The following is a 230,686-nucleotide window of genomic DNA, read 5'->3' as shown; positions in this document are numbered from 1 at the left end:
TTTGACATGTTGCAACGGATAATTACATTTTTTGAAAGGTACTCTTTTGGTGTTTGCACCTACCTGGGCGAACGCTTTAATATCTCTATCTCTAAAATAAGGTTGTTTTTTATCTACTCTTCCTTTTTGGCTGTCGGTTTCCCGCTGATATTTTACTTCTTCGCGGGTATTGTGCTTGATTTTCGCAAGTATATTAAACGGAAGCATACCAGGGTTACGGATCTGTTTTGAACCCACTTCTTGTCATTCTGAGCGCAGCGAAGAATCTATTGAATATTATTGATCGGAGGCGGCCATTCCATCAAATCACCATTTAAAAAGCGCCAGTTAGGATTTTCTTCCGCGACCAATTTGTTTTTCTTTTCGCGCGTCCAGCCCTTTATTTCTTTTTCCCGATCTATAGCATGGTCTATATATTGATGCCGCTCATACCAAACGAGATAAAAACATTTGTATTTCTTTGTAAAAGCCTTCTTATGATCAGTTCCAAAGTAATGTTCTGATAAGCGACGTTCTAAATCATTTGTTACACCCACATATAATACGGTTTGCTTAAAATTAGTCAGCATGTAGGTGTAGAAATTATATTGACGCATTTAACTCCGTTAAGGGATAAAATTATGCTCAATTTAGGAATTGTCAATAGATTCTTCGCTGCGCTCAGAATGACAATTAATATAAAAATTGCTCTTCTGAACAAAGTGAAGCATATATTTGAAATTCAATTCTGTGCTCCGGATCAATTCACAATAAATTCTTCGCTACGCTCAGAATGACAAAAAATATTACTTCGCTTTATACACCCGCATCACCTGCCCGCCCCCCGCAACAAGTTTTGTATCGATAACACTTTGATTAGTTACCTGCCTGATCACTTTAACCAAATGATCCGGGGTTGTACCGGCGTCAGGGGCATCGCTGTAAATTTCGGCGATATAATTTCCTGCGGGAAGGAAGGACAACGATGTTTTGATATCATGGGCTGTATTATTACTGATGGTGCCGATGTACCATTCATCTCCTTTGCGGCGGGCGACGGTGACATAATCACTTACTTTGGCGTTCAGCACTTTGGTTTCGTCCCACGTTAGGGGCACTTGCTGCAAAAACTCAAAGCCCTGCTGACCGATGTAGGCATCGGGATAATCGCATACCATGCCCTGCTCGTTTTCCAGTACCACATACATACCCAGCATGTGGCAGCGCGTACCCAGCACCATCGGGGCGGTGTAATGCTGTTTAAAAGTTTTCAGGTTTGCTGCGCGAAATCCACCCAAATGATAATCGGTCGACCCGGCAAGTAAACGGGTAAAGGCGATATTCACATCGGCATCCGGGGTTACAATGGTGTTCCATTTATCATTTTCATAGTTCAGGGTGCCCTCGCGGGTAAATTCATTGGGATAAGTACGGGCGGTGCCGGTAGGTTTATACGCCCCATGAAACTGGATATGCAGGTGGTGCTGTGCAGCTTTTTCTAATATCTCCGTCTGCATGTTTACCATTTCCTGGTCGTCGCGGTCCATAAAATCACACATCAGGCCTTTTATGCCCCATTTTTCGTATTGAGCGAAGGTTTCGTCGAGTTTGGGGTACAATGCATAAAAATGCACCCAAACCCGTATGCCCACACCTATTTTCTTAGCCGAATCACACAACTGCTGCATATCCAAACCCGGTACGGCTTTGGACGGGTCGGCATGCGGACCGGGCTGAAAACCTTCGCCGTCATTTACATACCATTCATGCAATCCGTATTCTACAACGGTATGATAGCCCAACCCATATTTAGCGCAGAAGTTGGTATAGTACATATTAAAATCATAGTTATTCCCCGGCGCCCAGGAAGTATCCGGCGACACATTGCCGTTCCACCAGGGGAAGGTAGTTTTGCCGGGTTTTATCCAGCCCAGGTCTTTTATGCGGCAAGGCTCGCTCAGGTTGGTCAGGATATTCGATTCGATGAACGCCCCTGCCCTGTCACTTATCATCATTACCCGCCACGGACTGTTGTGCGGCAATGTGGCTATTACCTTCAGTTCCTTTTGATGCGGCAATGGCGAGAGCGCACTTTGCACAACGCCATTATGTTTTATAAGGTACATACCCGCATAATCCAGCAGGTTAGCTTCGGTAATAGCCATGTAAACACCATTGGCATATTCAAACAAAGCCGGCATATCCATCAGCGTATCCGGCTTGATCTTGCTCACGGGCAGGCGGTCGTACAGGCCCTCGTGCGAAGTGGTGTAGTTTTCCCTGAAAAGTGTGAGCGCGATTGGGTCGCCCGTAAAATTAAATTGATCGGTCTCATCGGTTATCTCTACTTTATCCCAGCCCGCTTTTGCAGGCATCACATAGCGGAAAGCCGCACCGTCGTTAAAAATCCTTATCTCGATATTTAGTTGCCGCTTAAGTCCGCCGGCTTCTGTCAGGGGAATCATGACGTCGTTGCTCAGGCTGTGCACATGGCTCGAACGACCAATGATAAGATCGTAAGTTTCTTCCATCTTTTGGAACACCGGTTTGCCAAGTGTTACATTTTTGCCAAACTCACCGCCATTTTTGAAGCTGATGCTTAAGCGCGAATTGTCGATCAAAACCTTTCCCTTATAGCTTACGCGATAGACAAGACCATCCTGTCCCGCTTCCAAACGGAATACAATATTCTTATCGGGTGAAGTAACGGATACATTCTTCGCTGCGAACGCTGATGGGGCAGCTATAATGAAAAGGAAAAAAACAATACGGTGGTATATAGTCATAATTTGGTTTGCTGGAAACGATAAATGTAGAAAATTTTCGGCGCGATAACTACCCCGCACCCGGGATAGAAGCGAATACCGGCCCTGTGACTAACGCCCGTGACGTATAAGCGGATAGCCCGAAAAGGTGCCCCCAAATAAAAAAAAGCGTCCCGTATCTCACCCCGGAACGCGATTACCAACTAAACCTCATATCCCACAGATACAAGCTCTTCTATTACTAATAATTACAATGCCAATAATTAACTAATTTATTATCAGCAAATTATAGTTAGAGTCAAATGCCCTATTGCATCAAAAGCGAACATCGCTGTCCGCTTTTGCTCATTTACAGATCAGTTATATATTATTCGGAACGGAGGTTTTTTACGGGATTGGCCACGGCTGTTTTGAAAGCCTCATAACTCAATGTAAACAAAGCAATTGCCAATGACGCTATCCCGGCTGCCACAAATATCCACCACGACAGGTCGATCTTATATGCAAAATCCTGCAGCCAGCGGCTCATGGCATACCAGCCCAGCGGGGCGGCCACTAAAAAGGCGACAAAAACCAGCTTCAGAAAATCAGAAGCAAACAGGGCCATCAGCTGGTTAAGCGATGCCCCTAATACTTTGCGTACGCCAAACTCCTTGATGCGCTGTTCTGCCGAGAACATCACCAGGCCAAGCAAACCAAGGCAGGAAATGAGGATAGCCACCACAGCAAACACGATAGATAATTGCGAAATAATAAGTTCGCTGCTATATAGCTTTTTGTATTCCTCGTCGACAAACTGGTAGGAAAACGGATATTTGGGGTTGATATCCTTATACACTTTAGCCATGCTTGCTATGGCTTCGCGCGTTTTTCCAGGCTGTGTGCGTACGACGATCACGCCAAAGTATTCGCCCTCTTTAATATCCAGCAGGATGGGCTTAATCGGCTCATGCAGCGACTGGGTATGAAAGTCCTTCAGCACACCTATGATATGCCCCTTCTTCGCCCAGGCTTGTACCGATTTGCCGATCGCATCCTTCCAGCCCATTTCTCTAACGGCTTCTTCGTTAACCAAAAAGGCGTCGGTGGAGTCGGTTGGATTCGTCGGGGAGAAATCCCTGCCCGCTGCCATTTGCAGCTTCATGATCTTGACAAAGTCGAACCCTACCGAGGCGGGTTTTACACCGACATTGAAGTTGTTTTGCTTGCCCTCCCACGTTATCTCGTTGTCGTATACCACAAAATTCATGGCCTGTGGCACCTCGGTGGTACGGTCGACCATAGCCACGCCGGGCATTTTCAATGCTTCCTGTTTAAACAGCAGGTATTTGTTCTTTTTTGAAAGCTCGCCTTCGATACGGGTGTATATCATGTTCTCCTTATCATAGCCCAGATGAGCGCTTTGCACATAACTGGTTTGCCGGGTGATAACGATGGTAGCGATCAATAACCATATGGCTAACACGAACTGAAAAATCGTGAGCCCTTTGCGGAACCAGACAGCGCCACGGGTAAAATGCAGCGTGCCCTTTAATATCAATACCGGTTTAAGTGATGAAAGATACAGCGCCGGATAGCTGCCCGCCACCAAACCGGTGATCAATGCCAAACTGATTAGTGATACCCAAAATGACAGGTGGACTAACGGAAAACCAAATTGTTTACCTGTAAAACTATTGAAGGCTGGCAATAACACAACCAGTAATATAATGGACAATATCATGGCCAGGAATGAAAACAGCAGCGATTCGCCAAAAAACTGGCCGACAAGGTTACTCCGGCTGGAGCCGACTACCTTCCGTACACCTACTTCTTTCGCCCGTTTTACAGAGCGGGCAGTGGCCAGGTTCATGAAATTAATGCAGGCAATGATGAGTATAAATACCGCCACTTCGCTGAATATCTGTACATATTCAATACGGCCGCCCGAAGGCTTTCCGTTGACGAAAATGTTGTGCAGGTACCGGTCGCCAAAACGTTGCAGGCCAACGTGGTAGTTTGAGCCTTTTGATATTGCGGGATATATAAAGCCACCGGAAAAAATCAGCCGGTTGCGCAGGGATTGGTTCAGGGCCATTTCTACCTGCTTCGGGTCGGCGCCCTCAGCCAATTGGATATAGGTGTCATAATTATTCGACGACCATTCCAGCATGCTATCCTGCAGCTCCCAGCTGATAACAAAATCAAATTTCAGGGAACTGTTCTCAGGAACATCCTCAAAAACACTGCTGACGATGAAACTGTACTTATTTTCGTACCGGATACTTTTGCCGATGGCATTGGCAGGCGTGCCGAAAAAGACCTCGGCTGTGTGGCGCGATATCGCCATGTTACCCCTGTTGCTGAGTGCAGTAGCTGCATTATTGCCGGCAATAATGGGGAAACTGAACATCTTAAAAAATTCGGAGCCAACCCGGGAGCCATTCATTTTTACGATTTTCCCGCCCACCTCCAAAGTTTCAGGATGCCCCCAGGGAAGGTCGTACCCTGTGGCATAAGCGGCATATCCTGCTATACCCGGTATAGTAGTTTTTGCATCCTCCACCAGGTAACTTCGTTTATAGGGCCTGGTGGTGGTGTCGAACTTCATAGACATGTTATAACTGGCGGAAACCTGGCCCTGGGCGGTAGTTGTTTCATACAAAACATACAGGTTTTTGCCGTTCTGATGGAAGTTATCGGTCCCCCGCTCATCCTGAACCCAAAGGAAAATAAACAGGCAGCAGGTGATACCCATGGCGAGGCCGGCTACATTGATGGCTGCATGAGACTTGTGGCGGATAACATTGCGCCAGGCTATTTTGAGGAAATTTCTGAGCATGACTTCAATAGGTTTTAATGACAAGATTCTTATAAGCGCATTCCAAATTGTTGCCGAACCAGAAGCCAACAAAGCCGGACTTTAATTCGGGATCAAGGTCGTTGTAAACCATAGCAGGCTTATCGTGGTGGTTAACGTACACCGTCAATTGCCTGCCTTTGACTACCGCTTTAACATGGAACCAGGTTTTGGCAGGCAAAGTGGTTTTCGCCTGGTGTTTGGCGTCCTCAAAATCCCACCAGTTGAACTCACTCTTCTTTTCGGGCATGTATTGTATGGCATTGATAGTACCCGACGATGCCGGTCTGAAATAAACCGTTTCGTAATGATGAGCGTCTTTGATCCTGAAAGCAAATCCCAGGTATTCGGTACCGGTTGTTGAGGCTAAATCGAGCTCGATCTCGCCATCAGTAAAAGTCAGTCCTTTCGGGTAGGCAACAGCGCCGAATTTGTAGTTACCGAAATTCTTTTTGATCAATAGCGCCTCTGAGCCTTCATATGCTCCAAGCCTGTAACTTACCCCGCCTGAGTTTGGGATGATCCACTCATCGGGTTTGACAACTGAATAATTGTGCGTCCCTTTGTTTTGCCGGGCGCAGGATATACCGGTTATGGTAAGGAGCAGGGCCACGAATAAAGTTTTCATGTTACTCTTCTTTTTTTATTGATAGATTGGCAAAGTCGGCGGTTGTCAGGTCGGCCCATAAACCCACCTGCCCGTGAGCCCTGTTTTGCAGATTTTTAGTTACCAGCGATGGCCTATTCATCCCGTTTACATAAACCCTAATACTGTCCCGGCTCACGACAATTCGTGCGTGTATCCAGTCTTCCGGTTTGGGGTTTGGCAGTATCTCGTTTTCAAACTGACCTGTATTTTCTTTTCTTAGACGATCGTAAGGATACTCCGGCAGACTCATATACTGCACCGACCACTTACGACGTGAAGTATCGGCATGCTGAAAATTGAAAGGCCGGAAGTATACCACGTCGTAATTTTTCGAGGTATCGGCGGCGTGAAATGCTATTCCGGGGAAGCTATGCAGAAATTCGTTACGTCCCTTAATATCTGCTTCGATCGTTCCATAACTAAAATCGACACCGGTAAGCCACATATTATTTTTGATGGTAATGCCTTTCTTGTTACCATTTTGCGTAGGCTGTGCATCGTTTCCAGGTACTCCGGCCAGCTTGCGTTGCGCGAGCATTTTTTGCAGATCGAATTTTTGGCTAAAGGCCTTGCCTGCACATATAAGCATTGCCAATAAAAAGATGGACCTTTTCATGATCTTAGTTCTTTAAATTTTCTTTTTTTAATCTGGTAAGCAGGCGATCGAACCGCACCCACACAATGCGGCAATCTTTAGGGCTGTGGCCGGTTGAGTAGAACAGGTATTTACCATCAGGTGATACATATTCGCCCCAGCGATGCGCCGGGCCATTATTGATCAGCGGGCCAAGGCTTACCGGCTTTGTCCAGGTTTTACCACGCTTGTGAAAGCTGATCCACAGTTCACATTCAAAATCCTTTGTCTCTTTTGCACTTACAATGATGTAAGATTCATCTTTAGCTACGAAAAAGTCGCCGTCGAAACCGGGCGTATTGATTGGCGGACCAAGGCTTTTGATAACAGTATCCTTTCCCAACATGGTTAGCGAACTTATATCATAATCACTGAAATCGCCCATTTTACCTTTATGCACATTGCTGCCAACGTAACAAACACCGCTGCTGGTCGGCATAAAATCATACAAGCCATAATCCTTTTTCAAATAGACGGCGGGTTGTGTCCAGCCGCCGCCCGGTTTCCGGTGCACTTGCGACACAAACGAATGCTTACCATCTTTCACACCGCCCAATAAATAGAGCGTGTTGCCGTCGGGCGAAAAGGTGGGCGCATAATACAGGGGCAGGAATACGTAAGGGCCGTTCCATTTCCCGTTTTCGAATTTCAGATATCTTATTTTACTTGGTTTGCTATCGAACCAGGTATTGCTGCTGGGGTAATAAAATTCGCGGCCATCAGCCGAGAAAGCTACCCTGTCGAAAGGGAAAGTGTCCCGCTTCATTAATATTTTTTCGGCAAACACCCTTGGTGTATCACCTGGCGGCTTTTGGCCCAGGTAGGCATCTTTGGTATTCCAGATACCTTTTTGCGCGTGCAGACAGGTACACGCAAGTAAACAAACTACTGCTATAAATAATGTTTTCATCTTTTTGATCGAATTTGATTTAAGCCGCAGGGCTGCTTTTAACTCAAACTTAGGTTTTGGGAAAAACCGGGGCAATTCATTTTGAGTTCAAGTTTTTTCAAGTTGCATCAGCTTGAAATAAAATGAATTAGTATAGTTGAAAATATCTTGTCACAAATGCCCCGTCTTGCACGTCTGATTGGATAACTGTATCTTGACAAGTCATCTCCGTTACATGGAAAGTTCAGCTGTAAAACAACTATTGTCCATTATTGAGCAGCAGCTTGACTGGGGCGACTCGTCGCGCTGGCAAGGGAAGGATTTTGAGTTGCTGAACCAGCTTATTTTAGACAAGACCAAAGTTTCGCTAAGCGCCAGTACCTTACGGCGGCTTTGGGGACGTGTTGAATATAATCATTTACCCAGTGGCACTACCTTGGATACTTTGGCCCGGTTTGCCGGGTTTGAGAACTGGAGGGCCTTCGGACGGAGCGTTAATCCCTTACGGGCCAACCCTCCAACTGCTATCGTCAAAAACAAAAAACACCGGGGTATGTGGCGAACCGCCGCATTGCTAATAACGGCGGTTGCGATGATTGGCCTGGTAGCCATGTATGTACGAAAGCCCGCCCCGGTTCCTAAGGGCGCGTTTTCTTTCACCAGCAGACCTGTTACACGAGGCATACCCAATTCTGTTATTTTTGACTACGACGCCAAAGTAAGGCCGTCAGATTCGGTTTTTATACAGCAATCGTGGGACCCTACTACCCGGTCGGTTGTAGATAAGGCACGACATACATTCACTTCAGTTTATTATCGCCCGGGCTTTTATCATGCTAAACTGCTGGTAAATAATAAAATAGTAAAAGAGCATACACTGATGATACCAACCGATGGCTGGCTCGGGCTGATCGCAAACAAACCTATCCCGGTGTACCTGGATACCAATGAATTCATCAGCGGTAATATGATAAACATTTTACCTGCTACCATCATCAAAAAAAACATTCCACTCGGCCCCCAGCCACCAGTTACCGAACTTTATAATGTTGGCAATTTCGCTCCTGTTCCGCTAAAGAATTTTTCATTCAGTGTTAAGGTAAAAAATGATTTTCATGAGGGTGCGGCTGCCTGCCAATTCATCAACATTATGCTGTTTACTGATAACAGCCCGGTTATTATTCCTTTATCAGCGAAAGGCTGCATATCCGACCTGGCCCTTCTTAACGGGCGTTATTTTGAGTCGGGCAAAGACCATGATCTTTCAGGTTTTGGGGCCGACCTGTCTCAATGGGTAAAAGTGGATTGCCGCAGTGCGAAAGATAAAATACAATACTACGTGAACGACAAATTGGTTTATCAATCGCAATTACCACCTTACGAAGAAAATATCGTAGGCATGGGCTATACTTTCCAGGGTACCGGTTCCGTTAAAAATATCAGTTTGAAACTGGGCGACAAGGTGATATTCCAGGCATATTAAACAATAAAATAATTTCCTTTATACTATTATGACCAAATACATCATCCTGGTACGCGAACCCGACGGCCGCGCCAACCAGCCTACTGAAGAACAACAATCGGCACATCGTGCCAACTGGAACAAATGGTTTGAAAAACATGGTCCCACCGGAAATTTTTTAGGCGGAAGCGCACTTTCGCTTAATGGTAAAATGATAAAAGGTCCGGATGCCCAGGTGGTGCACGATATACATAGGACAGGGACAGAAATTGTTGGCGGCTACCTGCTGATACAAGCCGAAAACATGGACAAAGCGGTGGAAATGGCCCGCGAGATACCTGTATTTGAGGTTGATGGCTATTTGGAAGTGCGCGAATTGATGGTAACGGGATAGTTTCACTCGCTCTTCCCGGAGGAAGAGCAAGCGAAACCCCGCTATTGATAACTATTGATGTGTTAAAGACATGGAACGAAGCAACCCCAAACCGGAAGGTATCTGGAATTTGAAAGCTGACCCCGCCGATAGAGGTTACTCCGTTCCCTGCCCGGGGCATAAAGGCCAGGGTTCTTAATTTTTATTCGAGCCGCCCGCTTTTGACAGCCTGCTGTAAGTTATAAACCCTGAATTTTGGGGTATATAACCGGTTTGCCAGTTTTTTAACCCAAGGCGACTGATAGCCAAAAACCCGCCTGATCACTTCGACCGTTGGTGAGCCTTTTGGATAGCCATATTTATACCATGTGAACCTTGAATCATCGATACGGAACGTGTCGGTAAATTCGGCCAGGAAAAGGTCCATTTCAATATCTACAATATCCAGGTCAAGATCGATACTTGTATCCACCGTCAACGCTTCAGGATCGATCCTTGCGATCCGGTACCTTTCGCAGTAGCCGGCAATAAATTCCTTTAATTCGGGCAGTACTTCTTCCATCTCAGACGCATTTGGTGGTGATCAGCTGGTTATAAGACAAGCCTTTTTCCAAACAGGTTGCATCATTATCGAAAAAAAGAAAAAAAAACCGGGTAGCTTTTGAAGAATAGTACTCCGGGGTGTAATTAATTGAAAACTGCATTGGTAAACCTACCTGGCTGTTTTTATACCTACCATGTGATCGGTAAAATCGAGCATATACTCGTTTTCGATAAAAAAATCAAGGCCGAATACCGAAATACCTGTTCCCGAAGTTGCAGGGTTTTCGACAAGTGTAAGGTTTTGGTGATCGCTAACATCATATCCGTAATTAAAACCGGTACTAGTGGAAATAGAAACGCGATTATTGGTAACAAGCGTGAAGATTTGTCCGGGCGGCGCGTTGGGTTCCATAATAAAACTGTAGGGAGAAGTGCCCGTATCAAACAGCATTTCCGCAGCGATATTGTCATTCGAAACGCCTATAAGCCCGGGCATAACAGGTATATAACCATCCCCGTTCAGGTATAGTAACTGCACCACGCTGAAGCCTGAGTTAATATCAGCATTGGTTAACCCCAGGGTTAGTGCGGGTACATAAGTACCGGCATCGGAGAAATGAGACAAACCAAGGGCAGCCATTTTAAATCCTCTTAACAAACCTTTGCCCGGATCGTAATAACTGAAAGGGCTGGTGATATACTCGCCGCTGGTAAAAGTGATATCATATTCCGAGGAAACACCCAATACATCAAACGAATGCGCCCCAAACTGGAACCCTTTATTATTTATGGCTTTGTAGTAAAGGAAAAACGGCATGTGTTTAACTACGATGTTACCATTGGCATCGCCAACGGTAACATCGGCATAGGCCAGGTTGCCGTAAACAGTATCCATGGTATTGTTATCGTCGCCATAAACAACTTGTGAAGTTTGCTTGGTTACCGTGATACCGTTGACCACGGTCGAATCTCCGGAAAAGGTAAAGCCATCAGCAGTGATCATCGATGCCGGTAAAATGCCGTTCGCATCAATTACCATCCCGCCCGAGCCGGTGTCGAACACCAATTTGTAGCCCATAGACTGACTGCCGATCTTTGATACGGCCATCATTAATATACGATGCGAATTGACATTAGTCTCGTAAAAACCAAGCGTTTTCGGCTTTGCAATCTCATCGCCAGGAGTTACCTGTGTTTTACTATCTTTTTTGCAGGAAGTTATAGCAAACAACAATGAACCAGCCGCGATAAGGAGTAAGTTTTTGAGAGCGTAATTTTTTATCATTTTGTTAATAAGTTTAGGATAGTGCAATATAAGCATCTTTTTTCTAATAATTATTGGCTCTAAAGAGAAATTCTTGCCCATCAAAAACCTATTATTGCATCAATTTTAATACGATGACGAATATTAAAGTAATTGCTTTTGATGCCGACGATACACTGTGGGTGAATGAGCCTTATTTCCAGGAGACTGAAAAGAAATTTTGCACGCTGATGGAGGATTTTATGCCGCAGCATACCTTATCGCGCGAGCTTCTAAAGATCGAAATTGAAAACCTTGCCCTTTACGGCTACGGTATTAAAGGCTATATCCTGTCGATGATAGAAGCGGCGTTAAAAGTGTCCGGAAATACTATCAGCGTAAGTGCCATTGAGAAGATCATCGGTTTTGGAAAGGAGTTATTGAACGAGCCCATCGAACTACTGGACAACGTAAAAGAGGTACTTGAGGCCCTCAAGGGCCATTACCGGATTGTCGTGGCCACCAAGGGCGACTTGCTGGACCAGGAAAGGAAATTAAAAAAGTCGGGGTTGAGCCATTACTTTCACCACATCGAAGTGATGTCGGAAAAGGGCGAAGCCGATTACCGCAAACTGATACGTCACCTGGATATTCCACCGTCTGAATTTATGATGATAGGAAATTCCTTAAAATCGGATGTGATCCCCGTACTCAATATCGGCGGCCATGCTATCCATGTCCCATACCATACCACCTGGGCGCACGAGCATGTAGAAACCAACCTGGAACATGCCAATTTCAGGCACGTGGAACACCTGGAAGAAGTGCTGCCGCTCCTGTTAAAATAGCCGCAACAAACAACGCCCTTCATTTGTCGGCCAGATCACCTTCTGACGTGATTTCCATCATTTTTTTGCGGAAAAGAGCGGCCTACTTTTGTAGCAGCAAGCTATTACGATTGACCGGCTTTCACTATGCTCAATTAAAGCACGCCTGCTTTTAAAAATAATTCAAAACTATACTAAACCTGGAACCAATAACATGAAAACGATTAACGGGGCGGCAGAAGCAAAACAAGAGCTGGAGGAAATCCAAAGTAAATATGATATATTTTTCAGAGTAACGGACAAACATATTTTAGACTTTTTTGAGCTGAAGTTCACCCCACAGGCTACACTAAAATTAAAAGAAGACTGCAAAGTGCCTTTTACGTTAATTAATGACCTGAAAAAGGCTTTTGTTTTTATTGAGAATTAGCGCCCGGCTACCTGCTCTATTAAACTTCCTTCTCCAGCACCATCAATTCAATGTGAGCTTTCGGCACCCCAAAGCGCGTACCATCGTGAAAGGGCTCCCGCTTACCTGTATCGACATATCCCCTTCTCTTGTACCAGTCTATCAACTCGGTGCGTGTCGTGATAACAGTCATAAAAATAACCTCGCAATTAAGTTTGTGGCACCATATCTCAGCCTCGTGCAGTAACTGCCGCCCAATGCCGCCAGCCTGCAAGGTTGGCGATACGCTAAGCATACCCAGGTACAGGCGTTTGTTACTTTTAGGCTCCAGGTAAACGCAGGCGATTATCTTTTCTTCGCTGTTGCAATATTTTAAAATGGTGATGCCATCAGACAGCAGGTAACCCCTCATGGTTTCCTCGTCGATGCGAATGCCATCAAGTAAATGAGCTTCGGTGGTCCATCCCGCCTGCGACGAATGCCCGCGGTAGGCGCTGTTAACAAGTGTGGTTAGTTCAGTTATATCGGCAATTGTAGCTTTAGTAATTGGCATGGCGCAAACCTAATTGTTTGCAGGGAATAGAGCAAATTTTGCCGGAAGCCTGCTTTGCTGCGAAGCCCCTCCTTTCGGGAGGGACTTTTTTAAAATAAACTCACAACGAAGTTACCTGCTCGTCCGCTTTATTGGCTTGCAGCGACACATGCAAACGAATATCCTTATAGATAAAAGTATTGTACTTGATATTATCGGTGGCGATATTAAAATCCTTGCGGTTCAGGGCAATGTCAGCCAGGCCGGAGAAATTCTCGTAGTTACTTTTGACAACATCAGCAGTAAAAACAATTTGTTTGGTAACGCCATGCAGGGTGATATTACCGAGAACAGTGATGAAATGATGCACCTTTTCCGATCCGTGATCCACGGAAACTATCTCGAGCTTTGCCTCAGGGAACTTTCCAGTATCGAAGAAATTATCGCCCCTCAAATTATTTTCAAGCTTTTGCTTGTCGGGCGACGACAGGTCGGTTACTGCCAGCGCGCTCATATCGATCAGCACTGTTCCTTTAGCAAGCTGTCCGCAATACATAGTGAGTGTGCCAGACTTTATCGCGACTGTTCCGGTATGGGCGCCGGTAGTCTTTTCTGCCTTCCAGCTAACAGCGCTTGATGCAGGATCGACCTTTAATACGCTTATACCGCCGGCTACCGCTACAGGATTGATCGGTTTGCTACCCAAGGCTCCGCCGAGGATAAGCAGGGAAATAAATAATGTTTTCATGATCTTTTGTTTTAAAATTCCATGACAAGATTAGGCAGCCCCGGCAACTACAGAAAATAAAGTAGACCAAAGCCTGAATTAATAGATGTATATTGAGGTGTGAAATGGGCCGGCAACGTTTGTCTATTAAATGTGGTGTTGGTCTATTCAATTAACCGTTTGTCTGTTTTATACTGATCATTGCAGAAAACATTCTCCCATGAACTTAAAATTGCCGACTACCAAAAAATTGCTGCACCTGGCATTCTGGATCGTCATTACCACAATATTCCTGTATGACCGGCGCTACCTGATATTAAAAGCAGGGCTCGGCCACTTTGCTGAATGTACTATAGTAAGGCTGGCGCTTATTATATCGCTATCGTATTTCCATATCTTTTACTTGATACCCAAATATTTTTCGGCACGCAGGTATCCGGCCTATTTCGGCTTACTACTATTATCGCTTTGCGCCTATGTAGGGTTGCAAAGCCTGTATGATTTTTACTTATACGGCATGGTGCTGAGTTGGAGAGTGTATAAGAATTTTTGGGCATCCGTGCCTTTTAATCTGCTTACCACTGCCTGGTATTTGGCTGTTACCGTCGCCTTTAAGCTTAGTCTTGATTGGTACCAGCAACGGCAGGAATTAAAACAACTACAGGAAGAGTTGAAACGCGACGCCTCCATCATGGTCACAAGCCATACAGAAACGGATTATATCTTCCTGAAATCGGGCACCAAAAAGATCAAAACCCCGCTCGATTCTATTTATTATATACAAGGGCTGAAGGACTACTCAATCATTTATACCACCGAAGGAAAGATCATTGTAAAAGGTTCGCTAAAAATTGTGGAAGATATATTCCCGCCCAAACATTTTGTACGTGCGCATAAATCCTACATGGTGGCCAATAGCAAGATAAAACACCTGCAGGGCAATAAACTGGTGCTTACTAATAATGAAACAATACCTATCGGGCGCAGTTACCGGCATATGCTGGCGAGTTAACTTCATTCCAACCCCTCTCCATGAGTTTATGAAAATGCATCGAATAGGACCAGGGGGCATTATAGGCGATTACATTTTACCCAGCAATATCATCGTCAGCATAAAAACATCGTAGGCAATATGGAAGAAGATGGCATACCACAGGTTGCTTTTAAAGTGGCGGTAAACCGCTGTGATCACGAGTGCGAACAGGAATATCGCCACCACTGCTCCCCAGCCCTCCTGTATGTGATACAATGCAAACAGGGCTGCGGATAAAATGCCGCTGGCGGAAAGTACCGTTCCTTTATCGCCGATTATCGTTTTCAGGCGGTTCAGTACGAAACCGCGGAAGGCAATTTCTTCATAAGGTATCACCAAAAATGCGGCAAGCAATATCAATAACAGGTATTTAACTACATTATGCTTCAGGTAAGCGAAATCGGTAAGGTTTGGGTGCCTGAACCCTAAATGGATTAGAAAAGGGCCCAGCAAATAAAAATGAAAAATAGCGTAAACCACCCCTATAGCTCCGCCGATGTAAAAGGTGCGCCATTTCAGATCGGCAAAGCGAAAACCTATACTTGCATAGCTTTCGCCGTTAAAATTAAGGTATACCCATATCATCCCTAACACTACAAACGGATACGCATACATGGGCAGGTGCCCGTAATGCGGGAATAGCATTACAAAAGCGATGAGAACTATATCCAGGATGATACGCAGGCTATTATTCTTACCCTTCATAATATATTAAAGGCAAAAGTGTATCAGTTTATTTATAATATTTTGCTTTGGATGTGGTTTGCATCTTCCCAAACACACAAAATACGGTTGCCCGGAAGGGTAAGGGTTTTCAGATAGGCTCCCTTGCCTACTGTTGTTTCCTTATTTGTTTGCACGTTCCTGTATTCTATAACATCACCGCTGGTCAGGGCTATGATCGGTCCGTTCTTGTCCGGGGCGATGCTACAGTCTCTTCCCTTGCCTATCTCCTTCTCGTTGCCACCAGGTTTGCAAAAGTAAACCATCCCCTGCCGTTGCCAGGTGGTGTTAATGGTATTGTCAGTATTAAAGGTCAACCCTCCGCCATCCATGGGGCAGGCGTTAAGCGGCCAGGTGCCATTGCCGAGTTTTGACGCGTCACCAAACACCTGGCCCTTATTTTTAGAGGTAATCAAATAAAGATCGCGGGAGCCGTTGAGCCAATTCCTGAACATGATAGCGACATTCGCCCCTTTTACTGCTATCGATGGTCTGCAGCATTCACAAACGTGCCCATCTGGCGATTGATAAACAAGCTTATTTTTGAACCATGAGCCCTTCCCTGCCGCCATTGCAGAGAAAAAGATATTATTCTTTCTCCCAACCCGCAGGTCGAGCCAGGTGGCATAAAAGTTATCCTGGTTGTCGCAGGCTATATTCATTAAGCCTTCGGGAGCCGACGACCTGGCATCGTTAACAAACCCTTTATCCTGCCATTTTCCTTTTTGATGATCGAGTATAAAATAATGGATATCGCCCAGCTTATCCATAGCAGTAATTACACTGTACCGCGCCGAACTTGCGAGTTGTGGCCCGCGCGCCATGCCCAGGTGCATTTGCGGGACATGGCCGACAAGTACCGGGACCGAAAAGGATGTACCTCTATCGGCAGAGGCGGAGCAAAATATACTATCGTTTCGGCCAAATACAATACGGATAACACCCTGAACACTGGTACTTACCTGGGGCTGACTCCCCTGCCCGATCACTTTTGTAACGGGCTGGGCATTTGCTCTAACTGACAGAGCTATTACAAGCAAAAGCAGCAGGATATATCTTAGTTTTACAGGCACAGCCGTCGCAACAATTCTCAATTGGTTCAGCATGGCCTTACAATTTGCGGTAATCCTCGCGTACGGGACTGAAAACATCCAGCAGCTTACAATCGGTTACCGCAATGCCGCTATGGTATGCTTCGGAAGGTATAAGCGCATACATGCCGGGGTCGAGCACCTGGGGAACATCGTTCACCGTTAGCTCAAACTGACCCTCCAATACAAAAGTATATTGCTGATGGATGTGCTTGTGGCGTGGCACAGCGCGGCCCGCTGCTACCTCGATGAAGTTGATAGTGTTAGTCTCGGTGTGAATCAATTTGGAAAAATATCCGGGCGCTACTTCTTTAACCGCGATATCGGCGAAATATTTGAAAATATTGGTGTCCATAAACAGGCTTTGAATGAGCGGTAAATATACGATTGAAAGAATGCCGCGTTAAACGATTTTCTAAAATTTAAACTAAATGCTATATTAGTACTAATGAAACTTATCTTATCACTCCTTTGCCTTACCCTCGGGGCATCCACCTCGTATGGTCAAAAAACGATTATCTATTATGATATGAATCTCCATGTTGTGGCCGATTCAAACCAGGCCGCCTCCAAGGTGATATTGAGTAAGTATAAAGATGACACTACTTTGTGGGCTGCCATACAGTACACGATCGAGGGCAAGTTGATGGTAGAGGGCGTGTATAAAGACCGCGAATTAACCACGCCAAGCGGGCAATTCAATTATTATTATAATGATGAGAACCAGCACTACCTGAAACGATCGGGCGTGTTTTTTAACGGCTTGAAAAATGGCCAGTGGATAGACTATTTTGGTAATGGCAAAATAATGCAATTAATAACATTCCGGGGCGATGTGTTGAATGGTCTTTACGAACAGTTCGACGGAGACGATAATACTCCGGTCATAAAAGGGAATTATTTGAACGGCAAAAAAAATGGCGAGTGGATTAGCGGCGACCAGATAACCACGTATGATGAAGGGATTTTTATAAGATCGGTCACCAATTATGCCTACAGGCGTAAAGAAGCCAGATGGAGCAATCTGCTGGACAGTATAGCAGCATCAAAACATATTGTTAACGCTATACAGCCGCCCAACTTTAAAGATTATATGTGGCAAAAGCTGTCTGCTTATTTTAACACACATGGAAATTGGGAAAGTATTACATCAATAGCGATCCAATTTACGATAGACGAAAAAGGCAAACTTAGCAATGGAAAGGCCCTGGCTGAAGTTGACAGCGAATTACAGGCAAGAATAGCCAAAGTTATTGATATGGCGCCTGCCTGGACTCCCGCCAAACAAAACGGCAAACCGGTAAGCCAACTTTTTACCTATACTTTTTCATTGCACCGTAGCGTCTTCGCCCCACAATAGCATTCAACAAAAAAGGCCGTCCGCAATTGCGGACAGCCCTTAACACTATGTAAACCTAAACCTATTATGAAAAAACTTTATTCGAGGCCGGCCAAAGCAACCTTGCCTGCCTGGTCCACAATTTTGTTCTCGGTGTTGTGAGCTACCGAAAGGCCGTTATTAATAACCATCGCACCTAAAGTACGGTTCACGCCAAATTCTTCAACGGCGCCGCTTAATTCGATAGTGGCGCTATCCCTCAGCGTAACGTTGGCGCTGTAGGCATCAAAATCCAATTTGGCAGATGCATTATCGTGCAGGTCGATATTAAATTCGATCTTCGAAACCTTGCCGAACGATTTTACCTCAGCGTTGTCAAATGCTGATATAGCATGTAAACTTTCAGAGCTAACCCATACGATCAATTTTTCAGGGCTGTAAGAAGATATGCGCAGAACGCCATTTTTGCTTTGCACCAAAGCAGTCTCGGCGTAGTATTTGTTGTAAACAGTCACCTTTTCGTCGGCATTATCTGAAATAAACAGCTGAACGTTTCCGCGAACTTCGATCTTATTAATGGCTTTGATATCATTCAAAACAGTGTAGTTACTGCCGGCTGAAGCAGCGGCGTAAGTGTTTTTGGTAAATCCTGCTAATGCAACGAGTAACAGGGTTAAGGATAAAATTTTGGTTTTCATTTCCTTTTGTATCTTAATTATTTCTATATAAACCGATTGGTATTTTTATCCGGTTTAATATGCCGCAAAGGTGAGATTTTATTCGACACGATTTATCATAATAGTGTCACAAACACACTAAGATAAAAATAGTGATTATTTATTATAATTAGCTAATAATCAACAAATTATTACACGCTATTTTAAGCAAATCAGATAAAAATCAAACAAGCTTTTCATCGTTTAGCAAAAAAATACCGCGCGTTTTGATTCGTACAGCGAAAATTTTTATACTATACCTAACCGATAAACGGGATATTTTAACCCCGTTATTAAAAGTGATCTGCATCATATTCAGGTTTACCCGATAAGTGCTAATTTTATACCTGCAAAAACTTATATCGACCCAACAGGTTAAACAGCTATTATGGCCTTTATTGATTATTACAAGATACTTGGCATTGACAAAAGCGCGTCTGAAAAAGATATTAAATCGGCTTATCGTAAGCTGGCGCGGCAGTACCACCCCGATCTGAACCCGAACGACACCGAGTCTAACAAAAAATTTCAGCAGATAAACGAAGCCAACGAGGTTTTAAGCGACCCCGAAAAACGCAAGAAGTACGATAAGTACGGAGAAAACTGGCAGCACGGCGAAGAATATGAAAAATACTCGCAGCAGCAACAAGCACAAGGCGGGCAGCAGTACAGGGGCTTCGGTGGAGGCGGCGGACAGGGTTTCGAGAACTATGAAGATTTTGGCGGCAGCGGTTTTTCCGATTTCTTTGAGCAGATGTTTGGCGGTGCCGGCGGACGCAGTAGCGGCAGGCAAGCCAAATACCGGGGCCAGGATTACAATGCCGAACTAAAACTAACGCTGAAGGATGTTAGCGAAACCCACAAGCAAACACTCGCTGTTAACGGAAAGAATATACGCATTACTATACCCGCAGGTGTCGAGAACGGGCAGATCATCAAAATAGCCGGACATGGCGGGCCGGGTGTAAATGGTGGCCCCGCGGGCGATCTGTACATTACCTTCCTGGTGGCAGCAGACCCAAACTTTAAGCGTGACGGTGCTAATCTTTACACTACAGCCAAACTTGATCTTTATACAGCGGTGCTGGGCGGTGAGGTAACGATTGATACCTTAAGCGGCAAGGTGAAGATCAAAGTAAAACCCGAAACGCAGAACAACAGTACCATCAGGCTTAAAGGCAAGGGGCTGCCGGTGTACAAACACGAAGGGCATTCAGGTGACCTGCTGGTAACTTATGATATACAGATGCCCGTTAACCTGACCGAAAAGCAAAAAGAGTTGTTTACCGAACTATCAAAATCCAAATAGCATGGCAACGAAAGGATTAATAGAAGCTAAGGAATTTTGCACCTATCATCACGTCGAGTATACATTTATCGATTCGTTAAGTCAGGCGGGTTTAATAGAGATAAGGGCAACAAGTGAAGGAACCTATATTCCCGAAACTGAATTGCAAAAACTCGAACGCATGGCAAGGCTGCATACCGAACTTGAGATAAACCTGGCGGGCATTGAGGCGATAACCCATTTACTGCGACGGGTGGAGAGTATACAGGAAGAAACGCGAAACTTACGCAACCGTTTAAGGCGGTACGAAGAAGATTAAATAGCCCATGCCCGGCCTGAACCTGACCCAACTGCGGCTGCGAAACCAGCATTTAAACGAACCCGGGTTTACCAAACCTGCCGAAGTAGTAAAATGGCTTGGTGCCGTACAGGCGCAGGACTATGCCGGTGCAAAATGGGCTATTGGTCAACGGCTTATGAATGGTTCCGACAAAATAATTGAGAAGGCTTTCAACGATGGTGAGATCCTGCGGACGCATGTAATGCGCCCCACCTGGCATTTTGTTGCGCCCCAGGATATACGCTGGATGCTGGACCTAACAGCAGCGCGTGTGCGGGCTATTGCAGCCACCAGGCACCGGCAATTGCAACTGGATGAAAAGGTTTTCTCCAAATGCACCAACACGTTAACCAGGGTATTAGAGGGCGGTAAACAACTGGCGCGTACACAACTTATTGATACATTAAGAAATGCCGGAATAAAAATAGAAGAACAGCGCTTTGTTCATATTATGATGGAGATGGAATTGCGCCAATTAATTTGCAGCGGTGGCACAGAGGGAAAACAACTAACCTATACACTACTTGACGACCGCGTGCCGAAGACAGCGGCAATAAGTCGTGATGAAGCGTTGGCAACAATGGCCGGCCGTTATTTCGCATCCCACGGGCCCGCTACTCTACAGGACTTTGCATGGTGGAGCGGACTGACGGTTGCCGACTGCAAAGCCGGGCTTGAAATGATAAAAAGCAACCTTGTAAATAAAGATGGTTATTGGTTTGCCGATCCTGAGATCGGCACAGTGAAGCAGAACAGAGCCTATTTGTTGCCTAATTACGACGAATATATTGTCAGTTACAAAGACCGCAGCGCCACCATCCTTGAAAAGAACATCGATAAAGCCGATCCGCGGGGCACGATATTTAATCACACCGTTATAGTCAATGGTAAAATAGAAGGTATCTGGAAACGGGAACTTAAAAAAGAAACGGTAATTATTGATATTACGCCATTTAAGTTATTAAGCAAGCAGGCCAATGCTGCTATTGACAGCGCAGCCAAAAGATACGCCAAATTCCTTGAACTAAAGGAGGCCGTGGTAAAAGTGCACTATTTCAGAATTTGAAATACTGGTTTTGTATAGCATACAACACCAGTCCGGTACGCGACTTCAGATTTAATTTCAGGAACAGCGCTTCCCGATAATTGTCCACCGTGCGGGGGCTTACGAACATTTTATCGGCTATCTCCTTATAAGTAAGTTCGGAACAGCAATATTTAAGGAATTCCATTTCCTTTTTTGAGATATCTGTACCAATATCCCCATCGGCCACGGAGCGGACCAGTTTACCGGAAACCATATCATTGATATAGACTCCTTTAGCGTGGATCGTTTTTATAGCCTCGAGCAGATCCCGTGGCTTCGATTCTTTCAGCACATAACCGCATGCCCCGCATTTGATCATTTTTATAACCGCCTGATCGTCCTCGAACATACTCAATGCTAAAACTTTTACAGCAGGGTGATTTTTTTTTAGCCATGCCGTGGCTTCATACCCATCCATCACAGGCATATTAATATCCATTAACATAACATTTGGAGCCGGGTATTTTGCCAGGGCCTCCTGCATTTGCAAGCCGTTTTCTGCTTCAAACACAACCTGCAGGTCATCAACAAACTCGCCCATCAGGCTGGCCACACCATTCCTGAACAGCGTATGATCGTCCACTATAGCAATATTTATTTTTTCAGCTTCCATTTTTTTAAGGATAAGGAATAAATATGTCAATGCAGGTGCCTTCGCCACGTTGGGATTGTATAAATACCGTACCGCCAACTATCTCCGCGCGTTTCTGGATATTTTTTAAGCCCATACCCTTTTGTTCTTCGGGCAACTGATCAATTTCGAAACCTTCGCCGTTATCAATCACCTGCAGCCGGATTCCGCCCTCCGGATAGTCCAGTTTAATGGTGATCTCGCCTGCGCCGGAATGCTTGATGATATTATTTAATATTTCCTGCATAATGCGGAACAAGATCAGGTCCTTATCCGCATTACTGGTCAAACATTTCTCACCGCAAACATTATAGCTTATCGCAAACCGGCCCGACTTTTCTATCCAGTTGATCTCGCTGCGAATGGCTTCTTCCAGCCCTTGCTTTAACAGCTGCTCGCCATGCAGTAATTTACCCAGCTGGCGCATTTCTTTGATCGACTTTAAATTCAGTTCGATAGCAGCATCAACCTTTTGTCGGGCTTTATCCGGGTTGTCCAGTTCGATAGAATTAAGTGTGAGGGACGTTAAACTCAGCAACTGGCCGATGTTATCATGCAGATCGGTACCGATAGTTTGGAGGGTTTGTTCCTGGATCTCGAATTGGGTTTGCAATAGAATGTTTTGGAAGCTGGCTAGGTCTTCTTTATGACTTCGTCTTTTATTATAATATAAAATCGCCGTAATAATAATAATGGCAATTAACAGGATAAAAAATATACTGATCAACTCTACACCATTAAATATTTCTTGTTTCTGATTCCCCATATGACCCCTATGATTATTGAGTTGTAAAATATATAGTTTAAGATTTGGAGTATCTTGCCGTATTCACTTAAAGCCCTCACACTGTCCTGTTCAAGAATGATCGGTAGCAGACCTATAAAAACAAAAGCCCCCCCAAAAAAAATCATGACCCCAATAGCGATCCAAAAGTCTGCATGCATATAAATAGATTTATTGTCATCTATTTCAAGGTTGTAAAGTAAATGAGTGTAAATTATAAGTAACAAAAATCCTTCTAAATCAATATTAAGAACGGGAACTTCTCTAAATTGATAAATAAAGACAGAGGTATAGGCTCCAAAAATGATAAACAGCGGTATTGATAATTTAACCCATTTTTTTAGCATTATGTTACGGCAACTTATTATAAAGTAAATAGAAAATAAGGTATATTCAAGGAGGTTGAATATATCTGTGATCAGAAAAGATAGCTTATAATTCTCCCTTGGAAGTTGGCTTGTAATGAGCTCCTTTACTAATGTTATTGCCAGTAAAATAGCCAGCGCAATAAATTGCTTTTTCCCCTTTTTAAATAACAAAAAGGCTAACACCGTCCCGGTTGTTAATAGGCTATAATAATATATTTCAAGTATATTCATTGTCAAGCAGGTGGAAATAAGGTTTCATCAGCGATAAATTACGCTTTTAATTCCGTTTTACTCCACGCTTGCTTAATTTACATCCAAATTTCAAGACCGAATTTTTTGTTGCTGCTATTGCCCGGTTCCTGGTGAGCCAGATGGCGGGCTTGTCTGAAAGTTCTGTTCGATCTTTTTGTTTTCAGCTTTTTCATCTGAATTGTTGCCGCTTGGCTTGCCATATTTTGCGATATTGAGTAAAACAAATCGGTCAAAAAATTTACTACGAGTTTTCGCATTCTCGACCCTCTGTTCCGCCATCTGTGTACTCCCATTTGTAAAGTTATAAGGCGGTGGCGGCATATATTCAAGTGTCAATGATTCGGTATTGACATCTTGACCTGATGGCATGTTGGCGTTAGGTGTTGCAGATCCTGCATTGTAATTAAGATCATACCCCTCATCGTCTACCCCCACAGCTATTAGCGAAACATGCATGTATGGATCATTGAACTCGGGAGCTGTGCGGGCGCATAGATAAAACCGCAGACCTTCACAGCCAGGCTGACTAAGAGTTTTCAATATCATATCTTTTTCAAGAGTAATTCCGTATTTTAAGTTTAATAACGCACCATGTCTTTTCTTTGCACGACTGTGGAACTGTCTAAAATGCGCTAGTAATTTATCTGAATTCTCAATGGTAGCGGCAAGCTTTTCCGCTTTTTCAAGAGCTTCTTCATCGTCTTTAAAAAAAGTAATTTCGAAATGATTTAAAAAATTTTTAATAAAATGTATAGCCAAGTTTGCATCGACGGGCCTTCCCGCATGTCCTGTCAGGCCAGGAAGGTTAATACTTTGGCCCATTGAATTTACTTCCATTGATTTAATCTTTGGGATATCAGGCGTGGTTGTTTCGGTATTAAAACATGCCGTATCAACAGTCCATTTGAAATTATTGGCTTTCATATCGTTTTGGTTTTAAGGTGAACTAATTTAATTAATTAACCCCACTAAATTCCTAAATAACAGTCTTTTAGCCACCGTTTTTTCACCCGTTTTTATACCGTGAAAACACCCTGCCAGAAAAGCTATTTCTGCGGTAAAACATTAACAATGCAGTTCTGAGATTTGGTTGTTATTCAACAACCGGGAAAGCCGAAAACGGATTCAGAGTAAGCAATCATCTGCGTATCATGAAAAAAATCATACTGGGAATTGTCCTGATCTCCATTATTAATACAGCTTTTGGGCAAACCGTTGACTTAAATGGAGTGACATTTGGTTTTGGAGCGGGTTACAGCCACACATTTGACAAAACTTATGATTATTCCCTGACGCCTGACGCAAATCACAATTTAAAACTACAGCCTTTAAGTAAGGATGGGTTTGTTATATCGTCTGTTATAATGGTCAAACTAGGGAAGATTGCAGTTAACCAGGATAACAACAGTTTTGTAAAAAGTGCAAGCAAAGGTACTAAAGCTAATTTTTGGGAACACATGTCTATCAACCTTGCCTTAAATCTGGTAAATGTGGCACCAGATATATCATTTAACAAGAATATTGATGGTGGTTTAGGATTAGGATACTTCATTTCGGACAATTTGCAGGTTGCGGTGTTTTACGACGTTTCTAGAGTACGCCAACTTAGAGACTATGTTATAAGTACCTATCAGGATAAATCAATCCCAAATGGGACTGATGGAAATTACAATTCATTGGATGCTAACGACAATAACTTATTCTACAATAAAACCGTTAGTGGGTGGTCGGTTAAGCTAATCTTTTCAATAGCCAATAAAAAGGCCGATTGACTATCGCGTCCCGTTAATGCAATCAGTTTACCCTCAATTACAAAATAGTGATAATCACCCTAAATATCACCACCCGGAAGCTCTTCTCCTGCCGGGCTTTTTTTATACATTATGGGCTGCTGCTTCTTTGGCCATCTCGTGGATGATCTCATCAAGCCTGTCAACTTCGGCTTGCAGGTGGGCGAGCACTTCCGCGTCTGTCGGGTGATCCTTTAACATTTTGGCCAGCGCCTGCAGGTTAGCCACCGGACTGCGTATCAGGTGCGATTGCTTCCAGGCCATGCCTTTGATGCTTTCGATATGGTTTTGGATGCTGTCGTAGGCCTCCTGTAAATTTTGTTCGTACGCCTTTCTTTCGGTAATGTCATAAAGAGCCATCAGGGTACCCAACACCTCATTTTGCTTGTTGGTGATGGGCGATAGCCTGACGTCGTACCATACTCTGCCGCCCGATTTTTCAGGATAATCGCTTTCATAATTGATGTGCTGCCCCTGCGACACCCGCTTCAGGAATTCGGTAAATTGTGGTAATCGTTCCCGGCGGAAAAAATCGGCCAGGTTATCTCCTTTTTCCGGCACATGATTGTATTGCGCAATAACAAATTCTATAGCTTTCTGATTAAATGCCAGCACCTTCAACTGCGTGTCGAACATGGCATAAGCGGTATCGGTAGTATTCAGGATAGTTTGCAGGTTAGCCTCTGATGTTTTCAACGCTTCTTCGGCCAGTAATTTTTCGGTTATATCATTTGTGAGCGAAAGCCGCACGGGCCGGCCATCAAATATGATATCGTGAGCCGTTATCTGCACATACATCAAAGTCCCGTCTTTTTTCAAATGCCGGATAACGCGTCCATCAGCCGAACTTTTTAGTTCTTCCCTATAGCCTTCAAGCTGCTTGTCCCTGTCCTCTTCGGCACGCAAAGCTTTCACGTTCATTGTCAATAATTCGTCCCTGGTGTAACCATACAACCGGGCGGCAGCTTCATTAACGGCAATGACAGACAGATCGTCCTTAGCTATCATCCAAAGCGGAAGGGGGTTACTCTCAAAAAGCAATTTGTATTTCTGTTCCGATGTTTTGAGCTCTTCTTCGGCTTGCTTACGTTCGGTTCCATCAACCATCGATCCGATGATGGTTGGTACTCCGCCCAAGGTTGCCCTGGTACCATAAAATTCCACCCAATTGGTTGTGCCGTCCTTTTTCAGACCCATCACCTCGTAGTGCACACTTTCTGCCTCTCCCTCCATTCTCCGCCTTACATTTTCAGTTGTAATGTGCCTGTGGCTTTTGTGTATTATAGCCTCTACAGGTACTGTGTTGGTCAGTTCGGCAGGCTCGTAGCCAAATATCCCCGCAAAACGTGGGTTTACATAAATGAATTTTCCATTTTGCACAATGTATACGCCCACTATCGACCTTTCGGCTATCGTTCTGAATTTCAGTTCGGCTTCCTTTAATTCGCTTTCTATGCGTTTTCGTTCCGAAATATCGCGCGCCATAACCAATATCCTGTTGTCCAAAAATTTTTTGACATTGATCTCAACGGTAAAAACCGATCTGTCCTTGCGCATAAACCTTCGTTCGCGAACAATTGACTGGCCCGCTATATCCGGTGATGTGGTCAGCGGGTCCGTTTTCAATTCTTCGGGATCGATAATGGCAACAACGTTCATTTGCAGCAGTTCTTCCCGCGTGTAGCCCGTCATTTTACACATGCTGGCATTTACTTCGGTAAAGTTCATACCAAAATCAAGCACGTAAATAGCGTCTGAGGCCTGTTCGATAAGCGACCGGTACTTTTCCTCACTCCTTATAATTTCGGCCGAGCGCTCGGCTACCCTTTGCTCCAGTCCGGCGTTCATTAATTTCACTTCAGCCTCAGCGTCCGAACGTTTGGTGTCGATCTTGTTCAGCCAGTTGGCCGTGCTCCATAAAATAATCATGCTGACCAGCAGGAAACAGACAGCCAGCAACGAAATGCCTAAATCCAATGCAAATATTCGATAGTGTTGAGTTTGAACCCTTAAAGAACCAAACACAAGCACCATTATGATTATCATACTGAAAAGCCTGCGGGCCAGCTGGTTACCTATCTGTTTACCAGTAAATAACCGGGCAATACCCAACGATGGATTTAACATAGCCGCGGCAATTGATAAAATAAGGAATAGGATGGCTGTATGTGTGGCCATGGAACTTACATACAGCAGCGTATTAAACAGCGACACGCCGTATAAATAACCTATCAGAGCAATGGCGGAAAGTATGCTGACCGCATGAAAGAAATATTGGGCAAGTAAATTGGAAATTCTTCCCTTTGCCGAGAGCAGCAAAAAACCAATGCCAAGCAGCGTAAAATTGACAGCCGCGTTATAGGCCATGCGACCGGGATACAGGTGGTTAGCCGATATTTTCTCCGGATCGTTTATAAATAGTTCATCGATGCCTGAATTAAAGTGAAAAAGGAATTGCAGCAGGGTTATTATCCCCACCAGCGCACCGGCTGCCGATGAAATAAAAAAAACCGTTTTACTGCTGGTTACCCTGGTGCTTTGCCGGGCAAGTAAGGCCCCGCCAAAGAAAACGAAGCACAATGCGGCGTTAAATACCATTGGCACAAATCCAGGTACAATTTCCTTAAGTACCGGCACATGAAATATCCACCCGGACATCACAATAACGCCGGCAATTATCGTAACTACGCTAATTATAGTTATTACTCCATTTTTATGAGGATCGGACATTAATCGGCGTGTAAGTTTTTTTACTTTATAACGATATAAACCCGGTGGGGTTTCATTTCAATTTTACTATAAAGAAACAAGATATTAAATCTACAGTTAAAGACAAAACAAGCCTGCAGATCGGTAGAAAGCAGGTAACGATTATTTCATCGCTTCCCGGTAAGGAAGTTATTTAGCGCTTGCTGTGTAAACTCCGAAAGCACCAGTTCGCCGCTGATAGCCGCACGTTCAGCAAGTACTTGGTCCCAGTCTTCAGTGCCCTCCCATAATATTTCTTTCAAGCCGGCAAGCGCATCGGGATGGTATGAGGCCAACCTGGCCGCTAAAGCATCTACCGCCTCATCAAGAGCGGGGATATCCGCATATACTTCATTATAAAGCCCTTTCTCCTTTGCCCATTGCGCCGTTTGAAAATCGGCCGCACGAATGGTAAGTTGTGAAAATGCGGGCAGGCCAATTTTACGAATTACTGCGGGAGAAATAACAAACGGACCTATCCCTATGGCCAGTTCGCTCAATTTGACAGAAGCAGCTTCAGTAGCTATGCAATAATCAGCGGCGGCGGCTAAACCCACTCCCCCGCCAACAGCTTTTCCCTGTACACGGGCGATAATAATCTTTTCAGATTTACGGCAGGCATTAATAACATTAACGAAGCCGGAAAAGAATTGCGTACCTGATTCCTTATCCCTTATTTGTAAAAGCTCATCGAAACTTGCACCTGCGCAAAAAGTACGCTCGCCTTCACTTTTAAGTACTATAACACGTGTATCCGGACTTTTTCCGGACTTTTCAATTTCTGAAGCTAACCGGCTCAACAGATCAGCCGGCAACGAGTTCTGTGCGGGATGAAAAAAAGAAATGGTAGTTACCCCGTCAGTGGTTTGTGAAGTAACGTTTCCGTTAGGTGATTCAGACATGCCCGGCTATTTATGTTCGAAAAATACGATACAAATATCAACAGATTTTAGTTATCAATCAAAGTCCGCGGCGTTACCTATTGGTTAATGACGCCTGTTCATGACTGCAACAAAAATAATTCAGAATTAATCCAAAATTGCTTTCATATCTTTATTGAAAATATATTAGAAATGTGTATTTTTAGTTTCTAATATAAATTTTTAATCAAGAGGAAACTATTGAGAATTTTAGTGATCGAAGATAACCTGGACATCAAAGAGGTGCTGGATTATATTTTACAGGATGAAGGACATGAGGCAATACCTTGCTCAGATGGGTCGTCCTTGTCAGCACTTGATACCATAAAGCCCGACCTTATATTAATGGACGAGCTATTACTTGGCGTACGGGGCAGCGACCTGATAATAAAACTAAAGGCGGATAAAACAACCCGTGATATCCCGGTAGTCCTAATTTCCGCTGTGCCTCATTTAAAAGGTCTTGCAGAAAAATGCGGCGCCAACGCTTATCTCGAAAAACCTTTTAATATAGATGCGCTAACCGATATTTTAAAAAGATATTCTTAAATACATCCTATTGTTCAGATAACTATTTTTATAAAAAATATGACTGAACATGTTCCACATTCAAAACGCCTGGTTATTTTTCACCGTTACACTATTAGTTAACATTACACCCGGCAACGACGTCCTGTTCGTTGCCTCGCGGAGTATTTCGAAAGGTGTAAAGGCAGGCATGATATCGGCTTTGGGAATATTCTGCGGTTGTTTTGTTCATATCTCGGCAGCGGTTTTTGGCTTGTCGCTTATCATTGCAAAATCAGCGTACCTGTTCAGTTTGATCAAATTTGCAGGAGCGGCATATTTGATCTTTCTCGGCGTAAAAGCGTTAATCACCAAACCGGATACTGATACTAAGATCACGCCCCGGGGCAGCAGCAACTGGAAGCATTTTAAACAGGGCTTTATTACCGATGCGCTGAATCCTAAAGTGGCCATTTTTTTCCTGTCCTTCCTGCCTCAATTTATTGATCCGGCGTCGCATTACTTTAAATTTCAGCTGGGCATGCTTGGTTTATGGTTCAACGTGCAGGGTACGCTGGTGCTATTCCTGCTTGCTTTTATTTTAGGACGGACCGGCGACTTTTTTAAACGAAATCCAAAAGTTTGGCTGATACAGGAAAAAGTAACGGGACTAATGTTCATTGGTCTTGGTATAAAAATGGCGTTGACCTCAAAAAAATAAGCAATGGTTAATATCGAACAAGCCAGCGAGATAGCACTTTCCCAACCCAACGCGGAAGAGTTCGACCACTTTGGCCGACCGGCATTCAGGATAAAAAAGAAGCGGGTGTTTGCAACGTTGTGGCCCGCTGAAAACCGCATGATGGTAAAGCTTACGCCGATAGACCAGTCGGTTTTCCAATCGTTCGATCCTGCTATATTTTATCCTGTGCCTAATAAATGGGGATTGGGCGGAGCCACCTTTGTAGAACTAAGTAAAGTACGGCGGGACATGCTGGAGGATGCTATCCACACTGCATGGGAAACTGCTAACACAAAACCAACGAAAAACAGTAAATAATGAAACGGATAACCTTTACTTTTGTGGTGCTTTTTATATCGGCAAGCGCTTTCTCTCAGACAAAAAACGACGTCTACAATGTCAAAACATTTGGCGCTATAGGCGACGGTAAAAATCTCGACTCCAAAGCCATTAACAAGGCCATCGATGCGGCAGCAAGTAATGGCGGTGGTACGGTTTATTTGCCGGCCGGAAATTACTTGAGCGGATCTATCCATCTGAAAAGCAATATCAGCCTTTACATTGACCAGGGCGCGACCATTATAGCCAGTGATGCGGATGTTTACGACCACGAGGAACAAACGGTGAATACCACCTACCAGGATTACGGGCACAGCCATTTTCATAACTCGCTGATTTGGGGTGAGGATGTGCATGATGTTTCCATACTCGGGCCCGGCACCATCTATGGCAAGGGCCTGCTGAGGGACTATAAAAAGGACAGCCCGATAGCCAATAAGGCGCTTACGCTTTACAAATGCCGCAATATTATTATCCGGGATGTAATCTTTGCGCACGGCGGCTGGTTTGCGATACTGGCAACAGGTGTTGATAACCTGACCGTTGACAACCTTAAAATGGATACCAACCGCGATGGGATGGACATTGATTGCTGCCGCAATGTACATGTTTCCAATTGCAGTGTTAACTCGCCTTATGACGATGGCATCTGCCTGAAAAGCACCTTTGCTTTGGGTTTTGCCAGGGCTACGGAAAATGTGACCATCACTAATTGCCAGGTAAGCGGTTACGATGAAGGCTCGTTTTTGGACGGCACTTACAAACGTACTTCGCAGCCCGAATATGGCCTGCATCCGACGGGGCGCATTAAGTTCGGCACCGAATCGAACGGTGGCTTTAAAAATGTGGTGATCTCCAACTGCACATTCGATTACTGCCGTGGCCTTGCGCTGGAAACGGTAGACGGCGCTTTGCTGGAAGATGTATCCATCAGCAATATCACTATGCGCGATATTGTGAACTCCCCTATTTTCCTGCGGCTTGGTGCCCGTATGCGCGGTCCGCAGAGCACTCCGGTCGGCGAACTGCGCCGGGTGACTATCAGTAACGTCCGGGTTTTCAATGCCGACCCGGATTTCGGCTGCCAGATAACCGGCATACCGCGGCACGACATTAAAGAGATAGATCTCAATAATATCCGCATCTACTATAAAGGCGGCGGCAAGGCCTATGATAAACCTGTACCAGAGCAGGAAAAGAATTACCCCGAGCCGGGTATGTTCGGCCCGATACCTGCATATGGTTTTTATATACGCCACGTATCGGGTATCAAGTTAAGAGATGTTGAGGTTAGCTATTTGGATGAGGATGCCCGCCCGGCTTTCATTTTAGACGATGTAAAAAGGGCTGACATCCATAACATCAAAGGGCAAACCGCGAAGGGAGTTGAGGAGGTGAAAAGAGTTAACGCTAAATAACCTGTTATTGTAACCTGCTTAAGTTTAGCGTAGTCACAACTACACCAAAACTTATAGCATGAGAACAAGACTTTACGGAGCCGCGCTTATTTTGGCACCGCTTTTTTATGGACTTTCCAGCTTTTTCTGGCATACAACCGGGCAATACACTGAATATACGGTTACCTCGGGCATCCTGCTTATTGTTGGCAGCGTATTTTGGGTGTTCGCCTTTGCGGCCTTGTTCGATCTGTTAAAAGACAAAACGCCCCGTTATGCCGTTTGGGGATTCTTTATCGCCGTGTACGGATGCCTTTGCGGCGGGGCAGGTTTTGCTTTACGCGATATTTTCACGCTTACGTTCCATATCCCGCATAAACAAATGCTGGAAACATTTGCGGATTACCCAGTGTTTGACAATGTTGTTTTCTGGATTGGCGGACCGGCATTTCCGGTCAGTTTACTGGTGGTGGGTATCGTATTGACTGCAACGAAAAAGGCGCCCACATGGGTTGGAATAATGATCGCGTTAAGCGGTGTATTGTTCCCGGCTTCACGCATTACACGTACCGAAATGATAGCCCATGCTGCTGACTTGTGTATGGCGCTGCCGATGTTTTATTTGGGGTGGCGGCAAATCACTAATAAACTTGTCATCGAACGATAGAGAGAAATCTTAGCCGATGTGCAGGCGGACGTGTCTCTTTTATAAGATTTCTCCTCGTTCTTCGTCGAAATGACAATGGTTTCTATTAGCGCACTATCTGCCCCAAAACCTCTTCCCTCAAATACTTGCTCATCGGTACTTTGTAATCGCGGATATGCAGGGTATTGCCTTCTATAGTGCCTATCTTATCGATAGCCACGACGTACGATTTATGCGTTTGAATAAATTGTTTAGCGGGCAATTTCTCAAGCAGAGATTTGATCGTAGTGTGCGTGACTATTTTTTTATTATCGACATAAATGGCCACGTAATTTTCCATACCCTCGATGAACAGTATCTCATCAAAATTTATCTTCTCCAGCTTGCCGTTGGATTTTACAAAAATATAGGGTGCTGCATTATCCGGCTGTTCGCGCAAAGCGAAATAATCCCGTGCTTTCCAGGCCGCTTTCAGGAAACGTTCGTAAGGGATGGGTTTCAGCAAATAGTCCATCACATCCAGCTCAAAGCCTTCAATGGCATATTGCGTATAAGCTGTGGTGAAAATAACTTTAGGCGGATTTTTGATAGCACGCAGGAACTCGACCCCGGTAATATGCGGCATCTGTATGTCGAGAAAAAGCAGGTCGACCGGCTGCTTTTGCAATACATCTCCCAATTGCAGGGCGTCTTCACAAACGCCCTGCAGGTCAAAAAAGCCGATCTTTTCTATATAACCTTGTAAGCCCTTGCGTGCAAATGGTTCGTCGTCGGTAATGATGCAGCTTATCTTAGTGCTCATATTGTATTTTCATTTCGGCCTTAAAACTACCATTCCCATTTTCTATTACCAGTGAATGCTTACCGGGGTATAGCAGGTCGAGCCGGCGCCTTAAATTCTCCAATCCTATGCCGCTTGTTTGTGTTGCTGCTGGTTTAATATTCGGGACCGAATTTTCAACCCTGAACCTGATATTTTCGCCCTCAACTTTGGCTTCTATATCCAGATGATAATCCCCGCCTACATATTTGAAAGCATTTTCGACTAAAGGGAGGAATAATAAGGGGTAAACCAATTGCCCGTTCAGTCCTGTTCCAAAATCAACATTGAGTTTTAATTTATCTGTGCTGCGTATTTTTTGCAGTTCAATAAAAGTTTGCAGGTATTCTATCTCCTGCATTACCGGTACCTGTTGCTGCTGGTCGTACAATTGATAGCGCAGCAGCTCCGAAAACTTCTCGATGCTGCGCTTGGCGCCTTCATGGTCCTCGTCCATCTGGAAATAAATGGTATTGAGAGCATTGAACAGGAAATGAGGGTGATATTGTGCCTTCAAAAATTTCAGTTCGGTTTGCAGGTGCTCATTGGTTATTTTTTCCAGTTGCACTTTATTATCTACATAGGCCCGCAGGTAAGTGCTTGTACGCGCTATGCCATAATAAACTATTACATAAAGCGTGGGCACTACATTGATATCTACGATATCCGCCAGGGAAAGCCCGTCGTCTGTAAAAGCCGCCATGGGCGTAAGTATCGCATTCACCAGCAGCAGGTTGACCCCCACCATGATCAGCAACTCGCGCACTACACCCTGGTAACAAAACTGCACCGGCCAGCGCCTGTCGTAAAACCTGAAGAGCCAGTCGAAAAGGGCTATTCCCAGGTAGCCCACCACTATGCTGCAGGCCATTTCAAATTCGTTCAATGCCCAGTCGCGCTTCCAAAACCGCTCGCCTATAACCGTGTCGTGCAGCACCCTTACCGTAAAGTAGATCAGCAGGCCATACAGGGCGGGGAAGATATATTTTCTGAAGAATTTCATTAATAGTACAAATATGATTAAAAACGCCGTTTATTTTACCCCCACCCCACCCTCTCCCTAAATTTAGGGACAGGTGCCGACGAAGGAGCCAGAGTGGTTAAAACTTATGCCGATAGCACCACTACCGTTTTTATTTCTTCCGGTTCAACATGCATTACCGGCTTTGGCTTATCCTTAGGTTTCATACCGAACAGGAACCGCATCAATGCATACGGACGGATAAGCAGGTGATAAATGAGCACCGAAACGAAGAAGGTAGCCGCCGCCAGGAAAATGTATTTAGACAAGATGCTTTCGTTAGGCGCCTGTACCACATAATAAGCTATTATAACCATAGCGGTTTGATGCAGGATGTAGAAAGGGTACACAGCCTGGTTAAGGTAATTGAGCACCTTGTGCTTGTAGTTTAGATAGTGTTTGCCGTAACCAACCAATGCAAGCACCCATCCCCAGCCGATAACGGCCCGCATACCCCTGAAAGTGGCATAAGCAAACTCACTGGTGAAATGCCAGTTTATATTATCTGGTTCAATTTTGTTCCATCGCAAGTAGTTCATCAGCATAAAGCTTAAGAAACCTATGGTTAGCGCAAAACGGCGGTTACGCTCAAGGCTGTCCATCAGTTTAGGCTGAAGGATGCAGAAGAAACCAACCAGTACAAATAAAAGCCAGTAAACAAAATAGCAGCCATCGTGCGCCAGGTCGTTGGTTTCAGGCAGTTTCCAGCTTAAAAGTGCATACCAGATAATGCCGGGCAGGGCCAGCAGGTAAACCAGTTTTCCGCTGGCCAATACGGCAAGTTTGTTTCTGAAACCTTCGCTTGTAGGCGATACCAGCCAGGCAAATACCGGCGCAAACACCAGGTCGTAGATAAACAGGTAAGCGATGAACCACAGGTGGTGCCAGCTAAAGCTGCCTTTGGGGTAAGGCACAAAATTGAATACGCTTGGGTAAAAATCCCAAAAACTACCTTTGAAACCATTGGCCACACGCTCCATATATATCTGCGGTGGTACTACGATGAACATTCCGACCAGCAGCGGGATAAACAGCCGGCGAAACCGCAAGCCGATAAAGTTTAGGCTGCTGCGTTTTTGCATCATGTAATAACTTACCGTGCCTGATATAAAGAACAGCAGGGGCATACGCACCAAATGCATAAAAAATACTACCTCGCTCATCAGGTTGCTGGTTTCCTTGTTTTTGATGTGCCACCAATCGCCGGTATCAAAAGGCATTGCCGAATGAAAGAATAGTACACCCAGTATGGACAGTATCCTAAGCCAGTCCAGGTATGTTTGTCGTTGTGTAGTTTCCATTGTCGTGATTTTTTATTTAAAGGAACCACAATGGCCGCATCGGGTAAACAATTTTTGACCACCGGTAGATTCCTGTTGACCAACGGACGGATTTGCCCAGGTGATTTAGGTTTGATATTGATAAATACATCAAATGTTATAGTTAACTTTGAGTTGAGCCGACTTTCCTAAAAGGCAAACCTATGCTTAAAACAATTTCATTGCTTTGCATGCTATTGGTTTTCACCGGGACCAAACGGGATACTACTAACCCGATACAGGCCACCGAGGCAACTATTAATATGCTGCCTGCAAACCCAATTATTGAGCACGACCAGTACGGGCAGTACCTGAACTTTGATATCAGCATTAAAAATACAGGTACCCATACGCTCGAGCTGGCGGCTATCGAAATGTCGGTAGTAGATGCTTCGGTTAAGACGGTCGTAAAAAAGACGATCAACAGCAACGGACAATCGCCGGGAATAAAAACGCTTGGTAACACCATTATCAAACCGGGAGCAACCATCAGTATTTTTAACCCCTTTTATACACTGACGCCGGATATAAAGATCACCTTCCTGCGGTACGAGTTCTTTTTCAATTATTCGGATTCGCCGCAGCAAGCGGAAAACAACAAGCACAGGATACCGATGGATGTTGATGTTTCGATTGAAAAGATCGTAACTCCGCGGTTGTATATTCCAAAAACAAATTTTACCCTGCCGGCGAAAGGTAAGTTACTGGTTTGGGACGGGCACGACTTTTACTCGCATCACCGCCGCTTCCGCGTAGTGTTACCCGAAAGGCTGGAAAAAGGCACCACCGCCAATTCGAACCGTTACGCGTGCGACCTGGTGAATATTGACGAAAAGGGAAATATGTACCAAAGCGATCCATTCAAAAAAGAGAACTGGTATGTTTTTGGCAAACCTGTGTTTGCGCCGGCGGGGGGTATTATTATTGAGGCGCAAAATGATATTCCGGACAATGAATTTAATAGGAAGGCCGTCAAATCGCCCAATATCCCGGCTGATGCCGATCCGCTTGGCATGGGCAACCACGTGATCATCGATCACGGAAACGGCGAGTACAGCGTTTTGCTGCATCTTGAAAAAGGAAGCGTGACCGTTAGGAATGGCGAACAGGTAAGGCCGGGGCAAAAAATAGGCAACATTGGTTTTTCGGGCGACGCGATATTCCCTCACCTGCATTATGCCGTGATGGACGGCCCCAAGGAGCAGGTTTCGGAAGGTCTACCCTGCTATTTTAATGATTTTAAATTATATCGGGGCAGCGTTTATATCGCCGTCAAAAAAGGCCGCACAGACAGCGGAGATATTATCGAATCGGAAAAATAATTACTTCGGGACCCTGCTGTTTTTTTGTAACCTTTCCATAACTTTAATAGTCCCAATCCAAACCCCGTAACAGTGAAAAATAAAACTTTTCTGTGGGTACTATTTGCCCTGTGTGCGCTTGGCGTTGGCTTTTATCCTGCGATTTATTACCTGGTAGATATGCACGGTAACGGCCTATGGGCAAGCAAATCACCTGAACTGTTATCGAGTGCCGTATGGCATACAGCATTTTACATGCACATCACGTTCGGCGGCATTGCGATGCTTACCGGCTGGACGCAGTTCAGCCAAAAACTTCGCAACCGGTATTTGAGTGCGCACCGGCTGATTGGAAAAATATATGTAGCATCGGTGATGCTAAGCAGTATCGCAGGGTTTTACATCGCTATGTTCGCGTCTGGCGGCATAACCTGTGTGCTGGGTTTTAGCGGCCTGGCGCTTAGCTGGTTGTTTACGGATATTATGGCCTATACCAGTATTATTAAGCGCAGATTTAAAGATCACGAGAACTGGATGATCCGCAATTACGCCCTCACTTTTGCAGCGGTTACCCTTCGCATCTACCTGCCGCTATCGCAAATTGCCCATATCGAGTTTATCACGGCATACCGCGTAATATCATGGATATGCTGGGTTCCAAACCTGCTTATCGCCGAAATGATCATCAGCAAAAGGGCGCAGATACCAGTGCAAACAGCGCTCGTTCAAGCCGACTAAAACTTATACGTCAATCCAGCGCCGAATATCTGTTTTACCTGCAGCAGGGAATGTTCAGCCGTTACACCATTCTCGGTAACCGGTATTTTTGCGTTTGGATCGGATATCAGTTCGACCCCAAAATTGACAGTCACCAGTTTGTTCACCTTCATAAAAATATTGCCGGCATAGTCGGCATAAATATTACCCGGTTGCTTCAGGTAGTTGGAATACAGTTTAAGGATATTCTCAAAGGAAATATTTGGTGCAAGGTTGAACTTCAGATAACCATCCAGCGAAGCACCAAACTCAAACAGCGATTTATCACCCGGGGTTACGCCGAATGATCCTGCATTTGAAAGCGAATCGTTGCTTACCATAGTAATACGTGCAGCAAGCGGCGAAATGTTCACCCTGAAATTATCCGACTTTTTATAGGCAAAACCCGGACCGAAAGTAAGGTAAGCCGGTGCAAACGGAGCGGATATAAGTGTGCGGGTATCGTCGGCATTGTAGTTATAACCTTTAGTAAACTGGGTTTGGAAGTTGGCATAAAAAGTATACAGCCAATATTGTGCTGCCTTGTATCCTAATAAACTGTTCAGGATAATGCGGTCATCATTTTTGCGCCAGCCTGTACCAGCCTGTTTGCTCAATCCATAACCTACGATTACTTTGTTGTCCCAACTCCATTTATCTTTTTTGTAATTGAAATCGTAATCAAAAACCAAGTTGGCGGCAAAGGCATTGGCGCCGCCAGCTGCCCAGTGGGTAAACGAACTTTGGTTGAGAAGGAATGTATTTTGCCCATGAATCTTCCATGCAGTATCTTTTTTCGCGGTGTCTTTAACAGCCGTTTGTGAAAAACCTGCAAGGCTTGCGGTTAGTAATGTTACTAATAGTAAGATGCGTTTCATAAGTGGTTATTTAACAGGGTATCTGAATAGTTAATTAATGCGAAAATAAAGGTTATGGCAACCTAAACCAAATCAATGCACTATTTTGGGATACTTGTTATATGATATTCCTGTATCAAAGGCGGGTTCTCCGGCGTCAAAGTAAAGCTTATTTTGATGTCACCATGTTCGCCTTTCATAATAAAATAACCTCTTAACTGGTTTTCGGGCACTACCTCTCCTACCGATGTTATGTTGCCCGCTTTTTCGAAAACGGCGACCGCTTCTGCTCTCAGTTTATCTGGGAAATAATCCATAAAGAAATTCATGGCGAATATGCCGCTGGCTTTGGCGTTATCCCAGCCGGGCAGCAGTTTAACTAATTGATCGCGCCGTTTGGTTAAGATATCGGAAGGCGGTAACTGGCGCATTTTTATGCCGGAGAGTCTTATCAGGGTATCGGCCACCTGCAGGTTCACGTTCCCGGCATTGGCGTAAGTAAGGTTAGCAAAGCAAATAACGCCAATGCCGTATTCGGGGTAAATGGTCCATTCGCTACCGAAGCCGGGCAAACCACCGGTATGGCCCACTGCTGTCATACCATCGATATATTTACGCCAGCGAAGGCCATAGCAATAGGCCGAGGCAAAAGGATAGCTTCTGCCTGTAGCCGTTTTATAATTTGCGTTAAATCCATTTATATCCCAGGGGTATTGCATTTCGCGCACCGAACTTCTTTTGACAGGCCCTTTCTCCACATCATCACGCGGCGGCCAGGCTGAAAGATGAAAGGCTACGTACTTGCTGAAATCCTCCATCGTAGTGATCATCCCTCCCATAGCGCCATAAGAACCATCGTGCAGCATGGGTTGTTCAACCCATTTGCCGTCCAGCCAGCGGTAGCCATGAGCAAGCAGTTCCGCAGGCACTTTGGTATATTCATAATAAGTATGGTTCATCCCCAAAGGCTTAAGGATATTTTCTGTGATATATTGCTCATACGTTTTACCCGATACTTTTTTGATGATATAGCCCAGTGTGGCAAAGCCCAGGTTGCTGTACTCGTACTCCTGCCCTGGATCGTGGGAGAATGGGATTCCTTTTCTATAGAGTTCTATCAATTGCTGATCGGTATTGGCCAGTTGGCGGTCGCCCCAGGGGTTATCTTCAGGATAGCCGGCCGTGTGGGTAAGCAGGTGGCGAATAGTTATAGCCGGAGCATCTTTGGTAAGACGCTTCATATTTTTTGCTTCGGGGATATATAGGGAAATGGGATCGTCCAGCCGCAGCCTGCCTTCATCGCGCAGCTTCAGAATGGCCATTGCTGTAAAGCTTTTGCTCATAGATGCTATCCTAAAAGCTGATTTTGAAGTTGCTTCAGTTTTATCAGTGATCCTGCTGTAGCCAACACCGCCCGTATGTACCAGTTTACCATCGGTTACGATACCGTACACCAGGCCCGGAAAATGATTTTGTTCCGCATAATCCTTGTAGATCTTATCGATAACCGAGAACGTTTCCTCTATCTTTTTGAGGCGGCCGGCATCGGTAAAAACAGGCGGCTTGTAGGTTTGGGCACCGGCCGGGTAAACCGATACAAAAAATACGAAAGTTAAAAAGACAAAAGAGGCCTGACGTTTCATAGCGTAAATATTGTTAAATACATATTTACTAAAACATCGTGAAATGTAAAGTATGGGAAAGCTTATTTTTCCAGCGGTAACTCAAAATAGAATGTCGACCCTTTGCCTGGTTCACTTTCTACACCGATAGTTCCCTTATGGGTATCCATTATCTGTGATGAGATATAAAGCCCCATACCCAGGCCGCTGGTCATGTATTTTTTATCTTCGATACGGTAAAAACGTTCAAATATCTTTTTCTTCTGGTCCTCATTAAGGCCAATGCCGAAGTCGGTCACAGAAACGCGCACCTTATCGCCGTTCTTTTGAGTTTTGATAATAATCCGTTTATCTTTCTTTGAATATTTCACCGCATTATTAACCAGGTTGGTAATAACCTGTTCCAAGCGTTCGGGGTTTGCCTTTACTAAGTAGTCTTCTCCGTTATCTATTTCAAATTCAAAGCCATTATAGACATGTACCGAACTATCAGCGCATTCGTCTACAATTGTTCTCAGGTTTACGGTATCCATCCTGTAATCAAGCCTGCCGGCGTTTATTTTGCTTACATCAAGCAGGTCGTCTACCAGGTGCTGCAGCTTATTTGCAACAGCGTTTGCTTTATCAAGATACGTAGGAAATGCCGGCGGAAAATTGTCTTTTACCTGCATTTTCATTAACTGAAGGTAACCTTTTAAACTTGTTAAAGGTGTTTTCAACTCATGGCTGGCTACGCCGATAAATTCATCCTTTTTTTCCAGTTCTTTTTTCTGGTCTTCAATATCCGTTGCTGTGCCTATCCAGAAAACAATTTCGTTATTCTCGTCGCGCTGGGGAAGTGCCCGATTTAAATGCCAGCGGTACGAACCGTCGTACCGCTTATAACGATTTTCCGCTTCGAATATCTCCCCGGTTTTTAACGACGTTAAATACTTTTCCATCGTATTAGGCAGATCATCAGGGTGCACTACCGCTTTCCATCCCCATTGCTTAGTTTCTTCAAAACTCAAACCGGTGTAAGCATACCAACGATTGTTGTAAAAATTCACCTCACCATTTGGCAGGTTGGTCCAGGCCATTTGAGTAACGTTGTTGGCCAGCAGTTTAAAATGCTCCCTGCTGTTGTGCAGGTCGGCGGTACGCACCTTAACCGTTTCCTCCAGTTGGTCGTTCATGCGCTTGGTTTCATCGCGGGCAGCTTCTAACTGTCTGTTCTGAGATTTCAGCTGCTGCTGTATCTCTTTTTGCTGGGTAAGGTCGGTAATGATCAGGCTGAGGGCCACCACCCCGTCGTCCATTTCGAGCACATTGCATGAGAAAAGGCATGGCGTGGGGCCATTATTGTAGTTTACAAGCGTAAGTTCATGCTTTATATCATCCTTCCAGCCTTTTTTAATAAGCGCCAGGTAATCATTCCAGGCTTCTTTAGGTATAAAGGTATCGAAGGCAACCCCTATCACCTTCTCTAAAGGCAGGCCTATCATTGCAGCAAAACGGGTGTTGCTATAAATAATGGTCCCCGCCCTGTCAATGGTAACCGCGCCTTCGCTCATCTTCTCTATAAAAACCCGGTAGGTATGATCGGCTGTCTTTAAAGAGTATACTTTGTGCCCGGCAGGGCCGTTTACTACAATAGCGTCGACCTGCCCGGTACGAATAGCTTCGATGGTATCATTAGCTTCCTCCAGTTTGAAACTAAGCTCCCGATTTTCATCCAGTAATTGCTCGTATGACTTTGTCGTTTCCATTTAAACGCCTGTCTCTTTTATTCCTAATCCTTTTAAAACCTTTTTAGTGTCCGACATATCGCCTATCAGCCTTCTTTCCATCCCCGGCGACTCCTTAAGCAGCATAGGGAGTGCGATAAGCTGGCGGTCTCCGGCCTTTTGAACCTGCTGATGAACGTCGATAATTTCCAGTTCATAATTTCCCTCAAGGTACTTTTCGCAGATGGCTTTTAAATTAGTTATGGCCCGCACAGAATTCGGCGACGAACCTGCCACATACAAGCGTAACACAAAAGGTCGTTCTTCTTCTTTTCCCCAATCAGACTCAGTGGCAGCTTTCTTCATCAGATTGTATAAGCGTTAAGCTGGGATAATGTTTAACCCGACCAGTACTTTTTCCTCGTTCGAAAGGTCGCCTATTATTTTCCGGATCGGTTCCGGAACTTTTCGTACCAGCGTAGGCACAGCAAGTATCTGGTCGCCCTCTGCCAGTTGTGGTTTTTCCAGCAGATCGACCACTTCAATTTTATACTGGCCCTTAAGGTGTTCCTCGCAATATTTTTGCAGGTTACGGAGGGCTGTTACCGAACGTTCCGTTTTACCGGCGACATACAGCCTCAGTTCCCACTTTTTTTCACTTTTCATTTTTTATTCTTCGGAGTTTTAGGTGCAGCCCCATTTTCATCTCCCCGCCTCATCCTGGTCATCTGTTCGCGCGTTTTTTCCAGCACCTGTTTACGCAATAATTCTTCGTTATATATCCGGTTCAACTGCTCTTCGGTCGATTCAAATTCATTTTTCAGGCTCGAAATTTTTGCTTCTAATGTTTTACGCTGCCTGTTTATTTCCCTGTCTTTAGCATTAACGGCATAATCGCGCAACGCGAACCCGGTTTGCTCTTCAATTTTCCTGGCTTCGCGCGCCGAACCTATCAATACGCCGTCAGGACCGAGGTAGACGTCAACCAGGTCGAGGCCGTTATCCGTAATAATAAATTCACGGACCTGGTTGGAATGTTTCATTCCGCGCGACTTTATCACGTATAACCCGCGGTTCCGTTCGCCATTTGATTCAATATCCCTAACCAGCAACCAGGTGTCCACCAGCGATGAAACACCTTCGTCTGTCTGATCGCTTACTGCCGGATTTAAAGTGAGTGCGGTAAACATTACCGTTATCTGTTCATCCTGTAAAAAGTCGATCAGCCTTATCAGCATGGATTTCACTTCGCTCATGGCGCCGATGGTGATCAGGTTAGTTATCGGGTCGAGTATCACCACATCAGGCTTAAATGCCTTAATAGCCTTATAAATAGATACCAGGTGCATCTCCAGCCCGTATAATGTAGGTCGTGACGCGCTAAACTGTAACAACCCTTTATTGATATGCTTTTCGAGGTTAAGATTGATCGACTTCATATTACGTATGATCTGCCGTGGCGATTCCTCAAAAGCGAAATAGATGCATTTTTTCCCTTCGTTACATACCTGGTTAGCAAAGTAAGCGGCGATACTGGTTTTGCCGGTGCCCGCGGTACCCGATACCAGCACGCTGCCACCCTTATAAAAACCCTTGCCACCCATCATTTTGTCCAATGCAGGAATGCCCGACGACACTCTTTCCGACGATACCTGTTTATTCAGGCTGAGCGAGGTAATAGGCAAAACCGATATACCGTCCTCGTCGATAAGGAAGGGGTATTCGTTGGTGCCATGTACCGACCCGCGATATTTTACGATACGCAGGCGCCGTGTAGATACCTGGTCTATGATCCGGTGATCGAGAAAGATAACGCAATCCGACACATATTCTTCAAGCCCCTGGCGGGTAAACATGCCGTTGCCTTTTTCGCCGGTTATCAATGCGGTAACGCCTTTTTCCTTCAGCCATCCAAATAACCTGCGCAACTCTGACCGCACTATGCTTTCATTCTCTAATCCCGAGAAAAGGTTTTCAATGGTGTCGAGTACCACACGCTTAGCGCCAATGCTGTCTATTGCATAACCCAGGCGGATAAATATTCCGTCAAGGTTGTACTCCCCGGTTTCTTCTATTTCTTCGCGCTCGATACGGACATGATCTACTTTTATCTTATTATCCTTTTGCAGTCGCTCGATGTCAAAACCCAGCGAAGCCACATTCATAGCCAGGTCTTCACGGCTCTCTTCAAACGCCATAAATACTCCCGGCTCGTTATACAACGTCGCGCCTTTTACAATAAACTCTACGCACATAAGGGTTTTACCGCACCCGGCGTCGCCACAAATTAATGTTGGACGTCCCTTTGGGAAACCGCCCATGGTTATTTCGTCAAGGCCTGATATTCCGGACGGTACTTTTGGTAACGTTTTGTAACTCGTGTCTGTGTTTTTAATTTTTCTTTCCCTGGTCATTGCGAACAATAATTAAGGTTGATCGTTTTTTCGGCTGATATTCAAATTTTTCGGCTGAACTATGAGGCTTTAACAGCAACAAAGTAAATATGTTTTGGCACACTTACATGTTTCATACTAATATATATTTTTTATTAAAACGATAACCAAAAGCAATTGAGCCCGTTAAAAGAAAATACGGGGGTACTAAAAAAGGCTCTAGTGGCTACCCACTTTTAATTATAAAAACAAGTTTTCGTTACCGATTAAAATTATTTACTTTGATTTAGATTTTCGCACCAATATCATGGCCGATACCTCTACCGACAACCTTAACGAAGGTCTCTTTCAACTGTTATTTGAAAAATCGCCGGGATCGCTTTTGGTTAAGGCCGATGCGCCCCGCTTTACTATTGCTGCGGTTAGCGACGCTTATTTGCAGATCACTTCAGTACAGCGTGAAGATGTTGTCGGAAACGGTTTTTTTGAAGTTTTTCCTGATACTGGCGACGACCCGAATGATGAAAATACTGCCCGGAAAGTATTCACTAAAGTTATAGAAACGGGCGTAAAGATCGACGTGCCGGTTTACCGGTTCGATATACAGGACACGGTAACAAAAAAATTGTCTGAACATTACTGGTCGTGTTCCAACATACCAATACACTGTTCGGAAGGCAAGGTTGCTTATATACTGAATACCGTTGTTGATATTACCGGCGAAGTAAAAGCAAAACAGGCCGCCATCGAAAGCGAGAACCGGTTATTGATGGCAGCCGACGCTACCGGCATTGCTTTTTGGGTGCTTGATATTAAAACAGCCGATTTCTCTTTTTCGCCGCAGATGGTGACTATTTTCGGGCATCAGCCCAATGCGGAGATATCTCTCTCCTATATACGCAACCAGGTACACCCAGACGATATGCAAAATATTGTTTTAACTGCATATAACCGCGCGCTGGTAAGCGGTCAATACGAATACGAAGTACGCATTTTTTGGCCGGATGAATCTATGCGATGGATACGCACCAAGGGCATGGTGCTGTTCAACGATAAGAACCAGCCCGAAAGAATGCTGGGTACCATTGTAGATGTAACGGAAAGCAAGCGCGACGAGGAAAGGAAAAATGATTTTATAGCTATGGCAAGCCACGAGCTAAAAACCCCGCTTACCTCGCTTAAAGCTTACATTCAATTGTTGGAGGTCAAGCTGTCCGCATCGCCTGACCCGTTTGTCGCCAGTTCGTTAACCAAAGCGCTGAACCAGGTAAATAAAATGACTACCCTTATACACGGTTTCCTCGATCTTTCGAAAATTGAACCTGGTAAGCTTCATCTGAAAAAAAACATATTTGATATCAACAAATTGGTGCAGGATGTGATTGCCGAGAACCGGGTGATTGCGGGGACACATTCACTGAAATTTACACCACATTGCGAGGTTAAAGTAAACGCCGACCGCGAAAAGATAGGGCAGGTTATCAGTAATTATATCAGCAATGCTATCAAATATTCGCCAAAAGGCAGCACGATAGCTTTAACGACTGAAATTATCGAAAACCATGTGAGTGTTTCGGTAGCTGACCAGGGCATTGGGATAAAACCCAAAGACCAGGAAAAGATATTCCAGCGTTTCTATCGTGTCGAAGATGATGATATGAAACACATTGCCGGTTTTGGCATAGGCCTGTATCTTTCAAGCGAGATCATCCACCGGCACAAAGGCCAAATAAGCGTACAAAGCGAAGAAGGCAAGGGTTCGGTTTTCAGTTTTACCCTGCCGCTTGCCTGAATGGTTTACAGGCCCATAAAGTAGTTTGTCAAATCAGTGAAGTTATCAAACCGAACGTCGTGATCGTTTGTATTGCCAAAACCATAACTTACGAATACAAACGGGATGCCTGCCAGCCTGCTTTGTTCTCCGTCGCCTTCGGTATCGCCAACATAAACGGGGGTTTTAAGATGATGACGCTCGATAAGTTGTTTAATATTGTAATGTTTGGGCATGTAATTGGTACCATACGCTATCTCATCTACAATATTTTCGCTTATACCGGCCCAATCCATAAATAAACGAATAATACCTACTGCGCAATTGCTAACAATATACAGCTGGTACTTTCCGGCGAGCTGCTTTAATCCGTCTTTTACACCTCCGTACAATACACCGCCATTTTTCGGCAACAGCTCGCGGCGTAATTCATTCACCTTTGCATAAATACCCTGTCGTTTTTCTTCGTCAAAGTCGGGCATAAGTACCGCATGTACCTTTTTGCCCTCCCATCCTACCATCTTTGCAAGGTCGTCGCGCCTCACAAACATGTCTATTCCAAGTTGTTGAAACACAATGTTCCACGATTCGGCGTAAGTATCCACAGCGTCCCAAAGTGTGCCATCCATATCAAAAATGAGGCTGTCCGGTTTATTTATTAACATTCGGTTACGTTTTTGTAAATATGTGAATTATTTCCGCATAGATTTTTGAAAAAATTTCATCCGTTATTCATAAAAATTTCACAAATTTGCAACGATAAGGTTTAGGTTTGGTCCGAATTAGCGAGTAAGACGGACCACTATATCCCCCGCCTCCCGGCGGGGGATTATTTTTTTAAAGGCATTTTCTTCCATATTTCATAACAATCAGTAAAAAGTACCATTAAGGACACGATAAATACTACGTGCGGTTGTACTTTACGTTTACCTTTGTGTAGCAAAGATGAAAAGCACATTCCCTGTATATGACATTTGCAAACTGTCTGATTTTCAGCAGGAAGACATGCTCGTAAGCCGTTTTGGCACCTACCTGGAAAAACACACCGATCTTCACTTTCCTCATAAACACAGTTTTTACCATTTGGTGTTATTTACCAAAGGCGGCGGCACTCATGCTATCGACTTTAAATGGTTTAAAGTTGAGCCACACCAGATCTATTTTATGGTGCCCGGGCAGGTGCATTCCTGGACCTTTGAAGGCGATGTTGACGGCTACGTGGTCCATTTTTCCGAAGCCTTTTTTCAATCGTTCCTGCTGCTCAATGATTACCTGCAGCACTTCGCATTTTTTAGCGGAAATGCCGACGACCAGGTAATTGAACTGACGGACGATATCCGCCCGCAAGTAATCTGTTTATTTGAAAATATCATTGCCGAAAGTGAACATCCTGCCGCTATGGGTGTGGATATGATCAGGACCCTGCTGTTACAGGTATTTATCCTTATAAACAGGAAGAATGCAGCACCTGAGCAAAAACAGCCATCGGCCTATAATTATACCCTGCTCAAAAATTTCAGGCTGCTGATAGAAGAAAACTTTGCCACGCTGCGACTGCCAAAGGATTATGCTCAATTGTTATATATAACTCCCAATCATTTGAACGCCCTTTGTAACGACATGCTTGGTATGCCGGCAGGCGATGTTATCCGTAACAGGGTATTACTGGAGATAAAAAGGCTGCTGATCAACCTCGACCTGACGGCTGCCGAAATAGGCTACCGCCTTAACTTTAACGACAACTCTTATTTCACCAAATTCTTCAAAAAATATACGGGCCTGACACCCGAAGATTTCAGAAAAAATACTTTAAAAAACCCAAAGCCATGACAACGCCTGACACCGAAAAAACCATAACGCCCATCTCAGAATTTAGCGCGGCATTACATGCCAAATGCCCGAAATGCCGCAAAGGGGACATGTTTGTAAACACCGGCCTCGGCTTCGTAGGCCAAAAATCACATGCGAACTGCCCGTACTGCAACTTCCAGTTCGAGATAGAGCCGGGATATTTTTACGTCGCCATGTTTGTAAGCTACGGCATGATCGTAGCTGAAATGGTGACGCTGGCCGTAAGCACTTTCCTTTTGACAGGCTCCGAATCGCCATGGCTTTATATTGGTATATTGCTGGGGGTAACCCTGGTGCTGTCACCCTTCAATTACCGGTACTCCAGGGTAATATTACTGTACTGGCTTACACCAAACCTGCATTACGACCCGGAACGGGCAAAGAAGCCGTATTATGAAAAATAAGACCGGCTATACACCGATCTTATACAAGAAAAACCCCGTCCCTGGTTCCTTCTTTTCAAAACCAACGGCCTCGTACAGCCGTTGCGCAGTGTAATTATCTGCAGCAGTTTCCAGTTGCACATAAGTTGCGCCATCATTTTTGGCAAAAGTCATTGCTGCGTGAATAAGTGCCTCGCCGATCCCTTTTTTGCGAAATGGTGCATCGACATAAAGGTCGTTCAATATCCAGTTTTTACATGCCCTTACCGATGAATAGGTGGGGTACAACTGGGTAAACCCCGCGGGCGTACCATTGGCAATGGCGACAAAAATGACCGATTCGTTGTTTGCAAGACGCTGGCTGATATAATGCCCGGCAAGTTCCGGGTCGGCTGGTTGCTTGTAAAATTGGCGGTAACGGTCAAACAAACCGGTTACTATTCCCGCTTCGGATATCTCTATTCTCCTTATTTCCATGGCTATAAAAATAAAATAGCGATGAGTATAAACCCATCGCTATTTTTATAAAGTTGATATTGGCTTATTGCCCGCTGCCCATCAGCGACTTAAACTTGCCTTCGTAGTCCTTCACCTGCGCCGATAGTTTTTTGCCCAGGGCATCCTGGTGTTTCTCTTTCGCCAGCTCACCCATCTGATTCAAAATATACATACCGAGCTGAATAGCACGCGGGTCGACATTGTCCGGGTTACTCTGCATCTGGTTATAGTTATAATTCAACTGATCGACCAGGTAATTATCGATACTATTAGCATACCGGGTAGCCAGCGGAATATCACCCAGGTCGAACGCCTGAGTAACTAAAAAGAATTTGCTGCGCGCAATATCGATGTACGGATAAATATCAGGCATCTCCTGGTCATATTTATTCAGCACTTTGATGGCCTTGTCATGTTCGCCCCTGGCTCTCAGGTTCTGTACCAGGTCGAGAACGGTGGAGGTAAGTACCGGGTAGAACATGGTTGTCGATTCCGGATCGAGGTAGGTGGCTTTTTTAAAGTTCCCCCATTTAAACTTGTTCATGATGTTATCATACATCGTATCCGTATTGGTTTTACCCAATTGGTCGCGGGTGGTGGTATCCGGCTTGAACGGTATCAAATGATAGGTGAAGCCCTCCTTGTATAAATAAGGCTGCAGGCCTGCCATATTTTCCTGGCCCACCGTTATAGTGAAACAGATCGGCCTTTTCCAGTTATTGTGCGCCAGTATATCTATAAACGCCAGGTTGTCTTTGGTTACAAAATTGGAGGTATATTTCCATTTCATGGTATCGGCAAGCCTGCCTTTTTGAGCCGGCGATATAACTCCGTTTTTCACCAGTTCGTCGGCATTAATAGGTATTGCAAAGTTTTTAGTCGGCAGGTAATTTACCCATTGGCCGCTTTGCAGCTGGGCCATGGTGCTGGTATCGTCCGATGTAATAAAATCAAAAACCTCTTTAACATTCACAAAGCCGGCTACTTTTTTATCGTAATACTGTATAGCATCCCTTACGCCTTCCTTGTATTTGCTATAAGGCATGGTTATAGGCAATGGTTCCGACTCGTTCATCTTCTTCTGCATCTGCCTGATGTACCAGTCGCCGCTGAATAAGCTCAGGTTAACGATGCGAACATCGGGGCGTATGCCTTCCACTTCCTGGTCGTACCAAAGCGAGTAAGTATCATTATCACCATAAGTGAAGAGGATAGCATTCGGCGGACACGAAATAAGGTAGTTATAAGCCATGTCATGCGGCGTCATTTTGGTCGAACGGTTGTGCGCGCGCCATTCCTTGCTGGCTACCAGAACGGGTACCAGCAGGCATATTGCCGTTGCGCCAATGGCCGCTGTCCGCCCGTCGATCCATTTTTTGAGGAAGTCACCGATGGCTATCGCCCCGATGCCTATCCATATCGCAAATGCATAGAATGAACCCACATAGGAGTAATCCCTTTCGCGGGGCTGTATGCTTGGTTGATTGACATAAATTACGATAGCCAGCCCGGTAAAGAACCACAATAAACCAACTATCAGGGCATCCTGCTGCTTGCGCTGCGAATGATAAACCAAACCGATCAAACCCAGTATCAGCGGCAATGCATATAATGGGGTATAAGCATTCGCAGCCGACATAGGCGTATTTGGCGCAACTGTTGTCAGGCTGGCCGGCAGGTTTCTGGCTCCATCAAAAATACCGCTGGTCCAGTCACCGTCAACATAGCCTTTAAAGCCCCCCATTTGCTGCTGACCGTCGAGTTGGTTGGTGCGACCGACAAAGTTCCACATAAAATAACGGCCGTACATCTGCCACATTTGCCAGCTGAACATCCATTTCAGGTTGTCGCTGAAAGTTGGCGCATCGCTGTCGCCCATGTGCAGCCACTGACGGTAAAACTGTGCATCCTGCGCAAAAGAACCGTCGGTATTTTCGGTATTGTACATACGTGGCAAAATGGTGGTATGGTCGTAAACCGTATTCAATTTTCTGCCTGCGTTTTCATATTTCTTATCGCCTTTGCGGTAAATGATGCTGCCTTCGGTCTGGTCTATAGCTTTTGCGTCGAAGTAGGGACCGGTTAGCAAAGGCGTTTCGCCGTACTGGATACGGTTAAGATAACCGTATAAAGTGAAGGCGTTATCGGGATGCGAATTATTCAGATCGGGATTAGCCGTGGCGCGAATAGGAATGTAGGCGAACGAACTGTACCCGAAATAAATAAAGGCCACGCACAGAAATGCCAGGTTTAAAGCGGGCTTTTTGTATTTGATGCTTAGCCATATACCCAATACGATAAGACCTATCAGTAATACAAAGAAAAACATGGCGCCGGTGCCGAAGCCCATGCCCAGGGTATTGACAAAGAAAAGATCGAAATAAGCCGAGAACTTTACGGTGTAGCCCCTGATACCATATTGCACCAAACCAAGGATGACAATGCTGGCTATAAAAGCCAGGAGGGCGCCCCTGCCCGAAACTGCCCTTGTTCTCCGGAAATAATAAACCAGAACGATAGCAGGAATGGTCAATAAATTCAACAGGTGGATACCGATGGACAAACCGATAACATAAGCAATAAAAACGATCCATTTATCGGCGCCCGGCTCATCAGCGTGGGCATCCCATTTCAATATCGCCCAGAAAACAAGCGAAGTGCACAGCATAGACAATGCAAATACGATGGTTTCAACAGCCGAGAACCAGAAGGTATCGGTAAACGTGAAAGTCAGAGCCCCTACCAGGCCACCGCCCATAATCAGTATCAGCTTGGTATTATCGGCTTCTTCGCCTTTATTCAACAGCAATTTTTTAGCCAGGGCAGTGATGGTCCAAAAGAGGAACATGATGGTTGCGCCACTTGCCAGGGCCGAGCCCATGTTAGTAAAGAATGGCACCTTTGCTTTATCGCCCATGGATGCCAGGGAGAAAAACTTGCCCAGCATAGCAAAAAGCGGGTAACCCGGCTGGTGGGCCACCTGCAGGCGGTAAGCGCAGGAAATAAACTCGCCGCAATCCCAAAAGCTTACGGAAGGTTCCAAAGTACTGATATAAGTTAGCGAGGCGATGACAAAGCATAGCCATCCTAATAAATTATTGATCTTTTTGTATTGCATGGATCGTGTTTAGTAATTGTTTTATGCGCGGGCAAATATCCGCATTTTTATAAATCTTTTTAATAAATAACAAATGGGTTAACATCTTTTAACAAAACGATTCCGAAATTATAAAAATAAATTGAAATGGGAGGCGAGTGTCGCGCGGCGAGTGGCACGAGACGGAGAAAGAAAAACTAACAATAATGTCATTCCGAACGATAGAGAGAAATCTTAGACACCACGCCGGGCGGCTATACAAAACGTACAAGATTTCTCCCCGCTACGCTCGTTCGAAATGACATCGGTTGTATGGGTTACCGCTGCATAATCCCCGAAAACTTCTTAGTGTAATTATCCAGCTGCGCCTGTAATTTGCCGGATAGTTTGGGGTCATCATGCTCTTTGGCCAGGTCGGTAATGCCGTTGAGCACCGATACTTCGAACTGCACCGTCTGTCCGTCTACATCGGCCGGACTATCCTGCATCAGGTTGTAGTGATAATCGAGTTGGTCGGTGAGGTAGCTGTCCAGGCTGGCCATGTATTTATTAGCGGTGCTTTTATCGTGAAGCTTGTAGGCAGTATCGATGATAAAATATTTGCTTTGAGCGATACCTGCATAAGGATAAATATCGGGCATTTCCTTATCGTATTTATGCAGAGCGTTCAGGGCGAGATCGCTGCGGCCTTCCTGCATCAGGTTTTGCGTCAATTCCAAATAGGTCGAAGTAATAAATGGATAAAACAGGTTGGTCGATTGTTCATCCAAATATTTGGCATGCTTAAAATTGCCGTATTTGAATTTGTTTACTACGTTTTCGTACATCACTTTAGTATTCACCTTAGCTTGCCGCTGGTTCTGGTCGCCGGGTTTGAATGGTATCAGGTGATAAACAAAGCCCTCCTTATACAGGTACGACTGCAAACCGTTTAAATCCTTGTTGCTCATGGTAGCTGTAAAGCATATCGGCCGTTTCCAGTTATTATGCACCAGGATGTCCATCATGGCAATGTTATCCTTGGTGAGGTAATTGCCGGTAAATTTCCATTCCATCTTGTCGGCTAATCTTGATTTTTGGTCGGGTGTTATTACGCCGTTTTTCACTACATCATCCGGGTTAATGGTTAATTTGAAGTTTTTAGTCGGCAGATAATTCACCACCTCGCCATCCTGCATTTCCACTTTGGCTTGCGGGTTGTCGGACGTGATGAAATCAAAAACCTCCTTCAATTCTATCGAATCGGGCAGCTTGGCATCCGAGTAAGGCACAAAATCACGCGTGCCCGACCGGTACTGGTCGTACCGCATGGTGATAGGCAAAGGGTCCGATTCGTTCATTTTCCGCTGCATCTGATGGATGTACCAGTCGCCGCTAAACAGCGTGGTTATACAAATGCGCACATCCGGACGTATGCCTTCCACTTCCTGCGCGTACCATAACGAATAGGTATCATTATCAGCACCCGTAAACAGGATGGCATTTTTCGGGCACGACATTAAATAATTATAGGCCATGTCATGTGCCGTTCTTTTAGTCGAGCGGTCATGCGCCTTCCACTCTTGTTTAGCCATCAGTATGGGTGCTATCAGCATACACAGTCCGATGGTAGCAAAGCTTGCTACGCGGGTATTCACCCTGCGGCGCATAAATTCGGCGATACCAATTACGCCCATCCCAATCCATATCGCGAAAGCATAAAACGAACAGACATAGGAATAATCGCGCTCGCGCGGCTGCAGCGGCTGGTTCACATAAAATACGATTGCAAGCCCCGTAAACAGCCAAAGCATGGTGATAACCACGGCGTCGCGCTTGCCATGTTTATAATGATAAAACAAGCCGATCAACCCCAATATCAGCGGCAGGGCATACAAAGGGGTGTAAGTCCTGTCATTCAGCACTGAGTTTGGCAAGTGTTTGCTGTGGTCGAATATCCCGGTTGTCCAGTCGCCATCGGTATAGCCATGGAAGCCGCCCATCTGCTGCTGCCCGTCCTGCTGGTTATAGCGACCTGCAAAGTTCCACAGGAAATACCTGAAATACATTTGCCCTATCTGCCAGCTGAACATAAATTTAAGGTTATCGCTAAAGGTGGGCACATCGGTGTCGCCCAGGCGCAGCCACTGGCGGTAAAACTGCGGGTCGTTGCTGTCCGAGCTGTGTATACGGGGCAATATGGTGGTATGATCGTAAGTATTTTCGAGCGCATGCCCGGCAATTTCGTACTTGTTTTTGCCTTTCTGATAGAAAGGGCTGCCGAAGGTTTGGTCGGTAACTTTTGCATCGAAATAGGGTCCGCTAAGCAATGGCATCTGCGGGTATTGGATTCGGTTAAGGTAGCCGTACAGGGTAAAAGCGTTATCCGGGTGCGAGTTGTTCAGATCTGTATTGGCCGTGGCGCGGATGGGGATATACATGAAAGAGCCATAGCCGAAATAAATAAACACAACACACAGGAAAGCGAGGTTAAGCATTGGTTTGCGTTTGCGGATGCTGTAACGTATGCCGAAAACAAGCAAACCTGTCAATAATATAAAGAATGCCAGCGCCCCGCTGCCAAAGCCCATGCCGAGTTTGTTCACAAAAAACAGGTCGGAGTAAGCAGCCAGCATCACCGTATATCCTCTTACACCAAACTGCACAAAGGCCAGGATGAATATGCTGATGAGTAAGGCCACCAGCCCGCTTTTGAAATTGATATTTTTATACCTGCGGAAATAGTAAACCAGCGCCACAGCCGGTATGGTCAATAAATTGAGCAGGTGTATGCCGATGGACAGGCCGATCATATAGGCGATGAACACGATCCATTTATCAGCGCCGGGCTCATCTGCATGGGCATCCCATTTCAATATCGCCCAAAAAACTATAGCCGTACATAAGGCCGACATCGCAAAAACGATGGTTTCAACCGCCGAGAACCAGAACGTATCGCTGAAAGCAAAAGCCAGAGCACCTACCAGGCCGGCGCCCCATATCAGTATATGCTTCTGCGTGGTCAATTCGCCACAGCGACTGAGCATCATTTTTTTGGCAATAAGGGTTATCGTCCAGAAAAGGAACATGATGGTGGCCGCACTGGCCAGCGCACAGGCCATATTGGTAAAATACGCCACTTTGGTATTGTCGCCCAGGGACGCCAATGAGAATACCTTACATATCATGGCGAACAAAGGATAACCCGGCTGGTGCGATACCTGCAAACGGTACGCGCAGGCGATGAATTCGCCGCAATCCCAAAAGCTTACCGATGGTTCGAGCGTTAAAATGTAGGTACAGGCGGCAACAAGGAAACACAGCCAGCCCAAAAGGTTGTTGATGCGGTTATACTGCATAGGTTTTAGTGTAAAGTTTTATCAATACCTAAATATCCATGCTTTTTATAAGCTATTCACCATCAGCAGCTTCGGTTTAACATCTTTTAACAATATTTAACTATTGGCGGATAATGCTGCGATGATCTCGCCTACTGTACGTTGTTCATCCACGCTCAGGCACCTGGTTGCGCTTAAATAGCTAAATGCGCTAAGCAGTTTAGTGCGATCATTTGCCGTACCAAGATTACCCACATAAGCAGGCAGTATCATCGACAATGGCCTTAGCTCTTTATGTTCGCACCAGGCATTAACAAGCGCCTCTACTTGTATATCCATTGGGTTCGCTTTACCCACCCGCTTCAAACCTGCGGCAATGCCCGAACGTATCATATCCGTATACCCCCCAACAGGCAGGTATTCGCTGCTTTCGGCAGCTTTTTGGTAGAAATGTGCCGCCTGCCCGTGATCGCCCAGCGTTTCATAAGATTTTGCTACATTTAAATAGAGCGAGGGATAATGACCATTCATCCCGTCCTGCTCCAAAGTATCGGCCAGGCGCAGAGCCTCCAGGTTCCATTTTAATTCAATATTGATGTCCTGCTGGTTGCGGGCAAGGTAATGCGCGGCGGTAAAAGCTTCGAAATTATTGGTAGCCGTATCCCAGGCTTGCTGAAAAAGCTGTTTGGCTTCTTCAATTTTGCCTTCGCCTTCGGCGGTCATTCCTTTTACGCAAAGCTGCACTACGGCATTGTTTTGATCAAATTCCATTGATTCTGTTTTCTTCAAAAGTAACCGGCTTTATTTGCCGAAACATTGATCCACGTCAAAAAAAATCATCTCGACTTTAAACGGCTCAATGTTTCCTGCGAAATATCGAGATAGGTGGCCAGGATATGGTTGGGCAGCCGCATTACGTATTCGGGATGGTTTTTCATCACCTCGTCAAAACGTTCCTTTGCCGTAAGCGCTACCAGGCTTTCTATCCGGCGGTTTTGATAAGTGTAAGCCTGCTCCAGCAATTTGCGGTAAAAAGCGGCCCAGTCTGCTTTCTCATCAACCAGCTTATAAAAATTGCTGCGATTGATAGCCAGCAACTGACACGGCTCCACCGCTTCCACAAATTCAAAAGATGGCGTTTGGTTGATGAAACTATCCAACGCGGTGGCTATGATGCCGTCGAGAGCAATATATCTTGTCCGTTCTTTCCCATGTTCGTTTAGATAAAAGGTACGGATACATCCATTATTGATGAAGTAGAGTTCGCTGCAAGTTTCACCGGCAGCTAACAGCGTGGTTTTCTTTTTAACTGTTTTGGTTTTAAACAGGCTGGCATGCTCATCATGCAATTCCGCAATACTATTGGCAGCAAGATATCTTTTTAGCAAACCGTACATCGCTATAAATATAATATAGAACAGTGAAAAAGAGCAGCGCTGATCGGTATCACCATTCCCTATTCCTGTTACGCTGGCGGATGCCCGAAACAGTAAGTACCAGCGCTATGGCTACAAGGAAACCGATGTATTTATCCTCAGTAGCGATACCTATAAAAAGCCCGGTTAGGATGGCCAGCAAATAATAAGTTTTAAAATTGGGTCTTTGCTTCACAAGGCGCCAAATATAGAGTTTTCGGACAAACCACTTTGCCTGCTTATATCATAAGTGTTAACAAATTTTAACAGCTCCGGTAAAATACATTAAACCCATCGGGCGTTATTGCATCATATAAAGAATGATCATCACCCGGTATCTAAAATGCTTTTATGATGGAAATTTACTTAATCACCCCAATTAAATTATCAAACAACAATACTTATGTTAAACCGGATTTTAGTACTTGATGACAACCAGGACCTGCTGAACATTGTGGAAGAGACGCTTTCGTACGAAAACTACCAGGTGCTGGTAACTTCGGACAGCCACAACCTGATAGAAATTGCCAAAATATTCCGCCCCGATCTTTTTATCCTCGATTATAAAGTAACCGGCATGAAAAGCGAAGAGATATGCCGCCAGATAAAATGGCACCCGCAGTTTGGGAGCATACCTGTTATACTTTCATCGGCTTATTTTCATAAAGATATCAACTACGAAACCATGGGCTGCGACGATGTGATCGCCAAGCCCTTCGGACTGGATGAGCTGGTGGGCAAGGTGAGTAATCTGGTGTCGGCGAGGGCGTAGATCAGTGATTAGTTGACTTGTGATTAGGTTGTTTGCGGACAAAACGTCTGTTTGACTCACCCGACCGGCGCTTCGCTGGGTCACCCTCTCTACCGCAAGCGGTAAAGAGGGCTTTGTTTTTTCCTTTATTTTAAATACGTTTCTATTTGCCTGTAAAACGGAGAGATTGTGCAAAAGAATACTCAACCTTCTTTGCGCCGCAGGCGGAGAGAGGGTCGACAAGCGCAGCGATGTCGGGATGAGTCTACGGTGAAGCGCCGGAGCGATTTACCCTGTTCTTCACACTATCACTAAAGAAGGACGAAAACCAGTGTTCACGAAAACATCAAAATTAGGGCACTTTTTACCGTGCCAACCAAATAAATAAGCTGACAATCAGACAATTACACAATTACAACTTGGCAAAGGGAGGATGCGTGAACACGCATTGTATTGACCATGAGCTATTTAGCCATGTTTTTCCTGATCACTTCGTTCATTTTACTCAATCGGCCTGAGTAACACCCACTTTATCAGCGATTAAAGAAGGCAATAATTAAACCTTTCCGATAAAGCTTAGTCTATTATAAAAACAACCTCACAAATCATTATCATGACAAAGCGTATCCTTATCCTGGACGAAGGCCAGGAGCCCCCGAGTTGCGGCTGGGGCGAGTTTAACTACAAACAATTCCGGGTGCTTCTCACTTCTGACGGAAAAAATCTTATCCATATCGCAAAGAAATTTAATCCCGACCTGTTCATTCTCGACTTTAGCATGGCGGGCCATAACAGCGAGGACATTTGCCGGCAAATAGAATGGCGGCGTGAGTTTAAGCACGTGCCCACCATTCTATCTACAGCTTACCTGTATGACGCCATAGATTATGAATCGCTGGGTTGCGATGATATTCTTTTTAAGCCTTACAGCCTGGAGGAAGTCATCGAAAAAGCCAGTGGGCTGGTTATGCAGTGACCTTATTCTTTTTCAACGTAATTACCGTTATCTCGGGCCATATACCCACCCTTCCGGAAAATGCCAGGAACCCGAACCCGCGATTTACATACAGCTTTCGGCCGTTTTGTTCGGCAAGGCCGGCCCAGTCGAGGTAGCGGTATTGTACCGGGCTCCAGCGCAGGCCGGCGGTTTCCACACCAAACTGGGCGCCATGGGTGTGGCCGGCTAAAGTGAGGTGTATTTTTGTTTCGTGATATCGCACTTTTTCTTCCCAATGAGTTGGGTCATGCGATAATAGTATCTTAAATGCGTCTTTATCCACGCCTTTCAGCGCTTTGTCCAGGTCGCCGATCTGAATGAATCCCCTGCCCCAGTTTTGTACGCCGATGAGGTTTATCTTTTGCCCGTTTTTTTCCAGTTCGACATTTTCATCCAGCATCAGGCGGTAATCCAGCTTGGTGTGTTGTCCTTTAAGTTCCTCCAGGTTGGCGGCCTTCTCTTCAGGGCTGTTCCATTGGATATAATCGCCGTAATCGTGATTACCTAAAATGGAAAATTGTCCGAAAGGTGCTTTCAGTTGCTTAAAATGCCCGATATAGGGTTCTATTTCCCATGCGGCATTGTTCACCAGGTCGCCGGTAAAGACGAACAGGTCACTTTTCTGAGCTTTTGCCATATCAATACCCCGCTGCACGGCTGCGCTGTTATCGAAACTACCGGAATGAATGTCCGATATCTGCGTAATGGTGAACCCGTCAAATGCTTCTGGCAAATCGTCAAAATAAAGCGTCTCGCGGTGCAGCTTATAATCGTATTTCCCTTTGAACATGCCATAAAGCAAGCTTATAAATGGCACGGCCGCTACCAGCACAGCTATTTCGCTGATGAATTTTCTGCGTGAGGGAAAATAGGGTATGTTCTCCTTTTTACCATGATTGATAATATTATCGCCGACGCCGTACAATAACCGCCCTGTATCGCCAATGAGCAATACCAGCGAGAAAATAATTTTGGTAATGAAAAAAGTGAGAAAAAAACTAAGTATCCACTCGTGGTATGGAGTCATACCCCTGGCCGTACTAAAACTTCCCAGGCCAATAAGAAACAAAACAGTAACCCCAATTGACAGGACCAGGTAGCCCCAAAGCAGCACCTGTTTCCATCTTAGGGAAGACCACCCTTTTGTTAATGTTCGCAGGCCGTTGTAAACATACCAGTCGAGCAGCAGGGTTAAACCTGTTATCACCAGGAAAATGATCAAAAAGCCTCCTCTGTGCATAAAAAACGCTGAATATCAACACGCAATTTATAAAAGCATTGGTAATTAAAATGTAAAATAGCTGTTGTTATTAGTAATTTTCGTATCTTTTCACATTCAAAAACCAATTAGGGAGCAAACCTGCCAGGTGTAGATATGAGAAAAATGCTGCTTTGCTGCCTTGTGCCGGCGATAGTTGCCCTTACCGGCTGTAAAAAAAATAGCCAAAGCGGCCCTGTTTATCTTTTGCAGCAACAGATAACTGACGACCGCGCCGACGGATACCCGCTTGATACAGCTAATTACAGTTACGACTATAAAAACCGGATCGCTGAAATAACTGATGGTACAGGCACCGACAAAATAAAGTATGTTATTGATTACGACAACAAAGACAGGGTGACAAGCGCCCGCAAATACAATAGCACGGGCGGACTTATCATTACTTTTGATTTCTTCTACAACAACAGTGAAACCGGCTATTATTTTTACGGCCCGGGCGACAATCATTTAGCTGATACGGCTTATTTCACATTCAACGGGAACCATCAGCTTACTAAAATAACCACAAAGCATTCAGGCGCGCAGGCATTTACTTATGACGGAATGGGAAACGTGGCCACCACCCAAGCCTTCAAAAACGACGGCTCATCAGATTTCAGTAGCCAGACCTCGTTTACATACGATGATAAAAAGAATCCCTGGTCGCAGTCGTACCCCAATAATTACTTTTACATGTATGTGGTAAGAATTGGCAACCCGAGCACCTTGTTACACAATGTAACAGTCAGAAATTCAGACCGGTTTACTTACACTTACAACGATAATGGCTATCCTACCGGTGTCATCATCTACACTGCATTAACCAAAGTATTCATCGACTATAAATACATCACCAAATAACCAAAATGAGGACTATTTTACTATTATCCGGGTTAGCCCTTTTTACGACAACAGCCTGTTTCGCTCAAAAGCAGAAAAAATCCGATACCATTTTTTTTGAAGATTTTAATGGCCCTAAACTCGACCGCAGCAAATGGAATGTGGAAGTAACCGGCACCACGGTCAACGACGAGCAGCAGGCTTATGTCGACTCATCCTCGGTGCTTTATTTCGTACATGGCAAAGCGGCCGAAGGCGCAAGAAATGGCGCATTAGTTATCAGGGCGATCTATCATCCGGGCTACACAAGTAAAGAAAATAAAAAATACGATTTCCTTTCCGGAAGGATCAACGGCCAGCATAAAAGGGAATTCACCTATGGCACATTTTCAGCCAGGATGAAAATGGCGTCAGGAGCGGGTTTATGGCCGGCGTTCTGGGCATTGGGCAATGGCGACTGGCCCGGTTGCGGCGAGATAGATATGATGGAAACCGTTGGCGATTCGAGTTGGATAAGCAATGCCCTGCACGGGCCAAATTATTTCGGCAACACGCCCCTTGCCTACCGTTATTTTTTGCCAAAACATGAAACGGTAGATCAATGGCATATTTATTCGGTGGACTGGACGCCGGACAAACTTGTTTTTAAAACCGATGGCATGGTTACCTATACCGTTACTAAGGCTATGGTTGAAAAATACGGCAAATGGGCATTTGACAACTCAAAATTCATTATCCTCAACTTTGCCCTCGGCGGGGGTTACCCGGGCGGTGTAAACAAGGTTACCAAGCCTTATTATGGCATATCGCAGGCTACTGTTGACAAGATAAAAGCCGGGAAGGCGAAAGTATTGGTAGATTGGGTACTGGTGACGAAAGGCAAATAGCAAACAAAAGCCCCGTTTAAAAACGGGGCCTTCTTTGGGATCATTTAATGATGATCATGGTCATCGTGGTCATGATCACGGGCGTGGTGGTCATGATCATAATGATGACCGTGACGTTCCCGGTATTCAATAGAACAGCTTGATACAGTTGCCGACACGAATATCAGCAATGCCAGAAGCCTGAAAATTTGCTTTTTCATAACTCATAATATTAGTAGATGAGTGTATAACCACCAGTTATTCAAATTGTTTAATTGAACTTAAGCCGGGCCGCGATAGTTGGATAGACCTGCAGCAGGTTCTCGTTGCTGAGTACATGATAATACATATTTATCTTTGAACCAAGTGCAAAACCACTGTGTATTTTGAACCACACTTGAGGTTCGCCAAAAAAGGAAAGCCTTTTGCCATGCAGGTGACCGGTGTAAGCATCGCCCAGGTTCTTATTCAATGTATAAAGTTCAATATCGCCGCTGAATTCAAATTTATAATTCCAGAAACCCCTCCCCCAGTACAACGAATAAAGGAGATCGTGGCTCGGCTTTTTAAAAGAATTATAGGTGTACGACAGGGCTGTACTGAACCATGCGCCCTTCCACCGGAAAGGATAAACCATACCCGCAGAAAAAGCATTGGTAATGTAATAGCCGTATGCTCCGGGCTCTGCTATCCCCATACCCCCGCTGTATTGCAGCTGTATATATACTTTTGGTTTCCAGAACTTAAATGATTGTGATACCTGCATATAAAACTTACCGGTGTTATCATCGGCGCCGTTGAGGTCGCTTTCCATTTTCAATAAGAAAGCCCCTGAAGTGTCCTTTGATCTGAAGTACTCGAAATAGATAGTTGGGAAATTTTTGGCGTTGTGTGACGGGTCTAGCGTATGCCGCAGGTCGTAATGCAATTGCAGCACCTGGGCCGGCGACGTCATCCCCCAAAATATCATCAAAAGAAATAAAATAGTTTTCATGCCATAAAATTTATGTGTACCGTAAACCGGCTTATCTTACTTCCGGCTTTTGTAAATATCTTTAGGCAAAAAAATGGCGGGCGGAAATGCGGCGGAAATGTCGCGTAATTCTGATATTGCATTTTTAACAACCTGGCGTAAAGCAATTTATGAACGAATCAGACAGCCTTATTTTTGCATCTTTACTCGGCGAGGCCTATCATAAATGCTTTGGACATACCCTTGACGGACCGGTAAGTGAAACTGAAAGCAAGCTATTTTGCAACAAGGTGCTTGATGTTACAGGCCTTTCCATCGGCTGGAAAAGCGTAAAAAATTATTCCATCTTCATCACGGGCAATAAATCGCTGAAAGAGGAAAACCCTTCTGTTGCCACGCTGGACACGTTGGCGCGATACGTTTTAGGCGCGCCCTACACCACCGAGATCAAAAGAAAAACGGACGAGAGCCATTATCCCTATTGGTTTTTGTACAAGGAAAAGGCTGGGCGGTCAATTACTCTTCCGCGATCAGTTAAATGGCGGCATAATCTGCTAATGACTATCGGTATTGTAGCCGTGTCGGCCACTTTTATCTTTTGGCTTAATATCAAACTAAAAAGGCCAGGTGAGTTTACTGATAATTTCGCACAGGTATCGGGCAATGCACTGACAAAAAGAGGATGGTTTTTACAAGATACGGACACTAACTACTGGAGCAAAAGAGCCGATATTCCAGGGCAACTGTCGCTGTACACTTTAAATGGCGACAATTGGCCGGGTACATCGGAAAAACAGGGGATTGAAAACTTATTAATGAGGCCTGTGCCTTATGATTGCTTTACCGCCGAAGTACATCTGAACAACTTCGTGCCGCGCGCGGAATGGCAGCAGGCAGGTATACTTTTGCTGGAAGACACAACACTTACAGGCAAAAGCATCCGGTTATCAATAGCTTATAACGACAATTTTGGTGGTTACAAAAAACCGGCGGAGGTGATTATTCAAGCTATAACGTGTCTCGGTAACGGCTTTGGCAAACCCGAAGAAATAGCACATCAACCTATATTATTTCCTGATAGCGCCAAAGCAAATCCAGCCTTGTTAGCGACCATGCGACACTCGGCCCTTCGGATAGAAAAGCTGGGGAACCGTTTCCGGTTTCTTTATGCCGGTGGCGAAGCCGAGAACGGAGCGTTCAAAGAGGTAGTGAGCCGGGAGTTTGAAATGCATCCAAAATACATCGGCATATTTGCTTTGAAAGGATTTAAAGACAGCACGGTCATTATTCCCGCGCGGTTTACATTCTTCAGGATAGCGGGCAGCCCGTGCCAATAGATCCCTTCAAAAGCCTTGAAAAGCAACGCTACTGAAATTTATTTCGTAACTTTAATACCCGGTTGTAAACTTATTTATCCTGCATGGTTTATCGCTACCCGTTAAAATTATTCGTAATTATAATTGGCCTTATTGTGTGGAATGGGTTTACTACTGCCCTTGCCCAGGCACCGGATATCACGTATCAAACGCCGCAGAATTACATTGTAAATACGCCTGTAGTCCCGTTGATACCGGATAACCGGGGCGGGACGGTACCCGCAATACCAGGATCGGTGATAACCTTTGCCGGCAACGGAACAACTGCGGCAACAGACGGAACAGGAATCGCCGCAAGTTTTTCGGCCCCGCAGCTACTCAGGTTCGATCCCGCATCCGGAAATTTTTACGTGGTTGATGCCCCGAATCTGATCAGGAAGATAACGCCGGCTGGCGTCGTAACAACCTTCACAACTAATTTTGGCAAAATACAAGGTTTGGCCATTGATGCTTCGGGTAATTTATTTATTGCCGATGTGGATAATAACGTGATCTGGAAAATGACCCCTGCGGGAACCGCGACAAAATATGCAGGCGGTACGCCGGGCTTTGCTAATGGCTTGTTGAGTAATGCTCAATTCGACGGCATTTTTGGGCTGGCATTTGATAGTAAAGGAAACCTGTTCGTATCAGACTATAACAACAGGGTTATCAGAAAAATTGACCCTGCCGGAAATGTAACGACCTTCGCGGGAACGCAGGGCATATCTGCCGCACTTGATGGAACAGGTACGGGCGCGCAATTTGTGGCTCCTAACGCTTTGACGATTGATAAAGACGACAACCTGTGGGTTGCCGACGACAATACGGTCATTCGTAAAATAACAACGCAAGGCGATGTAAGTACAATAGCCGGTGGCGGAACAAATTTAGGCACTGCCCAGGGCAAATCGGCAAAGTTCGATGGTATTTTCGATCTTACAACTGATAAAGCCGGCAACATTTATGTAATTGATAATTACTACGCCCTGGTGAAAAAGATAACTCCTGCGGGGTTGGTGACGGTTATTGCCGGTGCATTACCGCCGGGATATAATGATGGCCCGCTCCTTTCGTCAAATTTCTCAGGGCCTTTCGGGATCACCTTTGATGCCTCCGGCAAATTATTTATTGCCGACGACAATAACAGGCGAATACGAGAGGTAAGTTTGAGCGGATATATTATTGATAAACAATTACCGGCGGGCTTAATTTTCGATAATAAAACAGGTGCTATCAGCGGCACACCATCAGTTGCCTCTCCCTCAACCGATTATACGGTAACGGCTTTTAATGCGGACGGCAGCAGTTCGTTTACGGTAAATATCACGGTTAAAAATGCAGTGTTGCCTGTTTCGGCACCTAACATAAGCTATCAAACCCCGCAGAATTACATAGTAGCCAAAACCATCACCCCGCTTTCGCCCGCTAACACCGGCGGCGCCATACCTGCCGATGCTTATGGAGTGAGCACGTTTGCCGGAAGCACAGGATCAAGCGGCACTTTTTCAGCTCCTTATGGATTAAGATCCGATGGCTCGGGAAGCCTGTACGTAAGCGATGCTTCACAACGCATCATGAAGGTAACTCCCGACGGAATACTCACGGTAATTGCAGGCAGTAAAGACGTAGCCGGTAACAAAAACGGGCAAGGCTCAGCCGCGCTTTTTAACAACCCGGGCCAGATAGCCACCGATTTGCAGGGCAATATTTATGTTGCCGATATTAACAATAACGAGATAAGAAAGATCACCCCGGCCGGGCAGGTTACTACCTACGCTGGTACAGGCGCGGCTGGCTCAAAAAACGGCAGCGCTGCGACGGCAACTTTCTTTCATCCTACAGGCGTGGCGGTTGATGCCGGAGGGAATGTTTATGTGGCCGACCACGATAATAGCATCATCCGAAAAATTGCTGCGGAAGGTACCGTAAGTGCTTTTGCCGGACTGGCCGGTACACCGGGCGCAGCCAATGGGAACGGAACATCGGCGCGTTTCTCGGGTCCGACTTACCTGGCCATTGATGCGCTCGGGAATATCTATGTTGCAGACAACAATAACCAAATGGTTCGCAAAATAACGCCGGCGGGCGATGTGACCACGCTGGCCGGTAACGGCACAACAGGTTTTAACAACGGTGCAGGCACGAGTGCAACATTTAACGGGCTTGGCGGCCTGACTGTGGACGATATCGGCAATGTTTACGTAGTGGACAAAGGAAATTACGTGGTACGTAAGATCACACCCGCAGGCGTGGTGAGTACCTTTGCCGGCTCAGGCGTGCGGGGTGCCGTTAACGGAGATCCATTGACTGCAAAATTCGCCGGCTCGACAGACATAACTATTGATATTAAGGGTAATTTATATTTGGCCGATGGCGGGCAAGTGCGGAAAATTGTAACAGGGGGATACACTATCGACAAATCATTGCCGCTGGGTTTAACTTTTGATAAAACCACCGGCATTATCAGCGGAACACCCGCTGCCGCCACGCCGCTCACCAATTATACCATATCTGCTTACAACATTAGCGGGAGCAGCTCATTCACGATACAGATCACGGTGGATCCGGCCGATGCGAATGCTGTTCAACCGCCGGATATATCCTATGCCACTCCACAGGTTTACAAAGCGACTAAAACCATACAGCCGCTTAGTCCGACCAATAATGGCGGTGCGGTACCGCGGACGGTTTATAGCCAGGTAAGTACCTTTGCGGGCAGCGGGGTGCCGGGGGCGGCTGACGGCCTTGGGAAAGCTGCGAGTTTCTCCTATCCCATCGCCATAGCCACAGACGCCTCAGGAAATTTTTATGTAACAGAAACTGTTAACTCGCTGGTAAGGCAAATAACACCCGGCGCGGTGGTAAGTACCTTTGCCGGAAAAGCAGGAAAAACGGGCTATGCCGACGGACAGGGGTCAGCTGCATTATTTGCCAGCCCAAGCGGGGTAGCAGTAGATGGCGCTGGAAACCTTTATATAGCTGATGCGCTGAATAACCGTATCCGCAAAATAAGTCCCGGCGGCTTAGTAAGCACATACGCCGGCAACGGTACCGCGGGGAGCACAAACGGCCCCGCGTTACAGGCAAGTTTTAACAATCCAACCGGTTTGGCTATCGACGCATCGGGTAATCTGTATGTGGTCGATCAAAAAAACAACATGATCCGCCTGGTATCTGCATCGGGTATTGTAAGCACATTTGCAGGCAATGGCTTACCCGGCAATGCCAACGGGCCTGCCCTACAGGCAAGCTTTAACCAGCCACAGGGTATAGCGGTCGACGCATCGGGCAATGTATATGTTTCCGATCAGAACTACATACGTAAAATAAGCTTAGGTATGGTGAGCACGTTCGCGGGAAGCGGGGCGCAGGGCTTTGCAGATGGGCCCGGCGCTGCTGCAAGCTTTAATCATCCTTATGGCATCGCTATCGACGCCGAAGGCAATTTATTTATTGCTGACACCGGCAACGACCTGGTGCGAAAGATAACGCCGCAAGGCCAGGTTACAACTGCAGCGGGCGACCTGCAGGATCCGAATAATACCGATAAGAATTTCAACCAGCCTACCGGCATCGTAATAGATGCTGTTGGCAACGCCTATATTACTGAATTTTGGGGAGGGCTTGCCAATAACAACAACCAGGGCAATGTGATCACCAAGCTAACGCTTACAGGCTATGTTATAGATAAACCCCTGCCGGCGGGCCTGGTCTTCGATTCACCAACCGGTACGATAAGCGGTACGCCTACGGCAGTATCCCCAGGCACAGATTATACGGTTACAGCCTATAACGGCGGAGGCAGCAGTTCGACCATTGTAAACATCACGGTGCTTGAAAACATACTTTTACCTGCCGAGATCACGCTCGCTCCCGTGGCTTTCAAGACGTATGGCGATGGCGATTTTGACCCGGGCGCGACAAGCACTAATACAGAAGTCCCGATCAGCTATCAAACCGACAATCCCGCCGTTGCGGCCATAGTGAATGGCCTGTTGCATATTACCGGCGCTGGAACGACAACTATTACCGCATCGCAGGATGCGAACACCGATTATCTGGCTGCAAGCCCAGTGACACAAATATTAACGGTCAACCCGGCATCGCTCGTGATAGCAGCGGACGATCAGCAAAAATACCAGGGCAATCCTAATCCGGCGCTTACAGCCACCTATTACGGGTTCGTATATAACGAGGATCAATCGGTATTCACCACGCCGCTCTCCATAAGTACCACGGCAACTGCCGATTCGCCGGTGGGGCAATACCCAATTGCTGTTGGTGGCGCGGTAGCGGCTAATTATATAATTACCTTTTTGCCCGGCACACTCACCATTAACCTGTCGCCGCTTTCTATCCTAGTACCAAACGCCTTTACCCCAAATGGCGACGGCGTAAATGATCTTTGGAACATAGATAAGCTTACCGAATCGTTTCCGCAATGTATGGTGTCAGTTTACGCCCGCAACGGCAGCCTGGTGTTTCAGTCGCGTGGGTACCACATTCCCTGGGACGGCACTTACAAAGGCACCCTTGTATCGGCCGGAACCTATTACTATGTAATAGACCCTGAACCAGGCGCCCCAAAACTAGCCGGCTATGTGGCTGTTTTGCGGTAGTAACCCGTTTATATGAATATTATGTTTATTTTTAGCAGCACCAAACATTGGTGATCATAAAAGTTTCAATCGTTACTTATCACAGCTATCAGTACGGGAAATAGTGCCGACAGAACCTAAACTTATGAAGAGATACTTAGGGCGTATAAGTGTTATAATTTTTCTTCTTTTCATAAGATTGTCCGCTGGCGCACAAACCGATCAAACCGTTAACAACGGGGGCAGCACTACGGCAATTACCTTTACCTCCACCCAATGTCAGTACAATTGGGTTAACAACACGCCCGGTATTGGCCTGGCCACGAGCGGCACCGGTAATGTTCCGTCCTTCACTGCTATAAATAAAGGCCCCACTGCTATCACGGCCACAATAACAGCGACACCCGAAGCCGTACCGCTGGCTTATGTGGCCAGTTATACAAATGGCCTTGTTTATGTGTTAAATACCGCTACTAATACGGTTATAAAAACAATACAAGCGGGCACCAATCCTTTTAGCGTCGCAGCCAGCGCCGATGGTACACGGGTTTATGTTGCCAACCAGGGTTCGGGCGACATATCCGTAATTAATACAACTAATAATGTCGTCATAGCTACTATACCTGCGGGTCCGGTACCTCTTACGGGTATGGCTATTAGTCCGGATGGAACCCGGCTTTATGTGGTAAATCAGACTGCGAAAACCGTTTCGGTCATCAACACTACAGCAAGCTCCATATCAGCCACTATTCCTGTGGGTGCCGGCCCTATCAGTATCCAGGTAAGTCCCGACGGCACCAAGGTATATGTTGGCAATTATGATGATGGAACCGTAAGTGTTATAAACGCGGCCGCCAACACGGTTATTACAACTATTCCCACAGGAGCCGGGGCAACAGGCTTGTCCCTTAGTTTAGACGGCACACGGCTATATGTAGCAAATGAGCTTCTGGATAATATTTCTGTCATCAGTACAGGTAATAATGGGATACTTGCTACTGTTCCGGTAGGCATGGGTCCTTACAATACGGCAATTAGCCCTGACGGCAAGCGATTATACGTTGTTAATAATATAGCAAATACCGTTTCCGTTGTCAATGTCTCAACCCGTTCCGTTATAAATACTATCCAGGTAAGTTCGGGCCCGTATGGTATCTCCCTTACCCCGGACGGAAAACTTGCATATATCTCGACCGTATCCGGGAATAATGTATCTGTACTAAATACGACAACCAACAAGATCACAGGTAACGTATCCGCGGGCCCCGGCCTCTATTCAGCAGGCAATTTTATTAGCCCTGGCATTTGCGTATCACCGACGGCTACTTTCAATATTACAATAAAAAGTTCGTTACCTGCTTCGCCGGATATAAGCTATCAGACACCTCAGAACTACAAAGTAAATTCGGCGATCACACCGCTGACACCTAAAAATATCGGCGGTACTGTGCCGCCTAATATATACGGACAAGTAACAACGTTTGCAGGAGGAGGCGCCATGGTGAGCATTGACGGTACTGGAATCAATGCCAGTTTCAGCAGTCCTTCGGGCATTACCATCGATCAAAAGGGCATTTTATACGTATCGGATTATTTGGGCGGGGCCATCCGAAAAGTTACTCCGGCAGGTGTAGTGAGTACCATCAACCAATCACAGAGTCCCGCATGCCTTGTAATAGACGATCTGAACAATCTATATGTAACCGAATTTGAAGCCAGTTATATTGCGAAGATCGACGCGGCCAGGGTAAAAACCAGGTACGCGGGCGTAGGTGGACAAGGTGCTGCCAACGGGCCCGCAGCATTTGCAACTTTTAACAATCCCGGCGGGATCACGATAGACCCATCTGGGAATATTTTTGTTGCTGATCAGCAGAATAACATGATCAGGGAAATTTCCGCAGCAGGTATAGTAACCACTTTTGCCGGTAATAAAAATCCGGGAAAAGCAAATGGAACCGGGGTAAGTGCAAGCTTCAATAATCCCGATGGCATTGTTATTGACCTGCAGGGGAACTTATATGTTGCGGATACTAAAAACAACCTGATCAGAAAAATAACGCCTGCGGGAGTGGTAACAACCTTAGCCGGAAGCGGTGCAGTCGGGCATGGCGATGGAGCAGGCCTGGCGGCGACGTTTAATTATCCAACAGGTATCGCCGTTGATATCTCAGGAAATTTGTATGTAGCAGATTTCAAAAATAATATGATCCGCATTATAAGCCCGGCGGGCACGGTAACCACGTTAGCGGGCGATGTTATACATGGCAACGCCGATGGCACAGGCAAAGCCGCACGCTTTTACGGACCTTTACAATTGGTTACGGATAATAAAGGTTATTTGTATGTAACAGATCAATTGAACAACCTGATCAGGAAAATTGCGTTAACCGGGTATACCATTGACAAACCGCTGCCGGCAGGCATGACTTTCGATCCAACAACGGGAAAAATCAGTGGTACACCAACCGTTTTGTCGCCTTCTACTGATTATACTGTAACGGCATATAATGCGGGGGGCAGCAGCGTTACGGTGGTCAACATCGCTGTAACAAATGATATTCCAACTATTATCGCCGGCACTCCATCCGGCAACATATCTGCCTGCTTCGGCTCGGCTTCCGCAACGCCGAACATCCAGCAGTTTACTGTTTCGGGAGACGGATTAACGGGTAATATCACTGTGACAGCTCCGCCAGGTTTTGAAATATCCCTCGCTCCAAACTCCGGCTACGCAAAAACCGTTACCATTACTCAATCGGCTGGTGCCGTTAATAACAAGATCCTTTACGTACGGTCTGCGGCTGCCGATCCGACGGGAAATATTTCCGGCAATGTAACACTGTCGTCGCCTGGTGCACTGGGGCAAAACGTAGCCGTTAGCGGGGTCGTCAATGCGATACCCGTCGTGAACCCGGTAACAAGTCAAATGGTAAATGAGGGTGAAAATACAACGGCTATAAATTTCACGGGGACAGGCAATACTTATTCCTGGACCAATAATACACCAGGTATTGGATTGCCTGCAAGCGGTATGGGGGATATCACCGCTTTTACCGCGGTAAATAATAGCACAAGTCCGGTAACCGCTACCATTACCGTCACGCCACACACAGCCGGGTACGCTTATATTGCGAACTATGGGAGCAACACAATATCTGTCGTCAATACGGCAAATAATACCGTGGTAGCAACCATCCCGGTAGGTACAAGTCCCTGGGGGGTTTCGGTAAGCCGCGATGGCACCCGTGTTTATGTTAGTAACCAGGGCTCAAATAATGTCTCGGTAATTAACACTGCAGGCAATGCAGTCATCGCTACTATACCCGTTGGAACCATGCCCGAAGGGATAGTTGTTAGCCCTGATGGAACGCGGGTATATGTTACCACCCTAACCGGAAGTGGTATCACTGTGATCAATGCCACCAACAACACCGTTGTTAACGGAACTATTCCTACCGGGTCGAACCCGCAAGGCATAACGTTGAGCCCTGATGGACGCAAACTTTACGTAGTAAATGCCGGGGACAATACGGTTTCGATAGTAAACACTAACAACAACGCCATTGTTGCAACCATCCCGGTTGGCTCGGCGCCTTCAAACGCTGTAGTTACACCCGATGGCCGTTTTGTTTATGTAACTAACCGGGGGGCGAGCACAATTTCTGTCATTAATACCACGACAAATGCAGTGATTGCGACTATTCCGGTTGGCAATAACCCTACCGGCATTGCGGTAAGTCCCGACGGTACCAAAGTTTACAGTTCTGATTCAAATTCGAGTTCGGTGTCGGTCATCAATACCGCTACAAATATGGTGGTATCAACGATCACAGCGAATTATACACCGGATGGTATATCCGTCAGTGCCGATGGCACGACCCTGTACGTCGCAGGCTTTAGTGTCGACCAGTTGTTGATCATCAACGCAGCCACAGGCGCGCTCTTGTCGACCGTCGACGTTGGCCGAAACCCCGGTTCAGCCGGAAACTTTCTTGCCACCGGCACTCTTTGTCCGGGTGCGCCTGTTACTTTTACTATCACCGTTGCCCCAACGCCTATCCCGGTCATCACAGCTACAGGTTCCATAAATGCGTTAACCACAACCTACGGCACTCCATCAGCCTCCGCAAGTTTCAATGTCTCGGGAGCCGGAATGACCGCCGGAATCCTGGTTACTCCGCCGCCCGGGTTCGAAGTCAGTACTGACAGGATAAATTTTAGCCCGACGGCTACTGTAGGGGCTGCGGGTACTATTGCGCCGACAACGGTTTATATAAGGCTATCCCAAACAACCAATGCAGGGAGTTATTCGGGAAATATAGTTTTGAGCAGCAATGGCGCGACCAGTGTCAATGTGGCTACAGCAAATAGTACCGTTAATCCTGCGCTGCTAACCATTACAGCCAACAACGTTGATAAGCCTTTTGGCACGGCGCTTACCGGCGGCCCCGGCTCGACAGCATTTTCCCCTTTCGGCCTGCAAAACAATGAGACCATAGGCAGCGTGACCATAACTTATGGTGCAGGCGCAGCAGCAACAGACCCGCGTGGTTTTTACCCGGGTGCCGTAACTGCCAGTAACGCAACCGGTGGTATCTTTAACCCGGCCAATTACATTATTTCTTACGTACGCGGTGGTATTACAGTTATTGTACCTTCGGCGATAACGGCTACGGGCACGCCAAGCGGACTAAATACCATTTATGGCACGCCTTCGTCACCCGGCAGTTTCAGCTTATCCGGCTCAAACCTCAATTCGGCAATTACAGTTACACCTCCGACTGGCTTCGAGGTAAGTAACAATAATATAAACTTCAGCAGTACTATTACTGTCGGAGGATCGGGCAATGTGCCAAATACGACTATTTATCTTCGGCTGGCTGCAACCACACCTGTCGGTACTTATTCGGGAAATATTGTAATGAGCAGCGACGGCGTACCTGACGTGGATGTTGCCATACCCAATAGCACGGTTGATCCGGCTTCGCTGGTTATAGCCGCCGACGACCAAGAAAAATACCAGGGCCAGCCCAACCCTGCGTTAACGGTTACTTACTACGGTTTTGTAAATAACGAGGGACCGGCTGTTTTTACCAAACCGTTAACAATAAGTACTACGACAACTTTAAACTCGCCGGTTGGGTTATACCCCATTGTAACAGGCAACGCTGAAGCAGCAAATTACACCATAACCTTTTTGCCAGGCACATTGACGGTAAAACTATCTCCTCTTTCTGTCCAGATACCAAACGCTTTCACCCCGAACGGGGATGGTGTTAACGATGTTTGGAACATCGAAAGTTTGGCTGCTTATCCGCATTGCCGGGTATCGATATACAGTCGTTACGGCAATATGGTTTTCCAGTCGAGGGGGTACGCAAAGCCATGGGACGGCACCGTTAACGGTGTTTCGGCACCCGTCGGAGCCTATTATTACATCATCTACCCGGATGAAAATAATATACAGGTATTGTCTGGTTATGTGGCTGTTATTCGATAAAGGATAACTGTTCGGCAGTATTATGACAACCTCTTTTGGCCTTTTTACGTATTAATTAATATTATTATGCGTGGCTATATCCTTATTCCTGAATCTGTTTCGTGCAATGTGTGTAAATATTGCGGCGCACGCCCAATTATCGTCCTGGCGGATGCAGCGGAATATGTGATAAAATGTCCGAACAGCGACTCGCATTATCACACTGAACCTGGTTTGATCGATATAGAAGACTGGAACCTGCATAATCTGCCCTCGGCAAACGACCAGGTAGATGTAGCACCCAACAAAGCAGTGCTCGACCACTTCTTCTATCTTAACGGCGCCATTATTTCGCTCGCCAACGCCGACTAAAGCGATTTTTTGTTTTTCTGTAAGCCAGATCATTACTACAAACTGAAAAATTACACTTTGCAGACCAATTTTATAGATGTTTAAACATTTAATTTGAGAAAGACGTTTTATATTTGCGGCATAAAAAACAAAAACTCGAATTCAATCAAAATGAAAAAGACATTTTTATTAATTGCCGCAGTATTATTCACTACGGCAACATTTGCACAAAGCACCTGGAAGGCTGACAAGGCACATTCGCATTTAACCTTCACCATTACCCACCTGGCAGTATCTGATGTAGACGGTACATTTAAGGATTTTGATGCTACCATCACTGCATCAAAGCCTGATTTCAGCGATGCCAAAGTTTCGTTCACAGCTAATACCGCTTCAGTAAACACGGGCGTCGATCAGCGTGACGGTCATCTAAAAAGCCCTGACTTTTTCGATGTGGCAAAATACCCGACCCTGACATTTACAAGCACATCCATCAAACCGGCAGCTGCCAATCATTATACAGTTACAGGTAACCTGACTTTGGGAGCGGTTACCAAACCGGTTACTGTCGACCTTTGGTACCGAGGTACAATTACCAACCCGATGAGCAAAGCGCCTGACGCCGGTTTTTCGGTTACCGGAACCCTTAAACGTTCTGATTTTAACTTCGGCAGTAAATTTGGCTCGCCTATGCTGAGCGATGAAGTGGCATTCAAAGCTTCGGGAGAATTTGCCAAAGCCAATTAAGCTGATTGAGCGGAAAGCTTAAAGCAGAAAGCGAAATGCTTATAATAATAATATGAAACGCCCGGAATAATCCGGGCGTTTTTAATATCTGCTTAAAATAAATCCGAAATTGCACATTCGATATTTGAAATCATAGCCTTCTAAAGGTCATTGTCTTTCCAAAAATCTTTAGGTGCCAATACCCTTTTACCCTTAAAATACCTTGTTTATCGATATATGCCGAGGCGTTGTATTCCTTTCCGGTTTTAGCCTCATAGATCATACCATCTTCCCACACATCATCTTTCGGATCGTATTTCAGGTCGCGCAGCACATCCATACCTAATATCTTCCGGCTGCGCAAAGCTGGATCAGGATTATGCTTGTCGGTCCATTCGTCCATAGCCTTTGCCGGGTCGTCTTTGTACCAGGTGATCTTCCCCCTAAACCTGTCCCCGCTTTTATATACCTGGACAACCAGGTTCTTTTCCGACGACACCCACTTACCCAGTATACGGTCGCCATTTGGAGGCGTGGCCCCGTTCGACAGCAGGCAGGAAAAGATCAGAAGTATTATAACGAGGCCTTTAAACATGGTAGCGTAACAACAAGCGAAAATAGCTTAATGTTAACATCACGGAAATAAAATGTTTAAATTATCTTCTCACCGCCTGTTCGCAGATATCTATCCACTGCATTACGGTAAGTTTTGAAGCCAGTTCGCCAATAAGGGCGTAAGGTATGTCGTCCATTTTTTTAAAACGGATGCAGGCCTTACCCATATCCAGTTTTGTTTTGCAGTGTTTGGGATATTCGTTCGCAAACCATTCGTGCAGTTTGCTATTGCCGTAAACGCACATAGCATGTAGTGCAATAAAATTTTTCTGCGACCCAAGGTTCATATAAGGCAAGGGCACTTTCGGATCGCAATGGTAGCCTTTGGGATATATGGAATGCGGCACAACATAGCCCAGCATGCCGTACCCCATAGTTTCTTCGAAACCCTCCGGAAGATTTTTCAATATCGCTTCGCGAATTTTACTGACAGCCTCCTTTCGTTCGGGCGGAAGGGAAGCAATATACTCGTCCGGTGTTTCAGCAGGCGATTGCATAGTAATTTCGGTTTACTTGAGATGAATATAGCTAAATTCTTAGATTAACGAATGTTAATTTTCTCTGCATGATCAAAATTTGTAATTTACGCAGATAAACCTTAACCAGGAAAATGCCTTTTCGACCCCAAACGATCAGCAATGATGATGTGCAGCTTGCCAGGCGCAGGGACGTGCTTACCCGTGTAAGCCGCTTCTTGACCATGTCGGTGGGCATAATGGGTATGCTGGTTCTATCAGGCTGGTTTTTCAATATCGAATTTTTAAAGCGCCCCCTGCCTAAACTGGTTGCCATGAACCCGTTAACGGCGATGTGTTTTATTTTGTCTTCCTTTTCCCTTTTTTTATTGACACATCCTGCGTCAATAAAACGGCGAATAAATGCCGCGCTGGGTATTACGTCTGTTGTGATTGCAATAAGTATGACCAAGCTATTAAGTTTAACTTTAGGCTTAGGCATACATATCGATGAGTGGCTATTCCATAACAAGCTGGAAAAAGATGTTGTAGGCAATATAAGCAACCGCATGGCGCCTAATACTGCTGTCGCATTTCTGCTTACCGGGATAGCATTGCTGCTGCTGGACAAGCAAACCGCCAGGGGCAGGGTGCCCTCACAGTATTTAGCATTGGTAATAAGTATGCTGGGGATGTTATCTGTACTTGGCTACCTGTACAGGGTGCAGTCTTTTTACGGCGTTTTGACCTATATACCGATGGCTATTCATACGGCTGTTTGTTTTTTGCTCATAGCAATTGCAATTTTGTTCGCACACCCCGAAAAAGGTTTGATGGCCGTTTTTACCGGTACCGAAGCCGGGGCCACTAACGCCCGCATAATGATACCGGCTGCTATTATAATTCCCCAGGTGCTTGGCTTTTTCAGGCTTTATAGTTCGTGGGCCGGGCTATTCTCGCTTGAATTTGGCACTGCTCTGCTCATATTGTGCACTATGGTGATCTTTTTGACCGTTGTGTGGCTAACTATACGGGAACTGAACAGAAAAGAGGCTTTAAAATTGGCCGCACAGGAACAATTACGCGCAACAAATAAAGAGTTGGAGGCGTTCTCCTATTCTGTTTCGCACGATCTTCGCGCACCGCTCAGGGCCATCCAGGGTTACACCCAAATGCTGAATGAGGACTATGGAACCTTGTTGGACGAGGAAGGTAAACGGATTATAGGTGTGGTAAAAAACAATACCACGCAAATGGGCAAACTTATCGACAGCCTGCTTGCCTTTTCACATCTCGGCAGGAAAGAGATACAAAAGACGAGGATCGACATGAATGGCCTTATCAATAATGTATTGGTTGAGATAGACCGGTCGGTTACCCATAATGCAAAAATAATAATTGATGATTTGCATGGTGCAAATGGTGATTATAATTTGGTACACCAGGTAATGTTTAACCTGATCTCAAACGCGATTAAGTATTCGTCAAAAAAAGAGCAACCGGTTGTCAAAATATCTTCCGAAAAAAAGGGCAGCGAGGTAACATTCTCTGTAACGGACAACGGAGCCGGTTTCGATATGCAATTTGCTAACAAGCTGTTCGGTGTTTTTCAGCGCCTGCACACCGAAAACGAATTTGAGGGAACGGGTATAGGCCTGGCTATCATCCACCGCATCATCGCAAAGCACGGCGGACAGGTTTGGGCCGAAGGCAAAGTAGATGAAGGCGCCACCTTTTATTTTACACTGCCCGAAAATTAATTCACCTTATAGCAGGGATAAAATTCGAAATTGAACATCCGAATTTCGAAATCAAACTTATATTTGAAGCAAACCTATATTTCTTCTTCCATGAAAAAGCTACTGCTACTGCTGTTACTATTACCCTTGTTGTCCTTTGCCCAGCAAAAAAACATCTACCACAAAGGCTGGATCGATTTTAACAAGAACGGCAAAATGGATGTGTTTGAAGACCCTTCGCAAACAGTTGAAAAACGCATTGCCGACCTGCTGAGCCAGATGACCGTGGAAGAGAAAACCTGCCAGCTGGCTACGTTGTATGGCTATAAACGGGTTTTAAAAGAGGAAATGCCGGCGGAGTCGTGGAAGAACGAAGTATGGAAGGACGGCATAGCCAATATAGACGAGGAACTGAACAACCTGACATCGCATACCGATGCTGCGCCAACGCAATACTCCTACCCTTACAGTAAACATGCCGCTGCCATTAATACCATACAAAAATGGTTTGTGGAGGAAACACGCATAGGCGTTCCTGTTGATTTTACGAATGAAGGCATACATGGATTGAACCATGACCGGGCTACCTCGCTGCCGGCGCCTATCGGTATCGGAAGCACCTGGGATAAGCCTCTGGTTCGCCTTGCGGGTGACGTTGTTGGGCGCGAAGCAAAAGCTTTAGGATACACCAATGTATATGCACCGATACTCGATCCTGCCCGCGACCAGCGCTGGGGCCGGGTGGTGGAATGTTATGGCGAAGATCCCTTTCTGATAGCCGAACTGGGTAAACAAATGACCCTCGGGATACAGGAACAGGGGGTTGCGTCAACGCTCAAACACTTCGCGGTGTACAGCGTGCCAAAAGGCGGGCGCGACGGCGCGGCACGTACCGATCCGCATGTGGCTCCGCGCGAAATGTACCAGTTGTACCTTTACCCGTTTCGCCGGGTGATACAGGAGGCGCATGCCATGGGCGTGATGAGCAGCTATAACGACTGGAACGGCGAACCTATAACCGGCAGTTATTACTTCCTGACCGAACTGCTGCGGCAAAAGTTTGGCTTTAAAGGTTATGTGGTATCGGACAGCGAAGCCGTTGAGTTTCTTTACTCCAAGCATCACGTTGCAGGGGATATTAAAGAAGCTGTCCGCCAGGCCATTGAGGCGGGGCTAAATGTCCGGACCAATTTTACCATGCCGCAAACTTATATTATGCCGCTGCGCGAATTGGTTAAAGAGGGCAAAGTATCAATGAAAACCCTGGACAGCCGTGTAGCGGATGTATTAAGGGTAAAATTTGAACTGGGGCTTTTTGATCATCCTTATGTGCAGGACACCAAAGCGGCCGATAAGATCGTCCACAATGCTGAGGCAAGCCAGATGGGTTTACAGATGAACAGGAAGAGCATGGTACTGCTTAAAAACGAGCACAACTTATTACCATTAAATAAACCGGCCTTAAAAAACATACTGGTTACTGGTCCGCTTGCGGCGGCCACCAGCTATGCAACCAGCCGCTACGGCCCGTCGCACAACCCAACTACGAGTGTTTTGGAAGGTATAAGAAATTATGTGGGCAGCAGCACAAAAGTGAGCTATGCAAAAGGCTGCGATATTGTGGACGCGACCTGGCCTGAAAGCGAGATAATTGAGACGCCGCTGACAGCGCAGGAACAGGCAAGTATCGATTCTGCCGTAAATCTTGCCAAACAATCCGACGTGGTTATAGCAGTTGTGGGCGAAGATGAGAACCGCGTGGGTGAAAGCCTGTCGCGTACCGGGCTTAATTTGCCCGGCAGGCAGCTAAAACTGATTCAGGCATTACAGGCTACAGGCAAACCGGTGGTGATGGTGATGATAAACGGGCAGCCACTTACTATTAACTGGGAAAACAAATATGTACCTGCGATACTGGAAGCGTGGTTCCCCGGCCCCGAAAGCGGCCGCGTGATAGCTGAGACCTTATTTGGCGATAACAATCCCGGCGGAAAATTATCCATCACTTTCCCAAAAACGGTTGGGCAGATAGAGTTCAACTTTCCTTTCAAGCCATCGTCGCAAGCCGGGCAGGGCGGGCCAAACAGTTGGGGGCACACCAGCGTGAATGGCGCGCTGTACCCTTTTGGGTATGGATTAAGCTATACGTCGTTTGATTATAGTAACCTACAGGTATCGCCCGAAAAAGAAAAGCAACAGGGTGACGTAAAAGTGACTGTGGATGTAACCAATACCGGGCAGCGAAAAGGCGATGACGTGGTGGAATTGTACCTGAAACAGGAACTGAGCGATGTAACTGTTTATGATTACGACCTGCGCGGTTTCGAACGCATAAGCCTGGAACCAGGTGAAAAGAAAACGGTGGAATTTACCCTGCACCCGGATGACCTTGCCATATTGGACAAAAACATGAGCTGGATGGTAGAGCCCGGCAAGTTCCAGGTGATGATAGGGGCGTCGTCGGAAGATATTAAGTTGAAACAGGAGTTTGAGGTGGAGAAATAGTCCTCGATACGGGCTTACGAAGTTTTGAAACCTTCGCAACTTTGAATAATCTTTACTCGCCCGCGTAAGGATCTTTTATTTTTTTATTCGAGTAGCTGACCTCCGAAAAAGTGACTTTATTACTCTTACCCGTCGGCGATTGCGCCATAAAACCAAGCTTCAGCGGCCCTTTTGCATTAAACTGCAAGTGCCGTACCAGGAACCATTTTTTATTGTCAGTTGAATAGTATAGCGTTATTACATTACCGGCCTTTGCTATTTTGTAGTAAACTTTATCGCCGTTAATGGCTACCGAGTTGCAATCGTCGGAAATGTTATTGGTTACCACGCTAACTACACGGTGCTGTCCGGTATAATCCTTTTCAAAGCAGAACTTTATCCAGTTCAGGTTATCTGCTTTCAGTACTATTGCGCCGCCATCCCATTTATTCCGAAAATGATGTTCGATACAGGCAGTTAGCACAAAGTTATCGTCCGGTTTAAAAAAAAGCTTTGGGGCATTATCAGTATTGTAAGTTACGTTCGGGTCGCGGAACATATCCGTTTTTTCGCCAGCCTCAACGGTGATCGAATTGACACCGGCCGAATAACTCAATGGTTTATTTTCCCAGGTAAGCAAGTAAGGTATCTTTAAGAACTTTAAAGGTCTCTGCGCATCGCAATTAACCGAGACCAAGGCAGTGAAAAACAATGCCATGCTGTAATTATATGCTCTCATTTATTGTGGTTTAGCGGTTTTTACATAAATGTAAATACTTTCGGAAACTTTATTGTTGTCCTTGTACTTTATGTCATATTTATTACTTTTATAAATAATTTAAAAAGTGCTTGCCGGAAACCCCGATTACGGCCAAACCTGAATTGTTTGAATGGAAATTAAACCTAAAAGTGTAATAAAAGGTTCTCAACTAAAGAACATGATCATCAAGCGGCTTTATTTTGACAAAGCCATGTCGTGCGCCGAATTAAGCGACCTTTTTGATAAAAGTATCCCTTCCATAGCCAAAGCTATTAACGAGCTGATAGACGAAGGTTTTGTTGTTGAACAGGGCTATGCCCCGTCAAGCGGCGGGCGGCGCCCCCTGCTCTACTCCATTAAGCCCGATGCCATGTACATACTGGCCATTGCGATGGACCAGCTTTCGACCCGTATCCAGTTACTCGACCTGTTCAATCACCCGGTAGCCGATGCGTTGTCGATAGACCTTAGGCTGCAAAATAACCCGGATGCACTCGGCATTTTGATAAAAAACATCAACGAATATATCAGTAAAGCGCCGGTGCATAAAGACAAGATAGCCGGTATCGGGATAGGAATGCCCGGGTTTGTAAATGTACTCGAAGGTGTTAATTATACTTACCTGGATAGCGGCGGCACAAGTTTGTCCCAGTATCTTACCAACCAAACAGGCTTGCCTGCACATATTGATAACGACTCCAGCCTTATAGCGCTAGCTGAACAAAAATTTGGCACTGCCAAATCGCAAAAAGATGTAATGGTGATCAACCTGGGCTGGGGCATCGGGTTGGGTATGATCGTAAAGGGCGAAATATACCGGGGGCATAACGGGCTTGCAGGGGAATTGAGCCATATCCCGCTTTCAGATGACGATACCTTATGTGCCTGCGGCAAACGCGGGTGCCTTGAGTCGGCAGCGTCCATGCTTGTAGTTTCTGAGAAAGCAATAGAGGGTATCCGGAGCGGAAGGGTTACGAGTTTAAAAAATTCGGGCACATCGCCAACAAAGGCGTTGGGCGATGCCATTATGGAAGCCGCCACCAATGGCGACCAGTTTGCTATTGAATTACTTACCGATGCCGGTTACAAAATAGGCAAGGCACTTGCCATCCTAATCCATATCATGAACCCCAAAACCATTGTATTAAGTGGCAGGGGCGCACGTGCCGGCAAGATATTGATGGCGCCCATCCAGCAGTCGCTTCATAAATATTGTATCCCGAGGCTTGCCGAAAGCACCGAATTGCTGATATCAGACCTGGGCTTTGATGCCGAACTGATTGGCGCCGCTGTGTTGATGATGGAGAATTTTGACCGGGACCACAAAGTTTTAATACACGCCTGATACTTTAGCCGATGCATATCCTCGTATTAGGCGGTACAGGCCGGACAGGCAGACTGGTGATAGACGAGGCGTTGAAACGGGGATATAAGGTTAGTGTGGTAGTAAGCCACGAATACAGGTTAAAACACGACCCCAAACTTCTCGACGTACACGAAGGGACACCTTTGAATAAATACACCCTGGCTGAAGCTATGAAGGGTTGTGATGCGATCATCAGTACGCTGAATATTTCGAGGATGTCCGATTTTCCCTGGGCAGCACTGCGCACCAGCGAGGATTTTCTGTCCGTATCGATGAAAAATATACTTGAGGCCGCTGCTGAAAAACAAGTGAAGCGCATTATTATAACAAGCGCCTGGGGAGTAGCTGAAACCTGGAAGGATATTCCATTTTGGTTCAGGTGGCTGGTTCACTACAGCAATATCCATTATGCTTATTACGAGCACGAACGCCAGGAAGAATTGCTAAAAAATTCGGATACTGAATGGACCGCTGTACGTCCCGCCGGCCTTACCGATTCGCTGAAAGAAAAGGAAATAAAAGTATCGTTAAATAATTCGCCTAAGCCCTCGCTTACCATCAGCAGGCTTAATACAGCAAAATTTATGCTGGATGTTTTGGAACAGGGCCTTTATATCAGGCAGTGCCCGGTAATATCGGAAAAGTAAATATTTTATAACAACTCCTTCAGTTCTTCAAACGAATCAATCGTCGCCACCATTCCTTCTCCTACCTTGCCAAACCCGTATGATGCAAAGATGAAAGGCACTCCTGCCTTAGCAGCCGAATCGCGGTCGCCGTTGGTATCGCCAATGTAAACCGGCGCCTGCAGGTTATGATCGTTTACAATATCCCTGATATTTTCGGCTTTGGGCTGCCCTTTGGTGCCGTAGCATTGATGGGCTAAAAAATGATCCGCTACCGGGCAATGGTCCAGGAACGTTTCGATATAGCCGCTTTGACAATTGCTTACGATATACAGCTTATACTTACCTGCAAGATATTTAATAGTGTTCGCCAGGTCGGGATAAAGGTCGCCGCCCATCTCCTCCAGGATATCTATTTCACTTTGTGCGCAAACCGATTTAAAATAATTCCGCCGTTCAACTTCCATGTCGGGCAGCAAAACTTCAAATATCACGTCGTAAGCCATTCCGGTTATCGAGCGTACGCGTTCGCGGGTAATACTGTCCACTTCTTCATAACCCACCTGCAGCCTTGCCTTTTCCCAGGCCAGGGCCACATTGCCGGTCGAGTCCCAAAGGGTACCGTCGAGATCAAAAATTATGCTGTCGAATTTATTTTTCAATGAAGCGGCTCCTGTTTGCATGGCCGCAAAAATAAAAGATTTTACAATTATTTAAGCGCCTGTTTTATCGCTTCAAAATCGACGATATAAATATCCGACAGGCCGTTGTTTGCAGATTGCAGTTTGCGGTTCAGCCGCTGCATGTTGTCCGCATGTGCCGGGGTAGCCGGATCGGTACTGCGGGTGCTGCCGAAATAGAACCATTTCCCATCGCGTGTTACTTTGGGCGACCAGTCTATCGAATTTGAGCTGATAGGCTCCGGCAGCTTTTTCGCCTTTGTCCACATACCGTTTTGCTTATAACTTATGTAGAAATCGAGGTTCTTTAAACCATTTGGCCGGCTCGAATTGTAGATCAGGTAAGACTCATCGGGTGCTATAAACGCCTCATAATCGTGGTAAGGCGTATTGATGGCATCGCCAAGGTTTTCGGCTGGCTGGTATTTACCATCCTTATACTTGCAGCACCAAATATCGCTGCCGCCTTTGCCGCCCGCTCTTGTCGACCCGAAATAAATATTGCCGTTATCCGCCAGCGTAGGATAGTATTCATCCTTTTCGCTGTTGATGGGCGCATTAAGCCTGACAGGCGCGCCCCAGCCATTTTTAGTCATCCTCACCATCCAGATATCGGTGTCATCCTTTGCCGGGTCGCCGTCCCTTAGCGGGCGGTTCGACATAAAATACAACGATCGTCCGTCCTTTGCTACAAATGGGTCGGCATCCATATATTTGCCCGAAAAGGAAGCTACGGCGGGCTCGGTCCACTTGCCATTGCGCTTGTACGACACACAAATAGCGGATATTTTCAGGTCGTAACTGCATTTGATAAAATAAAGGGTGTCTCCGCTTGGTGTGAACGTCCCATGGGACTCGTAATCCCCTTTGCTTATCACTCCGGGCTGAAATACCTGCGGAACCAAATTTTTACTATTTTGCGCCTGGCCAATTACCGCGGAACCAAGCAAAGCAATTACGGCAACTATTTTTTTCATTTGTACTTTAGTTTATACCAAAGCTATGCTGCGCGAAGCAAACGGCCCTTTCGATCCTGAATATTTTGGGCGATTTAACTTTGCATTTTAAGTTTTTTTATGAATAAAAATTTGAATTATAAACCTTTGGACGATCTGAGTGCCCATATACTGGAAGAACTGCAGTTAGATGCACGCTTATCTGTCACCGAGATCGGGCGGCGAGTGGGACTTTCCGCTCCTGCCGTGGCCGAACGTATCAAACGCATGGAAGATGAGGGCATCATTACCGGCTACCGCGCCATGATAGATCACGATAAGATCGGCCTAACCGTTAACGCTATCATCACGCTAAAAGCAAATATGACACATGCAGCGGCGGCCAAACGCATAAGCGAGATACCTGAAATAATAGAATGTTATAATATTACCGGTTATAATTGTGTTATTATGAAGGTGGCAACGCCGACAACAAAACGGCTCGAGGCTATTATAGGGCAGCTTCAAATGATAGGCGAAACCAACACATCCATTATACTTTCGCCTACCTTTGAACCTAAAATAATCCGCCGCAATTAATTTGTAATTTTGAATAAAACTGAACGAAATGAAGACCATAAAGTACATTGCCATTGTCCTGCTATTTATTTCCGCGGGCCGGTTGCGGGCCGAAACCACCGACTTTAATTCATCCATTAATGCTGCTGTAAAAAGCTACCTGGAGATCAAGAATGCTTTGGCAAGCGATAACAGCAAAGCGGCAAATGACGCCGCCAAAAAATTCACCAACGATCTGAAGGGTATTTCTGCCGACCAATTAGATGCAAAGCAGAAAGCAATATGGCAGAAGTATGCAGAGAAGCTTCGTTTTGACGGGGACCATATCGGCGAAAGTACCGATATCAAACACCAGCGCGAACACTTTGGCAGCCTTTCGGCAAATATGTTTGCCGTTTTAAAAGCGCTCAAGGGTAACGAAATGATGCTTTACGAACAATATTGTCCTATGGCCAAAAAAACTTGGCTAAATGAGACCGCCGCTATAAAAAACCCTTATTTAGGTAAAGAAATGCCTTCTTGCGGTGTTGTTAAGGAAACGTTGAAAGCCACAAAGTATCCAAATAAATAAGGCCCCGTTGCCGGGGCCTTATGGTTAAGGGGCAAATATTAATTACACCTGCCTTTGCAACTGTTCATATCAGAACAGGTTGCTTTATCCTTGCAGGTGCCGGTTTTAATATTTTTGGCACATTGGCCTGTGCATTCCTTTTTTACAACTTTAGTATCAGGTTTAACAGCAGTACCACTTGCAAATACGGTTGCGCCGGCCAATAACATAGCCACTACGCCTAAGCTTATTTTTTTCATTTTAATAAATTTTAATGTTAATAAATTATCCTTATCGTTTCAGAGTGAGGGCGATTGTTCAGGATAATAGCTTAGGCGGTCGCCAGCAGTCAGATAAATAGTTCGAAACAATATCGTCGTTGGTTGCTGGTGTCAAATTAACAGTAAGTTCCCGTATCACGTCTTTAAAACTGTGAACAGGCTTTGTTGCCGGCATCGAAGTGCCGCAGGGAACAAAAGGGTTGCAAAAATCGCGGTTGCACCCGCCATTATGATCTTTTCCCGGCGCCTCGTCCTGGTGTCTTGCTTTCTCTTTGCAACACATGTCATTGGAGCGGCAATTACCCGGCTTGTTAGTCACCTTTAAACCCATATTGACAAACGGCTGCCCCATAAGCAAACCGAAATACATGATCAATATAGACGCAGCGATCTTCACAATCCAAATGTAAAAAACCTTTATAAAAAACAATATGATCTAAAGCATTTTAACATTTTTTTACTATATTTATATATAACCTTATAAACCTATGCAAAGTACCCCAGAGTTATTTGACGCAATCCGTTCTATTTTAGGTCCGCTGAGTCAACCACAGGTTGATACCGTAAATGCGATACTGCAATCATGCGAGAACCATGGCGTAACCGATCACCGGCAAATTGCCTACATTATCGCTACCGGTATCCATGAATGCGGGCTGAAACCCATACCTGAGTCGTTGGGGTCGAGAAAAGGACGAAGATATAACAACCCCGATCCGGTTACCGGGCAAACTTATTACGGCCGCGGCATAGTACAACTAACCTGGAAAGACAATTATCAAACCTTTGCTAATCTTTTACATATCGACCTGGTTCATAATCCTGACCTGGCGTTACAGATTCCCACAGCAGCGGAAATAGCGGTTATTGGCATGAAGGGCGGTATGTTTACCGGGGTTAGCTTGTCAAAGTATTTTAATGATACCATTACCGATGCTATAAATTGCCGCAAAGTGATCAATGGTTTGGATCAGGCCAACCTGATAGCAGGCTATTACGGGAAAGTATTCAATGCAACTGCCTGACTGACCGGGTGTTTGATACATTAAACAATTTTCTCCTTTTTGCCCGAATCCAGGCTGCGATAAATCGCATCAACCACTTTCATGTCCTTTAGCCCTTCTTCACCGGGTACGCGCGACCGTTTATTTTGACGTACACATTCGGCAAAGTCGTCCATTTGCATAGCCTGATGTATTACCTGCGGAATGTGCATAGGCCCGGCGGGTGTATAGCCTTCTACGCTGCCATAGCCATAGGCGGGTTCTAAACCAAACTTACCCTTTTCTGCCTCGACATGCAGGTAGCCCCAATTATGATTATAACTTGATTTACCCGTGGCCACAAAGCCGCCCGGGAATTCCAGTTCCCAGTAAACGGTTTCGTCCACTTCATTAAAAAATTCGGGGCGCGTTTTCTCCTGCCGCGCTTTTACCGCTACCGGCTCCTGCCCAAGCGTATAACGCGAACCCTGTATGGAATAAATGCCCATATCCATCAACCCGCCGCCACCGGCCATTGCTTTTTTCAAACGCCAGGCACTGTTGTCGGTGCCACCATAAACAAAGCCGTTACCCGTATCTATCGCAGTCACCTTGCCATAAACCTGCTTTTGCCCCAACCGCATGATCTCCATATTATGCGGCTCGAAATGCAGCCGGTAGCCGATGGATAACAGACGGTTTGCCTTTTTGCAGGCGGTTATCATCTCTTCACATTCTTTTGCATTCAGCGCCATCGGCTTTTCGCAGATGACATGCTTGCCTGCCTGCGCCGCACGGATGGTATATTCCTTATGCATGGATACCGGCAGCACCACGTAAATGATATCAATGTCTGGGTTATCTTTTATTTTGTCGAAAGTCTCGTAATTGTAAATGTTCTTATCCGGAATGTTATATTGCTTTTTCCAGGCCTCAGCTTTGGCCGGATGGCCTGTAACAATACCGGCGAGGTAACAGTTTTTAGTATGCAGCAGCGCGGGGCCAAGCTGCCCGTAACTGTAGTAACCCAAACCAACCAGCGCTATACCCAATTTTTTGCCATCCTTTGGCGAGAAGGACATTAACGTTTCGCCCAGAGCAAACGCACCAACGCCTAAGGAGCTTACTCGAAGGAAATCGCGTCGGGAAAATGGATGATTTTTCATAGCGGGAAGATTTTAGATAAAATTAGCTTTTTCGCCAATAACATCGTAATAGTAAATTACCAAAATATTCATGCGGTAACAGATAAATTGCGTAATTTGGTTACAGACATCCTTCATCACACCGTCATGAAACTCCACAGCTCCGCCCTGTCCATCGTTTTGATGCTAATTATTTTCGTGTTTGCTCAGTGGCCGCAGAATAGTCCTGTTAAACAAGAGATTGCGTCGACACAAACTTATTTCAAGGCGTTCCCGGTTAAGGCCACCCTTTGCGTTCCGCTTATAGATAGCACGGCTGATATTCCAGCGTTGACTGGTTGGGGAAATTATAAATGGAAAATCTCTAATGCAAGCGATAGCGCCCAGTTCTACTTTAACCAGGGAATCAGCATGTACTATGGGTTCCATTCTATAGAGGCAATAGCTTCGTTTACCAAAGTCACGCACCTCGATCCTAAATGCGCCATGGCGTGGTACGGAAAAGCGCTGGCCGAAGGGCCTACCATTAATTACCCTAACGGGTATCGCCCACCCTCAGATGCTTTGGAGGCCGCGGTGAAAAGCCGGGAGCTTTCGGGCAATTGTACGCCCGTTGAAAAAGACCTGATCAATGCTATTCAACAGCGTTACAGTGCCGATACTACAATCGCCGTCATAGACCTGAGGAAGAAATATGCCGATGCCATGCGATCGGTTTATGAAAAACACAAGGCCAACGCCGATGTGGTTACCCTATATGCCGATGCATTGCTGTTATTGCATCCCTGGGACCTTTACGCGCACGACTTTACACCAAAACCATGGACACCCAAAATACGTGCATTACTGGAACAGGCGATGGCCCTGTCACCTAAAAACCCCGGAGCCAACCATTATTATATCCACACTATGGAGGCATCAGCAACGCCGGGGCTGGCCCTTAAAAGTGCCCACATACTTGATACGCTTATGCCCGGCGTTTCGCATGTTACCCACATGCCATCGCATATTTATATCCGCACAGGCGACTATAAGCGTGGGATAGGGAATAATGAACGCGCCGTAGCCGGTTACAATAATTACCTGAAACAGTATGCCCCTGTACAAAACAATTTTCCTTTATATGCGCTCCATAATACGCACATGCGGATAAATTGCGCGCAAATGGCCGGTAACTATAACACGGCTATGTCAGGAGCCACTGAATTACAAAATTCGATCCCCACGGATTACCTTGCTTTGAAAAGCGCCGATGGTAATTATATTCAGTACCTGTACATGCAGCCCCTTTTAACAAATCTGCGTTTTGGTAAATGGGACGATATCCTGAAGTCGAACATTGCCGACAGCCTTGTTTACTGTGGTGTTTTGCAACATTTTGCCAAGGGAGTTGCTTACAGCCGCAAGGGCGATGTTGCTTCGGCACGAAAAGAGCTTCATCTGCTCGAAAAACAAATGCAGGATAAAGTACTTAATGAAGCGCTGGATAACTTCAGCCCTTTTCGCGAACCGGCCACCGTTGCGGAATTGATACTGGAAGGTGTCATCGCTGAGGATCAGAAACAATATGGTATGGCCATAAACTATCTGCAGCAGGCAGTGAAAGCCGAGGATCATATTATTTATGACGAACCGCGCGATTGGGCCATACCTGCCAGGCAGTACCTGGGCAATGTATTACTTAAAGCAGGAAAGTATGACGAGGCAATTGCCGTGCTGAAACACGACCTGGTGATCAACCCCAAAAATGGCTGGTCGTTGACGGGCTTAAAGACCGCTTACACCCATAAAAGAAATAGTAAGGCATTAGCTGATGTAAACGCACAGTTGAAGGACGCTTTCAGCATCAGCGATACGGACATACAAAAGGTTGTGTTCTGATTTAGTTCTTCTGCTGCTCGATATCTTTTTTATATTTCTTTATCGCCCTGATCAGGGATTGCACGATCTCGGCCTGCCCTTCTGCCGAGTTAAGGTAGGCTTCATCCTTGCGGTTATTGATAAAGCCGGTTTCCACCAACACTGCAGGCATAGCGCTTTGCTGCAGCACCAATACACCCTGTTCCTTTACCCCATGACTGTGACGGCCATCCACACTTTTAAATTCGTGATTAATAAGGTCGGCAAAACGGATGCATTGTCTCCGATATTTTTGCTGGTAGGCGCTTAACAAGATGGCGTTCACAGCACTGTTAGGTCCATAACCCTTATATTTTTTTTGATAATCCTTTTCCAGGAATACCGAAGCGTTCTCCCGTATAGCTTCCATTTGCTCGCCTTTGCGATGATAACCGTAAACCAGCAACACAACCCCATTTTCGGCAGTCGGGTTTTCGGGGTTTGAATTGCAATGAATGGAGATAAACAGGTCGCCTTTGTTCTCGCTGGCAATATCATCGCGACGGTGCAGTTCAACAAAGTTGTCCGTGGTGCGCGTCATCACCACATTAAGTGCGGGTATTTGTTCGGTTATGGCGGTACGGAGTTTTTTAGCTATGGCAAGGGTTACATTTTTTTCCTTCGAATACCTTCCATGGGCGCCCGGGTCTTTGCCGCCATGCCCGGCATCTATGATCACTGTCCTGAACCTGAAAACAGGCGCCGAGGGTTTTTTTGCGACTGTCTTTTTGGTGGCTGTCTTTTTGGTTGTGTGCTTTTTTTTAGTTTGCTGCGCAAAGACATTTTGATCATTCGACAGGACCGATAACAGGATAACGAGAGGAAGTATTTTAATACAAGTCAGATTTTTTAGAACCATAGGCTGCGGCAAAGTTAAATCGAAAATGGCACCCTGCAATCGTTTCCTACAAAAAATTTACTGTTAAATAAATTTCTTAAGACACGGGCAACTGCCGTAACCATCGGGCCGTAACTGTGTAAAATACTTGTTACAAATTAAACCCCCATATGAAAACACTAAAAATCAGCACAATGGCCACTGTTGCACTTATGGCCATCGCACTGGGAGCATGCAAAAAAAATGATGGCGCCCCTGCATCAACCGCCCCTCAAATGGCATTTCAATTAAAAGCAGTTAACTCTTCGGCCGGGCTTGCATCCGTGAACGGACTGGTTACCCAGTCGACCGCAAGCGCTTCGGTTACGTGGACGAGCGGCACCGCTAACATCACCCGCTTTAAATTAGAGGCGAAAAAAAATGGCACCGAGATCGAGCTTACTTCAAGGAATCTCTCAAACGTCGACCTTTTTTCTATTTCACCATCCGTTACAAGTATTACGCTTAACCCGGGTACGTTTACCGAGATCGAGATCAAAATTATGTTCACCCACTCTGCAGATCCGGCTTCTATGCCGCTGATCCTGAAAGGTACTTACAATAGCGGCACTGGCGATATTCCCATCGAGTTCGACCTCAACGACGACGCAACTATAAAGGCAGAAGCTGAAAACGTAACAGTTGCCGCCGGCATGGACTATACCAGCATTATTCAAATGCACCTGGATAAATTGCTTAAAGGTATCTCAACAGCTGACCTGGATGGAGCTGCACAAACAGGCGGCACTATTGTTATCAGCCAGGCATCAAATACAGCGCTATACGACGCTATCAGGCTGAACCTTGGTACAAGCTGCGACAACCAATTTGAAGAACACCATCATGGCGAAGGTAACGATGACAATGGCAATCATGGTAATGACGATGGCAGCAATCACAATTGATTGATTGCAAGCAGCCAGATCATTCATAGGTACCGGCCCGGGTTTGAAATATGTTTCCCTGTTTTTCGTATTTCCGCCCGGCCGGTTTTTTTTACACGATTTCTATCACTATATCCCCTGCCGGCTCTTTCAACAGACCGAATGATTTAATACTATTTTCCGGAACACCATTCTCGTGCAGAAAAACTTCAAACTGTTCTTCAAACCCGGATTCGACGGCAACTAAAAGCCCGCCGCTTGTTTGGGGGTCGGCAAGTATGTGCTTTTGCCTTTCAGTTATTTCGCCTATCTTATTCCCATAACTTGCCCAGTTGCGGTTTGTACCACCGGGAATGCTGCCTTGGTCGAGATATTCGTCAATACCTTCTATCTTCGGTACTTTATCAAAGTCGATAACGGCCTGCAGCCCGCTTCCTTCGCACATTTCGGCCAGGTGTCCCAGTAACCCGAACCCGGTAACATCGGTCATTGCCTTTACATAGTCCAGCCGGCCTATTTTCTCGCCGATCTTGTTCAGTTTCACCATGCTTTCAAATGCTACCGAAGCGTGCCCGGGCTTTAATATTCCCTTCTTTTGCGCAGTCGTCAGTATACCCACACCAAGCGCTTTGGTCAGGTACAAACTGCAGCCGGGGATCCCCGTCGAATTCTGCTTCAGATTTTCGATATCTACAATACCATTTACAGCTAATCCAAATACGGGCTCGGGGCAATCTATGCTGTGCCCGCCTGCCAGCGTTATGCCTGCTTCGGCACATACGGCGCGTGCACCTTCCAGTACTTTTTGTGCTGTTTCGGGCGGCAGTTTATCAACCGGCCACCCCAATATAGCGATGGCCAGTACAGGTTTACCGCCCATGGCATAAACGTCGCTTATGGCATTGGCCGAAGCCACCCTGCCAAAATCATAGGCATCATCTACTATCGGCATAAAAAAATCGGTTGTAGATATCAACGCGGTTCCATTGCCCAGGTCGTAAACAGCCGCATCGTCACGCTTGTCATTTCCCACCAGCAATCGCGCATCCGGCTGATATTGCACGGGACTATGCAGCATTTTGTCCAATATCGCCGGACTTATCTTGCAGCCGCAGCCCGCACCATGCGAGTATTGTGTCAGTTTTATTTCTTCAGCAATCATTCTAATTGTTTTGTCAGGCCAGGTGCTTCAATTTGTTCACGTTGGCAAGGATATTTTTCGCGTTCGCCGCGGCATTGTTATCCGCACAGTCCAATGTATAAATATCTTCCGACGACCGTTTGCTCAGGCCAGCACGGTATGTCTTGTCGTAATAAACCAAAACTATCTTTATAAAGTCGGCCATGCGGCCATCATTAATAGCCAGTATCGCATTTTTTGTTTGTTCGGGTCCCAATCGTTTCCATATCCGTTGAGTGCATTCTATTAAAAAGTCTTTATCGAGTTTGCCATACTCTTCCACCAAAAATTCTACCCGGTCATTCGACGGGACTTTGACATCTACCAGTTGCGCCACCCGCATCTGGTGCCACAAGCTATTTGGAATAGATCGCTTACCAATGGTGATACTTTCGTCTTCCAGCCATAGTGGTCGTGTTTTGTCGATTCGGGCGAGGTGCCACGCAAGGTTATTCTCAAATTGCTCCTGCGTAGGTTGTACCAATTTATTCATAGTGCCGTAGGATGAACCCTGATGTTGGGCCAGGTCTTCCAGGTCTATTACCTGCTCATTTGCTTTCCGCATTTCGTGCAGGATGCGGGTTTTTCCCGAGCCTGTCATACCGCCTAATATCAGCAGATCATACTTTTCATCAAACCGGTCTAATACCCAGCGACGGTATTTCTTATAGCCGCCTTCAAGCAGATAAACATTGAACCCATATAAATTCAGAGCCCAGGCCATGGCGCCGCTACGCATGCCGCCGCGCCAGCAATGTACCCCTATCTTCTTTTCGGGCGAAATCTCCAACGCCTGTTTGATAAACCCGGACCATTTGGAACCCGTCAGATCAAAACCAAGCAAGATAGCTTCTTCGCGGCCCTGTTGTTTATAAGTAGTACCAACCTGAACCCGTTCCTCGTTACTAAATAAAGGAATATTATAGGCGCCCGGTATGTGCCCCTGTGTAAATTCGGCCGGTGTGCGCACATCCGCAACAGGGATATCAAGTTGAATAAAATCTTCAATCCGAAGGTTTTTGATCATCAGCAATCAGTGATATGTTGTCCGAACAAAAATAGCTTATTTGCAGTTGGATTAGTGATGCCGTAATATTTAATAGCGCGAACACTAAAATAGCATGGTATGAACGAAGTATTTTTGAAGCTTAAAAACTCCTTAACGGGAAAATGGCAGGGCGAAGGGTTCGCCCAATATCCCACTATCGACAATACTAAATATACTGAGCGGCTTGCATTTACACCAGATGAATTTAAAGATGTGGTACATTTTGAGCAAAAAACGCTGTATCGAAACAATACTGAAAAGAATGGCCAAACCGTATTTTGGGACACCGGCTTTATTCTTCTTAAGGACAATAAAATACTGATGGTCAGTTCGCAGCTCAGCGGCAGGCAGGAGACTTATGAACTCGTCCGAAATGAACTGAACAGCTTCATATTTGAAAGCATTCATATTGAAAACGACATCAAGGGCACGATCAGATCACAACGGGTATTTACGATGTCCGAAGGCGCTTTGGCTTACGAACTAAACATGGCCTCGCGCGGACTCAGTTTCCAAAATCATTTGTCGGCAACCCTGCAACGGGTAGGCTGATCTATTTTTTAGCCTTCGTCAGCATAAAATCTAATCCGCCTTTGCCGGGTACCTTTTCGGCTTTAGAAGTGACGTCGAACACCATTACCTTATTGTCCGCAGTATTGTACTTTGGCCATTGCGGCAGGCCTTTACCGTTAGGGTTACCTGTTTTGATAAAGTTTACCCAATAATCCGACATCATGTCGGCCAGTTCATAGTCGGCCTTTTCCAGCGGGCGGTTTTGCAGAAACTTCAGGTCATTCATTACATAAGGCACCTCGGCCGTATGAAAAGCTCCGAATTTTGCATACTCGGCAGTGGCGGGTACCTTGCGGTTAAAATTGTAAACATATACCGGCGAATTGGAATATTGGCTCTGCATATTGGCCCAGTTATAGCCCGACAAGGCAAATATCTGGTTACGGCTGATCTCGACCTGCGAACGGGCCGCCTGCTCATCCGTTTCGGCGGGGAAATATTTCAGGAATTCCGCAGCTTCTGCACCGTATTGCTGCTCCACCTGTTTCTTATAATCATCCTTATTTTTAAAACCCGCTATAAACGATTCATCAGCATTCCAGCCGGTTATCAGGCCCACATGATTTTGTTTGTTAGCTGCAAATATATCCGGTATGCTTTCGGGAAGAACGAAACCATCAACGATAGGCGAATAACGGCCTTGCACTTTCTTCATCACATCCTCGGCTGACATGGCACGCAGATCGGCCAACGATTTCGCGCCTGCCTTTTCAGCCGATTTAACACCCTCTTCTTCCGCTACCTGTAACGTGGCAGCCGGCAGCACCGGGTTTTTTATGGTTAGTGAGCCGCTTTCGGCAATAGCCTTTTTGAATAATCCTTTTGCCTGCGGCGATGCAACTAAAGCATTCACGCTCATCGAACCGGCCGACTGACCGCAAATGGTCACATTAGCCGGGTCGCCGCCAAAGGCCACAATATTTTTCTCAACCCATTGCAACGCCGCTATCTGGTCGAGCAAACCGTAGTTGCCTGATGCTTTGTTTGGTGATTCGCTGGTGAGTTCGGGATGAGCAAAAAAGCCGAACACCCCAACACGGTAATTAACGGATACAAATACAACCCCTTTTTTTGCCAGCGCCTCGCCATTATAAATATCACAGGCGCTGCCTCCGCTTGTAAACCCGCCGCCATAGATATATACAAAAACAGCACGTTTTTCGGCTTTACTTTTGGCGCCGGTCCATACATTCAGGTAAAGGCAATCCTCGCTGATAGGTTTTTCAGGAATCAAAAACTCCGACGTATATACCATAAATGGCGTGGGCTTGGCCTGCATCGGGCTTGCGCCAAACGCATCGCATTTACGTACGCCTGTCCAATGTTTTGCAGGTTGCGGCGCTTTCCACCGCAGATCGCCAACCGGGGGCGCAGCAAAGGGTATCCCTTTGAAGGCCGTAATGTCTCCGGCTTCATTCTTGACGCCTGAAACGGTACCTGCGTCCGTCTGTGCAACGGACATCGAAACTAACCTGCCGGTTTTTATAATAAACGAGTAAAAGAATACAGGCGCCGCCAGCATCAGGGCGCAAAAAACCAGCTTGGTTTGCTTTCTCATGATCAAAAAAAACGGCGTTAATGTGTCGGTTTGACGCAATGTAATATTTGTATTTCAATATTACAAATAAGATAAAGGTATTTAAACAGGTTTTATAAATTTAACCTTTGTTTCATTTATCAGCATATGAAAATTAATAATTTATTGCTTTGCGGTGTCGTGTTCATATTTTTTGTAACAGCGTGCAGCAAGGACCCCGTTGCGTATATTGATAAGAGCAGGAAAGCCATCGTATCGGGCAACGGTTCCGCTTTTAAAAGGGTGATGGTGAATGGCGCCGGTAAACAGGTGGTGTTTGATAGTTTTAGCGCCGACAGGCAAAATTCCATCATTTATTTTAACCGGGTAAACCCAGGCTTTGTGGTTGCAGAAGGCTTTGGGCTAAATAAAAATTACATCTTAAGGCTGGAGCCTGGCAAAAAATATACGGTTTATATCTACACAAACCCAAAGGACGATGCGGCGGTCCCGGTTTATTTCCGTACGGATTATAACAGCAATATTGTGCTTGAGGGCGACGAGGATAAATAAGCCGGTTAGCTCTTCGATTTAAATACTACCTTAAAAGTGCTGCCCTGGTTCGGTTCGCTGTCAACCAGGATATGGCCGCCCTGAGATTCGATCTGAGTTTTAGTGAGGAACAGGCCTACGCCGTGCGAGTTCTTCCCTTCGTGAAAGGTTTTATATAAGCCGAACAACTTTTTGCCGTGTATTTCAAGATCTATACCAAGGCCGTTATCCTGGCATTCAAAAACCACGCAATCGTTATGGTCGGTATAAGTGCGCAGATTTATGACCGGCGGCACATCGGGTTTACGGTATTTAATGGCATTGGTAAGCAGGTTCATCACAATGCTTTCGAGGTATAAACGGGGAAATTGCACCTTTTCGGTCCACAGTTCGCGCTTTATGGCAACTTCGTTAGCCTGCAGGTCAGACTCCAGCACAGCCAACACACTGTCTATCACTTCCGAAAAGTTCAGGTTATCGGCAATGAGTTCAGTTTCCTGTACTTTGATCGCCTCGGCCAGGTCGTCGAGGGTTGCGCTTAGCCCCTGCGATACCTTCTCTATTTTCTGAAGCATATCCGCATTATCCTCGTCAAGCGTACTGTCGTCCATCAGCGAGGTAAGCATGGCAATATTATTGGCATGGTTGCGGATATTATGGGACAGCAAATGGGTGAAGTTTTTTAGCTGAAGGTTGTTTTGTGTGATCAACTCAATAGAAGTGTTCAGGGCTATCTCATTGGTCTTGTATTTTTCAATGTCCATGAAAACGCCTCTCAACTTGATGATCTCGCCTTTCGCGTCAAAAACGGGCTCGCCGTAAGAACGAACCCATATCACTTTACCTGTTCCTGTCAGCAACTGCAATTCCAGGTCCCAGATAATACCATGACTTACGGTTTGCTCCACCGCTTTTTTCAGGGTCTCATCGTACGGTGGCAGGAAATAAGTGTAAGGGTTATCAAAAGCAAGATCATGGTCGTACGGCAGCTCGTAAATATCATATACCGTTTTCGACCAAACATTCTCCTTCCGGGCAATATCGAATTCCCACCCCCCCATCCGGGCCAGGCGGCCGGCTTCCGATAGCAGGTATTCGTTCAGCGCAAGCTTATTTTCAAGCACTTTACGCTCGTTAATATCCATATTACACCCGGCCATACGCACCGGTTTGCCGTTTTCAAATATGGCTTTACCTGTACATTCAAAATATTTATAGCCATTATCCTTCGTACGTAACCGCGCCTCAACCCGGTAAGGCGCTTTATACTTAAGGTGAGCATTAAGCGCCTTGGTTACAAGTACTTTATCCTCGGCATGCAGCAGATCGTAAAATGTTTCTATTTTCGCGGGTATTTCGCCGGGTGTGTAACCTAAAAGGCCGTAAAAATTCTCGGACCAGAAGACCTCACCGGTTTCAAAATCCCAATCCCATATTCCGGCATTAGTGCCTTCAATGATCAATTTTAATATTTCGGCAGATTCGGTTAGCTCCACAAGCGGATAAATGTTATCAATTAACCAGGCGTTTCTATTTCAGACTTTTACGTAACATGCCGGAAAAAGTTAAGCCCATCCGTTTTAACAATCACGCTCGAACACGGTTTTCCCATTACGCTATTTTTCTAATATCCTTAGGTAGTTTATTTTGGATATTAAACAATTTGTTATGTTTGGATATGAAAACTTCTCAACTGGACAGATCGGCCTCGGTTACATTGAAATACATGCTGCATTTTCTCAGCGTTGCGCTATTTTACGGTTTTATGTTGTATACGACGATCGAATTCTGGATGCCCTTTCTTATCCATAGGTTCAGCAAAGTCTATTACGCTCCTGCGTCCTCCCCAATCAATAAAGTGTTCGTGATAATGCTTATCGCCTATTCGCTGTTCTGCTATTTTGCCAATAACTTCGTACTTAATCTTTACCAGAAAGGAAAAACCGGGCAACTTATCATTTCAATTATACTGGATGCATTGATATTGCCCTTAAGCATAATCATTGTAATTGTGTATAATAATATAGCACCCAAAACCTCTATCCCGGTGATAGCGGATATCTATAATGTTTACCTGATAACTGCATTGCTGGTAATAAAGGTGTTCATCGCGTCGAAATTATTTTCAAAAAAAGCGGCAAACAGGTAATAACACCGCAGCCACACTATTCATTTAAGTTTTAAAATTTAAAAAAATATTTGGAATTGATAAATTAATCGTAATATTGCGATTGATTATGGGTTTAACGAAAACGGAAATATTTACTGAAGAACAAAACAGGCTCGCGGGGATGCTTAAGGCACTGGCGCACCCTGCCCGGATTGCCATTTTGCAGCAAATGATCAAAGCCAATGCCTGCATCTGCGGCGATTTGGTAGACGATCTGGGACTCGCACAGGCTACTATCTCTCAGCACCTGAAGGAATTGAAGAACGCGGGATTGATACAAGGCACAATTGAGGGCGTGAGCACCTGCTATTGTATTGAACCAAAAGCCTGGAAGTTGCTGCAGGACGAACTCGGTTTATTTATGAGGTCGTACTGCGACCCGGGAAAATGCTGTTAAAAAAAATTTGAAACGATTAATCGTAATATTACAATTAATATCATGAAAACAGATAGCGAAATAAAAGAAGAAGTAAAGCAAAAATATAGCGAAATAGCTTTACAGGACAAAGCGACCAACCAATCAAGCTGTTGCGGATCAGGCTGCTGCTCCACGGAAGTCTATAATATTATGAGTGATGACTATTCGGCACTCGGAGGTTACACAGCTGATGCCGACCTTGGCCTTGGATGTGGATTACCAACGCAGTATGCCCTGATAAACAAAGGTGACGTAGTTATTGACCTGGGCTCAGGCGCAGGAAACGACTGCTTCGTAGCTCGTAATGAAACCGGTGAAACCGGTAAGGTGATCGGCATTGATTTTACAGAAGCGATGATCAGCAAAGCGCGGGTTAATGCCGAAAAACTGGGCCTTCATAATGTAGAGTTCCGCATGGGCGATATCGAAAAGATGCCCGTTACGTCAAATGCTGCCAATGTGGTTATCAGTAACTGCGTGCTTAACCTGGTGCCCGATAAGGACGCGGTATTCAAGGAAATTTTCCGGGTTTTAAAGCCAAAGGGGCATTTCAGTATTTCCGACGTAGTTTTGGTAGGTAACCTTCCAGCCAAACTAAAAGATGACGCCGAAATGTATGCGGGCTGTATTTCAGGTGCCATACAAAAAGAACTTTACCTTGAATTGATCAAGTCAAATGGCTTTAAAAATATAACTGTACAGAAAGAGAAGCCAGTGATCATACCGGATGACATTCTTTCAAAATATTTAAACGAACCCGAATTGGCAGCATTTAAAGGTGGGCAAACAGGAATATTCAGCGTGACGGTATATGCGGAAAAACCTGAAGAGACTGCTTGTTGTGCGCCCGGATGCTGTAATTGAATCTGATGGAAATTGTAGAAGCGAAAAATTATAGGGAAAGCATTGCGGCAATGCTTGAAACGGAAAAGCTACCTGCAAGCGATCTGCCGGCAGTCCTGGAGAATTTCATCGTGGCTAAACAAAACGACGAAGTTATTGGTGCAATTGGCATTGAGCGTTATGGGAATTACAGCCTGTTGCGTTCAATGGTTGTGAAGCACGATTTCAGGGGGCAAGGCATAGCCAGTAAATTAGTTAAGCAGATCGAAGACCTGGCTTTAGAACAGGGTTCCGGCACCATTTTCCTGCTAACCGAGACTGCCCCCGGTTACTTTAGCCGGAAAGGGTACAAAAAGATCGGCCGGGCCGATGTACCTGCCGAAATACAGCAATCATCCGAATTTAGTTTTGTGTGCCCGCAATCGGCCGTTGTGATGATGAAAACTTTATCTGCTTAAAAAAATGAAGAATATACTAGTACTATGCACCGGCAATAGTTGCCGCAGCCAGTTAGCCGAAGGTTATTTGCGGTATTTTGCAGGCGATAAAGCGAAAGTATACAGCGCAGGCATCGAAACGCATGGCGTAAATCCCAAGGCTATACAGGTAATGGCCGACGATGGCATCGATATAACGCAACACACATCAAATAATGTTGATGAATACCTGAGCATACCTTTCGACTACCTGATAACCGTTTGTGACAATGCGAATGAAAACTGCCCCTACTTTCCGGGCAAAATGGAGCGCTTTCATCACAATTTTCCTGATCCCGCAAAAGCGCAGGGTACGCCTGAAGAAATTATGAATGAATTCAGGCGGGTGCGGGATATGATCAAAAGGTATTGCGAGGATTTTGTAAAAAGACACATATTATAAAAGACCATTAAAAAACAGCAGTATGATACAGCGCGATGTTTTATTTGTGTGCATACACAATTCGGCCCGCAGCCAAATGGCCGAAGCCTTTTTGAACCAATACGGTGGAGACGCATTCCATGCAGAAAGCGCAGGGATGGAGCCAGGCAAACTGAATACCAACGTCATAAAAGTGATGCAGGAAGTCGGTATTGACATAAGCAAAAATGCGACGAAAAGCGTTTTTGATCTATTTAAACAAGGGAAACGTTATAATGCTGTAGTTACGGTTTGCGATGCAGCAAGTGCCGAATCGTGCCCGATATTTCCTGGTGTGGTTAAAAGACTGGGGTGGTCGTTCGCTGACCCGTCCGGTTTTTCCGGTACGGCAGAATACGTTTTAGAGGAAACCAGGAAGGTGAGAGACCAGGTAAAAGAAACTGTTCTTTCATTTATCGAACAGGCAAAAGGCGTTGAATTTTGGGTCGGCAAAAATCAGGATGAGAAAGTACCTGGCTGAGCTCCTGGGCACCTACGCACTGGTTTTCGCCGGTACGGGGGCCATTGTTATCGACCAGCAAACGCAGGGCAGCATTACTCATGTCGGCGTGGCTATTACTTTCGGATTGATCGTAATGAGCATGATCTACGCATTCGGCGATATTTCCGGCGCGCACTTAAATCCCGCAGTAAGTATTGCGTTTACTGTTGCCGGGAGATTTCCGGCCAGGGAACTAATGCCATTTATCCTTAGCCAGTTGACGGGCGCAGTGCTTGCAAGCCTCACCCTTAAATTGCTATTTCCCGCCAATCAATTTCTAGGCGCTACTATACCCGCCGGCAGCGATATGCAATCGTTTATTCTTGAATTCATACTTACTTTTTTCCTTATGCTGGTCATCATCAACGTAGCTAAGGGCAGCAAAGAACAGGGCATGTTTGCGGGTATTGCCATAGGCAGTATGGTTGCGCTCGAAGCTATGTTTGCCGGGCCTGTTTGCGGCGCTTCCATGAACCCGGCAAGGTCATTCGCCCCCGCTGTTATTTCCGGCCATACCGAACATTTGTGGATATACCTTGCGGCTACAACCTTGGGTGCAGTTTCAGCAATACCGGCATGGAAGTTACTTAGTACACCCGCCCAGCAATAAAGACCGTATATTTGAGGCGGCATGAATTTCAAAAAGATCACCTGGTCGCAAATATCTACCGTATTAATGGTAATTTTCCTGGCGGTGTATTTATACAGCGCACGCATGAAAAGCTGGTTGATAATGGGATTGATGATGATCGGCTTTTTTAAACCGGATATTCCAAAGTCCAAACCAGGCGATAAGCCAGAGCCCGCTCCGGCCATGCTGGTACAAAACACCAATGGCAAAACCATTAACCTGCAACAGCAAAAAGGCAAAGTGGTTTTCATCAATTTTTGGGCCACCTGGTGCCCGCCCTGCCTTGCCGAACTGCCGTCGATCAATTCGCTTTATGAAAAAGTGAAAGCCGATACTAATATCGTTTTTGTGATGGTTGATGTGGATAATAACCTGGTCAAATCAAGTCAATTTCTGAAAGACAAAGGTTATACATTCCCTGTATATGGAGGCGACGAAAGTCATGTACCTAATAGCCTTTTCGGCGAAGGCATTCCTACAACGCTTGTGGTCAATAAACAGGGCAACGTTGTTTTCAGGCACCTTAATCGTGCTGAATACAATGATGAAAAATTCGTACGGTATATAACCAACCTGGCTGCGCAAAAATAACGGTATTAATAATAATGTCCTTTTCGCTGTGAGTCCTCGAAAAAATAAGAAAGATAAATTTTCTGCTCTGTACGTACCGAATAAATCGGTGGCCCTTGCTTCAAGAAGCGGTCGTCATAATATTCAAAATGTTCAAAGCCTACACTCAGGTTTTTGTATAACCGGACATTGATTCGCGGCCTTAAAATAGCTATATAATTATTACCTGCCGGCCCCACAACGGTGTGAAGGATATAGTAATAAAACGCAACCCCGGTATTGACATATTTGCCGAAATTTAGTGTTGTTTCAAACTTGGCTTCCAGGCCATCATTGTAAGTGTAATCACGTACCTCGGAAGTACCAGGGCCATACCTGGTACTGTTGCCCGCCAACGGTATAGCTGAAACATGGAAGTTGGTATAAAGGTCGAGCGTTTTGCTGATATTATATCTGGTTATCACACCGCCCCCAAATCCAATGGCCCCTAATTCAAATGTTTTATTATCCCAGTAATCGTAATACTGAAAAGCGCCGTATAGTACCGATAACTTATCCCATTTTACAGTATTGCCGAATAATATTCCATAGCCGATAATATTATCCAGTATTTTTCTACCGGCGCCCACACTAAGCTCGGTACGCAACCTGAAGATATCAAAAGGTTTACGCCTGATCTCTTCGAACGGATTACCATAATCAAATTGAACTGTTAAAAGCTGATTGGTTGGGCCACTGCTAAAAATGGTCTTATTATCGGTGTTTATCTGGTGTATACCCCCATAAATTGTAATATTGAGTGGTTCTTTCTGATATACTTCAGTCAAGGTATGCCTGAAAGATTTACCTTGTAGTAAACGATTCAACCCGCGAACGGGGTTCACAAGACCGGCAACCAACTCTCTGAAAAACCTTTCATTCCCCCTTGTCCTGTCATCAAGGACGTTGGAACTAAGCCGGTAAAATATCTCCCCTAAAAATGCTCCGTTTACGGGCGTGTTTATAATATCATTATAGGATGGCCGCGTATTTTCGCCGAGGTATTCCCACATTAAACTTCCGCCAACAGCATAGGGCACCGATTGCAGATAACTGTACCCCTGTGATCGCGCAGCATTGAAATACATCGATCCGGTATAAGGGTGGCCAATGAAATTAATACCGAAACGGTCCGAATCCCACTCCCAGCCTTGGTTAATATTATAATTCCAGGTCGATGGCCCAATGTGTGAAAAAGGTTCGTTAAAAACAAAACGATCCATCGTCCAGGTAAACAGGTTAACGCCAAATACGTTAACAGCAGGTTTCCACCAAGGATATTTTTTATTATACTTAATATCGTCATTCAGCAGGTCGCCGTAATGATTATGCGTGGTTGTATCTACAAGCGGGCTCTTTGCTGGTTGTCCGCCGATCGAATCTGTAAGAAGCTGCTTTTTTATCGCTTTAGATTCTTTTATCTGTTGTTTAGGCGTTCCCTTACCCGGAACAATGGTATCGAGTTTGGTGGGTGTTTGGCCGAGCGCAACTGTTACCGTAAAAATCAGAATGCTTAGGCTAAGGATTTTCCTGCAACGCAAAAGAAAAAGCGGCCGCATAAATGCCAGCACCGCGTAGAACATGCTTGTCATCAGTAGGGTCATAATTGGTATACACTATAACTAATAAATCACTTAAGTGTTTGCACCCCTGGCTGTTCTGTTTAGCAGCGCTTATTCAATGTTTTCGTCTTTAACTCTTCCATTAAATTGCCTAATTTTAACCCATGTTAGAATGCACACCTGCTTTATTGAAAACTTTTGAGGCGCTGAAAGAAGTGCCTGACGAACAGTTGCAATGGATAATTGACCGCAGCGCTTGCCGCGAATTGGCGGATGGCGATCTTATATTTCAACCCGGACAAACCATAGATTTTACAAACTTTATTATAGGCGGTAAACTGCGCATGTATTTTTATATGGGGGGCGTTAAGCGCGAGGCGGGTGAATATGAAGCCGGCGTGATAACCGGATACCTGCCCTATTCGCGTGGAAAAGTAAGCAGCGGCTATGGAATAGCCGTTGGCGGCCTGCAGGTGATGACTTTTCCAAAAGAGAAAATGGAGGAGATGATCAGAACTCAGTTTGAGCTTACCCAGGCCCTGGTGCATGTGATGACCAACCGGGTACGCGAGTTTACGGCCTTTCAGCAGCAAAACGAGAAGATGATGGCGCTGGGTAAACTGTCGGCCGGTTTGGCGCACGAGTTGAATAACCCGGCGTCGGCAATCGTTCGCGACTCGGAATCCCTGCTTAAACATTTGCAACTGGAACCGGAAAGTTTTAAGTCGGTGATAGCGATCCGCATGGAACCAGAGCACGTAGATGTGGTTACTAAAAAACTGTTCAGGGTTATTTCTGAAAAAAGAGAAGTTAACCTTACGCTTCGCGAAAGAACGGCAAAGGAAGGTGAACTGGCAGATCTTTTTGATGACATGGGCATTGCCAACAGCGACGAAATAGCCGAGAATTTTGTGGAGTTTGGTTTTGAAACAGCTGATATCGACCTGTTCAGAAGCCATATACCCGAGGAATACTTTTCGCCGATCTTCAACTGGATAAATAGCTTGCTGGTTACCGACCGGATGGTGCAGGACATCAGGGAATCGTCCAAGCGAATTGCAGAACTGGTTGTATCAGTTAAAACCTTTACCCATATGGATCGCGGTCAGGATAAGCAATATGCGGATATCCACATCGGGATACATAACACGCTTACCATGTTGGGTTACCGGTTAAAAAAGCAAAACATTACCAAAATCAAAGATTTTGATAAAACATTGCCGCCCGTAAAGGCTTTAATAGGTGAAATGAACCAGGTTTGGACCAACCTGATAGATAATGCCCTGGATGCTATGGAAGGGGTCGAAAACCCGACGCTTACCATAAAAACCGAAAGGGACCGGGAATTTGTGCAGGTGAGTATAATTGATAACGGCCCCGGCATTCCCGATGATGTGCGTTCGCATATTTTCGAACCATTTTTTACCACCAAAGAAATGGGTAAAGGGACCGGCATGGGATTGGAAATGGTGCACCGAATTGTAGTGGACCAGCACAACGGCTCCATTAAAGTAACATCAGAACCGGGGCGGACAGCTTTCGTTGTTTGCTTCCCTATCGACGGATAATTTTTGTATTACCTGGTAACGAAACCCGATTATCCGGGTCTTAATACCAATACCGTAAAAATGAAAACACCCTATGAACAAACCAATCATATTTTCAGTAGACGATGACCCGCAGGTGCTGCGCGCCATAAGCCGCGACCTGAGAACACAATACAACACCGAATACAAGATCATCAGCACCACATCGGCCAGGGAGGCTTTGGAGGCGCTTACTGATATCAAAAACAGCGGCGACACTGTTGCCATGTTTTTGGTCGATCAGCGCATGCCTGAAATGGAGGGCGTTGATTTTCTGCAAAAAGCCATAAAAATATATCCTGATGCCAAGCGCGTGCTGCTTACCGCATATTCTGACACCGAAGCTGCTATAAAAGCCATTAATGTTGTGCAGCTGGATTATTACCTTACCAAACCATGGAACCCGCCCGAGGAAAAACTTTACCCGGTTATTACCGACCTGCTTGACGACTGGCAGAGCCATTACACGCCTGATTTTAAAGGCATCAAACTGGTAGGTTACCAATTTTCGCCAAAATCGCATGAGATAAAGGATTATCTTGCGGGTAACCTAATCCCCTATCGTTGGTTTGACATTGAAACAAATCCGGATGCGAAGACCCTGGTGGAAGTGAACAATTTGGGCACCGGCGACCTGCCGATGATAATTTTTGAAAACGGAGATTGCGCCTGTAAACCCACTATCCGCCAGATAGCGGAAAAAACCGGGCTAAGTCCGCAGATCACCAACGAGATATACGATGTGGTGATCATCGGCGCAGGTCCGGCCGGGCTGGCAGCTGCGGTTTATGGCTCGTCCGAAGGATTAAAAACACTTTTGATTGAACGCCGCGCACCCGGTGGACAGGCAGGCACCAGTTCGCGCATAGAAAATTATTTGGGCTTTCCCGCCGGACTTAGCGGCGCGGATCTGACACGCCGGGCCATCAGCCAAGCCACCAGGCTGGGAGCTGAATTCCTTTCGCCGCACTCGGTCAAAGAAATCAGGCAAAAGGACGGTTATAAAATGATCGTACTGGACGACGGACCCGAGATCGTGAGCCGCTCGGTAGTAATTACTACCGGTGTCGATTACCGCAAACTGGAGGTTAAGGGCGTTGAGAATTTCACAGGCGCTGGTGTTTATTATGGTGCCGCAACTACCGAGGCCAGCGCGTGCCGCGGCCAGGATGTGTTTGTAATAGGCGGAGGCAATTCAGCCGGGCAGGCAGCAATGTACCTGTCCAAATTCGCCAATAAGGTGAACATTATTATACGCCGCGACGATTTGACGGCTACCATGTCGGCCTATCTCATCAACCAGATCGGCCAGACACCGAATATCGAAGTGCTGCCGAATACCGAGATCATTGAAGCCAAAGGGAATAACTACCTGGAACAATTGGTGGTGCTTAACGTCAAAACCAAGGAAGAGAAAACCTGCAGTGCAAGCGCGTTGTATATCTTTATTGGCGCCAAGCCTTATACCGATTGGATACACCTTGATATCATAAAAAACGAAAAGGAATTCATAGAAACCGGGCGCGACCTGCAGACCTATGAATCGTTTAGGAAAATATGGAAATCAAAACGCGACCCCTTCCTGCTCGAAACAAGCTGCGCCGGCATCTTCGCCGCCGGCGATGTACGCGCAGGGGCGATGAACCGTGTGGCTTCTGCCGTCGGCGAAGGCTCGATGGCCATAAGTTTTGTACATAAATATTTGGCTGAAGTTTAATTTTAATTGTCATGGACGATCAGATCTGCAAACACTTAAGCGCTATAAAAAAGCTAAAGCAACCCGAATATTATTTATGCGATGAATGCATGAAGCACGGTGGCAGTTGGGTACACCTGCGTACCTGCCAGGAGTGCGGCGTTACGCTCTGCTGCGACAGTTCCCCATCAAAACACGCCTCAAAACATGCGCGCGAAACAGGGCACCCCGTAGTGATATCTGCCGAGCCCGGCGAACGCTGGCTATGGTGCTATGTGGATGAGGAAATGGCGGAGTACTAAAAAACCCCGTCCCGTCCGGCAAGATCATCCCACCGGGCGGAAGGGCTTCCCTCATGTTCATGTTTTGTATAGGCAGATCAGTGGCTTACACTCGGTACAGCCATCTCAGTCATAATGTACTGCATCTGTATCGAGCTTTCAAGATCGTCAAAGGTGGAGGCGTCGGGCCCGGTGTGCAACCACGTTTCACCGTCCGCTTCGCCATATTCCACCTTCGCGCCGTATCGCCACTGTATTAAATGATAGTTCCACGTTATGGTAGTTATTTTCGCACCCTCATCCAGCAGTCTCACAACTTCGTCTTTACTGATCTTAACACCTTTCCCAAATCCGTTGGTAGCGGTGTGCAGAAATACGTCTGTTATGCACTCATTGCCACTTATTTTTTCCTTCCAGATACCTGATATGTAATAATCCCAATTTTCCATACTGCACATTTTTTTTAGATGTACAGCTAAGTTAGAACATTACAAAGCACAAAAACACCGTGAAAAACACGGTATTTTTATGTAGGTATTCACCCTTTTTTTAGGCAACAGCAGCGGCGGTTTCAAACACGTTTTCGTCTGCACTTGGACCGTAACTACCTGGTATGGGCACGTTTAATAGGCGCAGGAATACCCCCAGCTGCGCCCGGTGGTGCACGATCTGGCAAAACGACATCCTGATCACTTCCGCCTTTGTATCTACACTATATACCTGGTCGCCATTTCGCAGCGTCCACAACTTCTCAAGTTCGGCCTCTGTAGCGGCTTCTAAAGCTGCGCGGCCTTCGGCCAGGTTTTTCTCGAAATAAGCGAGCAGGTCGGTAGTGTTCGTGATTTCCACAGGCTGATATTTACCAGATGCAAAATCAAGTTCGCTTGTCTCGAGCACCATTTTTACCCACCCGGGCAGTTCGGCAACGTGCGCGGCAAGGCGGCTAACCGTCATACTTTTAGGGTGCGGCTGCCAGTCGTATTTTTCGTTGGGTACTACTGCCAGCATTTTGCGGGTAGTTACCGCTTCCTGGTCCATTTCTTTCAAAAGCATTTTAATGATGTCCATCATGTTGTGTTTTTAAGTTTGTAATCCAAAGTAACAAACCGGTAATGACAGCCCTATGTCAGCAGGGTTCTGAAAATATTTTTGATCGGTCCAGGTGCTGCCTTTTGAAGGCTGAATATTGGAATAGGCTCAAAATGGGAAATGAGATATTTACCCATAAAGCCGATAAGTAAGGTAGTATTAAAATAATATTGTAACTTTATAGGGCGCTTTATCGTTTCGGTGAGTAATTGTTAAGTTTACACCAAGTCCTTTAATATCATGCGTTTATCAGGGTTAAAACAAGCCGTCAGTTCGATCGTTGAAAGTCTCAAAGCATTTGCATTTAACTTGCAGCGACGCAGACCTGCACCCCAGCCGGTGTTTTTGACTTTGAGGCGACGGAGATAACAGGCGCATTATTTACCTTGTGAGCAATTACCCCGAAAGCAACCAATTAAGTGCGATAGATATGGATAAAGAATTTTATCAGCACATTTTAAACAAACAGCAGATCACCGGTGCGGTGCCATCCAATAAAGAAATAGCGGGATGGGCGCTACAGGTTATCCGTTTGCTTTATCCCGAACAATCCAAAAAGCTTTACACTTTCGTACACCAGCTGGAAGCTGAATTTATAAAGCTGGAAAGCGAACTTTGTGAACTGCTTGATGCCACCCGGGGAAAACAACACGACGAGAACCAGGAAATAGCCAGGAAATTCTTCAATGGTATACCCGAACTATACCGGCTGCTTAATACGGACATCCAGGCCACGTTTGCCGGCGACCCGGCAGCCAAAAGCGAATTTGAGGTGATAAGAGCCTATCCCGGCTTTTATGCCATATCATTTTACAGGCTGGCACATTTACTTTACCAATTAAATGTACCGCTGATACCGCGTATTCTTACCGAGTATGCGCATTCCAAAACGGGTATAGACATACACCCTGCCGCCGAAATAAACGATCATTTTCATATTGACCACGGTACAGGTGTGGTAATAGGCGAAACGTGCAAAATTGGCCGCCACGTTAAAATATTCCAGGGTGTAACGCTGGGTGCATTAAGCGTAAGTAAGAACCCGGCCCATGCCCAGCGCCATCCTACGGTAGAGGATCATGCAGTGATCTACGCGGGAGCAACCATTTTAGGGGGCAGAACGGTGATAGGCGAAGGCAGCATCATTGGCGGTAATGTATGGCTCACCAAAAGCGTTCCGCCTTATTCCAAGGTATATCATACGCACGAGGTTAGCCTGCTAAAAGAAAAAATAAAAGAGTAGTTTAATAGTTGATCAAGTTAAAAATCCATCAACTTATTCAACTCGATCAACCCAGTCAACTTAACAAAAACATGCCCGGCATAATCGACCTTATAGGCAACACTCCCATGGTGGAGCTGAAAAAACTTAATCCCAACCCCAACGTAACCATATACGCCAAACAGGAAGGCAATAACCCCGGCGGCAGCGTAAAGGACCGCGCGGCGTTGAATATGATACGGAGCGCCATGGAACGCGGCGACATTAAAGCGGGCACAAAACTGATAGAGGCCACCAGTGGTAACACGGGCATAGCGCTGGCTATGATTGCGTGTTTATACGACCTGGAAATAGAACTGGCGCTTCCCTCAAACTCGACCCGCGAACGCACATTGGCCATGGAAGCCTTCGGCGCTAAGGTGACGCTGCTGGATGGAATTGAGGCTTGCCGCGACTACGCCGAGGAAAAAGCCGCGACAGGCGAATATTTTATCCTGAACCAATTCTCGAACCCTGACAATTATGCGGCCCACGTTAAAACCACCGGCCCGGAGATATGGCGCGATACTGATGGTAAGATCACCCATTTTGTAAGTGCTATGGGCACCACAGGCACTATTATGGGCTGTTCAAGATATTTCAAAGAAGTGAATCCCGGCATTCGCATTGTAGGCTGCCAGCCTACTGAAGGGTCATCAATACCCGGTATAAGGCGCTGGCCCGAGGCTTACCTGCCAAAAATATTCGACCCGGCGCGGGTGGATGAGGTGAGGGACGTTACGCAGGATGAAGCAACTGCAATGGCACGCTTGCTGGCAAAAAAAGAAGGCATATTTGCCGGCATGAGCAGCGGCGGCGCGGCGGTGGCTGCCATAAAGCTTGCCGCCGAGTTAAAAGAGGGTGTCATTGTGTTTATCTGCTGCGACCGGGGCGATCGTTATTTAAGCAGCAGCCTCTTCGGATAACGAAGTTATTAACATTCTATTAGCCGATACTGGCTTTTTTTATCAATATGTTGAAAAAAAATAATAAAAAATAATAAAAAAATATTAGTCTGGTAACCCGATAGATTTTATATTTGTAACAGATTCATTATTATCAATCTAAAACACACACTCCGTTCTTTATGGTTTAATTATGAGTTCAGTTAATTATTGAGAAGAAGAGAGAAAGCCCCAAACTTTCTCTTTTTCATTTATTTAACCTAAATATTATTCACAATAATACCCTTCTGTGCGTTGTGTGCGCAAACACAATAATCAGCTTATTTTACCAAATTCAATTTTAATCCAAATTTCTTACCCGATTCCTACAGATTAGTTAGCGATACTTGGATAAACCAGGGAAAAACAACTATGAAAAGGACAACATTACTATTCGCCGCAATGGCAACCTGTGCTTATTCAGTTAACGCCCAGGACCTGAAATCAAAAGATGTTCCGGCGCCTGTGAAAGAAACATTGGCAAAAAAATACCCGAAAGCGGCTAAAGTAAGCTGGGAAAAAGAGAAAGGCAATTACGAAGCCAACTGGGGAGGGAGATCAGGCGAGGATACTTCTGTGTTATTTACACCTAACGGTGCATTTGTAGAAGAAGCAGATGCAATACCGGTGAGCCGCCTGCCGGCAAATATCCCTCATTTTGTGAAAGCCTATTACAAGGGCGCCAAAATAAACGAGGCGGGTATAGTGACCGATGCCGCCGGGAAAAAGATGTTTGAAGCAGAAATAAAAGGAAAGGACCTGTTGTTTGATGAAAGCGGTAAGTTTATAAAGCAGGATTGATTTATCTGCGGAGCTTAGTTTCTATCAACCGTTCCAATTGATCCAGGCTTTGACCAGCATAACTCCTGTCGCCGGATATTTTTGACAGGGTAAAACCGCCTTCTATCATTGCGATCATCAGTGAGGCAAACCCGGCAGAGTTGGCGCTTTCCCGGAATTCGCCCTGCATTTTTCCCTGCTGTACGATGGCCGAGATGCTTTTATGCCACCTGCCAAGCGCGTCGTTCACCCGTTCCTTTAATTTTGGATGGGTGTCGTCGGCCTCAGAACCTGCATTGACTATCGGGCATCCATTCGAAAGCACAGGCGACTGCAATCCATCCCGGTAAACATCTATAAATGCTTTAAGCTTGCCGGTTGCGGTCCGTTCCGATGCCTGCCTTATCCGCACCTGTTCTATCAGCGCCGACATGTTATAATCAAAAGCAGCAAGCGCAACTTCGTCCTTGTCGGAAAAATTGCCATAAATAGAACCCTTTGTCAGGCCGGTGGCATCCGTCATATCGGTAAGCGAAGTGCCCGCATAACCTTTTTGATTAAACAGCGGGGCCGTTTTTTCCGTGATAAATCTCCTGGTACGCTCAGCTTTTCCCATACCCCAAATATAATGAAAATACCTTTCGGTATTTTAGTTAAATTCGCCGGTGAAATTAGCCCGGCAACTTATTTATCCGCCTGCAGTTTTTCCAGCTTCTTTTTTGTATCCGCATTGTCTTTCAACTCCAGCGACCTTTTATAACTTGCTATCGCTTTATCCTTATCTTTCTGTGCGCTGTAATAATCGCCCATACTGTCGTAGGCATTGGCGCTTTCCGGGTAGTTATGGATATTTAGCGAAAACATGGAGAGCGCCTTATCCTTCATCCCTTGCTGCATATAATAGTAACCCATTTCATTAACCATACCTTCCGGCGGCAACATGGCGTAACCCATCCGGCGCGACACATTTTGGTAATGCGCTGTCAGCGCTGGTACCGGGTCAATTTTACCGTGTATATCGCTTAATTGCGACTTCAGCTCATCCGGCATGTTATAAAAACCAAAAAGGAAATGGAAGGCATCGTATTCTGTAATTAAAGGCACCGAACCATGGTCGTCGTCCTTATAATACTTGTACGAAAATTCCAGGCCGTTAGCCGGGTTGTCCTTTATGATATCCTTCAGGGTTATTATCGAACGTATATGATTGGTGCGGCCCGATGTATCAAGCCTCACCTGTAAGGTATCCATTCCAGGGGGCATTGTATTGGCTATGCCAAGAAATAGCGATTTCCCGTCAAACTTCCTTTCTTTGAACACGTCTTTAGCCTGCGTTAACAGTTTCCTTTTATCCCACCACATGCTGGGATCAATAGCGACGTACGAATTGAACATGGCCGGATGATTGATAACGATATTCATAACCGTCAATCCGCCAAAAGAATGACCGACCAGCACTTTATATGGGGCCACGGGGTAGGTTGATTCGATATGAGGCATCAGCTCGCTACTAATGAAAGACACAAATTTTTCGCCTCCGCCGGATGTTTTAAAATCTTTTTCAATATCGCCATCAGGGCCTAAAAGTGATCTCGTCGGTGTCAGGTCGCGCGTGCGGTCGGTATTTGGTATGCCTACCACAATCATTTCCGGGCAAACTGTATTTCCGTTTACACTGCTCAACTGCTGTATCATGCCTACCACGCTCGAAAAATGAGCATCCCCGTCGAGCAGGTACAGCACCGGGTATTTCTTTTTAGAATCGCTGGCGCCAGCAGGTACATATACCCATACCTTCCGGCTTTCGCCCAGTATTTTGGAATAAATGCTATCCGTTTTACCAATCGATATCTCATCCACTTTCGACGGGCGGCTGCACGAAACAAGTATCAGCAACAGAAACAAAGGTACGATGGGATAAAACTTCATAAAGGGTTTGTTTGGTTATGCTTAAAATTACTTAAATAAATAACAAAAGAAAAGAAACTGTTTTTTGCTTTAAATTATGATGTGTACAACAAAATATTGCCTGCCGTTGTTAACCTTAAAAACAAACAAGTAATTATGGGTAGTTTAGGGAAAATGGTATCAACCATCAGGCTGGATCTGGACAATTTGTCACAGGATGGGTTTCGCAAACTTTTTACCAACGTGGACCAGGTGAGCGTAAAGAAAAGTGTTGACCGCCAGGGCATCGATAAATTCATAGAACACTGTGCCCGCATGGCAGCAGTTAGCGGGGCTATATCAGGCGGCGGCGGTATATTTACCGTTGCAGTGGGCATTCCGCTGGACCTGGTAAACCTTGTTACCCAGCAGATAAGGGTTACATTAGGCATAATTTATTATACGAGGGGAGCCTACGAGATAACGTTTGATGAATTTTTATCGTACATGGCCGCTGCATTGCAGGTTGAAGCAGGTATAGCCATCACAAAAACCATCCTGGAACGTGGCTCAGAGAAAATGCTGCTCCGCATGGGAACCAAAACCGCCACACGGCTTATCCCGGTTATAGGAGGCGCTATAGGCGGCACAACCAATTACCTGTTCATCAAGCGTATGGCGGATAGAGTGAAACGCCTGCAGCCACAATTTCAGCCGCTAAGTGTACATGTAGAGGAATTTTGAACCGGCGGACTAACGGGTGCTCCATTTAAACCATTTGATACCTAATGTGGCGAAAATAATAGTGTACCCGATGGTGACCAAGAGCGCCATTGATGTATGATTTGTCCATTTTGCCGGTTCCAGTCCATTGGCCAATATTTCTCTCACGGTGCCATAGGGCGTCCATACAACAGCTTTTTTAAATTCGGGCCCAAAGGCATCGAACTGCCCAAACATGCCAACCATAATAAAAGCAAAATAAATGAGCCGGACGGATGAATTAACTGTTTCGGGATTTTGGATACGCCCGACTATAGCCTGGCCCAAAGCAAGGTAGACCGCGCCGCCAACAATTGAAACAAGAAAAGTTATGGCATAGCCAGACGCCGGCATCGTGATATGATCGAACTGGTAGCCCGAAATAAACACGACGATGGTAAGCACCAGGATGAGTGTTAACTGCACCAATAACCTGCTTGCCATAATCGTCCATAATGGCAGGGGCGAAACACGTAAGCGCTGGAAAACACCTTTCTCGCGGTCACGTGCAATAGAATTGGTGTATCCCATCAAACCGATGGCTACCAATCCTAATGTTATTGCGTTCGACAAAACAAATGCCCCACCGAACATAGGCATAGATGCCATGCTTTTCCACGAAAATACAATGATCATGGGAACGATCAACACCATGATAGTGGCCCGGCGATTGCGCCACAGCGTAGTATAATCGGCCTTTAATAAGGCCTTCATCACCTCTGAGGTTTTAGGAATATTAATTTCCATATAAATTTTTTGTTGTTTATGAACGGATAGCCTCGCCGGTAAGTGCAATGAATACATCCTCCAGTGTTATCTTTCCCCGTCGTGATACGGCTATTACTTCCGGGTCGTTGCGGTGTTTGTCTATCAGTGATTGCGGTGTTCCCGTAGCTATCACCCTGCCATGGTCGATAATGCTGATACGATCGCACACGGCTTCGGCCTCCTCCATCGAATGGGTGGTAAGCACCACGCCGTGGCCTTTTTCACGAATAGCCTCGATACGCGCCCATAACTGCCGGCGCGATTGCGGGTCGAGCCCGGATGTTGGTTCATCGAGCAATACCAGTTTAGGATCGTGAATAGTTGTTATGGCAAGCGATACACGCTGTTGCTGACCGCCTGATAGCTGACCAAATTTTTTTCCCTCGGCGTCGGCCAGGTTTATCTCTTTCAGTAATGCCGTTAATTTGTCCTGTGTCAGTTTCATTCCGTATATGCTGGCGTAAAGCTGCAATATTTCCGACACGTTTAATTCGGGCTGGAAGCTGGTCGACTGTAATTGCACTCCCATAGCCGCACGGGCATACAGTGGTTTTTGCAGCGTATCGTACCCGGCAACCGAAACCGTACCCGACTGTTGTTTGATAAGTCCTTCGATGGCGCTCAGGGTACTGGTTTTGCCGGCGCCGTTCGGGCCGAGCAAACCGAATATTTCGCCGTCCATTACATGAAATGAAACATCCTTTACAGCCTGAAATGTCCCGTAAAAAACGTTTAAATTATCTACTTGTAAAATATTGCTTTTTTTTGCCTCCATTGATACATATTTGGTCTCAAATTGACTCAAGATTAACCCAAATGTTACCGGTTTGCAAATAATTGTGACAAATTGTGCGATTCCCGTTACGAAATAATGAGGTCATTTAAAACGGAAGGTTCAGTCTTTGCTTCGTGAGGAAGCAAGCAGAATAATACCACCAATAAATAATATACCTCCCGGATACAGCAACCAATCTAACGACTGGCGCTTATCCGCCGACACCTGAAGCGGGCCAAAGTCAACTACCTTTTCCTTCTTCTTGTAAGTAACAACTGATAAAATGAGCATTGCCGCTCCTACTATTGTCAAGATGGCGCCAAGTTTCCTGTTCATTAGGCTATATGGTTAAAAAGTTCATTACTAATATCTTATTAAAGATGCATAAATGAAATTTTTGGCGCAAGACATTTTTCGCCTATCAAGAATTAATAAGGTAAATAAACCTAGTACACTATGGCCAGTCAAAAACGTGCAAAACACTTGAAAAATACCGTGAAAACACGGGTTTTTTTATTGTTTTTTATAATTTATGTTTGAGGAACAAAACACTAAACCCATGACTACTTTCATACCCCGCACAAACAGGCACTCCATGAAGGCATCTGAATACTTTATAAAACTGTCTGCCGAACTCGATATGGAAAAGTATAAATTGCAGAAATACAAGGAGTTGTTTATGCTTGCCAGCTTCCAGGTAATGCATGACTCCGACCTGGCTTACAACGATATTTATATTAAGTGTTCTCAAAATGCTTCATCAAAAGATAGTTTGTTAAGTTGCCTAGACCAGGAAGAACAGCTTTCTTACAAACACCCCGATTGTTTTGATAATAACACCTACAGGCAAAACCTTTTGAAAGTATCTTCCGAAATAAAGCACCAGCTTGCCTCCGGGTCACTTGATTTTTTATTTTTGTAACCTTCCGTCCTATCGCTGTCATCAACACAGTTGCCGCCCTTGTTAATAAATTGTTACAATATTTTTCACAGGACACCGCAAACAAATTAAGCGTTAATATTATTATGATATAAATCTAACTTATTAACCTATGGATAAATACCTACTCATGAAAAAGCTTGTTATTATTGACGATGATCCGATCGATCATTTTGTGATGAAACATGCCCTTAGAGGTAAGAATTATTTCGATACCACAACCTATACCATTTATGGTTCCCTCATCCTTGATTACATCGAAGAGAACCGCGCAAAACCTGAAAAGTTACCAGATGTGATCATCCTTGACCTGAACATGCCAGTGTTCAGCGGTTGGGATTTCCTTGAACGGTTTCAGCAAATGCAGGCGGGCATTCAAAAAAATATAAAAGTGCATGTCCTTTCCTCATCCATCAGGCCAAGCGATAAGGAAAATGCCGAAAAGTACCCATTTGTGAGGTCATTTATATCTAAGCCTTTAGAATCCGGTATGATCGATAACATCGCCCATAAACAATATGCAGATTAAGAACTCATCGCCTGATATATTAAAAAAAACCTTCCATGTACCAATGGAAGGTTAAAAGTCTTTTACCATTTGATCACTTTGTTCTTGATGCAATACATAAATCGTTTGCTGTGGCTTCTAAACGCAGGTCATCGGCACGTTCTTTTGCACGCCTTATTTCCGGGTTTTTTACAACGTCTTTCGTACCCTTATCTTTACGGTATTTGCTTAGATTGATCAATAACACGCTGATCAGGATAACCATGAGGCCGCTTATCTGCATCAGGCTGATGTGTTCATGGGCGAACAACACCCCGAGGGCTACAGCGATAACCGGGTTTACATAAGCGTAAGTACTCACCTGTGTTGCCGGGCGGACCTGCAGCAGCCACACATAAGCGCTGAATGCCGCTATCGATCCAAATACGATAAGATAAACCAGCGCCAGCCAGGATTGTACCGGCACCTGCGACAAGTTGAGCCCCGAAAATTCATGATTTAAAAGGCTTCCGGGTAAAAACACGATACCTGCTATGATCATTTGCCAGGCTACATTCACTGCCGCCGATCCTTCGCTCGGATGGTGTTTTGAATAGATCGATCCCCCCGACCATGAAATTGAGCCGAAAATAAGAAGCACCATCGAAAATATCTTTATGCCGGAATTACTACTTCCAAACATGCCACCCAGTTGTTCGCCAAATAGCAACAACACCCCGATAAAGCCAACGATAAGACCAATGATGGTGGATCTGTTCCTGAAATTGACGCCCCAGTTTTGCTTATCGAGCAGCACAAACCATATCGGGGCGGCTGACACCAATATGGCAACCATAGCGCTTGGCAGCGTTTGTTCTACCCATATTACAACCCCATTGCCCCCACCGAGCAATAACAAACCCACGATAGCCGAGGTTACAAGGCTGCTGCGGATGAATATTTTCTCTCCCTTTATAATGCACCAGGCAAGCAGGATGATACCGGCCGTAAAAAATCGCATAGCCCCCATTAACAGCGGTGGCAGCCCTTGTATGGCCATGCGTATAAAAAAGTAGGTCGATCCCCAAACCAGGTACACCGTAGCAAATGCGATGATGACCATTAAAGTTGAGGCCGGCTTGGTTTTGTTGAGTGTCATAACTTTTTATTCTTCAGGTATAACTAATTGTTGTTGTTCTTTAACTGTCTCCAGCACTATAGTGGTACGCGTACTTAGCAGATTGGGTATCTTACTGAATTTGCCCCGCATCAGGCTCATCAGCGTCGATGAGTCATAAGTGCGCACCTTAACCAGGTAGCAATCTTCACCGGCTATGTGATGAACTTCCTGCACTTCGGGTATTTCAGCAAGCATCTTTGCCGTATCGTTGCATCCCGGGCCGTCAGCAGCCTTCATAAAAATAAAGGCCAGCATTTTTTGTCGCAGCGCATCCGGGTTAATGTGTGCCGTGTATTGCTGTATCACCCCTTTTTGCTCAAGCTTTTTAACGCGCTCCAGCACGCCCGACGGCGCCATGCCCAATTCGCGGGCCAATTCAGCGTTGCTGATACGGGCGTTTTCCTGCATCAAACGCAAAATGTGCAGGTCTACTTTGTCAAGTGCAATTTCCGTCTCTGTTATCATACAGTAAATGTAAGCTTATATAGAATATAGTTCATAATAATATTATAAAAAATGAATTTAATTCGACAAAACTCGCTATTACGTGTTTAAACGCCTATCCGTAGCTTCCGACCTGTTTTCAATCTTCCGGTATTTTCGAACCAAAATTGAACAATTTAGCGGCCTGTTTATTCACTTTTCAATGATGATTATTTGTTAACTTTGAATACTTATGAAAATAAAATTGTCGCTCTTCGCTTTGCTGACCGTTAGCCTATTAAACGGCTGCCTGAAGGATAGTCAACAGCCGGTAACCCATAGTAATGACGTAAATGTTAGCCTGACAGGTACCTGGACAGCAGTTTCAGGAAGGGTCACTTATTACGATGCAACAGGTAATGTTGCATTTAACGCTATAGTGACACCAAATAGCCTCGAGTTTGACGGCAGTTCGTCGGTTAAGGAAACGGATGCGGAGGGCTCTTTAACACCGGGCGCCTACAACATCAGCACGACAGGCAATATTGATTATATAACTATCCAGAACACCACAGGTAGTGACAAATACGCTATCGTCAGCCTGCAGCCGCGAAAGTTGACTTTATCCGAAACTATTTCGTACCCGGACGGCAATACCCTGCAAGCCGGAGAAATAACGATTACTTATTACTCATCGGTACAGGTAAATACTTATACAAAAAATGATTTGCCGCGGAATTGAGATCATTCCTTAATAGGCCATTAAACAGCTTTACGCCCCTCGCCTTCGAGGCTTTCGCGTAATTCCTTCATTTCTATTTCATACACACGCATACGCGCTTGCAGTATATCTACTTCCGTACGGAGCATTTGGATCTCGGTGATAAGTTTGGCAGAATCGGGCTTATCGAGTTTCTTTTCCCCTGTGCCAACAATAAGCCATTCCGGCGAATATTTGAGCTGGAAACAAAGTTTACGGATAAGGTAATAGCTTACTTCCTGCTTCCGATTGATCACTTTGCTGATAAACCCCTGGTCGACACCAATAGCATTGGCCAATGCCAATTGACCGCCGTGGTCCTTTACAATGATCTTTAACCTTTTTACTATTGCGTCGTCGGTCATACCGCTCTTTTTCTGCAATAATAGTCAAAGCCTTTATAAAACCAAATATTAAATAAAAACCCGGCAGGTATGGGCCGGGCAACTTAAAAAAAGCGTGTTATGTCAGGTCAGGACACCTCAACTCCGTCAGATACGCCCCTTAGTTCGTTTATTTTAATAAGTAACGCTCCAAGCCGGGTATAGTAAATTGCGAGGGTTATTTCGCGGTTCTTGTAATCATCCATTAACTGGTCAAACTGTGCTTTTACTTCTTTCGCTCCCTGCTGATCAACCAACTCTATTGCCGGGTTACTCAGTGCTGCTTTGATAGCATTTACCTTTAATTCGGCCGACCTGAGCATAAAAAGCGGCGGCACATTTTTATTGGCCCTTAAGATCACATCAACTTTATCAGCGTTTTGCTTATCGTAACGGGCGATCAGGTAAATGACCGCGAAACCAACAACCAGGAAAAGTATAACAATATTCATAAACCGTAATAAATAAGTTAAAAGAATTGCACGGGCGAAAAAAAAGCCTCCTCTGCCATTCTTCTACGTGAACACAGTCAATAGGTTACAGAATTTTTTGGAATTTTCTTAACAACGGTCCAACCCGGCGTTTTACGGCACCATCCAGCCTGTGGTGGTCTTTATCTCTTCATAATCATAGCCGATATTGCCGGCCATTGGTATGCCATTATAGAAGGCGTAAAATGAAGTTTTGGTATAGTCGCCACCAACGTCAATTGAAAGCTGGTCGCCGGGTTTACCTACAAATTCGTAGGTAAATGTGCCTTTCATATCTGCCCTGTTGCTTAGTATGACTGAAGTATCGGCAGGGGCTGTTGATGCGGCATGGCGCACAGCAACGATAACACTGTACGTAGCGGATGAATCGCTTTGAACCACTACTCTTACAATATTCCCGTTAACATCTGCACCGGTTTGTTTTTTCAACAAAATATTTGATATGCTTTGCGCAGATACCGGCTCGCTGTTTGAATAATAAATATAGGGTTCGCTTGCTATAAGTTTCAGTGTTTGTCCATCTGCAAATAGCACCTGGTAGTTTATATCGGTGCCATCCGGCTCCGTAACATCCAGGTATACAAATCCATTAGTGGTGCTAAGCGTGTAGGAACCTTCGATCTTAGTTTGAATATCCTGGAAAATGGTTACGTGAGAAAACCCATCGAACTGCAGCGCGGGCGAAGCAACAAACTGTAAAGGCGCAAGGGTTTTGCCTGTGGCGTCCACTATCTTTTGGCTTTCCATAGGGAATAGCCAAATACCTTTAAGCTGGGCGTTGATATGGGAAAGGTCGGCAGGCGTGATATTCACAACCGTACTTGTATCCTTTTTGCAGCTAGCAAAAATGGCCGCCGCAAACAAAACGTATAAAAACTTTTTCAACTTGCTGAATATTAACTTACACTAAAGTATTTATACGCTGTTGCGGCGGTATTGTTACAGGTTTTACTAATAAGTAATGAGCGATAGATGTTATAACTGGCGTATTTTAACATTCCGGAACGAAATGTGATGCCCATGGTCCTGCAAGGCTATATGGCCTTTATGATAGGCAGCAAAGCCTTTCCAGTTTTTGAATTTGCTTTTGGCTACAAGCGCCGGCCAGTTAGCATCCCATAAATGTGTTTTTACAGTTTGCGTACCGTTGAGCCAGAACGTAAGTTCGCCGTTTTTCATACGTATTACGGTATGGTTCCACTCGCCGGCTGGATTTTCAACTTCCTTTGCCGGGGCTATGATATCATAAAGTGACCCGGCCAGGTGATTTTGCTGTTTGTTATCTTCAGCCTTTTTATCGTCGAGCAACTGGTATTCCGGTCCGGTAAGGTAGGTGGCATCATATTGCTTATCTTCATTCACCAAAAAAATGATCCCGCTATTTCCTTCTTCGGATATGTTCCAGTCTATCGAAAGCTCAAAATTTTCATACTCCCCATCGGTAACAATATCGCCCCTATCGTCTTTAACTGCCGGATCCAGCTGTAGTACGCCATCGTTCACTGTCCACCCTGGCCCTGCTGTTGTTTTGTGAAAAGTATGCCAGCCCGTGGTGGTTTTTCCATCGAATAGTAAGTGCCATCCCTGCTTCTTTTCTTTAGCGGTCAATTCATTATTGGTTTGTGCCAGCAGGCTGCTGCATGCAACAAGCATTGCAGGAACGATAAGTAGTTTTTTCATAAGTAAATGTTTTGCGGTTATCTGGTAAAAATAGAAAAACCGGAATGATTTACCTGTCTGAAGAACAATAATTTTACATCCGAGGCAACGAGGCACAAACCTTTCATTTACATACAAGTGAAAAGGTCATACCCTTAGACCGAACTCAAAACCGGCTATTTATTTGTAACATTTTTGTTATTGAAATTCAGCAATTTAAATCCCTAAACAAAAAATTTCTCTGATTGAAATTAAATTTCTCAAAACATTAATAAAATTATCGTGTTGCTTTTTTAATTGTCTAATTGATTAACTTAATAAAACACTATGAAAAAGTTATTTGCAGCGTTGATTTTATCAACATTTACTTTAGGGGCATTTGCGGCGACCGGACCTGTTATGAAACAGGACACCAGTAAGCACAAAATGAAAAAAGACACCACGATGAAGAAGGACACTTCGAAAAAACCACCAAAGAAATAAGGTAAATTTAATTTCATCGGAAGCCCGGCACTGCAACAGTCCGGGTTTTCGGTTTTTAACGGGGTTTCACTTGTTTATGACTATTTTTTGCTTCCTGTACCCGTTTAATATATTGATAACTTTCCGCACATTACCCACCTCGAAAAGATGGATGATCCAAATAGTAAATCGGGCAAACCCTTTTGTCAGTACCAGGCTTTCGGCGAGCTTTTTGATAGTTTCATCGCGCTGCACTATAAATTGTTCCCGCTCACTTCCTGTTTTTTGTGAAAGATCTTCGGCAAAACACCAGGCGCCATCGCGGGCATTGTCAATACTAAACTGGATAAGCGTAAAATTACTGTTGGAGGCATGCAGCCCAAGTAACGAGAGCAACGGCGAGACCTGCCCAAGTTCATTTAACACCTGGTTAGTTAACGATGCGATAATAAGATTAATGGCGTCAAAGTCCGATTTTAAAATAGCTATTGGCTTGTCGCTGCAAAGATCAGCAGCCGCTATGCCAAGATCGAGGTTGATATGTGCATTCATGCCAAGCAGCAATTGCTGTAATACCAATACCGACGAGCGTTCGGCCTGCTTAAAAGCTACTACCCACGAATTTGTGGGCAGCTGGCCCTTTTGCCATTTGCAATATGCGTCAAGGTAGCGATTGGCAAACATTACATCGAGTTCGCCAAGTTGCCTGCCATCATTAAACTGGCCTGCCTCTATCCCTTCCTTTACAGCCTTGGTTACCTTCAGGTATAACGCAGCGAAATAGCCCAGCCTGCTTTTATTATTAATGCTTTCAGCTATAATATCTTCCAGTGTGGCTATTACCTCGTCGATTGTTTTGGCGGGGCTTATTTGCTTAGGCTCCATTATCTCAAAGGGTTAGATGAAATGCAACTAAAGCTATCGTAATATTCTCAATAAACCAACACGTGTTTTAACGTTACTTACAAAAGGGTATTTAGCCTCTTTTCATAACAATAGAATCTTAGTCCCGGCCGAAAGCCCAAACCTATCTCGCCGGCAAAAACATAACCCAGCTTCGGGAAAAGGCGCTGTGTTGCAGCATTGGCCACATTTGTATCTACCCTCAGGTTTTTGATGCCGCGCTTTAGGGCTTCTTCTTCGGCTTGCTGCATAAGTTTCGCGGCTACACCCTGCCCCTGGTAACGGGTGCTCACCGCAAGGCGGTGTGTAACAATGGCAATTTCATTTATATCCCAGCCAACTTCTGCATATTCGGGCTCCTGCTCGGTGGTGATGGCAGATACCCCTGCTATGTCGCCTTCAGCATCGGCAACCCAAAGCCGCTCAAGTTTAATATCTTTTTCAAATACAGCGGCATTAGGGTAAGTGCTGTCCCACTGAAAATTGCCAGCGGCATTCATAACGGGCACCACTTCGGCTATCAATTTCATTATACCGGAGACATCGGCTAATGTGGCTGGGCGAATGTTCATGAAGCTAAATTATATAAATGAGCTTCGATTGAAAACCGGGTTTATAAAAATATCCGATTATGACATTAGGATGCCCGAAATTGCGCCTGTTGCAAACACAGAAAGGTTAATAAAGAATACAAATCTATAGTCAGCGCCTTTAATTATGAGCTTAGCGGCACTTATGAAGATTAATACGATATTAACTATAAATAACGGGCAACAATATATAAGGAATACGATACCTGCATTGCAGGGGCCGCCACCTTTCAAACCGCCGGAGAAAGACAAAAACAATATAAGGGAAAGAGTAAGTATATGATATACTGCGTGACGCCATGCGTGGCGGGCACGGAGGTAATTTATGAGATCGGTCATAATATGTTAAGGTTTATGTTTTAGAGCTGGCGAAAGCCCTGCTATTACAATATCTGATCATTTGTTACTTAATGGTGACGTGACTGGTTACTCATTTAATACAAAAAGTTATCTCGCATCCGGCAATTTTTTATTCTTAAAAATTTCTCTTGCTTTGTTCAGTTTTTCTTCTTTACTTTGAATATCAAAGTACTTTTATAAAACACCATAGCTATGGTTCAAGTCATCAGAAAAACTGCCCCTGTACTCAAAAGCTGGTTTGCTTATGCGGCAGCCATATCGCTTGTATGCGTTATCATTTACATTACCGTGCAGCAGGGTTACCGCCAGTCGGCCAACGATCCGCAGTTTGCGCTGGCGGAAGATGCGGCTAATGCCATTAGCAAAGGCATTGATCCTAAAACAGTGATCGGCTCTACCCCTGTTATCGAACTTTCACAAACTCTTTCGCCCTTCCTTGCCATTTATGGTACCGATGGCGGCCTGGCGGCCAGCAACGCAACGCTGGATGGGCGGGCGCTGAAAGTCCCCCGGGGTCTGCTTGACAACGCCCGCTTTAATGGCATGACAGCAGTAACCTGGCAACCCCGGTCCGGTATCAGGCAGGCAACGGTGTCTTTACATGCAAAAGGTTACATAGTAGTTGCCGGCCGGTCGCTCCGCATTACCGAGGAACGTATAAGTATGCTGGGGCGGCAGGTAGCTTTTGGCTGGCTATTGTCGATGGTTGGAATGGCAGTTGTCCTGTACGTGCAAAGCGCAATCAGCAGTAAACCTGAATTAGCCTGAAAAGAAAGGTTTAATATAGTTGGTTGTATTTAGAATGGTCCGGCGGAACTTTTGTTAAAAAGTTTTGGTCGGACCTACTTGTTATACCGCCACGCATTCTTCATTTCTGTTCAAATTTTCTACAAAAGATTTTTTAGATCGACTTTTAACTTTTACTAAAATTTTTAGTAAATTTGATCCTCTAAACCGGCTCATCAATTAAATAATTTAATTTTTTCGAAGATGACCGAACATAATACACTGATCGCGTTAAGCGCATTTGCCGGGCTTGCAGGCGCTATACTGTCACAACTGATGACGGGCTTATTCAGCTTTGTTAATGATCGCCGGAAGCACCAGCATGAATTGCGCCAGAAATTTCGTACCCGAAAAACTGAAGTGGGTGAAAATTTCTATTTCATGACCGGAGAACGCATGACCCTAATTCAAAATACCGTAAGGTACTGGAAGAACTGGAACGACACACGAAGCGAAAGCAGCCTTTCATTTCTTAACCAGGAAATGGTCAAGCTTTCTAAAACGATGGAAGAACTGAATAGTGAAAACTGGAAATACAACCTTGCGGGGTTATATTTCAATATTGGGTTCACGTACCGGGATATACTGGCAGCCAATGCAATCTCCCACAGGCATTACCTAAAAGTGCTGGACATGGGCGACAAGCTAAAAAAATGTAATGATTCAGAAAAAGAACAACTACAAGGGGCCTATGCCTGCGCTGTTTTTGATATGTGCGCCCATTATGAGCAGGTATATGCCCGCATGGAACAGGACATGAATAAAGTGAAAGAGGAGCTATTGCTTGATTATGCTTTGCACTAAGGAGCTTGCCACAGCCACTTAGTTGAGTTTCAGTTTCACTTTTCCAGCAATTTTTGGGCAAGGAGTATCAGGATAATAGCGATGAAAACCATGGCAACTATCGGCATCCTTTTACTAACAACGGTCTGATGAGGCTTTACTTTTTCATATCCCGACTTAAATGCCAGTATTACGCCGCCAATAAGCAAAAAGGCAATGGTGCTTTCAAGCAGTTTATTTGTTGAGGTGAGCATTGTTAACAGCAAAGCAATAAACAGAAAGATAGTTACATAGCTATACTTTTGATAAATAGAATACGGTCCCGCAATGGTTACGGGCGACTTTTCTGAGATCACCTTTTCCAGTTCGTCATACCCGTCTATCTCATAAGGTATTACAATAACCGTTTTCTTTGAGTCATAAACAAACAGACTCCCTCTGTATGTTTTTATGGCATGCATGATCTGCTTAAATTCTATTATCTTGTTTTCGTTTCTGTAATTAGTTTTGCCTATAACTTTGTCATTCATCATTACAATGTACCCTTTATATTTAGAGCCGACAGTGAAATAGATAATAACAATAGAGATAACACACAGCAGTAAAACTGCGAAGAAGTTTATCCATGGAACTAGAGCTGGCGAAACATCCTTGTCTTTTACCTGATTCAAGCTATCAGTTAAAGTGCCAAGTAAATATAAAAACGCCCAAATAACAATTACCAGCACTACGGACTTCAGTTTAATGCTGCGTACAAATTTTGGGTGGAGTTTATATTGGTGCAGCCCTTCGGATTCAGATATCATAAAAAAGATTTAGCTCGTTGCAATTTAGGCTTTTTCTAGATATTCAGTGTAAGCGGTATGTTAAAGGCATTTTTTCAAACTTACCAGATCCAATTATTGAACCGTCGCTTACAACACCTGGTTAAACTCCAGCCTTTCCCCATCCGGACCGAGGATATTAAAATACCGGCAACCTTTTTTCCAGAACGCCAGGAACACTGGCGCAGGCTCACGGATATCGAATCCTGCATTTTTGAGTACGGCGTAAGTTTGCTCAATATCATCCACATCAAATGCAATATGGTCGATATGTCCGTTTTTCCGGCTGCGGATCTCAGGCAGCTCTATTTCTGGCAGCTGATATAGCTCGATGGTGATGTCTTTCAACCGCATCATTATACATTTACCCCGGTGGCCATTATAATCGAACCCAGCCGTCATAACATCAGCAAAACCCAGCCGTTTATAAAACGCCACCGATACCTTCAGATCGGTAACCGGTATACCGATATGCTGCAGGCGGTTGATCTTCAAATTAATAGTTCTCAACTTTAGGGGATTCACTTATATAAATATAATATTTGTTTGCGAGAAATGATGCTAATTAATTGTACTTCCAATAATCTCTGATCGCCAATTAACTAAGCGCCCACTTAATGATTATGTTTTTTATGAATGTCCTTTACCAGGCATAATTTCTTTATCTCTTCCAGTTTAATTACAAAGGGCGCGTACTTAAGACGGTTGCCTATCATTTCGGTAACATTATCGCTATGGGCTATCACTTCATCCTCGTTATCGCCGGCAAGCAATCGTTTATACATACGATAGTCGCCCCATTCAATATAGTACACCTCGCCCGGTAATATCTTTCTGTCGTGTATCACCTTCAGGGCTACCCAGCAGCCGTTCTCCAGGTAGGGGTACATGCTATGCCCCCAAACGGGCAATGCAAAATCACAATCCTCGATACCCGGGAAATTCATGTGCCCGATGGGCGTGGTATCGTTAATATCTTTATAAACCTCCACACCGGATGCTGTTGCAACTACCTCATACATAGGTATGCCTTCAAAAGCGCTCGCCGTTTGGTTTATAACAGGAGTCTTTTTGACAGCGATAAATTCTTTATATTTTTCTTTAAAAATCTGTAGCTTATCGGGGTCAATGTTTTGCCTGCTCTTTATTATTTCCGTAATAGATGCCGGCGAATTAAAACCAAGCACCTCGGCAAGTTCCGTATTCCCTTTAAAAGCCCTCCCCCGCAGCTGGTTGTAAAGAATTATAAACTCCAGTGTTTCAGGCCGAACCCGTTTTACTTTGTTTGATTTGGCTTGTTCTTCCATAATGTGGATAACTTTTTTACTATATTTTCTTACAATAATACAGATATATCTTTATATTTGTTTTGTAATTCACTACGAAAGTAAAACATTTTTAAATAAAAGCAAGGATGGCGACTAAAGAATTTACAGAGAACGGAATTTTATACTGCTAAATATTTAAAATCGCCTTGAACACTATTACTTATTAACAGGAAATAAAAGAGAACCTAAACCTTATCTACTAATACCTTATCAAAATGCACCTGATCTATTCTGCTCTGCGGACGCAACCGGGCATGTCCGAAAGCCGCCCAAACAATAACGAAAAATCACTGAGATACCAGGCTTACCTGGCCGCCTGCGCCAAGCATCGAGACTATATCACTGAGATACAAAAGCATTTTCCTAATTGGGTGCCCCGCTTCAGATAATACCCCGTCTTCAACAATGAACAAGTAAACTAATAAATCAATAATGATAAAACTAACTCAAAAACTCAAAGACGAGCTATGGTGGCTCGTTATGTCTGTCGACTACGATTATAGCCGAATCAGCATCGCCGACCACGAGATCAATGGCGATTTCCTAACCCTTTGGCTGGAAGACAAACAGGACTTTAAAAACTCACTCGACGATTGCCTGCAATTGGACATCAGCCTGAAAAACTTTGCGAAGATGATCCGAGCGGATGGACTTAACAGCTATGAAGGAACAAAAATGCATCCTAAAAAAGGCTTCGTTTACAAAACACGTATCGAAATAAACGAGCCCATTAAGTGGTACCGCGAGGATGCCGGCGCATCCGAACAACAGTGGGCGCGCGAAGCTGCGCTTAAAAATGTGCTAACGCAGCTGGTAGAAAGTGAGGTATATGACGGACGATGACAGAAAAAAATTTCCGCCGGAATATGCTGAATAGCATATTTAACATAGAAGCCTGCTGCTGTAAAGCCCGCCTATTTTGCCTGCATCAAGCTATTTTGAAAATAAATTGGATAATTATTCAGAGTCAGGTTATTGGGATCGCTGCTGCGCGCACCTGAATTGTAAAAGTAAATAAACTTCGAGTCGAGCATAGAAGTATCACTGTTGTTCTTCTTCGCAAAATCGTAAAGGGTATTGCTGTTCACCTTTTGTAACCCCGCCACAGTATTAATGCTGTATTTATTGGTCCATGTAGCAACGGCCAGATCAGCCGAAGTTTTCACATTGGCAATATTGAGCGCATAAGTTTTTTCGCCAGTAACCTGCCCGGTTTTAGGGTCAAAGTCAGCTACCTCAAAAGAAGGATTATTACCATAATTCGGGCTGACAGATGACACAACGCGCGTGTATGCAACCGGAGTCCCCGCGACATTGCTAAATACCAGGAAACTATTGCGATGGGTGTGCCCCGCTATACCAAATGCGATATGACTACTATTAACGGCCATAATACTATCAAATGTGGTGGTGTATCCTGCGCTCCACATCAGAGTATCGGTCCGTCGCTTGTCAGCTGGCTTAGATTGGTTGGCTACGATCTTATAAGTATCATCACCGGGCGGCATATGATAAATGATCCATGATTTTTTGGTTGAGTCCCTGGAAAGGGAACTATTGAGCCATTGAAGCATAGAAACTCCATCCTTATAAGTAACCAGGGAGTCCTTACCTTTATAACGATGCGAATTATCGCTGACCAGCGTGCTGTTCAGCGCGATGAAATTCATGTTAGGGAAGTTGTCCCCTTTGATAGAAGTGGCATAATATCCGCCTGTTTTTACGAACTCAGCGGTATCTACACCGATAGTACTTAAATTCCACGACCGCGCAAAGGCGCTTAAAAAAGCGGGCGATTGTTTTACGTAATCACCACCATCGCTGTCGTTATTGCCGAACACCGGTATGATGGGTATTTTACTATCAAAGGTTGCATGAAATACCTGGGCAACTTTGTCAATAATTGCTGCCTTCTGCCCGTCATGCACTTCGTGCCCGACAAAATCGCCTGCGATGATGATGAACTTAGGTGCGGGCAATACCTCATGCATCTTTTTTACCACGGCTTGCACAAGGCCCAGGCTAGGGTCTTTGCTATAGCCGGTAGAATCATTATCCAACTGTAAATGAATATCCGATACGATGAGGCATTTTTCGTAACCGCAGCCGCAATTTTTACAGGCCCAAAGCAGCGTGGCGCAAAGCAATAACGCTATGCACGGCACCAAATTTTTTTTAAGGTTTATCATGGCAATAAGAACTGTATATGCTGAACAGAGAAGGCTTTTTACCCTTTGATAAAATTAGCACACTTCCGGTCAGCAATCAAAGGGTGAAAACACGGTATTTTAAGCCCGATCGAAATCGTTTAGGGAAGCAATTTCCATTTTTGGAATTCGCTCTTTATCGTCCCGATGATCTTATCCGACAATTTACCATTGATAACGACTTTAGCCCCTATCCAAAGCAGCCCCCTGGTAAGCCAGTTAAATTCGGTTATATTAAGCACCGCAGCCTGTATCCGTCCTTTTATTGCCGATCTGTATTTATCAATATCGCTTTCTTTTAAAGTAGGCCAGTTAGTTCCGGAACTGAATTTAAAATCGGGGAAAGTATAGTTCGTCGCATCTGCGAAAATCGGGATGATCTGGTAGCTGTCATCCTTTGTCGATTTAAAATCGTCTTTATTGGCGTTTGCATAGCCTGTTGCAAATATTGGGTTCTTATCCAGGTTTTCAGCAGGGATGGTAAAATAATCGCGAAGGAATATCTTGCAGTTATATCGCCCCAGGAAATAATCATGCACCCTAAACTCTTTATTAATAAAGCCGCCGAAACCGCCAAGCGCTCCGCAGGCTATTGCCAGGTCACCCGCCAATTCAACCTCTTTGCCATCCGGGCCTTTAACTATCCGTGCCGGGGTGATAAGGTATTGACCGGCACAATCGTCGTCCATCGCATTTTCCAGGTTTATTGGTTTTGCACGCATCTGTTTAAGCATGGTGCCCAGCGTATTACTGATAACATTCGGCAATGCTGTCGAAAGGGCTATGATTGGTGGCGCCGATGTGGGGAACGGCTCTATCATCAACACCGTGGATTGAAATTTATTAAAGTTATTGTAGTCATCCGGACTGTCCTGCCCGGTCACATCACTCAGTACATCGCGCACTTTGTCAAAGGGTTCGTTGTTTATAAGGCCGCCGTCTACATTCAATGTCTGATATTTGCCGTCGGGCAGCAGGTTTTGTTTAAGATACCCCTTTAGCCATTGGTTATTATTGACATACTGTGCATCGCGCGTTACGATACGCGATTGCAGTCCCACCGGGAATGCGCCGGTAGCCATAGCTGCAGCCGCTGCTATGTCTGTATTGGTTTTATTTTTCAGGTTGAGCGGTATCCAGCCACCATTCGGGCCGTCGATGTTGCCTTCAGTCAATTGGAAGCAAGCATAATCGTTATGGATGGCCATAATGTACTTGCTTTTGCCGGTACTGTTGGCCGATTTAAATGGGATATTATAATCAAAGCCCTGCAGATTGCTCAATGTAGTAAACACTTTCAATCCCGGTGTGATAAAAGCAGGCAAAGGCTGCCATTTTGCGGGATCAGCATCAACAACACGCTTAGCGATGGGGTCTATAAAACTCGAATTAAGTGCCGAAAGCACGCCGCCAGGCTTAATGTCCGAAGTATCCAGCATTTTAGCGAACATATCCACACCTGTAAGGTCGACCCAGGAATGATATAACTTATTTTCCGGGTGCTCCGCAAGCAGGTCGGCAGCAGGCTTGTCTATTGGCGTTAACGGGTTGTTCATTGCCGATGCTCCCATCACGCTGGTCATGCCGCCGGCCGATGCTCCGCCCATTACCGGTATCTGCACTTTATGAGTAGGTACGCCCGGTTGTCCGCGGCGTTTTTCCCATTCGGTAAGCGCCTCAATCAGGTAGTCCATTACGCCTGCTGTATAGGCCCCTGCCGATACAGCACCCGCCATACACAGCCCTACATAAAATGTGTCTTGCTTAGTTGTTGGATCTGTTGCCATAGATTTTAGGTTTTATCATATAAATATCCATATAAATAATTATGGATACCTACGTTAAAACACGGTATTTTATATAGTGTAAATACGCAATGTTGCCCTAATACTAGCCTAATCCGTTCAAAAGCCCGAACGCGCTGTATAAAAAAACAGACACCTTAAATAAAGAGAATAGCGTTTTTATCAAAATTTGCAGGGATGGGGACAATGGCACAATATTTTCAATAGGCTATACAACTAAACAACTAAAACCATGAAAAATTCAACACAAACCACCGTAACAATAAAGTCTCTGGATATCGAACTCAAAGCATTGCTCGAACAAGATTTGAAAAACTTCAGGTCAGCACAAAACAAGAATAACCAGGCAACCAGCAAACAATTAATGGCTGCCTGACCATCATATATTATCTGCCTTTGTGAACCAAGCCGCTTGAAAGTTATTTCAGGCGGCTTTTTTATCAAGGATTTTTTAACGGCTAATCAGCAAGCAAAGCATCTTCCATGACTTCATCAGCTTCGTCATAGGCTAACGGGACACCCTTAGAGGTAGTAATTAGTGGCGTCGACAGGTTCCTTTCGTCAGTCTGGGTGTTAACAACTCTTGTTGTTGCACGATAGCATTTGGTGCACCGGATTTTGTTCCCCTCTTCGATCCAATGGTGGTCGCACGGAACTTTTGCATTGAGTTTAGCTGTGAATAAGGCAATAAGAATAACCAAAAGGCTAAAAGAAATCAGGATTAGCAGTAGCATTGTTATAAGTTTAACATTTCACTTGCATAACAAAAAATAGCTACTGTTGGTTTTTATTTGTAATCGTACAGATAATTTTTTTCTTTAAACTATTGTTAATAAGCATGTTTGATTGCATCAATGTTGATACAACAAGAGGCCATACGGTACCTTCGGGTCTATCCATGTCGATTTTGGCGGCAAAATCTCGCCGACATCCGCCACGTGGATCAGCTGACCGATACTTAAAGGACAAAGTGTGAAGGCAACAGCGCCGGCGTTATCGTGCAATAATGCTTTAATTTCGGTTAGCGCCCCGGCTCCCCCTACACACTTAAGCCGCTTATCGTTTACCGGATCCGAAATTCCAAATACTGGCGACAGCAATTGATGCTGTAATATCGACGCATCAAGCCGCGAGGCGAAATTACCGTCCGGTACATTTTTCGGTGTAAGCTGAAACCATTCATCCCCTGTCCACATACCTATCCGGTTAAACTCACGGAGCAGTACCGGCTCTTCCAAACCGATGACCTCAAAGCCTTTCCCTATTTTTTCAAGTAAATGGGCCTTATTTATTGGGTGGTCCGAAAAAACAACCCTGTCAAACTCCTGAATTCGTAGTTGGTCGGTAGCCATATAAAGTGTACCTATGGTACCCCATACGGTTTCGTTATTTGCGCGCTGCTCATTTGCCAATTGGTAAGCAGATTCGAGTCTGTGGTGCCCGTCTGCCAGGTACACCTTTTCTACTTTGGCAAATGCCGAAACCAATTCATGCAATATTGCCTCATCCTCTATCCGCCACAACGTATGTACTACTTCGTGATTACTTATTGATGTTTTGTTATGTCCGGCGGCCATCGTCTCTGCTATGATGCGGTTAATGGTGACACCCGGCGCATAAGTCATTAATATCGGGCTGCCTTCAAGGCCTGTATTTTTCCGGTAATTTTTGATACGGCGCACACTATCAGCGAAAGTAAGCTCATGAGTTTTAATAGTCCCATTGGTGTAATCTTCAAGGGCAGTCAGTGCCCATATTGCGGTTTGGCGATAGGTTTTATGTGTCACCTCGTAAACATACAAGGCAGGTTTTTCATTTGGTTGCAGCAGGCCTTGCTTCACAAGTTCAATCAACGAATGCCTGATATCCTCGTAAGCCCTCGCCTGCCCTTCCGGTGTTTCGGGGCGGTGACGGGCCCCTATTTCTAAGGCTATTTTCAACACCGGCAAGCCGTCGGCGTCGTGCGAATCGCCTGCTACGGATTGCACCTGCGGAGACGTTTGTATCAAGCTGGTTGCGTACAGCGGGTTGGGCCTTATTGCCCTGAATGGTTTGATTGATGCCATAGAATATACCTGGTGCGAAAATAGATAAATTAATACACTTTGCTATCGCTATTCCACAGAACCTCAGGTGACCAATTAAACGAATTTTAAGTATTTTAGTTAGTTTTTTGACTGAAAATGTTTGCACCATATATTGTATCTGATACACTAAGTAACATACTTATTAAGCCTTCCGACGCCAGGATTAACGAACTATTTGATGGTGAGCCGCACCCCTGCCGCCACACGGATGGTAAAAATAATGAGCCATATTGCCCTGGCAAACATCGCCATTCGCTCAAGTAACCCGGCATAGGCGCCGTTATTGTTGATGGAATACCCAAACATGATGACCAGGATCATAACAACGAGTCCGGTAATGAGTGAAAAAGTGGACCAGCCCTTCCAACGGGCATCTCCTTTGAATCGCTGCGCGAACAGGAAGAAGCTGGCGATCATGGATATGAAAATCACGATACTTGCAATGCGATGCATGGGATCATGAACAAACACGCCTGCAATCATCAGCGCCAAGGCAGTAATCTCATGCATTAACGGCAGCATGGCCGAGGCGGCGCCGCCACCCAGTTCGCGTCGCAAGCCGATAGCAAAGGCCCACATAAACAAACCGAAAATTATAAAATCAACTGATTGTATCCAGCCGTTGCGCAGTAATTCCAGGTCGCCGATTGGCTGACGCACAATAATATAATCCGGATGAAAAGCCGAAAATGAGAAATTTATAAGACCGAAAAGCGCGGACCCGATTATAGCACAGCAAAGCAAAAAAGTATTAAAAGATGGTCGCTCTTCTTCGGCACGGTAGGGCATAGCGGGCAGTTTCACGTTAGGTTGAACCTCCCAAAAATAGTTAATTAATAGGCAAGGGCAAAGTATCGCTATACGAAAGCACTTTTTCGCAGCCTGCATAGTTAACGCAGGATCGTAATATTAGGGCTGTGCCTAATCGCTGGCATGACTACACATGAGCCGGCAAAGCATAAACCAATGATTGGGGTACTCTGTCGGTTTCAGGCTTTCTTAAGCTTCGTAAATCCAATTTCAATCAATCGGGTAATTTTGCTGTCCTGCATCAACCTGTTTGGTTGCACTACGCGTCTAAGGCCCGTCGGCCATCATAGCCCTGATACTTCGCTCCAGTTGTTCGTCCTCGAAATTGGGCGCCTGGTGGCCCAGGTCATTGTTGAGCACTACCAGCTTCGCCGATACGAATTTGGCAAAAGCCATAGCCGGGACAGGATTTACAAAATGATCCTGCCGCGAAACGATGATGAGCATCCTCGCATTGATGTGATCGGCTGCCTTCTTTAGCGAACCATCGTAATCGCGTGCGATGTCATGACCGATAATGGCATTCATTTGGTAGTAGGTATCGTTCCAGTCAGGCTCGGCCGAGGTATCCACTTTGTGCTGCCATACAGCAAAACTGTCGCGGGAGATGGCGCGCGTTTTATAATCGGGCGTCGTCAGGAAAAACTCTAGCATCATAGATGCCGCCGGGATTACAGGGTTCACTTTGTATTTTCCGCGGCGAAAACCGGTATCGGCCTCAATTACCCTTCGGAATATATTATATCCCATCAGGTCGTAACTGGTAGGCTGCGGCGAACCGACGACAGGTATCAGGCGCTCCGAAAAATTTGGATAACTTATGCCCCATTGAAAAGTTTGCGTACCGCCCATAGATATGCCCATAACTGCCTGCAAATGCTTTATCCCCATCTTTTTTACCAGCATTTCGTGTTCGCTATCTACCATATCCCTTATACTGAAAGCCGGGAAATCGGCGCCGTGCTGTAATTCGCTGTTTGACGGCGAAGAGGAGACACCATTGCCCAGCGCATCAGCTATGATCAGGTAAAAGCGGTTGGTATCGATAACGTGCCACGGCGGTGCATACTCTTCTATGTTTTGGGAGGTGCCGCCAAACCAGGTCAAAAACAACACACCGTTATCCTTCTTTTTGTTCAGCTTGCCATAAGTGCGGTAGCCGATGTGGCAATCCTTTATTTTCGTGCCCGACTCGAGCTTGAAATCGCCGATATTTGCAAATTGCTGCCGGTCGGGTTCATCATCCGGGTCTTTGCTTTGTGCCCGGCACAGCACTGCACTTAGTATAAATAAAGCGGAAAGGATATATCTCATCCAATGGAAAATTTAACCGAATGACTTTGATGTTGTGGTCCGGGGCGATAATCGGCAGCTAAATATATTGAAATTGAATTAAATGCTGAAAGATTTTGGATACCAGGCATCTTATCCGTATCCATTTGAAAAAAGATCAGTTAATTTGTTTAGTTATGAAAAACATGGATGATATGCTGCTGCTCGGCGACCCGCGCCTTTACGAAACCTGTGAACCTGTGTTACGTGAAGAGCTTCCATTGGTAAAAGATTGGGTGGCTGACATGGATAACGTGATGAAACAAATAAGGGAACGCTATCACTTTGGCCGGGCCATCGCTGCGCCTCAGCTGGGTATTATGAAACGGTTGATCTATATGAATATTGACAAGCCTGTTGTGTTCATCAATCCTGAGTTGGACGATTTAAGCGACGAGAAGTTTGAGCTTTGGGACGATTGCATGAGCTTTCCGAACCTACTGGTGAAGGTATCGCGTCACCGTTCGCTTACTATAACTTACCTGGACGAAAACTGGCAGCGGCAGCAATGGCGCATGACGGATGACCTGTCGGAATTGCTTCAGCATGAATACGACCATCTCGACGGCATCCTGTGCACCATGCGTGCCATAGATGAAAAATCATTTAAATGGAGGCCCTGATATTTTCATTTCTTCAATAAGTGCGTTGCCAGTTCCAGGCTGATCAGATCGATGAGAAAATGCACCACGATCAAAATTTTGATATTACGGTACTTCAAATAAAACAGCCCGAATACAGCCCCAATAAGAAAGGCGAATATAAATTCCTGCAAGCTTTGAAAACTATAATGGAGCGCTGAAAAAAGCACAGCTGAAACGATAATTGCCAGGTAGGGGTTTCGGATAAGCAGCGCCAGCCGCGTCATAATATAACCTCTGACAATGAGCTCTTCGGTAACTCCTGCCGTTAACGACATGAAAATGATCAGGCCATCGTGCCCGGTCAATATCTTCCGAACCAGCTTTATCACTGCATCACTTTCATGAAATCCCAGCAACCGGGGTATAGCCGATACAATTCCACATGCAAAGCTTATAAGGTACAATACAAAAACAGCAATGATGAAAAAGCTCGCATCAGAATTCTTTTTCTCCCATATCAGTAAAGGCTGCTTTTCTACCTTAACAGCATAAAAGAACAGGAACACCGCAACGCCCCAAAAAATAAATCTGGAGTAAAACAGCCGTTCCAAAAGCGAAAGCGGCAAATACCGAAAACCGATTGATAAAACAAACAGCGCGGCAATTGCGATAGCAATGCCGGTAATAAATATGGCCTTCCGCCTTTTTGTAAGGGCCAATGTAAGGTCAAGGTCATCACTCATTAATAGTATCGAAATTAAATTACCAGCAATATAATAATAGACATCTAAAGGCTGACGAAGTTTCGAAAACTTCGTCAGCCTAAAACAAATTCAGTTATTTTAGCAAACTATAATATTACGGTTTAGTGGAAACTGCAACAGCCCCCGCCATATCGCCCCGGAAGATCCGGATAGCCAACGCATTTTTCTTTTTTGTATCGGGCTTTGGCTATACTACCTGGACATCGCGCATCGTCTATATCCAGCAATCGCTCCACCTTAACGAAAGGCTGCTCGGCACTGCTCTTTTGGCCCTTCCTGCAGGCTTAATGCTTACCATGCCTATAACGGGCCGCATGCTTTCCACCATCAGCAGCAGCCGCATAATGCTTATTGGCGCCCTCGCGTTTAACCTGATGCTTGGCTTGCTGGGCTTTACCAGCCAATACTGGCAATTCATCGTGATATTGTTTTTTTTCGGGTCCTCCCGCAACATCCTCAACCTCAGCATCAACACGCAATCGGTAAGCGTGCAAAAGTTGTATAAAAAAAGCATCATCACCACTTTCCATGGTATATGGAGCTTCGCCGGGCTTGCAGGATCTGTTTTGGGGCTCATCATGGCTTATTTTAAAGTTCCGCCAACCTGGCATTTGCTGATAGTGAGCATAGGCCTTTGCATAGTGGCCCTGGTGGCCTGGCCCAATACCCTGCACCAAAAACCTGAACCGCCCGAAAAGAAACCTATCTTTTCACTGCCGGACAAGGCCCTGCTGAAATTTGCGCTCATCTGCTTTTCGTCTATGGCCTGCGAAAACGTGATGTACGACTGGAGCGGGGTTTACTTTTACAAAGCCGTGCACGCTTCAAAAGTTACCGCCACTGCCGGGTTTGTGATCTTTATGATAGCCGTTACCATAGGCCGCTTTTCCGGCGATCACCTCGTAAATAAATGGGGAATAAAACGAGTGATACAAAACAGCGCCATTCTTATCGTAGCCGGCTTTGCGGTAGTGGTTGGGTTGCCTTACAACATACCTGTACTGTTGGGGTATGCGCTTATAGGTTTTGGTGTATCCTGCATGGTCCCGCTGGTGCTTAGCGCGGCAGGCAGGTCAAAATCAATGAGCGGCGGGCCGGCCATTGCCGCGGTATCGACCGTTGGCTACCTTGGTTTTTTGCTGGTGCCACCGGTAGTTGGTTTTATAGCACAAGCTGCCAACCTGCGCTGGGCGTTTGCAGCCATATCACTTTTAGGACTTGTTATTTTGTGGATGACCACCAAGATGCACGATGATGAATAAAAAAAGCGGCAGGAATTGCCCGCCGCCTTCTTTTAATATCATCAATTGTCCCTATTTTACTTTTAGCTCAAAGCTTCCGTCTACAACGCTAAAGTCCGAACCTGTTTTTTTGTCGGTGGCCAGGTAAGTATGAAACGATCCTTTCGCCAGCAGCCCATCCTGGTTGTATTTATCCATTAACAAGGCACCATAATCCTGCGGTTTGGCGTTTTGGGTAAGGGTATACTCCGTGCTGGTCTTTTCGTTGGGGTGCAGCAAAAACTGGCAGCCCGAAATATCACCCGCCATTTCGGCTATTGGCGCTCCGGGCGAACTGATCCCAAAACTAACCGTGTGTTCCTTATTTATAGCTGTAATGCCATAGTATTCCTTACCATCCAGTTCAAGGTTCACAAAAACAATAGAATCGCGGGTGGCATCGAATACGTAAGTCGAATCTTTCAACTTTACCTCTAAGGTTCCCTGGATCGCCAGGTAGTTGCCCGGGATGGGTGCAGCATTTATTTTTTGCGAGCTATCTGTCAGCAATTGTACCGATGTGTCCTTTGCAGCCGAAACGTTCTCATCTTTCTGGCACGACGACAACACTGCCATTATTAGCAAAGCAACACTCACAAATCCGGTAAACAGCCTCCTCATAAACATCGTATAAAAGGTCACCTAAATTTACATAAATAATTACGTTTCAAAAGCACAAACAGGTTGCTTTTAATATAGATTTAACAATTTTTAACTTTTTAGTTTTGAAAATGATATGGCAATGATGGGGCGAGGCTAAAACAGCTCCCCTATCTTTAAAAATAATCCTCTTGATCCCTCATGGCCAAAGCCGTAATCGAGCGCGATATTGGTTTTAGAAACCTTGTTAAGTTTTATACGCAAGCCCGGCCCGTACCCCGGCTGTATTGCCTGGAAATGCGTGCCCGGCGCAGCCGAAAAAGATTGGCCATTAATAAAAAGCACACCCCCGATAAGCCCGTTCGCTGTTATGCCATAGCGGTATTCCGCTTCACCGTACACCATCTGGGCGCCGCGAAATCGCCCCTGTATGTACCCGCGGCCTGTATTGTTGCTATCCCAAAAAGTTGAAGGCATATCAAGGTAAGGCGGCTTTCCGCTAAGGGTAAGCACATTGTACGACCAAAATGCAAGCACGTTGGTTGAACTGGCGGGGAAACGGAAATATTTACGCACGTCGAGGGTGACTGAGTTCCATGCCGCGGTACTGCCTAATGCCGTGAGGTTTTGACGAAACTGCGACATGGCATAAAAGCCGTGCGACGGATTAACCGAGTTATCCCTCGAATCGAACAAAGCATTAAGTGTAAGCCCTGACGACACGGTATGGTTGGCCGCTCCATATGCTGAGAAATCAGATACATCAGCATCTCCGTCGGCCTTTTGATGAATGCTCCAGTGGTTATCCATCACATAGCCCGCTCCCGCGTAAAAGTTACCGGCAACCCGGCGGAACGCTACCCCCGAAAAGCGGAGGTAATTATAATTCAGTTGGTCGCGGTCATGCGTTGTCGAACTGCTGCCCAGCCCGAAAGTGCTTTGCGGATAGCTATAGAATTTAAGTTCGCCGGTAAAATTATAAGCATTGGCCCTATTCCAGATGTTCCATTTAATGGGCAAAGTAAATTGTGCGTTCTGATTATACGATGTACCAAAATCAACCAGCGATATACGTGATGCCGCACCCGCTCGAAAAGCGATGTTACCCTTTAATAAAACCGACATGCGCGATTGCGTGCTGTAACTAACCAACGGGATAAGGGATAATAGCGGTTTTGCACCAACCTGGGTGCGATGAGATCCGGGCAGCACCCCCGACCGAAACAACCCATGCATTACATCTGCCAGGTCAATTTGTTTAGTTGAATCCTTATGGGTTACGGGTAATTTCTGCTTGCTGGTATCGCGACGGGTATTTGCAAAAACTGGTAATGATAACAAGCTGCCCAATACTACTAATAAGATCGTCGTCACATGCTTCGTTGTATTCATTTACCCGTTTAAAAAGCTTCGTTTAGCGTTACTTTTTTTACGTTCGGATGACATAGTTTGTTGTAGCAGACACCCCCTTTTTGCCCGCGAGTTTTCAACAATCAGTTAAGTGATATAACCGATTATACAACAGAAAGTTACGCTCAGAATATTTCCCCAACGTTGACAAAAAGCCCATGCGAGCCTTGCGTACCGAACCCATAATCGACGCTTATATTGGTTCGCGAAACCTTATTTAGCTTTATCCGCACACCGGGGCCAAAGCCGGGTTGCACCGCCTGCAGCCTGGTACCCGGCACTGCCGAAAACGTTTGTGCGTTCAAAAACACCACGCCGCCAATAAGGCCGTTCCGGGTAATGCGGTACCTGTATTCAGCTTCGGCATATATCATCTGCGCGCCGCGGTACCGCCCTTGTATGTAGCCCCTGCCGGCATTGGTAGATGCATCCCATAATGTCGAGGGCAGATCGAGGTAAGGCGGTGTCCCGCTCAAAGTCAGCCAGTCGTACGACCACAGCGCCAGCACGTTTTTTGACCCTGCGGGAAAATTCACGTACTTTCTTACGTCCAGTATAAGCGAACTCCAGGTTGATGTGCTTCCCAAAATACCTAAATTTTGCCGCAGTTCAAAAGCGGCATAAATACCGGTAAAGGGGTTAATTGGAGAATCGCGGGTATCATATTGGCCGTTGAGCGTTAAACCCGACGAGGTGGTGTGGGTTTTAGCATCATAATTGAGGTAATCGGGCACGGTGCCATTTTCCGTTGGCTCTATGGTTATGTTAGTGTGATAGTCTATTATGTACCCGGCCCCCAGGTAAAAATTGCCACTTATTTTACGCAGGGCTATCTCCGAAAAACGCAGGTAGTCATAATTCATTGGCGCTTCGCTCTCAATGTCCGAACTGCTGCCGAGGCCGAAGGTGCTTTGCGGATAATGGTACAGGCGTATCTCGCCTACAAAATCATAATGATTGTTATGGCTCCAGATACTCGATTGGATCGGGAGCGTTACCTGCTTGTTTTGCGTATAGGCTAAGCTGGAAACAATGGTTGAAACCTTTGATTGCGGCGCCGTACGGAAGATGGCGTTTCCTGCCAGTAAGACTGCCAGTCGTGATTGAAGCGAATACCCCAGCGCAGGTACAACGGATATTTCGGGCTGTGCCCCAACGGTGTCCTTTTTTTTAGCTGCGGGCGTAAGGTGGAAAGCCGAATGCAGTATATCCCCCATATCAGCTTCTGCCACACTATCCCGCAATGAGCGTTGGGTTGCCGGGTTGCGCAGCGGGATATATTTTCTGCGTTGGGCGCTTAACGGCCCGGCGGCTAAAAGCCCCGGCAGCATCAGCATGAAAATTTTCTGAAAAGTGCGCGTCATGCCGTGTGTTGATCGGGTATATGTATTTTTTCGTGCTTTTGACGGGTGTATCACTGCCAAGTCTAACGCAAGTTATCAGCCTAATATTACCAAATTGCTTAGTTGGCTTTAACATCTGCATTATCCCGATATTTTTACACAAAACCCCGCATCGGCCGACTTGTTATTAAATCCATATGCCCACGGGAAAGTTCTTATATTAGGTGCACCAACCAATATGTACCAATTTCCCTAAAATGAAAAAGCACCTGGTAGCTCATCTCATTACAACAGCAATGCTTGTAACCCTTTTGTCGTGGAGCGCGGCTGCACAGCAGCAAAGCATTAACCGCAAATGGTGGAAAGAAGCGGTGGTGTACCAGATATATCCCCGCAGCTTTATGGACAGCAATGGCGACGGCATTGGCGACCTGCAGGGTATCATTTCAAAGCTTGATTATATCAAAAGTTTGGGGGTAAATGTAGTATGGCTTAACCCGATATATAGTTCGCCCAATGATGACAACGGCTATGATGTGAGCGATTACCGCAACATTATGAAGGATTTTGGCACGATGGCCGATTTTGATGAATTATTAAAGGGACTGCATCAGCGGGGCATTAAACTGGTGATGGACCTGGTGGTTAACCACAGCAGCGACGAGCATGAATGGTTTAAGCAAAGCCGGAGTTCGCGCACAAGTCCGTATCGCGATTATTACCATTGGTGGAATGCCGAACGCGGCAAACCTACACCGCGTTATAGCTTGTTTGATGTGAACCACGATGCCTGGCGGTACGATTCGCTTACTAACGCTTATTACCTGCACTATTTTTCGAGAAAGCAGCCCGATCTTAACTGGGAAAATCCGAAGCTGAGGGAAGAGGTTTACAATATGATGAAGTTTTGGGCCGATAAGGGGATAGACGGTTTCAGGCTGGACGCATTCCAGTTTGCGGCCAAGGATACCACATGGCCAAAATTTCCGGATGGTTACGAAAAGAATTTTTCAAAATATTATGCGATAGGGCCGCATTTGCATGATTACCTTAGGGAAATGAATAAAGAGGTGCTAAGTAAATACAACGTGATGAGCGTTGCTGAAGGCGCGGGCAATTCAATGAAGGATGCACATAATTTGGTCGACGCTGACCGGCACGAATTGAACATGGCCTATGCTTTTGACGGGGTTGATATAGCCAAACCCGAAGGTTACAGCTTACTGCATTTCAAACAGGTGTTTTCCAAATGGGATAGCGCCTTTGCCCAAAAGGGCTGGTTATCCATCTTCCTGGCTAATCACGACCAGGCGCGAATGGTGAGCCGCTTCGGTAACGACGGGCCTGATTTCAGGTCTGCGTCATCAAAAATGCTCACCACTTTTATCATGACCATGCGCGGAACGCCTTATTATTACAATGGAGACGAACTGGGTATGACCAACGCCGGTTTCGACAAAATAGAAGATTACCGCGATGTGGCAACCCTGAACGAATACAAGCATCAGCAGAACATTGGCGGTGATATGAAGGCATATATGAAACGCATAGCTTTTGAATGCCGCGATAACGGCCGTACCCCTTTTCAATGGAACAGCAGCGAAAATGCAGGCTTTACCGCCGGCACGCCGTGTATAGGTGTTAACCGCAATTACAAAACAATAAACGAAGCTGCCCAGGATAAGGACCCAAATTCAATTTTGAACTACTTCAGAAAAATGGTGGAGCTGCGCCGGCAAAACCTGGTGCTGGTTTATGGCAAATACACCCTGCTGGATAAAACCAATCCTGATGTATATGCTTATACCAGGCAGTTGAATGGCAAAAAGCTTTTGGTACTGCTCAATTTTAAAAGCACATCGGCCTCCGTAAAAATTAGCTATGACCTGGAAAAAGCAAAGGTTTTGATCTGCAATTATCCGCAAGACTCAAAAGACGGAACATTAAAACCTTACGAGGCGGTTGTGTATGAATTGTAAGATGCTTTCCGTCCCGTACCCTGCTTAAAAGACTTCACCTACCGTTAGGAAAAGGCCGTTCGAACCCTGCTGTCCAAAGCCATAGTCGATATCAAGATTGGTTTTTGAAGCTTTGCTGAGTTTGATACGAAGCCCCGGCCCGTACCCTGGCTGTATCTTTTCCAGTTTCGACCCCGGCACCGAGGAGAAGGTTTGGCCGTTCAGGAACACCACCCCTCCTATCAAGCCGTTGCGTGTCAGTTTAAAGCGGTACTCGGTCTCGAGGTATAACATTTGCGCACCCCTGAAACGGCTTTGAATATACCCGCGCCCCGTAGTTGAATAGGTATCCCACGACGTGCTGGGCAAGTCGAGATAAGGCGGCCGGCCCCTAAGCACCACCCAATCGTACGACCAAAAAGCGATCACGTTATCCGACCCTTCCGGGAATTTGTAATATTTCCGCAGATCGATCACAAGCGACTGCCAGTTGCTGTTGCTGCCCAAGGCCTTGTTATAGTTATAATATTCGATCGCCCCATAAAAGCCCTTCGAAGCATTCACCGAAATATCGCGGCTATCGAACAAAGCATTCAGGCTAAAACCGGAAGAAGCGGTGGAAACATCGTTCTCATAGTGCTCATAGTCCGAAGGGGCGCCGTTCAGTGGCTCCTCGTGCGATATGTTCCAGTGCTTTTGCAGCTTATATCCCACGCCTAAAAAGAAATTACCCGACACGCGTTTGAACGCTATCTCGGACACCCTGAGAAAGTTATAACGCATGGGCTGCTCGCCGGCGATATTGGAATTGCTGCCCAGTCCGTAGGTACTTTGGGGATATACATAAAACCGGGTATCGCCCATAAAAAGCCAGCTGTTATCAAACGCCCAGATGATGGACACAATGGGCAGGGTAAACTGCCGTCGTTGTGTAAACCCCATGCTGGTTGTAATGGCCGATACCCTCGAATTTGGCGTCGACCTGAAAACGATGTTGCCCGTAAACGTAGCTGCTGTTTTTGTTTGCAGCGAATAGCCCACAGCGGGCACAAACGATATGATAGGTTTGGGGCCGATGGTGTCTGCCTTTTCAGGCTTATAGTTTTTGGTAAATATCGATTGCAATACGTCGTTAAAATCCTTCTGCTCGGTCGTGTCGGTCTCAGCTTTACTCGACGTATCCTTCACTTTTTTCGCCGGGTACCGGGTAATCGGGATAAGCTTTTTATCCTGCGCATGCACATCCGTCGCCACAAACACCACTGATATCAAAGTTATAAGAGCGAAAAAACGCTTCATTTACGGGGTATATAGATAAAAGTTTACAATTGGACAGTGGTTAGCAATAATAAGCCTTTTTGCGACAATTATGAAAATTTCAGCGGTTTTGTCCCCGGGAAAATCGTCCATGTGCTTGCACCTATCGTCCATTCTCCCGAACCCGCGAACAGCGCAATTTTGTACTGTTAATCAATCACGCCGAAAGGCATAAAAAAAATAAAGATCATGAAAACATTTTCAGTACCAACCCGCGAACAGGTTTCACCGGCAAACCAGGCCATTTTCGATAATTTACAAAAGGCTATCGGCATGGTGCCAAACCTATATGCTGCCATGGCGCATTCCGAACACGGGCTTGGTAATTACATTGCTTTTCAAAGCGGCAAAAGCTCACTGCGCGCTAAAGAAAGGGAGATCATTAACCTCGTGGTGAGCCAGGTGAACGGCTGTATCTATTGTTTAAGTGCACATACTGTATTGGGTAAAATGAACGGGCTGACCGATGAGCAGCTTATCGAAATACGCAAAGGCAGCGCTCTGTTCGACACCAGGCTTGATGCCCTTGTAAAATTGGTGAAAAGCATAACCGAAAATAAAGGCCGTGTAGATTCGGCCCTGGTTGATAATTTTTATGCAGCCGGTTACAACGAAGGTAACCTGGTTGATGCGATCATCATCATCGGTGACAAAACCATCATGAACTACCTGCACAACCTTACTGGCATCCCGGTGGATTTTCCATTGGCACCATCCCTGTAATAATTTGACGTTAAAAAAACCGGCAGCCAAACCCCAACACCTATATTTGTTGGGGTTGCTTTGCCGGTACCCACCCGCTGCCTGTGTCCTCACAGGCAGAAAACCGGGACTATCCTACACAAAGTTCGAAAACAGAAAACAATGGAAAAAAGATACCCGCTGCCACCATTCAATATGGAAACAGCACTGCAAAAGGTCCAGGCTGCCGAAGATGCCTGGAATACCCGCGATCCCGAACGTGTATCCCTGGCTTATACTGTCGATACCGAATGGCGCAACCGTACCGAGTTTGTCAATGGACGCGACAAGGTGGTAGCTTTCCTGAAACGTAAATGGACCAAAGAGCTCGACTATAAACTTAAGAAGGAACTATGGGGCTTCAGCGAAAACCGCATGGCCGTTCGTTTCGAATACGAATGGCACGATGAATCGGGCCAATGGTACCGAAGTTATGGTAACGAGCTTTGGGAATTTGACGAAGATGGCTATATGCAAAAGCGCTATGCCAGCATTAACGACCTGCCTATACACGAAAGCGAAAGAAAACTTAAATAAGATGAGCAATACAAAAGCGCTTACCATGGTGAATCCCAAAACAGGGAACCTGGCCTTCAAGATATTTTCTTTTGATGACGGAAGCAGTTTCGACCATATCCAACGGAACAATTACTATACGATGGTGATGGTGCGTTCGGGCAGCGGGACCATCAGGGCCGATTTTTCGAACTACGATTTTTCCGACGGGACGCTGATGAGCTTTGCCCCTTACCAGCCTTTTATGATAAGCGCCAACGGCGGCCTGAGCGGCATTGCCATCAATTTTCATCCCGATTTTTTCTGCATCCACCAGCATCATAAAGAGGTGGCCTGCCATGGCGTACTCTTCAATAATATCTATCAGCCGCCGTTTATTACATTTCAGCCAAAAGATGCAGAGACCTTTAGTTTGCTGATAGAACAAATGCGGGCCGAAATGCAAAATGCAGCCCTGGCGCAGTACGAGTTACTGATATCTTATCTTAAGATATTCCTTATCCATGCATCACGTCTCCGGGTCGATCAAACCCCGGCGTTACAACAGCATAGCGAAGCTGAAAAAGAGCCTTTTGTACTGCAAAACCTCAAAGATGCTATAGAAAGCAACTTCAAAACAAAACATTCGGCCAGCGATTATGCCGGCATGTTAAATATTTCGACAAAGGCCCTTGCAAAGATCACGCGCAGCCACTTTAATAAGACGCTTACCAATATGATAGCCGAGCGTATCGTGATAGAGGCCAAACGCGAATTGTACCTTACATCGAAACCAGTTAAGGCAATTGCCTACGAATTGGGTTTTAACGACGAGTTTTACTTCAGCCGCTTTTTCAAAAACAATGCTGACGTATCACCGCAATTATACCGCGAAACCGTGGGCTTCGCCCGGGCCGAAGCCTGAAAAAACGGATAACTTTAGGTGAATTTAACCCAGCACCGAAAGTGTCAGGTTTATGATATCATTAAATACTCTTCGGTCGGCTGTGGATCGCGCGGTTACACGCACGCCTTTGACATTATTTAGGATGAATTGGGCCAGCACCTTTGCATCCTGTTTATTGATTATCTCCCCGCTTTCCTGTCCTTGCTTAATAATATCAAAAAAATAGCCTTCCACTTGCCGGTCGTTCTCGCAAAGCATGGTGTTTACCTCCTTATCCTGCGAGGCCATTTCCACCCCGGCATTCACCAGGAAACATCCCTTATGCTCCTTATCGCTTACCAGTTCGCTGATAATATATTCCAGCATCCGCCTGATCTTTTCTTTTGCCGAGGGTATGCCCTGAATCATCTTACCCATCTTTTCGGCCGTCCCCATTTTATAATGATCAAGCGACCTAAGGAAAAGTGTATGCTTATCAACATAAGTATCATATAAACTCGACCGGCTGATACCAAGTCCATCTACAAGGTCCTGCATCGAGGTACCGTTGTATCCCTTCAGCCAAAAAAGGTTCATCGCCTTTTCAAGCACTTCATCTTCATCAAAATCTTTCGTCCTTGCCATAGCAAAAAAGCCTTGCCTGTTTCAAGGCAAAGCTATTCATTTTATCCTAATTTGTTTAAAAGACCCTTTAAAGCCCTCTCCTTTGGAAAGGGTTGGGTGAGGCTTTACCTTATACCACCACTGGCAAGCAAAGTTTCGCCTGTTAGCCAGCGCGAATCATCAGATGCCAGGAATACCACAAGTGGTGCTATATCGTCGGGCTGACCGATACGGCCCAGTGGAGTTGTCTTTTCGGTTTCCTTCTGAAAATCGCTGCCTATAAACCCGGCAGTATGCGTGCCTTCTGTTTCAACCATACCCGGGTTAATGGAGTTTACGCGGATCTTTTTAGGACCAAGTTCCTTAGCAAGCACCTGGGTAATGGAATCAACTGCGCCTTTGGTTGCTGTATAGATGGAACTTCCCGGAGGCGTTATCCTGGTTACAACCGAACCGATATTGATCACGCTGCCGCCGTTTTCACCAAAACCCTTAACAGCTGCTTTTGTGGCTAACAACAGCCCTAATACATTGGTATTGAACTGGCGGTGAAACTCTTCTTCATCCACTTCTTCAATGCCAACAAATTTATATACGCCTGCATTGTTCACCAGGATATCGACGCCGCCAAATGCCTGCTTTGCTTCTGCGAATAATTTTTCAACATCAGCTGAGCTCGATACGTTACCCTGTACGGCAACGGCTTTACCGCCATTACTGATGATTTCGGCTACTACCTTTTCAGCGCCCTCTTTTGCCGATGCATAGTTAACTACAACTGATGCGCCTGCTGCGGCCAGGTCTTTTGCTATACCGGCGCCAATGCCTTTTGAGGCACCTGTTACCACTGCAACTTTATTTTCTAGCTTTTTCATTTTATGTGTGATTATTATAAATGTGTGATTTTCTATTATAAGGTCTTAAATCCGCCGTCAAGCAAAAGTTCTGCTCCCAGCATATAGGACGAATCGTCCGATGCCAGGTAAACATAGCCTTTGGCCATTTCCTGTACGGTGCCCAAACGTTTCAATGGGGTTATTGATGCCATGTAATTTTTCGAACCGTCTATTTCTTCCTGTGTCCCGCCGGCCTTACCGAATATTGGTGTTTCAATGGGGCCCGGAGACAACACGTTTACGCGTATTCTTCTATCAAGCAATTCTGCCGAAAACGTCTTTGCCAGTGAAGTTACTGCAGCTTTAGTAGCGGCGTAGGCCGAGCCGGTAGGCATAGCCTTTTCGTTTACTGTCGACGCAGTGATAATAACCGACGCGCCATCGTTCAAATAGCTCAATGCTTTCTGAACCGAAAAGAAAGCGCCTTTCAGGTTGATGTCAACTATCTCGTCATATAATTCTTCGGTAAAATCAGCAAGCAGTGCTCCCTTAAACACACCTGCATTCACCACAAGCACATCAAACTTGCCGAATTTATCCGAAGCTTCTTTATAAAACCTGTCTATATCAGCCAGGTTAGCTACATCAGCTTTCACACCGATAGCATCATGTCCTATCTCATTAACCGCTAAATTCAACGTTTCCTGGTTGCGGCCCGATATGGCCACCTTTGCTCCTTCCAGCGCAAATTCTTTAGCAGTCTCTAAGCCTATACCACTATTACCACCGGTAATAACAGCAACTTTGTTTTCTAATTTTTTCATTTTTGTGAGTGACTATTTATATATTTGGAACAATCGTTCCGCAAATATAAGCACATATCGGAACGATTGTTCCAATAAAGTTCAAAGATTATTTCGGAATGACAATTCCAGTATAGATTGAGTATTTGATGACAAAAGCGCGAATTGACGGGGTTGCAGACTTATTGGACCTTCAATCTTTTATCGAAGGAGAACGGTCTTACCTCCAGTATTTTGATCTTATTGAATTCAGGGTGTGCTGGGTTAAACAGGAAGTTATATTCAAGGTCTATGATGGCCGATGGCACTTTCAGTACAGCCGTATCCCGCCGCTGCAGCCAGTTGTCCCCTATCGCTTGTGTCAGCGGATAGTTAAGCACACTATACCATTCCGCATTTTGTTTTTGAAGTTGATTTAAAGTGATCTCCGTGATCCTGAGCTTTTCCGGTAACTGGTAAATAGTTACCGAAAAGTTCCCGGCATATAATGATGTCCCTGAGGTGTGGGCAAGCTTCTCCAGGCACGATAAAGCAAGCGAGCCGCCAGTATAGATAACATACTGCCCGGCAGAGTTCCACCGCCCATCCACTCCCGACCCTTTGCGGTCATTCGCATATTTTGTTTGGCCTATCCGGTAAACCTGCATTGATAACTCAATAATTCAATAACCCGATAATTAAGTAATTGATTAAGCCGTAGCACCGTAATCGATACGGATGAGTTCATTCATGATAATCCCTATACCGGTAATGGTATCCAGTATTTCAAAAGGTACGGCATCAATACCTATGTTATAGCTTTTCAGCCAGTGCTTAAATTCGGTAAGCGAGCCAAAGGTATCGAGACCTTTGTTAAAAAGCTCGAACAGTTGTATAATGTGCTCGCTTATACCCAAATTCAACTCCTTTGTATTTTGGATATGCTTGCGCAAAGTAGGCTCAGTGATATCAAGCCAGCGCGATACATCGGTTTGGGTAGCGCCGGTAACCACTATCAGGTCATTTATGGCATTTGGCTGCAAGCCTTTTCGTATGGCATCAAGCTTTGCTATCGGCGATTTAAAATAACTGGTGTATGGCACAAGCACGTCCGAAAGGTAAATATCTTTGTTAATAGCATCTGTATCATACATTTTATAGCGTTTACCATCCTCATAAAAATAGCCTGATGCCCCCGCGCCGGTCTCCTTATTTTTCTTCTCCATACCCAAAGATAATATTTTTCTTTTTAAAACGAAACTTTTTTCTATTTTATTTAACCCTGGTAATGAACCATTTCAAAAAAAATTCAAAATTATTTGCACAAAGCTAAAATTATTAGTATCTTTGATTATTCCATTATGCCAATCGGCATTTGAATCACAATTTCATCAATGAGCTATAAACGACCTTTCAAATCGGCCAGGGAATTAGATGACCTGATCCTTTGTTACTTCAGCTATGCCGGTGGCAGCCCGTCGGCAGAAGAAAAGAAAGCAAACCATAATACCATTGCACCATCCGGCCCGCCAACATTATCAGGCCTGGCATTCTACCTTGGCTTTAACAGCCTCGCAGAATTTGAAGCCCGCGAAGCCAAAGGCAAGTTTGCCTCGCGTCTAAAACGTGCCCGCTTATATATCGAGGCCATCTACGAGTCAAGGCTGCACTCGTCCACCGGCGCCATATATGCACTGAAAGCCATGGGGCATAGCGAAAAGAGCGCCGGAAAATCGCAGGACAAAACTGACGACACGCTTAAAATAGAGATTTTTGAGAATGGCCCCAAACTTGCCGCCTCAGAAAAAGACATAGTCCTGTAATAAAATTACTTGTTGTAGCTATAATCGCCTATGGTTTTATAGGTCTGCACTACGTTGTTAGTCGTTAACGTATAAACAACTTCGATATGTAATTTTAGGCTGTTGGCTGTCAGCTCATTTATCACTACCGAGTTTGATACAGCAGCATAGGTTGGAATAGCCACATTGCCTGTAAAACCGTAGGAACCGGCTGTCCCGTCTGCCAACCCGGTGACATAGGGCGCCGACATCTGAAACGAGTTATTACTGAAGCTGTAAGTACCATGCGTAGTTGCCGATTCACTGGTAAGCCCGGCACCAAGGTTTGTTGACGGATCTGATGTATAAGCGCTCGCGCTGGCAAAGGTGCCGTCTTTGTTGAACTGCACGGTGGCTACATTGTTAGCCGATGTATTTATCGTAACATTCTGTCGCTCAATCGCATCAATAAATTGCACATATTTCTCTTGTTGAAGAGTCCACTTGCCTACAATAAGGTTTGTCTGCGACGGGCCGGGTGTGGCATTCTTCCCGCACGAAGCCATGCAGATCGGAACTGATATTGCCAGGAATAGAAAATAAAATTTACGTATCATCTAATTAAAGATTGTTGGCGTAATAAAATTAGTTAAATCAAATAATAAAATCAATATGCACCTGGGATGGAAGGCCTCTGCAGTATTTATCGAAAACTATTATACCGGCGCACATACTATTGTTAACCAGGGTGGTACCAACTCGGGCAAAACCTATGCTATTCTGCAGGTACTTTTTTGCCTGGCCGCTCAACGATCCAACCAGGTGATCACCATAACCGGGCAGGATATCCCTCATCTTAAATCGGGTGTGCTGCGCGATGCGCTTGGCATTTATTCGGGTTCGGTTCAACTGGCAAAAAAAATACGGGCTTATAATAAATCCGATCGCATATTTAAGTTTTATAACGGCACCATAATCGAATTTAAAAGCTACGCCGACGCCCAGGACGCCAAATCAGGTAAACGCGACTACCTTTTTGTGAATGAAGCAAATGGTATAAACTGGGAAATATACAGCGAACTGGCATTGCGCACCAGGAAACGGATATACATCGATTACAACCCTAATTCAGCATTTTGGGTACACGACAATTTGCTGGGCGGCCCGGGCGTTCAGCTCATTATTTCTGATCATCGCCATAATCCTTTTATCGGGCAAACGGTAAGGGACAAGATCGAATCGCTGAAAGAAAAAGATGAAAAGCGCTGGCGCGTATATGCCCGTGGCATGACGGGCCGGGTTAAGGGGCTGGTATTTGACAACTGGCACATTTGCGAAACCATACCCACGGGCGCCAGGTTTATCGCCGCGGGGCTTGACTTTGGTTTCTCCAACGACGAAACAGGCTGCATAGAGGTGTATAAGCAAAATGGCGAACTATGGATAAACGAGCTTTTATATGAAAAAGGGCTTACCAATACCGATATTGCTAAGAAACTTACTGAAACCGGACTTAGAAAAAGTGCAGATATCATAGCAGATAGTGCTGAACCGAAATCGATAGAAGAATTAAGGCGGCTGGGCTGGCATATATCGCCGGCCAGGAAGGGCCGCGACAGCGTAAAAAACTCCATTGATATACTAAGGAGATACAAACTGAACATCACCCGGGGAAGCACTAATCTTCGCAACGAATTAAGCAGGTATAAATGGAAAACCGAGCACTCCGGCCGCGTTATTAACGAACCAGTTGATACCTGCAACCATTTAATTGATCCGTTACGATATATTGCATTAAATAAATTAAAAATCAGTAACTTGGGTCGGTCTAAAACCATATTGCCGTCTGTATCTCCGTCTTCCGCAGGCAACATGATCAAAGACATGCTAACCACGTAACTAAACAAACCATTATACTTTAAAACCTCCCTTTGGGGAAGGGGGCTTTATGATAGAAAAAACACTCAAAACCACCGATGGTAAAATATTGGTGCGCATACCTACTGTGCTCAACGAACTGACACTGGGTCAAATGATGGCCATGCAGGAAAAGCATTATCTGGACGACCTGGATGCCATAAGTATTCTTTCGGGCGTGGCGAAGGAAGAACTCAATTCTGTAAGGAACTTTGAAGACTTCCTTGTATTTGGCAACTATGTGATGGCATTATCCAACCAGATAAAATATTTGTATGACAGCGATCTTATCCCGTCAAGAATAACCTTTACTATCGACCAGAAAAAGGTAGTTGTAAATGTTATCCGTAATCTTTCTGTCGAGCCCGCAGGCGCATTCCTGGCTGCACGTGATATTATTGCCGACGAAATAAACGAGCACATTAGTCTTTACGGCGACGAAGACTGGCGGGAACATTTTCAACCCTCGCTGAAAGCATGCTGCTCTGTGCTGGCGCATTATTTCTTTTGCCGCGTTACCGGCAAAAGATATGACGAATACGAGGCCGAAGAATTTTGTGAGGAAGTAAAAAAACTAAGGGTCACGGAGGCGCTGCCCATAGCCCGCCATTTTTTTACCTCTTATCCCAACTTATTGAAACAGAAGATCGCCTTCTCGCAACGGTTCCGACTGTACTGGAGAAAAAAGCAGGTATCCAGGCGTTTGAAAAGTTTAAATACATAAACACTGTCAATTCCCTCGCCGGTGGCGATGTGACTAAATGGGCGGATATTCTAAACCTGCCTTACGAGCGCATGTTCACCAAACTGCTGTTAAATAAAACCGAAGCCGAATACCAGCGCAGGTACACCGACTTGCTCAACGCACAGAAATAGTTTCTTTCGTTGCTTTTTATATAACCCTGAAATGTCCGGGCCGGGAGTGTTTTTTCTATAAACCACTTTTTAATACCCCGACCTCTGATAACCAATCAACTAATCACCAGTCACAAATCACTAATCACCACCCATGCCCATCCGTAACCAAATTGAAGCAATAACACAATTGCTTAGCGAACAACCTACCTTTATTTACGGTACTGTCAACGAGATCAACCAACTTGCCGACGACGCCTCATTTCCTTGCGTTTTTATGTACCCCCTGCAGCCTATCGAGATTTCACCGCAAATAAACGGTTCGGTAGACAATAGTTTCTCAATTTACCTGGAATTCCTGTACAAAACAGACTTCGATCAGTATACCTCTGATAATGAGATATATGTAAATCAAGCACTCCGTATGTCCAATGAATTCATCGTCAAAGCCTCCACCTACCGTGAAGCTGATGGCCGTTATTTCAAAATAAAAGCGGGCGACAAGGCCAAATGCCTGCCTGTTTACAACAAATTCGATGTTAACTCTACGGGCGTAAACCTCACCATTACTTTATCTACCATGTACTATGAGTCTTTTTAAAGATAGTAGTTAGCCTTAAGCCAACATACTAATAACCTAATGCCAGATACCCTATGACCAATGACCTAACCGCTCTTCTCGAATCTCTAAAAGCCGACATCATCCACGCCATGCAGGCAAAAGGGAGATATGCAACAGGGCAAACTTCGCAACAGATTACAATAACGAGTGATGGAAATGGATCTCAACTAAATCTGCCAGCTTACATAGAAGCTTTGGAGACGGGGCGCCGGCCAACCGGCACTAATGCCGCTACAGGCGATCCACCCATGATCGAACGTATCAAACAATGGTGCCAGGCCAAAGGTATTCCCAACAAAGCAGCATGGGCCATTAAAAAGTCAATCGACAAACACGGCTTTAAAGGCGTTCCCGGCTTACTATCCGAACCATTAAGTGACGAGAACATCAACCTGCGTCTAACGCCGGTAGCCGAAAATATCGCCGATACGCTCGCTCAACTAATTGCAGAAGCAGTTGACCTTGACTAAATAAATACAACCGATCCAACATAATCTAATCCAATCAAAAGAATTAACAAATATACCCAATGCCCATTTTAGCAAGAATAGCATACGGCCCCGCAACTGTCACCGGCACACAGGTAAGTGGCCCCGTCTTTATTGAACTCCGGGATGCTGCAACCGGTCAACTTGTCAACGGCAACAACGTTACCGTGGCCTATGATATGAATATCAACGGAACGGTCACCGAAAATTCCGTCAGCATTGCCGGTCAGTCCCAATTAATTTATTACGGTGAATTGAGCGACAGCGACCCGTTCTTTTTTACTAAGTTCCAGGCGGGCACGGTAAGAGCTGCTCCCGACCCCGATCCGCCGGTCAACCGGTGCGACCTCGTACTGGATTATATTTCAGTAGACAAGCCCGAATCATCACCGGGCTCGCTCGATGCGCAAGTGACACTTACCGCCACATCCAGTTACCTCCCCATTCAATACAGTAGCGATGCCGGCGCCACCTGGCAGTTATCGCCGACATTTGGCGGCTTAACCGGCGGGTTGCATCAATTCGATGTAAAAGACGCCAATACAGCAGGCTGCACGGCTACCCGTTCAGTTACTATTCCCGTGTTGAGCAATCTGCTGGTGTCGGACCCATCCGTTGACCCTGGCAATGGAAACATATCGAGATGGAACGCGGCCTTTAATCCAATTTTCTTCACTTATCAACGCAAAGATTTTGAAGTGAACAACGTTTCGCCCGATACCCCGAGTGGTAAGGCGCTCGTATCGGTCAATGCGGCCCTGTCCGATCCGGCAACTGGCTATACCCTATCACCGGGCGATATGGTATATATAAACGCTGGCGGCTACCAGGGCATTTTTAAAGTCAACAGTATTTCCGGTAACAATAGTTTGCTGATCGATGCGGCTTTTACCGGCGATGCCACAGGCTTCATCAATATTAACCGACTCCGCCCTTATTACAAGGTCACCACCAAAATAACCTATTACGATGCATTTTCTGGCCAGCAGCAAACAATCACCGCCACCAACCGGCCCGACAATACGGGCCTGGTAAAGGCTGACTTTTCGAACTTTTTGCAAAGCCTGCTGCGACCAAAAGACGACAGCGACTATACCCAGGTCAATTATCGCGACAGCAATTTAAGCGCAAGCTTCCAAATTCAATATGCCGAAGGCTGGGACGATGGTACGACAGACGGATATACATCCGATTTTATAACTATTGCCGATCCGTACTACGTGGTATACGCAGCCAAACAATTGGGACAAAAATATGGCGGAAACCTGGCAGCTTATGTCCCGTTTGGTACTGTGACGGAAGGTTCCTCATTGGCAAAATGGATAACCGATTTCGAAGAGCCCGCGCTTTCCGCCGGTTACCCCTTTGACATAGGGTTTATTTATAGCGAATATCTGCTAGGCCGCGATGTGTATTGCGAGATCATCCCGCTGGATATTAACCGGAACCCGCTTACCGGCGATGCACAGTCAACTGATTTACTGAACGAAGATGGATCGTGGCTGCTCAACCAGGACGGTAGTAAATTTATTATCGCCGGGCAACTACAGTCCGATACCACACTGCCTGCACAACTTGGACTTAACAGGCTATTGATCAATTCGTCATTTCCGCCAGAGGCTTTTTACTTTACAATTATCTTGAAATATAACGATGAAGATGATATCGCCCACGCCATTACCCAAACGCAAACCATTCGCATTGATGACGCTGTAGACGAAAATTCGGTTTACCTGCGCTGGATTGGACTAACCGGATCATGGAATTACTATCGTTTTGTTTACAACCAGGAAGTTTCGCTCGATGTACAAAATGCCACCATCATCAAAAACTTCGTTTCCGACTGGGAAAGCCAACAGGGCATTGAGGAAGTAATAGGAAAAGATGCCGGGCAAAAAATAAAAGTAATGGCCGAGGACCTATCTGTCAGTGATATCAAAGGCCTGCAATCAATAAAGTACTCACCCAAAGTTCAAATGCTCGTCAACAAAAATCCGGTAAAATGGCAAACCATCGTCATCAACACAGCCACCTATAGCGAGTACGAAACGTTAAACGGGCAAGCACCTTTCAGCATTACTTTCAATATGCCATCCATCAATATACAAACGCAGTGATTTTTATAGGTCCAACTAATTGGCATCATAAGTTTTTGCCCGCTGATGCTAATGACCAATGAACCAATGACGAACCATGAACCAACTCCAACTATATATCAACGATCAGCTCGTCGACCTGAACGACGATGCCCCTATCGCGCTAACCTTCCAGATCAACAACCTGGCCGAGGTACAAAATCAGCAGGGCAACACCAGTAACCAGTTCAAATTACCGCTAACTCAGCGTAACAGGCGAATATTGGGTTTTCCAGACGACATTGCTTTCACAACTGACGCCCCTTATCAACAATACCCGGCCAAATTAATACAAGACGGTTTAGAGATCATTCCTTATGGCCTGGCCGAACTCACCAATATCGAACAGAATAATGCAAACATTACTCTGTTATCCGGCAATGTCGATTTTTTCGACGCTATTGATGGCAAATTGTACGATATGGGCGATAGCACCAGTCAATGGACAAATTATGGCAAAACACTGGCCTGGCAGCCTTACGACCATATATGGAATGTGCATAACATGGCAACATCCCAAACAAAAACCGATGGCTGGATATGGCCGGTAGTTGATTATGGCCTCATCAGCAACTCTGATTATGCCACGCCTATCGATGTGCAGTATCAGCGCCCTGGCTTTTTTATAAAAACAGCAATCGGCCTGCTGCTTAAATCCGCCGGATACAAAGGATCGGGTTCACTGTTACAGGACCCCATATATCCCAAACTAATATGCCAGTTCGCTAATGATTCGTTCGACCACGGCACGGATGTTCAAAACAACGTAACCTATAAAAGTGTAACGGTACAAACCGGGCAGAATTTCAGCAGGTCGCACCCAACTACAGCTAACAATATTGGCGCTATCCCCTTCAGCCTTATCGTTTCAGATACCAGCCATTATTACGATGCCGCTCATAACGGATACTTTGTTTCCGAAATCACCAGTGTAACAGCTTCTGTTGCTTTCGGAATTTCTTTATCGGCCACAAATCCATCCCGAAGTCATGACTATTCGTCTAAAATAGCCATACAGATACGTTTATATAACAACACCGGAATGTCCGATTCTGAAGGCGAGAAGCTTGCCGAAACAATAGTCGACTATGCCGATCGGGGCAATTTAACCACCATCGTTCTCAATAATCAAACGGTTTCATTCGACCAGGTTCTGCAGCCGGGTCAGGGAATCCGGATAACCTACGAATTTTTGGGCTACACCGGCGCTACATTTACCCTGCACAGCGGTGCTACATTCAACATTCAAAATAAGGCCCAGGGCGTGCAATACGGGCAACAAATTCAGTGCGAACGTATTTTTCCGGATATTTCACAAAAGGACCTGCTAAAAGACATTTTGCAAAAGTTCGGAGTTATCTGCCAAACCGATAACGCCAACCGCACAATACATTTCAATTCGTTACGTGACATAGTTAATAATATCCCATTAGCCAAAGACTGGACAGCCAAATGTGTCGACCAGGGCAAACAGGTATCCTTTAAATTGGGAAACTACGCCCAGGTCAACAATATGAAGTATAAGGATGATGATGGTGTACTGCCAAAAGGCTTTGCCGATTCGCAGATCAGCATTGGTGATACCACGTTACCCGCTTCGACCGATCTGTTCCAAAGCCAGTTTGCCGCCACGCTGAACAGGCCATTTTATGGCGGTTCAATAGGCCAGATACTGAAGAAGGACCCCAAAAGCGATGAGAACGATTTTTCATTAAGTACTCAACCGCGCATCCTGGTCGATCAGAAATTCAACCTGATGAGCATCGGCAAATCCGTAACATTTACCGATGGCAACCAGGCAAATAACATCGTTGTCAACGACTGGATATCCACTCCTTACTTTTACAAACCTGATGGCGAATTCAATTTGTGTTTTGGCGACATGCGGTCTGCAAACGGTCAGAAACTACCCGGTCTAAAAACAAAGTATTATCCCGAACTGGAAAAAGTATTAAAACAAACCAAAAAGGTGATCAGATATATTATGCTGGCACCCCGCGACATTTTAGAACTGGATTTGATGATACCCGTATACCTGCAGCAAGATGGTGCATATTACTATATTAACAAGATCGACGCCTGGCGGAAGGGCCAGCCATGCAAAGTGGAATTGGTGAAGCTGGGATAAGTCTAAAGTCGTTGCCTTTGGCCCGAATCTAAGTGCGTGTAAATAACTTCATTGAGGGGTTGGATTAACGAAGCTTAGATAAAAATCAAAAAAATTTGCAAGCAATCATTTTAATTTTTATTTTTACTAAAAAAATTAGCAACCTAAATCCTAACCAAATGAAAAGAAGATTATTTACCACATTATTATTTTTATTACCACTACTCGGTTTCACACAAACCATTAAGCCAATTGACGGTGCAATAGGAATAAAGTTTGGCGATGTTGGCTTAAAAGCTAAAAATATAATAACTGCAAGGGGTGGAAAATTCGATATTGCTGGTAGTAATTACCCTAAATCATTACATTTTACAAATGTAAGATTTGAACATTTTACGTCTGAACTGGCTGCGGTAAAGCTGTTTCACGGAAAAGTTTATGAAATAGGTTTCATTTTTCGTGTTGACACCGGAGCAAAAACCATTTCCTATTATAACGATATTGTAAATAGCCTGAATAAAGTTTACGGAGAAGGTAAATCTACACGGGATTTTAAGTCACCTTATACCGATGGTGACGGAAATGAGGCTGAAGCGATAAGAACCGGCAATGCCGATGTTGAAACTCTTTGGGTCGACAAAAGTAACGCTATTCAAATCAAAATCGTACCTGATGCATATGTTATCATGCTTACGTTTCAGGATAGTAATGTAGCGGAACAGGCCAACGCTCCTCAATAAATTTGATCCGTATACTAAATCTATTTCTCTTACTGAGTTCGATTGTCTTAACTGCTAAACCAAAATCAAATATCTTTTTGGGTGCTTAATTTTGCACTGTCGGCATCAATTTTTCCCTTTTTATTAAGTGATTGCTCCACAGGCATATTGATGTAACTTACAATAGTACCTTCAACATTTTTGTGTTGATAAATATGTAAATTATTTTTTATCCAGTGATATTGCATGTCACTTGTATTTATCAGATCAGGTTCCCTGAAAATATCAAAACCCGTATATTTTTTCATATACAAAAGAGCCGTTTGCTGATAAACCAGTTCTTCGGTTGTAATATTATCAGCCGGAGCGACAATTAAGGTCAACTTATATAGCTTATTGTTTTGGAATTCAGGAGCAATACTGGCATAAGCTTTCGTCAAACCTAATGCAAGCAGATATTCATATCGCTGATCTTCTTCATTGAAAACTAACTTTTTCTCTTTTATTAGATGGTTAAAATGCGCCATCATCTCCTTTTTTGTCATATTAAAAGTAAACCCAAGAAAAATAGTATCGATTAAAGGCTGCTTTCGAATATTGGCATTAATGATTGATTGCAACGTATCTTCTGATCTTACAGCTTCTTTAACAGCTTCATTTGATATGCTTTCAGTAGATTTTTCTTCAGGCTTCGGATGACTACATCCAATCGCTGTTAATAATGATAGAAACAAAGCGATCTTTTTCATAAGGCTGTCAGTTGTTTTAATTTGTGTTGCATGTAAAACTGGCTAATATTTTTCACATGCCCAAAAAAATGAACAATTAGGCCGGTTAGCATATAAACATCTATTTACACTCCTTTTTCCAAAAAACAGAATCACTTCAAATCAACAATCAAATTAAATTATGGCATACGACATATCTAAAAAAATATCCATAGATGTACAGGTAAACACCGATGCACAACGGCAAGTCGACCAATATAAAGTATCGTTTGATAACTTGCGTACATCCATTACGAACCTGGGCAAACCTATTGGTGATCTTTCAAAAAATATCAATTCCCTTGATAAGGAGATATCAAAATACACAGATTCAATCGTTGACTTAACTAAGCAAAATAAGGAATTTAGCTCAACCGGTGAAAAGAATAAAAAGCAAGTGGTGGAACTGGCGGAGACTTTTTCAACACTAAATGAAGCCGTCGAAGCTACAGAACTTGTCACCGGGGGATGGGTAACAGCTATTGCTGCAGCGTTATCGGTAATAGTAACGTATGGTTCAGCAATAGCAGACTGGATTGGAAAGCTTATCCAGGGCGAAACGACGCTTTCTGCTTTTAATAAAACTCTTAAAGACAACAAAATTATAATGGAAGCGGTAAACCACGCAAAGGACGAAGGAAATGCCAATGCACAAGAAGAGTTGGTTCACCTCAAAATCCTTTACACGGCCACACAAGATCAGAATTTATCATTGCGGCAGCGGAAAGCAATAGTTTCTGAACTAAAAACCCAATATCCGGATTACTTTAAAAACTTATCCGATGAGAGCATAATGACTGGAAAGGCTTCAAATGCATATAATAATTTGGCTGCATCAATTATAGCTTCGTCCAGGGCCCGCGCTGCCGAAAATATTATGGTAAAAAACAGTCAGCGGCAATTAGGTAATGACACCACTACCACTAAAGTTACCGCGCAATTAAAAGAATATCAGCGGGAACTTGATCTGACACAGGCAGCATATAAAAAATATCTGAAGGACCGTGGTAGTTACGATGGATCCGGGCGTGACGGTATTGACAATAACGTAGTTGAATATACGAGCAACCTCGATAACATAAAAAGTAAAATAGGTGAACTAAACAAACAAATAGCTGACATTAAAACTGATTCAAAACTCCTCGACGGTCAAAACGCCGCATTAGTAAAAAATATCATCAAAGATACCGAGAAATACGGTGCAAAAATTGTCGGTGTTACCCGGAACGCAAGTTCCCACCAAATTAAGGCCATCGGCATTGTTACAAAAAAACAGCAGGAAGCTTTAATAAAGCGGTTGCAAGCAACGAATGATGCCTATGCAAAACAAGCAGTTGAGGAGAATCAACATTACAACGATGAAAAACAAAGATTAGATAAACTATTAAATGATAAATATATCAGCCTGGAACAATATCATGCCGAGGTTGAAAAACTTGAATCTGAACATCGATCTAATATTTCAAATATCATCGATTCCTATGTAAAACAAGATGCCACAAAAACGCAGGAAGCACAAAAAGAGTTGGTCGCAAGTTCAATGGGCATAAAAGACATCGAAAACAAGCTTGCGGAAATCCCTGTTGTAGCTAAGGATATTGTAACTCCTTACATCAAACAACGAACGGCCGAAGAAATAAAAGCTATACAGGATCGCGCCGACTTCGAGATCCAAACTACCCAAAAAGTTTCGGATACGGCATTTTCGATACTAAGTAAGGGCCTGCAGTCGCGTAGCGATGCAAAGATAAAATCGTTGGAAAGCGACAAAGCGAAGGAACTAAGTAACACCAGCCTTACCTCTGTACAAAAACAAGCTATCGAAGCTAAATATAAAAAGCAGGAGGACGCTGTAAAACTAAAGGCTTTTAAAGCCGAACAAAAAGCATCTATAGCTCAAGCTATTATCAACGGGGCAATTGCGATTACTAAAGCCGAGGCTCAAACAGGTGTATTAGGTGCGCTGGTAATACCAGGCATAATCGCACAAACCGCCGTACAGATAGCCACAATTGCAAAGCAAAAGCCGCCGGCTATGGCCAAAGGTGGATATTTCCAGTCCGATGGTAAAGGCGCCGTACTGCCCGGTTATAGCCGCACGGATAATACGAATGCTTACCTGCGTTCGGGTGAAGCCGTAGTTGTTTCCGAAGCCATGCGCGACCCATGGGCACGCAACCTCGTCAGTGCCATCAATGTAGCCTACGGGGGCCGCGACTTTTCCATATCAAATCCATCACGTGGTTACGCTATCGGCGGCATTTTTACTGACGGCGGCAACGCTAACCGCTATTACAACCAACCTGTTACCGATCAAAAAAACCTGGCTAACACTATTGCCTACCAGATGATCAACAATTTTCCGCCTGTATATGTCGACGTAAAGGACATCAACAACCAACAGAATATCCTTGCCCAAACGGTAAACAGGGTCAATTTATAATATTTCAATACCGTTCACAGTCGACAAAAAACGTAATCAATCCCTATCAAATTATCTATATGACTATCGAACTCGCAAATACGCTGTTTGACAACGGCATATTCTCTGCTATGTATAAAGGCGGTTTTATTACCAATAAAATCTTCATCTATCGCGAAATGTATTTATGGGTGCATGCTCAAATAAAAACCCGTTCCATCACCAAGCACCAGGCAGTACTCGAAGCCGCCGGTAAATTCAACCGCGATGAGCGGACGGTGTGGCGGGCGTTAAATTGTTTTGAGGAATAAAATAGATTTGTGTCATTTTGATACGACTGCACTATCCCATACTTTTAATTTCACTATCAAATCATCGTACCACTCTGCGTACTCCCCGTCAAGGCCCCCAAAATGCTTATAAAAATCCTTGAAATAAGCCCTGGCTTGTTTGCTGCCGGATAAAGCGCTCATAAACAGTCTGTCGGCCATCTCCATGTTTATATTATTAACCGTGGTCGGCTTCACCGTTTTTTTTATAGCTTTTCGGTATTCATTAAGGACAGCTTGTATCTGCTGTTCATTATATTTCGGAATTTGCCTGTTAACCCTTAAATCCTTTGTTGCCTTGCCGTTCCTGAAAAAAATGCGCTCAACTGTCCAAACGGTCCATTTATATTGCATATTTTTCCCGGTGGGAAGGCTGTCAATAGTTTCAACAAGCAAAGTATCGCTATGAACCCTTAATTGGCATTCAAGCGTGGCGCCCCAAAATTTGATAGCACTCTTTTCACCGCAAACAGTCAGCACAAATTCCGAATAATACGTCCTGCCTTCAGCTACCTGCGTATCCTTATAACCGCACAAAGCAATCGATTTTCCGTTTGATAGACGAAAAACTGTATCAGCTTTCCCCGGACTCGAAAAACCAAGATCGTTCGGGCAATTACAGTCTTGGGCTTGGGTGTCAGAAAAATTAAAAACAAATAAAAACAACAACAATAATGAAATGACTTTCATACGATTTAGGTTGTATTACGAAGTTAAAACTTTTGAACTATAAAAAATTTACCTCCCTGACAAAATACTGCCACCACTTCTATAAAACACAATCGCGATATTTGAATATGCCAATCATCATAACAATCATTTACCTTTCAGCATTACTCAACTGGTACCTACGTGAGCAATCAGTGGAATCCGAATAAAATCGGTGCAATCAAAACAATGCACTGACAAAACACTGTCACCACTTTAACAAACAATTCTCCCGATATTTGAATATACCAAATCGGCAACCCGGATCAAACAACTTCGAGTCCAAAAATCTTCCTGACCCCGGGATATAATACCCACCAAAAATCAATACAAATCCATCGGTGTGATCAATATTACAATCGGTGCAATCAACAAAAACATGAGCTACAAAATCTATCTATACGATACCGATACCGACTGCATCGGATCCGGAACCTTATCATTAGTTGAAATACAAAACCAGTTGGAAGCAGCAGCCGGGCAGGATGTGGAAGTGCATATCAGCTCGGCAGGCGGCAGCGCTTTTGATGCCATTGCCATATACGATTTGCTAAAAAAATATCCCGGCAATGTTACTACTTATATCGACGCGCTTGCCGCCTCCGCAGCTTCCATTGTCGCTATGGCAGGCGAAAATATCATCATGAGTAAATATGCCTTGTTAATGATACATAAACCGATGGTCGGCTCGGGAGGTAACGCCGACGAATTACTTAAAGATGTGCAAATGCTGAATGTGGTACAATCGCGCCTGGCCCAGATATATATGGATAAAACCCGGTTGGACGAAGTCACTATAAACAGCTTAATAAACTCCGTCACCTGGATGACAGCCGACCAGGCCCTTGACCTTGGTTTTATCGACCTGGTTGAAAATTACCAGGAACCCGTCATAAATAGCGCCATTATCAAAAAGTACACAAGCACCGCCCCTGCTATCTATCAACGCTGCATTAACAATATCTTAAACATAAATACGAACATGAACATTGAAAACAAGGAACTTATCGAAAGGACAACGTCTGTCCTCGATAAGATTATGAACTTCTTTAAGAAGGTTGTCAACAAACAAACCATTACCGACAAAGGCACATTACACCACGCCGGCGAACTGGACAAAGGCGCTGAAGTTTATCAGGACGAAGACATGAGCATCCCAGCAGCAAGCGACTGCTACACTACACCCTCCGGTCAAAAGCTTACCGTAAAAAGCGGGACGGTACAGAAGATGGACCCGCCTACTGTCGATCCTGGTGCCGACGACGATGATGACGACCTGCCCGAAAGCCTTTTCGGTTCAAAAAAGAAAACTGATGTGCAAAACAGGGTCAGGGCGATCAAAGCAAAACTGCACGCCCAAAACGCCCTACTTGCAGAGGCAAAGGCCGCGCTGGAAGCAGCAAATATGCGCCTTGATAAAACGCGCGAAGAAGTGAAAAACGAGATCCGTTCCGATTTCTCACCCGAAAGCTCACGCCGCAGCAGCAAAGCAAAAACCGAAACAACCCCGTTTTTCGCCCCGCAAACTACGCTTGCAAAAAACGCAGTTAAAAAAGCGATCTCTAAATAGTTGAACCGTTGTAAGGTTGCAATGCTGTAAAGCGCATGCTTCCTCGTTTCAACCTTAGACAATCTAACATTCAACTTTAAAACTTTCCAACATTACAACAAACAAAACATGGCTCAATTTACATTTACAAACAACACTTATGCCGGCGAAGCGCTGGCCGGGTTTATGGCCAGCACGCTCCTCGAAGCCGATTCGGTGAAACGTGGCCTGCTGACTGTTATTAACGACATCAAATCGCGCAAGGTAATTCTTGACGTCGACGACGACGTAGTTCTTCAGGACCCTTCCGGCATATTTGCCGACCAGGGCACTACCGCCTTACAAAACGAAAGCTACCTGGACCCGGTAGTGTACGAATTTATGAAGCAGGAACAATGGGACAAACTCGTTCAATCATGGGAGGCCCAAAGTTTAAAACCAGGTGCCTTTATGGACTATGAAGGCGTTGTCGACCTGTCTGATTTTATGGTTCAGCGATACCTGACCAAGATACAGATCGCCAACGAGCGCCTATACTGGCTGGGCAAATCGGCCACCAAAGAAGCTGCCTTCACAGCATCGTTTACGGGTCTGCTCCCAACAATATCTGCAGCGTCCGGCGTTTATAAAGTTGGCCTGGGCAAAGCAGCAACATCTATGGCGGCAACTGCTATCAGCGCTTCAGGCGTAGTCACCGTGTCCGACACGACTACCCTATCCGACGGCGATGTGGTGTCCATCACTGCCGTAACCGGCACCAGCAAAGACACCACCAACGGTTCAAGCGGCGCGCCTGATGTGCAGGGACAATCATACTTCATCCAGGTATTAGGTGGAACTACCTTCAAATTGGTGCGGAATTATAACGAAGTAAATACACGCAAGCCTGCAACCTTTACCGGTACATCAACTGCGGCGACGGTAAGCTATATCAATGCCAGCAACGTTTTGGGTGTATTAAGTGGCGTTTACTCGCAGCTCGATCCTGCCGACCGCAGCCAGGAAGATTTCAACCTGCAGATACCTTTCCACGTAGGCTATGCTTATGCACAAGCTCAGGCCAACAAAGCCACCAACGTGCTAAATGCTTTCACCGATCCTAAAAAGATGGATTACCTGGGCGTACCGTTACAATTAATGAATCACTGGCAGGCTAACACCATTCTTGGCGCCCGCTCGTCAAACTTATTCCTTGGTGTCGATCTTTTAGGCGATGCTTCAGAACTCTCGACTGTATACATGAAGCCTTACACCAACGACGATGTCGTACGCATGAAAGCCCGCATGAAAGCAGCCGTAAACTTCAAATTTGCCAACGAGATATTCTACCTGAGCGCATAAGCGCAATAACTGAGTTATTGACTTATTGATTTATTGAATTCAAACGATTCATAATCCAATAATTCGATAACCAAACAATCAATAATTCAATAATTATTTAAATCAACAATCAATCCATGTCAATCTACAATAAAATAGCCGCAGGCTTCAGCCTGGGCACCGGCAGTCCTGTTACTGCGGGCATCGAGGATGTTATTTACATCTTTAACCAGGATGATATCACCCTAACTTACGATCCCACCAATCCCCTTATCATCACAAGCCTCACTGCTGTAAGCAGCGCCAAAGTTTACAAGTTCGAAGGCACTAACAACAGCTTCAACACCATGTCGAAACTGGCAAAAACACAGGTTGGCCCGCGTTACACCGAGGAGATCGACTTTAATATCGCCGGTTTCTCTGTCGATATCAAAGCGCAACTGATGGCCATGGGATACGGTCGCGTAAGAGCGATCGCGATCAATAACTATAATTCCAGCGATTCGGCGGTCGAACTGTTCGGCGCCGTAAACGGCCTGATCCTTACCGATGCTGAGCGCAATGCAGCTGACGAAACGCTGGACGGCGGGTACAAATTAAAATTAACCAATCCTGATAAACTGAGGGAGCCCTATCCCCCGCGCGCGGTCTCTATCGCACCTGAAAGCGGTTCGGCTACTTATACCAGCACTATTGCGGCCCTGGAAGCACTGGTAGCATAATCATTAGTCAAAAGGTCATTAGTCATTAAAGGGCTAATGATCAATTAAAAAACAAAAATCAATGACCAAATGACTAATGACCAATGACTAACAAAAAGAAATACATTCTTAAACCTGGCAAACACCAGTTCGCGCCAAAATCACCTGCGGTACATACCGACGAAAACCTGACCGATGCTGAAGCCGAATGGTACCTGGATAGATATCCTCACATCAAAAGCCTGTTTATCCGGTGCCGTCAGCCTTTCCAATCATCAACCGCACAAGGTAACCCACCCTCTGAATCGGTGAAATCACCGGCAGAAATCGGTGTAATCACAAACAACCAAATCGGTGAAATCAGCCAAAAAGAAACCGGTGTAACCAAAGAAAATAATAATGAAGACCTATCTGCCACAAATTGAACGCCGCATTTTAGTACGTCCTAACCAAACCTTCGGAATACTAAACTATGATATGGATAATGCCTACCCGCAGCGCATGCTCGAACTGGTATCATCATCGCCAACGGCAAAAGACTGCTGGAACAAAAGGGCAAAATTCATAGGTGGCAATGGTTTTGAACACGAGGAATTGGGCAAACAAATAATTAATGCCCACGGACTCACATTAGCAAAATTACTGAAAGCTATAGCAACCGATAAGGCGCTGTTTACCGGGTTCGGCATCCATATCAATTATAATGCTAACTACAGGGTTGCATCAGTTAATTATGTCAGGTTCGAGGACATCCGCCTGGGCGATACGGACAGCCCGGATACTGCCGGCAAATTTGCGCTTTATCCGGATTGGGGCCGCAAAACCTGGAAAAACATCACGCGCAGCAAGATCATTTTTTTGGATAAGTACAACCCAGACCCTGCCGCAATTAAGCAACAGGTAATTGATGCGGGCGGTTGGGAAAAGTACAAGGGCCAGCTATATTATTTCAATCCCGAAGTTGGTGATTACCCGCTGATAGAAGCTGACAGCGTTTGGGAAGATTTTGAGACCGAAGCCGGCATCAAGATATTCAACAACCGCGAGGTGACAACCGGATTCCTTCCTTCGACGATGCTTTTTATGCAAAGCCGCCGGGAAGAAGCTGATAACAGCAGGCCGGACAGCGACGAGCAGCATTACTCCAATATACCATCCCAACTGGAGCGCGACCTGGGGATTTTCCAGGGAGCGAAAAGCGCTCAAAAGATCATCGTAATAGAGTATGATGATGAAAACTCCAAACCGCAGTTTCAGCCTTATTCTATCCAAAACAACGATAAGCTTTTTGAAACTACCGAAAGATCAGTCGAAGCTCGTATTATAAAAGGCTTTTCCATACCCAAGGAGCTGATCAACGCTGAAAGGTCATCCGGGCTAAGTAACGGCGGCGAAAAGAAGGAGGCCATTCGGGAATTTAACGATAACACCGCCCCTGACAGGCTGGAACTATCTGAAGCCTTTGCGGAAATATTTGGCAATTTTTATATCAGCCTAAACCCCTCAGGAAACTGGGCCATTCAACCCGTTCCAACAACCGTCGCGGATGATAACGCGGGAATGACCGCAGGCAATAGCATCAATCAATTATTGCTGTCCAACATGCCACCGGCCAGCAAGATTGCCACCCTGGTACACGCCTACGGCTTTAAACAAACCGAAGCGGAAGCGATGGCGGCTAGCAAATAGCCGATAGCTCATGCCAGCCTGCCGCAGGCTGGGTTCATAGCAAATCAGGTTGTGAACCATCTGTCTGCTATGAACTATGATCCATCAACCATTAACTAACATACAATGAACACGCCATACCTGATCGACCAGATCACATTCCAAAATTATGAGGACCTGTCCGTAAACGTTAAGTCCGACCGGATCAAATTCTTTGTCAAAAAAGCGCAGGAACTCGACCTGAAACCATTTCTGGGCCACGCGCTTTATTATGACTTTATCCAGTATTTCAATACCGACGGCTCGCTGAAGGACGAAACGCCGCAACCTTATAAGGACCTGCTGAACGGCAGCGAATATCTCGACCGCTACGGCCACGTTATCCTGTATGAAGGCATCCTGCCCATGCTGGTATATTTCACCTTTGCCCGTTTTATCGAAGCCGATGCGGTACATTATACAGCCACAGGGCCGGTGATCAAACACCATGATAACGCCGATGCCCTTTCACCGCAGGATGTAGCCAAACTGGTTCAGCAGCACCGAAGCGTAGCCAACGCCCATGCCAACGAGGTGGAGAAATTTCTGCGCGACAACAAGGCCGACTTCCCTTTATGGAATTACAACCCCAAAAACAGGGGCAGCCGTCAGGCAGGGCCGCGCATTCGCAGCGTAGATAAAACTGCCTTCAACTATCCCGGCGATGATTACGCCGGCAATTATTTACCACTCGACCAATTATTAAATTAATGCCGACAGATAAAAAAATAAGCGAATTACCGGTAGCATCAACCCTCAGCGGGTCCGATCTTTCAGTACTGGTTAGCGGGGGCAGCGATTACCAGTACGCCTTATCAACCTTGCTGGAATTTATTGGCTCCAACCTGGATATGGGCGCGCACGTTTCTTTTGGTGGCACCCTGCCGCAAAATACGGTTGGCAAAAACGGCGATGTATTTGTTAATACTTCGGCAGGCAGTTTTGCACAAAAAGTTTCCGGCGCCTGGGCGGTAGCTTATGCCCTGCCTGCTTCAGGCGGCACGGCCGATGGCACCGTATTGTACGGTTTAGGCGTACCTTCATCATCGAGCGGCAGTAATAACGATACCTATATTAACACCGGCACGGGTATCTTTTACCAAAAAACAGGTGGTGCGTGGAGCCAGGTATTTTCCATGCAAACGGGCCCGCAGGGCCCTCCCGGAACAAATGGCGCCAATGGCACAAACGGTGCCGATGGTAAAACTGTGCTGCATGGCACAACCAATCCTTCTAACCTGTCAACCGGTACCGATGGCGATTTCTATATCAATACCAATACCTTCACATTCTTCGGCCCAAAAGCCGGGGGCGTTTGGCCGGCAGGCGTAAGTATGGTTGGCGCAGATGGCGCCACGGGTCCTGCCGGCCCGAAGGGAGACACAGGTGATGACGGTCCTGCCGGCGACGCGGGTTCCGCCGGACCTGGAGTAGCTACAGGCGGCACTGCAGGACAGGTACTATCCAAGCAAAGCGGCGCCGACTTTGATACTGAATGGATAGACCCGCCGGCAACCGGTGCAATAGCTCCGGATGGCATCATAACAGGGCTCAGCGTTTCTATCACCGATTTATCGGTAAGCGTAACAGCGGGGCAGTGGCGCATTGCCGGCGTAAGCTATCAAACCACATCCGCCACCAGCCTTACGCTGGATACCGCTGATATTACCGATGCCCGCATAGACCTGATATATGCCGATGATGCAAACACCGTTTCGGCGCTTACCGGAACAGCCTCGCCTAACCCGGTAAAACCATCATTGCCTGCCAATTCCATCGAGATAGGGTTTGCGCTTGTAACACCCACCGGCAGTTCGGTAAGCGGGGCGCCCGGCGCCGACTATGTTACCCAGGCAGTTTTTGTGGATGTGGTTGGCGATAAAACCGCGTTGCTTACCGGTAACAAAAACAACCTGGTAGGCGCCATTAACGAGGTTTCCGAAAACGTGGCTGCCCTTAACCAGGATAACGTCATCCTCAAAATATTTAAGAAAACTAATTATTCTTAACCGTCTTCCGAAGTCCGCGGACTGAAATTCAATAATTCAACCAATCAATAATTCAATAATTATTCCCCCATGTCTGATTATAATCAAATAGTCGCCTTTACAAAAGGCGTCGGTGTGCGCCCGGTATCCTTCACCAATACCGACAGTACTACCGCAAAACAGATCTATGCCCCGGCCGACCCGGCCAGCCGCATCAATTTCATGGCTGTTTCGTCTACGGCGGCCACGCAGCACTACGTTTTGCTGCAGTTGCACAATTCCGTCAGCGGCGAAATTGCACCGCTGGGTGTTATCACTGTTCCGGCAGGTGCCGGAACTAACGGGTCTGTTGCAATAGTATCCGGCTTGAACAGGGGTAACCTGCCCTGGCTGCAGATAGACAGCGACGGCAATCCTTTCATCGACCTTAACCTGAACATGAACCTGGAAATGGCTATGCTATCGGCACTTTCATCAGGCGAAACCATTACCGTAACCACATCGGGCGGATCATACGCAGCATAATTATGGCATCACGAAACGGCTTAAACCCCAAAATACGAAGCCCCAAAGGCGTGGGCCACGGCAGGGCGCTGCCTGCACCGTTTGGGTTTGATAACGGCATATTTCCCGACGGAGTGGACGATTACCTGACCGTACCAGGACTGATAGGCAAACCCATCCCCGACCAGTTCACCGTCGAATTCTGGGTCAAATTTCCCGACCCGGTGAATGATTTAGGCGGGATATTTAGATTAGCAACTGTCGGTGGACAAAATATTATGATTTCAAGGTCGAATTCTCCATTGACAATTAGCTCTGATATAGCCGATCAAGGTGCGGGATTAGCATATACTTTATCGTCCGACACAAGACTAGGAGCTATAGCGCACTCATTTAATATGGCGACTGGTGACACTTCTTTCTATAGCCCCAGCGCCATACCCAGTTACATTAATAAATCAAACCTACTTTCATCAACTGGAGCAAATATTCAATTATTTGAGTTTTTTACTCCAGGGACTTATACCACCCAGAATAGTAATGCGGCAATCGATGAGTTTAGATTATATAACAAAATCATAACCAATGAACAATTTCTCACCAATTATAATGCAGGAATAGGAAATAATCCATTTGAGACAGAAAGTCTATTGGTTTGGCTAAAATTCGAGAAATTCGAAATGTTAGATTTTTCGGCTCTACAAGATGGAAGCGATCTTCGCCTTGGCATTAGAGATTTTAGCGGACTAAATCATCATGCATTGCCATTTAATATGGATACGAATCCAGCCTCAGGCAACTACGTTTTAAAATCATTTTGATATTTTCAGATCAAGGCGTCTAAAGAAAAGTCGTTTGATTTTTGGCTGTAATTTTTTCTCTAAAGTCCATGATATAAGAAAAGTTGAAGAAATATAGAGAATTACTTTAGCTGCATAGCTAAATGGACCATTCCCCAAAAAACTTAATTGACCAAATAAAATTAAAAGCGGAAAATGGATGATATAAATCCCGTAAGAAATGTTTCCTAACCACATCCCTATTTTTTTAATAACCCACTCATCCGATTTAATAAATAAAGCGATAATACTTATTGCATAAAAAATAATTCCTAAATAAAACCGCGTTTCAAAATTGCCATTTTTAACATATACGTAAAGTAGATAAATTGGTAAAAACTGTAGAAATAAAAAGAAAATTCTTTTATACTTTAAATCTCTGCCTGCAAAAAAAAGAACACAAAAAAAGCAATAAGGGAGGAGTAATAAGTCATTTGCATTAACAATTATTTGCGACCAAAACTTCCCATTTAACATTATTGGAGATCTAAATCGTTCTAATAATAAAATAATGTAGCCGCGATATGGCAACGTGTATCCTATGCCGAGAATATAAAATAACATCGGGGACAAATGACGTTGTTTTACAGGCCCGTTTAAATTCCACGCGACATATAAGCCTGCCAACCAAAAGCAATACCCGAAACAGTAAGCGCTTACTATTTGGCTTACTGGGAAGTAAGTATTGAAAATGCCAATAATCAAAAAGAAAAAAAAAGCTAAAGCAGGTTTGATTTTAAAATAAGAAATAGGGATGAATAATAAATAAAATAAGGCTTCATAGTTTAAAGACCAAGCTGGATTATTTTCCCAAATCACCGGATACGCTATATTTTGGGTAAGCGTTAAATTCGAAAAAACTATTGGAACAGGAATTTTATTAGTAGCCACGCAAAGAGTCAAAATAATAGCTACCAGATAAATTGGGTAAATTCTAACGAATCTTTTTTTTAAATAGAGAACTATACTCGATACTACTAAAGGTTCTTTGTGATTAATTCCAATAACGTATCCGGACAATAGAAAAAAAATTAACACTGCGAAATGAGCCGGCGAATCGAACCCCTGTAAACCAGATATCGGGAAGTAAGTAGGATTAAAATAATTATTATGAAATATTATGTGGCTGATCAAGACAATTAATGCAGCAAACCCTCTTAGAATTTCAATATTTTGATTAAAAATTCTCGGCGCTTGCATCAAGTGAAAATGACTATGTGGCTAATTGTTAAAAAAAGCATCTCGCCAAAATAAATGCCTTACAGGGCCGATATAATGTCTAGCAAGACCGCTTGGTGGAAAAGAAGGCCTAATATCAAATTGATCTGAATAAAATAGCAGATATTTTTCTTCTGACATCTTTGATAAGCCCGTGAGTTTTTGTAAGTAAGCAAATATAGTTTGTTCAGTCAAATGACCTGACTCCAAAATAGCCACTGGCAAAATTTCATTAATTGCCGTTTTTTGATCTTCAGTCAAATAATTAATAAGCATTATACCAGCACAATAATATGGCTGATTAAGTACTATGTCTAATTTGGCTTTTTCAATTAAGTTTAGGTCATAGCCTGCTTGATAATCAAAAGACATATTAATATTTAGTTCGTTTTCAATTAATGAATTGATATCATTGATTGGGTTTTTTAACCATAAAACATCTGTGTCTGTATACAGCACCGGCAATCCCAAATCCAAGACCTGCATTACCGCCGCCATTTTTAATCCCATAGGATTTTTAGAAGCAAATTCCTTTATAAGAGCGTTACCTTTTTTTTGATAATACTGCAAACATTCTTCCGCAGAGATTATTGTCAACTTTTCCGCGGGGTAAATGGCTTTTATGTCTAGTAATTTGCTATCTGGAAATCCAAAATCAGTAAAAACATAGAGATGGGGAATTAATTCAAAATGCTTTTGGATTGATCCTAACACTTGCTTCAAAAAAGGGTAATGCCTTGACCCACACAAGATCACATAATTAAATGATGCTAAAGGTTTGTTAATTGGGTTGACCGACGAAAAATAAGTTAACAAATTTTTGTAAAACAAAACAGGAAATCTAAAGGCAAAACTGTTGCGAAGTCTTTTGAACATACGGCTAATATATAAAACGAAATCTAATAAGCATCTTCTTTTCCACATCAGCTTTAAGTAAGGTTATCCTTAATCACTACCCATCATGACAACCATCGAACACCGTGAGCTCAAAGGCATCACGCTCAAAAACATCATCGTTACCGTCGTAAGCACAGCCAGTATCGTAGCATCGGTAATGACAACCTATTTCCAGCTAAGGAGTGATCTTCACGACATCCGCCAAAAACAGGAAGCTGACGCACGGGTAAACGATCTGCGGCTGAAAGTTTTGGAAAGTGAGGTTTCAATTCTTCAGCAACAGGTAGATGAGATCAAAAGCGAAAGAACAGTTGCGTTCCGCCAAAAAAACTGATCAAAATTCAATTACATACTGCAAGTCAACCATTCAATAAATCAATAATTCCATAAATCATTAACTAAACAACATGAGCTTAAAATCATTTCTATCAAAAATCTGGGCTGAAGTAAAGAGACTATTTGAAGGTATCCCTTCCGAACTAAAAACCGCCATAAAAATAGGTGTATTGGTAACCGAGAATATCAAAAAATTCACTGATTCGCCTGCGGCAGATGTTTTAACGGCCATCATCCCGGGCGACATTGACGACAGGGTGAAGGACCTGCTTCGCGCCAAACTGCCCGCTATCCTGGCCGAACTTAAACTGGCCGACAGTTGCGCCGGTTTAACCGATCCCGCGGATATTACATCGTGCGCCATAAAGGTGCTGCAGGGTATCGGAGGCGATCCACAGAGCGCCTTTCTGCATAACCTGGCCATACTCGTAGCCGAAGTTGCTGCCGATGGCAAATTGTCGTGGGGCGATGGGGTATATCTGTTAGAATGGTATTACAAGCATGAATACAAACCGGCAGCATAAACCAGCGGCACGCTGTGATTTTTAATTTTAACAATTTACGCGAAAAACATATATTTGCAGCCTCGAAACCAGGAGCCGATCATTTCGGCTTTTGGTTTCATAGGCCCGGATGGCGAAATTGGTAAACGTTGCGGTCTCAGAAGCCGTTGAGAATTGTCTCTTGAGAGTTCGAGTCTCTCTTCGGGCACATCCATTACAGAAATGAACTATATCCTATAGTTCATTTCTGTTAAAAAAGCCCGGGTGGCGAAATTGGTAGACGCACCATCTTGAGGGGGTGGCATTCGTAAGGATGTACGAGTTCGAATCTCGTTCCGGGCACTCCCTGATTCTTCTCATCTTCCGGCTCTTTGTTTGAATAGTTGTAAAGGTTAACTTCGTTAAACCAATTGATAAGCGAAATGATAAAAAATTGCTGCTTAATAATGCTGATGGCTGTTATTTCCTTTACCGCCGCGGCTCAAACTGCCGACGCAATATTGGGCTCGTGGGCCAACCCAAACGGCCAGGATCATATCCTGATCTATAAAAAAGGCAACAAATATTATGGGAAGCTCGACTGGATAAAATATCCTAATGACGAACAGGGCAAACCCAAGACGGATAAAAACAATCCGGATCCTGCGCTGCGTTCGCGGCCCGATCTTGGCCTCGAGCTATTGAAGGATTTTGTTTACGACGGTGACAATGTATATAACGATGGCACCGTGTACGACCCCAAAAACGGCAAAACTTATAGTTGCAAGATGACATTGGACGGCAATAACCTTAAGATACGGGGATACATAGGCATCTCGCTATTCGGACGATCGGAAATATGGGCGCGGGTAAAATGAAAAAGCTATTCTATTATACCGGGTTATTTTTGCTGTGCGTAACGCCGTCGTTATTAAAGGCACAGCACGTTGAAACCCTGCAGCAGGGCAAACCGGCCAGTTTTCGGGGTTTATCCGTGGTCGACGACAACATAGCCTGGGCAAGTGGCAGCCGGGGTACTATTGCAGTAACAGCCGACGGTGGCAAAACCTGGGACTGGAAGCAGGTAAAGGGATTTGAAAAATCCGATTTCAGGGATATCGAGGCTTTTTCGGGTAAAGAGGCTATTATCATGAGTTCGGGCACCCCCGCGCTTATCCTCAAAACCACCGATGGCGGCAACAACTGGCAGGTAAAATATGAGAATACTGATACTGCTTATTTTTTTGATGCGATGGATTTTGACAGGCCAAAACATGGCCTGGTTTTAGGCGATCCGATTGGCGGAAAGTTTGTGATGATGGAAACGAATGATGGAGGGGAAAACTGGCATCCGTTCAAAAATCCACCCAATGCGTTACCTGGTGAAGCGGCTTTTGCGGCGAGCGGTACATGCCTTCGTATTTCGTGCGGCCTCACTTACATTACCACGGGCGGCAGCGCAGCCAGGTTACTGGCTTATCATGGGAAGAAATCGTGGGACTATCAAAATGCTCCCCTTCCGCATAGCAAACCAAGCCAGGGGGGCTTTTCCTTTGTATGTGGTAGCGACAAGGGGATAATGGTTGGGGGCGACTATGCGAAAGACAAAAGGACCGATTCCGTTTCGGCCACCCTACTTACGTCTAGCATTTTTACACTTTCCGAAAAAGGTCCGGCGGGATTTCAGTCTTGTGTCGAATATATTTCAGGCAATACTTTCCTTTCCACCGGCACCCCAGGCAGCAATATCACCACCGATAGTGGTAAAACGTGGGGTAAAATAGATGATGTCAGTTATAACGTTTGCCGTAAAGCAAAACACGGCAGCCTGGTACTTTTAGCAGGAGACAAGGGCCACATAGGTATTTTTAAACCGTAGTTTATTGGTATTTAGGTGTTTATTTTACACTTGAAAAATATTTTAAAAACAGGTTGCGGGCTATGCGAATAAACTCTATATTTGCACCACTTTTAACGGAAACGTTATTAGGATTCCGTAGCTCAGCCGGTAGAGCATAACACTGTTAATGTTGGGGTCCTGGGTTCGAGTCCCAGCGGGATCACAAAACCTCAAAGCCTGTAAGTTAAATACTTACAGGCTATTTTGTTTTAATAGCTTTTGGCGTAACGTTTCGGTGCAACATGCCCCGGATTTATAAAAGTATGCTGCCTGATTTATTTAATTACCAATGTTTTGTCGATATTGAATATAGCCAAAACTTCAGCAGCAGATAATGGTTCCTTGTATATTTTAACATTTGCTATATATCCCTGGAATTCCCTTTCCGACGGAAACTCGTCGTTTCTCCCCAATACCCATTTATTATTAACTGAAAGGCCCGTTGATTGATCGGTTGTGGTGCTTCCTTTTAATATGCCGTCAATATATACATGAAGTACCATACCTTCGCAGACTCCTGCTATATGATGCCAGTGGTTGAGCCAGTCGGGCGGAAGGTCGACAGTGCAATCACCTCTGCCCCAGCCTCCGGCAAAGAAAGTAAGCGATTTGCCCCCTGCCACTTGTAAAACATTAGTGTCACCTTTTGTAAAAATGTCTGTCAATCCATTGTTCGAACCGGTTGGATAAACCCAGGCCATCATCGTGATAGTTCGCCCAAGCTCATCCAGGCTTGGCGATGAAAGTAATTCGACAAAGCAGCTTTTGCCAAACAGTAATTTATTCTCAGGGGTTTTAGTGTGATCGGCCAAAAATACAATATGCCCGTTATTGCCAAAGCCGGACTTATCGCTCACCAGCGTATCATTGTGATTATTTACAGGCGAAAGGTCCAGCAATAGTGATTCTATGTTATTCTCATAAACCTTGTAAGCAATATTAGCATTGCCGATCGTAATATGTTGAAATCCTGGTTTAGTAGCAAGCATATTATGCATAACGCTCTTTTTCTCGCCCGGAGCAAGCATTACTTTGTCATTGAAAACGAGATGATCATCGGCTATTACCCCGATAGTAAAAACATGCCTTATTCCCCCGATATTCCGGACGGTATAGTCTACGCGCTGCCTGTTATGCAGTTTCACCATGGGGGTTGCTGTATATGCAGATATTTTATAACATTGAGCTATCGGGCGCTCTGAACTTTTGATCCTGACTTTGATCGGCGCCATTGTCCCGATTTTGAGCATGGCGTCTCCTGTAGCGTACAGCCGGCATGGGATGGAATCACATATGGTTTGCCCTGAAGCTACCAGGCAATTTGTATAAGTATAAAGCTTGCCGTTTACCACCAGGTCAATTGTTTTTGTGCCGGTGCCACCTGTATTTGAAACGGAGAATTTCACAAAAAACAATTCATCCGGTTCAATGATCTTTTTTGTTACCGAAAACCCTGAAATTTTAAATGCCGGGTAGTTCTTTGTTTCCGAAAGTTCAGCCGGATTTTTGTCCACAAACCACTCGCCGGCCTTACTGCTCATATTAAAAACCATTTTTCCGCCTGCTTTCAGCATAGCATGAGATAGGGTCGATTGCTGCCATGGCCTTCCGTTAATATCTATTGATCGTACAAATGGAGTCTTTGCAGACGAATTTGTGCTATTAATGACAAACTTTTTACCATTCGGGAGGTTCAGCGTTACCAATTCAAATAGCGGCGATCCAATTGCATACACCGGCCTGCCGGGACAAACCGGGTAAATTCCCATCGCACTAAAAACGTACCAGCTTGATGTCGAACCCAGGTCGTCATTACCAGGCAGGCCACCCGGTGTGGCGCTAAACCGTTCCTGCATAATTTTTCTGACCCACTTTTGTGTCAATGCAGCTTTCCCAGCCTGGTTAAACAAGTACGGTAAATGAAACACCGTTTCATTGTCGAACAAAATAACATCGTGGGTAAGAGCTGAATCGAGCCTTGCCGCAAATTGGTCATTACCGCCCAGCAAGTTGATAAGATCCCTTGTATTATGGGGCACAAAATAAGTGTACACCCATTGATCACCTTCTTTGTAACCCGACATACCGGGCTGCAGTTTAAACTCATTTTTATTCCGCGGAAGCAAAAACAATTCATCGGCGTTCAAAAGGTTGCGGTAGCTAAAGCTACGGTTAAGCAAAAGTTTATAGTCGTCGTCGCTATGGACCACCAGTTTAGCATATTGCGACAGCGCCCAGTCATCGTAGGCATATTCGACCGTCCGGGTTACTGATTCGGAACGGGTAAAAGGGATATAACCGTTTTTGTGATACACATCCATATCATTTTGCAAAAAGGGGGTATCGGCGACGTTGCTTTTCATCGCTTTGTAAGCCAACTCCTTATCAAACTTATCCACCCCTTTTAGGTAGCTATCAACAATGATCGGGATGGCGTGATTGCCGGTCATCGATTCCGTTGGCAAATGACCCGTTTGCTTGTAAACATCAAGCATTGACGATATAATATCGTTTTCCTTATCCGGGTAAAGCAAGGTAAGCAGTGGATTAAGCGACCGGAAAGTATCCCAGGGAGAAAACCCGCCATATTGATTTCGGCCGCTCTTTTGGCGCACTTGCCCATCGGCCCCCGTGTAACGGCCATCAGCATCATCAATTACCCAGGGCACCAGCAGGGAGTGATAAAGCGCGGTATAAAAAATTGTTTTATTGTGCCCGTTGTGGTCCGAAATGTCTACAAGGCTAAGTTCTTTGATCCATTCGTCCCGCGTTTGCCGACGGACTCGGTCAAAGTCCCTGTCACCTATTTCCTGGTCGATATTTTTTTGTGCGCCGGTAACATCAATAGTTGAAGTACTTATTTTTAGGGTGATAATCTTTTGATTTGCAAATGTGGCGACGCACCCGCCGGGAACTTTTTGCAAATTGATACAGTCAGCATTAAAATTGATGATTGTATTGCTACGCGAAAATTGCAATACTCTTTTAGACTGCTGCCTGATATCACCTGCATCGCCAATGAATATGCGTGGCGTAACGTTAGCCGGAAACGTGAAACGAAACATACCTGTGCGTGGCGTAGCTGTCGCTTCTGCGAGAGTATGGTCGTCATCAAACAACACCCGGTAATAACCCGGCGAGGCCACCTCATTCTTGTGCGAAAAATGCCTGCTATATTTTCCGGGTTCCAGATTGTTCGCGGTGCTAACCGGCATCACCTGGAATTGTCCGGCTGACCCTCCCGGAAAACCACTGAAATGCCCGTAGCAACTAAAATAACAGATGATGCTATCGGTGTAATCATAACCCTTTGCCGCTTTTGTTTCGGGGCTTAGTTGAATAGCTCCCGAAGGCGCCACCGCGCCGGGGTAGGTTCCGCCCTCATTGCCCCATTTGGTGGGCACATTGCTTTTTGCGGTACCGATAAAAGGATTTACAAAACCGGTGTTGTCGCGATCCTGGGCAAGACAGTTGAAGTTGAAACTCACCAACAGCCCACAAACAAAAAAAAATCGAGAAAATTTTCTTGCCGGCATCGTTATATTTTGATGTATATCTTCTTTTTATCCAACAAGTAAGCTACCAACCAACACAACAGCATGTAGCACAGTGCAAACATAAGTGTACCCAGCGGGCCAGGAAATACACGCTGATAAAACACCTTGTTTATCCAATCGTAGAAACTTAACTGCGGTCGTACCCATATCAGTTGCAGTGTGGTCAATAACAATTCGGATAGCAGGTAAATAACGAGCGGGTTTTTACCAAAAGCAAGAAAGAACCTGGTCCCGAATTTTATATTTTCAATTTCGATGGCATAAACCAGCAGCGCCAGTATTGCCAGGTCGATACCTATGGTCAGCAACGTAAAAGAGCTTGTCCACAGTTTCTTGGCAAGTGGGAAAAACTGGCCCAAAAACAATGCAAGGATAATAAGTAAGCCTCCGCAGATAAATAACTTAGCAACGGACTCGTAATTTTTGCCCTTCTTCTGAATAAAGATACCCGCCAGGTAACCACCGATCACGTTAACGATAGCGGGCAGGGTGCTTAATAAACCTTCAGGATCGAATGCGATAGGACCGCCTTTGTCATGGTATAGATGCGCATTGCCCATGATCAGGATGTCCAGCTTTGTACCCGCGTTGCCCAGCATCGTAAATTCTTTACCAGGCTCGCCCAGCAAAAATAAAAATGCCCAATACCCCGCCAGTAATAAGGCAGAAATAATGACAGCAGCTTTTTGCGAACAATAATGAACGATTAAGGCCCCAAAGAAATAGCAAAGGGCAATGCGCTGCAGTACACCCATTATACGCGTATTTGCCAGCGCATTAAACGCCCACGTATCCTCTGCCCGGTGAAAGAACGGGAACCAATACATAAGGTAACCAAGCATGAATATAATGACGGCTCGTTTAAATATCTTACCGATAAATGCCGAATCACTATGAAATTTATTTTTGGAGAAACTAAGTGCATTACCAACTGCAAACAGGAAAGAAGGGAACACCAGGTCGGTGGGTGTAAAGCCAAACCAGTACGCATGGTCCAAAGGTGTCCATACGCCGGCCCCTGAACCGGGCGCGTTCACAATGATCATGAAACATATTGTCATTCCGCGGAAAACATCGAGCGCAGTAAACCTTTCCTGTTTTGTTAACATATTTTGGAGTAAGCTTATTTGATATTTGCTGTTAAGATAACGGTTGTCCGTCCTGCAGCAGGTTCAGCTATGACGTTTAGCCCGTTGGCCGATTTTCCGTCCTCGTCATAGATCAGCAGTTCATTAGCGCCATCCCTTAGCCAGCATTCGGGAATATATACTCCCGGTGCATCGACTTTTTCGGGATACCGCCCAAGATTATGCCCGTTTACCCAAACAGAACCATGCCCCATGTTTTTAGTGTCGACCCGCCAGATGAAAGTATGCGAAGCAGAAAAATGGACCGTAAATTTGGTATGATAAAAATAAGGGCCAGCATGGTCTTCAGCAGAAAGGGCTACCCATTTTTTTGCCGCCGGCGAATTGTCAATGCCGCCTTTCATCGCCCAGTCATTTATCATCGCAGCATCGCCAATTGTATTTACTTTTACGGGCTGATCGATACCTCCTTCGTTTGAATAATTTTCGACAAAGACATTTAGCCTTAAAGGCGCCTTCAATGCCTCAGGGTCACTAACTGTTACTTCAAACGGATCGTTCCAGCCGTCATGATGATAAACTTGTTTACCGTTTATAAATACTGTAGCACTTTCATCTACACTCCTGAACGAAAGGATGATTTTTGATGTCCCGGCAGGCGGCTGAGCGATAGTTGTTTCAAACCAGCCGTACCCTTCGCGCTTATTAAAAACATCATCGCCTATCTTATACTTTTTGTAATGTGTTGTATCAAACTTCGGAGGTCCTGATCTGGCATCGTCCTTATGGTCCGCACTGACAAAATACCAGTTGTTCAACCGGCTGATAAAAGGGCCGCCCTGCTTTATGAAGGCTGTACCAAAAATCCCTTTATTATCAACATTTACAATGGGGCCAATATAACCGGCAAGTTTGTCCCTGCCATCGTGAGCTGTAAAAACAGCCAGCGCGTGCCTGCCTTTTTTTAGATTAAGCGACACTTCTCCATCATCCAGTTTCCATTTCGCAGCAGGCTTTCCGTCAATATAGGCTTGTCCCCGTCCGCTGCCTTTTACCTGCATGGTGTAGTTACCTGTAGCGGGTACAGTAACCATCGTTCTGTACCACGCATCCGGTGAAAGGTCGCCGTCAGCGCCCATCTGTAGCGGAGTTTTGCTATGCAGCCAATTCCCGACACTAAACCCGGGCAAAGCCGGGGCGGAGGCGTCGCTCTGCATCCACTCCGTTAATTTAAGTTTTTGAGGCTGACTAACTCTTGCCCCATCACCCTTACCCAAACGCAATGCTTTATTTGCTGTATAAAGCCAAACCGGGCCTGCATGATCTCCCGGTAAAGGGGTTTCTGTTTCAATCCGGATATTTTGGTCCTTAACAATTATGCCGCCGACATAAGAGGCCCCGCTAATGATATAATTTTCTCCTGCATTACCGGTTATCGAGGTTTTGTCCGTGCCCTGCCTATCCATTGCCAGTACGCGGATGGTTTGCGTTCCTGCTGTGAACGCATACTCGGAGGGCCTATCACTATCTTGCATTGCTGCGTCTAAATCCACCTTATTCCCGGTTATTTTTATTCCGGGCGACCCTGACTTCGGCATCATTCCTGCTACGACAGTAAAATGCAGGGACAAATCCGCCCCCTTTTCGCAATCGGTTATGATGGTTGTTGTATTGCGTTGTTTTACTATGGCAAATATCCGGGTGTATGCCCAATCGAGCGTGATTCCCGAGCCGATCCTGAAATTGTGAACCAGTGGGTATATCTCGCCCGAAGCTACGTTTATTGTCACACCGCTTTGCTGCAGTTTGGCGTTAACCAGGTTTTTTCCGGGGTTGTCCAGGAAAACAATATCGCCAGATGGGCTTGTCCGTGCACTTACCTTTATGGCTGTATCCGGGGTCATTTTGCTATATGCTGGTGTTGCATCGGTGCTGTTCTCCAAAATATCCTGGAAGCTGCGGGCAAACCATGCTGCGCGTTTAAAAGTATAATAGATCGGCCTCAGATCGCCGGCCTGCCCAATTGCTGCGCCATAGTCGTATGATGCGGCATCCTCGTCGTTATTGGTATAACCAAAATTGGAGCCTCCGTGAGCCATGTAGTAGTTATAGCCGTTACCGCCATGCGCTATGATCTTCCATGTGCGGCGATCATATATGCCTGCGTCCTCTGGTTTCGGGCCATATTGCGAATACCATACACTCCAAAATTCGGTACTAAACCAGGGGTTTGGTCTTTTTGGATCATCCGGTTTGCCATCAGCTGCGGGATCGCTGGAATGATGCAATCCGCTAAAGAAATAGGGAACCTGCAAACCCAGGCTTAAGGCTTTAGCCTGCAAGTGCTTGAAATAACCATTGGGGATAACAGTGCCCCAGCCTTGTGTATGTTCATTTTCCAGCTGCACCAAAATAACGGCCCCACCCCTATTGACCTGGTTTTTAAATACGATGGGCAGTAGCTTGTCGAAAAAGCGATCGACATAATATTCGAAAACTTTGTTATCCTCACGCACGCCCAACCCTTTTTTAAATTTAAGCCATAACGGATAACCCCCGTTGTCCCATTCGGCGCAATAGTATGGGCCCACACGGACAATGACATACATGCCTAATTTTTTTACCGTGGCGAGAAACAGACCGAGGTCGTGGTCCCCCGTAAAATCAAATTGACCTTCCCTGGGTTCATGAAAATTCCAAAAGGTATATATCTCCACGCAATTAAACCCTGCACGCTTTATCCGCAACAACCTGTCGTACCAAAGCTGGTGCGGGACGCGGGCATATTCCATCCCGGCGGAAACAATAAAAGTGCGCTTACCATGTATTAAAAAGCCTTTACTATCAAAATCAATACCCGATTTTGCGGCAGGGGCGGCCGGAAATATATGGTCGTTACTACTTTGGCCACGAACAGCAGAAGCCAATAATATTAGTGTTAAAAGGGACAACCAGAACCGCTTATTCATGTGGATAGGATAACTTTCAGAAAGATTGCTTTATAATATTATGATACTTTTCGAACAGTTGTTTTGATTTTTCTACCGCATCACCTTTTATCTCACCCGGATAGGCGTTATCGTGCGTATTAACCCATTTCCATTCCCAGTCCTTTACCTGTTTGTCAAATTCTTTTGGATTAAAAGATACTCCGGTGGCTAACGCTTTATCCATTTGTTTAAAGAATAACGCCCAGCGCTGCTTATAATAACCTTTGATCAACCCCGCCCATTGCCTGTTCGAATATTCGCTAAGGCCACTTTCTTTATCTCCCCAAAGGGTCACAATGTCCCTAGCATTAAATTCATACAGGTTTTTTTCCTGATCTGTTATACCGTTTGCCCGCGCTTCATTGATCCATTTGCCCAATAAGAAGTCTCTCCGCGTACTCAGCAGATCGTCCATATCATCCATCAACTCCAAAAAAGCAGCGCTATATTTTTTGGATAGTTCTTTGTCGCGATCATTATAGGCTGCTGCCATCTTTTGCTGTAAGGGCGACGCATAATTTGCCAGCACCTGCCGGGTTATATCCACCAGGTCGTACTGAAAGCCATCACTTCGCTTTAGACTATCCGATGCATTTACCATCAGATCCCAGGCTTCAAATAATTGCCCGGGGTCATAATCCAATTTGGTTAATACCCTGTCCACAGCCTTTTTCAGTGTAGGCCTTGCCACAATGATCGATTCGGGTCCGCCTTCGGTAAGCCCGCTGCTGTAAACGGTATTCAACAGGATATGCCAGGCCCGTTCAGCTGATCGATTGCTTTCGCCATAACGCCTGCGGGCATAATCTTTTATCCATGCATCGGCGTCAATAGGGGTATCTCGCCAAACGTTTTCAAGCATCAGTTCAAACAGGGCCGGGTTTTGTTCTATCCCTTCCGGTGTGACGCCTATCCCGGTCATGCTTTTTGACTCAGGGTCGTGCAGGGCTATAGCCGGGTCGACGGCTACGTGGCGCATACGGCCAAACAGGCTGATGTTACCGCCAAAGTTCTGCAGCATGCTCCATATCCAGGGCTTGCCATAGTAAGCTTCGGTACGGTTCCATACCGGGTGCGATTCGCTATAAAGATCCAAAATTACCATTTGATCGTTTGGTATCGCATTCAGCAAAGCTTTTATCTGCTGAGGCTGCCAAAACTTGCTGTTATAATGGAACATCCAACCCTGCATTACCCAAACGGCTTTAGGGTCGGCTATGGTCATGGAATGGAACACTTTTTTGCTCATTCCATCCAGATAGGTGGAATCATTGGTTGGCGGGTCGTTCTCGTTAAATGTATCGGCCGAATACAAATGGTCCGTTCCAAATTCGGCATTTTGAGCCTCGATATACTTTTTTCCTATCATTTCGAACATCGGGTCGTCCGGGTCAAGGATGTAGACGTCGGGGAAACCTGCGCCCCAATTAGTTTTTTTGACTTTCGCTGAAGGGAACCTGTCTTTAAATGACGGCGGCACATGCCCGGTAAATGACGACAAGACCGGCGTCATGCCGAATGAACGTTCACGCTCCAATATCTTTTTTTGCAGTGCTTTATGAGTGTCCATCCAGTGTTGGGGCAGCGGGCCTCCCCAGGCATCCAGGTTGCCCATCCAAAACCAGGAAAAATAGGCCGGTCCACAAAAAAAAGCATCCAGTTGTTTGTTTGTAAAGCCCATACTCTTATAAACATCCTGCCAAATTGCTTCTTCACCGGTGATGGCCAGCGGCATATTTATACCGTTCAACGCCATCCAGTCTATTTCTTTTTGCCAGCGGTCCCAATCCCACCACGACATGGAATAATTAAACGTGCAATAATTCAGGTAGTAGCGATAAGTATAGGGCGTAGTTTTATGTACCCTGGTTTTCACAGGGGGCAGTACGACGGGTATATTAAGATTTGTGCCGTTCCAACCTATATCGCAAAAGCAATAGTTTTTGAGGTAGTAATTTAATGCCGATGCAATTGACAGCACATTATTGCCCCGCAATATTATTTTGCTGCCATCTCCGTCCAGTTCAAATACATCCCTGCCATTTTCCTGCGGAATGCTTTCTATCAAAAATGAACCTGCCCTGCCGGGGATCACCCGTTCGATAAACGCCTTTGAATCGGCCTGGCTTACCTGGGCATTGGAGTAATAACTTAACGTAAGAATAATTAACGTAAACAGGTATTTTTTCATGAGGATAATATCGGAATTCCTCCGTTAGTAAAGTGCGACACCCCCGCCTTCAGGGATGCCACCGGTTGCCCGGTAACATCCCAGGGGCCTGCTTAGCAGTGTGCGATGATATATTTATAATTTAACCGTCGAAGGCAAGTATTTTGCGATCAGGTCCTCGTAATACGGCTTCAGTTCGGACACGACCGGTGCTACTGGACTTTTTGAATAAAGATCATAAGGGTTGAATTTATCTACCCATTTAAACATCTCCTGGTCATGTGCATTCAACAGGTGATCATATGCGCGCTCACGGTGTTGTGAATAAAAGGAGTGATAGCGGATCATGTACAAGGCTGGCTCGGGCAGGTAATCCTTTACCAAATGGTACAGGTACTCATCGTGCCCCCACGACATGTGTACATTATCCAAACCGCATTGGTGCGAGTACACTCCGTACGGTGTATTAAAACGCTCATCCTGTATGTCAGGATTTGCGGCAAAAAACTCCGGGTAAACAATCTTATCCGAAAACTTGCAGCCAACAGGGAACGAATCGCCTACCACATTCCATTGCGGTTCGCCAAAAAGGCAAAGCACTTTTCCGAGATCATGTATGAAACCGGTGAGTATGAACCAATCTGGATAACCGTCGGCCCTGATGGCTTCGGCGGTTTGCAGCAAATGCTGTAACTGATCGAGCTGGGTATCGGGGTCCGAATCATCTATCAGGGTGTTCAGGTATTCCATAGCCGACCACCAGGGCATTTCTTTTTTATCGAACTGCAAAAAGTTTGCTTTTTTGGCCAACACATTATCATAGGTTTGATATTTGTGGTTAAGGCGATAAAATTCGCGTACACCATCAATTTCGGGGCTATCGTAATTCCGGTATTCCTCCTTGCTTTTTGCCGGCTTGCCGGGTTCAGGATATCTTTTCAATACATCGTCGTCCCAATCTTCAAGTGACGACATGGGCGACATCTCATCTTGATTTTGATTTTTCATAGTTATTTTGTTATATCATTGGTTAAAAAGCTCTTTAAGAAAAAATTAATGGGCTCCTTGCGGATCACCCATTAATCAATCAACTAATCTCAGAATTAATAGTACAGACCCTGTTAATAATTAGGGTTTTGCTTGATAACTCCTTTACTTTCATCAATTATTTTTTGAGGTATTGGCATAAAATAATCCTTCGGCCTTTGGAAGGTTCTCGCCGGCACAATAACGGCACCGTTGTAAGGCGGCAGCGGCGATGCTTTCTTTGGCTTGCCTACAATGGTATCCAAATTCACTATCTGGTCCTTATCCCAACGCAGCAAATCCTGCCAGCGTACATTTTCGCCACCTAATTCGACTCTTTTTTCATGGATGAGTTGTTTCATCCCGGCTCCGGCTACCGGATCAAGGCCTGCTCTTACCCGTACTGCATTAATTTCCGCATCGCCGCTGCCAGCGCCTGATTGCCTGATCTTGGCTTCGGCTACTATCAGGTATATCTCAGCCGTTCTCAGCAGGGGCTGCTTCAGGTCAAAATTCAGGTTTCCGTCGCCGCTTGGCATGTAGGCCGTATATTTCCGGATGTAGTAACCGGTGGTCGACATACTCGGCAGCATCCTGCCTGTTGATTGCCCGGCTTTCCCGGCAAACATTTGCACAGCGTCCTCTGCCGATATGGTCGACAGGTTGGTTTGATAAGGGATAGAATCGCCGACTGCTAAAACCGTAGTCTTTTCCCTTTTATCACCGGCTTCAAATTCGTCTACGAAGTTTTGTGTCGGGTGGTGAAAGCCCCATCCCTGCCATGGCCGGGGAGAAAAGTAGATAGCCATGGGAGACTGCACCGATCCTGAAATTTCGCCGTTTTGATTCCACACGGCAAATAATAACTCGTTGCTGGTAGTTTGCTGGATACCCGGCGTAAAGTTATCGTCGTAGTTTGGGGCCAACGAGTAATTGGCATCATTAATAACCGCGGTACCATATTGAATAGATTTAGCAAAATCGTCTTCAAACAGGTACAGTTTACTCAGCAATCCTTCGGCCGCGCCTTTACTTACCCGCCCTTTATCAGCAGCATCATAGGTTTCGGGGAGCAGGTTTATCGCTTTCAAAAGATCCGATTCAACCTGTGCCCGCACCTGGTCCAATGTTGCTTTCGGAACATTGTAGTTACTTGCCTGTACGTTCGCTTCGGTTATTATCGGCACTTCACCATATATCTGGCTTAGTAAAAAATAAGCATAAGCCCTAAGGAAATAAGCTTCGCCCATCGAGCGGTTACGGATCGCATCGTCCATCACCGGAACTTTGGGGATATAAAATATAGCATTATTTGCCCTGCCTATCTGTTCGTACGCAAAAGGCCACGTATAATAAATCACTTGCAAAGAAGGGTCCGCATTCAGGTTACCAACCGCCTGGAAGTCGGAGTGGTCGCCCGCCACATAAATATCGTCCGACTGGTCGTCGTAAGTATATAGCGCGTGCCCTACCCAATCTTCGACATAGAGGACATTATATATCCCCAAAACATTGGCAATAACATCATTCTGGTTACGCCAGTAGGTAGCCGTAGTGTACGAGCCCGTCGGTTTCTGATCGAGAGGCTTTTTAATACAGCTTTCCATACATATCATGCTAATACATAATATGCTTAATAATTTGTATCTGTTTGAATTCATAATTCTTTGCTCTAATAAGTTAAAAATTAGCTGTCACTCCAAAGGTTACGTTTCGCGCGCTTGGGTATTGAGCAACGTCGACCCCTTTTTGCGAGTTTGCAGGGTTATTGCCCGAACTGGTGTAGCCCAACTCAGGTGTATATCCTTTATATCCCGTGATCGTGAAAACATTATATGAACTAACATATACCCGTATATCAGGCAACTGTACATCGGCTATACTCTTCTTTGCAAAAGTGTACCCGAGTGAAACGCTCTTTAAAGCTATGTAGGTCCCGTTTTCAACCCACATATCTGATGAGCGGTAGTTGTTATTCAAATTTGAATTGGACAGGCGCGGAATTGTATTGCTGGTCCCCTGCCCGTGCCATCTCCCCTCCTGTTCGGCATACCAATTGAAAACCTGTGTCCCGTCTAAACCTGCAAGGCGATCGGCATTGTATAATTTAAAGCCCGCTTCGCCGGCAAAGTTGAAGGCAAAATCAAAATTCTTATAGGCGAGTGAGCCATGAACGCCGAATACAACCTTAGGGTTAGGATTGCCGAGATTGGTACGGTCCTTATCATCAACTACCCCATCTCCGTTCAGGTCCAAAAACCTTACATCGCCTGGCTTTATGTTGCCTTTGTTTGGGTCATTTTTGATATTAGGATCATTATCGATATCCGCCTGCGTCTGGTAAAGTCCGTTTGTTTTAAATCCATAAAACGATGCAATTGACTGTCCCTCGTAAGTACGCGAGATATCAACATTCTCCCGACCATAAGACGTGGAACCGATATAGTTGGACTGCCCGTAGAGTTTTGTTACTTTATTCTTTAGAAAGGACGCGTTCGCGCCGAACGAGTATTTCAATTTCCCTGCGTTGTTGTGATAGTTGAGATCTATCTCGATACCGTGGTTATTCATTTCACCAATGTTTTGATTTGGCAAAGTGATGTTTCCGGGATCGTCCGGCAAATTAGTTTGGGCGCCGAAAGTCTCTACAAGCTGGTACGGGATCAGCATGTCGGTGGTGTTCTTATTAAAATAGGTAACAGAACCTGTTAAGTGCTCTTTCAAAGCCGAAAACTCTAACGCGATGTTGGTCTCGCTGGCCCTTTCCCAGGTAATGTTAGGATTAGCCAAGCCGGTTATAAAAGCACCGCTTTGTAAAACCGTGCCTGTTCCCAAAGCATATCCATAGTTGGTGGCATAGCCCAGCGTGCTGAGGTATTGAAAATTTCCGATGTTTTGATTGCCTAACTGCCCCCAGCCGCCGGTAAGTTTTAACGAGCTGAAGATATTTTTGAGACCATCGCCATAAAAATTTTCGTCCGAGATGCGCCAACCGGCAGAAAAGGCCGGGAAATAGCCCCATTGTTTACCGGGTGCAAATTTGCTCGAACCGTCGGCACGCATGGTTACGGTGAGCAAATACTTACTATTATAAGCGTAATTACCCCTTACGAAATACGACTGCAAGCCTTCGGTTGGGTTATTGTTGCCGCTGTTGTTGGCGCTATTGCCAAGGTTCAGCACACGCTGATCGGGGTCTATATCCGTAAAGCCCGAACGGGAAGCATTTACATAATTACCCTTGATCAATTGTGCGGAGTAACCACCTGTCAGCGTAACTTCGTGCACGTTGTTAAATATTTTGTTGTAGGTTAGGAAATACTCTTCCAACAACGACGAGCCTTTGCTGTAACCCTGGTTAAGGGACGCGATGGAAGGCCCACGGGTTTGATCGGGCATTGGCACCTGGAAATTATAATAGTCTGAGTAATTATTGTCATAGGCATAGTTGGCTTTTATTTTTAATCCTTCTACTATCTCAACTTCGGCATACCCATTGGCAAGCAGCCTGTTCACCTTGTTATAGGCATCGGTTAGTCGTGCTGTCGCAACCGGGTTATTGATGTCGCCAAGCTGGTTATCGGCCTGTGACGAGCCGTATGAGCCGTCGGGATTCATGACCGGTATGGCCGGATTGAAACGAATGGCGCTCCAAACTAATCCCGCCTGGGTCGACCGTGTATCCGGCGATGTATTGTTGGAGTTGGAGTAAAGTATATTTTCGCCAACTTTTATTCTCGAAGTAACCTTATGTTCGGAGTTAACCCTAAAATTATAACGGGTAAACAGCGAATTGGGGATCATACCTGTTTCGTTATAATAGTTACCCGAAAAGCTGTAAACCGAACTGGTGTTACCTCCCCTTACAGCAAAATCAGCATTCTGCACATGGCCCGTACCCATCAGGGCACGCTGCCAGTCGGTCCGCTGAACTGAATAATACGGGTTGGCCCAAATTGTCGGCGGGGTAAGATCATCGTTGGTATACGATTCGATCTTAAGTTTCGCCAACTCCGGAGCCGTTAGCATCTTAATAAATTTAACAGGGCTGTTCTCACCTGCATACAGGTTCACACTGGTTTTCAGCTTTTCATTAAAGTTGCCCTTTTTGGTGGTGATAATTACAACGCCGTTGGCCGCCCTTGAACCATAGATAGCTGATGCGGATGCATCCTTTAATATATCGATGGTGGCAATATCATTGGCATTTACATCGTTCAGCCCTCCGGCCGGTACACCGTCAATGATCACAAGCGGATCGGCATTATTGATGGTACCGGTACCCCTGATACGAATACTTGGTGTACCACCCGGTGCGCCGTCATTCCTGACAATGTCCACACCCGAAGCACGGCCCTGTAACGCATCAGCAGGGTTACTAACCGGAAGGTTTTTCAGGTCCTCACCTTTTACACTGACAATGGAGCCGGTAACATTTCTCTTTGACTGCGAGCCGTATCCAACAACTACAACTTCATTAAGAACGCCGACAGCCGCGGGAAGTACGATGAAAATGTCGGCTGGGGTGCTGTCGCCTACAATGATGTGTTTGGTAACCGGTTTCATCCCAATGTACGAAACGTACAGGTCATACTCGCCCGGCGGTACATTCAACTGAAACCTTCCGTTAACATCGGTAGTGCCCGCTACGCCGATCTTTTTAATAGCGACGGTAGCGCCGGGTACCGGGGCGTTGCTTTCATCAAGGACTACGCCTTTGATGATCGTCCCTGCAGATACCGCAGGGCTCTTTAGATACGTTGGAATTCCGCCTGCGGTAATTCCACCTGCCCTTGTTTGTACGATCAAGATCGCGACAAAAAAGAGAGTAAGCACACCCGGCTTTACTAAAGATCTCTGATAAAATCTTCTCTCAACAAGGAACTTTTCTTTTAAAATTTGAATCATGGAGTTTGGTTTTATTTCAAAAGGTTGTTAATAATTAATTAGTGAATATGTGGTTGGATAGTTATTTCAACATGCTGTGTAATTGAATTTATATGTTACTCCTAATGATCGCGCCGCCAAACCTGCACGGCATCGTTACTTTTGGCTGCAATCAGCCAATACCCGCCTTTAGCATCGTTAACCCGTACCAGGTTTCTCACGTCGCCACTTATATCAAGCCCCGTTTCCGTATATCCGAGAGATGAAAAGCCCCCTTTCCCGTCTGTCTTTAGAATAGTCCCGATACCGGCATCCAGCGGACCGAATTGTACCCGGAAGGGGTAAAAATTACCGGCAAGGATGAGGTATTTTTCCCCGTTTGGCCCGATATCACCCGGCACAATGCCATTCACCATACTTGTTTGCGCCGGAGACGGTAATTTCTTTATAGTAAGATGCCGATGGCCCGAATTTTTAAGCTCGGCCGACTCGAGCATATTGACCTTCACGGTTGTGGCCGCAGCTAGTTTTTCGGGCGGAAAAAGATCCGATAACCGGGCATCTGCGAAGTCGGCATAGCGCCCGAACTTCTTCTGTAACCAGGGCATCTGGTCCATCAGCTCATCCCTTGTGTAATAGGGATAACTTTTGCCCTGTATATAATAACACAAAACCGGCAGCATTTGCCCGTCATTATTGAAATCGGAGCAAGTGATCGTAACGGGCTCGTCCGGCGACGCTTTAAGCTGGGTGTTCAATCCCAAATTACCGGCAATCAGGTCGGTATTGCCATCGCCGTCCAGATCGGCAGCAGCTATCCTGCTCCACCAGCCATTGGTACCGGCAAGGCCATATTCTTTAGTTTGGTTAATAAGCGATCCCTTTTGATTTTCAAAGACCGTAACGGGCATAAACTGGCCCACTACAACCAGGTCCATCCATCCGTCTTTATTTAGGTCAACCCAAACGGCGTCTGTCACCATACCGGGGTTACGTAGCGTGGTATCTTTTTGCGAATGATCTTCTTCGAACTGAATTTTCCCCTTACTGCTGACGTTTTTAAGTATATAGCTGGGCGGCGCCATAGGGAACATCCCCGGTTTATACCTGCCCCCGATGAAAAGATCAATTTTCCCGTCGTGATCAATATCCGCTGCCCGGGCACAACTCGCGCTGATGAATTCTTTGGGCAGGGCATTTAAAACCTGTTTAAAATTGCCTTTCCCGTCATTTTCAAAAAGACGATCCTGGTAGTTTTCATTGCCTGATGGATATTCAGCACCGCCACTTACAAGGTACATGTCCAAATCCCCGTCGCCGTCCGCATCAAAAAACAAGGCGTCAGCATTGAAAGGAAGCGTATTGCTGTTCCATGGCTGGGACGGAGCAAGCACAAAATGACCATCCCGCGTTTGAAGATATAGCTGGCTGGACTGACCTATGCCTGCACCAATAAATACATCTTCCAAGCCGTCCCCATTTACATCGGCCTTAGCGATGCAGGGCCCCATTTTTGAAACCTGGTAAGGTAGTAACGGAGAGATTTTAAAGTCGACGTAGGATGATGCCTTATCAGTAAAGTTAATTCCCGAGGTTGCAGTTACATCTTTAAACAGTGGCTTTGTATTTTCTTTGTCAGGGATATTTTTTAGCGGCGCGGCATTCTTTTGTTCAATTACAATTAACCTGTCTGCCTTAATATTCTTCAACTCCGATACTTCCCCTGTCGGCCAAACTACTTTTAAAGACCGGATAATGCTGTCGTGTCCAAGGCCGAAATGCAGCACCGGGTCGACCGAGGACTGAAAGCCCCTGTTGAAATATTGCTCCTGGAATTGGCTGTTGTGTTCAGTTGTCACATAAACCTTTGCCCCTATGCCTGATGTGTTTTTGTTAGCTCCCTTAAGTTGCAATCTTAGAAAATTAGATTTATGCGATCGCTCTGAAGTGTTATTCCGGTAAACGGTTGCTACACCATCTAACTGATTGATGACCAGGTCCAGGTCGCCATCGCCATCCAAATCAGCGTAAACAGCGCCATTACTTACCCCCAGTTTTGTCAGCCCCCAATTTGCAGTTACATTGGCAAATGTTAAATCGCCGTTGTTTTTGAACAGGTAGTTGGTAAGCATGGTGGTTGGCATTTTTTTAACAAGCTCCCATATTTCGCTTTTATCCTGTTTCTCTTTAATGTATTGGGGCGAATACCCTGACGAATACTTCACAAAGTCGAGGTTTGTCATATCCTTCAGGATACCGTTGGTAACGAACAGATCCTTCCAGCCATCGTTGTCAAGGTCGGCGAAAAGCGGCGCCCAGCTCCAGTCGGTGTTTGATACGCCCGCCATCTGGCCAATTTCGGACAACATCGGCGTGCCATCGGCACTATTCCCGTTATTGAGCTGCAGGGAATTCCGCATCAACTGCTTATGGAATCCATGTTCGACCAGTAACTGAAATTTATCATAATTATCGGCCCCGCGCAGCAGCTTTTGCCGGTGATTGTCTTCGGGCAGCATGTCCAATTCCACAACATCCGGGCGGTTGTCGTTGTTGAAGTCCGCTATATCGCTGCCCATGGCAAATTCCGAAATATGTTTCGTCGCTTTGGTCAGCACCTCCCTAAAGGTGCCGTCATGGTTATTTAAGTATAAAAAATCACGTTCGTCGTAATCATTGGTCACGTAAATATCGGGCCATCCGTCGCCGTTAATATCACTTACCGAGGCGCTTAGGCTAAAATTGAGTCCGCTGCCATCAATATGCGCCTGATCGCTGATATCGGTAAAATGCCCGTTATCATTACGGTACAGCCTGTTCCCAAATTTGGCGTTCCTTGTTTTTCGCAGCTTTTCAGTATTAAAAAAGGGATTGAAGAATTCGTTAGCATGATCGACCAGGAACATATCCAGGTCGCCATCGTTATCCATATCAAAAAAAACAGCCGAGGTTGAAAAAGTGCCTGTTGCATCAAGACCGTAGGTCTTGGCACTTTCGGTAAAGGTTGGGATGCCGTTTTTGCTTCCGTTGTTGATATATAATTCATTTGCCCTTGCTGAATCGCTGCCCACGCCCGAGTAGCAAACATAAATATCAAGCAAGCCATCGCCATTCACATCGGCCATAACCACACCGGTTTTCCACCTGTCGCGCCCCTTAACACCGGCTTGCTCCGTTATATCTTCAAATTTGAAGTTGCCTTTATTGAGATAAAGCTTATTTGGCGACATGTTGCCGGTGAAAAAGACATCCGGCAGCCCATCGTTGTTCAAATCGCCAACGGCAACGCCGCCGCCATTGTATAAATACTCGTAGGTAAGGATATTTTGCTCTTTTGTTTCTTCAATATCATTTCTGAAAATAATATTTGAATAAGAAGGTTCGATCTCGGTGAATACCGTATCCGGCTTGCGTGTGCACGCAAACACCGACAGGCAATAAAGAATAAGAAATAATTTTAGTAGAGATTTCATTACATGTCAGAGCAACACTTATTGTAAATTATACACTAATTCTTTATTTATTCTTGCGGCTCAACTATTTACGATCCGCTGGTTTTGCTACACGAATGTAATTTTTGATAAGACAATTGCGTCGCGAGTAAGCGAATTTATTTACGAAACCGGTTGCGTTTATGTCTTATTTTTTAAAAAGATGAAAATCTTTTTAAAAATGCAAATAAAGTAAGACCTTAGGAGCCTAACTATTGTTTTTCAATATTATTTTGATAACTTGTTATACTTTTATAACTCCTTCCGAGCCTAATGAGTGGTTTTCAAAGCAATACTTCCATTAAACTCCTTGCTGAAAAGCTTGGTTTATCAAAAGGTACTGTCTCCAAAGCACTGAAGGATAGCCATGAGATCAGCGCCGCAACCAAGGCGAAAGTGTTAGCCGCGGCGCAGGAGCTGAACTATATACCTAATCATTTTGCGAGCGGGCTAAAGAGCAGGAAAAGCAGAACCGTCGCCGTTATTGTTCCGGAAATTGTAGATAGTTTCTTTTCATTAGCCATAAAGGGGATCGAAGCGGTAACCCAGGAAAAAGGGTATCACATTAATGTTTATATAACAAATGACCTCAGGTCGAAAGAAGAAGATATCATTAAAGTATTATCGGATGGACGGGTAGACGGAGTTTTGATATCGGTGTGCAGAGAGGCTACCGACAACTGTCATCTGAAAAAGCTGGCCGATCATGGTATCCCCCTGGTTTTTTTTGACAGAGTGGCAGATGATATTGAGGCCGGCAAAGTTGTAACCGATGATTTTGAAGGCGGTTATATTGCCGCCCGGCACCTGGCAGAGCAAGGCTGTAAAAAGATCTATTTCCTTTCTATATCAGAGGGGCTTTCAATCCTTCGAAAAAGAATGGATGGATTTATCAGGGCACTTCACGAAAACAACATTGAAGACCCTACGAAAAATGTTTACCAGATCCCCACGGATAAAACCAAAAGTGAGGAGGCAATTAAAATCCTTCTATCAAGCCCGCATCATCGTCCCGACGGTATCGTTGCCTCCGTTGAGTTGCTAACCATTCCCATATATAATGCCTGCAAGCAACAGCGCATTGCGATACCCGATCAATTGAAAGTGGTTTGTTTTTCGAATCTTTTGTATGCCTCTATTTTGTCGCCATCTTTAAGTACCATTACACAGCCTGCCTTCGAGATTGGTCAACAAGCCGCCCGCCTCATCTGCAATTCCATTGAAAGAGATACTTTTATCAAGAATGAAAGAATTATCTGCCCTTCAAAGCTCGACGTTAGGGAATCAACATCCACATCGGTGCTATCTAACTGAGCAGGCACAATAGAAAAGGGGATAAGCTTGCGTTCATCCCCATCTCGTTTTAAATGTTCAGGTTTACAATTTCACAAAGGTCGTCTCGCCTATAAGATAGTTATTGTTATCTACTACCTGCAGGATATATGTGCCAGGCAGCAATCTGCTTACATCATTTTGCCAATTGGTTTGGGTAGTTGTCGCTGTTTTCATTAAGGCGCCTGTTGAACTTACTATCCGGATATTGTAAACGGCTGTGACCGGCGAGGCGGCAAGGCTTGTCATGCCGATACCCGTCTGGCTTATCTTTTGGCCCGAACCAAAAGCCGGATTAATGGTCAGGTTGATGGAGCTTTTTGCAGGATTCGGATAGAGTGAAATATTACTTTTGGCCAGGCCGTTCACATTGTCGGTATACATCAATGTAACCACATTTGAATAGGTAATATTACCATTAAGGTCCTCCATCTTTAAGCGATACATGTCTTTGGAAGCCGGTGCGGTATCCCACAGGTTATATATCCCTGTCGCATTGGAAGGTGTGCCGCCAAGTACATTGAAAGTGGCGCCTCCATCTGTGCTTCTTTCAACCGTAAAACGGGTATAGTTTTGTTCATTTTCCGTGACCCATGATACTTTTGCGCCCTGCGTAACTTTAGCCGCAGTGAAGTTTAGCAAATGCACCATTAATGCAGGGTCTTCGCGCAACACCAGCTTAAACCGGTTTTTGCCAAATGTTGTCGTATCGCCGGTAATATTAAATGCGTACGTCTGGTTGTGACGCATATCTGATGAGTCCTTTTTATAATTGTCCATCAGCCAAACCTGGTAAATTTGCGGTATCGCCTCCAGTTCGGTCATGTTAAGCGAATAAACTCCGGGCGTGCGCGCTGTTACGTTCAACGGAATTTCCGTTTGCCTGGCTGTTGCAGGCAAAGGCAGCCTGTTAATAGCAAGGTTAATGCCATCGCTCGAAATACTTGACAAGCCCACTTTCCCACTTCCCTGCCTGTACGGTGCATCTTCGTTGCTGATAAACTTCTCAGTTGCAGCAGAGTTAAACCCGATATAAATATCATCGGTATTTATGGTATCCATGGCCAATTGCAAACGCAGATGCTGATCGATCATATTATTGTTCAAAGCAGCAAGGTTATCCTTTGACGACATAAAAAGATTGAGCCCTGTATTTTGTGCTGTTGATTTGGATGTCTCGTTAAATATAAGCTGGGCGCTGCTATTGCTCGCAACTACAAAAAAGCCTTCCCCGCTTACAATATACCGGCGCCCGTGGTTGGTGTAAACGCCGCCTTTCTGATAGGTATCAAAATTGCTTGTTAAAGGGTTTAATTCGTATACCGTAGTACCGACATTACTGCCATATATGCCGCTTGTGGTAGTGGTTGTGTTAAACGATTCCCAGTCGATAGTACTTGCATAAGGATTACCAACCAAATTGAACCCACGAACAAGGGCATTTGTGCCTGCACCTGAACCGGTGTAATTTAATGTCGAAGAGGCGGCATTGTTCCACGGATGCACTATAACCTGGCCCTGGTTTAGTGTGCCGGAGGCGGTAAGTGCAACTGAACCCGGGGTGTAGGTGGTAACGGTTTCATTGGCTACCGTTGTTGCGGCCCTGTTTCCACGGTAGAAGAACAAATAGCCATTACCTACCGGAATATTATAACCGGTTGAACCGCTATTAAGATAATAGGTGTAAGCGGGCGAATTATTGATCTTGCTGATGCCCCACCAATTGCCGCTGATATACGTGGCATTTGAAGGTGTTATATCCTCGCGATACAAGTATAAAGTCGGATTGCCTGTTTTGTCGAATCCGCCGCCTGCGTCGCCGGTGAGATAAATACTGTTTTGCAAATAGTTAATGCTGTAAACCTTGTTTGAGCTTACAGTGCCGGCATATACCGGAGACGATGTAAGCCGGTAACTGCGGTAACCAGACCCGCCTGTTATATAACGTTGCACGTTTACCGTACCTGTAATACTTGGCCCGGTAGGTATGGCAGCAATCGACGCTGAACCTGACGAGACTGAAAGCAATGTCAGATTGCCATTGGCAGCTAAGATAGTGGAGCTGCTACTACCCTGCATTGTCAAAACGCCCGATTTTGAGATATAAAACATACCGCTGCTCATGGTTTTGGTCCCATTTCCACTGAAGTTAACATTGGTAAATGTTGTGCCATTGCCCGATCCGGCGCTTAAGGTCTGGGTCGTTCCATTGAAACTTACCGTCGCGCCGGTAAAATTCGGGTAGTTTGAAGCATCATTGGTCATGTTATTGGTAAAATTACCCGCGATATTCAAATTACCCGACGCAGTCTTTATACCTGTGCCCGAGAAAGCAATATTCTGGTAACTAACACCCGAGGACAGACCGGTAATGCCTGATGCCGTGTAGACCGTTTGGGCCGCGCCGGAATATTCAACAGTGCCGTTAGTATTATTGAAAGTAATAACGTTCGTTCCTGTAGCTGATAAACCGGACAACGCTGTTGCGTTAGCCAACTTCAATGTAGTCGCGGCTGTAGGGACCAATGCAAAAGTTGATGTGGCGCCGGTCGCATTTGTAGTTTGGACAGCACCTGTTAGAACAGTCGTACCACCTGTAAGATTAAATGCTGAATTAAAAGTAGTGGCGCCCGAAGCCGTCGATGTTAACGAAACATTCGTAGTGATATTCAGGTTTGTAACGGATGAGGTCATTGTACTGGTGTATGAACTTCCGAGCGTTGTATTTGAAATAACGCTTATGCTGTTCGCAGTTATTATTCCTGAACCGGTCAATGTTGCGTTGTACCCCAGGCCCGAGCTTGCATCGCTTTGGTAAGTAATAGCGCCCACCACGTTTAATGTGGCTCCGCTATTTACATTAACACCGGGCCACTGGCTGCCAACGTTGCCAAATTGTATCGAACCCACATTCACCGTACCCGACGCTGTCAATACGTTCGGAAAATAATTAAATGACTCGTTAACACCTATCAGGGCGGATTGCGAATTATTGGGCACTACGCCACTTCGCCAGTTAGACGCAGTATTCCAATCGGTACTCGTAACCCCAATCCAATCATTCGACTGGACGCATGATAAAGTAACCGTGGTAGAGCCGCTTCCCGTTATGTTATAAGCAGTAATAGTATACGTTATTGGCCCGAACGTAACAGCAGGCGTTCCACTGATCTCGCCTGTCGAGGTATCAAAACTCAAGCCCAATGGAAGGGGCGAACTAATGCGATACCCGCCATTAGCCGCAAATTCCTTGACTGTATTATTAGTGAAATCCGAAACGTAAAGGTTACCGTTTCCATCGGCCACAAAGCCTTCTACATCGTTAAAGCCGTTGATGGTATTAAGCAGCACTCCGTTTGAGCTGTATATCTTCACCTGGTTATTATGCGAGTCGGCCACAAATACGTTTCCTGAAGGATCGCAGGAAATAGCTAAAGGATCTTCATAACCACTGCTGAATACGCCCTGATAGGTACCTGCTGAATTATATTTTGTTACGTAGCCTTTGTTGGTACCGGCCTGATCCTGGGCACGGTTCAATACGTAAATATTTCCTGAACCGTCTACTGCAACACCATCCGCCTGGTCCATTTGCGAATTATTCAGGGTCATGAGCAATGTTCCCGATGTATTATATTTCGTTACCGAGCTGGTATAAGGCGACGTATAAACATAGGTCGCGATATATAAGTTATCGGAGGGATCGATGCTAATACCCAGCGGGTGGTTCAACCCGGAAATAATGGTTGATTGATAGACCCCTGACGAATTGAATTTATAAATGGCACCTGCGCCGGTGTCTTCTACATAACAATTGCCCGCCGAGTCGAAAACTATACCTTCAGGATTGGTGAAAGTCTTACCCGTTGTGTAGGTACCTACATACACATTGCTGGAATTATATTTACTTATGGTCTTATTATTATAGTTCGCCACATAAATATTTCCCGATGCATCAATGGTCATCAAACTTGGCCCGCTTAAGGATGCACCGGTAAGTGACGTACCAGATGAAACATAGCTGTATCCTGTAACTGCCCCCCCAGTATTAACTGGGTCTAAATTAGGTATGGTTGCATTAAGGCGGTAGACATTGGTTGAAGGCGTATAACTAATAACCGGGGCATGCGGACTAACCGTGATGATCAGGTTCGTGCTCGAGTTGCCGGATGAGTTTGTTGCCTTGATGGTAAACGTAGTTGTCGGAAATACTGCAGTCGGCGTACCAGATATAACACCTGTGCTGGTATTCAACGATAACCCTGATGGCAACGAGCCTCCGGCTGTAATAGCCCAGGTTGATGCTGCACCGCCCGAGTTGGTTGGTGAAGCAGGCGTTATCGTGGTACCTACCGAGTAGGTAACCGTTCCGGGAGAGTAGCTGATATTCGGAGCGTTATTATTGACGCTAATAGTGATAGTTGTGCTTCCGCTGCCTGTAGCATTCGTAGCCGTTATGGTATAAGTTGTGGATGCCTTTGTAGCCGTTGGCGTACCAGATATCACACCTGTAGATGTATTAAATGACAGACCCGATGGCAATGATCCCCCGGCTGTAATGGCCCAGCTTGTTGCAGCTCCGCCTGTATTGGCAGGAGTTAGCGAACTTATTGTGGCCCCTACAGAATAGGTGTTTGTTGACGGCGTGTAACTAATAACCGGAGCCTGGGGGTTGACGGTTAAGGTTATGGTGGTACTTGCGCTGCCGGCGGCATTCGTGGCGGTTACAGTGTATGTAGTGGCTGACGATGTAGCAGTAGGTGTACCGGTTATGGCGCCCGTACTTGTATTGAATGATAAGCCGGCCGGCAATGATGTATTGATAGACCAGCTGGTTGCCGCGCCGCCTGAATTAGTCGGTGTCCAGGTTGTAATAGCCGTGCCCACCACTGCGGTTTTGGCAGACGGGCTATAACTAATATTAGGCACCGACGGGTTATTGCAAGTTATCGTAACAGATGTCGTACTTGTACCAGAGTCATTGTCGGCGGAAATTACATAGGTCGTCGCCGGGGAAGTTGTAGTAGGTGTACCTGAAATCACACCCGTCGTTGTGTTGAACGACAACCCCGCAGGCAATGAAGGACCTATCGAATAAGTATCGGCAGGGCCGCCTGTATTAGTAGGCGATAACGGGGTGATCGCTGTACCTACGGTATAAGTAACTGTAGACGGCGAGTAGCTGACTATCGGCGCTTTAGGGAGCACTGTTATGTTTATCGTTGCAGTCCCGCTGCCGCCTGCATTGGTTGCTGTAATTGTGAAGGCTGCTGTATCAGTAACTGTCGGAGTACCTGTAATCACACCGGTGGTAGCATTAAGGGTCAGACCAGCTGGCAACGACGGGCTTGCAGACCAGCTTGTGGCTGCGCCGCCGGTATTTACGGGCGCCCATGAGCTTATTGCAGTTCCTACGGTATACGTGTTTGAAGATGGCGTATAACTTATGACGGGTGGAGCAGGTAATATAGTGATAGTTATACTTGTACTGCCACTGCCGGCGACGTTAGTTGCTGTTACAGTATATGTTGTTGCAGAAGATAAAGTTGTTGGTGTCCCGGTTATATCGCCGGTACTGGCATTAAGCGACAAGCCGGCAGGTAAGCCGGGGCTTACAGACCAGCTCGCTGCGGCGCCTCCAATATTTACCGGCGACCATGTGCCTATAGCCGTACCGGACGGATAGCTCATTGTTGCAGGCGTATAGCTAATATTCGGCGGTCCCAGGTTTACTTTAATGTTTATTGTCGTACTCGCAGTTACACCTGCAAGGTAGTTTGCAGTTATGGCGTAGTTAGTTGCTGCCGAGGTTGTAGTCGGCGTACCCGAGATAACACCGGTGGATGTGTTGAAAGACAAACCGGCCGGCAACGCAGTACCTATCGAATAACTCGATGGGCTTCCCGTTACTATTGGCGTTAATGACGAAATGGTTACTCCTGTTAAATAAGTATACGGCGACCCTGCATAACCTATAGTCGGCGACAACACGGCAATATTAACCGTAGTATTGCCGCTGCCGCTGGCGTTTGTTGCGGTAATGGTATAGGTTGTAGCCGACGATGATGCAGTAGGTGTTCCCGAAATGATACCGGTCGAGGTATCGAATGACAGACCAGCCGGAAGGGCGGGGCTTATTGAATAACTTGTGGGGTTATTCGTTACCGTGGGTGTTAAAGACGATATTGTTTGACCGGCATAATAGCTAAAAGGCGACCCCGTATAACTAATGGTTGGTACACCTCCGTCAACGGTCAGATCTAAGCCGCTGCTTGTCCATGGGCCGCCGCCGCCATTATTATCAGTAAATTGCAACGTAAAAGGGTATGTGCCCGCTGGAGTTGAATTTGAAGTTGTGACAGTAAAAGTAATGGTGGTGCTACTTCCATTTGGTGTAAATGTAGGCGTTGTGGTCGTTACACCGCCGCCCATAGTCTGGCTGGATGAAAACAACCAGGTTACACCAGTGGGCGTTCCACTGGCCCATGTAAGCAATATATCATCAGCGGAAGTTGTACCGAAAGCGGTGCTTCCCTCAGTAACCGTTATGGTATATGTAACCGAGGTGCCGGTTCCGGCTGTAGCGGTGCCTGTTTGGGTGCCGTAACTTATATTAGTAACTCTTTTCCGTGCGAAAGCCGTCCCGCCAAAAAACAGGGAACCAATGGTTAAAAAAATAATACTAAAAAGTAAACTTCTTTTCATACTCACCACCTTAAATAAGTTAAAGAACAGTTTACGGTATCGGTTTGGGGCTTATTGAAGAGCCAGCACATTTGCATGTTGCCGGATTCAGTATATTTTATACAAAATCGGATCAGGTGTACTTTTTTAAAAAACTCAAAATCAGCAAGTTGTGAAAATATTTTATGAAGAATTTTTGAGCGTGCCTTCTTGTTACCTTGAGATGGGATGTTTAGCCGGGTGTAAAAAGCGTAAACCAGAATGTGTAAAATGGGCAATACGCCGCTCATATTCATTTTTAAATTAACCGTTGTGCTTTTCGCGGGGAAAAACAGGTACTATACGGAGGCCATAAAAAAAATGTTTCGTCCCAAAAAAAATGTGCAAAAATTATGTTACAAAATAAACTATTGGGAAATTTTTTAACCACAAACGCCCTGTCACCCGCCCCACGCTCCCTCATACGGCCGACGCATTACATGCCTTGCAGACGTACTCGTATTTATGGATTAGCCTAATTTGGTTATATAACCTTTTAGCGATAAATTGTCCTTCTATTATTAACCTGGATAAACTTCTGCAAGAAATTCGTTTAATGTCAAAGTGGCTGATCGTATTATTTGTTGCCTTATTGACGGTTGGCTGTAAAAAGGCGTTTGAACCTAAAGATGCCCTGGCAAGCGCCAACCGTTATTTGGTTGTCGAAGGCACAATCAACACCGGTGCCGATTCGACATTTATTACGCTGAGCCGGACAAAAAAATATGGCCCGGGCGTTCAGATCGACAGGGAAACTAACGCGCAGTTAATCGTGCAGAGCGATGCCGGCAACACTTACTCATTATATGAAGTAAGGCCGGGCGTTTATTCGGCTGCCCCGCTGAACCTGGATAATACACACAAATACCGGCTGCATATCAAAACGGCAGGCGGCAAGGAATATCTTTCCGACTATGTAGAGGTGAAAGACTCGCCCTCAATTGATAGCGTCGGCTTTGCTGCGCAAACTAACGGGGTGCAAGTTTATGTAAATACGCATGACGATGCTAATGCGACAAAATATTACCGCTGGGAGTATAGTGAAACATGGCAATTTCAAAGCTTTTTTGAATCCTACATGCTGGGCGATGAACCGCGCCATGTTTGCTACGCAACCGACACTTCGACCGCTGTGCTGCTGGCAAACTCCAATAAGCTTTCGGGCGACCTGATATACCAGGCTCCCTTAGCGTTCATCCAGGGGACATCCGAAAAAATAGAAACCAAATATACCATACTCGTCAAGCAATACGCTTTAACCACCGATGCTTATAATTTCTGGCTGGGCCTGCAAAAAAACACCGACAGGCTGGGCAGCATATTTGACGCGCAGCCTACCGTAAATCAAAGTAATTATCACTGTGTCACTGATCCGCAGGAATTTGTTGTCGGCTATTTGAGCGCAGGGCGCGTGGCAACAAAAAGGATATTTATACTAGCCAGCCAGCTACCGGGCAGCTATAAAGTAAAATACCCGGTTGGTTGTATACTCGATAGTGCCTTTTATTATCATGAACCTTTTTATACCGACCCTAAAGTACTCGGCCCCGAAGCCGGTACTACCCCTGTTGAGCCGTTTTATATAGCGCCGCTTGGTCCGTTTGGCGCGCCTAATTTTATAACATACTCTACTACAACTTGTGTGGATTGTACCATCCGTGGTAAAACCAACCCGCCACCCTACTGGAGGTAGGCTATTTTTTTACTTCGAAATAAAAATACTTATAACCAGTTTCACCGCCAGGCGCTATTCCTTCGATAATACCGATATATTTCCCGGCCCTGTCGCCAGTATAAAAATTTAACCTGGCATTGCCGTTATCTTCCGTCAAAATACTGGGATTCCAATAAAGTGTGCTCCGAAAATCGGGGACCGTGCTGCTACGCGACGTTTCGTTTCCATATACCGGCGAATAAAATTTCCTTTCCAGTTGCAGCCCGTCAAAATCAAGTACCATGGCGCGTGGATCTAATTCGGTATTAATGCTGGCGCCGTTATAGCTGCTAAAGTTTAATATGCCGTTTAATGTTGCGGGGCCATAAACATAGTTATTGGTCACAACATCAAGCGCCTTTACTTTAAGGGGATCTATATTTAACACCCTGGCAGCATCAAATATAGGCCTGGAGTCGAGCATGGCCAACGGCTGCCCTGACAGGGCTTTCTTATCACTTATCATTTCAAAACCGGTTCTGCCGTCCTGCCGGGTCATTCGCACCAGCCTCACGTATTCATGTATCACATCTTCCATCCTGGGGAAACGGGTATAATCATCAAGCTCATAATTATAACTGGGTTCACCGTAAAATTCCGGGTCTTCCTTAGGTGCAGCGTCAAATTTTATTTGTTTTGCTGAAAAGATATTTTGCACCTGCATGTCAATATAACGTCCTGTCAACAAATTCTTCATGCCGTCAGCCATATAGAGCGGCGGCAGTATGGTTTGGTCATATTCTTCACTAAAGGCATTTGAAATGGCTATGTGATAGGTGGTATCCTGTGCCCAGTTGGTTTGAACTACGATCTCGCGTGGGCCAAAAAAATTGCGGGTGCTGAATAATAACCTGCCGCCTGTGTCGCTTTTAGAAATATACAGGTGATGCTGCAAACCGGTTATTGTAAGGTAGGCCATGATATTTGACGCCGGCTTATTGGAAGCCGTATTTACCAGGTTCCCGGTGATTACCGGGCCGTTGTATTCAGGTAAAAAGGCGATATGCGGTTTATCTGCGGATAATATCTTAGTCCAGTCAAATTGTGTCCATCCCTGCGAAAGCAGCAGGTTATCCAGCGCCTGGTTGCTTTCCTTATTATCATTTTCGAGATAGTAATCCGGCGATTCAATGCACCCCTTCACTCCGGCGCTAAGCAAAAGGTATCCCGTTATATTTGCCGCCGGATCCTTTCGCAATGAATCAATGCGAAAAACGGATAATGATAAATTGGCTGTTATCGCTTTGTTATTATCATCAAGCGTGGCAATGTCTATATCAACTTTCTTCCTGGTATTATAGGTTTGGGCATCAGTATTCGCGTTAACTACAAGCTTTCGGGCGGGCCGTTTAAATATCAGCCGTTCACATAAAGGATTGCGGCGCTCATCAAAAACAGTTATGTAACTCAAACTCTCGTCCAGTTTCGCTTTTTCGATGGTAAAATGCGCGGCTCCGTCCACAATTTTTGTTTGAGCAGCAACTTCTATACGATGCCTGTTATGCACCAACAGGTACAAATTGCCCATGCTTTCAACCCCGGCTGCGGTAATTGTTGCGTCCCAAAAGTTCCCGTTATCGGTTACTTCCATTACAAATCCTACGGCGCTTATTTCTGGAAGTGGCAGCGTAATTACTGCATTTTTTATTTTGACGACCGCCCGGTATCCTGTTTGGGACGACGGGGTAAAAGCAAAACTCCCGATCCCAAATTTTGTTGTTTGAAATTTTGCGACCGTATCACTTTGAGGGCCCAGGATAACTCCGGAACCATTACGGCCTTTTCCGTCGGGCGCCGTTATTTTAAACGCTACTTTGCTTTGCAGGCCCTTAACCAAATGCCCGCCTTCGGCAAAGAATTGAACGTCATATCTCGCCGAATCAGCGACTGGTGAAAGCGGCAAAGTTTTGGTTGTGTTGATGACGGCGACCTCCTTGCTGAAATAATAGGCAGGGTCGAAATTTTTCATCCAATTGGTGTAGGCGCGCAATTGATAATTCCCGCTTGCAACAGAAAACGGCAGGTAGAATGACCCGCTGGCCATCCCTTTTTCCATGGCGATCTTAGCCTGCAAAACCGGGTTATGTTTACTGTCAAGCAGTTCAATGTACGCCACTTTGCTTATATCAAGCGGTTTATTGTTACTGCCATCGGCGCAGTAAATTTTAAACCATAGCAGCTCTCCTGTCAAATAAGTTTCTTTATCGGTGTGAACAAATATCTTTTCCTGTAGTTGAGTGGCCTGGTAAGCGGCAAATTTGTTTTTTAACGCAGGCAGCACCTGGGAATAGCCGCGCGACACCAAACATGCCATAATGATCATAGCGGGAGCAAATGCATTTATAAGACGATATATTCTTCGCTTCTCCATCAAAATCTGATATTATAATTGACAAAAGGTATCGGCCTGGCAAATATCGAAAGCTGGTAACCGTTAATAACCCCACCCTGCTGCGCAAAGTAAGTTGAATAGGCATTGGCCCTGCCGGTTAGGTTATATACGCCAAAGGTCCATGAGTTATGGAACCGCTGATGTATTTTGTGGTTACCTTCAATATTCATTGAAAAATCAGATCTGAAGTAATCAGGTATCCTGAAGGCATTCCTATCCGAATAAAGTACCCGTACCGAGCCACCATAATAATATTCGGTTATTGGGTAAGTAATGGGCCTGCCGGTGCTATAGATAACATTTAACGATATGCTGAAACGGCGGCTAAAACGGTAGTTGCCGGTAAAATTAAAATTGTTCGGCTTATCATAATTAGCGGGATAAAACTCACCACGGTTGATCGATTCGCCTGCGTTCGGGTCGTCCTGTTTCAAAAAGGTACGCGAAAAGGTGTAGCTTACCCAGCCATTCAGATCTCCTTCGGTTTTGCGCACGAGGAATTCGACGCCGTATGCCTTCCCCTGGGTATTGATAACATCGCGTTCGATATGCGGATTTAGTAATAGCACGGCGCCGCTTTTGTAATCGAGGTAGTTGCTGATCTTTTTGTAATAAACCTCCACCGATGTTTCGATACTATTCTGCTTGATATTTTTGTATAAACCCAACGATACCTGCTGGCCAAACTGTGGCCTGATATTCGGGTCGCTTAATTTATAAACGTCGGTAGGCGATATAGCAGTAGTATTTGATAAGAGGTGAATATACTGGCGTAGCGTATTATACGATGCCTTGACGGACATATCATCATTTATGCTATACCGTGCTGAAATCCTGATCTCGGGGCCACCATAGGTATTGATGACCTGGTTATTCCGGTACGAGGTGCTATCCTGTACATTAGCTGCGTTTTTTGGTGCGTTGGGAAGATAGCTATCCACTGTTTGCGGACCGAGGTATGCGTAAAGGGAATACCGCAGGCCTGCGCTAACAGAAAAATCGGGGGTTATATCATACTTATCTCCTATATACAGGGCACTTTCAAGCGCCTTTTCCACGGGTACCTGGAATGGCGTAACCTGCGACTGTGTACTATTGGGTTCGTTATCGCCCGGGTTCAGGTTGTAATATATCGAGCTGATGCCAAAGTCAAGTGTATTCTTAGGGTTAAGAAAGTAGCTAAAATCTGCTTTCAGGTTGGTTTGCTTTACCGAAAAGTTAAGCTTGTAGGCATTCACCGGGTTGGATGTGCTGGCAATGCTGTATTGGTAATCATCAATGCCGGTAGTGAATGTGCCGAAGAGCTTCTGGCTGAAATTGTGCTTCCACTTGATATTCGCGTTGCGGTTGCTGTAGCCGTAGGCGGTATCGCTGTTCAACCTGAATTTGTCATTGCTAAAGTAACCCGTCAGGTAAAGGTTATCATTTTTACCTAACTGGTGGCTTATATTTAAATTCAGATCGTAAAACGAGGCGGAGCTATTTTTGTACTCCTGGGGCAACGACTTCAGCAGCCAGTCGGAATAAGTGGTGCGCGCACCGAAAATAAAAGAGGTTTTATCTTTTACTATAGGCCCTTCAATATTCATCCTGCTGGTAATAATGCCTATCCCCGCCGAGCCGGTGTATTTTTTTTTATTCCCTTCGCGGTCGGTAACATCCAGTACAGATGACAGGCGTCCTCCAAATTTTTCAGGAATAGTGCTTTTGTACAATTCGATATTGCTAACGATATCGGGGTCGAATGCAGAAAAGAAGCCAAAAAAATGTGATGGATTATAAATAGTCGCATCATTCAACAGGATAAGATTCTGATCGGCCGAACCGCCCCGGACATTAAAACCGGTTGTAGCTTCGCCTACACTTTGCACACCCGGCAGAGTCAAAACTACCCGTAATACATCGGCCTCGCCAAATGCCGACGGTATTTGTTTGATACTGCGGATATCCAGCTTATTTACCCCCATTTCCGTAGCACGAACATTAGCCTGCTTCGCTGCAGAAACTGTAACCTCTTTTAGCGATGTTACTTTCTCCTGCATATCAATATTCAATTTTCCGCCCGAATAAAGTATAACCCGCCGGCGGGTATCCTGCATCCCCAGCCCCTTAATTAAAAGCGTTTGCTGCCCGCGTGGTAACGAAAGGGAATAATAACCATTCTTGTCGGTCGCCATGCCGGTTTTGGTGGCGGGGTCATAAATACTTGCCCCATTTATTCCCTCCCCCGTTTTCTGGCTGCGTATGTATCCCGACAGGGTAACATTACCGGGTTTTATCTTATTGGTGCGTGCACCTATCTCGTATATCTTATTTTCGGCGCTGGCCCCGGCGTTGTTATTATTATCTTCGGGGTAAACGGGCGTGCTGGTATCCGCATTAGGCTGCGCGGTTTGTTCGGATAGTTCATTAAAATATCCGGCAGGGAGCGATGCACTTATTTTTACACCCTTTGTCAGGATCGCTTCCCCATCGGCGGTAAGGATATAGTGATAAGGTGTACCTTCGAATGCCTTATCGAGTACGAAAACTAAGGTTTTTTGGGTAAGCGTCAATGTCACCCTTAAACTATCGAACTGAGCATGATCATAATAAAAAGAATAACCTGTTTTTGCTTTCAGGTCTTCAGCTATTTGCGAAATAGCCGCCTGCTTAAAATCCACATCGATCAGCTTACTGTCCTGCTGCGCGCTGGCTTTCAGCACGAAACAGAAAAGAAAAACAAGAGCGATGTAAAATCTCTGCATATTATTTGGCGATTTGATCGTAATAAGCGGCTACCGCAGTCACTGTAGCTTCCCTATCTCTTTTATAATCAAGATCATGATCGCGCAGGTACTGGTTTATCTCCTTTTTTTTATCCTTAAAAACGTTGGTAAGCGCCCCCCTCCCTGTAACCGGGTAATACTTATTATCCTTTTTAACAAACAAGGCGGTGCGGTCGTCGAGAATAAACTTTACGGTTTGCGACTGAATGATCTCGTCGTCGCTCATCTTGGTTCGTTTGGCCAAAACCTGCGTTTTACCTTCATAAAGCAGATCGTAAAATCCCTGCGGCAAACCGTTAACAAGGCGGATAAAGTGATGACCGAGCAGGTACACGTCTGATATTTTTTCCGTTTGCAGCACAAACAGATCGTTACCTGAAAAGGAGATCATCTGGTCGTTAAAAACATCATACAAAACAGGAACATTTTTATACCAGGTGTTATTGAACCTGATGAGGGATGGCACACAGTAGTTTTTATCCTGGAAATAATGGGACCCTTTGTTGGCGGGCGGCGCAAGGGTATATTGCGGACCATTAACAAATTCGGCCTGGCTGCCAGCTGCCGTATTGAAATAGCTGACGGCTTCTGCGGCCTGTTTACTGTAGGAAACGCTATCGGGCTGCGGAGCCTGCGCGATAACCTTTATAGTTACTAATATAAGTAAAATAAACGTAAAAGCAAAGGCTTTTGAACCCATATTTTAATAAGAATGTGGTAATCAGTTTATAGTTGGCGCGCGTACTTATTGCGGCAAGGACTAATGTATCAAAATAAAGTTTAATTAATAAATTAGTTGACGGAAACTGACGTTTTTGTATTGATGGCTGGCCGCGTCACTCCCATTACAGTTCAAGAAAAGGAAGCAAACTTCTTCAAGATTAATTTTATTTCAGAAAAAAGCCTATTTTCACGGCGCAATCTAAATCTTATATTCATGAAATCACAAAACCTAATCCTTTATTACTGTATCGTTATTTTACTTTCCGGTTGCGCGTCGAGCTACAATATGATCAATCCCGATAAGCTTAATTATGCGTCAAGAACTGATGACCATTCGGTATCCGTTGAATACAAGTACGGAGTATTAACTAAACGGTATGCACGAAAAGAGACCAATAATTCGGTTAAGTTGATCGCTGTAAAGATCAGCAACAATAGCGGCCGCGACATGGTCTTTGGAAAAGACATTAAACTAACCTATACAAATGATCACGAGCTGGATATCCTGGATGAAGCCAAAACCTACACCTCCCTTAAACAAGGCTGGGCAGGCTATTTATTCTATTTATTGCTCACACCTGCTAAGTTAACTTCAACTTCAAACGGGACACAAACAAGTTCGGTACCGCTGGGCTATGCAATAGGCCCTGGCCTTGCTTTTGGAAATATCATTGCAGCCGGGTCTGCTAATGATAATTTTAAAAATGAACTACTTAAATATAACATAACGGGAAGCCTGATTAAAAATGGCGAAACGGTTTATGGCCTGATTGGTGTAAAATCTGATAATTTTGACGCCATAAAGATTAAAGTAAATTAGAAATTTTCGTATCATTGCGCCATGAAAATACAAACGATACAACGACAGCAGCCCCAGCCGCATTTGCGGAGAGGATAGTTATTGTATCGGCCATAATACTTAAACGTCCTCTTAAGCAAACGCCAGGAGGGCTTTTTTTTTAGGGTAGTATATCAATTAGCCAGATTACCACATTCGGGTTGTGGAGGTTCCCGGTTCGGATCCGGATTACCCTACTTGAAAAGTAAAAAAGCTATTTATTCCCCTGTTGTGTAACGGTAGCACATCAGACTCTGACTCTGCTAGTCGTGGTTCGAATCCATGCGGGGGAACAAAAAAACCCCTCGGGCCTAATGCCCGAGGGGTTTTTCTTTTCCAGGTTTTTGCAACCAATTACTCTTTTTTCATTTCGACACGGCGATTGATCACCCTGCCCGCTTCCGTGGTGTTATCGGCAATAGGGTTAGCTTCGCCATAACCATCGGCATCTAAGTTATTTACACTTACACCGGAGTTAACCAGGTAAGCCTTTACTGCATTAGCACGGTCTTTCGAAAGCTGCATGTTATGCTCGTCGGTACCTTCAGCTGAGGCATAACCGCTCAGTTTAAATTTAACTGAAGGATCCTTCTTCATTTCGGCAGCAGCTTTATCCAATATAGGGTACGATTCTGTTTTTAATATCCCCGAGTCGAACTCGAACTGGATATTGCTGAAATTATAGTTTGGCGCAGGCGGAGGCGTTGGAGCCGGTGCAGGCGCTGGTTGTGGTGGCGGCGGTGGTGGCGGTGTTGGCTTAGCTGTGGTATCTGCAGGCGGTGGTGGCGGCTGCATCACTTTCTTTTTTGCGTGACACGCCGAAAGTGTGATCAAAACGGATAAGATAATAACAGGTGTAAAAGCTGATCTTAAAAACTTCATAATAATATTTGTTTAGTGTAGAAAAAAAACGCCATACCGCACAGCTTATTGCCGTGATATTTGGCAGCGTTGCAAATTAAAACAATTTTTTAGGTAAAGAGTTTGTGAAACCTCCCTTTTCAGCACATACCCCGGCAGGGCTTCACTGGTCGTTAGCGGGCGAAAAATAGCCTTCCAGTACCGTTAAAAGCAGAAAATATTAAATATATTGGCCGTTGAATTTATATATAAAAAATATGAAATATTTGCTCGCGCTTATGTTAATGGCAAGTATGAACTGCTTTGGGCAGGACTACAGCAGCCGGATAGCCGAATACAGGAAAAAGTATATGGACGATTTCCTGGCCGACCAAAATTCGCCTCTAAAAAAGGATAACCTGCAATACCTGCGGTTTTACGATGCTGACAGCACCTACTGCGTTACGGCACATAAGGAGATATTATTGAACGAGCCGGGGTTTATTATGCCTGTATTTAGCGGCACAGGTCGCGAATATGTACGCTACGCCATTTTAAAATTCAGCCTTAAAGGCAAGCCGCAGCAACTGACGGTGTACCGCAATATAAATCTTGCGAAAATAGCCGGATATAAAGATTACCTTTTCCTGCCTTTCACAGATGACACCAACGGTAACGAAACCTATGCCGGTGGCAGGTATATCGACCTTCGCGAGGGTGATTTTAAAGGTAATACAGTGGTGATCGATTTTAACAAGGCTTACAATCCGTATTGCGCCTTTAGCGGAGGATACGCCTGCCCAAAACCACCGGACGAGAACCACTTATCGGTAGCCATTGAAGCCGGCGAGAAGCAGTTTGCCGGGGAAAAGAAACATTAACATCGTTTTTATTACGCGGTGCAATTTAGTCGCTGTCTTCGTTTTTTATGCCTTTCAGCAAGGCATAGATAGCCATGGCGTGGCCGTGGCCCAATTCAAAATCGTCTTTCAGCCATTTTACGATATCGCCTGCTTTGGTGGTTGCTTTTAACTCGCCATTTTGCGTAAAGCCCTTTTCTTCGGCCAGCATCCTGAAGTCACCGACGCCTTTGCCCGTTTTTGATTTGATAGTGGTTAAGTATCCCTGGAACGACATAATATTTACGGTTTAATAGATCAAAGATAACGATGGTCTGTCCATCCCAATGAGGGCCATATCCGGCAAAGTAAGGGGGTTATTACAGCACCATCAAATTATGGCTATGCCCGCTTTTAGCCCGTTCAATTCATAAACCCGGTTTTTTCGCCACAGCCACCAGGTTTACATCAACAAGCTCGAGCGATTTTACCATATCCTTTACCGTGTTTTTGTATTTTTTGAAATGGGCCGTCTCGATATGCGCTTTATAGGCGACCGAATCGGCATATATCTCCAAAATAGTGATATGGGCAGGATTGTCTTTATCTGCTACGGCGTAGTACGTAAGTACGCCCGGCTCTACCCGTACCGCAGTTTCAATGCCTTCTTTAAGCGCAACTTTATAGCTTTCCAGCTGGGCAGGATCTACCTGTATCTTTGCCAGCCTTACTACCTGTTTTTTTTGCTGGGCAGTGGCCCGGCCTGATGAAAATAACGTGATTGCCATAGCGATGAGCATTAATGACACTGCCCGGCGCAAAGCCAGGGTTTTAAATTTAAAAATATCCATCTGATCGAAGCTTGATATAGTCAATACATTAAACGGTCATAAAAGTCATTTCACCCTGTCCGCCGCCGGCGCTAATTCCTTCAGATTGCTAACCGGCTTATCCAGGTAAAAATAAGCTGTGGCCGAATAATCGTCGATACGGTAAAAATTGATCCAGCCTTTCGGGAATTTGCTATCGGTAAGGGCTACGGGATTGTCCCTTAAACGGGTAAAGCCGTTAACGTAACCTGCCACCGAAACCGGCGTCAACGGTACGCCCTTCGCTGCCAGGCTTTTCACTTCGGTGTCGCTCCCACCGCCTATCTCCTGGATGGTAGCCTTAAAATCGTGGTTAAAATAAATAGCATCCGGAATATGAAAGCGGTAAAAAACATATTGATTTTTGGTGGTATCGGCAATGCTGCAACCCTGGTACTGATTGGTAAAAGCGCCCTCGCCCCAACCTGTGCCAATGTAATCTTCGGCCCCGGTGCCGTTAATGGTCGGATAAGTGGTATCACCGTCAATATACATTTTCACTTCGCCTTCACCCCACCAGGTATGGCCATAAGCAGTATCGACATTTACGCCGACATTTACCCCAAGAAAGCGCCCTTTGCCGGTAATACGCGGCAATAGCTCAAAATCTTTACCCAATGCGGCCTTGATAGAGCGGTTCCAGCAGGCGTGGAAATAAAGCATACCAGGCTGCGGCTTATCCATAATAACGTAATCGATATCAAAAAACAACAGTGTCAGGTCTGTCGTGCTTTCGTTTGTTAATGTAACCCTGGCCCCCGTTTTAAAAGGCATAGGCACATAACTATTAAAACTACGCCCCTCAGGATCGCTGAACAGGGCCGACTGAAAAGCAACCGGCCTGCCCAGCCCGGCACAAAAGAAATCGCCTAACGGCACATCAACTGCGGGTTTATCCGAGCCATCCCAATACATGCGTAAACGGAGCGCACGCAGCATGGCTGGTGAGCGGTCGTTTACCGTGACCCACATCCGCTGGATGATACCGGCCGAATTAACATTGAGCAAGCTTTTGGTCTGCCCGGCCAGCAGCGATTCGAACGCGTTGCCTTTGGCCGTTTTGTTGGTTTGCCCTCCCGCACCTTTAACGCCATTAAGGTTCTCAAAACTGCTTACCCTTGAATTTACGCCTTGCGGCATGGTGTACAATTCCTGGGCGGAAAGTTTGCCTGCAAATAACAGAGCAGTTAGGGGCATTATAAATTTTGTAAAACGGATAAATGAGGTCATAACTAATCGGTTTATCAATATTATCAAAAATAATCGGCAACGGCAACGGCGAGTAAAAACTAAAAAAATTAGCACTGCTTTAAACCTTCGCCTTGTACAACATTCAATAAGCAATAAACCAAAACTTTTGAACTATGAAACTTATGATGAAATTACTGATCGCAGGCGCTTGTGCAGCGGCGTTCAGCGGATGTAAAAAAGATAACATTCAGCCCGATAATTACCTGATCTATAAAATAGATGATGGCCCGCTGGTCACCGTAGAGGGCGAAGCTGACTACTTTTATGATAATAACGGTATCATGGTAACAAACGGCAGCGGCAGTAACGACCTTTATATCTTTATTTCTACCAATATAAAGGTTGGCGCCTATCCTATCGGGAGCCTTGTTTCAGATATCGGGGCTGCTTACTATGACAACCGAACAAAATCTTTCGACAGCGATACCGGGCTCCTGGTCATTAAAGAGTACGATAACAACCACATTGCGGGTACTTTCCACTTTACGGCCACAGACGGAAACACTGTCAAAAAATTTACCGAAGGAGCGTTTTCGGCAAAACTATCTTATCTGTCGTTCTCAACAGACACCACCTGCGGCGACGGGTCGCTTTCAATGGCGCGGAAACAAAAAATTATGCGATTAAAACAGACATCGTCCATCGTAGAGTAAAATTTCCTCTTCGTACGGATGTTTTACCGGTTCGAAAGGTACATTTGGGAGCGCAGAAAAAACGCGCTCCCAATGCCATGAATGCTTCCGAACTAAAAGACCTGCAGAGCCCGATAAAAGAAAAGTACAAAGCCGACCCCGCGGCGGCTATGATAACTTTAAAAGCCGAAGGGAATATAGGCGACGGTATATCCTGTAAGGTTGATACAGGAAAGGCAATGGTGGCGGCGGGCCTTCATCCTGCAACCGGGGGCAATGGCATGTTAGCCTGCTCAGGCGATATGCTGCTGGAGGCGCTGGTAGCCTGCGCCGGGGTTACACTTAGTGCGGTAGCAACGGCAATTGGCGTCGGTATAAAAAAAGGTTCCGTCAAAGCTGAAGGCGATCTCGATTTCCGCGGAACGCTTGGGGTTTCAAAGGAGGCGCCGGTTGGTTTTACCCAGATAAGGCTCAGCTTTCACCTGGATACTGATGCCACTGCCGAACAAATGGCCAGCCTGGAAAAACTGACCGAAAGATACTGCGTGGTTTACCAAACCATTGCCGGCGGAACACGGATAGATAAAAGCTTTTCCAAAAGCTGACCAATGCTTGCTTTTATTTGTCTAAACCTGCCGGTTTATGTCCTTTTTTGGGCATAAAGTGATTTCCTTTTGTCCTTTATTTGTAAAAAACGCCTTACACTATCATTTAACTTACCAGTTAAAAAAACAACAAGCGGAAACATTTTGTTCCCCCTTTACGTATCCACATCCGGCTTGTTTAATTATTCTTAGCAATTCCTTAATATTCAAGCAGTTTTAGTGTTAACAAGCCAACGAATTGTCAATAATTTTTTATGATTTATATCACATTTAGTAAACATCTTTTTAGTTAATTTTAGAATATCAATTCCACGAGTACTACCAACAGAACAGCCATGAAAAATTTGCTATTATTTAACGATTTCTCGTCAGAAGCTGAACATGCGGCAGAGCTGGCACTGCTATTGGCCGGCAAGACCAATGTGAACCTGTATGTATGGAATACAATCGAGTATGAGGCTGTACCCGCCGCGCAGCATGTGATGGCCGGAACAAACGGTAACATGCCCGAAGTACATGCCGATAAAAACAACTGGATTGAAAAACTGGAATCAAAGCTGAACTGGGAAACTGGTTTGCGCCCTGCGGTTCACTTTATCGAGGGGATCGACTATTTAACCGACAATGTATTATCCGTAGTTAAAAAATGTGATGCGGGGCTGCTGATAAGGGGCATTGCAGAGGATAACGAGAAAAAAGGTTATATCGAGGCCAATATTTTAAAAAGCGCCACCAAATCGGGTTGCCCGGTTTTATTAATACCAAAGGATTTCTCTTACAAAATGTTTGAGAAAATGGTATACGTAACCGACCTGCGTTTTTGCCGGCACGAAGTGGTAACATTTCTTACCCAACTTGCCAAAACGATAGATGGCAGCGTACTTATAGCGAATATGTCCGAAAAAGGCATACCACTAATGGAAGAGAATTATGCCATATCGGTTTTTGAGGACGCTGTTTTAGATTCTTCAAACAGGGGTCATGTTTATTTCAGCAATGTTAAAGAAAGAAACGTATCTAAAGCTATTGATATATTGGTAAACGAAATGAACAACGACTTGCTGGTGATGGTAAACAATAAATTTCATTTCAACGAATTGCTGGGCCACGACAGCCCTTATGCCATTCCGGAAAATATACGCGTCCCAATGCTTATTTTCCCATCCTAATTGTGGACTCTTAAGCAACAAAAAAGCTGCGCCATTGGGCGCAGCTTTTTTGTTGATAGAAGGCTGCTTATGATTTTGCCCAAACCCAGCCTCCGGTGGCTGTCATCCTTTTGAACATTACATAAAGTACCGCAAGCGCAATAACAACATGATAGTACCCAAATTGAACGGCAACCGGCGCCTTTAAATAAAAAATAAACACGATGCCCCCAATATTGATAAGAAGAATAGCCAGGGCTATTTTGCCGGTTAATTTAGATGCGGCTACATTATCAGCGCCGTAAGTAATACTGGTAGGCATAGTTAATACCAACTGCACGAGAAAGATAAAGATCACCAGCACATGTACCGGCGCTTTGTCGGTGCTATAAGCCATACTTTCACCAATAAGCGGCAGAATACTAAAAAAACAGATACCAGACAGAAAAAATTTCCTGTTTAATGTTACTGCTCCGTAAAGCGTTAACAGAACGAGGGCACCGCCCACGATAGTAAAGATTAGTTCGACTGTTGGATTCATGATAATTTGGTTTTTAGGGTTTATAATTGGTTTTGCAGAAAAGAAGTCAAATATCATTATACAGAAACCCATGCCTATTCAAACGTTTAACTTTTGAAGCCCATCAGGCAGGGAATTTTAGAAACGCAATTAATAGTGCGCCGAACTGGCAGCTATACGTAAAATTTTTAAAAAGAACCTGCGCAACGAAAGCAAGTCCTTTTTTATAATGAACAGCCTATTTTCCGCTCTTCAGCGACTGGCGCAACGAGGTCCAGTAATCGATTTTGCCGGCTTTCATGTGGTTAACATCATTATAAAATGACGAGTCGATCTTACCGTCTTTGTGTGTGTCAGTTTGTTTGTACCAGACGCTTACCCAATCCTCGTTTTTATCCGTGGCGTGCAGATTGACTACAGAGATCATATCGATCTTTGAACTGGTTAAACTGTCGCGGTATTTTTGGGAAAACTTAACAAAACTGTCGCGTACCATTTTATGATGCGAGCCATTGGAAAAATCAAAAGCTATCGTATCTGCAAAATAAGATGCCGCATTTCCCAGCTTACCATCTTCCCAATCTTTGTACGATTGTAACACAGCCTGCTCATTTTTGGCGTTATCTGAAATTGTGAACGAAGAAGAATAAGATGCTTTATAAGGCATTACTACCGAATCAGCTTTAGCGGCTGCGGAACCGGAAGTGGGGGTACCGCTTTTACAGGCTGCCAGCAAGGCAACCGCTGTAAGTAAATACAGGATTTTTTTCATCGTAATGGGGTTTAAATTGATTAGTGTGGAGGTTAATTATATAAATGTATATAACATTTTGATATTCAACAAGTAATATCTATTATTATAACCGCTATAATTATTATTTGGTATATGGCTACATAGTATAATTTGCCCCTGTTGCCTGCCAGCCTATATATTTTTAACCAACCCAACCAAAACCATGAAACAATTACTTCTGCTTCCCCTATTATGCTTTGCATTATTTGGCTGTACTACTAAACCGGGCTCTGAACAAGCCAAAACGGATACAATAAAACCCGAATATCCGTTCCCGCACAAATATTCCATCGACTGGCAGCCAGGAGATGAGAGGAACGCGGTAACCGTGCTGAGTTGTCTGAAAAAATACGTGGCCGGCGATTTGAAAGGCGCTTTCGAGAATTTTGCAGACTCGGTAGAGTTTATTGGCGATCAATTTTATTTCAAAGGCAAGAAAGATAGCCTGGTTAAGATATTTACGCAGATACGCGGCGATATGGCCAGCATTTCAAAGGACTTTGATACCTGGCTGACCGTTTACTATCCTGACAAAAAGGAAACGTGGGTTACTTTATGGTATACTGAAAAGTGGACAGACAAAAAAGGCAAGTCCGACTCTTTGTACTACACCGATGATGTGATGCTAAAAGACGGAAAAATCCATATTTACGACGAAAAAATAAGGCGTTTTCCGGAGCCGCCTGCAAAGAAATGAGACGTTTTATTTCTCCCGATTTTCGCTCGTATTCAATATTTAAATTATTTTTATCCGCACAATGAAAAGTATATCTGTCAGGATAAAAGACGTTGCGGAGAAAGCGGGGGTATCCACCGGTACCGTCGACCGTGTATTGCACAACCGGGGTAAAGTTGCGGCCGATGTAGAGCGCCGCGTATTGCAGGTTTTGAAAGAGATGAATTACGAGCCCAACCTTATTGCACGGGCCCTTGGTTCGAACAAGACTTACCGTGTTGCCGCTTTGCTGCCCGATCCCGCTTACGACGACTACTGGAAAGCGCCAAAAGAAGGTGTTGAGGCTGCTGAAGCTGCCCTAAAACAGTATGGGATGCATGTAGAGCAATACCTTTTCAACCCTTACGATGTAAATTGCTATATAGAAAAGGCAAAGCAAATAACCTTGAGCGGTGCGGATGGGATATTCCTTTCCCCTATTTTCTACCGCGAAACGATGCCTTTTTTCAGTCAATGGCAGGAACAGAATATTCCTTATGTGCTGTTTAATACCCATATAGCAGAAGCCGAAGCGTTAAGCTATGTGGGTCAGGACTCGTACCAAAGCGGACTGCTTGCCGGCAAACTGATACATTTTGGCCAGCCGCAGCCAAGCGCCGTATTGGTGGCTCATATCGACGAAGAAATAAGCAATGCAGCCCACCTTTCGAAAAAAGAGCAGGGCCTGAGGGATTATTTCAAACAAAACGATCCTGAGGCCCGGTACAACATTGTTGTCATCAGCCTTAACAGGTGCGACCAGGAGCAATTCAGCAAGGGGTTGGACGAGGTATTAAATAGCAACCCGGATATCAGAAGCATATACATTACAACGTCAAAAGCATACGACATAGCCGCCCATCTCGAACAAAAAAGCCTTAGCCATATCAAGTTAGTAGGTTACGATCTGCTACCAAAAAACCTCCATTACCTTAATACCGGGCAAATCAGCTTCCTGATCAATCAAAATCCCAAGGGCCAGGGCTACTGGGGTATTCACCAATTAGCCAACCACCTTGTATTTAAAAAAGAAGTGGCCGAATTAAAATATCTGCCGCTTGATATCGTGACCAAAGAAAACGCATCATACTACACCCGATCTGAAGTTATCTACGATAACCATGCCCAGGCGGTATAGGTCAGGCCGAAACAGTAAGCGTTGTACCGTCTATTGATACCGTATACTGGTGCAGCGATGTCGACGCCGGGCCAACCAATACTGCTCCTGATTTGCTGAACTCGCTTCCATGAGCCGGGCAAATAAATCGTTGCTGGCCGTTGTTATAGTTAATTGCTGTTCCCTGGTGGGTACATGCAACCTGTACCGCGGTAAATGAGCTTGCGTCGTTCCCGTCTGCTATCCTGACAATAATTACGCCGGATTGAGTCTTTGAACTTCCTATACTGGTAAGCTGGCTACTCAGGTCGACCGTAAATAAGTTGCCGCTGCCTGTTGTTGGTGGCGGCGTTGCTCCGCCCACGTTAACTCCACCGGGATTTGGGTCGCTGCTTTTCGATCCGCAACTTGCCAGGCTGCAACCGGCACATACTGCGGCCATAGTAATGCCAAACTTGGCCAAAAATTCACTTCTTTCCATGTTTCTTCTTGTTGTAATTTACCACTTCTTTTCCTTTTTCCTGTTAAAATCGAACATACGTGATATGGTAAAGCCGAAACGGTATTCGCCCCTGCCCCAACTGGCTTGTGAGTTGCTTAAGCTATTGATCTGAGAAATTGCCCTTGCATTGGTAAAGTTAAGGGTAAATACGTGGCCGCCTGTTTCAAATTCGGCCCCAAAACCTAATGGGTCCTGGAAACCATTTGCGCTTGTCCGGTAGTTTGAGAAGGGATGCTCCCAGTCGACAAGGATGCTCATGTGCTTGGTTACCTTTAATCTTCCTGCTGCTGTTAACGAAAAAAATGAATTTTCATTGCCGGGCTCGTTCGGAATGGGTTGGTTATCTGAGACAAACACCGGTGATACCTCCAGCGAAAACGCCTGGGTAAACTTGCGAGAGAAAACAGCCTGGGCAATATAGGAAAGGCGATCGCCGAACGACCCAAAATTTCCGTAAGGACGAACCCCTGTACCTCCCATTAAGGCTATACCCAGGGGCGAACTATCATCATTTGTTTGATGCAACAGTGCATATTTCAACTGCAATTCTACCAGTTGCCCGATTGTGCTGCGGCCGAAGTTGATATTAAAATTATCGGACACACCATACTCAAAGCCAATATACACATCGTTAACGGCATCGAGCCCAAATAAGGTACGGGCGCCGCCGGGACCTGTAGCAATATCGCCGAAACGGTGTATCACAAGAAAGTTAAGGTTCTTTTTTCTCACCATTTCTGTAGTTGGCGAGAAAATGAGCCGGGTAGCTTTAAATGCGGAAAGTATGTGCTCGTGCTTATCATCATCAGCGCTAAGCGAGTTCATCAGCGAATCGGCAGATGGTTCCTTCTTTGCCGTATCTGTTTTTTGCGCTTTCACCCCAATACACAGGGCAAGCAGTGCAATAAGGATAATTGACTTTTTCATGTTTGGGTAATTAGTTGGTTGTTGACTGAATTTATTTATTAAGGGTATTAATTTTTATACGGTGCGTAAGTTGCTGCCACCCGTATGCGTATATTTTCGGCAATGTGATGAAATACGATCTGCGGTATATCTATCTTATGGTCGGCGCATTTTACGATAAACTCTGAAGTCATTGAAATCACTCCTCCATTCACCTTTATCTCGCCCTTTATCGTGCGCGTCTGTTTAATACCGTGTACTTCCAGTTCGCCGGTTACATTAACCGGGTAAGTACCGTCTTTGGACACATCAGGCGGCGATTGTATTTTCCCTTTAAAGCTGGCCTTCGGATATTTATCACTCTCCATATAGTTTTCGTTAAAATGTTCCTCCATCAGCGACTTTTCAAAATGCAGCGAGCGAATGGGCAGGCTAAAGCTTAACTCGCCTGTGGATGCTTTATACACAGAGACAGCCCCGGCCGAATTGGCTTCGATATCCTCGATAGGGGCGCTGGAATACATGTTGATTTTCGCGTTTTTGCAGATATAGATATCCTGGCCCGCCTGGAAAGCTGTGAGCCAGGCAAGTAAAAGCATACTTAAATATTTCATTTTAATCCGGTTTTTTGAATGAATTAAGGTTCCAGCTAAAGCCTACAGCTACACCGGCCGATTGCAGCTTAGCCTGGCTGGCCCCCACGTTTGACAATGGTAGTTTTAAATAGGGTTGAAAAGATATTCCGAATTTGGAATTGATCTGGTGATCGTACGTCGCGTCCAGGTTAAGTACTCCCAATATGTTTCGGTTCTTGTTGATCACACTATATCCGGCTGGGCCATACGCATAGGCCCCGCTATAATTAAATTTATAATCCTCGCGCAAAATAATGTATGAAGACAGTCCTGAACCTATAGTTATTTTATTCCCCCGGTTTTTATACACCTGGTAATTCACGTTCAACGGTATATCCAGCATTCTGCAGTTTACACCGATGGTTGAAGGGTTTTGATAAGGGAAAGTGTAACTGGTATGATAATCTGCAAAGTTTTCCTTATAGGGTTTAATAGAATACATCAAACCGGTTGTGAACGTCCATTTATTCACATTTACCGAGAATAACCCGCCAATATTTCCTCCGACCCTTGCACCTTGCAACGAGTTTACACCGTTCATATCGGTAGTGGCGATGGCACTTAAAGCAAATATCGCACGATTTGCTCCCGCAGATCTTCGCTTCGGCTTTGCAGCCACGACACCGGTTGCTTCGTCCGGCCTGGCCTGGGCCGCTGTTTCATCTTTTTTCCCATTGGCTGTTGCAGTTGCAGCTGTGGTGTTCGTTGTCAAATTATTGGCCTCCGCATGGCTATTTTGTGCATCCACAGTTCCTAATTCCTTTTTGTCATTATCCACTGTTTTAGAAGAAGTGTTAGCTGCCACTGCATTGATACCAGTTGAGCTACCGGCGGCATCAACGGTGCCGGGCTCCTTCTTATCCCTGGTTTCTCCTTTTTTATCAGAAGTTAAAGCAGTATTATTTTGGTTTTTAACTGATCCTTTAACCGGTAATAAAGCGGCCGGCCCCACCGGCAAATAAGGTAAAGAACGATTTGCGTTTTTTTGCCGCCCGTGGTGAACCGGGTTTGTGGCGTAATTGGCAGGCGTGAGTATTTTCTGTTTGCTGCTATCTGCCGATTCATGCCGAATGGCGCCGCCGCTTGTACCGGTATCTTTCTTCGAAGGCTTGGCAACGGTTAATTGCGGCTGACCTTTTTTATTGTTGTCGGTTTCAGGCTTAGGTCTGAAAAACAACCAGCCCAGCACCACCAGCACGATAGCCGCCGCAGTGCCCAGCCAGGGCAATAAGAAAATTATCGCAGGGCGTTTTCTGTCCTGGTCGAGGAGTTGTTCCATGGCATCCCAGTCAGCCTCCCTGTATACAGGTTCGCCGGCCGGGTTGTCGAGCCCGTTTTTGAACAACCTATCTAAATCCTCATCCTTCTCTTTTTTCATTTTCTTTTCTCAACGGTGATGAAATCATTACGGGCGTTTTTTAATACCCTCCGCGTTTCAGTCCCTGTTATTTTTATTAAAACCCACCCCCGAAATATCAGCTTTTTTAATAGCCACGATAGGTGTGTAATCCATGCCATTATTATAATTCCCACCCGATGAAGATGGCGCATCGGCATCAAGTATCATCTGCTTTAGTTTTTGCCTGGCCTTATGCAAATTCGATTTGGATGTGCCCGGCGAAACATTTAAAAGCTCGCCTATCTCTTCGTGCGTATAGCCCTCAATTGCAAAAAGGTTAAATACCGTACGGTAAGCCGGTGGCAGCTTTTGCACCATTTTCAACAGATCGTCATAATTAAGCTTCCTGTCGGCCAATTCGCCATCGCTTATCCCCTCTGCCTTGTCCAAGTCGTCGGTATACGCCATTTTCAAATTAGCCCGGTAATAATCGATGGATGCATTCATCATGATCTTTCCGAGCCACGCCTTAAAGGGCCTGTTCCGGTCGTAGGTTTCGATACGCGTAAACACCTTGAAAAAGCCCTGATTCATCACCTCGGCAGCTTCATCGCGGTTATTGGCGTAGCGCAGACATATACCCATAGAGAAGCCATAAAATACTTTGTACAGCATTTTCTGACTACTTCTGTCCTTGCTTATACAGCCGCTGATCAGTTGGTGTAACTCTTGTTCACCCATAGGGTCATCACCGTTTTATTATATTAACCTTATCACCCGTTATCACGTCCAATCGCAAAAAAAGGTTGCCTAAGGCCAACAATATTCACGTAATACACTTATTATCAAGTAATTATTTTGAAAATGACTTTCAATGCATTTATAATACCTTGGGTATTAATTAAATTTAGGGATAATAACCGGTTCAATACCAAACATCCCCAATAATTTATCGGCACAGGCAACCTTTGTTTTGCCCGCAGCGTGATAACTACAAATATATATCTGATGACCCCGATCTCTGTTGTTATCATTACAAAAAACGAGGCTGATTCCATCGCCCGGTGCATTAAAGCATGCCGATTAATAAGCGACGATATCATCGTGGTTGATAATGAGAGCACCGATGGAACGGCATCCATCGCCTTTCGCAAAGGATGCTATGTCTATCACGAGGATTGGGATGGGTATGGGGCTAACAAAAACAAAGGCATTTATTATGCAAAGCACGACTGGATATTAAGTATTGATGCGGATGAGATGCCCGACGAGGAACTGATACGAGACTTGCGCAACCTGACGCTGCATAACCGGGAGGTAGTTTATGATATTGCTTTCAAATCGTATTACGGCAAAAAACCTATAAGGTTTGGCGCCTGGGGCCGAGATCATCATATCCGATTGTTTAACCGTCAATTAGTGCGATGGAACGAACCGCCTGTACACGAATCGTTAATACTGTCGCCCGTAATTAAAGTTAAAAAACTGAAAGGGCACATTCACCACTTTTCAGTAAAAGACAACCAGGAATGTTCTGACAAAACTGTCCATTATGCTAAACTAAGTGCTGAAAAATATTTTTTGTTTGGCGAGCGGGGAAGCTTAGTAAAGCTATACCTGGCACCGGCCTTTCATTTTTTTAAAAATTATATCATATTTTTAGGTTTCCTGGATGGGCGCGAAGGCTGGCAAATTGCCCGGAGCATTGCCAGGCATACTTTCTTAAAATACCGCCTGCTTCAAAAGCTTACAAAAAGCAGCTATCCCGAATCGCATGCTGTTAAGGACAATTTGGTGGTAGAGTATTGATAAGTCCTGAAACCGGAAGTTTTTACTCTTAAGTCTGTCGTGGTTAAGAATACATACTTTTGGCCTAACAAACAACCAAACCCTTTAATGAAAGCAAAGCTGGTAAAAAATCTTTCGGCCAATACTTTACAGCTTGTCATTAATCAATTATCCGGCCTTGTTATTTTTTATGTCCTTTCGGTCGGCCTTGATAAGAATACCTTTGGCGAAATAAACCTTGCCCTGGCACTGATGTTAACCTCGTTCAGCATCCTGGCGTTTGGAATAGAACAGGTATCTGTGCGTAAGATAGCAGGGGGTGACAGTCCGCAACAGGTTTTGTCGCTTTACATAATTCATGTGCTGATAACGGGCTGCCTGTTTTATAGTTTGCTGTTGCTGGGCCGCTTGTTCTTTTCGTCCCACATCAGCTATTATAACATAGTGCTGCTGATCGGCATCGGGAAAACAGCTATACATTTCTCTATGCCGTTCAAACAGGTAGCTGTCGGGATGGAACGTTTCGGGCTGCTTGCGAGGATGTGCGTGGTTACGAATCTCTCTCGCGCAATCGGATTGATCGTCCTATCATTATTACACCTCGTAAATCTGCAAACAGTACTTTTTGTATTTGTCGGTGGCGATGTACTGGAGCTGTTAACCGGGATTTATATTTTCAAAAAGGAAACTGGTTTACCTGCTGCGTTGCAATGGAACGGGAAAGCCTACCTGACGCTTTTGAAGGAATCGTTGCCGCAATTGGGTGTCGTGCTCATCACATCAGCACTTGCACGGTTCGACTGGATATTCATAGGGATATTTGTATCCGCCCTAAAATTGGCCGAATATAGCTTTGCTTATAAAGTTTTTGAACTATCAGGTTTGCCGCTACTGGCTATTGCCCCGGTACTGATACCCTGGTTTACCCGGATATTCAAAAATGGCTCTCCTAACCCCGCAAACTTAAAATTACTTGCCCGGGCCGAAATGGTGGTTGCATCTTTTACCATTTTGTTAGTTAATATCTGCTGGACGCCGTTTATCGATCCGCTTACACACGGCAAATACGGATCAGTAAATGAGCGAACAATTTTCCTATTGTCCCTGTGTATCCCGCTGCAATACCTTTGCAACCTGCTTTGGACCATCTATTTTGCAAAGGGGCAGTTAAAGCTGATATTACGTGCGTTCGTAATTACCCTTTGTGTGAATATTACGTGCGATATTATCCTGATACCGTTATATAAAAACGAAGGCGCTGCCATAGCATGTTTGGCGGGCTTTATAGCCCAGTCTATTTACTACTTAAGCAAGAATGAGATAAAAGTGCTGAATACAGGTATATATAATTTATTAATATGCGTGGGATGCGCCTCCATAAGTGTCCTTACTGCACGCGCACTTTTCACAAATAACACGATATCAATAGGGTTTGCAATAGCCACTTTTATCATCCTGCTTATTTTGACCATGCGGGTAAGGTCAACTGATATAAAAAGCATAAGGTCTTTATTCTGACATTAAATTACAGGCCCGTCAAATTACTATTTCCACAGGCAACCAATCAAATTTTGGTGCCGTAACCCCCTGTATAAACAAGGATATTCCTAAATGGTTACGGGCACCACTTCTTATAATTTAAACCGGCTAAAAAACCTTGCCGACTGGAAACTACTTTTATTCCTGGTACTTTTTCTTGATGTCAAGCTGATCGTAAAAGTCGCGGCTATTGTACTTATTTATTTGCTGCAGTTCGACTTCAAATTTGGTTTCAGTCTCAAAAACTCAAGGCTACCACTTTTTTACCCGGCAGTTATAGGTATAGCCATACTCGACTGGCTCATCGG

Annotated in this window: 220 protein-coding genes and 4 tRNA genes (2 of these 224 only partly in view); 111 read left to right on the top strand and 113 right to left on the bottom strand. The window is 45.2% G+C overall.

Annotated elements, in window-relative coordinates:
• Together VL525_RS06300 and VL525_RS06295 are read left to right on the top strand one after the other, a co-directional pair.
• Window positions 1–5, top strand: partial view of a DUF2851 family protein gene (locus VL525_RS06300; protein ID WP_325384502.1) — the final stretch only. Its footprint begins 1,282 nt before the window's first position; the window shows 5 of its 1,287 coding nt (coding positions 1,283–1,287); its start codon lies beyond the left edge, outside the window; it ends in the stop codon at window positions 3–5.
• 1 nt (window position 6) lies between these two features.
• Window positions 7–231: a PspC domain-containing protein gene (locus tag VL525_RS06295; protein ID WP_147032074.1), complete on the top strand. Its 225-nt coding sequence runs from the start codon at window positions 7–9 to the stop codon at window positions 229–231.
• Window positions 232–266: 35 nt separating this feature from the next.
• Here the strand turns inward: VL525_RS06295 and VL525_RS06290 are convergent, their stop codons facing one another.
• The 6 genes from VL525_RS06290 to VL525_RS06265 form a co-directional block, all read right to left on the bottom strand.
• Entirely contained in the window at window positions 267–569 is a 303-nt protein-coding gene (locus VL525_RS06290) for a GIY-YIG nuclease family protein (RefSeq protein WP_325384499.1), read from the bottom strand.
• A 216-nt stretch (window positions 570–785) separates the two neighbouring features.
• Window positions 786–2,765, bottom strand: a complete 1,980-nt coding sequence (locus tag VL525_RS06285; RefSeq protein ID WP_325384497.1) for a glycoside hydrolase family 97 protein — start codon at window positions 2,763–2,765, stop codon at window positions 786–788.
• A gap of 346 nt (window positions 2,766–3,111) precedes the next feature.
• Complete coding sequence (locus VL525_RS06280) at window positions 3,112–5,565, bottom strand: ABC transporter permease (protein WP_325384495.1); 2,454 nt, start codon at window positions 5,563–5,565, stop codon at window positions 3,112–3,114.
• A 4-nt stretch (window positions 5,566–5,569) separates the two neighbouring features.
• Complete coding sequence (locus VL525_RS06275; RefSeq protein WP_325384493.1) at window positions 5,570–6,211, bottom strand: family 16 glycoside hydrolase; 642 nt, start codon at window positions 6,209–6,211, stop codon at window positions 5,570–5,572.
• A 1-nt stretch (window position 6,212) separates the two neighbouring features.
• The gene (locus tag VL525_RS06270) at window positions 6,213–6,848 is read right to left on the bottom strand and encodes a hypothetical protein (protein ID WP_325384491.1); all 636 of its coding nucleotides are present in this window, start codon (window positions 6,846–6,848) and stop codon (window positions 6,213–6,215) included.
• Between the two features lie 4 nt (window positions 6,849–6,852).
• Window positions 6,853–7,776 carry a hypothetical protein gene (locus tag VL525_RS06265; RefSeq protein WP_325384489.1) on the bottom strand — a complete coding sequence of 308 codons (924 nt, stop codon included), beginning with the start codon at window positions 7,774–7,776 and terminating at the stop codon, window positions 6,853–6,855.
• Between the two features lie 214 nt (window positions 7,777–7,990).
• On the opposite strand from VL525_RS06265, the gene VL525_RS06260 reads away from it, so the two are divergent.
• Both VL525_RS06260 and VL525_RS06255 read left to right on the top strand, forming a co-directional pair.
• A complete protein-coding gene (locus VL525_RS06260) occupies window positions 7,991–9,238 on the top strand; it encodes a hypothetical protein (protein ID WP_325384487.1) in 1,248 nt (415 codons plus the stop codon).
• A gap of 28 nt (window positions 9,239–9,266) precedes the next feature.
• Complete coding sequence (locus VL525_RS06255) at window positions 9,267–9,611, top strand: YciI family protein (RefSeq protein WP_325384485.1); 345 nt, start codon at window positions 9,267–9,269, stop codon at window positions 9,609–9,611.
• Between the two features lie 181 nt (window positions 9,612–9,792).
• Here VL525_RS06255 and VL525_RS06250 read toward each other — a convergent pair whose 3' ends face one another.
• Both VL525_RS06250 and VL525_RS06245 read right to left on the bottom strand, forming a co-directional pair.
• Complete coding sequence (locus VL525_RS06250; protein ID WP_325384483.1) at window positions 9,793–10,152, bottom strand: DUF1493 family protein; 360 nt, start codon at window positions 10,150–10,152, stop codon at window positions 9,793–9,795.
• A gap of 150 nt (window positions 10,153–10,302) precedes the next feature.
• Window positions 10,303–11,418 carry a hypothetical protein gene (locus tag VL525_RS06245; RefSeq protein WP_325384481.1) on the bottom strand — a complete coding sequence of 372 codons (1,116 nt, stop codon included), beginning with the start codon at window positions 11,416–11,418 and terminating at the stop codon, window positions 10,303–10,305.
• Between the two features lie 113 nt (window positions 11,419–11,531).
• Between VL525_RS06245 and VL525_RS06240 the strand changes: the two genes are divergently transcribed.
• A complete protein-coding gene (locus VL525_RS06240) occupies window positions 11,532–12,224 on the top strand; it encodes an HAD family hydrolase (RefSeq protein ID WP_325384479.1) in 693 nt (230 codons plus the stop codon).
• 193 nt (window positions 12,225–12,417) lie between these two features.
• Entirely contained in the window at window positions 12,418–12,633 is a 216-nt protein-coding gene (locus tag VL525_RS06235; protein WP_325384477.1) for a hypothetical protein, read from the top strand.
• Window positions 12,634–12,652: 19 nt separating this feature from the next.
• Here VL525_RS06235 and VL525_RS06230 read toward each other — a convergent pair whose 3' ends face one another.
• Together VL525_RS06230 and VL525_RS06225 are read right to left on the bottom strand one after the other, a co-directional pair.
• Window positions 12,653–13,165: a GNAT family N-acetyltransferase gene (locus VL525_RS06230; protein ID WP_325384475.1), complete on the bottom strand. Its 513-nt coding sequence runs from the start codon at window positions 13,163–13,165 to the stop codon at window positions 12,653–12,655.
• 100 nt (window positions 13,166–13,265) lie between these two features.
• Complete coding sequence (locus VL525_RS06225; protein WP_325384473.1) at window positions 13,266–13,892, bottom strand: YceI family protein; 627 nt, start codon at window positions 13,890–13,892, stop codon at window positions 13,266–13,268.
• Between the two features lie 199 nt (window positions 13,893–14,091).
• Between VL525_RS06225 and VL525_RS06220 the strand changes: the two genes are divergently transcribed.
• Complete coding sequence (locus tag VL525_RS06220) at window positions 14,092–14,883, top strand: LytTR family DNA-binding domain-containing protein (protein WP_325384471.1); 792 nt, start codon at window positions 14,092–14,094, stop codon at window positions 14,881–14,883.
• A 69-nt stretch (window positions 14,884–14,952) separates the two neighbouring features.
• Here VL525_RS06220 and VL525_RS06215 read toward each other — a convergent pair whose 3' ends face one another.
• From VL525_RS06215 to VL525_RS06205, 3 genes are read right to left on the bottom strand one after another with little or no spacing between them, the layout of a single operon-like run.
• On the bottom strand, window positions 14,953–15,609 hold the full coding sequence (locus VL525_RS06215) for a CPBP family intramembrane glutamic endopeptidase (RefSeq protein ID WP_325384469.1): 657 nt from the start codon (window positions 15,607–15,609) through the stop codon (window positions 14,953–14,955).
• 32 nt (window positions 15,610–15,641) lie between these two features.
• Window positions 15,642–16,733 (bottom strand): hypothetical protein, encoded by a 1,092-nt coding sequence (locus tag VL525_RS06210; protein ID WP_325384467.1) that lies wholly within the window; start codon window positions 16,731–16,733, stop codon window positions 15,642–15,644.
• A 4-nt stretch (window positions 16,734–16,737) separates the two neighbouring features.
• Window positions 16,738–17,073, bottom strand: a complete 336-nt coding sequence (locus VL525_RS06205; RefSeq protein ID WP_325384465.1) for a cupin domain-containing protein — start codon at window positions 17,071–17,073, stop codon at window positions 16,738–16,740.
• A gap of 93 nt (window positions 17,074–17,166) precedes the next feature.
• Here VL525_RS06205 and VL525_RS06200 point away from each other — a divergent pair, with 93 nt between their 5' ends.
• Window positions 17,167–18,078 (top strand): hypothetical protein, encoded by a 912-nt coding sequence (locus VL525_RS06200; RefSeq protein ID WP_325384463.1) that lies wholly within the window; start codon window positions 17,167–17,169, stop codon window positions 18,076–18,078.
• 77 nt (window positions 18,079–18,155) lie between these two features.
• On the opposite strand, the gene VL525_RS06195 is transcribed toward VL525_RS06200, so the two are convergent.
• A complete protein-coding gene (locus tag VL525_RS06195; protein WP_325384461.1) occupies window positions 18,156–18,755 on the bottom strand; it encodes a GIN domain-containing protein in 600 nt (199 codons plus the stop codon).
• A gap of 406 nt (window positions 18,756–19,161) precedes the next feature.
• On the opposite strand from VL525_RS06195, the gene VL525_RS06190 reads away from it, so the two are divergent.
• From VL525_RS06190 to VL525_RS06180, 3 genes are read left to right on the top strand one after another with little or no spacing between them, the layout of a single operon-like run.
• Complete coding sequence (locus tag VL525_RS06190; protein ID WP_325384459.1) at window positions 19,162–20,082, top strand: J domain-containing protein; 921 nt, start codon at window positions 19,162–19,164, stop codon at window positions 20,080–20,082.
• A gap of 1 nt (window position 20,083) precedes the next feature.
• Window positions 20,084–20,380: a chaperone modulator CbpM gene (locus tag VL525_RS06185; RefSeq protein WP_325384457.1), complete on the top strand. Its 297-nt coding sequence runs from the start codon at window positions 20,084–20,086 to the stop codon at window positions 20,378–20,380.
• A gap of 7 nt (window positions 20,381–20,387) precedes the next feature.
• Window positions 20,388–21,467, top strand: a complete 1,080-nt coding sequence (locus VL525_RS06180; RefSeq protein WP_325384455.1) for a winged helix DNA-binding domain-containing protein — start codon at window positions 20,388–20,390, stop codon at window positions 21,465–21,467.
• Here the strand turns inward: VL525_RS06180 and VL525_RS06175 are convergent.
• The 4 genes from VL525_RS06175 to VL525_RS06160 all read right to left on the bottom strand — a co-directional run bounded on the left by VL525_RS06175 (window position 21,457) and on the right by VL525_RS06160 (window position 24,447).
• The gene (locus tag VL525_RS06175) at window positions 21,457–22,101 is read right to left on the bottom strand and encodes a response regulator transcription factor (protein ID WP_325384453.1); all 645 of its coding nucleotides are present in this window, start codon (window positions 22,099–22,101) and stop codon (window positions 21,457–21,459) included. The two genes, VL525_RS06180 and VL525_RS06175, sit on opposite strands and share 11 nt — an antisense overlap.
• Before the next feature lie 4 nt (window positions 22,102–22,105).
• A complete protein-coding gene (locus VL525_RS06170) occupies window positions 22,106–22,732 on the bottom strand; it encodes a sensor histidine kinase (protein WP_325384451.1) in 627 nt (208 codons plus the stop codon).
• A 116-nt stretch (window positions 22,733–22,848) separates the two neighbouring features.
• A complete protein-coding gene (locus VL525_RS06165; RefSeq protein WP_325384450.1) occupies window positions 22,849–23,502 on the bottom strand; it encodes a hypothetical protein in 654 nt (217 codons plus the stop codon).
• 114 nt (window positions 23,503–23,616) lie between these two features.
• Window positions 23,617–24,447 carry a hypothetical protein gene (locus VL525_RS06160; protein WP_325384447.1) on the bottom strand — a complete coding sequence of 277 codons (831 nt, stop codon included), beginning with the start codon at window positions 24,445–24,447 and terminating at the stop codon, window positions 23,617–23,619.
• Window positions 24,448–24,674: 227 nt separating this feature from the next.
• On the opposite strand from VL525_RS06160, the gene VL525_RS06155 reads away from it, so the two are divergent.
• A complete protein-coding gene (locus tag VL525_RS06155) occupies window positions 24,675–25,295 on the top strand; it encodes a hypothetical protein (protein ID WP_325384445.1) in 621 nt (206 codons plus the stop codon).
• A gap of 102 nt (window positions 25,296–25,397) precedes the next feature.
• On the opposite strand, the gene VL525_RS06150 is transcribed toward VL525_RS06155, so the two are convergent.
• Window positions 25,398–28,043, bottom strand: a complete 2,646-nt coding sequence (locus tag VL525_RS06150) for a PAS domain S-box protein (RefSeq protein ID WP_325384443.1) — start codon at window positions 28,041–28,043, stop codon at window positions 25,398–25,400.
• Window positions 28,044–28,189: 146 nt separating this feature from the next.
• Window positions 28,190–28,963, bottom strand: coding sequence for an enoyl-CoA hydratase/isomerase family protein (locus VL525_RS06145; protein WP_325384441.1), 774 nt, complete (start codon window positions 28,961–28,963; stop codon window positions 28,190–28,192).
• A 219-nt stretch (window positions 28,964–29,182) separates the two neighbouring features.
• On the opposite strand from VL525_RS06145, the gene VL525_RS06140 reads away from it, so the two are divergent.
• From VL525_RS06140 to VL525_RS06120, 5 genes are read left to right on the top strand one after another with little or no spacing between them, the layout of a single operon-like run.
• Entirely contained in the window at window positions 29,183–29,530 is a 348-nt protein-coding gene (locus tag VL525_RS06140; RefSeq protein ID WP_325384439.1) for a response regulator, read from the top strand.
• A 49-nt stretch (window positions 29,531–29,579) separates the two neighbouring features.
• Window positions 29,580–30,209 (top strand): LysE family translocator, encoded by a 630-nt coding sequence (locus VL525_RS06135; protein WP_325384437.1) that lies wholly within the window; start codon window positions 29,580–29,582, stop codon window positions 30,207–30,209.
• Between the two features lie 3 nt (window positions 30,210–30,212).
• Window positions 30,213–30,548 (top strand): MmcQ/YjbR family DNA-binding protein, encoded by a 336-nt coding sequence (locus tag VL525_RS06130; RefSeq protein ID WP_325384435.1) that lies wholly within the window; start codon window positions 30,213–30,215, stop codon window positions 30,546–30,548.
• The gene (locus VL525_RS06125) at window positions 30,548–31,987 is read left to right on the top strand and encodes a rhamnogalacturonidase (RefSeq protein WP_325384433.1); all 1,440 of its coding nucleotides are present in this window, start codon (window positions 30,548–30,550) and stop codon (window positions 31,985–31,987) included. Before VL525_RS06130 ends, VL525_RS06125 begins: the two co-directional genes overlap by 1 nt.
• A gap of 58 nt (window positions 31,988–32,045) precedes the next feature.
• Window positions 32,046–32,633 carry a hypothetical protein gene (locus VL525_RS06120; protein WP_325384431.1) on the top strand — a complete coding sequence of 196 codons (588 nt, stop codon included), beginning with the start codon at window positions 32,046–32,048 and terminating at the stop codon, window positions 32,631–32,633.
• 85 nt (window positions 32,634–32,718) lie between these two features.
• Here the strand turns inward: VL525_RS06120 and VL525_RS06115 are convergent, their stop codons facing one another.
• The 3 genes from VL525_RS06115 to VL525_RS06105 form a co-directional block, all read right to left on the bottom strand.
• On the bottom strand, window positions 32,719–33,414 hold the full coding sequence (locus VL525_RS06115; RefSeq protein ID WP_325384429.1) for a LytTR family DNA-binding domain-containing protein: 696 nt from the start codon (window positions 33,412–33,414) through the stop codon (window positions 32,719–32,721).
• Window positions 33,404–34,435, bottom strand: a complete 1,032-nt coding sequence (locus tag VL525_RS06110; RefSeq protein ID WP_325384427.1) for a sensor histidine kinase — start codon at window positions 34,433–34,435, stop codon at window positions 33,404–33,406. Before VL525_RS06110 ends, VL525_RS06115 begins: the two co-directional genes overlap by 11 nt.
• Before the next feature lie 104 nt (window positions 34,436–34,539).
• On the bottom strand, window positions 34,540–35,754 hold the full coding sequence (locus VL525_RS06105; protein ID WP_325384424.1) for an acyltransferase family protein: 1,215 nt from the start codon (window positions 35,752–35,754) through the stop codon (window positions 34,540–34,542).
• A 182-nt stretch (window positions 35,755–35,936) separates the two neighbouring features.
• Here VL525_RS06105 and VL525_RS06100 point away from each other — a divergent pair, with 182 nt between their 5' ends.
• Both VL525_RS06100 and VL525_RS06095 read left to right on the top strand, forming a co-directional pair.
• A complete protein-coding gene (locus tag VL525_RS06100; protein WP_325384422.1) occupies window positions 35,937–37,094 on the top strand; it encodes a M23 family metallopeptidase in 1,158 nt (385 codons plus the stop codon).
• A gap of 72 nt (window positions 37,095–37,166) precedes the next feature.
• A complete protein-coding gene (locus VL525_RS06095) occupies window positions 37,167–37,811 on the top strand; it encodes a DUF2306 domain-containing protein (RefSeq protein ID WP_325384420.1) in 645 nt (214 codons plus the stop codon).
• Here the strand turns inward: VL525_RS06095 and VL525_RS06090 are convergent.
• The 6 genes from VL525_RS06090 to kaiC all read right to left on the bottom strand — a co-directional run bounded on the left by VL525_RS06090 (window position 37,808) and on the right by kaiC (window position 44,428).
• A complete protein-coding gene (locus VL525_RS06090) occupies window positions 37,808–38,707 on the bottom strand; it encodes a DUF3078 domain-containing protein (RefSeq protein ID WP_325384418.1) in 900 nt (299 codons plus the stop codon). The two genes, VL525_RS06095 and VL525_RS06090, sit on opposite strands and share 4 nt — an antisense overlap.
• An 80-nt stretch (window positions 38,708–38,787) precedes the next feature.
• On the bottom strand, window positions 38,788–40,329 hold the full coding sequence (locus tag VL525_RS06085; RefSeq protein ID WP_325384416.1) for a serine hydrolase domain-containing protein: 1,542 nt from the start codon (window positions 40,327–40,329) through the stop codon (window positions 38,788–38,790).
• 62 nt (window positions 40,330–40,391) lie between these two features.
• Window positions 40,392–42,056: a PAS domain-containing sensor histidine kinase gene (locus VL525_RS06080; protein ID WP_325384414.1), complete on the bottom strand. Its 1,665-nt coding sequence runs from the start codon at window positions 42,054–42,056 to the stop codon at window positions 40,392–40,394.
• A complete protein-coding gene (locus VL525_RS06075) occupies window positions 42,057–42,380 on the bottom strand; it encodes a circadian clock KaiB family protein (protein ID WP_325384412.1) in 324 nt (107 codons plus the stop codon). It abuts the gene before it with no gap.
• Window positions 42,381–42,395: 15 nt separating this feature from the next.
• On the bottom strand, window positions 42,396–42,680 hold the full coding sequence (locus VL525_RS06070; protein ID WP_325384410.1) for a circadian clock KaiB family protein: 285 nt from the start codon (window positions 42,678–42,680) through the stop codon (window positions 42,396–42,398).
• Entirely contained in the window at window positions 42,677–44,428 is a 1,752-nt protein-coding gene (gene kaiC / locus VL525_RS06065; RefSeq protein WP_325384408.1) for a circadian clock protein KaiC, read from the bottom strand. The genes VL525_RS06070 and kaiC overlap by 4 nt, the downstream gene beginning before the upstream one ends.
• A gap of 286 nt (window positions 44,429–44,714) precedes the next feature.
• On the opposite strand from kaiC, the gene VL525_RS06060 reads away from it, so the two are divergent.
• Window positions 44,715–46,199, top strand: a complete 1,485-nt coding sequence (locus VL525_RS06060; protein WP_325384406.1) for a PAS domain-containing sensor histidine kinase — start codon at window positions 44,715–44,717, stop codon at window positions 46,197–46,199.
• Between the two features lie 5 nt (window positions 46,200–46,204).
• Here VL525_RS06060 and VL525_RS06055 read toward each other — a convergent pair whose 3' ends face one another.
• Complete coding sequence (locus VL525_RS06055) at window positions 46,205–46,843, bottom strand: HAD family hydrolase (protein ID WP_325384404.1); 639 nt, start codon at window positions 46,841–46,843, stop codon at window positions 46,205–46,207.
• Window positions 46,844–47,123: 280 nt separating this feature from the next.
• On the opposite strand from VL525_RS06055, the gene VL525_RS06050 reads away from it, so the two are divergent.
• Together VL525_RS06050 and VL525_RS06045 are read left to right on the top strand one after the other, a co-directional pair.
• Window positions 47,124–48,008 (top strand): AraC family transcriptional regulator, encoded by an 885-nt coding sequence (locus VL525_RS06050; protein WP_325384402.1) that lies wholly within the window; start codon window positions 47,124–47,126, stop codon window positions 48,006–48,008.
• Window positions 48,005–48,433, top strand: a complete 429-nt coding sequence (locus VL525_RS06045; RefSeq protein WP_325384400.1) for a DUF983 domain-containing protein — start codon at window positions 48,005–48,007, stop codon at window positions 48,431–48,433. Before VL525_RS06050 ends, VL525_RS06045 begins: the two co-directional genes overlap by 4 nt.
• 6 nt (window positions 48,434–48,439) lie before the next feature.
• Here VL525_RS06045 and VL525_RS06040 read toward each other — a convergent pair whose 3' ends face one another.
• The 6 genes from VL525_RS06040 to VL525_RS06015 form a co-directional block, all read right to left on the bottom strand.
• Window positions 48,440–48,889, bottom strand: coding sequence for a GNAT family N-acetyltransferase (locus tag VL525_RS06040; protein ID WP_325384398.1), 450 nt, complete (start codon window positions 48,887–48,889; stop codon window positions 48,440–48,442).
• A 64-nt stretch (window positions 48,890–48,953) separates the two neighbouring features.
• Entirely contained in the window at window positions 48,954–52,028 is a 3,075-nt protein-coding gene (locus tag VL525_RS06035; protein ID WP_325384396.1) for a DUF2723 domain-containing protein, read from the bottom strand.
• A gap of 296 nt (window positions 52,029–52,324) precedes the next feature.
• Entirely contained in the window at window positions 52,325–55,345 is a 3,021-nt protein-coding gene (locus VL525_RS06030) for a DUF2723 domain-containing protein (protein ID WP_325384394.1), read from the bottom strand.
• A 96-nt stretch (window positions 55,346–55,441) separates the two neighbouring features.
• Window positions 55,442–56,095 carry a hypothetical protein gene (locus VL525_RS06025; RefSeq protein WP_325384392.1) on the bottom strand — a complete coding sequence of 218 codons (654 nt, stop codon included), beginning with the start codon at window positions 56,093–56,095 and terminating at the stop codon, window positions 55,442–55,444.
• Between the two features lie 65 nt (window positions 56,096–56,160).
• Window positions 56,161–56,721 (bottom strand): Crp/Fnr family transcriptional regulator, encoded by a 561-nt coding sequence (locus tag VL525_RS06020; RefSeq protein WP_325384390.1) that lies wholly within the window; start codon window positions 56,719–56,721, stop codon window positions 56,161–56,163.
• Window positions 56,722–56,770: 49 nt separating this feature from the next.
• Window positions 56,771–56,935: a hypothetical protein gene (locus tag VL525_RS06015; RefSeq protein WP_325384388.1), complete on the bottom strand. Its 165-nt coding sequence runs from the start codon at window positions 56,933–56,935 to the stop codon at window positions 56,771–56,773.
• Window positions 56,936–57,142: 207 nt separating this feature from the next.
• Here VL525_RS06015 and VL525_RS06010 point away from each other — a divergent pair, with 207 nt between their 5' ends.
• Complete coding sequence (locus VL525_RS06010; RefSeq protein ID WP_325384386.1) at window positions 57,143–57,511, top strand: response regulator; 369 nt, start codon at window positions 57,143–57,145, stop codon at window positions 57,509–57,511.
• A 592-nt stretch (window positions 57,512–58,103) separates the two neighbouring features.
• On the top strand, window positions 58,104–58,466 hold the full coding sequence (locus VL525_RS06005; RefSeq protein ID WP_325384384.1) for a response regulator: 363 nt from the start codon (window positions 58,104–58,106) through the stop codon (window positions 58,464–58,466).
• On the opposite strand, the gene VL525_RS06000 is transcribed toward VL525_RS06005, so the two are convergent.
• Window positions 58,456–59,727 (bottom strand): metallophosphoesterase, encoded by a 1,272-nt coding sequence (locus tag VL525_RS06000; protein WP_325384382.1) that lies wholly within the window; start codon window positions 59,725–59,727, stop codon window positions 58,456–58,458. The genes VL525_RS06005 and VL525_RS06000 overlap by 11 nt on opposite strands.
• 135 nt (window positions 59,728–59,862) lie before the next feature.
• Here VL525_RS06000 and VL525_RS05995 point away from each other — a divergent pair, with 135 nt between their 5' ends.
• Both VL525_RS05995 and VL525_RS05990 read left to right on the top strand, forming a co-directional pair.
• Entirely contained in the window at window positions 59,863–60,609 is a 747-nt protein-coding gene (locus VL525_RS05995; protein WP_325384380.1) for a hypothetical protein, read from the top strand.
• Window positions 60,610–60,614: 5 nt separating this feature from the next.
• Window positions 60,615–61,475, top strand: coding sequence for a glycoside hydrolase family 16 protein (locus VL525_RS05990; RefSeq protein WP_325384378.1), 861 nt, complete (start codon window positions 60,615–60,617; stop codon window positions 61,473–61,475).
• A 250-nt stretch (window positions 61,476–61,725) separates the two neighbouring features.
• Here the strand turns inward: VL525_RS05990 and VL525_RS05985 are convergent, their stop codons facing one another.
• On the bottom strand, window positions 61,726–62,448 hold the full coding sequence (locus tag VL525_RS05985; RefSeq protein WP_325384376.1) for a DUF5020 family protein: 723 nt from the start codon (window positions 62,446–62,448) through the stop codon (window positions 61,726–61,728).
• A gap of 149 nt (window positions 62,449–62,597) precedes the next feature.
• Between VL525_RS05985 and VL525_RS05980 the strand changes: the two genes are divergently transcribed.
• From VL525_RS05980 to VL525_RS05960, 5 genes are all read left to right on the top strand, one after another.
• Window positions 62,598–63,764 (top strand): hypothetical protein, encoded by a 1,167-nt coding sequence (locus tag VL525_RS05980; protein ID WP_325384374.1) that lies wholly within the window; start codon window positions 62,598–62,600, stop codon window positions 63,762–63,764.
• An 83-nt stretch (window positions 63,765–63,847) separates the two neighbouring features.
• Entirely contained in the window at window positions 63,848–68,404 is a 4,557-nt protein-coding gene (locus VL525_RS05975; RefSeq protein WP_325384372.1) for a putative Ig domain-containing protein, read from the top strand.
• Between the two features lie 124 nt (window positions 68,405–68,528).
• The gene (locus VL525_RS05970; RefSeq protein WP_325384370.1) at window positions 68,529–73,886 is read left to right on the top strand and encodes a beta-propeller fold lactonase family protein; all 5,358 of its coding nucleotides are present in this window, start codon (window positions 68,529–68,531) and stop codon (window positions 73,884–73,886) included.
• A gap of 66 nt (window positions 73,887–73,952) precedes the next feature.
• Window positions 73,953–74,237, top strand: coding sequence for a hypothetical protein (locus VL525_RS05965; protein ID WP_325384368.1), 285 nt, complete (start codon window positions 73,953–73,955; stop codon window positions 74,235–74,237).
• Between the two features lie 150 nt (window positions 74,238–74,387).
• On the top strand, window positions 74,388–74,963 hold the full coding sequence (locus VL525_RS05960; protein ID WP_325384366.1) for a YceI family protein: 576 nt from the start codon (window positions 74,388–74,390) through the stop codon (window positions 74,961–74,963).
• A 130-nt stretch (window positions 74,964–75,093) separates the two neighbouring features.
• On the opposite strand, the gene VL525_RS05955 is transcribed toward VL525_RS05960, so the two are convergent.
• Together VL525_RS05955 and VL525_RS05950 are read right to left on the bottom strand one after the other, a co-directional pair.
• Window positions 75,094–75,537, bottom strand: a complete 444-nt coding sequence (locus VL525_RS05955) for a DUF2147 domain-containing protein (RefSeq protein ID WP_325384364.1) — start codon at window positions 75,535–75,537, stop codon at window positions 75,094–75,096.
• Window positions 75,538–75,598: 61 nt separating this feature from the next.
• A complete protein-coding gene (locus VL525_RS05950; protein ID WP_325384362.1) occupies window positions 75,599–76,054 on the bottom strand; it encodes a DUF1801 domain-containing protein in 456 nt (151 codons plus the stop codon).
• 113 nt (window positions 76,055–76,167) lie between these two features.
• On the opposite strand from VL525_RS05950, the gene VL525_RS05945 reads away from it, so the two are divergent.
• Both VL525_RS05945 and VL525_RS05940 read left to right on the top strand, forming a co-directional pair.
• A complete protein-coding gene (locus VL525_RS05945; RefSeq protein ID WP_325384359.1) occupies window positions 76,168–77,772 on the top strand; it encodes a sensor histidine kinase in 1,605 nt (534 codons plus the stop codon).
• A gap of 90 nt (window positions 77,773–77,862) precedes the next feature.
• Window positions 77,863–80,256: a glycoside hydrolase family 3 N-terminal domain-containing protein gene (locus VL525_RS05940; protein ID WP_325384357.1), complete on the top strand. Its 2,394-nt coding sequence runs from the start codon at window positions 77,863–77,865 to the stop codon at window positions 80,254–80,256.
• A gap of 52 nt (window positions 80,257–80,308) precedes the next feature.
• On the opposite strand, the gene VL525_RS05935 is transcribed toward VL525_RS05940, so the two are convergent.
• Window positions 80,309–80,974: a DUF1349 domain-containing protein gene (locus tag VL525_RS05935; protein WP_325384355.1), complete on the bottom strand. Its 666-nt coding sequence runs from the start codon at window positions 80,972–80,974 to the stop codon at window positions 80,309–80,311.
• A gap of 151 nt (window positions 80,975–81,125) precedes the next feature.
• Between VL525_RS05935 and VL525_RS05930 the strand changes: the two genes are divergently transcribed.
• The gene (locus VL525_RS05930; protein ID WP_325384352.1) at window positions 81,126–82,340 is read left to right on the top strand and encodes an ROK family protein; all 1,215 of its coding nucleotides are present in this window, start codon (window positions 81,126–81,128) and stop codon (window positions 82,338–82,340) included.
• 11 nt (window positions 82,341–82,351) lie between these two features.
• Entirely contained in the window at window positions 82,352–83,008 is a 657-nt protein-coding gene (locus VL525_RS05925; protein WP_325384350.1) for an NAD(P)-dependent oxidoreductase, read from the top strand.
• 5 nt (window positions 83,009–83,013) lie between these two features.
• Here VL525_RS05925 and VL525_RS05920 read toward each other — a convergent pair whose 3' ends face one another.
• Together VL525_RS05920 and VL525_RS05915 are read right to left on the bottom strand one after the other, a co-directional pair.
• On the bottom strand, window positions 83,014–83,670 hold the full coding sequence (locus VL525_RS05920) for an HAD family hydrolase (RefSeq protein WP_325384348.1): 657 nt from the start codon (window positions 83,668–83,670) through the stop codon (window positions 83,014–83,016).
• Between the two features lie 26 nt (window positions 83,671–83,696).
• Window positions 83,697–84,644: a hypothetical protein gene (locus VL525_RS05915; RefSeq protein WP_325384346.1), complete on the bottom strand. Its 948-nt coding sequence runs from the start codon at window positions 84,642–84,644 to the stop codon at window positions 83,697–83,699.
• A gap of 99 nt (window positions 84,645–84,743) precedes the next feature.
• Here VL525_RS05915 and VL525_RS05910 point away from each other — a divergent pair, with 99 nt between their 5' ends.
• Window positions 84,744–85,202, top strand: a complete 459-nt coding sequence (locus VL525_RS05910; protein ID WP_325384344.1) for an Lrp/AsnC family transcriptional regulator — start codon at window positions 84,744–84,746, stop codon at window positions 85,200–85,202.
• Between the two features lie 28 nt (window positions 85,203–85,230).
• Window positions 85,231–85,752 (top strand): DUF3347 domain-containing protein, encoded by a 522-nt coding sequence (locus VL525_RS05905; protein WP_325384342.1) that lies wholly within the window; start codon window positions 85,231–85,233, stop codon window positions 85,750–85,752.
• A gap of 38 nt (window positions 85,753–85,790) precedes the next feature.
• Here the strand turns inward: VL525_RS05905 and VL525_RS05900 are convergent, their stop codons facing one another.
• Together VL525_RS05900 and VL525_RS05895 are read right to left on the bottom strand one after the other, a co-directional pair.
• Window positions 85,791–85,991, bottom strand: coding sequence for a hypothetical protein (locus VL525_RS05900; protein WP_325384340.1), 201 nt, complete (start codon window positions 85,989–85,991; stop codon window positions 85,791–85,793).
• A 58-nt stretch (window positions 85,992–86,049) separates the two neighbouring features.
• The gene (locus VL525_RS05895) at window positions 86,050–86,409 is read right to left on the bottom strand and encodes a hypothetical protein (RefSeq protein WP_325384338.1); all 360 of its coding nucleotides are present in this window, start codon (window positions 86,407–86,409) and stop codon (window positions 86,050–86,052) included.
• A 91-nt stretch (window positions 86,410–86,500) separates the two neighbouring features.
• On the opposite strand from VL525_RS05895, the gene VL525_RS05890 reads away from it, so the two are divergent.
• Complete coding sequence (locus tag VL525_RS05890) at window positions 86,501–87,037, top strand: glycoside hydrolase family 19 protein (RefSeq protein ID WP_325384336.1); 537 nt, start codon at window positions 86,501–86,503, stop codon at window positions 87,035–87,037.
• Between the two features lie 20 nt (window positions 87,038–87,057).
• Here the strand turns inward: VL525_RS05890 and VL525_RS05885 are convergent, their stop codons facing one another.
• Window positions 87,058–88,161: a Gfo/Idh/MocA family oxidoreductase gene (locus VL525_RS05885; protein WP_325384334.1), complete on the bottom strand. Its 1,104-nt coding sequence runs from the start codon at window positions 88,159–88,161 to the stop codon at window positions 87,058–87,060.
• 126 nt (window positions 88,162–88,287) lie between these two features.
• Here VL525_RS05885 and VL525_RS05880 point away from each other — a divergent pair, with 126 nt between their 5' ends.
• The gene (locus tag VL525_RS05880) at window positions 88,288–90,021 is read left to right on the top strand and encodes a hypothetical protein (protein ID WP_325384332.1); all 1,734 of its coding nucleotides are present in this window, start codon (window positions 88,288–88,290) and stop codon (window positions 90,019–90,021) included.
• Between the two features lies 1 nt (window position 90,022).
• On the opposite strand, the gene VL525_RS05875 is transcribed toward VL525_RS05880, so the two are convergent.
• Window positions 90,023–90,898: an N-acetylmuramoyl-L-alanine amidase gene (locus VL525_RS05875; RefSeq protein ID WP_325384330.1), complete on the bottom strand. Its 876-nt coding sequence runs from the start codon at window positions 90,896–90,898 to the stop codon at window positions 90,023–90,025.
• Between the two features lie 149 nt (window positions 90,899–91,047).
• Here VL525_RS05875 and VL525_RS05870 point away from each other — a divergent pair, with 149 nt between their 5' ends.
• Window positions 91,048–91,821 carry a hypothetical protein gene (locus VL525_RS05870; protein ID WP_325384328.1) on the top strand — a complete coding sequence of 258 codons (774 nt, stop codon included), beginning with the start codon at window positions 91,048–91,050 and terminating at the stop codon, window positions 91,819–91,821.
• A gap of 91 nt (window positions 91,822–91,912) precedes the next feature.
• On the opposite strand, the gene selD is transcribed toward VL525_RS05870, so the two are convergent.
• Entirely contained in the window at window positions 91,913–92,959 is a 1,047-nt protein-coding gene (gene selD / locus VL525_RS05865) for a selenide, water dikinase SelD (RefSeq protein WP_325384524.1), read from the bottom strand.
• 16 nt (window positions 92,960–92,975) lie between these two features.
• Entirely contained in the window at window positions 92,976–94,007 is a 1,032-nt protein-coding gene (gene mnmH / locus VL525_RS05860) for a tRNA 2-selenouridine(34) synthase MnmH (protein WP_325384326.1), read from the bottom strand.
• 99 nt (window positions 94,008–94,106) lie between these two features.
• Between mnmH and VL525_RS05855 the strand changes: the two genes are divergently transcribed.
• Window positions 94,107–94,580, top strand: a complete 474-nt coding sequence (locus tag VL525_RS05855; protein WP_325384324.1) for an FABP family protein — start codon at window positions 94,107–94,109, stop codon at window positions 94,578–94,580.
• A gap of 1 nt (window position 94,581) precedes the next feature.
• Here VL525_RS05855 and VL525_RS05850 read toward each other — a convergent pair whose 3' ends face one another.
• On the bottom strand, window positions 94,582–96,159 hold the full coding sequence (locus VL525_RS05850; RefSeq protein WP_325384322.1) for a carboxylesterase/lipase family protein: 1,578 nt from the start codon (window positions 96,157–96,159) through the stop codon (window positions 94,582–94,584).
• A 126-nt stretch (window positions 96,160–96,285) separates the two neighbouring features.
• Here VL525_RS05850 and VL525_RS05845 point away from each other — a divergent pair, with 126 nt between their 5' ends.
• Complete coding sequence (locus VL525_RS05845; RefSeq protein WP_325384320.1) at window positions 96,286–96,690, top strand: hypothetical protein; 405 nt, start codon at window positions 96,286–96,288, stop codon at window positions 96,688–96,690.
• Between the two features lie 5 nt (window positions 96,691–96,695).
• Here VL525_RS05845 and VL525_RS05840 read toward each other — a convergent pair whose 3' ends face one another.
• Complete coding sequence (locus VL525_RS05840; protein WP_325384318.1) at window positions 96,696–98,165, bottom strand: sensor histidine kinase; 1,470 nt, start codon at window positions 98,163–98,165, stop codon at window positions 96,696–96,698.
• Between the two features lie 182 nt (window positions 98,166–98,347).
• On the opposite strand from VL525_RS05840, the gene VL525_RS05835 reads away from it, so the two are divergent.
• The 8 genes from VL525_RS05835 to VL525_RS05800 all read left to right on the top strand — a co-directional run bounded on the left by VL525_RS05835 (window position 98,348) and on the right by VL525_RS05800 (window position 102,721).
• Window positions 98,348–98,818 (top strand): hypothetical protein, encoded by a 471-nt coding sequence (locus tag VL525_RS05835; RefSeq protein ID WP_325384316.1) that lies wholly within the window; start codon window positions 98,348–98,350, stop codon window positions 98,816–98,818.
• 88 nt (window positions 98,819–98,906) lie between these two features.
• A complete protein-coding gene (locus VL525_RS05830) occupies window positions 98,907–99,236 on the top strand; it encodes a metalloregulator ArsR/SmtB family transcription factor (protein ID WP_325384314.1) in 330 nt (109 codons plus the stop codon).
• Window positions 99,237–99,278: 42 nt separating this feature from the next.
• Window positions 99,279–100,121, top strand: coding sequence for an arsenite methyltransferase (locus tag VL525_RS05825; RefSeq protein ID WP_325384312.1), 843 nt, complete (start codon window positions 99,279–99,281; stop codon window positions 100,119–100,121).
• Between the two features lie 5 nt (window positions 100,122–100,126).
• Entirely contained in the window at window positions 100,127–100,558 is a 432-nt protein-coding gene (gene arsN2 / locus VL525_RS05820; protein ID WP_325384310.1) for an arsenic resistance N-acetyltransferase ArsN2, read from the top strand.
• A 4-nt stretch (window positions 100,559–100,562) separates the two neighbouring features.
• Window positions 100,563–100,979: an arsenate reductase ArsC gene (locus VL525_RS05815; protein WP_325384308.1), complete on the top strand. Its 417-nt coding sequence runs from the start codon at window positions 100,563–100,565 to the stop codon at window positions 100,977–100,979.
• A gap of 22 nt (window positions 100,980–101,001) precedes the next feature.
• The gene (locus VL525_RS05810; protein WP_325384306.1) at window positions 101,002–101,478 is read left to right on the top strand and encodes an arsenate reductase ArsC; all 477 of its coding nucleotides are present in this window, start codon (window positions 101,002–101,004) and stop codon (window positions 101,476–101,478) included.
• Window positions 101,459–102,109, top strand: a complete 651-nt coding sequence (locus tag VL525_RS05805) for an aquaporin (RefSeq protein WP_325384304.1) — start codon at window positions 101,459–101,461, stop codon at window positions 102,107–102,109. Before VL525_RS05810 ends, VL525_RS05805 begins: the two co-directional genes overlap by 20 nt.
• A 21-nt stretch (window positions 102,110–102,130) precedes the next feature.
• Entirely contained in the window at window positions 102,131–102,721 is a 591-nt protein-coding gene (locus VL525_RS05800) for a TlpA disulfide reductase family protein (protein WP_325384302.1), read from the top strand.
• A gap of 5 nt (window positions 102,722–102,726) precedes the next feature.
• Here VL525_RS05800 and VL525_RS05795 read toward each other — a convergent pair whose 3' ends face one another.
• Window positions 102,727–104,343, bottom strand: a complete 1,617-nt coding sequence (locus VL525_RS05795) for a DUF3943 domain-containing protein (RefSeq protein WP_325384300.1) — start codon at window positions 104,341–104,343, stop codon at window positions 102,727–102,729.
• Window positions 104,344–104,465: 122 nt separating this feature from the next.
• Here VL525_RS05795 and VL525_RS05790 point away from each other — a divergent pair, with 122 nt between their 5' ends.
• From VL525_RS05790 to VL525_RS05780, 3 genes are all read left to right on the top strand, one after another.
• Window positions 104,466–105,869 carry an ATP-binding protein gene (locus tag VL525_RS05790; RefSeq protein WP_325384298.1) on the top strand — a complete coding sequence of 468 codons (1,404 nt, stop codon included), beginning with the start codon at window positions 104,466–104,468 and terminating at the stop codon, window positions 105,867–105,869.
• A 73-nt stretch (window positions 105,870–105,942) separates the two neighbouring features.
• A complete protein-coding gene (locus VL525_RS05785; RefSeq protein ID WP_325384296.1) occupies window positions 105,943–107,604 on the top strand; it encodes an FAD-dependent oxidoreductase in 1,662 nt (553 codons plus the stop codon).
• An 11-nt stretch (window positions 107,605–107,615) separates the two neighbouring features.
• Window positions 107,616–107,885 (top strand): UBP-type zinc finger domain-containing protein, encoded by a 270-nt coding sequence (locus tag VL525_RS05780; protein WP_325384294.1) that lies wholly within the window; start codon window positions 107,616–107,618, stop codon window positions 107,883–107,885.
• Window positions 107,886–107,962: 77 nt separating this feature from the next.
• Here the strand turns inward: VL525_RS05780 and VL525_RS05775 are convergent, their stop codons facing one another.
• Together VL525_RS05775 and VL525_RS05770 are read right to left on the bottom strand one after the other, a co-directional pair.
• Entirely contained in the window at window positions 107,963–108,313 is a 351-nt protein-coding gene (locus VL525_RS05775; protein ID WP_325384292.1) for a hypothetical protein, read from the bottom strand.
• A gap of 100 nt (window positions 108,314–108,413) precedes the next feature.
• Entirely contained in the window at window positions 108,414–108,935 is a 522-nt protein-coding gene (locus VL525_RS05770) for a DinB family protein (protein ID WP_325384290.1), read from the bottom strand.
• A gap of 448 nt (window positions 108,936–109,383) precedes the next feature.
• Between VL525_RS05770 and VL525_RS05765 the strand changes: the two genes are divergently transcribed.
• The 3 genes from VL525_RS05765 to VL525_RS05755 all read left to right on the top strand — a co-directional run bounded on the left by VL525_RS05765 (window position 109,384) and on the right by VL525_RS05755 (window position 111,959).
• The gene (locus VL525_RS05765; protein ID WP_325384522.1) at window positions 109,384–110,196 is read left to right on the top strand and encodes a serine acetyltransferase; all 813 of its coding nucleotides are present in this window, start codon (window positions 109,384–109,386) and stop codon (window positions 110,194–110,196) included.
• 71 nt (window positions 110,197–110,267) lie between these two features.
• Window positions 110,268–111,140: a cysteine synthase CysM gene (cysM, locus tag VL525_RS05760; RefSeq protein WP_325384288.1), complete on the top strand. Its 873-nt coding sequence runs from the start codon at window positions 110,268–110,270 to the stop codon at window positions 111,138–111,140.
• 390 nt (window positions 111,141–111,530) lie between these two features.
• Window positions 111,531–111,959 carry a PepSY-like domain-containing protein gene (locus VL525_RS05755; protein WP_325384286.1) on the top strand — a complete coding sequence of 143 codons (429 nt, stop codon included), beginning with the start codon at window positions 111,531–111,533 and terminating at the stop codon, window positions 111,957–111,959.
• Between the two features lies 1 nt (window position 111,960).
• Here VL525_RS05755 and VL525_RS05750 read toward each other — a convergent pair whose 3' ends face one another.
• Entirely contained in the window at window positions 111,961–112,554 is a 594-nt protein-coding gene (locus tag VL525_RS05750) for a TetR/AcrR family transcriptional regulator (RefSeq protein WP_325384284.1), read from the bottom strand.
• 68 nt (window positions 112,555–112,622) lie between these two features.
• Entirely contained in the window at window positions 112,623–113,867 is a 1,245-nt protein-coding gene (locus tag VL525_RS05745) for an alpha/beta hydrolase-fold protein (RefSeq protein WP_325384282.1), read from the bottom strand.
• A gap of 81 nt (window positions 113,868–113,948) precedes the next feature.
• Here VL525_RS05745 and VL525_RS05740 point away from each other — a divergent pair, with 81 nt between their 5' ends.
• Entirely contained in the window at window positions 113,949–114,569 is a 621-nt protein-coding gene (locus VL525_RS05740) for a hypothetical protein (RefSeq protein WP_325384280.1), read from the top strand.
• Window positions 114,570–114,578: 9 nt separating this feature from the next.
• Here the strand turns inward: VL525_RS05740 and VL525_RS05735 are convergent, their stop codons facing one another.
• The 3 genes from VL525_RS05735 to VL525_RS05725 form a co-directional block, all read right to left on the bottom strand.
• Window positions 114,579–115,334 carry an ABC transporter permease gene (locus tag VL525_RS05735; protein WP_325384278.1) on the bottom strand — a complete coding sequence of 252 codons (756 nt, stop codon included), beginning with the start codon at window positions 115,332–115,334 and terminating at the stop codon, window positions 114,579–114,581.
• Between the two features lie 16 nt (window positions 115,335–115,350).
• On the bottom strand, window positions 115,351–116,130 hold the full coding sequence (locus VL525_RS05730) for an ABC transporter ATP-binding protein (RefSeq protein WP_325384276.1): 780 nt from the start codon (window positions 116,128–116,130) through the stop codon (window positions 115,351–115,353).
• A 120-nt stretch (window positions 116,131–116,250) separates the two neighbouring features.
• Window positions 116,251–116,466 (bottom strand): hypothetical protein, encoded by a 216-nt coding sequence (locus VL525_RS05725; RefSeq protein ID WP_325384274.1) that lies wholly within the window; start codon window positions 116,464–116,466, stop codon window positions 116,251–116,253.
• Window positions 116,467–116,689: 223 nt separating this feature from the next.
• Here VL525_RS05725 and VL525_RS05720 point away from each other — a divergent pair, with 223 nt between their 5' ends.
• Together VL525_RS05720 and VL525_RS05715 are read left to right on the top strand one after the other, a co-directional pair.
• Window positions 116,690–117,052, top strand: a complete 363-nt coding sequence (locus VL525_RS05720; protein ID WP_325384272.1) for a hypothetical protein — start codon at window positions 116,690–116,692, stop codon at window positions 117,050–117,052.
• Window positions 117,053–117,200: 148 nt separating this feature from the next.
• Entirely contained in the window at window positions 117,201–117,599 is a 399-nt protein-coding gene (locus tag VL525_RS05715) for a response regulator (RefSeq protein WP_325384270.1), read from the top strand.
• A 73-nt stretch (window positions 117,600–117,672) separates the two neighbouring features.
• On the opposite strand, the gene VL525_RS05710 is transcribed toward VL525_RS05715, so the two are convergent.
• Window positions 117,673–118,716, bottom strand: a complete 1,044-nt coding sequence (locus VL525_RS05710; RefSeq protein ID WP_325384268.1) for an EamA family transporter — start codon at window positions 118,714–118,716, stop codon at window positions 117,673–117,675.
• 6 nt (window positions 118,717–118,722) lie between these two features.
• Window positions 118,723–119,202: an Lrp/AsnC family transcriptional regulator gene (locus VL525_RS05705; RefSeq protein ID WP_325384266.1), complete on the bottom strand. Its 480-nt coding sequence runs from the start codon at window positions 119,200–119,202 to the stop codon at window positions 118,723–118,725.
• 211 nt (window positions 119,203–119,413) lie between these two features.
• On the opposite strand from VL525_RS05705, the gene VL525_RS05700 reads away from it, so the two are divergent.
• Window positions 119,414–119,902 carry a hypothetical protein gene (locus VL525_RS05700; RefSeq protein WP_325384264.1) on the top strand — a complete coding sequence of 163 codons (489 nt, stop codon included), beginning with the start codon at window positions 119,414–119,416 and terminating at the stop codon, window positions 119,900–119,902.
• Window positions 119,903–119,922: 20 nt separating this feature from the next.
• Here the strand turns inward: VL525_RS05700 and VL525_RS05695 are convergent, their stop codons facing one another.
• From VL525_RS05695 to VL525_RS05680, 4 genes are all read right to left on the bottom strand, one after another.
• Entirely contained in the window at window positions 119,923–120,285 is a 363-nt protein-coding gene (locus VL525_RS05695; RefSeq protein WP_325384262.1) for a helix-turn-helix transcriptional regulator, read from the bottom strand.
• A gap of 107 nt (window positions 120,286–120,392) precedes the next feature.
• A complete protein-coding gene (locus tag VL525_RS05690) occupies window positions 120,393–120,755 on the bottom strand; it encodes a hypothetical protein (RefSeq protein WP_325384260.1) in 363 nt (120 codons plus the stop codon).
• 132 nt (window positions 120,756–120,887) lie between these two features.
• Entirely contained in the window at window positions 120,888–121,679 is a 792-nt protein-coding gene (locus VL525_RS05685) for a hypothetical protein (protein WP_325384258.1), read from the bottom strand.
• Window positions 121,680–121,769: 90 nt separating this feature from the next.
• Window positions 121,770–122,474, bottom strand: a complete 705-nt coding sequence (locus tag VL525_RS05680) for a DUF1080 domain-containing protein (protein WP_325384256.1) — start codon at window positions 122,472–122,474, stop codon at window positions 121,770–121,772.
• 306 nt (window positions 122,475–122,780) lie between these two features.
• Here VL525_RS05680 and VL525_RS05675 point away from each other — a divergent pair, with 306 nt between their 5' ends.
• Window positions 122,781–122,936, top strand: a complete 156-nt coding sequence (locus VL525_RS05675; protein WP_187359615.1) for a hypothetical protein — start codon at window positions 122,781–122,783, stop codon at window positions 122,934–122,936.
• Window positions 122,937–123,002: 66 nt separating this feature from the next.
• Here VL525_RS05675 and VL525_RS05670 read toward each other — a convergent pair whose 3' ends face one another.
• Window positions 123,003–123,800, bottom strand: coding sequence for a DUF5995 family protein (locus VL525_RS05670; RefSeq protein ID WP_325384253.1), 798 nt, complete (start codon window positions 123,798–123,800; stop codon window positions 123,003–123,005).
• Window positions 123,801–123,877: 77 nt separating this feature from the next.
• Window positions 123,878–124,390, bottom strand: a complete 513-nt coding sequence (locus tag VL525_RS05665; protein WP_325384251.1) for a GNAT family N-acetyltransferase — start codon at window positions 124,388–124,390, stop codon at window positions 123,878–123,880.
• 570 nt (window positions 124,391–124,960) lie between these two features.
• Between VL525_RS05665 and VL525_RS05660 the strand changes: the two genes are divergently transcribed.
• Window positions 124,961–125,536: a hypothetical protein gene (locus VL525_RS05660; protein WP_325384249.1), complete on the top strand. Its 576-nt coding sequence runs from the start codon at window positions 124,961–124,963 to the stop codon at window positions 125,534–125,536.
• Window positions 125,537–125,758: 222 nt separating this feature from the next.
• Window positions 125,759–126,358 carry a hypothetical protein gene (locus VL525_RS05655; RefSeq protein WP_325384247.1) on the top strand — a complete coding sequence of 200 codons (600 nt, stop codon included), beginning with the start codon at window positions 125,759–125,761 and terminating at the stop codon, window positions 126,356–126,358.
• A 35-nt stretch (window positions 126,359–126,393) separates the two neighbouring features.
• On the opposite strand, the gene VL525_RS05650 is transcribed toward VL525_RS05655, so the two are convergent.
• The 3 genes from VL525_RS05650 to VL525_RS05640 form a co-directional block, all read right to left on the bottom strand.
• On the bottom strand, window positions 126,394–127,143 hold the full coding sequence (locus VL525_RS05650; RefSeq protein ID WP_325384245.1) for a hypothetical protein: 750 nt from the start codon (window positions 127,141–127,143) through the stop codon (window positions 126,394–126,396).
• A gap of 108 nt (window positions 127,144–127,251) precedes the next feature.
• Window positions 127,252–127,671: a VOC family protein gene (locus VL525_RS05645; RefSeq protein ID WP_325384243.1), complete on the bottom strand. Its 420-nt coding sequence runs from the start codon at window positions 127,669–127,671 to the stop codon at window positions 127,252–127,254.
• Window positions 127,672–127,775: 104 nt separating this feature from the next.
• The gene (locus VL525_RS05640) at window positions 127,776–128,468 is read right to left on the bottom strand and encodes a S24 family peptidase (RefSeq protein ID WP_325384241.1); all 693 of its coding nucleotides are present in this window, start codon (window positions 128,466–128,468) and stop codon (window positions 127,776–127,778) included.
• A gap of 453 nt (window positions 128,469–128,921) precedes the next feature.
• On the opposite strand from VL525_RS05640, the gene VL525_RS05635 reads away from it, so the two are divergent.
• Window positions 128,922–129,332 (top strand): hypothetical protein, encoded by a 411-nt coding sequence (locus VL525_RS05635; RefSeq protein ID WP_325384239.1) that lies wholly within the window; start codon window positions 128,922–128,924, stop codon window positions 129,330–129,332.
• A 71-nt stretch (window positions 129,333–129,403) separates the two neighbouring features.
• Here VL525_RS05635 and VL525_RS05630 read toward each other — a convergent pair whose 3' ends face one another.
• Both VL525_RS05630 and VL525_RS05625 read right to left on the bottom strand, forming a co-directional pair.
• A complete protein-coding gene (locus VL525_RS05630; protein ID WP_325384237.1) occupies window positions 129,404–130,678 on the bottom strand; it encodes a metallophosphoesterase in 1,275 nt (424 codons plus the stop codon).
• A 119-nt stretch (window positions 130,679–130,797) separates the two neighbouring features.
• Window positions 130,798–132,483 (bottom strand): patatin-like phospholipase family protein, encoded by a 1,686-nt coding sequence (locus tag VL525_RS05625; protein ID WP_325384235.1) that lies wholly within the window; start codon window positions 132,481–132,483, stop codon window positions 130,798–130,800.
• A gap of 250 nt (window positions 132,484–132,733) precedes the next feature.
• Here VL525_RS05625 and VL525_RS05620 point away from each other — a divergent pair, with 250 nt between their 5' ends.
• On the top strand, window positions 132,734–132,877 hold the full coding sequence (locus tag VL525_RS05620) for a hypothetical protein (RefSeq protein WP_325384233.1): 144 nt from the start codon (window positions 132,734–132,736) through the stop codon (window positions 132,875–132,877).
• Window positions 132,878–133,352: 475 nt separating this feature from the next.
• Here VL525_RS05620 and VL525_RS05615 read toward each other — a convergent pair whose 3' ends face one another.
• The 3 genes from VL525_RS05615 to VL525_RS05605 form a co-directional block, all read right to left on the bottom strand.
• A complete protein-coding gene (locus VL525_RS05615; RefSeq protein ID WP_325384231.1) occupies window positions 133,353–134,567 on the bottom strand; it encodes a DUF1015 family protein in 1,215 nt (404 codons plus the stop codon).
• A 192-nt stretch (window positions 134,568–134,759) separates the two neighbouring features.
• Window positions 134,760–135,377, bottom strand: coding sequence for a DUF998 domain-containing protein (locus tag VL525_RS05610; RefSeq protein WP_325384229.1), 618 nt, complete (start codon window positions 135,375–135,377; stop codon window positions 134,760–134,762).
• A 288-nt stretch (window positions 135,378–135,665) separates the two neighbouring features.
• Window positions 135,666–136,712, bottom strand: a complete 1,047-nt coding sequence (locus VL525_RS05605; RefSeq protein WP_325384227.1) for an alpha/beta fold hydrolase — start codon at window positions 136,710–136,712, stop codon at window positions 135,666–135,668.
• A 155-nt stretch (window positions 136,713–136,867) separates the two neighbouring features.
• On the opposite strand from VL525_RS05605, the gene VL525_RS05600 reads away from it, so the two are divergent.
• A complete protein-coding gene (locus tag VL525_RS05600; protein ID WP_325384225.1) occupies window positions 136,868–137,353 on the top strand; it encodes a peptide deformylase in 486 nt (161 codons plus the stop codon).
• A 5-nt stretch (window positions 137,354–137,358) separates the two neighbouring features.
• Here VL525_RS05600 and VL525_RS05595 read toward each other — a convergent pair whose 3' ends face one another.
• Complete coding sequence (locus tag VL525_RS05595; RefSeq protein WP_325384223.1) at window positions 137,359–138,057, bottom strand: type II CAAX endopeptidase family protein; 699 nt, start codon at window positions 138,055–138,057, stop codon at window positions 137,359–137,361.
• 125 nt (window positions 138,058–138,182) lie between these two features.
• On the opposite strand from VL525_RS05595, the gene VL525_RS05590 reads away from it, so the two are divergent.
• On the top strand, window positions 138,183–139,340 hold the full coding sequence (locus VL525_RS05590; RefSeq protein WP_325384221.1) for an MFS transporter: 1,158 nt from the start codon (window positions 138,183–138,185) through the stop codon (window positions 139,338–139,340).
• A gap of 51 nt (window positions 139,341–139,391) precedes the next feature.
• On the opposite strand, the gene VL525_RS05585 is transcribed toward VL525_RS05590, so the two are convergent.
• The 3 genes from VL525_RS05585 to VL525_RS05575 all read right to left on the bottom strand — a co-directional run bounded on the left by VL525_RS05585 (window position 139,392) and on the right by VL525_RS05575 (window position 142,732).
• Window positions 139,392–139,979, bottom strand: a complete 588-nt coding sequence (locus VL525_RS05585; RefSeq protein ID WP_325384219.1) for a hypothetical protein — start codon at window positions 139,977–139,979, stop codon at window positions 139,392–139,394.
• A 135-nt stretch (window positions 139,980–140,114) separates the two neighbouring features.
• Window positions 140,115–141,350 carry a BamA/TamA family outer membrane protein gene (locus tag VL525_RS05580; RefSeq protein WP_325384217.1) on the bottom strand — a complete coding sequence of 412 codons (1,236 nt, stop codon included), beginning with the start codon at window positions 141,348–141,350 and terminating at the stop codon, window positions 140,115–140,117.
• A 143-nt stretch (window positions 141,351–141,493) separates the two neighbouring features.
• Window positions 141,494–142,732, bottom strand: a complete 1,239-nt coding sequence (locus VL525_RS05575; RefSeq protein ID WP_325384216.1) for a BamA/TamA family outer membrane protein — start codon at window positions 142,730–142,732, stop codon at window positions 141,494–141,496.
• A gap of 236 nt (window positions 142,733–142,968) precedes the next feature.
• On the opposite strand from VL525_RS05575, the gene VL525_RS05570 reads away from it, so the two are divergent.
• Window positions 142,969–144,690 (top strand): alpha-glucosidase, encoded by a 1,722-nt coding sequence (locus VL525_RS05570; protein ID WP_325384214.1) that lies wholly within the window; start codon window positions 142,969–142,971, stop codon window positions 144,688–144,690.
• A 24-nt stretch (window positions 144,691–144,714) separates the two neighbouring features.
• Here VL525_RS05570 and VL525_RS05565 read toward each other — a convergent pair whose 3' ends face one another.
• Window positions 144,715–145,968, bottom strand: coding sequence for a hypothetical protein (locus VL525_RS05565; protein ID WP_325384212.1), 1,254 nt, complete (start codon window positions 145,966–145,968; stop codon window positions 144,715–144,717).
• Between the two features lie 207 nt (window positions 145,969–146,175).
• On the opposite strand from VL525_RS05565, the gene VL525_RS05560 reads away from it, so the two are divergent.
• From VL525_RS05560 to VL525_RS05550, 3 genes are all read left to right on the top strand, one after another.
• On the top strand, window positions 146,176–146,709 hold the full coding sequence (locus tag VL525_RS05560) for a carboxymuconolactone decarboxylase family protein (protein ID WP_325384210.1): 534 nt from the start codon (window positions 146,176–146,178) through the stop codon (window positions 146,707–146,709).
• Between the two features lie 141 nt (window positions 146,710–146,850).
• Window positions 146,851–147,264 carry a nuclear transport factor 2 family protein gene (locus tag VL525_RS05555; protein WP_325384208.1) on the top strand — a complete coding sequence of 138 codons (414 nt, stop codon included), beginning with the start codon at window positions 146,851–146,853 and terminating at the stop codon, window positions 147,262–147,264.
• A 1-nt stretch (window position 147,265) separates the two neighbouring features.
• Entirely contained in the window at window positions 147,266–148,147 is an 882-nt protein-coding gene (locus VL525_RS05550) for a helix-turn-helix domain-containing protein (RefSeq protein WP_325384206.1), read from the top strand.
• Window positions 148,148–148,171: 24 nt separating this feature from the next.
• On the opposite strand, the gene VL525_RS05545 is transcribed toward VL525_RS05550, so the two are convergent.
• From VL525_RS05545 to VL525_RS05525, 5 genes are all read right to left on the bottom strand, one after another.
• A complete protein-coding gene (locus tag VL525_RS05545; RefSeq protein WP_325384204.1) occupies window positions 148,172–148,753 on the bottom strand; it encodes a TetR/AcrR family transcriptional regulator in 582 nt (193 codons plus the stop codon).
• A 104-nt stretch (window positions 148,754–148,857) separates the two neighbouring features.
• Window positions 148,858–149,607 carry a glucose 1-dehydrogenase gene (locus tag VL525_RS05540; protein ID WP_325384202.1) on the bottom strand — a complete coding sequence of 250 codons (750 nt, stop codon included), beginning with the start codon at window positions 149,605–149,607 and terminating at the stop codon, window positions 148,858–148,860.
• Between the two features lie 35 nt (window positions 149,608–149,642).
• Window positions 149,643–150,392, bottom strand: coding sequence for an SDR family oxidoreductase (locus VL525_RS05535; protein WP_325384200.1), 750 nt, complete (start codon window positions 150,390–150,392; stop codon window positions 149,643–149,645).
• Window positions 150,393–150,553: 161 nt separating this feature from the next.
• The gene (locus VL525_RS05530; protein WP_325384198.1) at window positions 150,554–151,018 is read right to left on the bottom strand and encodes an RES family NAD+ phosphorylase; all 465 of its coding nucleotides are present in this window, start codon (window positions 151,016–151,018) and stop codon (window positions 150,554–150,556) included.
• A 42-nt stretch (window positions 151,019–151,060) separates the two neighbouring features.
• Window positions 151,061–151,576, bottom strand: a complete 516-nt coding sequence (locus VL525_RS05525) for an antitoxin Xre/MbcA/ParS toxin-binding domain-containing protein (protein ID WP_325384196.1) — start codon at window positions 151,574–151,576, stop codon at window positions 151,061–151,063.
• A gap of 168 nt (window positions 151,577–151,744) precedes the next feature.
• Here VL525_RS05525 and VL525_RS05520 point away from each other — a divergent pair, with 168 nt between their 5' ends.
• Complete coding sequence (locus tag VL525_RS05520) at window positions 151,745–152,173, top strand: hypothetical protein (protein WP_325384194.1); 429 nt, start codon at window positions 151,745–151,747, stop codon at window positions 152,171–152,173.
• 5 nt (window positions 152,174–152,178) lie between these two features.
• On the opposite strand, the gene VL525_RS05515 is transcribed toward VL525_RS05520, so the two are convergent.
• Window positions 152,179–152,748 carry a hypothetical protein gene (locus VL525_RS05515; RefSeq protein ID WP_325384192.1) on the bottom strand — a complete coding sequence of 190 codons (570 nt, stop codon included), beginning with the start codon at window positions 152,746–152,748 and terminating at the stop codon, window positions 152,179–152,181.
• Window positions 152,749–152,803: 55 nt separating this feature from the next.
• On the opposite strand from VL525_RS05515, the gene VL525_RS05510 reads away from it, so the two are divergent.
• From VL525_RS05510 to VL525_RS05475, 8 genes are all read left to right on the top strand, one after another.
• Entirely contained in the window at window positions 152,804–154,030 is a 1,227-nt protein-coding gene (locus tag VL525_RS05510; RefSeq protein ID WP_325384190.1) for a PBSX family phage terminase large subunit, read from the top strand.
• 49 nt (window positions 154,031–154,079) lie between these two features.
• Complete coding sequence (locus VL525_RS05505) at window positions 154,080–154,772, top strand: hypothetical protein (RefSeq protein ID WP_325384188.1); 693 nt, start codon at window positions 154,080–154,082, stop codon at window positions 154,770–154,772.
• Window positions 154,773–154,801: 29 nt separating this feature from the next.
• Window positions 154,802–154,924 (top strand): hypothetical protein, encoded by a 123-nt coding sequence (locus VL525_RS05500; protein WP_325384186.1) that lies wholly within the window; start codon window positions 154,802–154,804, stop codon window positions 154,922–154,924.
• A 133-nt stretch (window positions 154,925–155,057) separates the two neighbouring features.
• Window positions 155,058–155,504: a hypothetical protein gene (locus VL525_RS05495; RefSeq protein WP_325384184.1), complete on the top strand. Its 447-nt coding sequence runs from the start codon at window positions 155,058–155,060 to the stop codon at window positions 155,502–155,504.
• A gap of 53 nt (window positions 155,505–155,557) precedes the next feature.
• Window positions 155,558–155,995 carry a hypothetical protein gene (locus VL525_RS05490; RefSeq protein ID WP_325384182.1) on the top strand — a complete coding sequence of 146 codons (438 nt, stop codon included), beginning with the start codon at window positions 155,558–155,560 and terminating at the stop codon, window positions 155,993–155,995.
• A gap of 59 nt (window positions 155,996–156,054) precedes the next feature.
• Complete coding sequence (locus tag VL525_RS05485; protein WP_325384180.1) at window positions 156,055–158,130, top strand: hypothetical protein; 2,076 nt, start codon at window positions 156,055–156,057, stop codon at window positions 158,128–158,130.
• A 76-nt stretch (window positions 158,131–158,206) separates the two neighbouring features.
• The gene (locus tag VL525_RS05480) at window positions 158,207–160,276 is read left to right on the top strand and encodes a hypothetical protein (RefSeq protein WP_325384179.1); all 2,070 of its coding nucleotides are present in this window, start codon (window positions 158,207–158,209) and stop codon (window positions 160,274–160,276) included.
• A 158-nt stretch (window positions 160,277–160,434) separates the two neighbouring features.
• Complete coding sequence (locus tag VL525_RS05475; protein WP_325384178.1) at window positions 160,435–160,995, top strand: hypothetical protein; 561 nt, start codon at window positions 160,435–160,437, stop codon at window positions 160,993–160,995.
• A 65-nt stretch (window positions 160,996–161,060) separates the two neighbouring features.
• Here VL525_RS05475 and VL525_RS05470 read toward each other — a convergent pair whose 3' ends face one another.
• Window positions 161,061–161,723 (bottom strand): hypothetical protein, encoded by a 663-nt coding sequence (locus VL525_RS05470; RefSeq protein ID WP_325384177.1) that lies wholly within the window; start codon window positions 161,721–161,723, stop codon window positions 161,061–161,063.
• Window positions 161,724–161,883: 160 nt separating this feature from the next.
• Here VL525_RS05470 and VL525_RS05465 point away from each other — a divergent pair, with 160 nt between their 5' ends.
• Window positions 161,884–164,184 carry a hypothetical protein gene (locus VL525_RS05465; protein ID WP_325384176.1) on the top strand — a complete coding sequence of 767 codons (2,301 nt, stop codon included), beginning with the start codon at window positions 161,884–161,886 and terminating at the stop codon, window positions 164,182–164,184.
• 59 nt (window positions 164,185–164,243) lie between these two features.
• Window positions 164,244–164,474 carry a hypothetical protein gene (locus VL525_RS05460; RefSeq protein ID WP_325384175.1) on the top strand — a complete coding sequence of 77 codons (231 nt, stop codon included), beginning with the start codon at window positions 164,244–164,246 and terminating at the stop codon, window positions 164,472–164,474.
• Between the two features lie 12 nt (window positions 164,475–164,486).
• Here VL525_RS05460 and VL525_RS05455 read toward each other — a convergent pair whose 3' ends face one another.
• Window positions 164,487–165,029 (bottom strand): hypothetical protein, encoded by a 543-nt coding sequence (locus VL525_RS05455; protein WP_325384173.1) that lies wholly within the window; start codon window positions 165,027–165,029, stop codon window positions 164,487–164,489.
• Between the two features lie 550 nt (window positions 165,030–165,579).
• Here VL525_RS05455 and VL525_RS05450 point away from each other — a divergent pair.
• From VL525_RS05450 to VL525_RS05410, 9 genes are all read left to right on the top strand, one after another.
• Window positions 165,580–166,770, top strand: coding sequence for a head maturation protease, ClpP-related (locus tag VL525_RS05450; RefSeq protein WP_325384171.1), 1,191 nt, complete (start codon window positions 165,580–165,582; stop codon window positions 166,768–166,770).
• Window positions 166,771–166,878: 108 nt separating this feature from the next.
• The gene (locus VL525_RS05445; RefSeq protein ID WP_325384169.1) at window positions 166,879–168,090 is read left to right on the top strand and encodes a hypothetical protein; all 1,212 of its coding nucleotides are present in this window, start codon (window positions 166,879–166,881) and stop codon (window positions 168,088–168,090) included.
• A 116-nt stretch (window positions 168,091–168,206) separates the two neighbouring features.
• Window positions 168,207–168,791 carry a hypothetical protein gene (locus VL525_RS05440; protein WP_325384167.1) on the top strand — a complete coding sequence of 195 codons (585 nt, stop codon included), beginning with the start codon at window positions 168,207–168,209 and terminating at the stop codon, window positions 168,789–168,791.
• 83 nt (window positions 168,792–168,874) lie between these two features.
• Entirely contained in the window at window positions 168,875–169,195 is a 321-nt protein-coding gene (locus VL525_RS05435) for a hypothetical protein (protein ID WP_325384165.1), read from the top strand.
• Window positions 169,170–170,459 carry a hypothetical protein gene (locus VL525_RS05430; RefSeq protein ID WP_325384163.1) on the top strand — a complete coding sequence of 430 codons (1,290 nt, stop codon included), beginning with the start codon at window positions 169,170–169,172 and terminating at the stop codon, window positions 170,457–170,459. Before VL525_RS05435 ends, VL525_RS05430 begins: the two co-directional genes overlap by 26 nt.
• Window positions 170,460–170,564: 105 nt before the next feature.
• On the top strand, window positions 170,565–171,188 hold the full coding sequence (locus VL525_RS05425; RefSeq protein ID WP_325384161.1) for a hypothetical protein: 624 nt from the start codon (window positions 170,565–170,567) through the stop codon (window positions 171,186–171,188).
• Window positions 171,188–172,486, top strand: a complete 1,299-nt coding sequence (locus tag VL525_RS05420; RefSeq protein ID WP_325384159.1) for a hypothetical protein — start codon at window positions 171,188–171,190, stop codon at window positions 172,484–172,486. Before VL525_RS05425 ends, VL525_RS05420 begins: the two co-directional genes overlap by 1 nt.
• 69 nt (window positions 172,487–172,555) lie before the next feature.
• Window positions 172,556–172,990 (top strand): hypothetical protein, encoded by a 435-nt coding sequence (locus VL525_RS05415; RefSeq protein ID WP_325384157.1) that lies wholly within the window; start codon window positions 172,556–172,558, stop codon window positions 172,988–172,990.
• A gap of 2 nt (window positions 172,991–172,992) precedes the next feature.
• Window positions 172,993–173,790 carry a hypothetical protein gene (locus VL525_RS05410; protein ID WP_325384155.1) on the top strand — a complete coding sequence of 266 codons (798 nt, stop codon included), beginning with the start codon at window positions 172,993–172,995 and terminating at the stop codon, window positions 173,788–173,790.
• Here the strand turns inward: VL525_RS05410 and VL525_RS05405 are convergent.
• Together VL525_RS05405 and VL525_RS05400 are read right to left on the bottom strand one after the other, a co-directional pair.
• Window positions 173,782–175,008: an acyltransferase gene (locus VL525_RS05405; RefSeq protein WP_325384153.1), complete on the bottom strand. Its 1,227-nt coding sequence runs from the start codon at window positions 175,006–175,008 to the stop codon at window positions 173,782–173,784. The two genes, VL525_RS05410 and VL525_RS05405, sit on opposite strands and share 9 nt — an antisense overlap.
• A 21-nt stretch (window positions 175,009–175,029) precedes the next feature.
• The gene (locus VL525_RS05400) at window positions 175,030–175,950 is read right to left on the bottom strand and encodes a putative nucleotide-diphospho-sugar transferase (RefSeq protein ID WP_325384151.1); all 921 of its coding nucleotides are present in this window, start codon (window positions 175,948–175,950) and stop codon (window positions 175,030–175,032) included.
• 37 nt (window positions 175,951–175,987) lie between these two features.
• Here VL525_RS05400 and VL525_RS05395 point away from each other — a divergent pair, with 37 nt between their 5' ends.
• The 7 genes from VL525_RS05395 to VL525_RS05365 all read left to right on the top strand — a co-directional run bounded on the left by VL525_RS05395 (window position 175,988) and on the right by VL525_RS05365 (window position 178,804).
• Window positions 175,988–176,257: a hypothetical protein gene (locus tag VL525_RS05395; RefSeq protein ID WP_325384149.1), complete on the top strand. Its 270-nt coding sequence runs from the start codon at window positions 175,988–175,990 to the stop codon at window positions 176,255–176,257.
• Between the two features lie 73 nt (window positions 176,258–176,330).
• Window positions 176,331–176,783 (top strand): hypothetical protein, encoded by a 453-nt coding sequence (locus tag VL525_RS05390; RefSeq protein ID WP_325384147.1) that lies wholly within the window; start codon window positions 176,331–176,333, stop codon window positions 176,781–176,783.
• A gap of 103 nt (window positions 176,784–176,886) precedes the next feature.
• Window positions 176,887–176,970: transfer RNA gene (locus VL525_RS05385), tRNA-Leu, on the top strand.
• Between the two features lie 50 nt (window positions 176,971–177,020).
• Window positions 177,021–177,104, top strand: a tRNA-Leu gene (locus VL525_RS05380).
• An 80-nt stretch (window positions 177,105–177,184) separates the two neighbouring features.
• Entirely contained in the window at window positions 177,185–177,619 is a 435-nt protein-coding gene (locus VL525_RS05375) for a DUF2147 domain-containing protein (RefSeq protein WP_325384145.1), read from the top strand.
• A complete protein-coding gene (locus VL525_RS05370) occupies window positions 177,616–178,620 on the top strand; it encodes a WD40/YVTN/BNR-like repeat-containing protein (RefSeq protein WP_325384143.1) in 1,005 nt (334 codons plus the stop codon). The genes VL525_RS05375 and VL525_RS05370 overlap by 4 nt, the downstream gene beginning before the upstream one ends.
• A 111-nt stretch (window positions 178,621–178,731) precedes the next feature.
• Window positions 178,732–178,804, top strand: a tRNA-Asn gene (locus tag VL525_RS05365).
• 112 nt (window positions 178,805–178,916) lie between these two features.
• Here VL525_RS05365 and VL525_RS05360 read toward each other — a convergent pair.
• The 8 genes from VL525_RS05360 to VL525_RS05325 all read right to left on the bottom strand — a co-directional run bounded on the left by VL525_RS05360 (window position 178,917) and on the right by VL525_RS05325 (window position 197,832).
• A complete protein-coding gene (locus VL525_RS05360; RefSeq protein WP_325384141.1) occupies window positions 178,917–182,129 on the bottom strand; it encodes a GH92 family glycosyl hydrolase in 3,213 nt (1,070 codons plus the stop codon).
• A 50-nt stretch (window positions 182,130–182,179) separates the two neighbouring features.
• Window positions 182,180–183,307, bottom strand: coding sequence for a DUF5009 domain-containing protein (locus tag VL525_RS05355; RefSeq protein ID WP_325384139.1), 1,128 nt, complete (start codon window positions 183,305–183,307; stop codon window positions 182,180–182,182).
• 14 nt (window positions 183,308–183,321) lie between these two features.
• On the bottom strand, window positions 183,322–186,255 hold the full coding sequence (locus VL525_RS05350; protein ID WP_325384137.1) for a beta-galactosidase: 2,934 nt from the start codon (window positions 186,253–186,255) through the stop codon (window positions 183,322–183,324).
• A gap of 16 nt (window positions 186,256–186,271) precedes the next feature.
• Window positions 186,272–188,467: an alpha-N-acetylglucosaminidase gene (locus tag VL525_RS05345; RefSeq protein ID WP_325384135.1), complete on the bottom strand. Its 2,196-nt coding sequence runs from the start codon at window positions 188,465–188,467 to the stop codon at window positions 186,272–186,274.
• 114 nt (window positions 188,468–188,581) lie between these two features.
• A complete protein-coding gene (locus tag VL525_RS05340; protein WP_325384133.1) occupies window positions 188,582–189,454 on the bottom strand; it encodes an inositol oxygenase family protein in 873 nt (290 codons plus the stop codon).
• A 113-nt stretch (window positions 189,455–189,567) separates the two neighbouring features.
• A complete protein-coding gene (locus tag VL525_RS05335) occupies window positions 189,568–191,079 on the bottom strand; it encodes a RagB/SusD family nutrient uptake outer membrane protein (protein WP_325384131.1) in 1,512 nt (503 codons plus the stop codon).
• Between the two features lie 73 nt (window positions 191,080–191,152).
• Window positions 191,153–194,380, bottom strand: a complete 3,228-nt coding sequence (locus VL525_RS05330) for a TonB-dependent receptor (RefSeq protein WP_325384129.1) — start codon at window positions 194,378–194,380, stop codon at window positions 191,153–191,155.
• 101 nt (window positions 194,381–194,481) lie between these two features.
• Window positions 194,482–197,832, bottom strand: coding sequence for a VCBS repeat-containing protein (locus VL525_RS05325; protein ID WP_325384127.1), 3,351 nt, complete (start codon window positions 197,830–197,832; stop codon window positions 194,482–194,484).
• 291 nt (window positions 197,833–198,123) lie between these two features.
• On the opposite strand from VL525_RS05325, the gene VL525_RS05320 reads away from it, so the two are divergent.
• Window positions 198,124–199,164, top strand: a complete 1,041-nt coding sequence (locus VL525_RS05320) for a LacI family DNA-binding transcriptional regulator (RefSeq protein WP_325384125.1) — start codon at window positions 198,124–198,126, stop codon at window positions 199,162–199,164.
• A 63-nt stretch (window positions 199,165–199,227) separates the two neighbouring features.
• Here VL525_RS05320 and VL525_RS05315 read toward each other — a convergent pair whose 3' ends face one another.
• Window positions 199,228–205,887 carry a putative Ig domain-containing protein gene (locus VL525_RS05315; RefSeq protein ID WP_325384123.1) on the bottom strand — a complete coding sequence of 2,220 codons (6,660 nt, stop codon included), beginning with the start codon at window positions 205,885–205,887 and terminating at the stop codon, window positions 199,228–199,230.
• Window positions 205,888–206,461: 574 nt separating this feature from the next.
• Here VL525_RS05315 and VL525_RS05310 point away from each other — a divergent pair.
• Window positions 206,462–207,598 carry a DUF4249 domain-containing protein gene (locus VL525_RS05310; RefSeq protein WP_325384121.1) on the top strand — a complete coding sequence of 379 codons (1,137 nt, stop codon included), beginning with the start codon at window positions 206,462–206,464 and terminating at the stop codon, window positions 207,596–207,598.
• A 1-nt stretch (window position 207,599) separates the two neighbouring features.
• Here the strand turns inward: VL525_RS05310 and VL525_RS05305 are convergent, their stop codons facing one another.
• Genes VL525_RS05305 through VL525_RS05295 form a run of 3 tightly spaced genes read right to left on the bottom strand, consistent with a single transcriptional unit; the run spans window position 207,600 to window position 213,479 of the window.
• Window positions 207,600–209,990, bottom strand: coding sequence for a hypothetical protein (locus tag VL525_RS05305; RefSeq protein ID WP_325384119.1), 2,391 nt, complete (start codon window positions 209,988–209,990; stop codon window positions 207,600–207,602).
• The gene (locus tag VL525_RS05300; RefSeq protein WP_325384117.1) at window positions 209,990–212,758 is read right to left on the bottom strand and encodes a TonB-dependent receptor; all 2,769 of its coding nucleotides are present in this window, start codon (window positions 212,756–212,758) and stop codon (window positions 209,990–209,992) included. The genes VL525_RS05305 and VL525_RS05300 overlap by 1 nt, the downstream gene beginning before the upstream one ends.
• A 1-nt stretch (window position 212,759) precedes the next feature.
• Window positions 212,760–213,479, bottom strand: a complete 720-nt coding sequence (locus VL525_RS05295) for a hypothetical protein (RefSeq protein WP_325384115.1) — start codon at window positions 213,477–213,479, stop codon at window positions 212,760–212,762.
• Window positions 213,480–213,716: 237 nt separating this feature from the next.
• On the opposite strand from VL525_RS05295, the gene VL525_RS05290 reads away from it, so the two are divergent.
• Window positions 213,717–214,322, top strand: a complete 606-nt coding sequence (locus VL525_RS05290) for a hypothetical protein (protein ID WP_325384113.1) — start codon at window positions 213,717–213,719, stop codon at window positions 214,320–214,322.
• Between the two features lie 240 nt (window positions 214,323–214,562).
• Window positions 214,563–214,633 (top strand) — tRNA-Gln (locus tag VL525_RS05285).
• Between the two features lie 61 nt (window positions 214,634–214,694).
• Here the strand turns inward: VL525_RS05285 and VL525_RS05280 are convergent.
• Window positions 214,695–215,222: an OmpA family protein gene (locus tag VL525_RS05280; RefSeq protein ID WP_325384111.1), complete on the bottom strand. Its 528-nt coding sequence runs from the start codon at window positions 215,220–215,222 to the stop codon at window positions 214,695–214,697.
• 236 nt (window positions 215,223–215,458) lie between these two features.
• Here VL525_RS05280 and VL525_RS05275 point away from each other — a divergent pair, with 236 nt between their 5' ends.
• Entirely contained in the window at window positions 215,459–216,061 is a 603-nt protein-coding gene (locus tag VL525_RS05275) for a DUF1684 domain-containing protein (protein WP_325384109.1), read from the top strand.
• Between the two features lie 25 nt (window positions 216,062–216,086).
• Here VL525_RS05275 and VL525_RS05270 read toward each other — a convergent pair whose 3' ends face one another.
• The 3 genes from VL525_RS05270 to VL525_RS05260 form a co-directional block, all read right to left on the bottom strand.
• The gene (locus tag VL525_RS05270) at window positions 216,087–216,317 is read right to left on the bottom strand and encodes a DUF4287 domain-containing protein (protein WP_325384107.1); all 231 of its coding nucleotides are present in this window, start codon (window positions 216,315–216,317) and stop codon (window positions 216,087–216,089) included.
• 130 nt (window positions 216,318–216,447) lie between these two features.
• Complete coding sequence (locus VL525_RS05265) at window positions 216,448–216,870, bottom strand: putative quinol monooxygenase (RefSeq protein ID WP_325384105.1); 423 nt, start codon at window positions 216,868–216,870, stop codon at window positions 216,448–216,450.
• A gap of 45 nt (window positions 216,871–216,915) precedes the next feature.
• A complete protein-coding gene (locus VL525_RS05260; RefSeq protein ID WP_325384103.1) occupies window positions 216,916–218,118 on the bottom strand; it encodes a glycoside hydrolase family 172 protein in 1,203 nt (400 codons plus the stop codon).
• A gap of 143 nt (window positions 218,119–218,261) precedes the next feature.
• Between VL525_RS05260 and VL525_RS05255 the strand changes: the two genes are divergently transcribed.
• From VL525_RS05255 to VL525_RS05245, 3 genes are all read left to right on the top strand, one after another.
• A complete protein-coding gene (locus VL525_RS05255) occupies window positions 218,262–218,792 on the top strand; it encodes a DUF6252 family protein (protein ID WP_325384101.1) in 531 nt (176 codons plus the stop codon).
• Window positions 218,793–218,869: 77 nt separating this feature from the next.
• Entirely contained in the window at window positions 218,870–219,376 is a 507-nt protein-coding gene (locus VL525_RS05250) for an OsmC family protein (protein WP_325384099.1), read from the top strand.
• A 335-nt stretch (window positions 219,377–219,711) separates the two neighbouring features.
• Window positions 219,712–220,545 (top strand): hypothetical protein, encoded by an 834-nt coding sequence (locus tag VL525_RS05245; RefSeq protein ID WP_325384097.1) that lies wholly within the window; start codon window positions 219,712–219,714, stop codon window positions 220,543–220,545.
• Window positions 220,546–220,612: 67 nt separating this feature from the next.
• On the opposite strand, the gene VL525_RS05240 is transcribed toward VL525_RS05245, so the two are convergent.
• The gene (locus VL525_RS05240; RefSeq protein WP_325384095.1) at window positions 220,613–221,065 is read right to left on the bottom strand and encodes a hypothetical protein; all 453 of its coding nucleotides are present in this window, start codon (window positions 221,063–221,065) and stop codon (window positions 220,613–220,615) included.
• Between the two features lie 217 nt (window positions 221,066–221,282).
• Window positions 221,283–221,816, bottom strand: a complete 534-nt coding sequence (locus VL525_RS05235; RefSeq protein WP_325384093.1) for a hypothetical protein — start codon at window positions 221,814–221,816, stop codon at window positions 221,283–221,285.
• A 184-nt stretch (window positions 221,817–222,000) separates the two neighbouring features.
• Between VL525_RS05235 and VL525_RS05230 the strand changes: the two genes are divergently transcribed.
• Window positions 222,001–222,534, top strand: coding sequence for a hypothetical protein (locus tag VL525_RS05230; RefSeq protein ID WP_325384091.1), 534 nt, complete (start codon window positions 222,001–222,003; stop codon window positions 222,532–222,534).
• Window positions 222,535–222,595: 61 nt separating this feature from the next.
• Window positions 222,596–223,690: a substrate-binding domain-containing protein gene (locus VL525_RS05225; RefSeq protein ID WP_325384089.1), complete on the top strand. Its 1,095-nt coding sequence runs from the start codon at window positions 222,596–222,598 to the stop codon at window positions 223,688–223,690.
• A 1-nt stretch (window position 223,691) separates the two neighbouring features.
• Here the strand turns inward: VL525_RS05225 and VL525_RS05220 are convergent, their stop codons facing one another.
• Genes VL525_RS05220 through VL525_RS05200 form a run of 5 tightly spaced genes read right to left on the bottom strand, consistent with a single transcriptional unit; the run spans window position 223,692 to window position 227,792 of the window.
• Complete coding sequence (locus tag VL525_RS05220; RefSeq protein WP_325384087.1) at window positions 223,692–224,150, bottom strand: ubiquinol-cytochrome c reductase iron-sulfur subunit; 459 nt, start codon at window positions 224,148–224,150, stop codon at window positions 223,692–223,694.
• A gap of 18 nt (window positions 224,151–224,168) precedes the next feature.
• Window positions 224,169–225,098 carry a DUF5777 family beta-barrel protein gene (locus VL525_RS05215; RefSeq protein WP_325384085.1) on the bottom strand — a complete coding sequence of 310 codons (930 nt, stop codon included), beginning with the start codon at window positions 225,096–225,098 and terminating at the stop codon, window positions 224,169–224,171.
• Window positions 225,099–225,145: 47 nt separating this feature from the next.
• On the bottom strand, window positions 225,146–225,691 hold the full coding sequence (locus VL525_RS05210) for a YceI family protein (RefSeq protein ID WP_325384083.1): 546 nt from the start codon (window positions 225,689–225,691) through the stop codon (window positions 225,146–225,148).
• 1 nt (window position 225,692) lies between these two features.
• Window positions 225,693–227,090, bottom strand: a complete 1,398-nt coding sequence (locus tag VL525_RS05205; RefSeq protein ID WP_325384081.1) for a hypothetical protein — start codon at window positions 227,088–227,090, stop codon at window positions 225,693–225,695.
• Window positions 227,091–227,147: 57 nt separating this feature from the next.
• Entirely contained in the window at window positions 227,148–227,792 is a 645-nt protein-coding gene (locus VL525_RS05200) for a sigma-70 family RNA polymerase sigma factor (RefSeq protein WP_325384079.1), read from the bottom strand.
• A 267-nt stretch (window positions 227,793–228,059) separates the two neighbouring features.
• Here VL525_RS05200 and VL525_RS05195 point away from each other — a divergent pair, with 267 nt between their 5' ends.
• The 3 genes from VL525_RS05195 to VL525_RS05185 form a co-directional block, all read left to right on the top strand.
• Window positions 228,060–228,860 (top strand): glycosyltransferase family 2 protein, encoded by an 801-nt coding sequence (locus VL525_RS05195; RefSeq protein ID WP_325384077.1) that lies wholly within the window; start codon window positions 228,060–228,062, stop codon window positions 228,858–228,860.
• 87 nt (window positions 228,861–228,947) lie between these two features.
• A complete protein-coding gene (locus VL525_RS05190) occupies window positions 228,948–230,357 on the top strand; it encodes an oligosaccharide flippase family protein (protein ID WP_325384075.1) in 1,410 nt (469 codons plus the stop codon).
• 93 nt (window positions 230,358–230,450) lie between these two features.
• Window positions 230,451–230,686, top strand: the 5' end (the start) of a protein-coding gene (locus tag VL525_RS05185) for a hypothetical protein (protein ID WP_325384073.1). 1,414 nt of this gene lie beyond the right edge of the window; 236 of the gene's 1,650 nt are visible here — the first part of the coding sequence; the start codon lies at window positions 230,451–230,453; the stop codon falls past the right edge of the window.

It is taken from the genome of Mucilaginibacter sp., assembly GCF_035492695.1.
Lineage (GTDB): Bacteria > Bacteroidota > Bacteroidia > Sphingobacteriales > Sphingobacteriaceae > Mucilaginibacter.
This window is presented reverse-complemented; position numbering and strand designations above follow the sequence as displayed.

What these genes read in the sequence shown, in the direction of transcription:
- VL525_RS06075 (WP_325384412.1), bottom strand. Translation starts at nt 42,380, where the DNA reads ATGAAGAAAGCTGCCACTGAGTCTGATTGGGGAAAAGAAGAAGAACGA.
- VL525_RS05990 (WP_325384378.1), top strand. Translation starts at nt 60,615, where the DNA reads ATGAGGACTATTTTACTATTATCCGGGTTAGCCCTTTTTACGACAACA.
- VL525_RS05585 (WP_325384219.1), bottom strand. Translation starts at nt 139,979, where the DNA reads ATGAGGAGGCTGTTTACCGGATTTGTGAGTGTTGCTTTGCTAATAATG.
- VL525_RS06180 (WP_325384455.1), top strand. Translation starts at nt 20,388, where the DNA reads ATGCCCGGCCTGAACCTGACCCAACTGCGGCTGCGAAACCAGCATTTA.
- VL525_RS05480 (WP_325384179.1), top strand. Translation starts at nt 158,207, where the DNA reads ATGAACCAACTCCAACTATATATCAACGATCAGCTCGTCGACCTGAAC.
- VL525_RS05955 (WP_325384364.1), bottom strand. Translation starts at nt 75,537, where the DNA reads ATGTTTAAAGGCCTCGTTATAATACTTCTGATCTTTTCCTGCCTGCTG.
- VL525_RS05515 (WP_325384192.1), bottom strand. Translation starts at nt 152,748, where the DNA reads ATGATACGTAAATTTTATTTTCTATTCCTGGCAATATCAGTTCCGATC.
- VL525_RS05535 (WP_325384200.1), bottom strand. Translation starts at nt 150,392, where the DNA reads ATGAAAAAATTAGAAAACAAAGTTGCTGTTATTACCGGTGGTAATAGT.
- VL525_RS05790 (WP_325384298.1), top strand. Translation starts at nt 104,466, where the DNA reads ATGTTAGAATGCACACCTGCTTTATTGAAAACTTTTGAGGCGCTGAAA.
- VL525_RS06285 (WP_325384497.1), bottom strand. Translation starts at nt 2,765, where the DNA reads ATGACTATATACCACCGTATTGTTTTTTTCCTTTTCATTATAGCTGCC.
- VL525_RS06230 (WP_325384475.1), bottom strand. Translation starts at nt 13,165, where the DNA reads ATGCCAATTACTAAAGCTACAATTGCCGATATAACTGAACTAACCACA.
- VL525_RS05235 (WP_325384093.1), bottom strand. Translation starts at nt 221,816, where the DNA reads ATGAAAAAAATCCTGTATTTACTTACAGCGGTTGCCTTGCTGGCAGCC.
- VL525_RS05880 (WP_325384332.1), top strand. Translation starts at nt 88,288, where the DNA reads ATGAAACTCCACAGCTCCGCCCTGTCCATCGTTTTGATGCTAATTATT.
- VL525_RS06175 (WP_325384453.1), bottom strand. Translation starts at nt 22,101, where the DNA reads ATGGAAGCTGAAAAAATAAATATTGCTATAGTGGACGATCATACGCTG.
- VL525_RS06080 (WP_325384414.1), bottom strand. Translation starts at nt 42,056, where the DNA reads ATGGAAACGACAAAGTCATACGAGCAATTACTGGATGAAAATCGGGAG.
- VL525_RS06165 (WP_325384450.1), bottom strand. Translation starts at nt 23,502, where the DNA reads ATGAATATACTTGAAATATATTATTATAGCCTATTAACAACCGGGACG.
- VL525_RS06280 (WP_325384495.1), bottom strand. Translation starts at nt 5,565, where the DNA reads ATGCTCAGAAATTTCCTCAAAATAGCCTGGCGCAATGTTATCCGCCAC.
- VL525_RS05215 (WP_325384085.1), bottom strand. Translation starts at nt 225,098, where the DNA reads ATGAAAAAGTCAATTATCCTTATTGCACTGCTTGCCCTGTGTATTGGG.
- VL525_RS05340 (WP_325384133.1), bottom strand. Translation starts at nt 189,454, where the DNA reads ATGAAAAATCAAAATCAAGATGAGATGTCGCCCATGTCGTCACTTGAA.
- VL525_RS05635 (WP_325384239.1), top strand. Translation starts at nt 128,922, where the DNA reads ATGATAAAACTAACTCAAAAACTCAAAGACGAGCTATGGTGGCTCGTT.
- VL525_RS06235 (WP_325384477.1), top strand. Translation starts at nt 12,418, where the DNA reads ATGAAAACGATTAACGGGGCGGCAGAAGCAAAACAAGAGCTGGAGGAA.
- VL525_RS06240 (WP_325384479.1), top strand. Translation starts at nt 11,532, where the DNA reads ATGACGAATATTAAAGTAATTGCTTTTGATGCCGACGATACACTGTGG.
- VL525_RS05610 (WP_325384229.1), bottom strand. Translation starts at nt 135,377, where the DNA reads ATGCCCTACCGTGCCGAAGAAGAGCGACCATCTTTTAATACTTTTTTG.
- VL525_RS05785 (WP_325384296.1), top strand. Translation starts at nt 105,943, where the DNA reads ATGAACAAACCAATCATATTTTCAGTAGACGATGACCCGCAGGTGCTG.
- VL525_RS05280 (WP_325384111.1), bottom strand. Translation starts at nt 215,222, where the DNA reads ATGAAGTTTTTAAGATCAGCTTTTACACCTGTTATTATCTTATCCGTT.
- VL525_RS05975 (WP_325384372.1), top strand. Translation starts at nt 63,848, where the DNA reads ATGGTTTATCGCTACCCGTTAAAATTATTCGTAATTATAATTGGCCTT.
- VL525_RS06150 (WP_325384443.1), bottom strand. Translation starts at nt 28,043, where the DNA reads ATGTCCGATCCTCATAAAAATGGAGTAATAACTATAATTAGCGTAGTT.
- cysM (WP_325384288.1), top strand. Translation starts at nt 110,268, where the DNA reads ATGCCCGGCATAATCGACCTTATAGGCAACACTCCCATGGTGGAGCTG.
- VL525_RS05545 (WP_325384204.1), bottom strand. Translation starts at nt 148,753, where the DNA reads ATGGCAAGGACGAAAGATTTTGATGAAGATGAAGTGCTTGAAAAGGCG.
- VL525_RS05805 (WP_325384304.1), top strand. Translation starts at nt 101,459, where the DNA reads ATGAGAAAGTACCTGGCTGAGCTCCTGGGCACCTACGCACTGGTTTTC.
- VL525_RS06100 (WP_325384422.1), top strand. Translation starts at nt 35,937, where the DNA reads ATGCTTAAAACAATTTCATTGCTTTGCATGCTATTGGTTTTCACCGGG.
- VL525_RS05430 (WP_325384163.1), top strand. Translation starts at nt 169,170, where the DNA reads ATGAAGACCTATCTGCCACAAATTGAACGCCGCATTTTAGTACGTCCT.
- VL525_RS05825 (WP_325384312.1), top strand. Translation starts at nt 99,279, where the DNA reads ATGAAAACAGATAGCGAAATAAAAGAAGAAGTAAAGCAAAAATATAGC.
- VL525_RS05925 (WP_325384350.1), top strand. Translation starts at nt 82,352, where the DNA reads ATGCATATCCTCGTATTAGGCGGTACAGGCCGGACAGGCAGACTGGTG.
- VL525_RS05570 (WP_325384214.1), top strand. Translation starts at nt 142,969, where the DNA reads ATGAAAAAGCACCTGGTAGCTCATCTCATTACAACAGCAATGCTTGTA.
- VL525_RS06190 (WP_325384459.1), top strand. Translation starts at nt 19,162, where the DNA reads ATGGCCTTTATTGATTATTACAAGATACTTGGCATTGACAAAAGCGCG.
- VL525_RS06000 (WP_325384382.1), bottom strand. Translation starts at nt 59,727, where the DNA reads ATGCACAGAGGAGGCTTTTTGATCATTTTCCTGGTGATAACAGGTTTA.
- VL525_RS05845 (WP_325384320.1), top strand. Translation starts at nt 96,286, where the DNA reads ATGAAAATTAATAATTTATTGCTTTGCGGTGTCGTGTTCATATTTTTT.
- VL525_RS05410 (WP_325384155.1), top strand. Translation starts at nt 172,993, where the DNA reads ATGGCATCACGAAACGGCTTAAACCCCAAAATACGAAGCCCCAAAGGC.
- VL525_RS05250 (WP_325384099.1), top strand. Translation starts at nt 218,870, where the DNA reads ATGAATGCTTCCGAACTAAAAGACCTGCAGAGCCCGATAAAAGAAAAG.
- VL525_RS05765 (WP_325384522.1), top strand. Translation starts at nt 109,384, where the DNA reads ATGGATAAAGAATTTTATCAGCACATTTTAAACAAACAGCAGATCACC.
- VL525_RS06035 (WP_325384396.1), bottom strand. Translation starts at nt 52,028, where the DNA reads ATGCAATACAAAAAGATCAATAATTTATTAGGATGGCTATGCTTTGTC.
- VL525_RS05425 (WP_325384161.1), top strand. Translation starts at nt 170,565, where the DNA reads ATGAACACGCCATACCTGATCGACCAGATCACATTCCAAAATTATGAG.
- VL525_RS05980 (WP_325384374.1), top strand. Translation starts at nt 62,598, where the DNA reads ATGAACGAATCAGACAGCCTTATTTTTGCATCTTTACTCGGCGAGGCC.
- VL525_RS05370 (WP_325384143.1), top strand. Translation starts at nt 177,616, where the DNA reads ATGAAAAAGCTATTCTATTATACCGGGTTATTTTTGCTGTGCGTAACG.
- VL525_RS05520 (WP_325384194.1), top strand. Translation starts at nt 151,745, where the DNA reads ATGAGCTATAAACGACCTTTCAAATCGGCCAGGGAATTAGATGACCTG.
- VL525_RS05945 (WP_325384359.1), top strand. Translation starts at nt 76,168, where the DNA reads ATGCCTTTTCGACCCCAAACGATCAGCAATGATGATGTGCAGCTTGCC.
- VL525_RS05915 (WP_325384346.1), bottom strand. Translation starts at nt 84,644, where the DNA reads ATGAAAAAAATAGTTGCCGTAATTGCTTTGCTTGGTTCCGCGGTAATT.
- VL525_RS06145 (WP_325384441.1), bottom strand. Translation starts at nt 28,963, where the DNA reads ATGTCTGAATCACCTAACGGAAACGTTACTTCACAAACCACTGACGGG.
- VL525_RS06205 (WP_325384465.1), bottom strand. Translation starts at nt 17,073, where the DNA reads ATGGACACCAATATTTTCAAATATTTCGCCGATATCGCGGTTAAAGAA.
- VL525_RS06255 (WP_325384485.1), top strand. Translation starts at nt 9,267, where the DNA reads ATGACCAAATACATCATCCTGGTACGCGAACCCGACGGCCGCGCCAAC.
- VL525_RS06060 (WP_325384406.1), top strand. Translation starts at nt 44,715, where the DNA reads ATGGCCGATACCTCTACCGACAACCTTAACGAAGGTCTCTTTCAACTG.
- VL525_RS06115 (WP_325384429.1), bottom strand. Translation starts at nt 33,414, where the DNA reads ATGAGCACTAAGATAAGCTGCATCATTACCGACGACGAACCATTTGCA.
- VL525_RS05435 (WP_325384165.1), top strand. Translation starts at nt 168,875, where the DNA reads ATGACTAACAAAAAGAAATACATTCTTAAACCTGGCAAACACCAGTTC.
- VL525_RS06040 (WP_325384398.1), bottom strand. Translation starts at nt 48,889, where the DNA reads ATGGAAATAAGGAGAATAGAGATATCCGAAGCGGGAATAGTAACCGGT.
- VL525_RS05525 (WP_325384196.1), bottom strand. Translation starts at nt 151,576, where the DNA reads ATGGAGAAGAAAAATAAGGAGACCGGCGCGGGGGCATCAGGCTATTTT.
- VL525_RS05855 (WP_325384324.1), top strand. Translation starts at nt 94,107, where the DNA reads ATGAACGAAGTATTTTTGAAGCTTAAAAACTCCTTAACGGGAAAATGG.
- VL525_RS05490 (WP_325384182.1), top strand. Translation starts at nt 155,558, where the DNA reads ATGACCAATGACCTAACCGCTCTTCTCGAATCTCTAAAAGCCGACATC.
- VL525_RS05240 (WP_325384095.1), bottom strand. Translation starts at nt 221,065, where the DNA reads ATGAATCCAACAGTCGAACTAATCTTTACTATCGTGGGCGGTGCCCTC.
- VL525_RS06005 (WP_325384384.1), top strand. Translation starts at nt 58,104, where the DNA reads ATGACAAAGCGTATCCTTATCCTGGACGAAGGCCAGGAGCCCCCGAGT.
- VL525_RS05700 (WP_325384264.1), top strand. Translation starts at nt 119,414, where the DNA reads ATGAAAATAAAATTGTCGCTCTTCGCTTTGCTGACCGTTAGCCTATTA.
- VL525_RS05395 (WP_325384149.1), top strand. Translation starts at nt 175,988, where the DNA reads ATGACAACCATCGAACACCGTGAGCTCAAAGGCATCACGCTCAAAAAC.
- arsN2 (WP_325384310.1), top strand. Translation starts at nt 100,127, where the DNA reads ATGGAAATTGTAGAAGCGAAAAATTATAGGGAAAGCATTGCGGCAATG.
- VL525_RS05205 (WP_325384081.1), bottom strand. Translation starts at nt 227,090, where the DNA reads ATGAAAAAAGAGAAGGATGAGGATTTAGATAGGTTGTTCAAAAACGGG.
- VL525_RS05830 (WP_325384314.1), top strand. Translation starts at nt 98,907, where the DNA reads ATGGGTTTAACGAAAACGGAAATATTTACTGAAGAACAAAACAGGCTC.
- VL525_RS05665 (WP_325384251.1), bottom strand. Translation starts at nt 124,390, where the DNA reads ATGAACATTCGCCCAGCCACATTAGCCGATGTCTCCGGTATAATGAAA.
- VL525_RS05730 (WP_325384276.1), bottom strand. Translation starts at nt 116,130, where the DNA reads ATGGAGGCAAAAAAAAGCAATATTTTACAAGTAGATAATTTAAACGTT.
- VL525_RS05530 (WP_325384198.1), bottom strand. Translation starts at nt 151,018, where the DNA reads ATGCAGGTTTACCGGATAGGCCAAACAAAATATGCGAATGACCGCAAA.
- VL525_RS06260 (WP_325384487.1), top strand. Translation starts at nt 7,991, where the DNA reads ATGGAAAGTTCAGCTGTAAAACAACTATTGTCCATTATTGAGCAGCAG.
- VL525_RS05695 (WP_325384262.1), bottom strand. Translation starts at nt 120,285, where the DNA reads ATGACCGACGACGCAATAGTAAAAAGGTTAAAGATCATTGTAAAGGAC.
- VL525_RS05745 (WP_325384282.1), bottom strand. Translation starts at nt 113,867, where the DNA reads ATGAAGTTTTATCCCATCGTACCTTTGTTTCTGTTGCTGATACTTGTT.
- VL525_RS06195 (WP_325384461.1), bottom strand. Translation starts at nt 18,755, where the DNA reads ATGAAAACCAAAATTTTATCCTTAACCCTGTTACTCGTTGCATTAGCA.
- VL525_RS05950 (WP_325384362.1), bottom strand. Translation starts at nt 76,054, where the DNA reads ATGCAATCGCCTGCTGAAACACCGGACGAGTATATTGCTTCCCTTCCG.
- VL525_RS05620 (WP_325384233.1), top strand. Translation starts at nt 132,734, where the DNA reads ATGAAAAATTCAACACAAACCACCGTAACAATAAAGTCTCTGGATATC.
- VL525_RS05675 (WP_187359615.1), top strand. Translation starts at nt 122,781, where the DNA reads ATGAAAAAGTTATTTGCAGCGTTGATTTTATCAACATTTACTTTAGGG.
- VL525_RS05965 (WP_325384368.1), top strand. Translation starts at nt 73,953, where the DNA reads ATGCGTGGCTATATCCTTATTCCTGAATCTGTTTCGTGCAATGTGTGT.
- VL525_RS05415 (WP_325384157.1), top strand. Translation starts at nt 172,556, where the DNA reads ATGTCTGATTATAATCAAATAGTCGCCTTTACAAAAGGCGTCGGTGTG.
- VL525_RS05850 (WP_325384322.1), bottom strand. Translation starts at nt 96,159, where the DNA reads ATGAGAAAGCAAACCAAGCTGGTTTTTTGCGCCCTGATGCTGGCGGCG.
- VL525_RS05485 (WP_325384180.1), top strand. Translation starts at nt 156,055, where the DNA reads ATGCCCATTTTAGCAAGAATAGCATACGGCCCCGCAACTGTCACCGGC.
- VL525_RS05230 (WP_325384091.1), top strand. Translation starts at nt 222,001, where the DNA reads ATGAAACAATTACTTCTGCTTCCCCTATTATGCTTTGCATTATTTGGC.
- VL525_RS05670 (WP_325384253.1), bottom strand. Translation starts at nt 123,800, where the DNA reads ATGGAGCCTAAGCAAATAAGCCCCGCCAAAACAATCGACGAGGTAATA.
- VL525_RS05680 (WP_325384256.1), bottom strand. Translation starts at nt 122,474, where the DNA reads ATGAAAAAACTACTTATCGTTCCTGCAATGCTTGTTGCATGCAGCAGC.
- VL525_RS05225 (WP_325384089.1), top strand. Translation starts at nt 222,596, where the DNA reads ATGAAAAGTATATCTGTCAGGATAAAAGACGTTGCGGAGAAAGCGGGG.
- VL525_RS05335 (WP_325384131.1), bottom strand. Translation starts at nt 191,079, where the DNA reads ATGGAAAGCTGTATTAAAAAGCCTCTCGATCAGAAACCGACGGGCTCG.
- VL525_RS06120 (WP_325384431.1), top strand. Translation starts at nt 32,046, where the DNA reads ATGAGAACAAGACTTTACGGAGCCGCGCTTATTTTGGCACCGCTTTTT.
- VL525_RS05315 (WP_325384123.1), bottom strand. Translation starts at nt 205,887, where the DNA reads ATGAAAAGAAGTTTACTTTTTAGTATTATTTTTTTAACCATTGGTTCC.
- VL525_RS05440 (WP_325384167.1), top strand. Translation starts at nt 168,207, where the DNA reads ATGTCAATCTACAATAAAATAGCCGCAGGCTTCAGCCTGGGCACCGGC.
- VL525_RS05270 (WP_325384107.1), bottom strand. Translation starts at nt 216,317, where the DNA reads ATGTCGTTCCAGGGATACTTAACCACTATCAAATCAAAAACGGGCAAA.
- VL525_RS06085 (WP_325384416.1), bottom strand. Translation starts at nt 40,329, where the DNA reads ATGAAACGTCAGGCCTCTTTTGTCTTTTTAACTTTCGTATTTTTTGTA.
- VL525_RS06135 (WP_325384437.1), top strand. Translation starts at nt 29,580, where the DNA reads ATGTTCCACATTCAAAACGCCTGGTTATTTTTCACCGTTACACTATTA.
- VL525_RS05970 (WP_325384370.1), top strand. Translation starts at nt 68,529, where the DNA reads ATGAAGAGATACTTAGGGCGTATAAGTGTTATAATTTTTCTTCTTTTC.
- VL525_RS05255 (WP_325384101.1), top strand. Translation starts at nt 218,262, where the DNA reads ATGATGAAATTACTGATCGCAGGCGCTTGTGCAGCGGCGTTCAGCGGA.
- VL525_RS05375 (WP_325384145.1), top strand. Translation starts at nt 177,185, where the DNA reads ATGATAAAAAATTGCTGCTTAATAATGCTGATGGCTGTTATTTCCTTT.
- VL525_RS05195 (WP_325384077.1), top strand. Translation starts at nt 228,060, where the DNA reads ATGACCCCGATCTCTGTTGTTATCATTACAAAAAACGAGGCTGATTCC.
- VL525_RS05275 (WP_325384109.1), top strand. Translation starts at nt 215,459, where the DNA reads ATGAAATATTTGCTCGCGCTTATGTTAATGGCAAGTATGAACTGCTTT.
- VL525_RS05835 (WP_325384316.1), top strand. Translation starts at nt 98,348, where the DNA reads ATGAAAACTTCTCAACTGGACAGATCGGCCTCGGTTACATTGAAATAC.
- VL525_RS06295 (WP_147032074.1), top strand. Translation starts at nt 7, where the DNA reads ATGTTGCAACGGATAATTACATTTTTTGAAAGGTACTCTTTTGGTGTT.
- VL525_RS05470 (WP_325384177.1), bottom strand. Translation starts at nt 161,723, where the DNA reads ATGAAAAAGATCGCTTTGTTTCTATCATTATTAACAGCGATTGGATGT.
- VL525_RS06200 (WP_325384463.1), top strand. Translation starts at nt 17,167, where the DNA reads ATGAAACTTATCTTATCACTCCTTTGCCTTACCCTCGGGGCATCCACC.
- VL525_RS06290 (WP_325384499.1), bottom strand. Translation starts at nt 569, where the DNA reads ATGCTGACTAATTTTAAGCAAACCGTATTATATGTGGGTGTAACAAAT.
- VL525_RS05800 (WP_325384302.1), top strand. Translation starts at nt 102,131, where the DNA reads ATGAATTTCAAAAAGATCACCTGGTCGCAAATATCTACCGTATTAATG.
- VL525_RS06025 (WP_325384392.1), bottom strand. Translation starts at nt 56,095, where the DNA reads ATGGAATTTGATCAAAACAATGCCGTAGTGCAGCTTTGCGTAAAAGGA.
- VL525_RS05325 (WP_325384127.1), bottom strand. Translation starts at nt 197,832, where the DNA reads ATGAAATCTCTACTAAAATTATTTCTTATTCTTTATTGCCTGTCGGTG.
- VL525_RS06125 (WP_325384433.1), top strand. Translation starts at nt 30,548, where the DNA reads ATGAAACGGATAACCTTTACTTTTGTGGTGCTTTTTATATCGGCAAGC.
- VL525_RS05935 (WP_325384355.1), bottom strand. Translation starts at nt 80,974, where the DNA reads ATGAGAGCATATAATTACAGCATGGCATTGTTTTTCACTGCCTTGGTC.
- VL525_RS05190 (WP_325384075.1), top strand. Translation starts at nt 228,948, where the DNA reads ATGAAAGCAAAGCTGGTAAAAAATCTTTCGGCCAATACTTTACAGCTT.
- VL525_RS06185 (WP_325384457.1), top strand. Translation starts at nt 20,084, where the DNA reads ATGGCAACGAAAGGATTAATAGAAGCTAAGGAATTTTGCACCTATCAT.
- VL525_RS05985 (WP_325384376.1), bottom strand. Translation starts at nt 62,448, where the DNA reads ATGAAAACTATTTTATTTCTTTTGATGATATTTTGGGGGATGACGTCG.
- VL525_RS05445 (WP_325384169.1), top strand. Translation starts at nt 166,879, where the DNA reads ATGGCTCAATTTACATTTACAAACAACACTTATGCCGGCGAAGCGCTG.
- VL525_RS06070 (WP_325384410.1), bottom strand. Translation starts at nt 42,680, where the DNA reads ATGAAAAGTGAAAAAAAGTGGGAACTGAGGCTGTATGTCGCCGGTAAA.
- VL525_RS05290 (WP_325384113.1), top strand. Translation starts at nt 213,717, where the DNA reads ATGAAATCACAAAACCTAATCCTTTATTACTGTATCGTTATTTTACTT.
- VL525_RS05580 (WP_325384217.1), bottom strand. Translation starts at nt 141,350, where the DNA reads ATGAATACAACGAAGCATGTGACGACGATCTTATTAGTAGTATTGGGC.
- VL525_RS05475 (WP_325384178.1), top strand. Translation starts at nt 160,435, where the DNA reads ATGAAAAGAAGATTATTTACCACATTATTATTTTTATTACCACTACTC.
- VL525_RS06130 (WP_325384435.1), top strand. Translation starts at nt 30,213, where the DNA reads ATGGTTAATATCGAACAAGCCAGCGAGATAGCACTTTCCCAACCCAAC.
- VL525_RS05770 (WP_325384290.1), bottom strand. Translation starts at nt 108,935, where the DNA reads ATGATGGACATCATTAAAATGCTTTTGAAAGAAATGGACCAGGAAGCG.
- VL525_RS05310 (WP_325384121.1), top strand. Translation starts at nt 206,462, where the DNA reads ATGTCAAAGTGGCTGATCGTATTATTTGTTGCCTTATTGACGGTTGGC.
- VL525_RS05705 (WP_325384266.1), bottom strand. Translation starts at nt 119,202, where the DNA reads ATGATAACAGAGACGGAAATTGCACTTGACAAAGTAGACCTGCACATT.
- kaiC (WP_325384408.1), bottom strand. Translation starts at nt 44,428, where the DNA reads ATGACCAGGGAAAGAAAAATTAAAAACACAGACACGAGTTACAAAACG.
- VL525_RS05245 (WP_325384097.1), top strand. Translation starts at nt 219,712, where the DNA reads ATGAAAAATTTGCTATTATTTAACGATTTCTCGTCAGAAGCTGAACAT.
- VL525_RS05900 (WP_325384340.1), bottom strand. Translation starts at nt 85,991, where the DNA reads ATGAAAAAAATAAGCTTAGGCGTAGTGGCTATGTTATTGGCCGGCGCA.
- VL525_RS05930 (WP_325384352.1), top strand. Translation starts at nt 81,126, where the DNA reads ATGGAAATTAAACCTAAAAGTGTAATAAAAGGTTCTCAACTAAAGAAC.
- VL525_RS05660 (WP_325384249.1), top strand. Translation starts at nt 124,961, where the DNA reads ATGGTTCAAGTCATCAGAAAAACTGCCCCTGTACTCAAAAGCTGGTTT.
- VL525_RS05460 (WP_325384175.1), top strand. Translation starts at nt 164,244, where the DNA reads ATGACTATCGAACTCGCAAATACGCTGTTTGACAACGGCATATTCTCT.
- VL525_RS05905 (WP_325384342.1), top strand. Translation starts at nt 85,231, where the DNA reads ATGAAGACCATAAAGTACATTGCCATTGTCCTGCTATTTATTTCCGCG.
- VL525_RS05885 (WP_325384334.1), bottom strand. Translation starts at nt 88,161, where the DNA reads ATGAAAAATCATCCATTTTCCCGACGCGATTTCCTTCGAGTAAGCTCC.
- VL525_RS05710 (WP_325384268.1), bottom strand. Translation starts at nt 118,716, where the DNA reads ATGACACTCAACAAAACCAAGCCGGCCTCAACTTTAATGGTCATCATC.
- VL525_RS05510 (WP_325384190.1), top strand. Translation starts at nt 152,804, where the DNA reads ATGCACCTGGGATGGAAGGCCTCTGCAGTATTTATCGAAAACTATTAT.
- VL525_RS06155 (WP_325384445.1), top strand. Translation starts at nt 24,675, where the DNA reads ATGAAAAAAATCATACTGGGAATTGTCCTGATCTCCATTATTAATACA.
- VL525_RS05615 (WP_325384231.1), bottom strand. Translation starts at nt 134,567, where the DNA reads ATGGCATCAATCAAACCATTCAGGGCAATAAGGCCCAACCCGCTGTAC.
- VL525_RS06220 (WP_325384471.1), top strand. Translation starts at nt 14,092, where the DNA reads ATGAACTTAAAATTGCCGACTACCAAAAAATTGCTGCACCTGGCATTC.
- VL525_RS05995 (WP_325384380.1), top strand. Translation starts at nt 59,863, where the DNA reads ATGAGAAAAATGCTGCTTTGCTGCCTTGTGCCGGCGATAGTTGCCCTT.
- VL525_RS06030 (WP_325384394.1), bottom strand. Translation starts at nt 55,345, where the DNA reads ATGCAGTATAACCGCATCAACAACCTTTTGGGCTGGCTGTGTTTCCTT.
- VL525_RS06210 (WP_325384467.1), bottom strand. Translation starts at nt 16,733, where the DNA reads ATGCTGAACCAATTGAGAATTGTTGCGACGGCTGTGCCTGTAAAACTA.
- VL525_RS06055 (WP_325384404.1), bottom strand. Translation starts at nt 46,843, where the DNA reads ATGTTAATAAATAAACCGGACAGCCTCATTTTTGATATGGATGGCACA.
- VL525_RS05775 (WP_325384292.1), bottom strand. Translation starts at nt 108,313, where the DNA reads ATGGAAAATTGGGATTATTACATATCAGGTATCTGGAAGGAAAAAATA.
- VL525_RS06245 (WP_325384481.1), bottom strand. Translation starts at nt 11,418, where the DNA reads ATGATAAAAAATTACGCTCTCAAAAACTTACTCCTTATCGCGGCTGGT.
- VL525_RS05655 (WP_325384247.1), top strand. Translation starts at nt 125,759, where the DNA reads ATGACCGAACATAATACACTGATCGCGTTAAGCGCATTTGCCGGGCTT.
- VL525_RS05495 (WP_325384184.1), top strand. Translation starts at nt 155,058, where the DNA reads ATGCCCATCCGTAACCAAATTGAAGCAATAACACAATTGCTTAGCGAA.
- VL525_RS05715 (WP_325384270.1), top strand. Translation starts at nt 117,201, where the DNA reads ATGAAAAAGCTTGTTATTATTGACGATGATCCGATCGATCATTTTGTG.
- VL525_RS05920 (WP_325384348.1), bottom strand. Translation starts at nt 83,670, where the DNA reads ATGCAAACAGGAGCCGCTTCATTGAAAAATAAATTCGACAGCATAATT.
- VL525_RS05600 (WP_325384225.1), top strand. Translation starts at nt 136,868, where the DNA reads ATGAAAAACATGGATGATATGCTGCTGCTCGGCGACCCGCGCCTTTAC.
- VL525_RS06090 (WP_325384418.1), bottom strand. Translation starts at nt 38,707, where the DNA reads ATGAAACGCATCTTACTATTAGTAACATTACTAACCGCAAGCCTTGCA.
- VL525_RS05295 (WP_325384115.1), bottom strand. Translation starts at nt 213,479, where the DNA reads ATGGGTTCAAAAGCCTTTGCTTTTACGTTTATTTTACTTATATTAGTA.
- VL525_RS05720 (WP_325384272.1), top strand. Translation starts at nt 116,690, where the DNA reads ATGACTACTTTCATACCCCGCACAAACAGGCACTCCATGAAGGCATCT.
- VL525_RS05795 (WP_325384300.1), bottom strand. Translation starts at nt 104,343, where the DNA reads ATGACCCTACTGATGACAAGCATGTTCTACGCGGTGCTGGCATTTATG.
- VL525_RS05575 (WP_325384216.1), bottom strand. Translation starts at nt 142,732, where the DNA reads ATGACGCGCACTTTTCAGAAAATTTTCATGCTGATGCTGCCGGGGCTT.
- VL525_RS06010 (WP_325384386.1), top strand. Translation starts at nt 57,143, where the DNA reads ATGTTAAACCGGATTTTAGTACTTGATGACAACCAGGACCTGCTGAAC.
- VL525_RS05450 (WP_325384171.1), top strand. Translation starts at nt 165,580, where the DNA reads ATGAGCTACAAAATCTATCTATACGATACCGATACCGACTGCATCGGA.
- VL525_RS05650 (WP_325384245.1), bottom strand. Translation starts at nt 127,143, where the DNA reads ATGATATCTGAATCCGAAGGGCTGCACCAATATAAACTCCACCCAAAA.
- VL525_RS05200 (WP_325384079.1), bottom strand. Translation starts at nt 227,792, where the DNA reads ATGGGTGAACAAGAGTTACACCAACTGATCAGCGGCTGTATAAGCAAG.
- VL525_RS05550 (WP_325384206.1), top strand. Translation starts at nt 147,266, where the DNA reads ATGAGCAATACAAAAGCGCTTACCATGGTGAATCCCAAAACAGGGAAC.
- VL525_RS05870 (WP_325384328.1), top strand. Translation starts at nt 91,048, where the DNA reads ATGAAAACACTAAAAATCAGCACAATGGCCACTGTTGCACTTATGGCC.
- VL525_RS05260 (WP_325384103.1), bottom strand. Translation starts at nt 218,118, where the DNA reads ATGACCTCATTTATCCGTTTTACAAAATTTATAATGCCCCTAACTGCT.
- VL525_RS05560 (WP_325384210.1), top strand. Translation starts at nt 146,176, where the DNA reads ATGAAAACATTTTCAGTACCAACCCGCGAACAGGTTTCACCGGCAAAC.
- VL525_RS05320 (WP_325384125.1), top strand. Translation starts at nt 198,124, where the DNA reads ATGAGTGGTTTTCAAAGCAATACTTCCATTAAACTCCTTGCTGAAAAG.
- VL525_RS05390 (WP_325384147.1), top strand. Translation starts at nt 176,331, where the DNA reads ATGAGCTTAAAATCATTTCTATCAAAAATCTGGGCTGAAGTAAAGAGA.
- VL525_RS05330 (WP_325384129.1), bottom strand. Translation starts at nt 194,380, where the DNA reads ATGATTCAAATTTTAAAAGAAAAGTTCCTTGTTGAGAGAAGATTTTAT.
- VL525_RS06225 (WP_325384473.1), bottom strand. Translation starts at nt 13,892, where the DNA reads ATGAAAACATTATTTATTTCCCTGCTTATCCTCGGCGGAGCCTTGGGT.
- VL525_RS05810 (WP_325384306.1), top strand. Translation starts at nt 101,002, where the DNA reads ATGATACAGCGCGATGTTTTATTTGTGTGCATACACAATTCGGCCCGC.
- VL525_RS05815 (WP_325384308.1), top strand. Translation starts at nt 100,563, where the DNA reads ATGAAGAATATACTAGTACTATGCACCGGCAATAGTTGCCGCAGCCAG.
- VL525_RS05910 (WP_325384344.1), top strand. Translation starts at nt 84,744, where the DNA reads ATGAATAAAAATTTGAATTATAAACCTTTGGACGATCTGAGTGCCCAT.
- VL525_RS06275 (WP_325384493.1), bottom strand. Translation starts at nt 6,211, where the DNA reads ATGAAAACTTTATTCGTGGCCCTGCTCCTTACCATAACCGGTATATCC.
- VL525_RS06110 (WP_325384427.1), bottom strand. Translation starts at nt 34,435, where the DNA reads ATGAAATTCTTCAGAAAATATATCTTCCCCGCCCTGTATGGCCTGCTG.
- VL525_RS05405 (WP_325384153.1), bottom strand. Translation starts at nt 175,008, where the DNA reads ATGCAAGCGCCGAGAATTTTTAATCAAAATATTGAAATTCTAAGAGGG.
- VL525_RS05555 (WP_325384208.1), top strand. Translation starts at nt 146,851, where the DNA reads ATGGAAAAAAGATACCCGCTGCCACCATTCAATATGGAAACAGCACTG.
- VL525_RS05400 (WP_325384151.1), bottom strand. Translation starts at nt 175,950, where the DNA reads ATGTGGAAAAGAAGATGCTTATTAGATTTCGTTTTATATATTAGCCGT.
- VL525_RS05220 (WP_325384087.1), bottom strand. Translation starts at nt 224,150, where the DNA reads ATGGAAAGAAGTGAATTTTTGGCCAAGTTTGGCATTACTATGGCCGCA.
- VL525_RS05890 (WP_325384336.1), top strand. Translation starts at nt 86,501, where the DNA reads ATGCAAAGTACCCCAGAGTTATTTGACGCAATCCGTTCTATTTTAGGT.
- VL525_RS05940 (WP_325384357.1), top strand. Translation starts at nt 77,863, where the DNA reads ATGAAAAAGCTACTGCTACTGCTGTTACTATTACCCTTGTTGTCCTTT.
- VL525_RS05595 (WP_325384223.1), bottom strand. Translation starts at nt 138,057, where the DNA reads ATGAGTGATGACCTTGACCTTACATTGGCCCTTACAAAAAGGCGGAAG.
- VL525_RS05350 (WP_325384137.1), bottom strand. Translation starts at nt 186,255, where the DNA reads ATGAATAAGCGGTTCTGGTTGTCCCTTTTAACACTAATATTATTGGCT.
- VL525_RS05605 (WP_325384227.1), bottom strand. Translation starts at nt 136,712, where the DNA reads ATGAGATATATCCTTTCCGCTTTATTTATACTAAGTGCAGTGCTGTGC.
- mnmH (WP_325384326.1), bottom strand. Translation starts at nt 94,007, where the DNA reads ATGATCAAAAACCTTCGGATTGAAGATTTTATTCAACTTGATATCCCT.
- VL525_RS06215 (WP_325384469.1), bottom strand. Translation starts at nt 15,609, where the DNA reads ATGAAGGGTAAGAATAATAGCCTGCGTATCATCCTGGATATAGTTCTC.
- VL525_RS05630 (WP_325384237.1), bottom strand. Translation starts at nt 130,678, where the DNA reads ATGATAAACCTTAAAAAAAATTTGGTGCCGTGCATAGCGTTATTGCTT.
- VL525_RS05640 (WP_325384241.1), bottom strand. Translation starts at nt 128,468, where the DNA reads ATGGAAGAACAAGCCAAATCAAACAAAGTAAAACGGGTTCGGCCTGAA.
- VL525_RS06265 (WP_325384489.1), bottom strand. Translation starts at nt 7,776, where the DNA reads ATGAAAACATTATTTATAGCAGTAGTTTGTTTACTTGCGTGTACCTGT.
- VL525_RS05625 (WP_325384235.1), bottom strand. Translation starts at nt 132,483, where the DNA reads ATGGCAACAGATCCAACAACTAAGCAAGACACATTTTATGTAGGGCTG.
- VL525_RS06045 (WP_325384400.1), top strand. Translation starts at nt 48,005, where the DNA reads ATGACAACGCCTGACACCGAAAAAACCATAACGCCCATCTCAGAATTT.
- VL525_RS06250 (WP_325384483.1), bottom strand. Translation starts at nt 10,152, where the DNA reads ATGGAAGAAGTACTGCCCGAATTAAAGGAATTTATTGCCGGCTACTGC.
- VL525_RS05300 (WP_325384117.1), bottom strand. Translation starts at nt 212,758, where the DNA reads ATGCAGAGATTTTACATCGCTCTTGTTTTTCTTTTCTGTTTCGTGCTG.
- VL525_RS05960 (WP_325384366.1), top strand. Translation starts at nt 74,388, where the DNA reads ATGAAAAAGACATTTTTATTAATTGCCGCAGTATTATTCACTACGGCA.
- VL525_RS05875 (WP_325384330.1), bottom strand. Translation starts at nt 90,898, where the DNA reads ATGGTTCTAAAAAATCTGACTTGTATTAAAATACTTCCTCTCGTTATC.
- VL525_RS05565 (WP_325384212.1), bottom strand. Translation starts at nt 145,968, where the DNA reads ATGAAGCGTTTTTTCGCTCTTATAACTTTGATATCAGTGGTGTTTGTG.
- VL525_RS05690 (WP_325384260.1), bottom strand. Translation starts at nt 120,755, where the DNA reads ATGAATATTGTTATACTTTTCCTGGTTGTTGGTTTCGCGGTCATTTAC.
- VL525_RS05355 (WP_325384139.1), bottom strand. Translation starts at nt 183,307, where the DNA reads ATGTTAACAAAACAGGAAAGGTTTACTGCGCTCGATGTTTTCCGCGGA.
- VL525_RS05210 (WP_325384083.1), bottom strand. Translation starts at nt 225,691, where the DNA reads ATGAAATATTTAAGTATGCTTTTACTTGCCTGGCTCACAGCTTTCCAG.
- VL525_RS06160 (WP_325384447.1), bottom strand. Translation starts at nt 24,447, where the DNA reads ATGAAAGCCAATAATTTCAAATGGACTGTTGATACGGCATGTTTTAAT.
- VL525_RS05465 (WP_325384176.1), top strand. Translation starts at nt 161,884, where the DNA reads ATGGCATACGACATATCTAAAAAAATATCCATAGATGTACAGGTAAAC.
- VL525_RS05755 (WP_325384286.1), top strand. Translation starts at nt 111,531, where the DNA reads ATGAAAAGGACAACATTACTATTCGCCGCAATGGCAACCTGTGCTTAT.
- VL525_RS05420 (WP_325384159.1), top strand. Translation starts at nt 171,188, where the DNA reads ATGCCGACAGATAAAAAAATAAGCGAATTACCGGTAGCATCAACCCTC.
- VL525_RS05305 (WP_325384119.1), bottom strand. Translation starts at nt 209,990, where the DNA reads ATGGAGAAGCGAAGAATATATCGTCTTATAAATGCATTTGCTCCCGCT.
- VL525_RS05725 (WP_325384274.1), bottom strand. Translation starts at nt 116,466, where the DNA reads ATGAACAGGAAACTTGGCGCCATCTTGACAATAGTAGGAGCGGCAATG.
- VL525_RS05735 (WP_325384278.1), bottom strand. Translation starts at nt 115,334, where the DNA reads ATGGAAATTAATATTCCTAAAACCTCAGAGGTGATGAAGGCCTTATTA.
- VL525_RS06105 (WP_325384424.1), bottom strand. Translation starts at nt 35,754, where the DNA reads ATGGAAACTACACAACGACAAACATACCTGGACTGGCTTAGGATACTG.
- VL525_RS05750 (WP_325384284.1), bottom strand. Translation starts at nt 112,554, where the DNA reads ATGGGAAAAGCTGAGCGTACCAGGAGATTTATCACGGAAAAAACGGCC.
- VL525_RS06050 (WP_325384402.1), top strand. Translation starts at nt 47,124, where the DNA reads ATGAAAAGCACATTCCCTGTATATGACATTTGCAAACTGTCTGATTTT.
- VL525_RS05540 (WP_325384202.1), bottom strand. Translation starts at nt 149,607, where the DNA reads ATGAAAAAGCTAGAAAATAAAGTTGCAGTGGTAACAGGTGCCTCAAAA.
- VL525_RS05345 (WP_325384135.1), bottom strand. Translation starts at nt 188,467, where the DNA reads ATGAAAAAATACCTGTTTACGTTAATTATTCTTACGTTAAGTTATTAC.
- VL525_RS06270 (WP_325384491.1), bottom strand. Translation starts at nt 6,848, where the DNA reads ATGAAAAGGTCCATCTTTTTATTGGCAATGCTTATATGTGCAGGCAAG.
- VL525_RS05265 (WP_325384105.1), bottom strand. Translation starts at nt 216,870, where the DNA reads ATGGATATTTTTAAATTTAAAACCCTGGCTTTGCGCCGGGCAGTGTCA.
- VL525_RS05780 (WP_325384294.1), top strand. Translation starts at nt 107,616, where the DNA reads ATGGACGATCAGATCTGCAAACACTTAAGCGCTATAAAAAAGCTAAAG.
- VL525_RS05505 (WP_325384188.1), top strand. Translation starts at nt 154,080, where the DNA reads ATGATAGAAAAAACACTCAAAACCACCGATGGTAAAATATTGGTGCGC.
- VL525_RS06020 (WP_325384390.1), bottom strand. Translation starts at nt 56,721, where the DNA reads ATGTACGGTTTGCTAAAAAGATATCTTGCTGCCAATAGTATTGCGGAA.